Origin of the sequence: Paenibacillus humicola, from assembly GCF_028826105.1 — a bacterium.
Taxonomy (GTDB): domain Bacteria; phylum Bacillota; class Bacilli; order Paenibacillales; family Paenibacillaceae; genus Paenibacillus_Z; species Paenibacillus_Z humicola.
Genome location: NZ_JAQGPL010000001.1, coordinates 2,153,835 through 2,384,520, shown reverse-complemented (window position 1 = coordinate 2,384,520; position 230,686 = coordinate 2,153,835). Strand labels below are relative to the sequence as shown.

The 230,686-nt window shown below is 59.3% G+C and carries 214 protein-coding genes, 1 pseudogene and 1 other annotated feature (2 of these 216 only partly in view); of the genes and pseudogenes, 38 read left to right on the top strand and 177 right to left on the bottom strand.

Features of this window, described 5'->3' with window-relative positions; all coding sequences use genetic code 11:
* The 5 genes from PD282_RS11060 to PD282_RS11040 form a co-directional block, all read right to left on the bottom strand.
* On the bottom strand, nt 1-493 hold the start of the coding sequence (locus tag PD282_RS11060) for a lactonase family protein (RefSeq protein WP_274650738.1). Its footprint begins 590 nt before the window's first position; 493 of the gene's 1,083 nt are visible here — the first part of the coding sequence; the start codon lies at nt 491-493; its stop codon lies beyond the left edge, outside the window.
* Nucleotides 494-1,143: 650 nt separating this feature from the next.
* Nucleotides 1,144-3,249 carry a transglycosylase domain-containing protein gene (locus PD282_RS11055; RefSeq protein ID WP_274650737.1) on the bottom strand — a complete coding sequence of 702 codons (2,106 nt, stop codon included), beginning with the start codon at nt 3,247-3,249 and terminating at the stop codon, nt 1,144-1,146.
* 248 nt (nt 3,250-3,497) lie between these two features.
* Nucleotides 3,498-3,800 carry a hypothetical protein gene (locus PD282_RS11050; RefSeq protein ID WP_274650736.1) on the bottom strand — a complete coding sequence of 101 codons (303 nt, stop codon included), beginning with the start codon at nt 3,798-3,800 and terminating at the stop codon, nt 3,498-3,500.
* Nucleotides 3,801-3,861: 61 nt separating this feature from the next.
* Entirely contained in the window at nt 3,862-4,425 is a 564-nt protein-coding gene (locus tag PD282_RS11045; protein WP_274650735.1) for a hypothetical protein, read from the bottom strand.
* A complete protein-coding gene (locus PD282_RS11040; protein WP_274650734.1) occupies nt 4,422-4,988 on the bottom strand; it encodes an NUDIX hydrolase in 567 nt (188 codons plus the stop codon). The genes PD282_RS11045 and PD282_RS11040 overlap by 4 nt, the downstream gene beginning before the upstream one ends.
* 167 nt (nt 4,989-5,155) lie before the next feature.
* Here PD282_RS11040 and PD282_RS11035 point away from each other — a divergent pair, with 167 nt between their 5' ends.
* Nucleotides 5,156-5,746, top strand: coding sequence for a hypothetical protein (locus PD282_RS11035; RefSeq protein WP_274650733.1), 591 nt, complete (start codon nt 5,156-5,158; stop codon nt 5,744-5,746).
* A gap of 257 nt (nt 5,747-6,003) precedes the next feature.
* A complete protein-coding gene (locus PD282_RS11030) occupies nt 6,004-6,276 on the top strand; it encodes a hypothetical protein (protein ID WP_274650732.1) in 273 nt (90 codons plus the stop codon).
* On the opposite strand, the gene PD282_RS11025 is transcribed toward PD282_RS11030, so the two are convergent.
* From PD282_RS11025 to PD282_RS11000, 6 genes are all read right to left on the bottom strand, one after another.
* Nucleotides 6,264-6,812 carry a GNAT family N-acetyltransferase gene (locus tag PD282_RS11025; protein ID WP_274650731.1) on the bottom strand — a complete coding sequence of 183 codons (549 nt, stop codon included), beginning with the start codon at nt 6,810-6,812 and terminating at the stop codon, nt 6,264-6,266. The genes PD282_RS11030 and PD282_RS11025 overlap by 13 nt on opposite strands.
* Before the next feature lie 7 nt (nt 6,813-6,819).
* Nucleotides 6,820-8,694: an LTA synthase family protein gene (locus PD282_RS11020; protein ID WP_338045175.1), complete on the bottom strand. Its 1,875-nt coding sequence runs from the start codon at nt 8,692-8,694 to the stop codon at nt 6,820-6,822.
* Between the two features lie 106 nt (nt 8,695-8,800).
* Nucleotides 8,801-9,139: a L,D-transpeptidase gene (locus tag PD282_RS11015; RefSeq protein WP_274650729.1), complete on the bottom strand. Its 339-nt coding sequence runs from the start codon at nt 9,137-9,139 to the stop codon at nt 8,801-8,803.
* 189 nt (nt 9,140-9,328) lie between these two features.
* Nucleotides 9,329-9,703: a hypothetical protein gene (locus tag PD282_RS11010; RefSeq protein WP_274650728.1), complete on the bottom strand. Its 375-nt coding sequence runs from the start codon at nt 9,701-9,703 to the stop codon at nt 9,329-9,331.
* 82 nt (nt 9,704-9,785) lie between these two features.
* Nucleotides 9,786-11,222 (bottom strand): stalk domain-containing protein, encoded by a 1,437-nt coding sequence (locus PD282_RS11005; protein ID WP_274650727.1) that lies wholly within the window; start codon nt 11,220-11,222, stop codon nt 9,786-9,788.
* Between the two features lie 85 nt (nt 11,223-11,307).
* Nucleotides 11,308-11,877 (bottom strand): bifunctional transcriptional activator/DNA repair enzyme AdaA, encoded by a 570-nt coding sequence (locus PD282_RS11000; RefSeq protein WP_274650726.1) that lies wholly within the window; start codon nt 11,875-11,877, stop codon nt 11,308-11,310.
* Nucleotides 11,878-12,040: 163 nt separating this feature from the next.
* Here PD282_RS11000 and PD282_RS10995 point away from each other — a divergent pair, with 163 nt between their 5' ends.
* Nucleotides 12,041-12,952: a DNA-3-methyladenine glycosylase family protein gene (locus tag PD282_RS10995; RefSeq protein ID WP_274650725.1), complete on the top strand. Its 912-nt coding sequence runs from the start codon at nt 12,041-12,043 to the stop codon at nt 12,950-12,952.
* Between the two features lie 180 nt (nt 12,953-13,132).
* Here the strand turns inward: PD282_RS10995 and PD282_RS10990 are convergent, their stop codons facing one another.
* Nucleotides 13,133-13,963: a sugar phosphate isomerase/epimerase family protein gene (locus tag PD282_RS10990; RefSeq protein ID WP_274650724.1), complete on the bottom strand. Its 831-nt coding sequence runs from the start codon at nt 13,961-13,963 to the stop codon at nt 13,133-13,135.
* A gap of 170 nt (nt 13,964-14,133) precedes the next feature.
* Between PD282_RS10990 and PD282_RS10985 the strand changes: the two genes are divergently transcribed.
* A complete protein-coding gene (locus PD282_RS10985; RefSeq protein WP_274650723.1) occupies nt 14,134-14,778 on the top strand; it encodes a metal-dependent hydrolase in 645 nt (214 codons plus the stop codon).
* 160 nt (nt 14,779-14,938) lie between these two features.
* Here the strand turns inward: PD282_RS10985 and PD282_RS10980 are convergent, their stop codons facing one another.
* From PD282_RS10980 to PD282_RS10930, 11 genes are all read right to left on the bottom strand, one after another.
* Complete coding sequence (locus PD282_RS10980) at nt 14,939-15,481, bottom strand: hypothetical protein (protein ID WP_274650722.1); 543 nt, start codon at nt 15,479-15,481, stop codon at nt 14,939-14,941.
* Complete coding sequence (locus PD282_RS10975) at nt 15,478-15,819, bottom strand: DUF2512 family protein (protein ID WP_274650721.1); 342 nt, start codon at nt 15,817-15,819, stop codon at nt 15,478-15,480. Before PD282_RS10975 ends, PD282_RS10980 begins: the two co-directional genes overlap by 4 nt.
* Before the next feature lie 137 nt (nt 15,820-15,956).
* Nucleotides 15,957-16,463, bottom strand: coding sequence for a hypothetical protein (locus PD282_RS10970; RefSeq protein WP_274650720.1), 507 nt, complete (start codon nt 16,461-16,463; stop codon nt 15,957-15,959).
* Nucleotides 16,464-16,541: 78 nt separating this feature from the next.
* Nucleotides 16,542-17,834, bottom strand: coding sequence for a hypothetical protein (locus PD282_RS10965; protein ID WP_274650719.1), 1,293 nt, complete (start codon nt 17,832-17,834; stop codon nt 16,542-16,544).
* Complete coding sequence (locus tag PD282_RS10960; RefSeq protein WP_274650718.1) at nt 17,831-18,928, bottom strand: DUF58 domain-containing protein; 1,098 nt, start codon at nt 18,926-18,928, stop codon at nt 17,831-17,833. The genes PD282_RS10965 and PD282_RS10960 overlap by 4 nt, the downstream gene beginning before the upstream one ends.
* 30 nt (nt 18,929-18,958) lie before the next feature.
* Nucleotides 18,959-19,924 carry an AAA family ATPase gene (locus PD282_RS10955; RefSeq protein WP_274650717.1) on the bottom strand — a complete coding sequence of 322 codons (966 nt, stop codon included), beginning with the start codon at nt 19,922-19,924 and terminating at the stop codon, nt 18,959-18,961.
* Between the two features lie 235 nt (nt 19,925-20,159).
* On the bottom strand, nt 20,160-21,434 hold the full coding sequence (serS, locus tag PD282_RS10950) for a serine--tRNA ligase (protein WP_274650716.1): 1,275 nt from the start codon (nt 21,432-21,434) through the stop codon (nt 20,160-20,162).
* Between the two features lie 347 nt (nt 21,435-21,781).
* Complete coding sequence (locus tag PD282_RS10945; protein ID WP_274650715.1) at nt 21,782-22,645, bottom strand: putative RNA methyltransferase; 864 nt, start codon at nt 22,643-22,645, stop codon at nt 21,782-21,784.
* A gap of 310 nt (nt 22,646-22,955) precedes the next feature.
* Complete coding sequence (locus PD282_RS10940; protein ID WP_274650714.1) at nt 22,956-24,764, bottom strand: ABC transporter ATP-binding protein; 1,809 nt, start codon at nt 24,762-24,764, stop codon at nt 22,956-22,958.
* A gap of 55 nt (nt 24,765-24,819) precedes the next feature.
* Nucleotides 24,820-26,568, bottom strand: coding sequence for an ABC transporter ATP-binding protein (locus PD282_RS10935; protein WP_274650713.1), 1,749 nt, complete (start codon nt 26,566-26,568; stop codon nt 24,820-24,822).
* A gap of 319 nt (nt 26,569-26,887) precedes the next feature.
* Nucleotides 26,888-27,421: an ADP-heptose synthase gene (locus PD282_RS10930; protein WP_274650712.1), complete on the bottom strand. Its 534-nt coding sequence runs from the start codon at nt 27,419-27,421 to the stop codon at nt 26,888-26,890.
* Between the two features lie 322 nt (nt 27,422-27,743).
* On the opposite strand from PD282_RS10930, the gene PD282_RS10925 reads away from it, so the two are divergent.
* The gene (locus tag PD282_RS10925) at nt 27,744-28,736 is read left to right on the top strand and encodes a YpdA family putative bacillithiol disulfide reductase (RefSeq protein WP_274650711.1); all 993 of its coding nucleotides are present in this window, start codon (nt 27,744-27,746) and stop codon (nt 28,734-28,736) included.
* A gap of 51 nt (nt 28,737-28,787) precedes the next feature.
* Complete coding sequence (locus PD282_RS10920; protein WP_274650710.1) at nt 28,788-28,985, top strand: hypothetical protein; 198 nt, start codon at nt 28,788-28,790, stop codon at nt 28,983-28,985.
* Between the two features lie 232 nt (nt 28,986-29,217).
* Here the strand turns inward: PD282_RS10920 and PD282_RS10915 are convergent, their stop codons facing one another.
* The 11 genes from PD282_RS10915 to PD282_RS10865 all read right to left on the bottom strand — a co-directional run bounded on the left by PD282_RS10915 (nt 29,218) and on the right by PD282_RS10865 (nt 39,406).
* A complete protein-coding gene (locus PD282_RS10915) occupies nt 29,218-29,745 on the bottom strand; it encodes a hypothetical protein (RefSeq protein ID WP_274650709.1) in 528 nt (175 codons plus the stop codon).
* Between the two features lie 208 nt (nt 29,746-29,953).
* A complete protein-coding gene (locus PD282_RS10910; RefSeq protein ID WP_274650708.1) occupies nt 29,954-30,250 on the bottom strand; it encodes a hypothetical protein in 297 nt (98 codons plus the stop codon).
* A 120-nt stretch (nt 30,251-30,370) separates the two neighbouring features.
* Complete coding sequence (locus tag PD282_RS10905; protein WP_274650707.1) at nt 30,371-32,677, bottom strand: thiamine pyrophosphate-dependent enzyme; 2,307 nt, start codon at nt 32,675-32,677, stop codon at nt 30,371-30,373.
* 173 nt (nt 32,678-32,850) lie between these two features.
* Nucleotides 32,851-33,858: a 2-oxoacid:acceptor oxidoreductase family protein gene (locus tag PD282_RS10900; RefSeq protein WP_274650706.1), complete on the bottom strand. Its 1,008-nt coding sequence runs from the start codon at nt 33,856-33,858 to the stop codon at nt 32,851-32,853.
* Nucleotides 33,859-34,023: 165 nt separating this feature from the next.
* Nucleotides 34,024-34,947: a polysaccharide deacetylase family protein gene (locus PD282_RS10895; RefSeq protein WP_274650705.1), complete on the bottom strand. Its 924-nt coding sequence runs from the start codon at nt 34,945-34,947 to the stop codon at nt 34,024-34,026.
* A 118-nt stretch (nt 34,948-35,065) separates the two neighbouring features.
* Nucleotides 35,066-36,091, bottom strand: coding sequence for a phosphotransferase (locus PD282_RS10890; protein ID WP_274650704.1), 1,026 nt, complete (start codon nt 36,089-36,091; stop codon nt 35,066-35,068).
* A 5-nt stretch (nt 36,092-36,096) separates the two neighbouring features.
* Nucleotides 36,097-36,780: an MOSC domain-containing protein gene (locus PD282_RS10885; RefSeq protein WP_274650703.1), complete on the bottom strand. Its 684-nt coding sequence runs from the start codon at nt 36,778-36,780 to the stop codon at nt 36,097-36,099.
* A 196-nt stretch (nt 36,781-36,976) separates the two neighbouring features.
* A complete protein-coding gene (locus tag PD282_RS10880) occupies nt 36,977-37,267 on the bottom strand; it encodes a hypothetical protein (RefSeq protein WP_274650702.1) in 291 nt (96 codons plus the stop codon).
* Nucleotides 37,268-37,299: 32 nt separating this feature from the next.
* Complete coding sequence (locus PD282_RS10875; RefSeq protein ID WP_274650701.1) at nt 37,300-37,866, bottom strand: response regulator; 567 nt, start codon at nt 37,864-37,866, stop codon at nt 37,300-37,302.
* Between the two features lie 80 nt (nt 37,867-37,946).
* A complete protein-coding gene (locus PD282_RS10870; RefSeq protein WP_274650700.1) occupies nt 37,947-38,558 on the bottom strand; it encodes a DUF3298 and DUF4163 domain-containing protein in 612 nt (203 codons plus the stop codon).
* A gap of 122 nt (nt 38,559-38,680) precedes the next feature.
* Entirely contained in the window at nt 38,681-39,406 is a 726-nt protein-coding gene (locus PD282_RS10865) for a phosphonate ABC transporter ATP-binding protein (RefSeq protein WP_274650699.1), read from the bottom strand.
* A 152-nt stretch (nt 39,407-39,558) separates the two neighbouring features.
* Here PD282_RS10865 and PD282_RS10860 point away from each other — a divergent pair, with 152 nt between their 5' ends.
* Entirely contained in the window at nt 39,559-39,780 is a 222-nt protein-coding gene (locus PD282_RS10860) for a hypothetical protein (protein ID WP_274650698.1), read from the top strand.
* Between the two features lie 92 nt (nt 39,781-39,872).
* On the opposite strand, the gene PD282_RS10855 is transcribed toward PD282_RS10860, so the two are convergent.
* Nucleotides 39,873-40,010: a hypothetical protein gene (locus tag PD282_RS10855; RefSeq protein WP_274650697.1), complete on the bottom strand. Its 138-nt coding sequence runs from the start codon at nt 40,008-40,010 to the stop codon at nt 39,873-39,875.
* Between the two features lie 115 nt (nt 40,011-40,125).
* On the opposite strand from PD282_RS10855, the gene PD282_RS10850 reads away from it, so the two are divergent.
* On the top strand, nt 40,126-40,884 hold the full coding sequence (locus PD282_RS10850; RefSeq protein ID WP_274650696.1) for an HAD family hydrolase: 759 nt from the start codon (nt 40,126-40,128) through the stop codon (nt 40,882-40,884).
* 161 nt (nt 40,885-41,045) lie between these two features.
* Here PD282_RS10850 and PD282_RS10845 read toward each other — a convergent pair whose 3' ends face one another.
* From PD282_RS10845 to pdhA, 10 genes are all read right to left on the bottom strand, one after another.
* Nucleotides 41,046-43,370, bottom strand: coding sequence for a DNA topoisomerase 3 (locus PD282_RS10845; RefSeq protein ID WP_274650695.1), 2,325 nt, complete (start codon nt 43,368-43,370; stop codon nt 41,046-41,048).
* 106 nt (nt 43,371-43,476) lie between these two features.
* On the bottom strand, nt 43,477-43,848 hold the full coding sequence (locus tag PD282_RS10840; RefSeq protein ID WP_274650694.1) for a hypothetical protein: 372 nt from the start codon (nt 43,846-43,848) through the stop codon (nt 43,477-43,479).
* A gap of 171 nt (nt 43,849-44,019) precedes the next feature.
* Nucleotides 44,020-45,507 (bottom strand): glutamate synthase subunit beta, encoded by a 1,488-nt coding sequence (locus tag PD282_RS10835; protein WP_274650693.1) that lies wholly within the window; start codon nt 45,505-45,507, stop codon nt 44,020-44,022.
* Nucleotides 45,508-45,732: 225 nt separating this feature from the next.
* Nucleotides 45,733-46,224: a dihydrofolate reductase gene (locus tag PD282_RS10830; protein ID WP_274650692.1), complete on the bottom strand. Its 492-nt coding sequence runs from the start codon at nt 46,222-46,224 to the stop codon at nt 45,733-45,735.
* Nucleotides 46,225-46,244: 20 nt separating this feature from the next.
* Nucleotides 46,245-47,039 carry a thymidylate synthase gene (gene thyA, locus PD282_RS10825; protein WP_274650691.1) on the bottom strand — a complete coding sequence of 265 codons (795 nt, stop codon included), beginning with the start codon at nt 47,037-47,039 and terminating at the stop codon, nt 46,245-46,247.
* A 50-nt stretch (nt 47,040-47,089) separates the two neighbouring features.
* A complete protein-coding gene (locus PD282_RS10820) occupies nt 47,090-47,590 on the bottom strand; it encodes an acyl-CoA thioesterase (RefSeq protein ID WP_274650690.1) in 501 nt (166 codons plus the stop codon).
* A 119-nt stretch (nt 47,591-47,709) separates the two neighbouring features.
* A complete protein-coding gene (lpdA, locus tag PD282_RS10815) occupies nt 47,710-49,125 on the bottom strand; it encodes a dihydrolipoyl dehydrogenase (RefSeq protein WP_274650689.1) in 1,416 nt (471 codons plus the stop codon).
* 3 nt (nt 49,126-49,128) lie between these two features.
* Complete coding sequence (locus PD282_RS10810) at nt 49,129-50,433, bottom strand: dihydrolipoamide acetyltransferase family protein (protein ID WP_274650688.1); 1,305 nt, start codon at nt 50,431-50,433, stop codon at nt 49,129-49,131.
* Nucleotides 50,434-50,490: 57 nt separating this feature from the next.
* Complete coding sequence (locus PD282_RS10805; protein WP_274650687.1) at nt 50,491-51,468, bottom strand: alpha-ketoacid dehydrogenase subunit beta; 978 nt, start codon at nt 51,466-51,468, stop codon at nt 50,491-50,493.
* A gap of 24 nt (nt 51,469-51,492) precedes the next feature.
* Complete coding sequence (gene pdhA, locus PD282_RS10800) at nt 51,493-52,560, bottom strand: pyruvate dehydrogenase (acetyl-transferring) E1 component subunit alpha (protein WP_274655159.1); 1,068 nt, start codon at nt 52,558-52,560, stop codon at nt 51,493-51,495.
* Nucleotides 52,561-52,855: 295 nt separating this feature from the next.
* On the opposite strand from pdhA, the gene PD282_RS10795 reads away from it, so the two are divergent.
* Entirely contained in the window at nt 52,856-53,596 is a 741-nt protein-coding gene (locus PD282_RS10795) for an alpha/beta hydrolase (protein WP_274650686.1), read from the top strand.
* Nucleotides 53,597-53,689: 93 nt separating this feature from the next.
* Here the strand turns inward: PD282_RS10795 and PD282_RS10790 are convergent, their stop codons facing one another.
* Together PD282_RS10790 and PD282_RS10785 are read right to left on the bottom strand one after the other, a co-directional pair.
* A complete protein-coding gene (locus PD282_RS10790; protein ID WP_274650685.1) occupies nt 53,690-54,178 on the bottom strand; it encodes a low molecular weight protein-tyrosine-phosphatase in 489 nt (162 codons plus the stop codon).
* Nucleotides 54,175-54,861: a trimeric intracellular cation channel family protein gene (locus PD282_RS10785; protein WP_274655157.1), complete on the bottom strand. Its 687-nt coding sequence runs from the start codon at nt 54,859-54,861 to the stop codon at nt 54,175-54,177. The genes PD282_RS10790 and PD282_RS10785 overlap by 4 nt, the downstream gene beginning before the upstream one ends.
* 69 nt (nt 54,862-54,930) lie before the next feature.
* Here PD282_RS10785 and PD282_RS10780 point away from each other — a divergent pair, with 69 nt between their 5' ends.
* Complete coding sequence (locus PD282_RS10780; RefSeq protein ID WP_338045174.1) at nt 54,931-55,692, top strand: thiamine diphosphokinase; 762 nt, start codon at nt 54,931-54,933, stop codon at nt 55,690-55,692.
* A gap of 38 nt (nt 55,693-55,730) precedes the next feature.
* Here PD282_RS10780 and PD282_RS10775 read toward each other — a convergent pair whose 3' ends face one another.
* The 5 genes and pseudogenes from PD282_RS10775 to PD282_RS10755 all read right to left on the bottom strand — a co-directional run bounded on the left by PD282_RS10775 (nt 55,731) and on the right by PD282_RS10755 (nt 61,461).
* Entirely contained in the window at nt 55,731-57,722 is a 1,992-nt protein-coding gene (locus PD282_RS10775) for an endonuclease MutS2 (protein WP_274650684.1), read from the bottom strand.
* A gap of 636 nt (nt 57,723-58,358) precedes the next feature.
* Complete coding sequence (locus PD282_RS10770; RefSeq protein WP_274650683.1) at nt 58,359-59,141, bottom strand: MBL fold metallo-hydrolase; 783 nt, start codon at nt 59,139-59,141, stop codon at nt 58,359-58,361.
* 26 nt (nt 59,142-59,167) lie between these two features.
* The gene (locus PD282_RS10765) at nt 59,168-59,836 is read right to left on the bottom strand and encodes a GNAT family N-acetyltransferase (RefSeq protein ID WP_274650682.1); all 669 of its coding nucleotides are present in this window, start codon (nt 59,834-59,836) and stop codon (nt 59,168-59,170) included.
* A gap of 74 nt (nt 59,837-59,910) precedes the next feature.
* Nucleotides 59,911-60,577: pseudogene (locus tag PD282_RS10760) on the bottom strand (GNAT family N-acetyltransferase).
* A 23-nt stretch (nt 60,578-60,600) separates the two neighbouring features.
* Nucleotides 60,601-61,461 carry a carbon-nitrogen hydrolase family protein gene (locus tag PD282_RS10755; RefSeq protein WP_274650681.1) on the bottom strand — a complete coding sequence of 287 codons (861 nt, stop codon included), beginning with the start codon at nt 61,459-61,461 and terminating at the stop codon, nt 60,601-60,603.
* Between the two features lie 169 nt (nt 61,462-61,630).
* Between PD282_RS10755 and PD282_RS10750 the strand changes: the two genes are divergently transcribed.
* Nucleotides 61,631-62,116, top strand: coding sequence for a C40 family peptidase (locus PD282_RS10750; RefSeq protein WP_274650680.1), 486 nt, complete (start codon nt 61,631-61,633; stop codon nt 62,114-62,116).
* A 108-nt stretch (nt 62,117-62,224) separates the two neighbouring features.
* Here PD282_RS10750 and PD282_RS10745 read toward each other — a convergent pair whose 3' ends face one another.
* From PD282_RS10745 to PD282_RS10685, 13 genes are all read right to left on the bottom strand, one after another.
* Nucleotides 62,225-63,580 (bottom strand): HAMP domain-containing sensor histidine kinase, encoded by a 1,356-nt coding sequence (locus PD282_RS10745; protein ID WP_274650679.1) that lies wholly within the window; start codon nt 63,578-63,580, stop codon nt 62,225-62,227.
* The gene (locus PD282_RS10740) at nt 63,577-64,275 is read right to left on the bottom strand and encodes a response regulator transcription factor (RefSeq protein WP_274650678.1); all 699 of its coding nucleotides are present in this window, start codon (nt 64,273-64,275) and stop codon (nt 63,577-63,579) included. The genes PD282_RS10745 and PD282_RS10740 overlap by 4 nt, the downstream gene beginning before the upstream one ends.
* Before the next feature lie 103 nt (nt 64,276-64,378).
* Nucleotides 64,379-65,929 (bottom strand): ABC-F family ATP-binding cassette domain-containing protein, encoded by a 1,551-nt coding sequence (locus PD282_RS10735; RefSeq protein ID WP_274650677.1) that lies wholly within the window; start codon nt 65,927-65,929, stop codon nt 64,379-64,381.
* A 97-nt stretch (nt 65,930-66,026) separates the two neighbouring features.
* Nucleotides 66,027-67,715, bottom strand: coding sequence for a serine/threonine protein kinase (locus tag PD282_RS10730; RefSeq protein ID WP_274650676.1), 1,689 nt, complete (start codon nt 67,713-67,715; stop codon nt 66,027-66,029).
* A gap of 162 nt (nt 67,716-67,877) precedes the next feature.
* Nucleotides 67,878-68,900: an SAM-dependent methyltransferase gene (locus tag PD282_RS10725; RefSeq protein ID WP_274650675.1), complete on the bottom strand. Its 1,023-nt coding sequence runs from the start codon at nt 68,898-68,900 to the stop codon at nt 67,878-67,880.
* Nucleotides 68,897-69,679 (bottom strand): ABC transporter ATP-binding protein, encoded by a 783-nt coding sequence (locus PD282_RS10720; RefSeq protein WP_274650674.1) that lies wholly within the window; start codon nt 69,677-69,679, stop codon nt 68,897-68,899. The genes PD282_RS10725 and PD282_RS10720 overlap by 4 nt, the downstream gene beginning before the upstream one ends.
* Before the next feature lie 111 nt (nt 69,680-69,790).
* Entirely contained in the window at nt 69,791-70,114 is a 324-nt protein-coding gene (locus tag PD282_RS10715; RefSeq protein ID WP_274650673.1) for a cyclic-phosphate processing receiver domain-containing protein, read from the bottom strand.
* Nucleotides 70,111-70,947 (bottom strand): deoxyribonuclease IV, encoded by an 837-nt coding sequence (locus PD282_RS10710; RefSeq protein WP_274655153.1) that lies wholly within the window; start codon nt 70,945-70,947, stop codon nt 70,111-70,113. Before PD282_RS10710 ends, PD282_RS10715 begins: the two co-directional genes overlap by 4 nt.
* A 7-nt stretch (nt 70,948-70,954) precedes the next feature.
* Complete coding sequence (locus PD282_RS10705; RefSeq protein ID WP_274650672.1) at nt 70,955-71,770, bottom strand: Fpg/Nei family DNA glycosylase; 816 nt, start codon at nt 71,768-71,770, stop codon at nt 70,955-70,957.
* A 26-nt stretch (nt 71,771-71,796) separates the two neighbouring features.
* On the bottom strand, nt 71,797-72,633 hold the full coding sequence (locus PD282_RS10700; protein ID WP_274650671.1) for a TIGR01457 family HAD-type hydrolase: 837 nt from the start codon (nt 72,631-72,633) through the stop codon (nt 71,797-71,799).
* The gene (locus PD282_RS10695; RefSeq protein ID WP_338045172.1) at nt 72,633-73,730 is read right to left on the bottom strand and encodes a Gfo/Idh/MocA family protein; all 1,098 of its coding nucleotides are present in this window, start codon (nt 73,728-73,730) and stop codon (nt 72,633-72,635) included. Before PD282_RS10695 ends, PD282_RS10700 begins: the two co-directional genes overlap by 1 nt.
* Nucleotides 73,727-75,271, bottom strand: coding sequence for a ribonuclease H-like domain-containing protein (locus PD282_RS10690; protein ID WP_274650670.1), 1,545 nt, complete (start codon nt 75,269-75,271; stop codon nt 73,727-73,729). The genes PD282_RS10695 and PD282_RS10690 overlap by 4 nt, the downstream gene beginning before the upstream one ends.
* 97 nt (nt 75,272-75,368) lie before the next feature.
* Nucleotides 75,369-77,627, bottom strand: a complete 2,259-nt coding sequence (locus PD282_RS10685; protein ID WP_274650669.1) for a DEAD/DEAH box helicase — start codon at nt 77,625-77,627, stop codon at nt 75,369-75,371.
* A 237-nt stretch (nt 77,628-77,864) separates the two neighbouring features.
* On the opposite strand from PD282_RS10685, the gene tlp reads away from it, so the two are divergent.
* On the top strand, nt 77,865-78,098 hold the full coding sequence (gene tlp, locus PD282_RS10680; RefSeq protein ID WP_274650668.1) for a small acid-soluble spore protein Tlp: 234 nt from the start codon (nt 77,865-77,867) through the stop codon (nt 78,096-78,098).
* Nucleotides 78,099-78,221: 123 nt separating this feature from the next.
* Here tlp and rnz read toward each other — a convergent pair whose 3' ends face one another.
* Nucleotides 78,222-79,148 carry a ribonuclease Z gene (gene rnz, locus PD282_RS10675; RefSeq protein ID WP_274650667.1) on the bottom strand — a complete coding sequence of 309 codons (927 nt, stop codon included), beginning with the start codon at nt 79,146-79,148 and terminating at the stop codon, nt 78,222-78,224.
* 163 nt (nt 79,149-79,311) lie between these two features.
* Nucleotides 79,312-82,749: a methionine synthase gene (gene metH, locus PD282_RS10670; RefSeq protein WP_274650666.1), complete on the bottom strand. Its 3,438-nt coding sequence runs from the start codon at nt 82,747-82,749 to the stop codon at nt 79,312-79,314.
* A 204-nt stretch (nt 82,750-82,953) separates the two neighbouring features.
* On the opposite strand from metH, the gene PD282_RS10665 reads away from it, so the two are divergent.
* Nucleotides 82,954-83,502, top strand: coding sequence for a 1,2-dihydroxy-3-keto-5-methylthiopentene dioxygenase (locus PD282_RS10665; RefSeq protein WP_274650665.1), 549 nt, complete (start codon nt 82,954-82,956; stop codon nt 83,500-83,502).
* 93 nt (nt 83,503-83,595) lie between these two features.
* On the opposite strand, the gene PD282_RS10660 is transcribed toward PD282_RS10665, so the two are convergent.
* Nucleotides 83,596-84,258: a class I SAM-dependent methyltransferase gene (locus PD282_RS10660; protein WP_274650664.1), complete on the bottom strand. Its 663-nt coding sequence runs from the start codon at nt 84,256-84,258 to the stop codon at nt 83,596-83,598.
* A 12-nt stretch (nt 84,259-84,270) separates the two neighbouring features.
* Nucleotides 84,271-85,218, bottom strand: coding sequence for a CgeB family protein (locus PD282_RS10655; RefSeq protein WP_274650663.1), 948 nt, complete (start codon nt 85,216-85,218; stop codon nt 84,271-84,273).
* A gap of 222 nt (nt 85,219-85,440) precedes the next feature.
* Between PD282_RS10655 and PD282_RS10650 the strand changes: the two genes are divergently transcribed.
* The 3 genes from PD282_RS10650 (at nt 85,441) to PD282_RS10640 (ending at nt 87,395) form a co-directional block, all read left to right on the top strand.
* Nucleotides 85,441-86,478 carry a glycosyltransferase gene (locus PD282_RS10650; RefSeq protein WP_274650662.1) on the top strand — a complete coding sequence of 346 codons (1,038 nt, stop codon included), beginning with the start codon at nt 85,441-85,443 and terminating at the stop codon, nt 86,476-86,478.
* A gap of 174 nt (nt 86,479-86,652) precedes the next feature.
* Complete coding sequence (locus PD282_RS10645) at nt 86,653-87,165, top strand: DUF2642 domain-containing protein (protein ID WP_274650661.1); 513 nt, start codon at nt 86,653-86,655, stop codon at nt 87,163-87,165.
* Nucleotides 87,166-87,194: 29 nt separating this feature from the next.
* Nucleotides 87,195-87,395 carry a hypothetical protein gene (locus PD282_RS10640; RefSeq protein WP_274650660.1) on the top strand — a complete coding sequence of 67 codons (201 nt, stop codon included), beginning with the start codon at nt 87,195-87,197 and terminating at the stop codon, nt 87,393-87,395.
* 22 nt (nt 87,396-87,417) lie between these two features.
* Here PD282_RS10640 and PD282_RS10635 read toward each other — a convergent pair whose 3' ends face one another.
* Nucleotides 87,418-88,728: a glycosyltransferase family 2 protein gene (locus PD282_RS10635; RefSeq protein ID WP_274650659.1), complete on the bottom strand. Its 1,311-nt coding sequence runs from the start codon at nt 88,726-88,728 to the stop codon at nt 87,418-87,420.
* Nucleotides 88,729-88,833: 105 nt separating this feature from the next.
* Here PD282_RS10635 and PD282_RS10630 point away from each other — a divergent pair, with 105 nt between their 5' ends.
* Nucleotides 88,834-89,595 carry a sulfotransferase gene (locus tag PD282_RS10630; protein WP_274650658.1) on the top strand — a complete coding sequence of 254 codons (762 nt, stop codon included), beginning with the start codon at nt 88,834-88,836 and terminating at the stop codon, nt 89,593-89,595.
* 226 nt (nt 89,596-89,821) lie between these two features.
* Here PD282_RS10630 and PD282_RS10625 read toward each other — a convergent pair whose 3' ends face one another.
* The 5 genes from PD282_RS10625 to PD282_RS10605 form a co-directional block, all read right to left on the bottom strand.
* Nucleotides 89,822-90,613: an HAD family hydrolase gene (locus tag PD282_RS10625; RefSeq protein ID WP_274650657.1), complete on the bottom strand. Its 792-nt coding sequence runs from the start codon at nt 90,611-90,613 to the stop codon at nt 89,822-89,824.
* A 20-nt stretch (nt 90,614-90,633) separates the two neighbouring features.
* Nucleotides 90,634-91,140: a hypothetical protein gene (locus PD282_RS10620; RefSeq protein ID WP_274650656.1), complete on the bottom strand. Its 507-nt coding sequence runs from the start codon at nt 91,138-91,140 to the stop codon at nt 90,634-90,636.
* A 32-nt stretch (nt 91,141-91,172) separates the two neighbouring features.
* Nucleotides 91,173-92,171, bottom strand: coding sequence for an aldo/keto reductase (locus tag PD282_RS10615; RefSeq protein ID WP_274650655.1), 999 nt, complete (start codon nt 92,169-92,171; stop codon nt 91,173-91,175).
* A 108-nt stretch (nt 92,172-92,279) separates the two neighbouring features.
* Nucleotides 92,280-92,474: a DUF896 domain-containing protein gene (locus PD282_RS10610; RefSeq protein ID WP_274650654.1), complete on the bottom strand. Its 195-nt coding sequence runs from the start codon at nt 92,472-92,474 to the stop codon at nt 92,280-92,282.
* A gap of 222 nt (nt 92,475-92,696) precedes the next feature.
* Entirely contained in the window at nt 92,697-93,098 is a 402-nt protein-coding gene (locus PD282_RS10605) for a LysM peptidoglycan-binding domain-containing protein (protein ID WP_274650653.1), read from the bottom strand.
* Nucleotides 93,099-93,290: 192 nt separating this feature from the next.
* Here PD282_RS10605 and lexA point away from each other — a divergent pair, with 192 nt between their 5' ends.
* Complete coding sequence (lexA, locus tag PD282_RS10600) at nt 93,291-93,911, top strand: transcriptional repressor LexA (protein ID WP_274650652.1); 621 nt, start codon at nt 93,291-93,293, stop codon at nt 93,909-93,911.
* Nucleotides 93,912-94,051: 140 nt separating this feature from the next.
* Here the strand turns inward: lexA and PD282_RS10595 are convergent, their stop codons facing one another.
* The 20 genes from PD282_RS10595 to PD282_RS10500 all read right to left on the bottom strand — a co-directional run bounded on the left by PD282_RS10595 (nt 94,052) and on the right by PD282_RS10500 (nt 119,454).
* Nucleotides 94,052-94,627, bottom strand: a complete 576-nt coding sequence (locus PD282_RS10595; RefSeq protein ID WP_274650651.1) for a hypothetical protein — start codon at nt 94,625-94,627, stop codon at nt 94,052-94,054.
* A gap of 138 nt (nt 94,628-94,765) precedes the next feature.
* Nucleotides 94,766-96,094 carry a type I glutamate--ammonia ligase gene (gene glnA / locus PD282_RS10590; protein WP_274650650.1) on the bottom strand — a complete coding sequence of 443 codons (1,329 nt, stop codon included), beginning with the start codon at nt 96,092-96,094 and terminating at the stop codon, nt 94,766-94,768.
* Nucleotides 96,095-96,123: 29 nt separating this feature from the next.
* A complete protein-coding gene (locus PD282_RS10585; protein ID WP_274650649.1) occupies nt 96,124-96,534 on the bottom strand; it encodes a MerR family transcriptional regulator in 411 nt (136 codons plus the stop codon).
* Nucleotides 96,535-96,596: 62 nt separating this feature from the next.
* Nucleotides 96,597-97,877 carry a methionine gamma-lyase family protein gene (locus PD282_RS10580; protein ID WP_274650648.1) on the bottom strand — a complete coding sequence of 427 codons (1,281 nt, stop codon included), beginning with the start codon at nt 97,875-97,877 and terminating at the stop codon, nt 96,597-96,599.
* 37 nt (nt 97,878-97,914) lie between these two features.
* Entirely contained in the window at nt 97,915-99,207 is a 1,293-nt protein-coding gene (gene hflX, locus PD282_RS10575) for a GTPase HflX (protein ID WP_274650647.1), read from the bottom strand.
* 39 nt (nt 99,208-99,246) lie between these two features.
* Nucleotides 99,247-100,230, bottom strand: a complete 984-nt coding sequence (locus tag PD282_RS10570) for an AAA family ATPase (RefSeq protein WP_274650646.1) — start codon at nt 100,228-100,230, stop codon at nt 99,247-99,249.
* 147 nt (nt 100,231-100,377) lie between these two features.
* The gene (locus tag PD282_RS10565) at nt 100,378-101,160 is read right to left on the bottom strand and encodes a YdcF family protein (protein WP_274650645.1); all 783 of its coding nucleotides are present in this window, start codon (nt 101,158-101,160) and stop codon (nt 100,378-100,380) included.
* Complete coding sequence (locus PD282_RS10560; protein ID WP_274650644.1) at nt 101,157-101,714, bottom strand: ribonuclease FAU-1 family protein; 558 nt, start codon at nt 101,712-101,714, stop codon at nt 101,157-101,159. The genes PD282_RS10565 and PD282_RS10560 overlap by 4 nt, the downstream gene beginning before the upstream one ends.
* Before the next feature lie 355 nt (nt 101,715-102,069).
* Nucleotides 102,070-104,817, bottom strand: coding sequence for a penicillin-binding protein 1A (locus tag PD282_RS10555; RefSeq protein ID WP_274650643.1), 2,748 nt, complete (start codon nt 104,815-104,817; stop codon nt 102,070-102,072).
* A 240-nt stretch (nt 104,818-105,057) separates the two neighbouring features.
* Nucleotides 105,058-105,300, bottom strand: a complete 243-nt coding sequence (gene hfq, locus PD282_RS10550; protein ID WP_274650642.1) for an RNA chaperone Hfq — start codon at nt 105,298-105,300, stop codon at nt 105,058-105,060.
* An 18-nt stretch (nt 105,301-105,318) separates the two neighbouring features.
* Nucleotides 105,319-106,305, bottom strand: coding sequence for a tRNA (adenosine(37)-N6)-dimethylallyltransferase MiaA (gene miaA / locus PD282_RS10545; RefSeq protein WP_274650641.1), 987 nt, complete (start codon nt 106,303-106,305; stop codon nt 105,319-105,321).
* Nucleotides 106,302-107,072: a class I SAM-dependent methyltransferase gene (locus tag PD282_RS10540; RefSeq protein ID WP_274650640.1), complete on the bottom strand. Its 771-nt coding sequence runs from the start codon at nt 107,070-107,072 to the stop codon at nt 106,302-106,304. Before PD282_RS10540 ends, miaA begins: the two co-directional genes overlap by 4 nt.
* Nucleotides 107,069-109,159, bottom strand: coding sequence for a DNA mismatch repair endonuclease MutL (gene mutL / locus PD282_RS10535; protein ID WP_274650639.1), 2,091 nt, complete (start codon nt 109,157-109,159; stop codon nt 107,069-107,071). The genes PD282_RS10540 and mutL overlap by 4 nt, the downstream gene beginning before the upstream one ends.
* Before the next feature lie 43 nt (nt 109,160-109,202).
* On the bottom strand, nt 109,203-112,109 hold the full coding sequence (mutS, locus tag PD282_RS10530) for a DNA mismatch repair protein MutS (protein ID WP_274650638.1): 2,907 nt from the start codon (nt 112,107-112,109) through the stop codon (nt 109,203-109,205).
* An 87-nt stretch (nt 112,110-112,196) separates the two neighbouring features.
* Nucleotides 112,197-113,699, bottom strand: coding sequence for a putative amidoligase domain-containing protein (locus PD282_RS10525; RefSeq protein ID WP_274650637.1), 1,503 nt, complete (start codon nt 113,697-113,699; stop codon nt 112,197-112,199).
* Between the two features lie 246 nt (nt 113,700-113,945).
* Nucleotides 113,946-114,506 (bottom strand): outer spore coat protein CotE, encoded by a 561-nt coding sequence (locus tag PD282_RS10520; RefSeq protein ID WP_274650636.1) that lies wholly within the window; start codon nt 114,504-114,506, stop codon nt 113,946-113,948.
* Between the two features lie 427 nt (nt 114,507-114,933).
* Nucleotides 114,934-115,716 (bottom strand): ABC transporter permease, encoded by a 783-nt coding sequence (locus PD282_RS10515; RefSeq protein ID WP_274655151.1) that lies wholly within the window; start codon nt 115,714-115,716, stop codon nt 114,934-114,936.
* Nucleotides 115,717-115,838: 122 nt separating this feature from the next.
* Nucleotides 115,839-116,633 carry an ABC transporter ATP-binding protein gene (locus PD282_RS10510; protein WP_274650635.1) on the bottom strand — a complete coding sequence of 265 codons (795 nt, stop codon included), beginning with the start codon at nt 116,631-116,633 and terminating at the stop codon, nt 115,839-115,841.
* A 30-nt stretch (nt 116,634-116,663) separates the two neighbouring features.
* Nucleotides 116,664-117,668 (bottom strand): ABC transporter substrate-binding protein, encoded by a 1,005-nt coding sequence (locus tag PD282_RS10505; protein WP_274650634.1) that lies wholly within the window; start codon nt 117,666-117,668, stop codon nt 116,664-116,666.
* Between the two features lie 268 nt (nt 117,669-117,936).
* Nucleotides 117,937-119,454 (bottom strand): carboxypeptidase M32, encoded by a 1,518-nt coding sequence (locus tag PD282_RS10500; protein WP_274650633.1) that lies wholly within the window; start codon nt 119,452-119,454, stop codon nt 117,937-117,939.
* Between the two features lie 134 nt (nt 119,455-119,588).
* Between PD282_RS10500 and PD282_RS10495 the strand changes: the two genes are divergently transcribed.
* Together PD282_RS10495 and PD282_RS10490 are read left to right on the top strand one after the other, a co-directional pair.
* A complete protein-coding gene (locus PD282_RS10495; protein WP_274650632.1) occupies nt 119,589-119,906 on the top strand; it encodes an iron-sulfur cluster biosynthesis family protein in 318 nt (105 codons plus the stop codon).
* A 44-nt stretch (nt 119,907-119,950) separates the two neighbouring features.
* Complete coding sequence (locus PD282_RS10490) at nt 119,951-120,526, top strand: beta-class carbonic anhydrase (protein ID WP_274650631.1); 576 nt, start codon at nt 119,951-119,953, stop codon at nt 120,524-120,526.
* A 75-nt stretch (nt 120,527-120,601) separates the two neighbouring features.
* On the opposite strand, the gene PD282_RS10485 is transcribed toward PD282_RS10490, so the two are convergent.
* Entirely contained in the window at nt 120,602-121,144 is a 543-nt protein-coding gene (locus PD282_RS10485) for a DUF309 domain-containing protein (RefSeq protein WP_274650630.1), read from the bottom strand.
* 116 nt (nt 121,145-121,260) lie between these two features.
* Here PD282_RS10485 and PD282_RS10480 point away from each other — a divergent pair, with 116 nt between their 5' ends.
* Together PD282_RS10480 and PD282_RS10475 are read left to right on the top strand one after the other, a co-directional pair.
* Nucleotides 121,261-121,686, top strand: coding sequence for a hypothetical protein (locus PD282_RS10480; RefSeq protein ID WP_274650629.1), 426 nt, complete (start codon nt 121,261-121,263; stop codon nt 121,684-121,686).
* A 3-nt stretch (nt 121,687-121,689) separates the two neighbouring features.
* Nucleotides 121,690-121,968 carry a YxcD family protein gene (locus tag PD282_RS10475; RefSeq protein ID WP_274650628.1) on the top strand — a complete coding sequence of 93 codons (279 nt, stop codon included), beginning with the start codon at nt 121,690-121,692 and terminating at the stop codon, nt 121,966-121,968.
* Nucleotides 121,969-122,062: 94 nt separating this feature from the next.
* On the opposite strand, the gene PD282_RS10470 is transcribed toward PD282_RS10475, so the two are convergent.
* Genes PD282_RS10470 through ehuB form a run of 9 tightly spaced genes read right to left on the bottom strand, consistent with a single transcriptional unit; the run spans nt 122,063 to nt 128,935 of the window.
* Nucleotides 122,063-122,575 (bottom strand): DUF2179 domain-containing protein, encoded by a 513-nt coding sequence (locus tag PD282_RS10470; RefSeq protein ID WP_274650627.1) that lies wholly within the window; start codon nt 122,573-122,575, stop codon nt 122,063-122,065.
* A gap of 4 nt (nt 122,576-122,579) precedes the next feature.
* Nucleotides 122,580-123,494, bottom strand: a complete 915-nt coding sequence (gene thpD / locus PD282_RS10465; RefSeq protein ID WP_274650626.1) for an ectoine hydroxylase — start codon at nt 123,492-123,494, stop codon at nt 122,580-122,582.
* 25 nt (nt 123,495-123,519) lie between these two features.
* On the bottom strand, nt 123,520-123,903 hold the full coding sequence (locus tag PD282_RS10460) for an ectoine synthase (protein WP_274650625.1): 384 nt from the start codon (nt 123,901-123,903) through the stop codon (nt 123,520-123,522).
* 54 nt (nt 123,904-123,957) lie between these two features.
* Nucleotides 123,958-125,259 (bottom strand): diaminobutyrate--2-oxoglutarate transaminase, encoded by a 1,302-nt coding sequence (ectB, locus tag PD282_RS10455; RefSeq protein ID WP_274650624.1) that lies wholly within the window; start codon nt 125,257-125,259, stop codon nt 123,958-123,960.
* A 55-nt stretch (nt 125,260-125,314) separates the two neighbouring features.
* Nucleotides 125,315-125,839, bottom strand: a complete 525-nt coding sequence (ectA, locus tag PD282_RS10450; RefSeq protein ID WP_274650623.1) for a diaminobutyrate acetyltransferase — start codon at nt 125,837-125,839, stop codon at nt 125,315-125,317.
* 15 nt (nt 125,840-125,854) lie between these two features.
* A complete protein-coding gene (gene ehuA / locus PD282_RS10445; RefSeq protein ID WP_274650622.1) occupies nt 125,855-126,685 on the bottom strand; it encodes an ectoine/hydroxyectoine ABC transporter ATP-binding protein EhuA in 831 nt (276 codons plus the stop codon).
* 7 nt (nt 126,686-126,692) lie between these two features.
* A complete protein-coding gene (gene ehuD / locus PD282_RS10440; RefSeq protein WP_274650621.1) occupies nt 126,693-127,343 on the bottom strand; it encodes an ectoine/hydroxyectoine ABC transporter permease subunit EhuD in 651 nt (216 codons plus the stop codon).
* Between the two features lie 7 nt (nt 127,344-127,350).
* Nucleotides 127,351-128,001, bottom strand: a complete 651-nt coding sequence (gene ehuC / locus PD282_RS10435; RefSeq protein ID WP_274650620.1) for an ectoine/hydroxyectoine ABC transporter permease subunit EhuC — start codon at nt 127,999-128,001, stop codon at nt 127,351-127,353.
* A gap of 1 nt (nt 128,002) precedes the next feature.
* Nucleotides 128,003-128,935, bottom strand: a complete 933-nt coding sequence (gene ehuB / locus PD282_RS10430; protein WP_274650619.1) for an ectoine/hydroxyectoine ABC transporter substrate-binding protein EhuB — start codon at nt 128,933-128,935, stop codon at nt 128,003-128,005.
* A 569-nt stretch (nt 128,936-129,504) separates the two neighbouring features.
* On the opposite strand from ehuB, the gene PD282_RS10425 reads away from it, so the two are divergent.
* On the top strand, nt 129,505-131,286 hold the full coding sequence (locus PD282_RS10425; RefSeq protein WP_274650618.1) for a glycosyl hydrolase family 18 protein: 1,782 nt from the start codon (nt 129,505-129,507) through the stop codon (nt 131,284-131,286).
* A 168-nt stretch (nt 131,287-131,454) separates the two neighbouring features.
* On the opposite strand, the gene PD282_RS10420 is transcribed toward PD282_RS10425, so the two are convergent.
* The 21 genes from PD282_RS10420 to PD282_RS10320 form a co-directional block, all read right to left on the bottom strand.
* On the bottom strand, nt 131,455-132,426 hold the full coding sequence (locus PD282_RS10420; RefSeq protein WP_274650617.1) for an ABC transporter ATP-binding protein: 972 nt from the start codon (nt 132,424-132,426) through the stop codon (nt 131,455-131,457).
* Complete coding sequence (locus PD282_RS10415; protein ID WP_274650616.1) at nt 132,423-133,406, bottom strand: ABC transporter ATP-binding protein; 984 nt, start codon at nt 133,404-133,406, stop codon at nt 132,423-132,425. The genes PD282_RS10420 and PD282_RS10415 overlap by 4 nt, the downstream gene beginning before the upstream one ends.
* 18 nt (nt 133,407-133,424) lie before the next feature.
* A complete protein-coding gene (locus PD282_RS10410; protein WP_274650615.1) occupies nt 133,425-136,850 on the bottom strand; it encodes a M14 family metallopeptidase in 3,426 nt (1,141 codons plus the stop codon).
* A gap of 5 nt (nt 136,851-136,855) precedes the next feature.
* Nucleotides 136,856-137,767, bottom strand: coding sequence for an ABC transporter permease (locus PD282_RS10405; RefSeq protein ID WP_274650614.1), 912 nt, complete (start codon nt 137,765-137,767; stop codon nt 136,856-136,858).
* Nucleotides 137,764-138,699 (bottom strand): nickel ABC transporter permease, encoded by a 936-nt coding sequence (gene nikB, locus PD282_RS10400; RefSeq protein ID WP_274650613.1) that lies wholly within the window; start codon nt 138,697-138,699, stop codon nt 137,764-137,766. The genes PD282_RS10405 and nikB overlap by 4 nt, the downstream gene beginning before the upstream one ends.
* Nucleotides 138,700-138,754: 55 nt before the next feature.
* Nucleotides 138,755-140,338 carry an ABC transporter substrate-binding protein gene (locus PD282_RS10395; protein WP_274650612.1) on the bottom strand — a complete coding sequence of 528 codons (1,584 nt, stop codon included), beginning with the start codon at nt 140,336-140,338 and terminating at the stop codon, nt 138,755-138,757.
* Nucleotides 140,339-140,376: 38 nt separating this feature from the next.
* Nucleotides 140,377-141,024 (bottom strand): pyroglutamyl-peptidase I, encoded by a 648-nt coding sequence (gene pcp, locus PD282_RS10390; RefSeq protein WP_274650611.1) that lies wholly within the window; start codon nt 141,022-141,024, stop codon nt 140,377-140,379.
* Between the two features lie 34 nt (nt 141,025-141,058).
* Entirely contained in the window at nt 141,059-142,114 is a 1,056-nt protein-coding gene (locus tag PD282_RS10385; protein ID WP_274650610.1) for a M42 family metallopeptidase, read from the bottom strand.
* A gap of 349 nt (nt 142,115-142,463) precedes the next feature.
* Nucleotides 142,464-143,231: an SDR family NAD(P)-dependent oxidoreductase gene (locus PD282_RS10380; protein ID WP_274650609.1), complete on the bottom strand. Its 768-nt coding sequence runs from the start codon at nt 143,229-143,231 to the stop codon at nt 142,464-142,466.
* Between the two features lie 87 nt (nt 143,232-143,318).
* A complete protein-coding gene (locus PD282_RS10375) occupies nt 143,319-143,897 on the bottom strand; it encodes a TetR/AcrR family transcriptional regulator (RefSeq protein ID WP_274650608.1) in 579 nt (192 codons plus the stop codon).
* Between the two features lie 58 nt (nt 143,898-143,955).
* Entirely contained in the window at nt 143,956-145,071 is a 1,116-nt protein-coding gene (locus PD282_RS10370; protein WP_274650607.1) for a sensor histidine kinase, read from the bottom strand.
* A complete protein-coding gene (locus PD282_RS10365) occupies nt 145,064-145,762 on the bottom strand; it encodes a response regulator transcription factor (protein ID WP_274650606.1) in 699 nt (232 codons plus the stop codon). The genes PD282_RS10370 and PD282_RS10365 overlap by 8 nt, the downstream gene beginning before the upstream one ends.
* Nucleotides 145,759-146,271, bottom strand: a complete 513-nt coding sequence (locus PD282_RS10360) for a VanZ family protein (RefSeq protein ID WP_274650605.1) — start codon at nt 146,269-146,271, stop codon at nt 145,759-145,761. The genes PD282_RS10365 and PD282_RS10360 overlap by 4 nt, the downstream gene beginning before the upstream one ends.
* A 25-nt stretch (nt 146,272-146,296) precedes the next feature.
* Nucleotides 146,297-147,166: a M15 family metallopeptidase gene (locus tag PD282_RS10355; protein ID WP_274650604.1), complete on the bottom strand. Its 870-nt coding sequence runs from the start codon at nt 147,164-147,166 to the stop codon at nt 146,297-146,299.
* A gap of 103 nt (nt 147,167-147,269) precedes the next feature.
* Nucleotides 147,270-147,872, bottom strand: a complete 603-nt coding sequence (locus PD282_RS10350; RefSeq protein ID WP_274650603.1) for a TetR/AcrR family transcriptional regulator — start codon at nt 147,870-147,872, stop codon at nt 147,270-147,272.
* Nucleotides 147,873-147,988: 116 nt separating this feature from the next.
* The gene (locus PD282_RS10345) at nt 147,989-148,774 is read right to left on the bottom strand and encodes a DeoR/GlpR family DNA-binding transcription regulator (protein WP_274650602.1); all 786 of its coding nucleotides are present in this window, start codon (nt 148,772-148,774) and stop codon (nt 147,989-147,991) included.
* A gap of 19 nt (nt 148,775-148,793) precedes the next feature.
* The gene (locus tag PD282_RS10340; protein ID WP_274650601.1) at nt 148,794-149,834 is read right to left on the bottom strand and encodes a galactitol-1-phosphate 5-dehydrogenase; all 1,041 of its coding nucleotides are present in this window, start codon (nt 149,832-149,834) and stop codon (nt 148,794-148,796) included.
* An 8-nt stretch (nt 149,835-149,842) separates the two neighbouring features.
* Nucleotides 149,843-151,336, bottom strand: a complete 1,494-nt coding sequence (gene xylB / locus PD282_RS10335; protein ID WP_274650600.1) for a xylulokinase — start codon at nt 151,334-151,336, stop codon at nt 149,843-149,845.
* 35 nt (nt 151,337-151,371) lie between these two features.
* Nucleotides 151,372-152,226 (bottom strand): class II fructose-bisphosphate aldolase, encoded by an 855-nt coding sequence (locus tag PD282_RS10330; protein ID WP_274650599.1) that lies wholly within the window; start codon nt 152,224-152,226, stop codon nt 151,372-151,374.
* Nucleotides 152,227-152,253: 27 nt separating this feature from the next.
* Nucleotides 152,254-153,189, bottom strand: a complete 936-nt coding sequence (locus tag PD282_RS10325; protein ID WP_274650598.1) for a sugar kinase — start codon at nt 153,187-153,189, stop codon at nt 152,254-152,256.
* 13 nt (nt 153,190-153,202) lie between these two features.
* Nucleotides 153,203-154,207 carry a zinc-dependent alcohol dehydrogenase family protein gene (locus PD282_RS10320; protein WP_274650597.1) on the bottom strand — a complete coding sequence of 335 codons (1,005 nt, stop codon included), beginning with the start codon at nt 154,205-154,207 and terminating at the stop codon, nt 153,203-153,205.
* Between the two features lie 285 nt (nt 154,208-154,492).
* Between PD282_RS10320 and PD282_RS10315 the strand changes: the two genes are divergently transcribed.
* The 3 genes from PD282_RS10315 (at nt 154,493) to PD282_RS10305 (ending at nt 157,698) form a co-directional block, all read left to right on the top strand.
* The gene (locus PD282_RS10315; RefSeq protein WP_274650596.1) at nt 154,493-155,260 is read left to right on the top strand and encodes a sugar phosphate isomerase/epimerase family protein; all 768 of its coding nucleotides are present in this window, start codon (nt 154,493-154,495) and stop codon (nt 155,258-155,260) included.
* A gap of 14 nt (nt 155,261-155,274) precedes the next feature.
* A complete protein-coding gene (locus tag PD282_RS10310) occupies nt 155,275-156,663 on the top strand; it encodes a glycoside hydrolase family 32 protein (protein WP_274650595.1) in 1,389 nt (462 codons plus the stop codon).
* Between the two features lie 174 nt (nt 156,664-156,837).
* Nucleotides 156,838-157,698: an RCC1 domain-containing protein gene (locus PD282_RS10305; protein ID WP_274650594.1), complete on the top strand. Its 861-nt coding sequence runs from the start codon at nt 156,838-156,840 to the stop codon at nt 157,696-157,698.
* 77 nt (nt 157,699-157,775) lie between these two features.
* Here PD282_RS10305 and PD282_RS10300 read toward each other — a convergent pair whose 3' ends face one another.
* Together PD282_RS10300 and PD282_RS10295 are read right to left on the bottom strand one after the other, a co-directional pair.
* Nucleotides 157,776-159,314, bottom strand: coding sequence for a 2-isopropylmalate synthase (locus PD282_RS10300; protein WP_274650593.1), 1,539 nt, complete (start codon nt 159,312-159,314; stop codon nt 157,776-157,778).
* Between the two features lie 94 nt (nt 159,315-159,408).
* Nucleotides 159,409-159,640 (bottom strand) — a binding site (T-box leader).
* A 91-nt stretch (nt 159,641-159,731) separates the two neighbouring features.
* On the bottom strand, nt 159,732-160,934 hold the full coding sequence (locus PD282_RS10295; protein WP_274650592.1) for an MFS transporter: 1,203 nt from the start codon (nt 160,932-160,934) through the stop codon (nt 159,732-159,734).
* A gap of 259 nt (nt 160,935-161,193) precedes the next feature.
* On the opposite strand from PD282_RS10295, the gene PD282_RS10290 reads away from it, so the two are divergent.
* Nucleotides 161,194-161,622, top strand: a complete 429-nt coding sequence (locus PD282_RS10290) for a VOC family protein (protein WP_274650591.1) — start codon at nt 161,194-161,196, stop codon at nt 161,620-161,622.
* Between the two features lie 352 nt (nt 161,623-161,974).
* Nucleotides 161,975-163,696, top strand: coding sequence for an ABC transporter ATP-binding protein (locus PD282_RS10285; RefSeq protein ID WP_274650590.1), 1,722 nt, complete (start codon nt 161,975-161,977; stop codon nt 163,694-163,696).
* Between the two features lie 201 nt (nt 163,697-163,897).
* Here the strand turns inward: PD282_RS10285 and PD282_RS10280 are convergent, their stop codons facing one another.
* The 14 genes from PD282_RS10280 to PD282_RS10215 form a co-directional block, all read right to left on the bottom strand.
* On the bottom strand, nt 163,898-164,800 hold the full coding sequence (locus PD282_RS10280; protein WP_274650589.1) for an NAD(P)-dependent oxidoreductase: 903 nt from the start codon (nt 164,798-164,800) through the stop codon (nt 163,898-163,900).
* A 44-nt stretch (nt 164,801-164,844) separates the two neighbouring features.
* Nucleotides 164,845-165,678 carry a phytanoyl-CoA dioxygenase family protein gene (locus PD282_RS10275; RefSeq protein ID WP_274650588.1) on the bottom strand — a complete coding sequence of 278 codons (834 nt, stop codon included), beginning with the start codon at nt 165,676-165,678 and terminating at the stop codon, nt 164,845-164,847.
* 179 nt (nt 165,679-165,857) lie between these two features.
* Nucleotides 165,858-166,631, bottom strand: a complete 774-nt coding sequence (locus PD282_RS10270; protein ID WP_274650587.1) for an AraC family transcriptional regulator — start codon at nt 166,629-166,631, stop codon at nt 165,858-165,860.
* A gap of 156 nt (nt 166,632-166,787) precedes the next feature.
* Nucleotides 166,788-167,900: a WD40 repeat domain-containing protein gene (locus PD282_RS10265; RefSeq protein ID WP_274650586.1), complete on the bottom strand. Its 1,113-nt coding sequence runs from the start codon at nt 167,898-167,900 to the stop codon at nt 166,788-166,790.
* Nucleotides 167,897-169,360: a sensor histidine kinase gene (locus PD282_RS10260; protein WP_274650585.1), complete on the bottom strand. Its 1,464-nt coding sequence runs from the start codon at nt 169,358-169,360 to the stop codon at nt 167,897-167,899. The genes PD282_RS10265 and PD282_RS10260 overlap by 4 nt, the downstream gene beginning before the upstream one ends.
* 4 nt (nt 169,361-169,364) lie before the next feature.
* Nucleotides 169,365-170,060: a response regulator transcription factor gene (locus PD282_RS10255; RefSeq protein WP_274650584.1), complete on the bottom strand. Its 696-nt coding sequence runs from the start codon at nt 170,058-170,060 to the stop codon at nt 169,365-169,367.
* Nucleotides 170,061-170,138: 78 nt separating this feature from the next.
* A complete protein-coding gene (locus PD282_RS10250; protein ID WP_274650583.1) occupies nt 170,139-171,278 on the bottom strand; it encodes an efflux RND transporter periplasmic adaptor subunit in 1,140 nt (379 codons plus the stop codon).
* 25 nt (nt 171,279-171,303) lie between these two features.
* Nucleotides 171,304-172,182 carry a carbohydrate ABC transporter permease gene (locus tag PD282_RS10245; RefSeq protein WP_420832284.1) on the bottom strand — a complete coding sequence of 293 codons (879 nt, stop codon included), beginning with the start codon at nt 172,180-172,182 and terminating at the stop codon, nt 171,304-171,306.
* A gap of 16 nt (nt 172,183-172,198) precedes the next feature.
* Entirely contained in the window at nt 172,199-173,080 is an 882-nt protein-coding gene (locus PD282_RS10240) for a carbohydrate ABC transporter permease (protein ID WP_274650582.1), read from the bottom strand.
* Nucleotides 173,073-174,506, bottom strand: a complete 1,434-nt coding sequence (locus PD282_RS10235) for an ABC transporter substrate-binding protein (protein WP_274650581.1) — start codon at nt 174,504-174,506, stop codon at nt 173,073-173,075. The genes PD282_RS10240 and PD282_RS10235 overlap by 8 nt, the downstream gene beginning before the upstream one ends.
* Before the next feature lie 243 nt (nt 174,507-174,749).
* On the bottom strand, nt 174,750-175,451 hold the full coding sequence (locus PD282_RS10230) for a response regulator transcription factor (protein WP_274650580.1): 702 nt from the start codon (nt 175,449-175,451) through the stop codon (nt 174,750-174,752).
* An 8-nt stretch (nt 175,452-175,459) separates the two neighbouring features.
* Nucleotides 175,460-176,164, bottom strand: coding sequence for an NAD-dependent epimerase/dehydratase family protein (locus PD282_RS10225; RefSeq protein WP_274650579.1), 705 nt, complete (start codon nt 176,162-176,164; stop codon nt 175,460-175,462).
* A 61-nt stretch (nt 176,165-176,225) separates the two neighbouring features.
* Nucleotides 176,226-176,615, bottom strand: coding sequence for a DUF488 domain-containing protein (locus PD282_RS10220; RefSeq protein ID WP_274650578.1), 390 nt, complete (start codon nt 176,613-176,615; stop codon nt 176,226-176,228).
* A gap of 43 nt (nt 176,616-176,658) precedes the next feature.
* Nucleotides 176,659-176,784: a hypothetical protein gene (locus PD282_RS10215; RefSeq protein ID WP_274650577.1), complete on the bottom strand. Its 126-nt coding sequence runs from the start codon at nt 176,782-176,784 to the stop codon at nt 176,659-176,661.
* Nucleotides 176,785-177,165: 381 nt separating this feature from the next.
* Here PD282_RS10215 and PD282_RS10210 point away from each other — a divergent pair, with 381 nt between their 5' ends.
* The 3 genes from PD282_RS10210 to PD282_RS10200 all read left to right on the top strand — a co-directional run bounded on the left by PD282_RS10210 (nt 177,166) and on the right by PD282_RS10200 (nt 179,758).
* Nucleotides 177,166-177,360, top strand: coding sequence for a hypothetical protein (locus PD282_RS10210; protein ID WP_274650576.1), 195 nt, complete (start codon nt 177,166-177,168; stop codon nt 177,358-177,360).
* On the top strand, nt 177,341-179,302 hold the full coding sequence (locus PD282_RS10205; RefSeq protein ID WP_274650575.1) for a terpene cyclase/mutase family protein: 1,962 nt from the start codon (nt 177,341-177,343) through the stop codon (nt 179,300-179,302). Before PD282_RS10210 ends, PD282_RS10205 begins: the two co-directional genes overlap by 20 nt.
* Nucleotides 179,303-179,413: 111 nt before the next feature.
* A complete protein-coding gene (locus tag PD282_RS10200) occupies nt 179,414-179,758 on the top strand; it encodes a hypothetical protein (protein ID WP_274650574.1) in 345 nt (114 codons plus the stop codon).
* A 307-nt stretch (nt 179,759-180,065) separates the two neighbouring features.
* Here the strand turns inward: PD282_RS10200 and atzF are convergent, their stop codons facing one another.
* The 17 genes from atzF to PD282_RS10115 form a co-directional block, all read right to left on the bottom strand.
* Nucleotides 180,066-181,937, bottom strand: a complete 1,872-nt coding sequence (atzF, locus tag PD282_RS10195) for an allophanate hydrolase (protein ID WP_274650573.1) — start codon at nt 181,935-181,937, stop codon at nt 180,066-180,068.
* A gap of 31 nt (nt 181,938-181,968) precedes the next feature.
* Nucleotides 181,969-183,624: a PucR family transcriptional regulator gene (locus PD282_RS10190; protein WP_274650572.1), complete on the bottom strand. Its 1,656-nt coding sequence runs from the start codon at nt 183,622-183,624 to the stop codon at nt 181,969-181,971.
* A 13-nt stretch (nt 183,625-183,637) separates the two neighbouring features.
* Nucleotides 183,638-184,072 carry a cupin domain-containing protein gene (locus tag PD282_RS10185; RefSeq protein ID WP_274650571.1) on the bottom strand — a complete coding sequence of 145 codons (435 nt, stop codon included), beginning with the start codon at nt 184,070-184,072 and terminating at the stop codon, nt 183,638-183,640.
* Between the two features lie 44 nt (nt 184,073-184,116).
* Nucleotides 184,117-185,172 carry a cyanuric acid amidohydrolase gene (atzD, locus tag PD282_RS10180; protein ID WP_274650570.1) on the bottom strand — a complete coding sequence of 352 codons (1,056 nt, stop codon included), beginning with the start codon at nt 185,170-185,172 and terminating at the stop codon, nt 184,117-184,119.
* The gene (locus PD282_RS10175) at nt 185,169-185,921 is read right to left on the bottom strand and encodes an ABC transporter permease (protein ID WP_274650569.1); all 753 of its coding nucleotides are present in this window, start codon (nt 185,919-185,921) and stop codon (nt 185,169-185,171) included. The genes atzD and PD282_RS10175 overlap by 4 nt, the downstream gene beginning before the upstream one ends.
* On the bottom strand, nt 185,918-186,610 hold the full coding sequence (locus tag PD282_RS10170) for an ABC transporter ATP-binding protein (protein WP_274650568.1): 693 nt from the start codon (nt 186,608-186,610) through the stop codon (nt 185,918-185,920). The genes PD282_RS10175 and PD282_RS10170 overlap by 4 nt, the downstream gene beginning before the upstream one ends.
* A gap of 204 nt (nt 186,611-186,814) precedes the next feature.
* Nucleotides 186,815-187,498, bottom strand: coding sequence for a biuret amidohydrolase (gene biuH, locus PD282_RS10165; RefSeq protein ID WP_274650567.1), 684 nt, complete (start codon nt 187,496-187,498; stop codon nt 186,815-186,817).
* Between the two features lie 82 nt (nt 187,499-187,580).
* Complete coding sequence (locus PD282_RS10160; RefSeq protein WP_274650566.1) at nt 187,581-188,597, bottom strand: ABC transporter substrate-binding protein; 1,017 nt, start codon at nt 188,595-188,597, stop codon at nt 187,581-187,583.
* Between the two features lie 71 nt (nt 188,598-188,668).
* Nucleotides 188,669-189,649: an aromatic ring-hydroxylating oxygenase subunit alpha gene (locus PD282_RS10155; protein ID WP_274650565.1), complete on the bottom strand. Its 981-nt coding sequence runs from the start codon at nt 189,647-189,649 to the stop codon at nt 188,669-188,671.
* A gap of 446 nt (nt 189,650-190,095) precedes the next feature.
* Nucleotides 190,096-190,902, bottom strand: coding sequence for a DUF2935 domain-containing protein (locus PD282_RS10150; RefSeq protein WP_420832283.1), 807 nt, complete (start codon nt 190,900-190,902; stop codon nt 190,096-190,098).
* Nucleotides 190,903-191,201: 299 nt separating this feature from the next.
* Nucleotides 191,202-192,692 (bottom strand): L-arabinose isomerase, encoded by a 1,491-nt coding sequence (gene araA, locus PD282_RS10145; RefSeq protein ID WP_274650564.1) that lies wholly within the window; start codon nt 192,690-192,692, stop codon nt 191,202-191,204.
* A 493-nt stretch (nt 192,693-193,185) separates the two neighbouring features.
* On the bottom strand, nt 193,186-194,334 hold the full coding sequence (locus tag PD282_RS10140; protein ID WP_274650563.1) for an ABC transporter permease: 1,149 nt from the start codon (nt 194,332-194,334) through the stop codon (nt 193,186-193,188).
* Between the two features lie 3 nt (nt 194,335-194,337).
* A complete protein-coding gene (locus PD282_RS10135; RefSeq protein WP_274650562.1) occupies nt 194,338-195,456 on the bottom strand; it encodes an ABC transporter permease in 1,119 nt (372 codons plus the stop codon).
* 24 nt (nt 195,457-195,480) lie between these two features.
* Entirely contained in the window at nt 195,481-196,416 is a 936-nt protein-coding gene (locus tag PD282_RS10130) for an ABC transporter ATP-binding protein (RefSeq protein ID WP_274650561.1), read from the bottom strand.
* Between the two features lie 123 nt (nt 196,417-196,539).
* The gene (locus PD282_RS10125) at nt 196,540-197,733 is read right to left on the bottom strand and encodes a sensor histidine kinase (RefSeq protein WP_274650560.1); all 1,194 of its coding nucleotides are present in this window, start codon (nt 197,731-197,733) and stop codon (nt 196,540-196,542) included.
* Between the two features lie 10 nt (nt 197,734-197,743).
* Nucleotides 197,744-198,421, bottom strand: coding sequence for a response regulator transcription factor (locus PD282_RS10120; RefSeq protein WP_274650559.1), 678 nt, complete (start codon nt 198,419-198,421; stop codon nt 197,744-197,746).
* A 101-nt stretch (nt 198,422-198,522) separates the two neighbouring features.
* Nucleotides 198,523-198,714, bottom strand: a complete 192-nt coding sequence (locus PD282_RS10115) for a hypothetical protein (protein WP_274650558.1) — start codon at nt 198,712-198,714, stop codon at nt 198,523-198,525.
* Nucleotides 198,715-198,860: 146 nt separating this feature from the next.
* Here PD282_RS10115 and PD282_RS10110 point away from each other — a divergent pair, with 146 nt between their 5' ends.
* Entirely contained in the window at nt 198,861-199,190 is a 330-nt protein-coding gene (locus tag PD282_RS10110; protein ID WP_274650557.1) for a helix-turn-helix domain-containing protein, read from the top strand.
* Here PD282_RS10110 and PD282_RS10105 read toward each other — a convergent pair.
* Complete coding sequence (locus PD282_RS10105; RefSeq protein ID WP_274650556.1) at nt 199,187-201,277, bottom strand: sensor histidine kinase; 2,091 nt, start codon at nt 201,275-201,277, stop codon at nt 199,187-199,189. The genes PD282_RS10110 and PD282_RS10105 overlap by 4 nt on opposite strands.
* A 71-nt stretch (nt 201,278-201,348) precedes the next feature.
* Between PD282_RS10105 and PD282_RS10100 the strand changes: the two genes are divergently transcribed.
* From PD282_RS10100 to PD282_RS10085, 4 genes are read left to right on the top strand one after another with little or no spacing between them, the layout of a single operon-like run.
* Nucleotides 201,349-202,077, top strand: coding sequence for a response regulator transcription factor (locus tag PD282_RS10100; protein ID WP_274650555.1), 729 nt, complete (start codon nt 201,349-201,351; stop codon nt 202,075-202,077).
* Nucleotides 202,064-202,933, top strand: coding sequence for a class I SAM-dependent methyltransferase (locus PD282_RS10095; RefSeq protein WP_274650554.1), 870 nt, complete (start codon nt 202,064-202,066; stop codon nt 202,931-202,933). Before PD282_RS10100 ends, PD282_RS10095 begins: the two co-directional genes overlap by 14 nt.
* Nucleotides 202,934-203,686, top strand: a complete 753-nt coding sequence (locus tag PD282_RS10090) for an RluA family pseudouridine synthase (protein WP_274650553.1) — start codon at nt 202,934-202,936, stop codon at nt 203,684-203,686.
* A complete protein-coding gene (locus tag PD282_RS10085; protein WP_274650552.1) occupies nt 203,683-205,272 on the top strand; it encodes a CapA family protein in 1,590 nt (529 codons plus the stop codon). The genes PD282_RS10090 and PD282_RS10085 overlap by 4 nt, the downstream gene beginning before the upstream one ends.
* A 58-nt stretch (nt 205,273-205,330) precedes the next feature.
* Here PD282_RS10085 and PD282_RS10080 read toward each other — a convergent pair whose 3' ends face one another.
* Entirely contained in the window at nt 205,331-205,699 is a 369-nt protein-coding gene (locus tag PD282_RS10080; RefSeq protein WP_420832282.1) for a MarR family winged helix-turn-helix transcriptional regulator, read from the bottom strand.
* Nucleotides 205,700-205,932: 233 nt separating this feature from the next.
* On the opposite strand from PD282_RS10080, the gene PD282_RS10075 reads away from it, so the two are divergent.
* Nucleotides 205,933-206,100 (top strand): hypothetical protein, encoded by a 168-nt coding sequence (locus PD282_RS10075; RefSeq protein ID WP_274650550.1) that lies wholly within the window; start codon nt 205,933-205,935, stop codon nt 206,098-206,100.
* Between the two features lie 3 nt (nt 206,101-206,103).
* Here the strand turns inward: PD282_RS10075 and gyrA are convergent, their stop codons facing one another.
* From gyrA to nth, 11 genes are all read right to left on the bottom strand, one after another.
* Nucleotides 206,104-208,545, bottom strand: a complete 2,442-nt coding sequence (gene gyrA, locus PD282_RS10070; protein WP_274650549.1) for a DNA gyrase subunit A — start codon at nt 208,543-208,545, stop codon at nt 206,104-206,106.
* Nucleotides 208,546-208,628: 83 nt separating this feature from the next.
* Nucleotides 208,629-210,605 (bottom strand): DNA topoisomerase IV subunit B, encoded by a 1,977-nt coding sequence (gene parE, locus PD282_RS10065; protein ID WP_274650548.1) that lies wholly within the window; start codon nt 210,603-210,605, stop codon nt 208,629-208,631.
* Between the two features lie 110 nt (nt 210,606-210,715).
* Nucleotides 210,716-211,702, bottom strand: coding sequence for an ABC transporter permease (locus tag PD282_RS10060; protein ID WP_274650547.1), 987 nt, complete (start codon nt 211,700-211,702; stop codon nt 210,716-210,718).
* A complete protein-coding gene (locus PD282_RS10055; protein WP_274655145.1) occupies nt 211,695-212,696 on the bottom strand; it encodes an ABC transporter ATP-binding protein in 1,002 nt (333 codons plus the stop codon). The genes PD282_RS10060 and PD282_RS10055 overlap by 8 nt, the downstream gene beginning before the upstream one ends.
* Nucleotides 212,697-212,728: 32 nt before the next feature.
* Nucleotides 212,729-213,556 carry a GDSL-type esterase/lipase family protein gene (locus PD282_RS10050; protein WP_274650546.1) on the bottom strand — a complete coding sequence of 276 codons (828 nt, stop codon included), beginning with the start codon at nt 213,554-213,556 and terminating at the stop codon, nt 212,729-212,731.
* A 197-nt stretch (nt 213,557-213,753) separates the two neighbouring features.
* The gene (gene purT / locus PD282_RS10045; protein WP_274650545.1) at nt 213,754-214,929 is read right to left on the bottom strand and encodes a formate-dependent phosphoribosylglycinamide formyltransferase; all 1,176 of its coding nucleotides are present in this window, start codon (nt 214,927-214,929) and stop codon (nt 213,754-213,756) included.
* A 183-nt stretch (nt 214,930-215,112) separates the two neighbouring features.
* Complete coding sequence (locus PD282_RS10040; protein ID WP_274650544.1) at nt 215,113-216,942, bottom strand: ABC transporter ATP-binding protein; 1,830 nt, start codon at nt 216,940-216,942, stop codon at nt 215,113-215,115.
* The gene (locus PD282_RS10035; protein WP_274650543.1) at nt 216,939-218,726 is read right to left on the bottom strand and encodes an ABC transporter ATP-binding protein; all 1,788 of its coding nucleotides are present in this window, start codon (nt 218,724-218,726) and stop codon (nt 216,939-216,941) included. Before PD282_RS10035 ends, PD282_RS10040 begins: the two co-directional genes overlap by 4 nt.
* A gap of 509 nt (nt 218,727-219,235) precedes the next feature.
* On the bottom strand, nt 219,236-222,886 hold the full coding sequence (locus tag PD282_RS10030; RefSeq protein WP_274650542.1) for a dynamin family protein: 3,651 nt from the start codon (nt 222,884-222,886) through the stop codon (nt 219,236-219,238).
* Between the two features lie 60 nt (nt 222,887-222,946).
* Nucleotides 222,947-223,213, bottom strand: coding sequence for an NAD/NADP transhydrogenase alpha subunit (locus PD282_RS10025; protein WP_274650541.1), 267 nt, complete (start codon nt 223,211-223,213; stop codon nt 222,947-222,949).
* A 19-nt stretch (nt 223,214-223,232) separates the two neighbouring features.
* Nucleotides 223,233-223,892, bottom strand: a complete 660-nt coding sequence (gene nth, locus PD282_RS10020; RefSeq protein ID WP_420832353.1) for an endonuclease III — start codon at nt 223,890-223,892, stop codon at nt 223,233-223,235.
* A 587-nt stretch (nt 223,893-224,479) separates the two neighbouring features.
* Between nth and PD282_RS10015 the strand changes: the two genes are divergently transcribed.
* Nucleotides 224,480-224,767 (top strand): HesB/YadR/YfhF family protein, encoded by a 288-nt coding sequence (locus tag PD282_RS10015; RefSeq protein ID WP_274650539.1) that lies wholly within the window; start codon nt 224,480-224,482, stop codon nt 224,765-224,767.
* Nucleotides 224,768-224,935: 168 nt separating this feature from the next.
* Here the strand turns inward: PD282_RS10015 and PD282_RS10010 are convergent, their stop codons facing one another.
* From PD282_RS10010 to leuC, 5 genes are all read right to left on the bottom strand, one after another.
* Complete coding sequence (locus PD282_RS10010) at nt 224,936-227,635, bottom strand: S-layer homology domain-containing protein (RefSeq protein WP_274650538.1); 2,700 nt, start codon at nt 227,633-227,635, stop codon at nt 224,936-224,938.
* Nucleotides 227,636-227,650: 15 nt separating this feature from the next.
* Nucleotides 227,651-228,193: a GerMN domain-containing protein gene (locus PD282_RS10005; protein WP_274650537.1), complete on the bottom strand. Its 543-nt coding sequence runs from the start codon at nt 228,191-228,193 to the stop codon at nt 227,651-227,653.
* Between the two features lie 10 nt (nt 228,194-228,203).
* The gene (locus tag PD282_RS10000) at nt 228,204-229,757 is read right to left on the bottom strand and encodes an N-acetylmuramoyl-L-alanine amidase family protein (protein ID WP_274650536.1); all 1,554 of its coding nucleotides are present in this window, start codon (nt 229,755-229,757) and stop codon (nt 228,204-228,206) included.
* 168 nt (nt 229,758-229,925) lie between these two features.
* Nucleotides 229,926-230,519 carry a 3-isopropylmalate dehydratase small subunit gene (gene leuD / locus PD282_RS09995; RefSeq protein WP_274650535.1) on the bottom strand — a complete coding sequence of 198 codons (594 nt, stop codon included), beginning with the start codon at nt 230,517-230,519 and terminating at the stop codon, nt 229,926-229,928.
* Between the two features lie 54 nt (nt 230,520-230,573).
* Nucleotides 230,574-230,686, bottom strand: the end of a protein-coding gene (gene leuC, locus PD282_RS09990) for a 3-isopropylmalate dehydratase large subunit (protein ID WP_274650534.1). It continues 1,306 nt past the right edge of the window; only the last 113 of its 1,419 coding nucleotides appear in the window; its start codon lies off the right edge, out of view — the gene reads right to left on this strand; its stop codon occupies nt 230,574-230,576.

Here is a 230,686-nt window from a genome sequence, read left to right as displayed (position 1 = left end):
CCGGCGTGAAAAAGGCGGAATGCGGGTGCGGCCGGTCCTGGCGCTCCGGATGAACGCTCCGTCCCTCGTGCTGCTTCACGTCCAGCAGCTCTCCGGCTTGTCCGTCCTCCGCAATGGAGAGCAGGCCGACCATGCCGCCGTGATAGCTCACGACGATCAGCACGCGGCTGTCCGCGTCGCGCTGGATATGGCACGTCGGGGCGCCGACCGTTGCCGTCCGCCCGAGCGGACTGAGCCTGCCGCTAGCCGGATCGAACGCGAACGTGGCCGCTTCCCCGATCTTCGTCCCGTCGGCCGAAACGCCTTCGGTGATGGCATAAAGTTTGCGGCCCTGCGCATCGACATTCAAAAACGTCGGATTTTTGAGGCCCGCGGCCTCGTCCAGCAAGGTCAGATTCCCGGTCGTTTCATCAAACTCATAGACATAGACGCCCTTCGACTCCGCTTCCGCGTAAGAGCCGGCAAACACAAGCACACGCTGCTTCTCGGCCACGTCAAACCCCTCCCTGGCAAACTAGTGTCAACCCTGACAATAGCACAAAACGGGCGCATCGTACAAACGTCTTTGCACTCATTTTTCGGCCCGGGTTAATCTCCGTTCCCATACGAATTGGTTTTTATTATACTGTGTGGTTATGCTCGAATGGAAGAAATTTGTAAATGGAGGTGGATCGGCTGTGATTAGAATGTCACGTCGTTCCGGATTTTGGGCTCTAGTTTTCATTTCGCTCGCAGCGGTTTGTATGATTGCGGGAAGCTGAAAAAACGACCTTTTTTGTAGGAACGGAAAAACAATGGCGGGAGGCAAAAGAAAAGTAAGCTCCAGCCGGTGATATCACCAATCATCACGGGAGACGTCACGGGAGACGTCGCGGCAGCTTTTCGATCAGCATCTAAGCTATCCTGGAACCCTCTCCGCCGCATGCAGAGGACATGAGCCGAAGAGGCATGCAAACTTCTCCGTCAAATGAAGCGAAAAAACGCACAGCCCGCCGCGCGAACGGCTCTGTGCGTTTTATGGAAATAGCCCTATCTGGACGGAGTACCCGCCGAAATCGGCTGCTGCCGCACCTGAATGGGGAATGCGTTTAGCGCTCATGGACGATAGATAAGAAGCGATTGCCTTCGGTTATGAGAATACGGTTAATCCTTGTCTTTACCATGACCCCGGCCGTGCCCGTGGCCTTTGCCGGTATCGTCCCGCGGTCCGTCGTCATCCGGGTGCTTGTCGTCCTGCTTCTTCCCGCCGCGGCCGCGTTCGCCGCCGTCTTCGCGGTCCTTCGTCTTATCTTCCTTGGACGGTTTGCCGCCGCCCGGCAAAGAGGCCTTCGGAAACTCCATCACCGGCTGGCCCTGCAGGGCCGCCGTCATCAGCGCGTGGAAAACCTCGGCGGCCGCTTTGGACGTCGTCGTTAAATAATGGCTCGCATCCGATTGGTCGTAACCGAGCCAGACGGAGCAGACAAGCTGAGGCGTATACCCGACAAACCAATTATCCTTCGCTCCGTCGCCTCCCGTGCCGGGCATCTGCGTCGTTCCGGTTTTGCCCGCGACCGGGCGGCCGTCCAGCTCGGCCGCTTCGCCGGTCCCGTCGCTGACGACGCCCTCCATCATCGCCGTCATCGTCCGGGCGACGTCCGCGCTTGTCGCCTGTACGGCTCCGCCCCCCGCCGCTTCGGCGAGCACCGTGCCGTCCGCCGCTTCGATGCGGACGATCGTATGGGCGGGCAGGCGCCGTCCGTCGTTCGCGAACGCCCCGAACGCCTCGGCCATCTGCAGCGGCGAGACGCCTTCCTGCAATCCGCCGAGCGCCAGGCCGAGCGTCCGGTCGGCGTCCGTCAGCGGGATGCCGAACCGGGCGGCGGCCTCCATGCCCGCGTCGATGCCGATTTGGTCGAGCAGCTTGACCGCCGGAACGTTATACGAATTTACCAGCGCATCTTGAAGCGTCACTTCGCCGTGATAGGTACCGCCCGCATTTTTCGGCGCATAGCCGCCGAAATCGACGGGCTCGTCCAGCACCGTATCCGTCGGCTTGTAGCCCTGCTCCAGCGCCGGCGTATACACGGCGATCGGCTTCATCGCCGAGCCGGGCTGCCGCTTCAGCTGCACGGCACGGTTGAAGCCGCGGAACGGCTGCTTGCCCCGCCCGCCGACGAGCGCCCGGATCCCGCCGTCCCGCGGATCGACCAGCGCGGCGCCGCTCTGCACGAGCTCGCCGCCCATTCCTTTCGGGAACAGCGCATCGTCGGCGTACACCTTCTCAGCCGCCTGCTGCACGGCCGGGTCGAGCGCAGTGTAAATGCGCAGGCCTCCGTGCAGCACATCGTTTTCGCTCAGCCCGTACCGCTCGCCCGCCTCGCGAATGATCTCATCCACGTAATAGGGGTACTGGATGCCGGATTCCTGACCGCCGTCACCCGCGTCCCTCAGCTTGATCGGCTCCTTGCTGGCGATTGCGTACGCCTGCGCGCTGATATAGCCCTGCTCCTTCATCAGCTGCAGCACCAGATTGCGGCGTTCCTTCGCTTGATCCGGATGCTTGTAAGGCGTCAGCGCGGACGGCGCCTTGACGAGACCTGCGAGCAGCGCCGCTTCCGGCAGCGTCAGCTTGGCCGGCTCTTTGCCGAAATAAACGGCCGCGGCGCGTTTGATACCCCAGGCGCCTTCGCCGAAGTAAATCTGATTCAAATACATGGTCATGATTTGCGGCTTACTGTATTGCTGCTCGATTTTCCGCGCGAGGAGCGCTTCGTCCCACTTCCGCTTCCATGTCCGTTCCCTTGACAAAAAGACGTTTTTGGCCAGCTGCTGCGTGATCGTGCTCCCGCCCTGCACCTTCGCCCCCGCGAAAGCATCGGTGACGAGCGCCCGCGCCATGCCGCGCAGGTCCATGCCGTCATGCTCGAAAAACCGTTTATCCTCCACCGCGACGACCGCGTCGATCAGCATTTGCGGCAGCTCCTCGTATCGGACCGGTTCGATTTTGTTCAGCGAAATCCGGCTTGCTTCTTTCCCGCCAAAATCGTAAATGACCGTTGGCGCCGGCAGCGGGTCGTCAAGCCGGGAGACGTCCTGCGCCGCCACCAGCACGCGAAACGCTCCGAAGGACAGCGCCGTTCCGATCACCAGAAACGCCACAACGAGAAGCATCGTCTTCCCGAAAAATCGTTTGCCTGTTTTCCGTTTGGCTGCAGTTCGTTTTGCCGGCTTTTGCTGCGCCGGTTGTCGTTCGACTGTCGTTTTCATAACCGTCCTTTCGTATTCCGCAAGCATAAGGATGTTGAACTTACAATTTTCGCGGAGCGATACGAATTTGGGTCGCTTTGCCTGTTCAGAAACAACAGCCGAGACGTTTTTGGGCGGCGGGCACAAGCTTCTACCGCTTAAATACTGCAGCGAAAGGGCAGAGAAAAAAACCTTGCAAATAAAAAAATCCGCCTTCGTCAGGCGGATTCGAGCTGGAACCGGTGATCGCTGTTTATGCGGCAGGAAGTTCATTTCTTCACATTCGATTTCATGCTGCCTTTTGCGTCCCGGACGTATTCCTTTCCTTTCGCCGGCTTCCCGGTGTCCGGATTGACCGGCGTGCCGCGCAGGTCGTACGACAGCGAGTTCGACCTGCCATAGCCCGTCGAATTGTCCGGGACGAACGCCTTCTGCTTCGGCGCCGGAACGCTTCGTTTGACGCTTTTCGTCGTCACGCCGTTATCGTCGGCTTTCTGCGCGCAGCCGGAACCGGCCGCCAAAGACAAACTCAAGCCGGCGGCGCATGCTAGCCTGAACATTTTGCGGCTCATGCCACGACTCCTCCTCGGATCGATTGGCCCCGCAGGGTCTTTCCTTAGCATGAGTCAGCAATCACTCCGTTAGTAGTGGCAAATCCTTCAGGCTCGGCCGCATCAAACGGACCGTCAGCTCACCTTCCCCGGCAGTAACGCTCTCGATCCGAAGCGGCTTTGGCACCTTGTTCCCAAGCGGAATCACAATATCCCGAAAATGGTGCACCGGCAGCGAAATATTTCGCACGTTCGCTTTTTCCGCCTCGGCGATCAAATCAGGGTCGCGCCAATCCAGCTTGTACGTCACGGTGAGGCCTACGGGAATCCGGTTCTTGACCGTCACGTTTACGTCGGCTATAAGCCGGCCGCCGCTCAGGCGGAAACGGGCCCCATCAATGCGCACGCCCGGGCTGTAGTCGCGTTTGCCCGCCAGCGCTTCCTTACCGATATTATTGACGTCGGCCTCGGTCAAAATCAGGTCGAGCGAAAGCCGGCGAACCATCCCGAAGGCGAGGTCCCCGATAGGGACATGCTTGTAGTTCAGGTCGAGCGGCTGGCGGGGGGCAGCATAACGCATCGCCCCGTAACCGCCTAATCCGGCAAGGATCGCGAACACGAGCAGCGCAAAAAGCGCTTTCTTCATTCCGTGCGGTACAGCCCATAGCCGTCAAGAGACACGATCGGCTCTTTGTCGATCGTAAGTCCGTCCTGCTTCCGCTGCAGCGCGGCATGCACAAGCCAGCGCGTGAACCCGGCCACGTTCATTTCTTCCATCTCGCGCAGGCTGAAAAATCCCGCCCGGTCCACCTCAAACCCGTCCGGAACCGGATCGCCGCCGACATAATCCATCGCGAACGCGATATACACGTTATGGATCTGGCGAGGCTGATCGCGAACCGCTATGACGCTTCTGACCGCAGCCTCGACCCCCGCTTCCTCCATCACTTCCCGGCGGATCGTCTCGTGAATCAGCTCGGTTTGCTCCACATATCCGCCGGGGTTCGTCCAAAAGCCTTTGCCGGGGTCCTGTGCCCGTCTGACGAGCAATATTTTCTCGTCCTTGATGACGAGCGCCCCGACGCCGATACTGTAATTTCCCCAATGAACGAACTTGCAGTCCGGCGAGGAGCACGCTCTTCGCTCCGTTCCGTCAACCAGTCTCGTTTCGAGCGGCGAACCGCACGTCATACAAAAATAAACTTCCATATCCGGCATCCTCCTTCGCCCCGAAAAAGCTGCATGCATCACCGCCCATTATACTCGCGTCCATCCCCGGCTGTCGATATCGCGTTTTGGATGCACCGTTGGGCGGATGCCGCATAGGCTATTATCGGATCGATGCGAACCACACAACGAAAGGTGCGTAAACCGAGATGCCCTGCAATTGTCAGCAATTTCAATACGTGTTCGTTCCTTCACCGGAGCGCGCATTCCCTATTCAAGGTCAAAGCCCGCTGCCTTTGTCCGGCCAGCCGGGGCCGGGCGGCTTAATTCCGTTCCTGCCCGGCGGAGGAGGAATTCCCGGCGGAGGACTTCCCGGCGGCGGCGGCTTCCTGCCCGGACAACCAGGCGGGGTACCGCCGCAGCTGGCGCCGGCCAACCTTCCCGGCATTTTGGGCCAGTTCCAGCGCCCGTTCGGCCAGCCGCCGCAGCAGATGATATTCCTGTTCAACATGCTCCAGAACAATCCCGGTCTTCTGCAGTCGTTCATTCAGCAGCGACCGCAATCGCTGCAGCAGGCCGTGCAGTTCGCGCAGTTTGGCCCGGGGTTCGTTCAGCGCGAGCCGGAAGAACGCATTTTGCCCGGCTTCTGCTATAACCGGTGGTCGCTCGTTTTTACATTCTCGAACGTGTTCGTGATGTTCCCGGTTACGAATCTGTTCGGCTTCGTCATCGGTTACTGCTATCCGTTCCTCAATCCGTGCATCGTGCCCGATTTTCAAATTGTATTCGCCTTGTGTTAAATCCTCTCGCCGCGGCCGGCCGATTCGGCCGCCGTTTTTTTGCGGCTGCGCGGGTTGTCCGGTGGCAATTCGCAGCCGGACGCTGCATATAATGAGAGCAAAGCCGCGCAGATGACGGCTCGGGTGAGAGTCCCGAAGCCTGCGCGGCTTTGCTGCCTTTTCAAAAATTCGTTTTCCGTCGGCGCAATTTGCGACAAACATCGCAGATTGAATCTGTTACGATAGTGAAATCCTATCTAAGAATTGGAGTGAATGCGATGAATGTTGTCATGAACGAAGAATTCCTTAACGAAACGGTCGTATTTGAAGGCAACCATTATATCGGGTGCTCGTTTACCGATTGCACGATCCTGATCACTTCGCCCGATTTCGATTTCGACCGCTGTACGTTTATCGGCTCTTCCTTTCAGGTCGATCCGAATTTGGAAATCGGCCTGACGGCGCCGGCTGCGGCCATCGGCTTGGGGCCGGTTCTCCCGGAAGCGGAGGACGCCGGTGGGGCCGTTTCGCCGGACGGCTATTTGCGGTAAGCCCGTGCATGAAACGCCGCAATGTGCCGAAACAGCTCTTCGCCGTCCGCAGGCAGCGGGTTCCCGGGATCAAACGAAAGCGTCATCGCCCGGTAACGCTCGGGAACCCAAATGTAGCGGTGAACGTAACCGGTCAGCGCAAAGCCGCATTTTTGCCAGAAGCGGATCCGCCGCTCGTTCGTCTCGCCCGGCTCGCACTCGACTTCGATTAAGATGCCGCGGAGCCGCTGCGAACGTCTCGCCCAATCGGCGATCCGCCGAACGAATTCGGCGCCGATGCCGGTGCTCCGCCGCTTTTCCCGGACGGCAAGATAGTCGATCAGGAGCATCCGCCCCTCCTCCGTCTCGCCGGCAATCGCCATGGCGACGGTCTCCCCGCCGGACAGCCCGACGTAAAGCCGGCACATTCCTTTCGTAAACATGGCGCGGATAATCGCCTCGCTTTTCCGGCCTTCCTTCGGAAACGCCTCGTCGTACAGCTGCGCAGCCGCCGGCCAGTACGTTTCGTCCAACTGCTCCAAAATGACGATATCCATCTTCGCTTCAGCCCTTAATCGCCGATTTCCTTTCGGGTAATGAGGCGGCATAAGAATCGGACATGCCGATCAGCTCGTACGCCCGCTCGAACTCGTCCCGGGTGACGGCCCCGGCGGACGCGGCTCCGCCGTTCAACGGATAAACGGTTCCGTCTTCGTAGCCCGTGCCGGGCACGAAAGCCCCTTGACCGGTAATAAGCGACCCGGACGGCAAATAATAACGCTGCGGGAGGAAATTGACCGTCTGGTTGAACAAATCCTGCCCGAAATGCAGCTGATCGTTCAGCGATATCCCGAGCAAATTCGCCGCCGTCGGAAAAATATCCGATTGGCCGCCGATCTGCTCCATCTGCTGTCCGTCTTTGCCCGGAACGGATACGATCAGCGGGATATTCATCATATCGGTGACGCCGTATTCGCGTTTATAGAAGCCGTTCATCAGCTCCCGTTCCCTGCTGTTCAGCGAATAGATGGGCAAGCCCTGGTGATCGCCGTACAGGACGACCACGCTGTTCTCCCAAACGCCGCTTGCTTTCAGCTTCGCAATGAACTGTCCCAGAGCAAAATCCGCGTAATTTTGCGCCTCCAGATAATCCCCGACCATCGTGTCCCTGTATTGCTCCGGCAGCCCGATCCTTACCTTGCGCTCCGGAATGCCGAACGGGTGGTGTCCGGACATGGAGATCACCTGTGCGTAAAAAGGCTTCCCGCTTCGGTCCATCTCCGCCAGCTTGGCGGCCGTCTTGTCGTACAGCACCTCGTCCGACGCAGCGAACATGACCGGGTCCTCATCGCCGAAAAAGCCGTGGTCGTAATACGTGCCCCAACCGAGCGCCTGGTACAGCTGGTCACGGTTCCAGAAGCTGACGTCGTTCGTGTGAAACGTCGCCGTATCGTAGCCGGCGGCGGCAAGCCGCTTCGGCATGCTCGGCAGCGCCTTGTCGGCGTAGATTTCCGCGGCGGCGCCGTTCGGCGGAATATACAGAGAAGTATTGACGACAAACTCGGCGTCCGACGTATTTCCCGGACCGACCTGCTGGAAGAAATGAGGAAAATAATAACTTCTGTCCGCGAGCGCATTCATGTTCGGCGTTATTTCCTTGCCGTCGATTTTCAGACCGATCAGAAAATTTTGAAACGCTTCAAGCTGTATGATAATAAGATTTTTGCCCTGCGCGGCCTGCCATAATGCGGGCTTCGCCGGCTGCGCGACGCCTTTAGCCCGGTCGATCTTCTCCTGCGTCACGTCAACGGAGTTGAACGCAGGCATGGTCGGCTTCGCGAAGGCGACATACACCTCATAATTTAAAATGCCCATTCCCTGCGCCTGCATAAATTCATTCATGCTGTCCATATGCGGAACGATGCTGCCGATACAGGCGGCGAGCGAAACCGCCGTGCCGGCTCCGGCCCAGCTTCGCCGTCCGCGGACGGCAATCCGCCGCCCCCAGGCTCTCGCTTTCCGGCGGAACAGCAGCAGTCCGCCCAACACGACGATATCGGTGAAGATGAACAGATAGTACGGCGCAAGCAGCGAAATGACGCTGCTGTTCACATCCGACACTTGATTGACCTGCCGCAGCTCGTGGAAGGTAACGATGACGCCGAAATATTTGTAATACATGATGACGGCAAAATAAATGCCGGTCAAAATAAGATCGAATACCAGATAGGCGCCCAGCTTGCGGCGGTATAACGCCAGCTCCACAAGGCAGAATAGGAACCAGACGGACGGGATCCCCGTCGCCAGCATCAGCCACAGACTGCTTCCGCTGCCGTGAAAGACGACGCTCCACACGACAGCCAGTTTAACCGCCATAATGAGCGTAAAGAACAGGAACGGTTTCGAAAGCACCGCGCGCAAACGATGCAAGAAGGGCACATCCATCAACTCCCGATGCATAATCCTATCTATTATAGACGAATCAGCCGGGATAGAAAAGCGCGCGGCCGGGAGCCCGCGCTTGGAAAGTTCGTGCATTGGGAAGCTAGGGACGGATCGTCACGCGGGTATGAATCGGCACGAGCTGCGATAAAGCGACGACATCGGCGTTATACATACGGATGCAGCCGTGTGAAACCTCTCTTCCGATCGAGGCGGGATCGTTCGTCCCGTGAATCCCGTAATGCGGCTTCGAAAGTCCCATCCAGAATGCCCCGTAAGGGCCGCCCGGATTGGCCTGTTTATTGATGATCGTAAACTCGCCTTTCGGCGTCTTCGTGACCATTTTGCCGATACCGACGGGAAATCCGCGCACGACGATGTTTCCGTCCAGCAAATAAAGCTGTCTGTCCGACAAATCGACGATAATCCGATAGGATGGCATAAGCGGCCGGTCACCTCTCATCCGTTTATCCTATCGTATGTCTGCAGAACCGGTGACGCTCCCCGCAATGATAAGCCGGATGGATGGTTAATGGCTGATGCCGGATAAAAGAACGCCGATCAAGGACAGCGCCGTCGCCGGAACGCGGGAAAACAGCCGGCCCGTTTGCCGGACCGGCCGCTTTTCGGTTCAGACGAGCGCGCCGTTTCGTTCGACGATCCGCATCGCCTGCTCGTAGTCTTTTTCATTCACGACGGCCGTCAGAACTATGTTTTTGCCTCTGACTTCGTTGTCCTCGCCGCCCGAGCTCATGCCGCTCGCGCTCACGCTTGCCGCCGCCAAAATGCCCGCGTCGCGGCTGTCGAAATCGCCTCCGAGCGTCAAATAGCCGAGACCCGGAAAATCGCTCGTAATCGGGTTCATGATCCGGTCGCTGCCGTCGCCCGGGTAACCGTCCACCCGGTCGATCGAGCTGGCCGTCAGCGCAAGCTGCTTCAGCTCGGACAATGCCTTTTCCGCCTGCTCCGGACGGTCAAAAAAGGCCAGGATATTTCTGTCCGCCATATGTCCACCTACTTCGTCGCATGATATTGAAGCTCGGCTTTAATATGGCTTCTAGGGCCTGAAATTAACCCGTCGAACCAGATTACGGGTTCGTTATGGCGAGCGTGGCGGACGACTGGTCCCAGTTCACGCTAAAGCCGAGCTGCCTCAGGACGTCCGCCGAAACCAGGGTCGCTCCCGGCATCGCTTTGGCCGCGTTCGGAATTTGGACGGTCGTGCCGCCGATGAGGACGCTCCGGTCGCCCAGCTTGAACGCAGCCGTACGGTCGCCGTTCTTCAAGGTATACGTCATCGTCCCGTCCGGGCCGGTCCGGACGCCGAAGGTCATGCCCAAGGATTTGGCCGCCGCCCTCGCGGGAACCTGAACGGCACCGCCGGAAATCATCGCCGGGAAAGCGGTATCGAGCAGCGCGCCGTTGACAATTACCGTGACCGCCCGGCTGGCGCGTATCGGCCGGTACACCATTCCGTCGACGGGGGAAGTCGGATCGGCTCCGGCTTCGTACCACCGGTCGCCGCCCCAGCCCCATATCCGGCCCTGCCCGTCGATCGCCAAATTATGATGCCAGCCGGCGGCAATCGCCCGAATACCGGAGAGATTGCTTATTTTCCCGCTCTTCCCGTTCGCCGTTCGGCCGTACGCATAAACGTCCCCGGATACCGTCAGCAGCAGCACGCAGCCGTTTCCGGCGCTGATATCGGCTATTTTCAGCTCGGGATGAAATAATGAAGGCCGGCCCGCGACCGTTTCGTAACGGGCATTGATTCCCGGCTTGTACACGCTCGCCAGCTTCCAGCTCCATGCCCGGCCCAACCGGTCGACACCGTAAGCCTGCTCATCGAAAGCGGAAACCCGCTTCATCGCCGGCAGTCCCGCGACTTTGGACGGCCTCGAAATCATGACGGCGCCCGAATCGGCATTGATAGCCGTTTGCCACCACCATACTTCACCGCCGGAAGTGACCGCATAAGCGATTCCGCTTATGTTTGCTCCGGCAATTGCAGCCGCAGGTTTAATCGGTACGTGCTTCAGATTTCGTCCGCCAGAATCGCCGCCGATCGCCCAAGTAACAATCCCGCCGTCCTTCTGCAGCGCGTATCCGGCGCCGGCCGTCAGCATGACGGACCGGACATCCTTTAAACCCGGAATCTGCCTGGGCAGACCGGCGGAGCCCCCCCATTCCCATACCGTTCCGTCGGATTTGACCGCAAGCTGATCCGCGACGGACACGATATGCGACAGCCCCGTGAGCCGAACCGGCGCTTCTACGACGCCGACGGTCGGATGCTCTTGTGTGCCGAGCTCGCCGAACAGATTCCGTCCCCACGTCCAGACCGATCCGTCCTTGCGAACAGCCACGGAATGGAATTCACCGGCTTCAACGCCGATAAAAGCGTAAGGGGCGGATGAAAAAGCTTGCGGCGGCGAATGCCCTTCCGCCTGCGCAGGAAGGGCAAACAATACCGCCGCTGCCGCTGCTGCAGCGAAACGAGTAAATTTTTTTATCGAGCCATGCATGCTATCGACCTCCTATTGAATGGAAACCGATAGAATAGACGCTTTATCTTCCTGTAATGTTACGTTTTTCCATTAAAAAGCCGATTTACTGCGTGCGATCCGTCCGGCAGGCGCTGCGGAATGCGGTCGGAGTCATGCCCGTCTGCTTCTGAAACAAGGTCGCAAAGTGTGCGGCGTTCGGTATGCCTACCTCGGCGGCGACCGCCGAGACCGGTTTATCCGAGGCCGCAAGCGTTTCTTTGGCTCTCTCGATACGGACGCGCTGCATATAAACGGCCGGCGTCGTTCCTTTTATCCGTTTGAACGTCCGCTGCAGGTGAAAAGGGCTGCCGTGGAACAATTCGGCCAGCGCGCCGAGCGAGAGAGGTTCCCCGTACCGGCTGTCGATCCAGCCTGCGATGCGCTCCGTCCACGCTTCATCCGGGCTCAGCGGGTCCGACGGTCGGCACCGCTTGCAGGGGCGGAAACGCGCCAAAAGCGCCTGCTCCGCATCGGAAAAAATGATGACGTTCGCTCTTAGCGGCGGTTTCGATTTGCAAGAAGGTCTGCAGAACACGCCGGTTGTTTTGACCGCGTAATAAAAAGTCCCGTCGAACGCCGCATCGTTCCGGACAACGGCCTGCCACTGTTCGTCGGTCGGTTTCGTTCCGTTCATCTTCCCACCTCCAACGTCAGTATACCTCTCCGGCAGCCTAATCGTAAGGCAATCGAAGTCGATTGGCAGGATTATAAAATGGAATAGCAAGATTGCCAAAGCGCCGGCGGCCGTTTTATGGTACAACTAGAATAAACGATTGTGCTTGGTCAGGAGGCGCCCGATGCTCACCGAACGACAATTCGCTTGGACGATGCCGGTCCCCGATCCGTTCAGTTATGCGGAAACGGCGGCATATCTGTCCCGTTCCCCCGACGAATGCCTGTACCATATTGACGAAAGCGGCATTTACAAGCTGATCGAACGCTGCGAGGGAGCCGTGCTGGCCCATATCCGCCCTGCTCCGGAAGGCGGACTGGCGATCCGCATCCTGGCCGCCGACGGTCCGGTGGATACGCAGACGAAGCAGGCGGTGGAGCTGTATCTGACGGAATGGTTCGATATGGATACCGACCTCGGCCCGTTTTACGGCCTTGCTGCAGAGGACCCGCTGCTGAAGCCGCTCGCGGAGCGTTTTCGCGGCCTGCGCAACATCGGCATTCCCGATCTATTCGAAGCGCTGTGCTGGGGCATACTCGGGCAGCAAATCAATCTTGCTTTTGCTTATACGCTCAAGAAACGTTTCGTGGAGACGTTCGGTTCCGAGGCCGTCTGGGAGGAGCGATCGTACCGGCTCTTTCCGAAGCCGGAGCGGATAGCGGCGCTCGATCCGCGGGAGCTGACGCGGCTTCAGATCACGTCGAGGAAAGCCGAATATTTAATCGGAACCGCGCAGCTGATTGCTGACGGAAGCTTGACCAAAGCCGATCTGCTGGAAGCGGAAAGCCTGGATCTGGCCGAGAAACGGCTTGTCGGCATTCGCGGCATCGGCCCTTGGACGGCCAACTACGTGCTGATGCGCTGCCTGCGGCATCCGGCGGCTTTTCCGATTGACGACGTCGGTCTGCATAACGCAATCAAAGCGTCGCTCGGTACGGACGCCAAACCGACGGTTGCCGAAATCCGTGCCCTTGCCGCCGGCTGGAAAGGCTGGGAGGCGTATGCGACCTTTTATTTGTGGCGCAGCCTGTATTAAGCGGCGAAAAGGCCGGCGCTCCTTATCGGAACGCCGGCCTTGATTTTCGCACCGCATGCAGCTCCCGGCGCGCCGTATGCGCTGCACGATGCCGTTCGGCCGCATGTGATGAGTATTCGGCAGCGGCCGCGATTACTTTTGTCGGCGCGGCAGAGATCCATGTACCTGTTGGATCGCCGTTCAGGTCGTCTGAAGCATAACCTGCTTGATCCGCTCGATGCCCTCCCACATGTTTCCTTGCCGATCGAATATGATCGATACAGGTGCGTCGCATCCCATTTCGTCCAGGATGGACAGCATCCGGATAAACCGTTCTTCATTCATCACACCGTTTTCGTAATCGGGCTTCGCATGAATGGAATGCGCTTTCGGCGCGCCATACCGGACCCCATCCTCCTTTTCAGCCGCAGCCAGGTTGCCGAAATCGATGATCGTGCTGAAATCGCCGCCGACGCCATCGACAATTTGCGACCAGCTGCTTACCGCAGACGTCAGCTCGCGGAAATTTTCGGTGACGACCGCAACGCCGCTGCCTTCGGCATAACGCTCCAGCTCCTGCAGCGCCTGAACGCTGCGCATTATCGCTTCCTTGTCGTTTGCCGGCTGCTCGCCGGCCACAATCCGGACGGACGCCGCCCCGGCCGCTTTGGCGGTATCGATCCAGCCTTTCAAATATTGGATATCCGAGCTGCGCCGCACCGGATCGGGCGACGATATATCCCCGTAATCGACGAGCAGCGTATGAAATTTGACGTTCGCGTCATCGAATGCCCGGCGCAGTTCAGTCAAATACGTTTCGTCCCGCGAAGGGAAATGAAAATCGCATAATTCCAAAAACGACAGCCCGCGCTCGGCGGCGGCTTTCGGCAGCTCGGTCAGTTCCAGCTCGGACGGCTGATCCTCGATTTTGACCGACTGCGTCTTGGCGGCGTCGTCCCATACCGTCCAGCGCAGCGGCCCCAGGCAGCGGTGCAGGCTCCAGCTGCTGATGGAAAGCCGGTTTTTCAGCATTAAAATCACTCCATTTCGAATAGAATCGATTCTATGACAACGATAACAATTCGACGCCGATAAAACTAGGCGCGCTTATAGCGAGTTCGTATGCGATTTTGTTGCCACATTGTCCCTGAACGTGTATAATAAGCAAACATACATTCGTATTTTTACATAATGGAGGTTTTATGAAAGGTTCTACGCATCTTGCCATCGGCATCGCCATCGGAGCCGCCGCTGCCGCCTATTACCCGTTCGCGCCGGCCAACGCCACGATCTATATCGCCGTCGCGGCTTTTTCGGCGCTGAGCCCCGATCTGGACGGGACGAACATGCTGAGCAGCAAGCTCGGCAAGCTGTCTCACCTGCTGCGAGAGCTGGCCCTTTTCGGCGGCCTCGGCATGATTGCCGCAGCGGTATATTTGTATGTCTTCCGCCATTTGCTTTATCCGAATTTTGCAATTGCCGCTGTCGTTGCGTTTCTTCTCGGCCTGGTCACGAAGGAAGGGATGCTGCGCAACGCGCTTGTCTGTCTGGCGGGCTGCGGACTGATCTATTGGGGACTTCAGACGGGAATGAACTGGCTGACCGGACTCGGCGTTTATATCGCCTGGGTGCCGTGGCTCAATCACCGGGGGCTGTCTCATACGTGCTGGGCGCTGGCGGCATGGTCGGCGATCGGCTGGGGGCTTGAGAAGCAGCTTGCCCTGCAAGGGATCGCAGCCGTGGCGGCTGCGGGCTATTTCTCGCATCTTGCCGCGGACACGCTGACGCCGAGCGGCGTCAAATGGCTCTATCCGCTCTATAAACGGAGCATCAGGCTGCCGCATTAATTGAAAGAAGAAACAGCCGGCCGCCCCATTTGACTGTGAAACAGCTTTTCTTCTCCAGTAATAGAAACCCTAATAATACGACAAAGCCGCCGTTTCGACTTTCGTCGCTGCGGCGGCGCGATTTCTGCCTCGCATTCGATTCGGTTGTTTGACTCCGGGATTACGGCGACAGGGTCGGCCGGTCCTCGCTATCCGCGAAATGGACGGCGGCGGCCGATTCATCCCCGAACGGTACGCCTTTCCGCTTCAGTTCCCGCCTTTCCAGCTCTCCTTCCCAGTCGAGCAGACTTGCCTTAATCCGGTCCAGCTCATCGAGGCAGGAGGTCATCCTGTGAAAAGCGTTTTTCCATCCGAAGGCAGCGGGAGCCTGCTGCTGCTGAATCGTTTCCGGCAGCTTCTCGAAACGGTCTTTATCGCTTCCGATTTGCTGCCGGTATCGCTGCGCGGCTTCCGTGCGAAGCTCATCCAGCCTCTTCGACACCTTCGTCGCTTCCGCGCGGCAGCGCGACAAATCTGCAAGCGGCTTGTTCTGGTCGTGTCCGGCGATCCGCGCTTGCCCGCACGATTCGATCATGGCGGAAAGTCGATCCAGATCGCCCGCAATCGTTTCCGGCACCATTTGACCGCTTTCCAGGGCGGCTGCGGACAGCTCGGCCTTCAGATCCCGGATTTGAAACTGAATGGACGAATGGCGGTCGGTCATGATGCGGTCGTTCCTTCATCCTGAAGGAAATATCGGTGAAAACAAAATTCGGCGATTCCCACAAGGGCCGAAATAATCAGAATTTCGCCGAAGTTCAGACCCCAATCGAAAATATACTCGGCAATCAGCAAATACACGACCGCCAGCAGAAAATCCACAATCGTGGCAATCGTATTGTTCGTCGTTCTTAAAACCCATTGATCGCCGATGATATAAGCGATTACAGTTAAAATCGTCGCCGTCAGCGCGGCTTCCCAGAAATCGGCATCCGAAAACCACATCATCAATAGCGTGACGATGACGCCGTTTATGGCCCATTTGACGATAAAGTTTACCATTCGATCCACTCTCCTTGGATTTGAATTGGACGTATCTACAGGTTGCCCCGGTTTACGTCCGGCTATGTGTAAACGGCAAAGAGACCCTTGGACAAAAAGTCCAAGAGTCTCCGTACGTACGATTTACAGCAATAGGCTTACTGGAAGTAGCCGCTGCCCGGCGTCTGCTGAGATTGCGACGCGGCAGCAGATATCGGCTGATTCTGGGGCTGCGATGCGATCGCGGACATGGATTGCGATGCGGCCGCAGATATCGGCTGGTTCTGGGGTTGCGATGCGATCGCGGGCATGGATTGCGACGCGGCCGCAGATATCGGCTGGTTCTGGGGTTGCGATACGACCGCGGACATCGAGCTTCTTACCTGCTGCTCGGCCTGCTGCAAGCGCTGCTGAATATTTTGAATTTGCCGTTTCTGCGCATCCATTTGCTGCTGCAGCTGGTTCTCGGCAAGCTGAAGCTCGCGCTGGATGTTTTGCAGCTCGATTACAAGCTGGTTGATCTGCATCGAATTCCGGTCCAGACCGACGCTGCGAATCGCCTGCTGCGCCTGCATCCGTTCGAGCTCCTGCCGTTTCTGCATCTGCTCCTGAAATTGCTGGTACGTGAGCTGCTGGCTGTTAAGCGGCTGTCCTTGATTGTCCATGAACGTCTCCTCCTTGAATTTGATCCAAAATTAGGATGCGCCTTGGACTGGAACTTTATGTATATGCCGCTCCCAAAATCAGCGTTTTTTCGGCTCCAATTTAACGGATGAATAAGCATTCAGCTGCTCATCCGTCACTTTTTTCGCGCCGTAGCGGACGCTGTTATACTGCCTCACCAGCTCTTCCGGCAGCGGATCGCCTTTTCCGGCGGCGCGCGCGTCCTCCCTCAGCTCCTCCGGCGTCAAGTATGGCTTGAATGCATAGCCGCTCTTGACCGTGCGGCCGACGCCGAGACGATACAAATAACGAAGCCGCGATTCGTTATCGTGAAGATCCTTCCACCGCTCCCGTTTCTCCCAGCCGATGCTGCGCCGAAAGCGGTCGATAAGCGGCGGTTTTCGCAGGTTTTCCACCTCGTCGGTGTACCCTTGATCGGGCCGGTTTTTATCGCGTCCGAACATGGCGGCCAGCCTGGCGCGAAGCCGGTTGAGCCATTCCGGAAGGCTGCGCAGCTTGCGCAGCAGCAGCCAGAGAGCGGCCAGCACCACCAGAATGGTCAGGCCGTACGTGAGCCAATCCACCCAGTGCGGCAAATGCTTGCCGCTGCCCGGCGGTAAAGCCGGCTGCTGCGGCAGCGCCGGCTCCTGCGTCTGCTGCGGCGATTTTGGGGGCGAAAAGGTGAGCAGCCGGTTCAGCCAGCCTCGCACCTGCTCCCACAAGGCGCCGAATATCGCCTGCAGCTGATACGACAGAACGATCAGAACGGCAATTCCCGTGATGACCGCGACAAGCAGCCGGTTGTGCTTGCGAACGGTCGGTTCGATCCGCGGCTTGTCGTCCGCGGACAGCGCTTCGTCGTTTACGAAGCCGCGATTGAGCGCAAACAGCGACAGCAGCAGGGCCGCGATGCCGAAGCCGATCAGCGGCAGCTGCAGCGGACGCATCGGGGCCATCCGTCCAAAAATGCCCGATACGAGAAAATAAACCGCAAGCCCCACGATATAATGCCGGGTCATAAACCGCCTGCTCCACGGCGTGACCGCCGTCATGCCGCCCCGGTAGCAGGCGATCCAAACGGCCAAAGCAGAGGCCGCTCCTGCGCGGCTCAACCCGAAAAGCAGCCACCCGGTCAAAGCGCCGACGATCAAGGCGGCCAGCGCAACGGGAAAAGGATGCCGGAAACGCAGCAGTCCGTTCAGCGCCCGTCCAGCCGGATAGCCCGCCAGTGCCGGCGCGAGCCAGAGCCAATCGCCGGCATCGTGCAGAAAATAAGCGGAAATCATCATGGCCAGGGGCAAAAACATAAGCAGCTCCGCGAGCCCCTGGACGAAAGCAAGTCCGATGGTTCCGATCCGCAAGTCCCGGTTCATGCCGCTCCCCCTTCACGCCGCTCTTCGATCGGCAGCCATTCGGCGCTGTGTCCGGCCCGCCGGAGGCGTTCGACGGCAAGTGCGATTTTGTCGCTCATGAAAGCGGACAGGATGACCAAATCGCAGCGCTCCTCCCGCTCCTCGGCCAATTGAAGCAGCAATTCGTCGAACGGAACGGTGCGCGCGATAACCAGCTTCGCCATACATTCGAGAAGGTACGTCAAATGTTCGTTGCCGCTGCCCATCGGCGTCGCGACCGGCACGCCGGGAACGTCCAGATCGTGCCCGTTCGTAACAAAGCCCGTCTCCAGCCCTTGTTCGGTCGCATACTGGAGCAGCCCCGCCGCATAACGGATTCCCTGCTCGATCAGCGGGGTGTTGTTCACGACCTCCCACATATCCTCGTGATCTTCGACGTTCAGCAGCACGAGAAGCCGGTAATCGGCCGTATAATCCCGGCGGTGCACCTGCAGCTTTCCGGCGCGCGCCGTCGCGCTCCAGTTGACCGACTTCAGCGGATCGCCCGCTTGATAATCGCGCACGCCCGTCACGTAGAACGGGTCCTCGACGATCCAGCGTCGCACTGTAATATCGCCCTGCCAGCTGCGGGAAGGCAGTCTAAGCTCGGGATGCTCCGCAGGCAGCGGATAGACGAGCAGCTCCTCCTGCAGCGGGACCTGGGTCCATTTTTTGAACAGCCCGAACAGATCTCCGGTCGTCAGCGAAGCGCCGGTCAACCGGTAGCAGCCGCGCTGCACGCATTGAACGGCATGACGGCGCGTCAGCTGCTTGTAGCCCATGAGGCTGAACAGGCTTTTATGATTTTGGTAAAATTGACCGTTGCTGACGTCGAAATTGGCGCCGCTTTCGAATTTCAGCCCCGTATGCAGCAGCGATTCGACGCGCAGCCACGGCAGCGGCAGCGCCTTGCGGTTGACAAGCCGTTCGATCATTTCGATCCGGTCGCCCTCGAAGCAGCGGTTTACGCTGAACGTGCGCGTGTAGCTTACCCGTTTCATGGCGAAGCCGCGGAACAGCCACCTCTGGGCCAAAATGACGGCGACAGCGCTTAAAATAAACCAATGGATACCCACCGGCAATCACCTCCGTTCGCCAAGCGCCTGTCAGGACCGCGATGCGAGCGGAGCGTCCGACGGCACCTCGATCGTATTCAGGATGTTTGCGACCAGCTGCTCGGCCGCATCGGCCCGAAGCCGCTGCGCGCTGCGGAGCGCGATGCGGTGCGCCAGTACGGGGACGGCCATCGCCTTCACATCGTCCGGCTGAACGAAATCCCGGCCGCGCAGCGCCGCATGCACTTGGCTGGCGCGCAGCAGCGCCTGGCTGCCCCGCGGGCTGACGCCGAGCGATACGTCCGGATGGCTGCGCGTCGCCTCCACGATCGCGAGCATGTACATCAGCAGATCGTCGCTTACAAAGACACTCGGAAAAGCGTTCTGCGCTTCGGCGATTTCCTCCCGCCCGGCGACAGGCTCCAGGCGGTCGATCGGATTCTCGACGAGAAACCGTTTTAAAATGCCGAGTCCTTCCTCCCTCGTCGGGTAGCCCATTTTCAGCTTAAACAAGAAACGATCGAGCTGAGCTTCAGGCAGCGGGAACGTGCCCTGCTGCTCGACCGGATTTTGCGTCGCAATGACAAGGAAAGGCCGGTCCAAGCGGTGCGTCGTCCCGTCGATGCTGAGCTGCCGCTCCTCCATACATTCGAGCAAGCTCGACTGCGTCCGCGGCGTGGCCCGGTTGATTTCGTCGGCGAGCACGATATTCGCGAAGAGCGGCCCGGGCCGAAATTCGAATTCGGACAGCTTCTGGTTATAGAAATGAATGCCGCTAAGATCGGACGGCAGCAGGTCCGGCGTGAACTGGATCCGCTTGAACGTGCTGTCGATCGATTTTGCCAGCGCCTTCGCCAGCAGCGTTTTGCCGGTTCCCGGAACGTCCTCGAGCAGAACGTGCCCCGACGAAATGATGGCGATCAGCAGCTTGTCGATAATCTCTTCTTTGCCGACGATAACGCTTCCAACATTGGTTCGGATGCGTTCGGCCAACGTGTGGATCGATTGCAGGCTCATCTGGTAAGCGCTCCTCTCATTTTCCATTCAAATAGCGGTTTCAAGCCGATAGAACCAGTATACCGCTTGAGGAAGGGCGGAGCATAGCCCTTTGGGAAAATCTTGCACCGGCCGGGGTGCCGAAGCGTCTGTCAGCGCCCCGGCACCCCGTTATGCAGCCGGCCGAATCTTGCACGCGGCTTCCGGTATTCGCAAGGCCATCTGTCTCGGCGTTTAAACTCCGCTCCAAGCCGCCTTACTTCAGTTCCTCCAATCCGCGGATGTAAGGCCGGAGCGCTTTCGGGATGCGAACCGTGCCGTCCTCGCGCTGATGGCATTCGAGCAGCGGAATGAGGATGCGCGGGCTGGCTGCCATCGTGCCGTTCAGCGTATAGGCGAAGGCGAGCCGACCGTTTTCGTCCCAGTACCGGATATTCGAACGCCGCGCCTGATAATCGAGCAGCAGCGATGCCGAATGCGTTTCGCCATACGCGTTCCGGCTCGGCATCCACGTCTCGATGTCGAACTGCTTGTAATTTTTGGCCGACAAATCGCCGGCGCATACCGCCACGACCCGGTAGGGCAGCTCGAGCAGCTGCAGCAGCCGTTCCGCGTGAGCGGTGATCCGCACGAGCAGTTCCTCCGCAAGCGTCAAATCGGCGCGGCACAGGACGACTTGCTCCACCTTAGCAAATTGGTGTACCCGGTACAGCCCGCGTACGTCGCGGCCTGCCGAACCGACCTCGCTCCGGAAGCAGGGCCCCGCGGCGGCAAGCAGCAGCGGCTGGCTTAAATCGAGCGTCTCCCCGGCATAATACGAAACAAGCGGCACCTCCGCCGTGCCGGCCAAAAACAGGTTCTCGCCATCGACGGCAAAGCTCTGGTCGCGGCTTGCGGGAAAAAATCCGGTTCCGACAAACGCCTCCTCCTTCGTCATCGCCGGCAGTTCAAGCAGCGTAAAACCTTGCTCGAGCAGCAGATCGACCGCCAGCTGCTGGACCGCGCGATGAAGCAGCGCACCGTTTCCTTTCAGCACATATTGCCGCGAACCTCCGATCTTGACGCCGCGATCGACATCGATCAGGTCCAGCAGGCGGCCCAGCTCGACGTGATCCTTCGGGGCGAATTCAAATTGCGGCGGCTGACCGTCCGTTCGCAGCTCCACATTGTCCCGGTCGTTATCCCCTTCCGGCGTATCCGGCGATATCAAATTCGGCACAAGCCGCATCAGCCGGTCAAACTCCTCTCGGGCGTCCCTCAGCCCGGTCTCTGCCAGAGCCAGCCTGTCGTGCAGCGCTGCAGCCTCCTTCTTCTTCTCCTCCGCTTCCCGTATCCGTCCGCCTCGCAACAGCTCACTAATGGCGGCGGCAAACCGGTTACGCTCTTCCCGCAGCTTCTCCGCCGCCGCCATCTGCATGCGGCGCCAGTCGTCAGCGGCGATCAGCTCCTTCACGTCAAACGGAATTTTTCTCCGGATTGCGGCTTCCTGAACTTCCTTCGCCCGCAAGCGGATCATTTTCATGTCCAGCATGGGTGAAACACTCCTTTTCGCGAACAAAAATAAGCGCTCCTCATCCGTCCATGGGACGAGGAGCGCGCTCGCGGTGCCACCCAAATTGCCGGACGCACAGGTCCGGCCATCTCGATCCGCCGGTAACGGGGCGGTGCCGGAATACTTAGAGGACGCCTTTTCGAGGCCGCTTGAGCCTTGGGACATCCCGGTCGTAACGCCTCCGAGTTGGATGCTCTTCATCGGCATGATCGGACTGTTTGATTATTGCCGCTTATTATATCGCTTGATGACCTGTCATGCAAGGGGCAGGCACACCGGTTTCGGACGGCTGCCCGTGGCGAACAGGTTGGCGGAATTGCCGCCGATCACCTTTTTCTCCCAATCAGCATCGTCAAATCAACCGTAATTTCACCGCCGACCGAGTCCATTGCGCGCTGCACCTCCTCTTCCGGCGCCGCCCACGACAAAGGCGTCATGCGGAAAAGATGTTCCCGCAGCGAAGGGTCCAGCTTGACCTCGTACCGGACGCGCTCTTCCCGCAGGAGCTCGAAGCGAGTGCGGAAAAGACCGGCGGCCGAATCGCCCGGATGAGTTCTTCTGAACGACGAGCCGTATAGCTTTACGCGCAATTGACGGAGATAATCGTTCCCGGGGACGATTTTCAGCGCAATTCCGCCCGGTACGAGCAATCGCTGAAATTCCGCATAGCGGGACGGGGACAAAATGTTCAGAATCGCATCGAAACAGCCGTCTTGAAACGGGCACTCGGCAATATCCGCCGCGCACCAGACGAGATCCGGATGCTGCCTTGCGGCGATCCTCACACCTTCTTTCGCGATATCCAGCCCGGCCCCGATTACGCCGCGCTCCGTCTTTCTTATAAGCTCCTCCCGCAAAAAAGCCAGATGGGAGCCCTCACCGCAGCCGGCGTCGAGGATGGCTATCCGCTCCCCGCTTGCCTGCAGCAGAAGCGACAGCTCGCTTCCGGCCCGTTCCAGCAGCGGTCTGAAAAATCCGCTTCGGACGATTGCCGCACGCGATTCGAACATGCTTTTGCCGTATCCGGATTTGGGCGGCCGCCGAAGAAAATTGACGTAGCCCTGCCGGGCAATATCGAAGCCGTGGCGGCGGGAGCAGATCAGACTTTTGCCGCTGATCAGCCGCATGGCGTCATGACAAATCGGACAACGGAACAGGCCTTCATGGCCGAAAAAAAACGAATTACTCATTTATATGCACCCTTTCATTCGATTTCGGTGAATGAAAAAAGGCACAGTCAAACAAACCCGCGCATCACGAACAAAAAAACGCGGGGCTGCATACCGTGCCTTTTCTTACCTTAAACGAACGAAAGTTGTGCAGTTCATCGTCGTAACAACCTCACAAGAAACGATTTGGGATCGGAAGTCCCGAACCTTATTTTATCTTCGACGGAGGATCTGAAGCAAGGGGAATCCGGCAAGTGCACAGCCGATCTCTCGGCTTCCTGAAGAAAAGCCCCCTTACTCCAAAATTCGGGTAAGGAGGCTGGCAGGGCTTCTACGCGCCTGTCTGCAGCGCAAGCGCCTGCTGCATTTCGAATTGCGTCGTATACAGCTTGCGGTACAGCCCGTCCGTCTTCATCAGTTCGTCGTGGGTGCCCTGCTCGGAAATCCGGCCGTCCTGAACGACCAAAATCAGGTCGGCATCCCGGATCGTCGACAGCCGGTGCGCGATAATGAAGGCGGTCCGTCCGTGCAGCACATGCTGCAGCGCTTCTTGAATATGCTGCTCCGTTTCCGTGTCGACGCTCGACGTCGCCTCGTCCAAAATGAGAATACGCGGATCCGACAGCAGCACCCGGCCGAACGCGAGCAGCTGGCGCTGGCCGACGGACAGCTTTGAGCCGCGCTCCTCGACCTGTGTGTCGTAGCCGTCCGCAAACTGCGAAACGAACCGGTCGATCCGGACATGCCCGGCCGCGGCGCGCAGCGCTTCGTCCGACGCTTCCTCGTTGCCGTAGCGCAAATTTTCCTCGATGGTGCCGGAGAAAATAAACGAGTCCTGCAGCACGATGCCCATCTGCCGGCGCAGCGAAGACAGCGTCACGTCCCGCACGTCCTGCCCGTCGATCAAAATCCGCCCGCCGGTCGCGTCGTAAAACCGCATCAGCAGGTTGACGATGGTGCTTTTGCCTGCGCCGGTCGGCCCGACGATCGCAACGCGCTGGCCCGGCCGAATATGCAGGTTGACGCCGCGCAGCACCTCCGGCTTATCCGCTCCGTACCGGAACGACACGTTGTCGAATACGACCTCGCCGCCAATCGGCTTCATCTCCCGCGCGTTGGAGCGGTCCTTCACTTCCGGCTCGGTATCGAGAACCTCGAAAATCCGCTCGGCCGAAGCCATGGCGGACAGCACCTGGCTGTACACCTTCGACAAGGCGCTGAGCGGTCCCCAAAAGCGCCAAAGGTAATTGATGAACGCCATCATAAAACCAAGCGTAAAAGCCTCGTTCATGACCTGCCGGGCGCCGAACCAGATAACGATGCAGGTTCCGAGCATGCCGATCATTTCGACGAGCGGCCAAACGGTCGATTCCAGCGTCACGGCCCGCATGAAGGCTTGTTTGTTGTTCGCGTTCAGCTGCTCGAACCTCGCGTTATTCGTCTTTTGGCGGGAAAACGCCTGGATGACGCGGATCCCCTGAATCGTTTCGTTCAGATTGCCGTTGATGGCCGACATCGTTTTGCGCGAGCGCGTCCAAGCCCCTTCGATCTTCGGCTGCAGCTTGGCGACGATCAAATACAGCAGCGGCATCGTCACAAACGAAAGCAGTGCCAGCTTCCAATCCATCCACAGCAAAATCGCGACGATGCCGACCAAATGCGTCGTCTCCATCACAATGGTAATGAGGCCGCCGTTAATAAGCTCGCCGATCGCATTCGTGTCGTTCGTAATCCGGGACATAATTTTTCCCGCCGGCCTTCCGTCGAAGAAGCGGAACGACAGCATCTGCAAATGATCGAACAGCTGCTGGCGCAAATCGTACAAAATCCGCTGACCGGTAAAATTGATCATCTTCGTGTGAAAATAACCGAGCAGCCAGCTGATCAGCCGGATCGCAAGCAGCGACGCGCCGATCCAATGAATGACGGCAAAATGCTTCGGCGTGATGCCGTCGTCGATCATATACCCGAGCAGCAGCGGCTCGGCCAGACTAAGCACCATATTGACGAGGACGATCGCGATAATGAAGCCCAGCACGCTTCGGTAGGGCAGCGCGTAACGCATCAGCCTTTTCATGTACGTCCGGTTAAACGGCTTCTCTTCAATCTCGTCGTCGGAATCCCATTCGAATTGACTCATGTCCGCCTCCTTTATTTAATGTCATTAATGACTTATGCCATTAGTTATCAGTCTTTTACCGCGCGGCGGCCGCTTCCTGCTGCTTGAACAGATTCCGGAAAAACCCTTCCTGCGCGTGCAGCTCCTTATGCGTCCCCTGCTGGACGATCCGTCCGCGGTCCAGCACGACAATCCGGTCGGCCCGCTGCACGGACGAAAGCCGCTGTGCGATGATGAACGTCGTGCGCCCCTTCATCACTTCGAGCAGCGCCTCGTGAATCGCGGATTCCGTCGCCGTATCGACGCTGGCGGTCGCTTCGTCGAGGACGAGAATCGGCGGGTCCATCAGAATCGCCCGGGCAAGCGCGACCCGCTGCCGCTGGCCGCCGGACAGCCCTACGCCCCGCTCTCCGATCAGCGTATCGTAGCCGTACGGCATCTGCTCGATGAAGGTATGGATTTGCGCCTTGCGCGCCGCCCATTCGATCTGCTCCTGCGTCGCGTCCGGCACGCCGTAAGCGATGTTGTCGCGGATCGAAGCCGAGAACAGAAACGTCTCCTGCGGCACGATGCCGATTTTCCGGCGGAGTCCGTCCAGCTCGTATTCACGCACATCGACGCCGTCGATGCGCAGCTTGCCGCGCGACACGTCGTAGAAGCGGGACAGCAGTGCGATCAGGCTGCTTTTGCCCGAGCCTGTCGCGCCGAGCACGGCCACGACTTCGCCCTGCCGGACGTTCAGCGTAATGTCGCGGAGCACGCCGTTGTCTTTGTCCGGGTCCTGATCGGCAAAATGGAACGATACCTGCTCAAACGATACATTGCCGGCGATCCGGGACGGATCGGCCGCATTCGCCGACGGCGACGCAATGGCAACCGGGGTGTCGAGCACCTCGAACACGCGGGGCGCAGCCTTGACCGCCTGCTGAAAAATATTGATTTGCCAGCCCAGCATATTGAGCGGCCAAATGATTCCCCACGTATACCACTGGAACGCCATAAACGTGCCGAGCGTCATTTCGCCTTTCGCCACATACCAGCCACCGAGCCAGATCATGATCAGAAACGTCAGGCCGCCGTAAAAGCCCATCAGCGGAAACGCCTTCGCCTCGATTTTGGCGCGATCCATGTTCGTATCGAAATTTTGTTCGTTCCGGCCCTGAAATTTCGTTTTCTCCGACTGTTCCCTCGCGAACGCTTTGACGACGCGGATGCCGGATATGTTCTCCTGAAGCGTCGTGGTTAACCGGCCCATCTGCTCGCGAATCTGCCCCCAGGCCGGCCCGACCTTCCGGTTGAAGCTCCACAGCGCCAGCATGAGCGGCGGAATGGTCACCATGCTGATCAGGGTGACCTGCCACTGCATGGCCAGCATAAACCCGATCGTGCCGGCGAACGTCAGCACGCCCATGAACATCATCATCGCGCCGAAGCCGATGAAATTTTTGACCGCCTCGATATCGCCCGTCATCCGGGACATCAGCTGTCCGGTCTGCGCCTTGTCGTAGTAGCTGAATGACAGCCGCTGCAGATGGTCGTACAGCTGCTTGCGCAGGGTGAACACGACGTTCTGCCCGACAAGCTCCTGCGAGCGGCCCTGCCAGAACATCCCGATGCTTTTGACGACCTGAACGCCCGCGAGCAGAAACACGTACGTCAGGACAACGGCCATGCTTCCCTGCTGAATGCCTTTATCGAAAATTTCCCGCAGCAGCCAGGGAGCGATCAAATCGACGACGGTACCCAGCATGAGCAGCAGCGTCGACAGGACGACCCATTTGGCGCTCGGCCGCAAATATTTGACCAGCCGTAACAATACATTCATGTTTTCACTCCTTTTTTTTCATTTATTCTTCATTTTGTCCAATAAAAAAGGAGGCTCCGGGCCGCATGGGCTCGAAGTCTCCTTGTACGTACAGCCTAGGCAGAATGTGTGTTCGCCTATAGGGTGCGCAAGAAGCAAGGCCGATGGGCAACGATCCGCTTAAGCCGCCGGTCGCCGAACCGAAGCAAAATCATAGCCATCAGACCCCTTTCGGCAAATTTGACAAATTTAAGAACAAATAAATTTTAACACCCCTTCCCGCGGAAACGCAAGAAGGGGTGAAAATAAATTTTTTTTATAAATTGTTCTTTCCGCGGCGTTACAAATCCCGCGAGGATTCCCATTCCGAAGGCGCGATCCCTTCCTCGACCGCAAATTCGTAATCCTCGATATCGTAAATTTGAACCGGCACCTCCGCCTCGAGCAGACGGTCCTGAAACTCGAATTGGTCGGAAAGCAGCGGCACGTTCAGCTTCATCGACGTCAGGACAAGCTCCGTCTCGATCGGATCGAAATATTCGCCGTACTGGGCGTTGTCCACCGCGTGCACGACGGTGAACTGAATGGTGTCGTTGAGCAGGAGCGGCGGACTTTCGCGCCACGGCATCTGGAGCGCGCGCTCGATTTTCTTACGGTTGAACGGATCCTCGAAAAAGCCGATCAGCTCGGCAATTTTCTGCTTGACGTGTGTGTCGTCCTCGGGATCGTCCATGACCGGCTCCGCGCCGTCCTTCATATCGTAAAGCTCCAGAATCGTCGAATAGGGCAAGACAAAATCGACCGGCCTGCTGGGCACGAGCAATTGTCCATACGTGGCTACCATTACGGCTTCGATTACAAAACGCCGTCGCATTCTATCTCCTCCTGAGAAGTTTTGCGTAAGCAAAACTTGGCTTCGCAAGTATGAGCTGGCGTTTGCAAAACAAACGCTTCTTTGTGGCATCTGTTTATTTCATTATGTTAAACTCGCGTTTTCAGCTTATTATACAACATTCCGCCGCCTGTACACAGAGTCAATTGCCCTTTCTGCCGAACCGCTGTCAACCGGAAAACGATGGGGCGGCCGCCTATAGCCGGGAACGAGCGGTCGAAATGTGATAAAATAGAACTCATGGCACGCGGCGGTTCCCATTCATCCGCGCTTTAATCAGGACCAAGGAGGAGCTTTAGCGCAAATGCACGACGAACAAATCATCATCATCGGAGCAGGGCCGTGCGGTCTTGCCGCGGCAATCGATTTGCAGGCAGCCGGCCATAACCCGTTACTCATTGAAAAGCGGAACATCGTGTATTCAATTTCCCAGTACCCGACTTACATGCAGTTTTTCAGCTCTCCGCAAAATTTGGAAATCGGCGGCGTTCCGTTCACGACCGCAGGCGAGAAGCCGTCGCGCCTCGAGGCGCTCAATTATTACCGAACGGTTGCGCTCCGCAGCGGCGTGCGCATCCGAGCTTATGAAACGGTTACGGCCGTCCGGCCGGTTCCCGGAGGCGGATTCGAGGTGCAAAGCGTTACCGGGCACGGAGAGACGTTAACCCGCCGCGCATCGGCCGTCATCGTGGCAACCGGCTATTTCGATCATCCGAACGAGCTCGGCATTCCGGGGGAGCAGCTGGAAAAAGTGAGTCATTTTTTCCGCGAAGCGCATCCGTATACCGGTACGGAGGTTGCCATCATCGGCGGGAACAACTCGGCGATCGATGCCGCGATCGAACTGGAACGTGCGGGCGCCCGCGTAACGATCGTGTATCGCGGCGAAACCTACTCGCCCAGCATAAAGCCCTGGGTGCGTCCGGCGTTCGAAAGCCTCGTTAACAATGGCCGGGTAGCCATACGTTTTTCATCGCGCGTCGTAGAAATCACTTCCCGGGACGTCCTCATCGAAGGTCCGGACGGATCGGAACGGCTGCCGAACGATTTTGTGCTGGCGCTCACCGGATTCCATCCGGACCGCGAGTTTCTGACCTCGATCGGCGTTACGATCGAGCCGGAAGGCTATCCGACTTTCGACGATGAGACGATGGAGACGAACGTGCCCGGCATTTTTTTGGCCGGCGTCGTCGCGTCCAGGCACAAGGCGAACGAAATCTTCATCGAATCGGGCCGCTTCCACGGCCGAAAAATTGCCGATTATCTCAAAAAGGCGCTTCAGGCCGGCGTGGACTAACGGCAGCGCAATCGGAATATCTTTTCATTAATCGTTCCAGGAGGTGTTCGGATGACGATCCTGAAAAGCTTCGCCTTGACCGTCGCGAATCTGACCGGTGAAATGTGGCTCGGCATGGGGCGGAAACCGGATTTTTACGACCGCCAAACCGCCACGGTGCAGACAAAAATCGGCTATGCTGCATTTGTCGCCGCAGCTGCGGCTCTAGCACTCGGGGCTGCCTGCTGGTTAGTCTTGAACATCGGCTGATCGACCAGATGTAAAACGTTATGCCGGCAGCACGGCACATCTGAAGTTTTCTGATTCTTGTCGTCATTTATACGAGCGGCTATTCCCGTCCGGGCAAATGAACGGGCGCGTATCCGGGATCAGCCGGGCCGGAAGCCAATACTCCGCCCTTCATGACAAAAAGGCTTTGATGAACGCCGGCTTCGCCGGGCCGGATCATCAAAACCTTTTTTTGCATTAAAGAGGCACTTCATCACGAATCGAGACCGTCCCTATCAGCCCCCGTGAAGGTGACGACCGTATCAACCTTTTGCAGACGGATGTATTCGTTATTCGTCAAATCGGTCCGGAAGTAGGCGAACATGTACGCCGCCTCCAGGAATGTCAGCCCGGGGTATACCGCGATGTTCTGGTTGGAAAACGGATTATCCAGCAGCACCTGCCACTCCCCGACACGGCCCCGCTCGGGGATGCTGCCGAACAAATACCGTTTCGTGCGGATAATGCCGTCAAATTCCTGCCAGATATAGGTCCACGACGGACTGATGCGGCCGGGCTCCGGAAGGACAAGCCGCCCTAACCGCAGCAGCTCCGCCGCTTGCCCGCATTCCGTTTCGTCGAATTCGCGCAAATAGCCGCGAAAATCGTCCAAAAACCGCCGCACGGCCGCAAAGCCTTCGCTCCGCATCCCTTCGCCGAGCCGAAACGCCTCCGCATCCGCCCCCGTACCCGGCCGAAGCTCCTTCAGCAGTATAAAATGATCGCTCTGCGCGACGTTCATGTCTACCCTCCTAAGCGTTTTCGGAGAAAACGCAACTTCGTAAGCATAAGCTTTGCGTTTTCGGAGAAAACGCAACTTCGTAAGCACTCGCTTTAGCGTTTTCGAAGAAAACGCCGCTTCGTAAGCATAGGCTAAGCGTTTTCGAAGAAAACGCCGCTTCGTAAGCACTCACTTTAGTGTTTTCGAAGAAAACGCTGCTCGGCGGCGTTTAGCGCGGCCGGCTTCTTTCCATGGTGATCGTGCCGTCCCGCCCCAGCAGAAGACGGCGGCCGGAATCGTTGTTCAGCTTGACGTTCATCATCTTGAGCCGGTCTTCACCAATTTCCAGAAGGTCCCAATCAGATCCTTCGCCATAACCGGCGGCGGCCAGCGCATCGCCGGACAGCGCTTCCGCACTTTCCGTATTCTCCCACCAAAGCGCGCCGTAATACATAATATCGTACGCATTGCGCAGCATCCCGGCTGCAACTTCGCCGGTGACCCGGTGCCTCAACACAACCGGCATTCCGCCATTCCTCCCGCCTTCGGCGATCATGCAGCAATGATCGCCTCGATGTCCCTTAAGGGGGACGCTCCAATCAAAACGGGGCGCATATGCGCGCCCCGGATGAACCGTGTCCGCCCTTTACAAATACGGACTTTCGTGCTTGGCTTTCAGCCGCTGCCAGCGGCGCTCGACCTCGTCCTCGAACGATTTGAGCGCTTCCGCGTATTCCGGACGGGTCATATGGCGCGTCTTGCCCATATTTTTCAGCCAGTCGCCGAGCGGAATCCGTTTGCCTTTTTCCTCCGGGTTGAATGTGATCGTCGTTACGCCCTCTTCAACCTCATACAGCGGGAAAAAGCACGAATTGACCGCGTCGTCGATCAGCGTCTGTCCGATTTTCTCTTCCGAAAGCCAGTTCAGCGGGCAGGTGATCAATATTTTTCCGTACACAAGGCCGACGTTCTGCGCGTAGTACTGCGCTTTCGCCGCTTTGCGCAGCAGGTCCTGAGGCACCGATTCCGAACCGGTAAACACGTACGGAATATTCGTCGCGGCCATAATTTGCGCCGTATCCTTATGATGGAACAGCTTGCCGCCCTGATGCTTCCCGACGTTGGACGTCGAGGTGCGGTGGCCGAGCGGCGTTGAGTAGGACAGCTGAGCTCCGGTATTCATGTAGCCTTCGTTATCGTACTCGACAATGATCATTTTATGATTGCGAAGCGCGCTGCCGATCGCCGGACCCATGCCGATGTCCATGCCGCCGTCGCCGGTGATCATGACGAACGTAAAATCGTCCTTCAGGCCGAGATGGTCCAGCTCACCCCGGCGCTTGCGCTCCCAAAACATTTCGACGACGCCGGAAAGCGTGGCCGCCCCGTTCTGGAACAGGTTATGGATATACGTCGCTTTATGCGACGAATACGGGAAGCCGGTCGTGACGACCATGGCGCAGCCCGTTTGATACAGCGCCACGATATCGCCTTCGATGCCTTTGAAGAACAGCTCCAGCCCCGAGAAAATGCCGCAGCCCGGACATGCACCGTGGCCCGGCGCCAGCCTTTTCGGCTTTTTCGTCAGCTGGCGGACCGGCGGCACCTTCACCTTCAGCTTGCCTGTCGATTCGTCGCGGTTAACCGTAATCAGGCCCGTCTTCAGATCCTCGTATTTTAACGGCTCCAGCACGCGCTTCGGCGCTTTGTCCGGATCTCCCGGCGTATGGCCGTAATAATCGAACGCCTTCTCGATTTTGCCCGTATTGGCGGCCTCGATCGCCAGCTCGAAGAAATGATGGCCGTCCTCCGCGTAGAAATCTTTGCCGCCGAGTCCGTATATTCGGCTGATGACGAGCGTATCCTTGACGCCGTGCGTGAACAGCGCCGCCTTGATTTCGTTGGCCATGTTGCCGCCGTGGCCGCCGTACGAATCGGCGCGGTCGCCGATCGTTACCGCTTTGACTCCGCGCAGCGCCTCGGCGATTTCCTTGGCCGGGAACGGACGGATCATGTTCGGCGCGATCGATCCGGCTTTGATGCCTTTCGCCCGGAGCTGGTCGACCACGTCCTTGATGATCTCGGATGCGGAGTTCATCAGGAATACCGCCACTTCGGCATCCTCCATCCGGTACAGGTCGAGTATCGGATAGTCGCGGCCGGTCAGCGCCGCATATTCCTTGCGGATGCGGTCGAATACGACGCCGGCCCTGTACATGGCCATCGACTGCTGATAGCAGTTGTTGATATAATCCGGCTCGTTCATGTAAGGCCCGACCGTGATCGGATTGTTCCGGTCCAGCACGTGCGCGTATCCTTGCGGCGGAAGCTCGCCGATAAACGCATGCACGTCGGAGCGGTTCGCAAACGTTTGGACGCGGCGCTTCTGGTGAGACGTGAAATAGCCGTCGGACGCAACGAGCACCGGTAGACGAACGTCGGAGTCCTCCGCCAGCTTGATCGCCATGATGTTCATGTCGTAAACCGCCTGCGGATCGCGGCACATCAGAATCGGCCAGCCCGTATTGAGCGCAAAATATAAATCCGAGTGGTCGCCGTGAATGTCGAGCGGACCGGATACGGAGCGGCAGACGAGGTTCATCACCATCGGGAAGCGCGTTCCGGACTGCACCGGCATTTGCTCGAGCATATACAGGTAACCGTTCGAGCTTGTTGCGTTAAACACGCGTCCGCCTGCCGCGGAAGCGCCGTAGCAGATACCCGCCGAGCCGTGCTCGCCGTCCGCCGGAATCAGCTTGATATCGTGCTGCCCGTTCGCTTTCATCAAGTCGAGAAATTGCGCCACTTCGGTCGAAGGCGAAATCGGAAAATACCCCATCACATGGTAATTGATCTGATGTGCGGCATAAGCCGCCATTTCGTTGCCGGATTCGTAAACCATGCGCTGTTCGACGGTGCCCCGGCTCACTTCTTTATTGATTTCAATCGCCATAACTGCTGCTTCTCCCCTCTCTTATCGAGCTGACGCAATAAGATCCGTTCCCGCCGCTTATGGCAGCGCGGATAACCGATCAGCCCCCGAGAAAATCGCCTGTATATTCAGTCCATTGGGCCTTGAAACCTTCTATTACCAAATTATGCAGTCCGTATGCCTCCGGGTCCGACTCAGTTTGCAGCCCAGGCGAAGCGATGCGGAACGCGGTGCTCGTCTCCGTAACCGTCCGTTTCCCGCTCGGAGCTGAGCGCTTCGGTCGGGCACGCCACGACGCATTTCAGGCAGCCCTTGCAGTACTGATAATCGATGCCCTGCAGAAACATCTGCGGGCGGCCTTTCTTGTCCGGCTGCTCTTCCCAAACGAAGCAGAAATCCGGGCAGGCCGTGTCGCACGCGGCGCAGTGGATACATTTGTCATCGTCGAAATGCGGCATCATCCCGTTGCGGGAGATGCTCAAATCTTTCAGCACGCTGTTGCCGGGATTCGTGATCATGCCGCCGAGCGGCTGCGTTTCGTAGCCGAGCGCCGGAATGTCCCACCGTTTGAACGCCGGCATCGCCGTACCTTCCGCCAGCTTGAAGGACTGCGACTTCACCTCGTCGTAGCCGCGCTGGAACGTACGGAGGGCCGGTTCGACCGCCTGCGGGTACTTTTTCTCGAGCGATTTGCGGATGATGCCTTTCATATGTTCGAAATCGAGGAAATCGCAAAGCCGGAACAGGCCGCCAAGCATCGCCATATTCACCCGGTTGTTCTCTTCGAGCGCAATGCCGGTGGCATCGACGACGGCGATCGTTCCGCCGAGGAGCTTCATTTTTTCCTTCAGCTGGTCCGGCGTTTTCGAGGAGTTGACCAGTACGACGCTGTCTTCATAAATGCCGCTGATGACGTTGACCGTTTTGGACAAATTTTCGTGAAAAATGCCCACGACATGCGGCCGTTCAACCGGCGTCGTATCGCGGATATTCGTGTCCAGGTCGCAAAACCGGATATGCGCCTTAACCGGCGAGCCTTTCTTCTCCGATCCGTATGAGGAAAAGCTGACCCCATTGAAACCGCTTCCAACCACGCCTGCTTCAGCCAGCATTTTGCCGGCCAGGTTGGCGCCCAATCCGCCGATCGACTCCAGGCGAATTTCGAAGAAACCGAGTTCGTTCTGTTTTGGAAGAACCGCCAATTCCCCCACTCCCTTCCCGATTTATCAGAAAACTTATGAAATTCACAACTATCAGTATACCATTTTTGACAAAAAACGAATAGAGTTTCTTTTCGGCCCGGCTTGTCCGCCGGCTCGTATGGCAGGCCGCTGTTTGGCGCCCCGCTGTACATGCTCGGAGTGCTTTTATTTGCCGAAGCCGGACAGCCGTCTTTGAAGCGTGCGGAGATCGCGCCATCGGATCGGGACGATGCCTTCGGAGCGAATCGTCTGCCGGATATCCGGGTCCCGGAAAAGCTCCATTTCCATTCCCCTGCGCGCCGGCGCCCCGTGAAAGGCGAGCAGTTCGTTCGTCACGAGCGCCGGATGGATTATGATCTCGGATACGCCCGGATGAAGATTGCGGAGCAGCGCGATCATATCCGCCTTGAAGCTGTCATACGTATCGCCGGGGGCCTCATGGAACGGCAGTCCGAGCAAATAATCCAGAACGACGACGCCTTTCGCGTCCGCTTCGCCGGCAAGCTTCGCGGCCTGGCTCGCCAGCTCCGGCGGGGCGATCTGGCCATCCTCAAGCAGCAGGTGGCGCGGCAGCCGGAACGGAAGGCCGAAGCGCGCGCATACGTCGAACACTTCGCTCAAGAAATGCCGGCCTGTCTGCAGGCCATATAAACTGCCCATATGGTTGTCGGCATGCGTAACCTCGATGCCGAGCGCGAGCGCCATTTCCACCTGCGCGGTCAGCTCGTTCTTCACCTGCACCGGATCGGCCTGCCGCTCGAACGTTTTGGTGTCCTTCGGGAAATAGCCTTCACCGGTCACAAGCGAATTCGTTGCGCCGCCGCGGTTCACCGGCCCCCATTTCATCAAATCCCATTCACTCGTAAACGTAAAATGGACGCCGACGTCCAGATGAGGGTGACGGGCGCTCCAAAGCGCCGCCTCCCTCGCCCAAGGGCACGGCATCATCACAGTCGCCGAAGAAACGACGCCATCGGCCAGCAGCTGCTGGATGCCCTGGTTCGTCGAATGGCATAAACCGAAGTCGTCGGCGTTTACAATCAGAAGCCGGTCCTGAGGACCGTAGCCGAGCGCTTGCGCGAGATTCATCGCCGCTTTCCTCCCGGGTGTTTTCTTTTTCATTTTCGCTCATCTTATATGTATATGGCGGTTCCGAAGCCGATGATGCTTCGAAAAATATCCGCCTGTCTACCATCCTCCGCCGCCATTACGCGAAATACCGTTCGAACAGCGCCGCCAGCGCGCCGCGATGACCGTCCAGCCATTCCGTCACGAATGCGGCTCGCCTGATCTGCCCTTCCCAGACAGACCCCGGATCGAGTCCTTCGCGAAACCTCCCGGCAAAATGGAGAACAACATCCATCATCCGCAGCTTGATCAGTTCGGGCAGCAGCCGGATCTCGTCTCCGCTCAGCCGGACATGCCGTCCGAAACCTTCGCAGAACAGAGCGAACTTGTCCAGCGCCGCTTCAAGGTCCGCGTCCGGGAATTCGGCAAGCACGACCGCCGGCTCCATCGCACGGGCGTCCACCGCGCAAAATTCGAAATCGAGCAGGCCGGCGATTTGATCCTCCCTGGCAACCGCGTTCGTAAAGTTTAGATCGCCGTGAATCCATTGGCGCGGCAGCGCGGCGAACCGTTCCTTCAGCGCAGCGAGCCGTACCCGCTCCGCAAGCAGCAATTCAAGCTCCCGCCTGCAGCCGCCCGTCCCGGATTCGCGCTCCGCAAGCCGGTGAAGCACCTCGCCTTCAGCCCAGCCGTGCGTTTCCGCGAAATCATAATAAGGCGTGTATAGAGGCGCCGCCGCAATTGAAGCCGTTTTCAGCGCGACGGACAGCTCGCCGGCCGCAGCCCCGAGCCCCCGGATATGGTCCCTGTCATCCGCGGACGGACGAGTGCCCTGGATATAGCCGTACAGCGCAGCCAGCTTGCCGTCCTTCGCCGCCGTAATCGTTCCGCCGCCGCGATTCGACACCGGGCGGGGCACCTGAAACCTCAGCCGAGAGCGCGACAGCCCGAGCAGGACGGCGTGCTCGACAGTAACGATTGCCGGGTCGCAGTGGTTGTCGTATACGCGCAGCACGTATTTCCGGCCGTCCGCGTATACCATGCGCGTCGTGTTGTTCATGCCGCTTTCTTCCTTAACGGCCCGCCACGGTTCGTCAAATGCATACTGCTCCAAAAAGACGGCAAATCTGCTTCCATCCGCCGCCTTCGTTCCCGGACGCTCCATCATCTTCACGCCTGCAGTCCGGCGAGCCGGAACTCGAATGATTTCCGCCAGCTGTCCGACAGTTCCGCTATGCCAAGCAGACGTTTCATGCCGTTAATATCCGATTTGTCCCGGTATTGCAGCCGGTTCGCTTCGGCGATCGTCATCCCCTCCGGATGGCGCCGCTCCAGTATCAGCTCATCGCCCTCCGCGACCTTCCCCTCCCGGAGCACGCGGAAATAAAAGCCTGTATACCCAAGCAGCTGCACAAGGTCCGGAAGGTCCTGCCGGCCGTGTTTCAGGCCGAGCTTGAAGCAAGGCTGGCGGGGCTGGCTCACCTGCAGCAGCGTGGTCCCGACGTGCACGGTATCGCCGATACAAAGCGAACGCTCGTCCAGGTCCGATACCGTGAAATTTTCGCCGAAGGCACCGAAGGCCAGCGCCGCACCAAGCTCCTTTTCCCAAAAATCGTAATGCGCGAACGGGTAAACGCAGACCGCCTTGTCCGCGCCTCCGTGATTGACCAGATCGGCTTGAGCGTCGCCTTCGAGACCGGTCTTCGACAGCTCCAGCGGCCTGCCTGCCGGCTGCTTGAATATCCCGGTTTGCACTTCCTTCGAGCCGTGCCGGACGGAAATCGGACGCGCGATATTTAAGGACATTAATTTTCCGAGCGTTGGCATCGTTTCGCCTCCATCCGCATTGATCATGCTGCTGCTCTCCTCTGTTTGTCGAAAATAATCTCAATCTGTTGCATCCTGCGCTTCCCCGGGAAATGGCCGCAGACGGCCGGGAAATTTTATGGCGGGACATGTTACGGATTGAATTTTCGGTCCATTTCATCGAAGGCGTGGAAGCCGTCTGACAAGCGTCACCGTTTCAGCCGAAATACGCCCCCGGCACAAGCTAGCGGCGCAGCGCCGCAAACATGACGGCAGCCCCTGCGGCAAAAAGCGCGGCATGGATGACGGCCGAATTGATTTTGCTTTTGCGGGGCAAGTATTTGAGCACCATAACGTTGACCGCGGTAATCATCGCGACGTAGACAATGGCGATAAGGGCGCCTGCCAGCTTCTGCTTTGCCGTGGAAGGGGACATCAATCCATACGTCAGGACAACCGTTCCGCCCAGCACGTACGGAAAAACAAGACCGAGCAGCAGATGAACGGCGGCTCCAATCCATTGAACGGGCTTCATATGATCTCGGTGCCTCCTCTTGGATGTATCGTTCAACCGCCCAATTCGGAAATCACAAACGATTTTACGTATTCGATATCAAACGGCTTCGTAAAAAAAGCGCGTACGCCGAGCCGATTGGCGGCTTCCTGCTTGTCCGGATCGCTGCTGGCCGTAATCATGGCAACCTTCACGTCGGGACGGAACGCGCGGATCGCCTCCAACACCTCGATTCCGTCCATATCCGGCATTTTCAGATCGAGCAGAATAAAACCGATCCCCTTATTGCGGGCCTGCTCGATCGCCGAACGGCCGTTGGAAGCTTCATATACCGTCAGCCCGCCGAGCTCGAGCAGCTCCCGCAGCAGCATCCGGATCGCCCGCTGGTCGTCGGCGATCAGGACGCCGCAGGGCAGCGCGCCTTTTTGCGCCGGATCCGGCTTGGACGCCGGCTCAGGCGGCGGCGCGCCGGCATCGGCTGCGGGCCCGGGCTGCCGCTCCGGGATGAAAGCCTGCGGCTGCGGGCGTGTCGTTCCCGCTGTTCGACGGCTCAGCCTGCCGCGGAGGAACAACACGGCGGTGAAGGCAATTAAAACGAGTATTGCGATTCCAACGATCATCTTAGAGCGCTCCTTCATGTTGTCCGGACCGCCCTGCCGGCGTCCGCGGGCAGGCTCGCCTGCTCCCTGCGGCATGCCGATTAGTCGTTAACGGTCATAGGCGCGAGAGGACCGTTCGGATTGATGATATCCGTCAGGTCGTAAACCGAAATCGGAAAATAAGGAAAACCGAATGCATATGGCGCAAGCTCGTAGAGCGCGAAATAAACGACCAGCGACCGGTCGGCGATATAAAAAGGCTGATCCGGCCGTATGGACTCGAATGGCTCGATGGTTGCGATTTGGCGGGCTTGAATTTGCAGTTTGATCAGATCGGACAGCCGCCTGACGTAAGGGCTGCCCGGCTTGAACAGCTCCGGCAGCGTATACGATTTGCCGCTGCCCATATCGAAAGTCAGCGATTGCTGCAGTGTGAGGCCGTGGGCTCCGCCCGTATACGCATAATTAAACAGCGACAGGCTGAGAATCCCTTTTTGATTGTTTTTGATTTCGAACCAACCCTGCATTTCGGCACGGGGATCGTCCAGCGACCCTTGTCCGGCGACCAGCTCGCGGACGGCGGCTCGGATCGCTTCGTTGATGGCGTTGCGCGCGGCCGCATTGTGCAGACCGCTGATGACGGGAACCCAGAGCTCCGCTTTCGGAAACGTGATTCTGGAGGCGTGAACGACCGCCGGGAATTGAAAAGCCATGCCCTAGACACCTGCCTGTTATAGGTTGATGCTCCATTGTATGCCGGCGGCTTGCTCCCTTTTCCAGATATGTCGCTTTGTAAGCGCCCTCGTAACCGATTCGATTCAGGCATTAAGCCCGGTTACAGCAGCATTTTCTCCCGTTCGGTCATTCTGCGTCCCCGGATATCGAGCACCAGCCTTCCGGCGTTAAGCCCGACAATGCGGTCGGAGAAGCGCTCCGCCCAATCGCCCTGATGAAGCACGGCGACCACGGATATGTTCTGCGTCCGGCACATCTGCTTCAGGTCGGTCAGTACCCGCTCGGCCGTATGGGGATCGAGGCCCGATACCGGCTCGTCCGCCAGCAGCGTATTGGCGCCATGCACGATCGCCCTTGCCACCGCGACGCGCTGCCGTTCGCCGCCGCTCAGCTTTTCCGCTTTCATGTGCGCTTTGTCGAGCAGCCCCATTTTCTCGATGACGTCCATCGCGCCCATGTAATCGTCACTCCGCACCATACCGGTAATTCTGCGAAAAATCGGCGTCTGGTAGGCGGCACCGATCAAAACGTTTTTCAGGGCCGTTCGGTTCGGGTACAGAATCGGTTTTTCTTCGAGGTAAGCGATTTCCCGGCGGATTTTCATCAAGCCGGACAATCCTTTGTTCAATATATCGACGCCATCCACCATATAGGAGCCGCCGCTCCATTTCTCCCGCAAAGCCAAACATTTCAGCAGCATCGACTTGCCGCTTCCGCTCGCTCCCTTGACGGCAATGAATTCGCCAGGCTGTATATCCAGCGATATGGCCGACAGCACCTCCGGACCGCCCGGAATTCGCTTCGACAAATTGATGACTTTTATCATGACAGGCGCTCCTTTAACCATCGGAAAGTCAATTCTATTTATCTAGTTTACGGGAAACAAAAAATAGTTTCCATCCGAACAAATGTTTGGTATAATCAAAACAGAACAAACGTTCTGTTTTCTCTCGTCTTTTCAAAAAGGAGGTTGATCATATGCGCAACTGTGAAAACTACCGTTTTATCGAGAAGCACCGGCCGTTTCGGGACTTGACGTTCAAGTTTTATGCCGACGGCACGCTCACCATTATCGACAATACGGCGGGGGAGGTGATCACGCCTCGCGATTTGAAAGGCGAGAGCTATGATTTCTACGTGCGCAAACGGATCGCATTCATCAAGCGGGATTTGAACGCCAAAAAGCTAAAATATGCCTGAAGCCGCCCGGAGTCCGGCGTTGCCGCTTCGCCGCGCGCCTCGCATCCGCTCGGACGCGGAGCGGGGCGCGTTTATTTTGAAGCGTTATCCGATCATGGCTTTTCCTTATTTACACCGTCCAGGCTGGCCGGCCGTTCGGCTATTTTTCGGCTGTCCGGCGTTCTCGCTTCTTCCCTGACGCTCGATTCGTTCGATTTGTTCTCCTTCTCGTCCGCTTTATTCCATGGCATCGCTCTCACCTCCGGTTACAGTATTTGTTAAATCATCGGTCCGTATGCGATTTGACGTTTCTTCATAGAATGGAGTAGATTGGTTATACGGAATTACTGAGAAGGGGCCATACGGATGACACAAGAGAATAAACAAACGATATTGTTCGATTTGGACGATACATTAATTTACTGCAACCGTTATTTTTATCTGGTCATCAATCAATTTATCGATGCAATGGCTTCCTGGTTTGGCGGCTGCGGCATCTCCCCGGATACGATCAGGGACAAGCAGACGGAAATCGATATTGCCGGCGTCCAGGTCATCGGATTTGCAAGCGATCATTTTCCTCAATCTTTTGTGGAATCTTATCGGTATTTCTCCGATTTGACGGGCCGGGCCCGTTCGGCTGTCGAGGAGGATTTGCTCTGGAAGCTTGGGCGAAGCGTGTACGAGCATGAAGTGGAGCCGTATCCGAATATGGAGGAAACGCTCAACAAGCTGTCGGAGCAAGGGCACGACCTGCACTTATACACGGGCGGGGAGCTGCTCATTCAACAGCGAAAAATTAAGCTAATGCGGCTCGAGCGTTATTTCGGCACGCGAATTTATGTACGGCCGCATAAAAACCTTGAAGCGATGGAGAGGATCTTGACGGAGGGCGGCTTTCCCCGCAGTTCGACATGGATGATCGGCAACTCGATTCGCACCGACGTCCTGCCTGCGCTCACAGCGGGGATCAACGCCATTCATATGAAGAGCGAAGAAGAATGGGCTTATAACATAGTCAACATTAACGTGCCGCCGCAAGGCGCGTTCTTGACGCTTTCCGATTTAAAGGATGTTCCTCCGAATATCAGCGACTACGTCCGGCGCCGGTCCGGTCAAGGATAGAACGGCATTGCAGAGCTTACAGACAACGGTTTTTCTCGCGTTCCGGTCAGGGTGTTCCGCATCTTATTGCCGGAAGCCGAGGCAGGCTTGCTATTCATGGCCATGTTCGACCATGAATAGCAAGCCTGTTTGTTGTGACCCGTTTGACGGTCTTAAACCCGTTATGAGGACGTATGGACGAACCGCACGGTTCCTTTCGACGGATCGGTTAAAATCAGCTTGCCGGATGAGGCGGACCCGTCCGCCGACTTGACGGACATTTTGCGCGTCTCCCCTTTCACCGCGAGCGACTTGGCCATGGCGGACGTCACTTTTCGCCCCTGCTGCTCCTTCCAAATGACGAAGGTGCACCCTTCGCGAAATCGCAAGCAGCCGTAGCCGCGCTTGCCTTCGACCAGACTGCCGCCGCAGCCGGGCCGGGGACACGGCGCGATAACCCGCGGCGCCTCGGCATCGGCTGTCCGAACCGCCGCCTTCGGCCCGGTGCCCGCCGCCCGCTCCGATAGCTCCGTACGGCTGCTCGTCCGCTTCAAGCCTCCCCGACTTCCCGTTCCGGTCGAGGCTCGCGCTTTGCGTCCGGACCCTTTGGTCCGCTGCTTCGTACCGGGTTCCTTCGCCGACGCAAACAGACTCGAGTCGGCCGGGCGCTGCAGCCGCACCTTCTGCACGATCAGCTCGGCGAACTGCTTCACCTTTTCCATGAAGGACTCGTCCGAAGCCTCGCCTTTTGAAATTTGGTGCAGCCGCTGCTCCCAGCGTCCGGTCATCTCGGGAGAAGCCAACAGCTCGACGCCCGCTCCGCGGATCAGCTCGATGGCCGCACACCCTTTCGCCGTAATATCGAGCCGTTTGCCGGAAGGCTTGATATAGCCGACCTGCTTCAAACGTTCAATCGTAGCTGCGCGGGTGGCCGGCGTTCCGAGCCCCGTTTCCTTCATTGCGTCGCGAAGCTCCTCGACCTCAATCGATTTGCCTGCGCTCTCCATCGCCTTGAGCAGCGTGCCCTCGGTATACGGCTTCGGCGGTTGGGTCGCCTTCTCGAGCGCCTCAGCATCCTCGCACCGCACCGGCTGGCCGGCATCGACGGTAAACGGCTTGTCGGTCGTCAGCAGCTCGTCGGCGGCGTCATCGGCCGGATCGTCGTTTTTCTTTCTGGCGTTTTTCCGGGCGGAGCTTTCGCCTTCGTCCTTGCTCAGCACAACCCGCCAGCCCGGGTCGAGCTGCTCTTTCGCCCGCGTCCGAAACGTCTCTCCCTCCACCTCGGTCATCACCTCGTGATTGCGATATACCGCAGGGGGATAATAGTGGGACAAGAATCGCCGGACGATCATATCGTACAAATTGCGTTCCTCGGCGCTGAGCGCGCCGGGCTTTTTCGGCGTCGGCAAAATCGCGTGGTGGTCCTCCACTCTCGCCGGATTGCAGACGGCTCTGTTCCCTTTATGGACTCTGCCGCGGTCCGCGCCTTCAACCAGCTCGGCATATTCCGTTTGCTTCAGCATATTCAGCACGCTGCCCATCACCGGGATGTTTTCTTCCGTCACATAGTTGGAGCTGGTACGCGGATATGTAATGAGCTTATGCTTCTCGTAAAGCGCCTGCGCGATATCGAGCGTTTTTTTGGCCGGGTAGCCGAACCTGCCGTTTGCTTCACGCTGCAGCAGCGTCAGATCGTACAGACGGAACGGATATTCTTTCGTTTCGTTCGTTTCAAAGCTCACGATCCTGCCCGGCTTCCCTTTAACCTTTGCGGCCAGCGATTCGGCTTTTTCCCGCTCGGTGATCCGGTCTCCGACCCATATCCCTTTATAAGCGGCCTTCGGCTGAGCGAAAGCGGCTTGTACGACGAAAAACGTCTCGCTCGTAAACGCGGCGATTTCCCGATGCTTGTCATACAGCAGCGCCAGCACCGGGGTTTGCACGCGGCCGACCGACAGCAGCTCCCGGTGACGAATCGTAAATGCGCGCGAGGCGTTCATGCCGATCAGCCAATCCGCTTCGCTGCGGGCCCGGGCCGCGCGCGTCAGCGGCTCGTATTCCCGGTCGCTTCGCAGCAAGCCGAACCCTCGCCGGATCGTCTCCGGCGTCAAATCGGATATCCACAGCCGGTCGACCGGCTGCTTCAGATTCAAATATTGCCGGATAAAATGGAAGATCAGCTGGCCTTCGCGTCCGGCATCGCAGGCATTGACAAGCCGGGAGCACCGCTTGGCGAGCTCGCCGATCGTCTTCAGCTGATCCTTCGTGCGCGGGTTCGGCCACAGCTTGAACCTGTCCGGTATAATCGGCAAATCGGCGTCGTTCCAACGTTTGTACCGCGCGTCGTAATGATCCGGCTCGGCCAGTCCGATCAAATGGCCGATCGCCCACGTGATGATATACCGTTCGCCCTCCAAATAAGTGCGCTTATTTTGGGCTTTCGGCTCGATCGCGGCCGCAATCGTCCGGCCCATGTCCGGCTTCTCGGCAACAATTAACGTCTTCAATGTTTCCCCTCCGAATGTCGCATGACGCGAATACGACTGATCCGCAGCAGTTCTTGGGTCATGACCCGTTTCGTCTGCTCTTGCTATAAGTCTACCATACCGCTCCTCAGCTTGTGGAGGAGTGACCGGCAATGGCGGCCTGGACTTCCGGCCCTTCGATATAGGCGCGGATCTGCTCTTTCTCTCCCGCCGTAAATTGAAATTCACAGTCGCAGCCTTCGTCGAGCGGCACGATTTGCGCAATGACGCCTCCCGACGTGCAGATCACGAGCGCCGTCAGGTCGGTCAATCCCTCCGGTACGGGGGTTTGTTCGGCCAGCTCCATCCGCAGCTCGATATCGACCCATTGTTCGTCTCTCTGCTCGATGCGCGGGTGGAAGGCGGTAAATGACAGCTCCGTTGTATGATCGGCTCCATATTGAATCACGAGATTCTCCCCTTTCTTCGAACACAGCCGGAGCTGTAAAATCCTTATCATCGTTCGCCGCCTGTTGAGACGGCAAACCGCTTGGGTCCACAAGGTCATCCAATGAAAATGCCAAAAACGACAAAAAGCGCCCGCAGGCGCTGAAAGTCATTCGGCCGCGTTTGTTGGCGTCCGATAAAGAAACGGCTAATGCCGTGAAGCAGTTGAAAAAGTCGAATATGATTACGGAAGCATCGTGGAGCCCATCAGAAAGCGGTCCGCCTCGCGTGCCGCTTCGCGGCCTTCGTTAATGGCCCAAACGACAAGGCTTTGTCCGCGGCGCATATCGCCGGCGGCAAATACTTTGTCGACGCTCGTCCGGTAGTCGCCGTATTTCGCTTTTACGTTGGAGCGGCGGTCCTGCGCAATGCCAAGCTGATCGATAATCGTGTTTTCCGGTCCTTCAAAACCGACGGCGATCAGCACGAGATCCGCCGGCCACACTTGCTCGGTGCCCGGAATTTCTTTGTAGATTTTACGTCCTTCCGCATCGACGTAGCGCTCGATTTGGATCGTGTGCAGTTCCTTCACGTTGCCGTTCTCGTCGCCGACGAATTTCTTCGTCAGGACCGAAAACGCACGCGGATCGGAGCCGTACAACGCGCGGGCTTCCTCCTGCGCATAATCCAGCGTATACACGTTCGGGAACTGCGGCCACGGGTTGGTCTCCGGATCGCGTTCGAGCGGCGCTTTCGCATGCGTACCGAACTGCGTAATCGATTTGCAGCCGTGACGGAGCGCGGTCGCCACGCAGTCCGTTCCGGTGTCGCCTCCGCCGATGACGATGACGTTCTGGTCTTTGGCCGAAATATAGTTCCCGTCTTCCAGATTCGAATCGAGGTAGCTTTTGATCGTTCCGTTCAAGTAATCCATGGCCAAATGGATGCCTTTCAACTCACGGCCTTCGATTTGAACCTCGCGCGCTTTCGTCGCTCCGCCGCAAAGGACAACCGCATCGAAATCGTCGACGAGCTGCTGCGCCCCGATATCTTTGCCGATTTCCGTATTGGTGACGAATTGAACGCCCTCGGCTTCGAGCAGATCGACGCGGCGCTGGACAACTTTCTTATCCAGCTTCATCGTCGGGATGCCGTAGGTGAGCAAACCGCCGATCCGGTCGGCGCGCTCGTATACGGTTACCGTATGACCCGCCTTGTTCAGTTGGGCGGCGCAGGCGAGACCGGCCGGGCCGGAGCCGACGACGGCCACGCGCTTGCCGGTACGCATTTTGGGAGGCTCAGGCACGACCCAGCCTTCCTCGAAGCCTTTGTCGATGATGGCCTGCTCGATCGTCTTGATCGTCACCGGATCGCCGATCAGGCCTACCGTGCACGAGCCCTCGCATGGAGCCGGACAAACCCGTCCCGTAAATTCGGGAAAATTGTTCGTTTTATGCAAACGGTCGAGCGCTTCGCGCCACAATCCGCGATAGATCAAATTGTTCCACTCGGGAATCAGGTTGTTGACCGGGCAGCCCGAAACCGAGCCGTACATTTCGATCCCGGTATGACAGTACGGAGTTCCGCAATCCATGCAGCGGGCGCCCTGCGTGCGCAGCTGATCTTCGCTGAAATGTTTATGAAATTCGTCCCAATCCTTGATCCGCTCAAGCGGATCGCGGTCGGCGGGCAGCTCGCGTTTATAGTCCATAAATCCAGTAGGTGTAGACATGATCGCTTAATCCTCCATCCATTTCCCTGTTGCCAACTCTACCATCTGTTAAAACTATATCGGGAAAACGCTCATTATTCAATATCAAACTTTCCCCACCCGGAGCGGGAAGTCATTTTCACTATCGTAGCAAGTGCGCCGATTCCGTGAAATGGATTTTCCGTACAATCATTTGTACTATATAACATAACGTTCGTCAATCCTAAGATGCCGAGTGCGCCTCGTTCAAGGCTTTCGCTCGTAGGTCCGGATGCAAAAATCGTATGCGTTCTTCTCGTCCTTCGGATGCGCTTCGGTGCCGGTCAGAAGCCATTCGCCCGGGTCGAAAACGGGAAAGAAGGCGTCCCCTTCCGGCTCCGCATCGATCTCCGTCAGCAGCAGCTTATCCGCAGCAGGCAGGAAAAGCTTGTACACCTCCGCGCCGCCGATCACAACCAGTTCTTCGCCTGCGGCAAAGCGTTCGATCGCTTCCTCTGCGGAGCGGACCGTTTCGCAGCCCGCGAACACCGCGCCCGCCTGCCGCGTCAGGACGACATTGCGCCGGTCCTTCAGCGGTTTCCCGCCAAGCGATTCGAACGTCTTCCTCCCCATCAGCACCGTCCTGCCGAGCGTCGACCGGCGGAAATGCGCCATTTCGGCCGGCAGCCTCCAGGGCATGCCGTTATTTGCGCCGATGACCCGGTTTTTCGCCATCGCGGCGATCAGTGTTATGGACATTCCGCAAAGCCCGCTCCTTCCTAAACGGCGACTTCGGCTTTAATCGTCGGATGATGCTTGTAGCCGACAATTTCGAAGTCGTCGAACCTGTAATCGAAAATCGAGTCCGGCTTTCGTTTGATGACCAGCTTCGGCAGCGGATACGGCTCGCGAGTCAGCTGCAGCTTGACCTGCTCAAAATGATTGCTGTAAATATGAACGTCGCCGCCCGAATATACAAGTTCGCCGGCTTCAAGGCCGCACTGCTGGGCGATCATGTGCGTCAGCAGCGCATATTGCGCAATATTGAAAGGCAGTCCGAGAAACGTATCCGACGAACGCATCGTCATCATGCAGGACAGCTTCCCGTCCGCCACGTAAAATTGAAAAACGAAATGGCATGGCGGCAGCTTCATCCGGTCGATTTCCGCCACGTTCCACGCACTGACGATATGACGCCGCGAATCGGGGTTCCGCCTGATCGATTCGACCACCTGGGCGATCTGGTCGATCCTGCGACCGTCCGGCGTTTCCCAGGCGCGCCACTGCGAGCCGTATACCGGCCCGAGATCGCCGTTCGCGTCGGCCCATTCGTCCCATATCGTCACGCCGTTCTCCTGCAAATAGCGGACGTTCGTGTCCCCTTTTAAGAACCAAAGCAGCTCATGGATGATCGATTTGACATGCACCCGTTTCGTCGTCACAAGCGGAAAGCCTTCCGCCAGGTCGAAACGGAGCTGCCGCCCGAACACCGAACGCGTACCCGTGCCGGTCCGGTCGGCTTTATCGGTTCCGTTCTCCAACACGTCCCTCAGCAAGTCCAAGTAGTCTTTCAAACCTGCAGACTCTCCCCTCATCGGCAATCTTCATCTCTTTATCATACCATTTAGCCTTCGTTTTGTCTGTCCCGATTTCGGTCCTGCTTGCGTTCCATTCGCTGGCTATACCGTTCCGGGGCGGTTGCGTGCAGCGTCTTCTCTTCCTCCGTTTCCGGGACGACAGCCGCCACGAGCGTCGGTCTGCCGTTCTCGTCCAAGGCCACGAAGGTGAAAAAAGCGGTGACCGCCGTTCGCCGTTCCCCCGTATACACGTTTTCGGATTGAACCTTGACGAACACTTCCATCGAGCTGTTGTGCGTCCAGGTGACGGCAGCGGCCACTTCGATTACCTCTCCGACCCGGATCGGCGCGACAAAATCCAGGCTGTCAGTGGACGCGGTCACGACGGGCCCGCGCGCATGTCGCATGGCGGTAATGGCCGCGATTTTGTCCATGTACTCCATCAACTTGCCGCCGAACATCGTGCCGTGGTAATTCGTATCCGACGGAAAAATAAGCTGCGTCATCGTGGAACGGGATTCGCTTGCGGATTTGCTTTGCTTTGCCATGCGTGCGCGGCCCCCTTTAAATTCGGGCTTGTTTCAACCCGGGCGGAAAATGCACAAAAGAGGTCCAGCCGCTTCAAGCGGGCTTGACCTCTTGCTCTGAACCAAAATAACAAGGCAAATTATTTGCCGATCGCGTGAATCGGATGACCAAGCGCCACCTCGGAGGCATCGAGCACGATTTCGCCGAGCGTCGGATGCGCATGAATCGTCAGTGCGATATCCTCCAGCGTCGCGCCCATTTCGATCGCCAGCCCGAGCTCGGCGATCATGTTCGACGCTTCGATACCGGCAATTTGCGCGCCGAGCACAAGCCCCGTATCGGCGTCGGACACGATTTTGACGAAGCCTTCGTTCACGCCGAGCGACAGCGCGCGGCCGTTAATATTGAACGGGAAGCGGCCGACCTTGACATTGTGGCCTTTTTCCTTCGCTTCCTTCTCGTTGTAGCCGACGCTCGAGCATTCGGGGTCGGAGAAGACGACGAGCGGAATGCATTTGTAATCGATCACGCTCGGCATCCCCGCAATCGCTTCGGCTGCGACTTTGCCTTCGTACATCGCCTTATGCGCGAGCGCGGGACCGGCCGTAATATCGCCGATCGCGTAAATATGCGGAATGCTGGTGCGGCACTGCTCGTCGATTTCGATCAGCCCGCGGTCGGTCAATTTCATGTTGATCAGGTCGAGACCGAGCTCTCCGTCCGTGTTCGGACGGCGGCCGACCGTTACGAGCAGGTAATCCGCGGTCACCTGCTTGTCTTCGCCGCCGGCGGTATACGTCACCGTGACGCTGCTGTCCGTCTGCTCCGCGCTTTTCGCCTGCGCGCCGGTCACGATTTCGGCTCCCGCGCCCTTCAGCTTCCGCGCGACGAGCGAGGACATATCCGTATCGAAGCCGGGCAAAATCGTGTCCGCGCCTTCGATGATCGTCACCTTTGCGCCGAAACGGGCGTACATTTGGCCGAGCTCGATGCCGATGTATCCCCCGCCGATAACAACGAGGCTCTTCGGAATTTCCGGCAGCGACAGCGCCTCGGTCGACGAAACGATGCGTCCGCCAAAAGGGAACGCCTTCAGCTCGATCGGCCGGGAGCCGGTGGCGATGATGCAGTTTTTGAAGCGGTAGCGAGGTGCCTCATGCTCGTTGAAAACGCGGGCTTCGTTCTCGTTGATGAACATGACTTCGCCGCCGAAATATTGAATTTTGTTCGCTTTGAGCAGCGTTGCCACGCCGCCGGTCAGCTTTTTGACCACGCCGTCCTTGAACGCCTGCACCTTGCTCCAGTCGACGTTCACGTCTCCGGCCGTGATGCCGAACGAGGAAGCGTGCGTCATCGATTCGTATTGATGCGATGCCGAAATCAGCGCTTTGGAAGGAATGCAGCCCACATTCAAACATACGCCGCCGACGTATTGTTTATCCACGACAAGCACGTTTTGGCCGAGCTGAGCGGCGCGTATCGCCGCCACATAACCGCCGGGGCCTGCTCCGATGACCAGCGTATCGATATCGAGTGAAGCGTCGCCTACGACCATGGGTTACACCTCCATAACCAGCAATTGCGGATCGGCCAGCAGCTGCTTGATATAGTTCAGGAAATTTTGCGCCGTTGCGCCGTCGATGAGACGGTGATCGAAGCTGAGTGACAGCGCCATGACCGGAGCCGCAACGATCTCGCCGCCGCGTACGACCGGCTTCTCGCTGATCCGGCCCGTGCCGAGAATCGCGACCTCCGGGAAGTTGATGACCGGAGTGAAAAACATGCCGCCGGCGGAGCCGATATTCGTAATGCTGATCGTGCCGCCCTTCATTTCGTGCGGGGCGAGCTTGCCGTCGCGGCCGCGCGTAGCCAGATCCCGGATCTCGTCCGCGATCATCCAGACGCTCTTGCGGTCGGCATCGTGAATGACGGGAACGATCAGCCCGTTCTCGGTGTCGGTCGCAATGCCGATGTTGTAATATTTCTTATATACGATCTCCTGCTTCTCTTCGTCAAGCATCGAGCTCATGACCGGGAACTGGCGGCATGCCGCTACGAGCGCTTTGACGATGAACGGCAGGTAGGTCAGCTTGACGCCTTTCTTCTCGGCGAGCGGCTTCGCTTTCGTACGGAGCGTGACAAGCTCGGTCACGTCGACCTCGTCCATCAGCGTTACGTGCGGAGCGGTGTACACCGACTTGGTCATCGCGTTTGCGATCACTTTGCGAATGCCCTTGAACGGCACGCGCTCTTCGACGCGTTCGCCGGTCGGCACAGCTGCGGCCGCCGCCGGCTTCGCGTCGGCCGCCGCTTTCTCCGGAGCCGGAGCAGCCGCCGCAGGCGCTCCGCCCGCCGCAAAGCCGTCGATATCCTCGCGGGTGATGCGGCCGTTCTTGCCGGTACCGGTTACGGCACCGATATCGATGCCCTTCTCGCGCGCGTATTTGCGCACGCTTGGCGTCGCCAGGACGAGCCCGCCCTGCGCTTTCGCCGGAGCCGCCGGAGCTTCCGCGGCTGCCGGTGCCGCCGGCTCGGCCTTCGGCGCTTCCGCCGCCGGAGCCGGAGCGGATGCCGACTCATCGTGTCCGCCGCCGGCCGCTTCCGGCTGGGCCGGCAGCTCCCCTTCGGCGTCGATGACGGCGACAAGCTCGCCGACGCGGCATACTTGTCCGTCTTTTACGAGCACCTCAAGCACTTTGCCGTTTACGGGACACGGCACTTCCACAATCGCTTTATCGTTCTGTACTTCCATGATGATATCTTCGTCCGTTACCGTTTGGCCCGGCTGGATATTCATTTTTATAATTTCGCCTTCGTGCAGCCCTTCGCCCAGCTCAGGGAAACGATACTCAAATTTCGCCACTTTCCGCGACCTCCTTCTTCATCTTGGCGCCCTGCCGTTCATTTCGTAGAGATGGGGTTAAAAGTTCACGACTTTATCGGCGGCCGCCATGATGCGAGCGGGGCCGGGCAGCCATGCGTCCTCGATTTGGGCGAACGGGTATACCGTATCCGGGCCCGCCACGCGAAGAACCGGAGCTTCCAGATGAAGAATCGCTTTCTCGTTGATTTGGGCGATGATTTCCGCCGCCGCGCCCGATGTTTTCTGCGCTTCCTGGACCACGATCGCCCGGTTCGTTTTCTGAATCGAGGCGACGATCGTGTCGATATCGAGCGGCATCAGCGTCCGAAGGTCGATCACTTCCGCCTTGACGCCTTTCTTCTCCAGCTCGTCGGCCGCTTTGAGCGCCGTATGAACCATGAGGCCGTATGCGATAATCGTGACGTCGCTGCCTTCGCGGACGACGTTCGCTTTGCCGATCGGCACCGTATAGGCGTCCTCCGGCACTTCCTGGCGGAACGCGTGATACAAATTCAGATGCTCCATGAAAAAGACCGGGTCGTTGTCGCGGATCGCAGAGATAAGCAGGCCCTTCGCATCGTACGGATTGGAAGGCACGATGACCTTCATGCCCGGCGTTTGAATGGCGAGCCCCTCCAGCGAGTCGGTGTGCAGCTCGGCCGCTTTTACGCCGCCGCCGAACGGCGTGCGGAACACGATCGGCGCATGATAGCGGCCGCCGGAACGGAAACGCATGCGCGCCGCCTGGACGAACATCTGGTCGAGCGCTTCGTAAATAAAGCCGACAAACTGGATCTCGGCTATCGGGCGGAAGCCCTGCGTCCCCATACCGACCGCAAGGCCGGCGATGGCCGACTCGGCGAGCGGCGTGTCGAAAACGCGCTCCGCTCCGAATTCGCCCTGCAGCCCTTCGGTTGCGCGGAATACGCCGCCGACCTTCCCCACGTCCTCGCCAAACACGAGTACATTCGGATCGTTCTTAAGCTCCGCGCGCATCGCGTCGCGGATCGCTTCTTTCATATTCATTTGAGCCATTGTCGAAGGTTCCTCCCGCCACTATTATTGAAAATCGGCCTTTTGCTCTTCCAGGTGGGCCGGCGTATGCTCGAACATCGAATCGATCAGTCCCGCGACCGTCATTTTCTCCGCCGCTTCGGCTTTTTTGATCTGCTCGTTTACGGCCGCTTTCGCTTCTTCCTTCACGCGGGCCGTATCCTCGTCCGTCCAAAGCCCTTTTTTCTCCAGGTACTTGCCGAAGCGCGTCAGCGGATCCTTCAGCGCCCATTCGCTTTCTTCGTCCTTCGTCCGGTATTTCGAAGTATCGTCGGACATCGAATGCGGACGGAAACGGTAGGTCAGCATTTCGATCAGCGTCGCGCCTTCGCCGCTGCGCCCGCGCTCCGCCGCATCGGACACCGCTTTGATCACCGCAAGCACGTCCATGCCGTCGACCTGAACGCCGCGAATGCCGGCCGCCACCGCTTTATGTGCGATCGACAGCGCCGCCGTTTGCTTCTCAAAAGGCGTCGTAATCGCATAGCCGTTATTTTGCACGACATAAATAACCGGGAGCTTGAATGCGCCGGCAAAGTTCATGCCTTCGTAGAAATCGCCTTCGGAGGAGCCGCCGTCGCCCGTATAGGTAATGGCCACGCGCTTCTCGCCTTTTTTCTTGAACGCCATCGCGATGCCGGTCGCATGCAAAATTTGAGCGCCGATAATGATTTGCGGCATAAGAACGTTGACGCCTTCGGGAATTTGGCCGCCGTGCTGATGGCCGCGCGAATACAGAAACGCTTGGTACAGCGGAAGCCCGTGCCATACGATTTGCGGCATGTCGCGGTAGCCCGGGCAAACGAAATCGTCTTTATTCAGGGCATATTCGCTTCCGATCATCGACGCTTCCTGACCGGATACGGGGGCGTAGAAACCGAGTCGTCCCTGCCGGCCGAGATTGACGGCGCGCTCGTCCCAGGTGCGCGTGAACACCATACGGTACATAATTTCCTTCAGCTGTTCGTCCGACAGCTTCGGCATAAAGTCCGGATTGACAACGTCGCCTTCCAGCGACAAAACCGATAACGGCTGAACCGGCTCGGATTGAACCTCGTAAGGCAGCTTGCTCATCACCTTGCTCATTAACGTTCACCTCGGTGGAGTATTTGAAAAACCGCGTGTCTCTGTTATAGAATGATTATAAACCTGTTTAAGTGATACGGTCAAAGACAAATCGGAAAGAAACCGTTGATTTCGCTTGTTTTCCCCCTTGATTATTCATGCATTGTATATGTAACAGGACTTAGAATCTTATGTAACAGGGTGATACAACGTGGCGAAAAAGCACGAATAACGGCAGTGTTTCCTTTCTTTTGTTTACCCACAATGCACGCAATCCATGCAGTTTCCGAAAGGAGTTTTTGGTTTGACCGACGCCCGCTTTCTGAAACGAACGATTGTAAAAGAAACGGTTGACAGCGCATATCTTCCGGAGGGCCGCCGTAATCTGCGCGTCTATTTGCCTCCCGGTTACAACGAGCTGCTCAGCTATCCGGCCGTCTATTGCCAGGACGGAGAAGATTTTTTCAACTTCGGACGGGTGGCGACAATCGCAGGCCGGCTTATATTGGACGAAGGGCTGGAGCCGTGCATCATCGTCGGAGTAGATGTGGACAAAAAGGTGCGAACCGCGGAATATTCGCCGGACGGCGAGCGGCATCGGCCGTACGCGGCCTTTTTCGGCGAAGAGCTCGTCCCGTTTATCGAGGCCAAGTATCCCGTGCGCCGCGATCCTTCGGAGCGGGTGCTGGCCGGCGATTCGCTCGGCGGCACGGTCTCCCTTCACCTGGCGCTCGCTTTCCCGCACCTGTTCCGCCGCGTCATTTCGCTTTCCGGCGCCTATTATCCCGAATCGCAAAGGATCGCGAAGCAGGCCGGCCCGCTGGACTGGCTGTCGGTGTACATGATTGTCGGTCTGCAGGAAACGGCGTTCGAAACCGACCGCGGCGTATTCGATTTTGTCGCCATGAACCGGAGCATGAACGAAATCTTGACGTCAAACGGAGCCGGCGTCCGTTACGGCGAGCATGACGGGCGGCATGTATGGGGATTTTGGCAGCAGTATATTCCGGACGCCTTGAAAGCTTTTCTCCGCACCGAACCGTAACGGCAAAACAAAAGACCGCACCCGTCAAACCGGCTTCAATCCAGCCTGTGACCGTGCGGTCTTTATTTCATAACAGGATGCCTTTCCGGGCGGCTAGACGCGGCTTTCATTCAGCCGCTCGCTGCAAATCCGCTCCAGCAGCCGCCCGCAGCCTTCGTCCACGAGCTCGTACACTTCCTCGAAATTGCCGGTATAATAAGGGTCGGGCACGTCCGCCGTCTTTTTCTCCGGCAGCAGATCCATAAATTTCAAAACTTGCGCCCGCTCCGAGGACCTGCAGCCGAACAGCCGGCGCACATCCCGCTCGTTGGCGCTGTCCATGCAGACGATATAGTCGTACGACTCGAAATCGGCGGGCCGCACCAGCCGGGCGCGAATGCCTTCGTACGAAATGCCGAGCCGATCCAGCAGGGCGCGCGTCCCCTCGTGCGGCGGCTTGCCCAGGTGCCAGTCGCCGGTACCGGCGGAATCGGCGGCAATCCGGTCCTCCAGCCCCCGCTCCTTCACTTGATGCCGAAACACCGCCTCCGCCATCGGCGAGCGGCATATGTTGCCCAGACAAACGAACAATACGGATATCACGGGCGTCCCTCCTTAGGCTGATCGCTTTCCTGCATCGCCGCCCGCTGCTCTTCGGCGTGTACCGATTGCGCCAGCGTGAATTTCAGCGACCGGCGGGGCAATCTCCACTTATAATGAACCGAAAGCATGCGAAATACAATGACGATACAAAACAGGATAAACAGCTCGAGCGGGGTTTGAAACCAGCCGAGCCCGATTGCCGCGCCGGCGCCCATCGCCCACACCGCATAAATTTCGTCCCGCAGCACAAGCGGCTTGCGCCCCGCAAGAACGTCACGGATCATCCCGCCGCCGATGCCCGTCAGCATGGCCGCCACGATGACCGCGCTCAGCGGATGCTTGCCCGTTGCGTACAGCGCGCCCTGAATCGCAAACGCCGACAGTCCGATCGCATCGAAAAACGCTTCGCTTTTGCGCCAGCGCTGGATCCATTTGGCCGGCATCACAAACGCGATCGCCATTGCGATGACCGCCGTTTTGAGCAGCATGCCCTGGGTCCACAGCGTGGAGATCGGCACGGCGATCAGCAGATTGCGAACGACGCCTCCGCCGAATGCCGTCACGAGTCCGAGCACGAAGACGCCGAGAATGTCGTATTCTTCTTCCATGGCGACGATGGCGCCGCTCACCGCAAACGCGATCGTGCCGATAATGCTGAGCCAAGTAAAAATATCCATGTCCATATGCCAGTTCACACCATGATGCTCCCCGCTTCCCCGTCTTCGCTCATGCACAAAAAACGGGGCTGATTTTTGTCCTATCTCATTTTAGCCGCGGAGGGGACAATCGGCAAGAGCGTTCTGTTCAACCCCGCCCGATACGAGTATACTGGCAGAAGCGACTCCATCGGCAAAGGACTGATACCCGTGAGAATGGACAACCCGCGAATCGTTATTTTTTCCGGCGGCCGGCTCGGACCCTGGGCGCTGGAAGCCGTGCAGCCGGACGATGTGCTGATCGGAGCCGACGGCGGCGCCTTATTTTTGATCGACAACGGTCTGCGGCCCGATACGGCGCTCGGCGATTTCGATTCGGTCTCGCCCGGCCAGCTCCGGGAAATTCGCCTGCGCAGCGGCGAAACACTGGACTGCGACCCGGTCGACAAAGATTATACCGACACGGAGCTTGCGTTCCGCCTCGCGTTGACGAAACGCCCGGCAAGCGTGCTCCTGCTCGGCGTGCTCGGCACGCGGTTCGACCACTCGCTGGCGAACGTGCACCTGCTCCGGACCGCAGCCCGTAACGGCGTAGAGGCCATGATTGTCGACGAGCACAACCGGATCCGGCTCGCGGCAAAGGAGCTGACGCTGCCTGCCTCCGGTTTCCCGTACGTATCGCTGCTTCCGCTCACACCGTCCGTGACCGGCATTACGCTGGAGGGGTTCCGCTATCCGCTGCGCGAGGCGACGCTTGAAATCGGCCAGTCGCTTGGTATCAGCAACGTGCTGGAGGCGGAAACCGGCATCGTGCGCATCCGCGACGGCGAACTGCTCGTCATCGAAAGCCGGGACTGACGGCAGATGCGCGAACGGCGGCAAGGCGGTACCATACGTTACCGGTCCGGCTCATCCGGATTCGGCGTTTCGATCTGCAGACCGGTCACGTACTTGCGCCCCATCAGCTTGCGCGTCTTGCGGTTCGCCTTCGTGTCGAAGACGATATCCATATCGTAATCCTGGCTCGGATACAGCTTCGCCGCTTCGATGTAGAGCGACAGCCGCTTGCGGTTGAACCGACGCTTTTGGCCCTGGATCTGCACGACGACCTCTCCGCGCTCGTCGGCCGGCCGGTAGACGATGCCGGTCCGTTTCAGCGGATGAATCCATACGCAGTCTCCGACCTGAAAATGCTTCGTTCGCTCCGGCTGCGCGGCGGAGTGCGGATTTTCCGTCGCTTGTTCGCCGGCTCCGTCACGACGAGCGGAGGATTGAGTGTCCGGAGCGACAAATTCCGCTTCCCGGGGCCGGAGTTCCTTCCGGACGCCCGCTGCCGGTACGCTCGGCTCCTGACGGCTTTGCCCTACCCGGGCGATGCGCGCTTCCGCCTGGGCGACGACGCGCTCCGGCAAACCGAACCGGCGGGCGATCGCAAACGCATAGCTTTCCCCCGCTTCGCCGATTTCCAGCCTGTACAGCGGCATCAGCGTTTCAGCATCAAACGCCATTCGTGCGTTCGTGCAGCCCTCGGTTTGCGCGGCGTACCGCTTGATTTCGTTGAAATGGGTCGTCGCCGCGGCGACCGACCCGCGATTCAGCAGTTCTTCCAGAATGGCGATCGAGAGTGCGATCCCTTCACCGGGGTCCGTGCCTGCCGCCAGCTCGTCGAGCAGAACGAGCGTGCGGCTGTCCGCCGAATCCAGTATCTCGCGCATGCTTGCCATATGCGCTGAAAAGGTGCTGAGCGACTGCTCGATGCTCTGCCCGTCGCCGACGTCGGCCATAATATGGCGGAACAAGCCGAAAGCAGTTCCCGGCGCCGCCGGGACGAGCAGGCCGGATTGCGCCATCAGCGCCAGCAGGCCGATCGTTTTGAGCGCCACCGTTTTTCCGCCCGTATTCGGCCCCGTCACGATCAGCTGGAGGCGGCTGCCGCCGATTTCGACGTCAAGCGGCACGCAGCCTTCGCCGAGCAGCGGATGTCTGGCGCCGACCAGTCGGATATAGGGCCGGTCCAGCAGCTCCGGCGCGATGCCGTCATACGACCGGGACAGCTTCGCCCGCGCGAAAATAAAATCGAACGCCGCCATCGCTTCCAAATTCCATTTCAGCCGCTCGCCTTCCGCTTCGGCCATTTCCGACAGGCGGGACAAAACGATTGTCCGCTCCCGGTCCTCCTCCGCCTTCCACATCTGCCATTCCGCCTGCAGCCCGGCGACGTCGGCCGGTTCGACGAACAGCGTCTGCCCGCTCGCCGATTCGTCCCATACGGTGCCCGGCACCTGCCTGCGCAGATCGCGCTTGACCGGGAGGACGAAATGACCCGCCCGCTTGCTCACGATTTGCTCCTGCAGCGCCGATTTATATTTAGCCGTCAGCTGCTGCAGCCTTTTCTCGATCCGGTCTTCGGCGGCCGCGAGATGTCGGCGGATATCGCCAAGCTCCGGACTTGCCTGATCCGTCAGCTCCCCGTACCGGATGCAGCGGTCGAGTTCCTCGCGCAGACTGGGACAGTCGGACATCGAATCGGCGTATTCGCTGATCGTCGGCGCCGTATCCCGTTTGGCGTCCATGTAACGCTTCATGTGGGCAACCGCAGCCAGCCATGAAGCGAGGCGTCCGAGCTCCTCCTCGGTATACATTTTTCCCTTACCGAGCAGCGCGATGAACGGTTCGATCCCTTCCATCGCCGACAGCGGTACGCTCGCCCCGGTTGCCAACAGCTGCGCCGCTTCGCCGGTTTCGCGCAGCCAGGCTCGCACCGGCCGCTCGTCGCCGCTCGGCCGATGGCGTTCCGCCAACGTTCTTCCAGCATCGGAAACCGTATATTCGACCAGACGCTTCTTTATTTTGTCATACTCCAGCTTGATAAAGCTTGCTTCGTTCACCTGTATTTGCCTCCTTGACGTGCGGAATCGATTCGATAAAATCCATACAAAAAAGGCCGGAACGCATGCGCGTCCCGGCCCTGTCGATGTTAACGGATTGCCGGCGTTCACTTCGGAAATTGCCGGCCTCGCCCGTACGGAAGCGGTACCGGTGATTTTCCCGAAGCGCCGGTCCGCGGGCAAAAAGCTGACGCCTGCCATTCCGGCAAAACGCATCTTAGCCCGCGAATCCATAGCGAAAGTTTACAAAACTTTCCTATCGAACAAAAAAAGCGTGCTCAAAGAGCACGCGATTATACCCGTTTATGGATAAAGGGGGAATCGTCATGTTCTTAACTCTTGGCCGACACGTTGACTGCGATCCGTACAACAAACCAATCCCGGTTCCGAAGCCGCCGGAATGGAGTGAAGCAAATCGCGCAGACTTCTCCCGTTACAATAAAGCGGGAGCGTGCCGAATATCCAATTATGAGTTAAGAACACCTGTAATCATGAACATTTCCCCTTACCTATCGAATCACGTCCATCATATCCCGGGACAACCCCGGATGTCAAGCGGCTGGAAAGCATCGCGCCGCGAGTTGTCCGAGATCCGGAAGAGGCATTGAGCCGCAGCGCCTCATCAACGCGATCGGCTCAGACGGTTACCGTCAAGCCGGTTGACGCGAACGAGACGCGCTCGGGCAGACCGTAATCGCGTCGAAGATCGATATCGTGCGACAAATGGGTGAATATTGTCCGCCGCGGCTTGCATGACGCGATCACGTCCAGCGCCTCCGTTACGTCATAGACCGATCTCGTTTCCAGCGGAAACGGCTCACGGTAAAAGTTCGTCCCGAGCACGAGAAGATCCAGTCCGCGGAGCGGGGCGAGCTGCTCCTCCGGCAGCGCGATCGAATCCGAGCAGTACGCCCAGGCGCGCCCAGTCGTCTCATGATGGAATCGAAACGCATACGCATACCCGTTTTTCCCGTGGTTCACTTTCCAGCACAGCACCTGCCAGCCGCCGAAACGAATCCGGCCGTCCGAAGGGATCGGTATGAAGTCGATTTGCCGGTGAATCCACGGAAAGCGGCTGTTGATTTCGTCGATGACTTCCGGCATGGCGTACGCCTGGCCCTTCATTTCCCGCCACCGGCACAAATCCGCCCACTCCGCAAGCCCCCCGATGTGATCGAAATGCGCGTGGGTGATCAGTATCCGGTCGATCCGCCGCCGGTTCGCCATCTCCATTTGGCCGCGCCAATCCGGTCCGCAGTCGATCAGCATGTCTCCGAATTCGGGATCGTCGAGATGAACGAGCGAACGAAAGCGCCGGTTAACCCCGCCTTGGCGCGCTTCCATACATACCTCGCAATCGCAATAAACCCGGGGCACGCCCATCGAATCGCCGGTTCCCCAAAATGTAATGGTCGTCAATGCGTCCACGCCTCCTTAAGCAAGCGTCAAATCGGCTTTAACGCAATATCGTCCTGCTGCCGCAGCCGCTCCATCATGTCGTGCCATTCCTTCGGCTTGTCCGGCAATGCCGAATAATAGCGGTCGAGAAACGTCGTGACAAGCAAAGCCGGCAGCCGATCGAGCGCTTCATCCTGCGGCAGGAAGCAGAGATCGAGACCGCCGACGCCTTCGCCGTTTTCTTCCCACGACGGATGAAGGTAGGGGAAATCGAGCCGCTTGTATCCGATATGCGACAGCACCTCCCGCCTGACGTAAGGGTTCATCGGCGTTACGCCGCCGAAATCATGCTCCGTCTTGGCGGGATTGTAGATTTCCGCGAACATCCCGATCCGGTCCGTCCCGGCCGCCTCGGCCAGCCGCGCGAGATCCCGCTCCCGATTCCGCATCAGGAATCGCCCGATGCCGAGCGCCGGTTGGCCGATAATGGTGAAGTCGGTCATCGCGACCTTCAAATCCGGGTAAAAGCGGTATTCGGTCGCCCCGACGACCTCTCCTTCGTGAACCGCGGCGTAAACCTGGATGCCGCGGTCTTCCAGCGGCTCCTTCCATTTGTCGAAAGCCAGCACTTCTTCGGGCGGAAAGACGGTTTGCATCATGCGGTGCATGCTCGCGAATAAAGGATCGTCGATCGACTGAATGCGCTTATATTCCATACGGACAACTCTCCCTCTCTCCTATGTACTTTCGGCAAAACGAGCAAAAACTGCATCTACGGGCCGTTCCTTCACTACTCTCCGTAAAACGGATTTCGCCATTCCATCAGCGCGGCGAAGCCGCACGATTCCTCATCCTGCAAATAGTCCGCAGCTACGCCGACCGGCATCCGGCCGCAGCCGAGCAGAAACGAGACGACCGGGTCGCGCAGCTCTCCAGCCACGACCTTGTCCAAATACTGCGGTGCTGTGCATTTCGCCCGCATATCGGGAGTAGCCCGGCATCCGGCCGCCTCCGAGCAGCCGCTTCAGGCCGAGATGTACGACGACTTCGTACATCGTCTGCATCAGCCATTTGCCGATGCCGGCTTTGCGGTACTCCGGCACGACGCAAAGGTCCACCACATACAGTGTCGTGCCATTCGGGTCATGATTGCGGATGTAGCCGCCGTCCGTCACCGATTCCCAGCTGTGCGTTCCGGAGGCCGCCGCTTCACTAACCAGGAGAGCGGTCATCGAACCGACGAGCCGTCCTCCGATCTCCGCGCACAGCGCACCTTCGGGAAACCGCGTCACATGCTCGCGCAGCTGATCCTCATTCCACCACAGCCCGGACGGAAACGGCGGCGGAAAGCATTCCCGCTGCACGGCGATCATGCCCTCGACATCCGCAAGCGAATAATTCCGAATCGTCGCCGGGACAGGCTTTCCCGAAACATAGACAATCAGTTGTTTACGCATCGGACGCTCGCTCTCCCCCTCGATTAACTCCAATCCGGATACAGATCGGTTCTGCGGTCCCGCCACGTCGTCACGGAACCGGCGGCCCTTACTTTCTCAAGCAGCTGCAAGTCCAGATCGGCGACGACAAGCATGTCGTCGTTGATCACGCCTTCGGCGACAATGCCGGCCGGCGGGAACGGGATATCGTTCGGCGATAGAATCGCCGCCTGCCCGAAATTGGCGCGCATAAAATCGACCCTGCGCAGCGAACCGACGGTGCCCGTCGTCACGACGTACACCTGGTTCTCGACCGCTCTGGCATGGCAGCAGTACCGCACCCGGTAGAAGCCGTGCCGGTCGTCCGTGCAGGACGGGCAAAACACGATGTCCGCCCCTTTTGCCTTCGCCATCCGCACGATTTCCGGAAATTCGATGTCGTAGCAGGTCAGCATGGCGATGGTGCCGAACTCCGTTTCGAAGACGTCCAGCGATTCGCCCGGCGTCATGTCCCACGCTTCCACCTCGGTCGGAGTCAAATGCAGCTTCGGCTGCACGGCGATCCGCCCGTCGGGATAGAACAGGTGTGCCGCATTTTGGCGTTTGCCGCCTCCGGCGTCGACGACGTGCGTGCCCCCGACGATATGCATGCCGTACTGCCGGGCCAGCCCCTGGAACAGCGCCAAGTAACGCGGCGTGAACTCCGGCAGCCGCTCGATGCCGAGCGGATTGCCCTGCCCGTCAGGGACGGACAGCAGCTGAGTGGTGAAAAATTCCGGGAACAGGACGAACTGCGCGTCGTACTCCGAAGCATTGCGAACGTAATGGGAAGCCTGGGCGGCAAACTGTTCGAATTGACTGATGTCCTCCAGCTTGTACTGAACCGCACAAACCCTTATCGTCAATCTCCTCACTCCTCCTAAATTAGAAGATTCTAATGCAATTCTCATAATTCTATGCAAACCGTTGAGAGCGCTGGCATAGCGCCTCCTTTGCCAAAGGCTGGCACGGCAAATCTCTGTTATAGTGATCGGGTGTCCGAATCGACTACCGTATAGGAGGTTATGACATCTTATGGCACAAAACAAACTTTTTCGTAAACTTACGGCTATACTGCTGTCTGCAATGATCGGTTTTTCCGCCGCGGCTGCCTTCGGGCATGCCCCGAAAGCGGCGGCCTCTTCCGCAACCGGCGCGCGCGTACTCGCCATCGGCGACAACTATTTGGGCGTCCGGTATAAATTCGGTGCGCCGACCGGCGTCAGCTACGTCTTCGATTGCTCGTCGTTTACGCAATATGTGTTCCGCAAAGTCGGCGTTCATCTGCCGCGCCTGTCGAAGCAGCAGGCGGCCAAAGGCCGATACGTCTCCCGCAGCCATTTGCAAAAAGGCGACCTGGTGTTCTTCTCCACGCCGGATTCGCGCGGAAAAATCGGGCATGTCGGCATTTATGCCGGCAACAACCGCATGCTTCATACGTACGGTCAAGGCGGCGTAAAATTTTCGACGATCAATTCGTACTGGAGCAAGCGTTATATTACCGCCCGCCGCGTCCTCTGACCGGACAAGCTAGGCAGCATGAAGCGGTGAACAACAAGCCGATCGGCGCGAACGCGTCCGCCGGCAGTCCTCATGCAGGACTGCGCGCCGGGCGCCGCGGCCGGCCGGCTATTTTTTTTGTGGCAGCGTGACGGTGATCGTCGTGCCTTCGTCCGGTTTGCTGAATACGTCGATTTTTCCGTCGTGCAGGTCCACGATCCGTTTGGCGATCGACAGCCCGAGGCCGACACCGCCGGTCGACCGCCGGCGCGCGCCGTCCACCCGGAAGAACCGCTCGAACAAATGCGGCATTTCTTCGGGCGGAATCCCGATCCCTTTATCCGCCACCGCCATCCGGACAAGCCCTTTGTTTACGGACAGCGTCACGTCGATCGTTTCTTTGCTGTATTTAATGGCATTATCGAGCAAAATGACGAGCAGCTGCCGGATTTTTTCCTTATCGGCCGTTAGCCGGACATCCGTCTTCGGCGCCTGCACCCGGATGAGCCGGTGGAACGTCATATGGAGCATGTCGGCCGTTTCATCGGCGAGATGGACAAGATCGAACGTTTCGAGCTTGAGCCAGTCCTCCTGCTCGGCTTCGGCCAGCATCAGCATCGATTTCGTCAAATTTTGAAGCCGGGCCGATTCTTTCGAAATCGCCTCGATCGCTTCGTCGCGCACATTCTCGTCGTCCCGCCCCCAGCGGTTCAGCAGCCCAGCGTAGCTGCTGATGACGGTCAGCGGCGTCTTCAGCTCGTGCGAAGCGTCGGCGACGAACTGCTTCTGCCGCTCGAACGTCCGGTCGAGCCGGTCGATCATTTGATTGAAAGCCCGCGCCAGCGACAGCAGCTCGGCGGACTGGTCTTTGCCGCCGAGCTCGATTTTTCGCAGCTTGCCGCTCCGGTCGATCTCCCGCATCGTTTGCACCATGTGCTGAATCGGCGATGTCAGGCGCGACGTGAACCAGTAAGTCCCGAGAATGGCGAACATGATCGCCCCGACGCTGGTAACGGTCAGTGCGATGACCAGCACCCGCAAATAGCTGTCCAGCAGCGTCAGCATGCGGTACAGCTCCAGCGTTCCGATCACCTGCGTACCGTTATATAGAGGCACTTTCATATACAGCACGCGGCGGTTGTCGATATAGATCATCCCGGTATCGTGCTGAACGCTGAACACCGGCTTCAGCGCCAGCAGCTGCGGATCGGAGCCGGACGTATTGAGCACCCTGCCTTCCGGCGAGACGATCCGCATCAGTTCGCTGGCATTATAATAATCGGTCAGCAGGTCGGGATCCGACAGCCCCGCCGGCTTGTCGATCCGCTTGTCCTCGAGCAAAATATTCACCTTGTTCGTCATCAGCTGATCCTCGCTCCGAAGCGTGATATTGATGACGAACAAATAAACGAAGATGTTGAACAGGATCAAAATGAAAATGAGCCAAAATATCGTAAAAAACGTAAACCTTCTTCGCAGCGTCATGCATCCGGCTCCTTCAGCATGTAGCCGACGCCCCGCACCGTATGAATGAGTTTATGCCTGAAGCCTTTATCGATTTTCTGGCGCAAATAACGGATATAGACATCGACGAGGTTGGTCTCGCCGATAAAGTCGTAGCCCCATACCTCGGACAAAATTTCTTCGCGCGATTTTTCTTCGTTCCGATGCTCCGCCAAATAGACGAGCAGCTCGAATTCGCGCGGCGTCAGCTCGATCGGCAAATCCTTGCGGTACACTTTGCGGGTGCGCAGCTCGATCGCCAAATCCGCCGTTTTGATAACGTCGGCGCTTTCCGCCTCGCGCGGCTGCGCCTGAAAGATGCGCAGCAAATTGCGGACGCGCGCCAGCAGCTCCTCCATCGCAAACGGCTTGGTCACGTAATCGTTGGCGCCGTGCTCAAAGCCGCTTACTTTATCGGGAATCGTATCGCGGGCCGTCAGTAAAATGATCGGAATCGGGTTGCCCGCCTGGCGCAGACGCCGCAGCACCTCGATCCCGTTCAGCTCCGGCAGCATCACGTCGAGCAGCACGAGATCCCAATCGCCCGACGAAGCCTGCTCGATGCCGCTGCGGCCGTCAGAAGCCCGACCGACCACGTAGCCCTCGTGCTCCAGCTCAAGCTGCAAAATCCGCGCAATACTTTCTTCGTCTTCAATAACGAGTATGCGTTCTTTCATGGTCTTCACCTACCTCCGATGACTGAATTGGCAAGCGACCGCTGACCTTATCATAAAGAAGCGTCCCCCCGTTTGCAAGCGAAGGCGGGGCGTCTGTCTGCCGCTACCGACGCATCGACCAGGCTTCGACGTCCCACACTTTCGTGACCCAGTCCTCGTAAAATTCCGGTTCGTGGGAAACGAGTACGACCGTCCCTTTATACGCCTGCAGCGCCCTTTTCAGCTCAGCCTTGGCTATGACGTCCAGATGGTTCGTCGGTTCGTCGAAGGCGATCCAGTTGCTCTCCCGCATCATCAGCTTGCATAAGCGCACCTTGGCCTGCTCGCCGCCGCTCAGCTGGTTCAGCGCGCGCGTAATATGCTCGTTTTTGAGCCCGCACCGCGCGAGCGCGGCACGCACCTCGTGCTGGTTCATGCTCGAAAATTCGTTCCAGACATCGTCGAGCGGCGTCAAGGAAGGCGCCTTCGCTTCCTGCTCGAAATAAGCCGGGTGCAGGTAATCGCCGCGGTAAACCGTGCCGGCCAGCGGCTGCAGCAGGCCGAGGACCGTTTTGAGCAGCGTCGACTTGCCGACGCCGTTGCAGCCGACGACGGCGATTTTGTCGCCGCGCTCGATCAGCACGTCCATCGGCGGAAGCAGCGGCCGGTCGTATCCGATGGAGAGCCCCTGCGCTTCGAACACGGTTTTGCCGCTCGTGCGCGCTTCCTTGAACTGGAACGTCGGCTTCGGCGCCTCCTCGGGCCGGTCGATCCGTTCCAGCCGGTCGAGCTGCTTCTCGCGGCTTTTCGCCCGTCCGCTCGTCGATGCGCGCGCTTTGTTGCGCTGGATGAAATCCTCCTGCTTTTTAATATAGTCCTTCTGCTTCTCGTAAGCTTCGATATGCTGGGTTTTGTTCATATCCGCCATTTCCAGAAACTTCTCGTAATTCGCCGAATAGCGCGTGAGCCTGGCAAATTCGAGATGATAAATGACGTTCACCACTTCATTCATGAAGCCGGTATCGTGAGAAATCAGCATGAATGCATGCGGGTACGATTTCAAATATTGGGTCAGCCACGCGATATGCTCTTCATCCAAGTAGTTCGTCGGCTCGTCCAGCAGAAGGACCGTCGGCTTCTCCAGCAGCAGCTTGGCAAGCAGCACCTTCGTCCGCTGGCCGCCGCTTAACGATGCCACGTCCCGGTCAAGACCGATCGCGTTTAAGCCGAGGCCGTTCGCCATCTCCTCTACCTTCACGTCGATGAGATAGAAATCGCCGATTTCCAGCTCCTCCTGGATTTCGCCCATGCGAACGAGCAGCTCGTCGAGCCTGTCCGGATCGGCATCCGCCATTTGCCCGGCGATATCGTTCAGCTCATTCTCAAGCTCGAGCAGCGGCAGAAAAGCGTCCTTCAGCACGTCGCGAATCGTTTTGCCAGGCGCGAGCTTCGTATGCTGGTCCAAATAACCGTAGCGGATTTTCGGCGTCCACTCGACCCGGCCGCTGTCCTTGAGCAGGCTGCCCGTCAAAATGTTCATCAGCGTCGATTTCCCGGCGCCGTTCGCGCCGACAAGCCCGACGCGCTCGCCCGCCAAGAGGCGGAACGAGACGTTTTTAAACAACGTGCGGTCTCCAAAATTATGGGATAATTCTTCGACTGTCAATAAACTCATCGTTTCCTTGGCTCCGTTTCATTCGTAGATATCGTTTGGGCCTGCGACGTCAGTCGCCGCCCGCGTACCATTGTATCATACGAATTCCCCGATTGTGTCAAGACGGTGCAAAAACGCGGTCGGCGAGCGGTCCGAACGCGCTTTGCAGCGAATTCATCCAGCCGCGTTCGTCCGTCGCCCAAAGTCCCAACCAAATAAAATCCAGCCACCGCTCCTGCGGCAGCAGCGGCACGACCGCCGACGGCTTGGAAGGGAGCATAGCCAGCCATTCCGGGCGGCCGCGGAACCGGCAGTCTTTATTCGCGAGCCAGACGGTCGCGAGGCCGGCCTTGCTCCGCTCGAACGAGAGCGCCTGCGCCTTCCTTACCCGGACCGGCGTCCACTTGGAAGGAAAAGGGTCGGCGACAAACAGCAGCTCGTCCGCGCCGAGCAGCTGCTCCCGCGCCGCTTCTTCAACCCACCGCGAGGAAAAATCCGTAATGACGACGGATTGCCTCAAGGCTTCCGTCATGAGACGGAATTTGAGCGCATCGTCGGCGCCTGCCGCTTCCTGCGACGGTTGGAGCGCGTGCCACAGCACTCCGCCGGCTTGTACGCGGATATATCGCGGGTCGAGCGGCCCCGCGGCTCCGCCTGCATCCGGTTTTTTCCCGGCCAGATCGAGCAGCGCCAGCCATTCCGGCTCCACGGCCGGATGCTCGACGGCTGCGCAGGAGATGCCTCGGGCCGCGAGCAGGCGAGCCAGCGTAACGGCGGCGAACGTCGCGCCGGCGCCGGAGGACAAAGAAGCGACCGCGATGCGGCGCTGCTTCGGAAAAGCGTCCGCATCGGGCCGGTTGTAACCGGGCGGCGTTTCGCCCGAAGCCGGCGACGAGGAAAGCCGCGATCGGCCGCCGATGCCTGCGTGCAGGCCCCCGCTTCCGCGGGAAGCGCGGCCGCCGGCTGCTTCGGCCTTCTTCTCCGCTTCCAGGCATGCCATAAGCGCTTCCTCCGCCTTCGCCATCGAAGCGTAGCGGACTTCGGGTCTGGCGTCCGTCATGACCGCGATGACGGACGCCGTCTGCGGCAGCAGCCGCGACGCCGGGCTCCCGCTTCCGGGGCGCGCTTCCGCATCGAGCGGCCTTTTCACCCCGCTCAGCAAATAATCGAGCAGCGCCCCAAGCCCGTACACGTCGGTCCGCGCGTCGCTCTGCCGCCTTCCTTCCTGCTCCGGGGCGGCGAAGCCCGGCGTGCCGAGCTGGACGGTGTCGCCCGCCTGCCCCGCCTTGAAGCTCCGGGCGATGCCGAAATCGATCAGGCGCACATACCCGGCGCGGTCGATCATGACGTTCGTCGGCTTCAGGTCGCGGTGAATGACCGGCGGCTGCTGCCGGTGCAGGTAATGCAGCGCGTCGCACAGCTGGACGGCGGCATCCAGCGCCTCGGCCGGCCGCAGCGCGCCGCCGCGCGACGCCATAAAGGACTGCAGCGTAACCCCGTCGATGTAATCGGTCACCAGCATCTCGCTGCCGCCTGCTCCCGGCGGGAAATAATCGACGATTTGCGGCAGCCGGGGGTGGCTCAGCCGCATCAGCAGCGACGCCTCCTCCGCTCCGTACAAGCCGTCCGCGGTCGGCGGCTTGTTCACCTTAAGCGCCCTCAGCTTCCCCTGCAGGCGCAAATCTTCGGCGGCATATACCTCGCCCATGCCGCCGCGGCCGATCATGCCGGCAATCCGGTAGCGGCCGCCGATGACGCTGCCGATTTCAAACGACACGCCTTCAATAAAATCATTGCTGACGTTCATTTCGTGATGTCCTCCTTCTACAGCGCTCCCGAAGTTCGCAGGGGCTTCCCGGGCCGGGCGCCTGACCGGGAAAACGAACAAAAAAAGCATCCCGAAAGAAACGGACTTGCGTCCGCTTCCGCCGGGATGCTTTCCCAAGGGCAGCGCCGAATGGTTTTGTCGTTATCGCTTTACCAAGTATATCGTAATTTCATCGCGATTGTGAAACAGCTGCTTCGCTTTGCGGAGCTCAAAAACCGTCTCGAGCTTCGCGATGACGTCGCGAATCGTCTGCAGCGGCTTTTTGTGCATCAGCTTGACGGTAATAATCGCCGCCGCGCCGCCGGCCAGCGCCGCTTCCAGCTCGAGCACCAGCTTGACCATCAGCATCGGGCTCCAGCTCATATCGCAGACGAGCAGGTCGAAGGAAGCCGGCTTAAATTTGACCTCGGACGCATTTTTGTTCATGTAAGTCAGCCGGGGATGACCCGCCAGAGAAGCGTGAAGCTCTGCCGGATCGACCGCCGTGACCTTCAGTCCGCGCTCCAGCAGCAGCGAGGTCCAGCCGCCGGGGGCCGCACCGATATCGAGCGCGCTGCGAAAATCGGCAAGATGCAGCTTGAACGCCCGCTCCGCTTCAAGCAGCTTGAACTTCGCCCGCGAGATTTGCCCTTCCTCGCGCTGAAACCGGATCGCGCCTCCGGGCCAGTCGGAAAGCTGCTCCTCGGGCGTGCCCCAGCCGGCATACAGTTCTTCCTCCCCGGCGTACAGCGACAAAATGAGCTCCGGCGACTGGACGGCCGGCTCGCTTCCGGTCTCGGCCAATACCGCGTCGACAACGGCTTTCGTGTCGGCTGCGGAATACGGATACCGCGTGCCATCGGCGCGGCGCAGATGCACGGCAACCGTCTTTCCTTCGCCGCGGAGGCGGGCATTGCGCACCAGCTCCGACAACGCCTGCAAATCGTCGGCATTGCCCCGGATCGGCAGCGCCTTGTCAATCGGCTGCACATGCCGCAAAAATATCGGTTCCCGCCCCCGGATCGCCAGCAGCGCCTCTTCGCGTCCCGTGTCCGCCTCCATCATGAAGATCTCGCCGGCGGCAAGCTGCCGGAATTGCAGGCTGAAGCCGGCAAACAGCCGCTTCAGCTCCTCCATTGCATAGACCGAAAAGCCGCGATTTGCCGTACAAATGAGCCGCGTCAACTTCCCGCTCCTTCGGGCGCCACCCGGATCCAGGGCCGGCCGTGCGCCCATTCTACATCGATGCTGCAGCCGTAAGCGGCGCTCAGCGTTTCGCCGGTAAGGACGTTTTCCTTCGGGCCGGAAGCCGAGATCCGGCCGTCCTGAACGAGCGCGACGTGCGTGAAAACCGGCACGATTTCCTCGATATGGTGCGTGACGTAAACGAGCGTCAGCCCGTCTTCCGCCAACGGCCACAGGTCGGCGAGCAGCTTCTCGCGTTCGTACAGATCGAGACCGGCGCACGGCTCGTCCATAATGAGCAGCTTCGGATCCGCCATCAGCGCGCGGGCCAACAGCGCTTTCTTCCGTTCCCCCTGAGACAGCGTGCCAAGCGGCCGCTCGGCCGTATGCGCAAGCCCGACGCGTCCGAGCATGCGGACGGCCTTCGCCTTCACCTCCGGATCGATCTCCTGGTAAAAACGAAGAAAGCCGTATTCCCCGGTCGCAATAACTTCCCATACCGGATCGTAAAGCGTCAGCTTCTCGACGAGCGACTGGCTGATGTAACCGATCTGTTTGCGCACCTCGCGCACGTCGCATTCGCCGAAGCGGCTGCCCAGCACGTCAACCGTGCCCGAGGTGGGAAACATGTAGCCGGTCATCATTTCGAGCAGCGACGTCTTGCCCGAACCGTTGCGGCCGAGAATAACCCAATGCTCGCCTTTTCCGACCGATAAATCGACCCCTTGCAAAATTTGGCGTTCCTCGCGCCGCAGTGTCAATTGATGAAGATGTATCATTCCGGTTCCTCCTCTAACGTTCCGCCCAAACGGGAGCCTTGCTGCGGCTGCCCGGCCGCGGCCGGCATGAACGGGGCTTTGTAGGCGGCTGTATTCATTCAAATGATGCGCTTAATCGGCAGCTCCCGGCCGCTCCGGCATCGGACCGTTATGGAGCCGCACCTCGAGCGGAGCATGCTGCGACAGCAAGTGATACATTTGCATCCGTCCCGCGGGGCTGGACGAATGCAAATAGACCGCTTGCGGATACCTCCCCGAAGCGACCATATAGCGGACAACCTCAAGCCCCGTCGGCTGTCCCCAGCCCAAATCATAATCGAGCGACAAAATGCCGACGCGCTCATGCTCCAGCAGCAGAATGCACTCCTCCGCATTTTTGGCCAGCGCAAACCCGCGCGGACACGGCCGGTAATCGTCCAGATAGACGTTGATCATGCTTCTCCCCCCAAACGGCGGGCCAGCTCCAGCTGCCCGCGGTGCGTTCCGTCCGGACCCGCCGGCGTTTCCAGCACGAACGGCATCCCGCGCAGATGCGGATGGCCAAGCAGCCAGCTCAGTCCCTCTTCTCCGATAAAGCCTTGGCCCAGGACGGCATGCCGATCCTTTTTCGATCCCGACTTGTGCACCGAATCGTTTAGATGGAACGCCGCGGTATTGGGGAGCACGCCCAGCTCCGCCGCCTTATCCAGCCAAGCGGCGCCCGCCGAGCCTTCCCAAACGCCGCTTGCGAACAAGTGGCACGTATCGAGGCAAAAGCCGATCTTCTCCGGCTGCGCGCAGAGCGAGCGGATTTGCGCCAGCTCCTCCATCGTTGCTCCCATAAACGTATGCTCGCCCGACTGATTCTCGACCAGCAGCTTCGCCCGCCCGTTCCACCGCCCGGCTACGGCGCTCAGCGTCGTTACCGCGTTGCGGTAGCCCTCGAGCGGGTCGGGCCCTTTATATACGCCGAAATGAACGACAACCCCAAGCGATCCGCACGATTCCGCGATTTCGAGATCGTTCAGCAGCGACAGCGCCGTCTTGGCGCGGTGCTCGGCATCTTCAGCGGCGATATTCGTCGGATACGGCGCATGCGCAATCGACACGATGCCCCGCTCGCGGCAGAAATCCGCGCACCGCCGGGCGTCGGCCGCATCGAACGATTTGAGGGCGAGACTCCGCGGATTTTTCGGAAAATATTGAAACGCCTGCGCGCCGAGCGCGGCGGTTCTCCGCGCCGACTCCGCGTAACCGCCGCGGGTGCTGACGTGGCAGCCGAGTCTCATCATCGGCTTACCTGTCCCGCTGGCAGGAGCGGCAGCTGAAAAATTTGCGCCCGCCGATTTCCCCCTGCTCGATCGCGGCGCCGCAGCGGGGGCAGGGCTCGCCGCCCCTGTCGTAGACGCGGCAGCGTTCGTTGTAGCCGCCTGTCCGCGTATCCTCGGACGACAGCGGCATTTCCATATAACCGCCGTAAGATGCCGCTTCGCGGAGCACCTTCCGCATCGAGCCGTATAGGCGGTCCCACGTCTCCGGCTCCAGGTCCTGCAGCCGCGCGTCCGGCCGCACCTCGGCGTCGAACGCGATCTCGTCGGCGTAGCAGTTTCCGATGCCCGCCAGCACGTGCTGGTCGACGAGCGCGCTTTTCAAAGAGCCCCTTTTGCCGCGGAACCGCTCCCTGAATCTCACCGGCGTCAGCCGGACATCGAACGGATCGGGCCCGAGCTCCGAAAATTTCCCGGCAACCTCTTTTGCCGTCAGCAGATGGAGATAGCCGAGACGCAGCCCGATAAAGCTCAGTGTTCCGTTCGGAAACGAGATGGCCACCTGAACGGAGCGGCCGGGCAAATCCTCTTCGCCGCCGAACCGGATCATACCGCCGAGCATCAGGTGCAGCACCAGCCGCTTGCCGTTGTCCAGATGAAAGACGAGCATTTTGCCGCGCCGTTCGACGAACCATACGGTCCGCCCCGCCAGCTCGCGGATGAACGTCTCTTTGTCCATATTGATCGATTTTTCCCGTGAGACTTCCGCGCCGATAATCGGCTGTCCGGCGATTTTAGCGGCCAGCTGCTCACGATAGTTTTCCATTTCCGGCCATTCCGGCATCCGAAATCTTCCTTCCTGTCCTAAGGTTACGCGTGTAGTTCCATCTTGTCCTTTATGTACGCAAGCAATGTATGCAAATCGTCGAAGATTTCGTCGGCTTCGCAGTTCGCTTTCTCCAGCAGCTGCCGGAAGCTGTCCCGTCGCGCCAGCCCTGTCAGCACCAGCGCGGAAGGGCATCCTGCCGCAGCCGCGGCCGCTATGTCGGTCGCGGGATTGTCCCCGACAACCCACGTCTCGGAAGCGCCGAGTGCCAGCCGTTCCAGCGCATAGCTCATCAGGATCGCCGACGGCTTGCCGATTACCGTCGGCTTGACGCCGCTTGCCGTCTGCAGCAGGGCGCCGATCGAACCGGCCCCCGGCATCAGGCCGCCCTCCGAAGGCAGCAGCACGTCCGGATTCGTCAGCACGAATTCCGCGCCGGCGCGAATGAACCGGACGGCATGCGCCAGCTTCTCATAGGTCATGAACCGGTCGATGCCCTGGATGACGAAATCGGGCATTTCGCCGTCCGGTTCCGCGAGCCGGAGCCCCGCTTCTTCCAGCGCCCGGCAAAGTCCCGATTCGCCGACGACATAGGCGCCGCCGCCCGGTTTGCGCCGCGCCGCATAGCGGGCGGCCGCCTGGGCGGACGTGCACACCTCCTGCGGCACGGCCGGAATGCCCATTTCGTTCAGGCGTTCCGCCACCGTCTCCGGGGTCGCCGACGAATTGTTCGTGACGAACAAATAAGGCAGCCCCCGCCCGCGCAGGTAACGGATCAGCCGATCCGCCCCGTCGATCATCCGGCTTCCGTGGTATAGCGTCCCGTCCAAATCGATCAGAAGGCCGCGCAGCGGCGATTTTGCGTGAAGGCTTCGTGACATTACGCCCACTCCCTGTTTTCCTGCAGCACGCGGTCGACCCAATATTCCGCCTGCACGCCGTCCGCGATCGACGGCGCAAGTCCGCTGAAGCGGTCCTCGCCCGCGAAGCGGAGGAGAAAATGATGAAGCGCGCCGAAATGCGTATCGACCGCAAAGCCCATCGTCGTTTTCTCGTCCGGAAGCAGTTCCAGGCTTTCCGGCGAAGGCAGCGCGGGCGTTCCGCCCTTCAGCAGATGTACGGCCGGAAAAGCGCTCCGTTCCAGGTCGCACGTGATGGAGCCCTTCGTTCCGACAATCTGGATGTCGAACGCGTCCGACCCAAGCGCGATGCGCGAAACCTCCGCCGTCCCGACGACTCCGCTTGCGGTGACGAACTGCATCATCGCCCAGTCGTCGACGTCGACGTCGACAACCTCGCCGGAGTCCGCATGCGGGCGGCGCTTCACGTAAGTGTGCGTCCGCCCCCGCACGTCGGCAAGCTCGCCGAACCAATAGCGGAGCAGATCGAGCGCGTGGACGCCGAGGTCGCTGATCGCGCCGCCGCCCGACATGCCGCTCTGCAGCCGCCAGCTGACCGGACGCTCCGGGTTCAGGTAGCCCGAGCGCCGGTACGAAATTTTACACTGCAGCACGTCCCCGACAATGCCTTCCTGCACATACTTCCTGATGCGCATCGCCGCCGGATGGTAGCGGAACGTAAACGCAAGCTGCTGCAGCGTTTCCGGCCGGCTCTCCAGCTTATCGGCCAGCTCCTTCGACCGGGCGTACGATTCGGTCACCGGTTTTTCGCAATACACCGCTTTGCCTCCCTGCAGCGCTTGCGAAACGTCGGCGAAATGGTTCGCGTTCGGCGTGCAGACGTCGAAAGCGTCGACCCGCTCGTCCGCAGCCGCCTCGGCAGCCTCATGCACGACCCTCCGGAACCCGATCGCTTCCGCCTGTGCGGCATGCTTCTCCGGACTGCGCGTCACCAAAGTGTCCAGCACCGGAACGATCGGCGTTTTCTTGATGACCGGCAGCGCGCGAAGCGCCGTCATATGCGTTTTCGCTATATTTCCAAAGCCGATTACGGCCCATCTCAATTCTCGTATGGTCATCCGGATTTCCTCCCCGTTTTCGCCCTCAGCCGGTCGATACGCTTGCGGATGCCGTCGAGCTCACTGCGCCGCTTGGCGTCCGTGCGCATGCCGGAATAACGGCGCTGCGCGTGCTCCAGCGCTTCTTCGGCAAACGCCAGCGCCAGGTCGAACCGCCTGGTCCTATGCTCATGATATTTGGCAAGCTCGATATGCGCTTCCCATCCCGGCAGGGAGCTTCGCTCCGCGGCTCGCACAGCCTTCTGCCACAATACCACAGCCCGCGGCCAATTTCCACATTTCTTGTCCCGTTCCGCGAGCGCGCACAGGAGAGGCGCGGCGGCCTTCTCGTCGGCTTCGACTTTCGCGAACAGCGTTTCGGCGGCGCCCGCCGCGCCCATTTTCTCGAGCCATAGCCCGGTGCGCAGAAGCTCCTCCGCCTCCGGCTCGTGCGGCAGCGCCAGATCGAGCCGTTCGCTTAGCAAATGGCCGAATCGGATGGCGAGGGTGGCAAGCGACAGCATATCCGTCTCGTTGTGGCGAAATACGCCCAGAAGCGGCAGCGGATTCCCGTCGGCTAGAAACTGAAAATAGATCGCAGGCGCCAGCGAGCCGGGAACGTCGTCCTCGCGCTCGATGCCGAGCCGCTCTTCCTCGACGCGGCTCAGCTTGCACGAGGCGAGCGTGTTGCGCCAGATGCTCCGCGACGGATGCAGCAGGTCGATATGGACGAAATCCCAGGAAAAGCTGCGAAAGCCGTTCATGATCATTCGGCTTTGGACGACCGGCCAATCGAACGTGCGTCCGTTATACGTCACCAGATGCGTAAAGGCAGGCAGCTTATCCTGCAGGTAGGCGAGCATCGCCCGCTCCTCCGCCGGGTGGCGGATGAGCATTTGCTCAATGACGAACGATCCCGCTCCGTCGCTATAAGCGATGCCGACCATGAACGGAATGTTGCCCGCGCCGACGCCGAGCCCTGTCGTCTCCAGGTCGAGAAACAGCAGCTTCTCCGCCTCCACCGCCGCTTCGGTGCCGGATCGCCCCGTCGCCGCTCCGCCCTGCCGCCCTCGCCCTGCCCGGGCAGCCGGAGCCGGCCGGCCGTTAAACGCCGCAAGGCCGGCCGCCGCAAGCGTCAGCTCCGACAGGCGGTGGATGCCGTGCCGCTGCGTCAGCGGGCAGCGCACCACGCGCAGCAGAAAATCGCCTTCGGCGGAGCGCGCCGCGCGGACGCCGAGCGGCGCCCATTCCGGCGGCAGCGTCGCAGCTTCGCCGTCCGCGGCGCCTGCAGGCGTCTCTGCCGCGCGGCCGCCGGGCGACGCCGGCAGGCCCGCAGCCGCACGGCCCTCGGCGGCAGGCTCCGCCGCCCCGTGAGGGAGCCGGCTTGCGGCCGGCGCAGCGCTGCGGCCGCCCGGTCCGGCGCCGTCCGCAGAGCCGTACTCCGGCGCTTGCTGCCGGCCGTCCCGACCGTCGCCGTCCGAGCTGCCGGCTTCCGGCGTCCCGCCGGCCTGCCCAGCGGCGCCGCGCAGGCGCAGCAGCTTTTCGCGCAGCCCCCCGCTCATACGGTCGCTCCCGCTTCCGAGCAGCCGCCGGCACGCGGCTTCCGCAGCCATGGCATCAAGGCCGTTGCCGGGCCGATTAACACGTAACGATACCTATTCATAGTACCCCCAACAATTCGATGCTTTTTTGCTTGGCGTTCGAGCCTTCGATTTCCGTGCCGATGCAGGAAGGGCATCCGTCTTCGCAGGGACATCTTCGGATTAGATTCCGCGCGGCCGCTTTAATTTCGTCGAAACGCTTGTAGACGTCGTCGGCCAATCCGATTCCGCCGGGATAATGATCGTAAATGAAGATCGTCGGAAGCTGGGTATGCTCGGCGCGGATTTGCGACACGACGTGGATGTCGCTTCTGTCGCACATCACGTGTATGGGCACGATATGCCGGAAAACGTTGGCGATGCCGAGCAGCAGCTGCTCCAGCGTTTTCGTGCCGATGTCCGGCACCGCCTCCTTCAGCTCGACCCAAGCGGCGCTTGTGTGCAGCTCCTCTTCGGGCAGGCTGATCGGCCCGTATCCGATATTTTCAAACGTGGTCAGTTTGATTTTTTTGAATAACGTCGGCATCGCATTCACGACGACGTCACCGAAATGAATCGAGGTGCCGCGCCGGTTGTCCGTCCGGTCGATGTTCAGTACCTTAAGCTTCACCGCCAGGTTGGCGTCCGTGTAATATTCGACCCTGACTTCCCGCACGTAAGCCTTCTTATGGTCCCAGTCCAGCTTTTCGACCTGATACTGCACGCCCTCGTGCAAATAGATCGCTTCGTCGTGCAGCAGCGTCATCGCGCTGAACCGGTCCATTTCCCCGATGATCTTCACGTTCGCCACATCCGACTGGTCCACGATGACGACGTTCTCCTGCGCAGCCGAGCGGAGGCTGACTTCGCTGGCGGGAAACGACTGATTCGCCCAGTAATACGTATTTCCCGCGGCATGCAGCACTTTTTCCTCGACAAGGTACTCCAGAATATCGGTTATCTCCAGCGGTCCGAACGATTCGTCCTTTTTAAAAGGAAGCTCGTAAACGGCGCAGCGCAAATGATCAACAAGGATCATCAGGTTCTCCGGGTTGATTCGCGCCGATTCCGGGGACCGGTCGAAAAAATATTCGGGGTTCTGGACGATGTACTGATCGATCGGGGTATTGCCGGCTACCATCAGCACCAGCGATTCCCCATGCCGTCTTCCGGCCCGCCCCGCCTGCTGCCAAGCGCTTGCCACACTGCCGGGATAGCCCGTCATGATACATACCTGGAGCTGCCCGATGTCCACTCCCAGCTCCAGGGCGTTCGTACTGACGACGCCCAAAATATCGCCGTTACGTAATCCCTTCTCGATTTCCCGCCGCTGGTTCGGCAAATAACCGCCCCGGTATCCTCTTAGCGATTTCGCTCCGATTTCTTTTTTCACCAGTTCCTGCAAATGACTTAAAATGATTTCGACCCGGACCCGGCTTCGGGCGAACACGATCGTCTGGATTTTATTGGCCAAAAATTGCCGCGCCAGGTCGTTGACCTCCGCCGTTGCGCTTTTGCGGATGTTCAAGGGTTTATTCACGATGGGGGGATTATAGAAAACGAAATGCTTACGCCCCCTTGGCGCCCCGTTATCGTCGATGAGGCGCATCGGGCTGCCCGTCAGCTGCTCGGCCAGCTCCTTCGGATTCGCAATCGTAGCGGACGTGCAAATAAAGATCGGGCTGCTGCCGTAGAAGGCGCAGATTCGTTTCAGCCTGCGGATGACGTTCGCGACATGGCTCCCGAATACGCCCCGGTATGTATGCAGTTCGTCGACAACGACGTATTTCAGGTTGCTGAACAGGCTGACCCATTTCGTATGATGCGGAAGAATGGCCGCATGCAGCATGTCCGGGTTCGTGATCACGATATGCCCGACGGTCCGGACCAGCTGGCGGACGGCCGGCGACGTGTCGCCGTCGTATGTAAAGCTTTTAATATCGATGCCCATCTCGGCGATGATTTCGTTCAATTCGCTTTTTTGATCCTGCGCCAGCGCTTTCGTCGGGAACAGGTACAGCGCGCGGCTGCCGTCGTCTTCCGCGACCGCCTGAAGCACGGGAAGGTTATAGCAAAGCGTTTTTCCCGAAGCGGTCGGGGTGACGGCGACGATGTTTTCGTTCCTGCGCACCGTTTCGTAAGCGGTATACTGGTGCGTGTACAGCCGGTCGATCCCTCTATTGCCGAGCGCCGCTTTTATTCGGGGGTCTATGCTTTCCGGCATTTCCCTTGTTTTCGCGTCCTGCGGCTCCAATTCGTGCCAGTTGATAATATGTTCGTTGCCCCGCATTTCACGAATCAATTCGGGAAGCGTCCTCTTACCGAACACGTCAGACATCCCTCCATGGCTAGAACGGTTGTTCCCCCTATTATATACGTCAATGTCGAATTAAAAAAGCCCCGGTCCGGTTCCGTCCGTTCCGGCACGGCTTTCGGCCGCGGTGCGTGTTTTTGTAACGACGCTCGCGGGCGTTCGCGGCCCCGGCTGTCCGGTGAATAGGGTTTTTCGCACGGGCGCAACCTAAAGCGGGCCAGATCAGGGACCCGAAAAATCTTTCCAAGGAGGCGAGCAATCGTGGCAAAACCGGATGACCGCGCCGATAACGTCGAACACCTGCAGCAGGCGGTCCACAACACGGAAGAAAATTTGCATGAGGCGCAGCACTATTTGGACGAGCATGCCGAAGAAATTTCTCCGAAGGAAAAGCGGGACGTCGAAGCGAAGAACGAGCAACGCCAACAATCGATGGAGGACATGAAAGCGGAAATCAAGGACGAGGCGAAGTTTCAAAGCCGCCAGGAAGACTGACCTCCCGCAGGTCCCGGACAGCGAAAAAGCGCCGTCTGCATTGCGCAGCGCGGCGCTTATTTACGATTGGGCGGTGCGGCGAAGCTTTCGAAAACCGGCCGCCAGTCGTGCGGACAAAACCGGTTATTCGGGCCGTCCGACCTCGAGCTCCAAAAAGTCCTCCGCCGGAACGGTATTCGGGAACACGTCCTGCACGCTGCCGACCATTTCATCCACCGCCTCCGGGCTGAAGCGCGAGCTGAAATGCGTGACGGCGAGCCGGCAGGCTCCGGCTTTGGCGGCGGTTTCCGCCGCCTGGGCGATCGTCGAATGTCCGTAGGCCGCCGCCTTCTCCTCCATTCCCGCGGCAAACGTCGCCTCGTGAACGAGCAGATGGGCGCCCTTCGCCAGAACGACTGCATTGTCGCAAGGGCGTGTATCGCCCAAAATCGTGACGATCCTGCCCGGCATGGGCGGGCCGACCACCTCCGCGGCGCGTACCGGTTCCCCGCCCGGCAGGACGACATCTTCACCGCGCTTCAACCTTCCGTAGAGCGGACCGGGCGGGAGGCCGATCCGCGCCAGCCGCTCCGTATCGAGCCGGCCTGGCTTCGCCGCTTCCTCGATCCGGTAGCCGAAGCACGGCAGACGATGCTGAAGCTCGGCGGCATCCACGGCGAACGACTCGTCCTGCCAAAGCCGTCCGGGCGCCGTTTCCCGGATATCGAGCTCATATTCGAGCCGGGCGCCGGTCATTTTGAACGCATGCTCGATATAAGCTTTGAGCCCGGCAGGACCGAATACCTGGAGCGGCCCGGCGCCTTCGAAATACGACCGGCTGCTCAGCAGGCCGGGCAGCCCGTAAACATGATCGCCGTGCAGGTGCGTAATAAAAACGCGCTCCAGCTTGTTCAGCTTCAGCCGCGTTTCCAGCAGCCGGTGCTGCGTGCCCTCCCCGGCGTCGAACAGCCAGAAAGCGCCCGCGCGCTCCGGCAGAAGCAGCGCGATCGACGTCACGTTGCGGGCTTTCGTCGGCCTTCCCGCGCTCGTGCCCAGAAACATCACCCGCATGACCACTATCCCTCCCGATAACGCGCCGCCTCCGGCGATGCTTCGTGCTTGCGGCGCTCGTCTCTATAGCAATACCCTCCGAAGCGGAAACGTAATACAGCTTCCCGCCGCCGAGGGTATGCCCAATCAAAGGATGCCGTCCGGCGGCTCCTGCTCTGCCGGATCAGCTTTTCTCGACATTGAAATATTGCGCTTCCGGATGGGCGAACACCATCGCCGAAACGGACGCCTCCGGCTCCATCATAAAGCCTTCGGTCAGCTGCACGCCGATATCCTCCGGCTTCATCAGATCGAACAACGGCTCCTGATCCTCGAGGTTCGGGCAGGCCGGGTAGCCGAACGAAACGCGGATGCCCTGGTAACGGGCGCCATGACGCTGCTTCATCGTCATGTCGAGCGGATCCGGGAAGCCCCACTGGTCGCGCATCATATGATGCACGCGCTCCGCCAGTCCTTCGGCGACCTCGAGCGCGACGGCCTGCAGCGCATGGGAACGCAAATAATCGCCTTTGTCCTTCCATTCGGAAGCCAGCTCACGGACGCCCTGTCCCGCCGTCACGACGAGGAAGCCGACGTAGTCCATGACGCCGCCGTCCACCGGTTTCAGAAAATCGGCCAGGCACAAATACGGCTCCACCTGCTGGCGCGGGAACGTAAACCGTTTGATTTCCCTGCCGGGTTCCTTCGGGTCGTAAACGATGATATCGTTGCCCGACGATTGCGCAGGGAAAAACCGGTACATCCCGTGCGCGTGCAAAATGCCTTTCGATACCGCTTCCTCCAAAATGCCGTCAACCGTTTCCTTCAGCGAGACCGCCTTTTCGTTCCGGTCGGCCAGCTGCTGCTCGACGCTGCCCTTCAGCCCGAGATGATGGCCGAGCAGCATCTGCATGTTGACGTACGGCACGATTTGCGGGATCGGCACGTCGCGAAGCACGTGGCGCTCCAGATCCGGCGGCATGAAAACCGGCGCATCCGGCGAAATGTTCGACCGCACGGCCCGGCTCGGCTCCGGCAGCGGCTTCTTCTCTTCCTCGATTCCATAACCGGACGCTACCAGCGCATCATGCTCCTCTTCGTACGTGCGCCGGTGCTTGGGGTCCATCAGCTTATTGGCGATATCCAGCCCGTCCATCGCATCCTTCGCGTACAGGACGAGGCCGTCGTATTCCGGGCTGATCCGCGTTTTCGTAAATTTGCGCGTCAGCGCCGCGCCGCCTACCAGAATCGGCGCATCGATGCCGGCGTTGCGCAAATCCTGCGCCGTCACGACCATCTGCTGGGCCGATTTGACGAGCAGGCCGGAGAGGCCGATGGCGTCGGCTTTTTCGTTCCGGTACGCTTCGATCAGCTGCTCAGGCGGCACTTTAATGCCGAGGTTGACAATCCGGTAGCCGTTGTTGGACAAAATAATTTCGACGAGATTTTTCCCGATGTCGTGCACGTCGCCTTTAACGGTCGCCAAGATGATCTTACCCTTGACGGACGTCTCGTTCTTCTCCATAAATTGCTCGAGATAGGCGACCGACGCTTTCATCACCTCAGCGCTCTGCAGCACCTCGGCGACGATCAGCTCGTTGTTGTTAAACAGGCGGCCGACCTCTTCCATCCCGCGCATCAGCGGCCCGTTGATCGTCTCAAGCGGCGTATATTTCTTCAGCGCCTCCTCGAGATCCGGAATCAGCCCTTCCTTCGTGCCTTCGACCACGTAGGAGGCGAGCCGCTCCTCAAGCGTCAAATTCGACGTTTTCTCTTTCTTCGCCGTTTTCTTGTCGCGGAAAGCGGCCACGAATGCGGCGAGCGTCTCGTCGTTCGTGTTGTAGATCAGCTCTTCGGCGAGCCGGCGTTCCTCCTCCTGAATGGAGGCGTACCGCTCGAGCTTCTCGGTGTTGACGATCGCATAGTCAAGCCCGGCTTTCGTGCACTCGTACAGGAACACGGAGTTCAGCACCTCGCGGCCCGCTTCCGGCAGGCCGAACGATACGTTGCTGATCCCGAGAATCGTCTGGCACTTCGGCAGTGCTCCTTTGATCAGGCGGATCCCTTCGATCGTTTCCTTCGCCGAGCCGATATACTGCTCATCGCCGGTGCCGACGGGGAAGACGAGCGGGTCGAAAATAATATCCTCCGCGTTCATCCCGTATTTGTTCACGAGCAGGTCATGCGAGCGTTTCGCCACTTCGAGCTTGTCTTCCCGCGTGATGGCCTGGCCGCGCTCGTCGATCGTGCCGACGACGGAGGCCGCGCCGTATTTATGAATGAGAGGCACGACCTTCTCGAATTTCTCTTCCCCGTCCTCGAGGTTGATCGAGTTGATAATCGCCTTGCCCTGCGAATATTTCAGCGACAGATCGAGCACCTTCGGATCGGTCGTGTCGATAACGAGCGGCACCTTCACCTTCTTCACGACAAGCTCGAGGAACCGCATCATGTCCTCCGCTTCGTCGCGGTCCGGATCCTGCAGGCAGACGTCGATGACATGCGCCCCGTTCTTCACCTGGGCGCGGGCGATTTCGGCCGCTTCCTCGTATTTGCCCTCGGCGATGAGCCGTTTGAATTTGCGCGAGCCGAGCACGTTCGTCCGTTCGCCGACCATGTACGGCCGGTTCGCGCTTTCGATGTAGACCGTCTCGATGCCCGAGACGGCCGGCGGGTGGTCGCCCGACTGCGTCCGCGGCGCAAACGTCTTCAGCGTCTCCGCGATGGCGCGGATATGGTCGGGCGTCGTGCCGCAGCAGCCGCCGGCAATATTGAGCCAGCCTCTTTCGGCGAACGCCGCGATTTTGGCCGCGAGCGACGATGGCGATTCGTGGTAGTTGCCGTTCTCGTCCGGCAGGCCGGCGTTCGGGTAGCAGCTGATCGCCGCGCGGGAAATGCCGGCGAGCGAACGAATATGATCGCGCATGAATTCCGGTCCCGTTGCGCAGTTCAGGCCGACCGAGACCGGCTCCAAATGCTCGAGCGAAATATAGAACGATTCGATGCTTTGCCCTGCGAGCGTCGTCCCCATCGGCTCAATCGTGCCCGATATCATGACCGGCAGCTTCCGGCCGGTCAGCTCGAACGCCTTGCGGATGCCGATGCTCCCGGCTTTGACGTTCAGCGTATCCTGCGACGTCTCCAGCAGCAGCGCATCGACGCCGCCTTCGATCAGAGCGGCCGCCTGCTCGCAGTAGCTGTCTACCAGCCCGTCGAAGGTGACGCCGCCCGTGACGGAGAGCGTCTTCGTGGTCGGCCCCATCGCACCGGCGACATAGCGCGGGCGCTCCGGCGTCGAGTGCTTCTGCGCCGCTTCGCAGGCGAGGGCCGCCGCCGCCAGGTTGATCTCCCGCGCTTTCTCGGGGATGTCGTATTCGGCCAGCACGACGCTCGTCGCGCCGAACGTATTCGTTTCGACGATGTCCGCGCCGGCCGCGAAATAGGCCTCATGGATGCCGCGGATGATATCGGGACGCGTCAGGACGAGCATTTCGTTACAGCCCTCCAGCGCTTCGCCGCCAAAATCGTCCGGGCCGAGGTTTTCCCGCTGGATCATCGTACCCATGGCGCCGTCCAGTATGAGAATGCGTTCTTTCATCAATTCCTGTAATGTCGGTTTCATCGTAGCGCGTACTTCCTTCCCGTTGCAGCTGATACAAGACCCGGTCATCGGGCCCGTACCCGGCTCAAAAATCGTTAACCCTTAGTGTACCAGAATCGGGAGAACGTGAAAAGGTTCTAATATCGACAGCCTAACCGATTTATTATATAGTGGTTTTATCGGAATTTTAAGATGAACTTATCGGAAACGAGGGATCGTGCAAAAATGGCAGAGATTCGAATCCGCAAGACGGACGAACGCATAACGGGCGAACAAAACGTCCGCGATTTTTTGGAAAAGCAGGAAGTGCTGTACGAGCATTGGAATCCGGAGAAGCTGCCTGCGGCGCTACGCGAAAAATTCGTGCTGAACGACGAAGAGAAGCAGCAAATCTTGTCGACGTTTGACGGGGAAATCCGCGATCTCGCCGATCGCCGGGGCTACCGCACCTGGGACATCATCGCCCTGTCCGACGCCACGCCGAATCTGGAGGAGCTGCTGAAAAAATTCGAACAGGTGCATACGCATACCGAGGACGAAGTGCGCGCCATTACGGCCGGCAAAGGCATTTTTATCATTAAAGGAACGGACGACGTCGGCTATTTCGATGTCGAGCTCGAAGCCGGCGACGTCATCTCGGTTCCGGAAAACAAGCCCCATTTCTTCACGCTGATGGACAACCGGCAGATCGTGGCGGTGCGCCTGTTCATCGAGACGGAAGGCTGGATCGCGCATCCGTTCGAAGACCCGTCCTTCCAGAAATCGCAGACTTAAGCGCCGTTTGCGAACGCCGCTCGCGAAAAGAGAGCCCTTGACCCGCTTCGAAAAGGAGCGCGGCCAAGGGCTTTCATGTTGTTCGCTTCGCGGTCAGGCCGGCTCCCTCTTCCGAAGCACGCACCGGAAACAATGCAATCCGCCCCACATCTCCGTATAAATCGCGTTCGCCGGTTTCTCGAAATCGGCGTTCCCGGCGAGTTCCAGGCCGGCTGCGGCGACGTCGCGGCAGAGCTGCTTCAGGTCGATATTCGGATAGTCGAAGGTCAGGACAATCAAGCCGCCGTCCTTCAAGACACGGCCAAACTCGACGAAGGCCGCCTTCCGGTCCCGCTCCGGCATTTCCTCCAGCACGGAAATGCAGAACACTTTATCGAACGTCCGGTCTCCGTAAGGCAGGTTGGCCAAATTTCCCCACTTCAGATGAACGTTCCCAATATACTTCGCCTGTACGATGTCGGCGGCCTCCGGTCCGAACCAGCTTCTCCGGATCGCTTCCACAACCCGCTCCGGCGTCATGATGCGGGGATCGATATCGCAGGCGTGGACTTCGCGCGCGACGGTCGTCAAATAAAATTTGAACGGATGGTCGACACCGCTCGCGGCGTCGAGCACGACGTCGTCCGGCTCCGGAAACTGCTTTGCCCACTCGTATTCATAGTAGCGGCTCCACCATGTATTCGGCAGCTTGAACACGATTTCGTCCGTCTTCGGATCCGTGTCCACGAAAAAGCGGGAATCCAGTTTGTTTTCCAATGTCGTCCTCCTTTACAGAAGCGGCTTCAGGGCTTCCAAAATTTGCGCCGCCCGATGGTCGTACGTATGATGATCGTACACGAATTGCTGGCCCTGCTTTCGGATCCGCTCCATCGCATCCGGGCGGCTTCTGTAATAGTCGTACAGCTCGAGCGTTTCCTCCGGCGACCGCGACCAGACGAGATGGGTATGGTTCTCGAACATCGCTTCGATGGCCGTCGTATGCTGCGTGAAGAAAAAACCGGCGCAGCCGAGCACCTCGAACGTCCGCATGGACTGCATCGTTTTCGAGCCGTTGATGCTGTGGACGCCCAGAATGAACGGCACGGACGCGCATAGATCCGGCCAATGCTCGTAAGCCATGTAGCCTTTATACATGTCTTGCGGTATGCGGAACGCGAATTTCCCGCTGACCCAATGCGCGCCGCCGTAGAAGGCGATGTCGGCCCCCCGCCCGATCAGCGGCTCGAACAGGAGCCGGTTCCCGGCAAGCCGGTTCGGATGCACCTCGTAATTGTTGCCGACGAACGCAAGCTCGCGGGCGAGCTCAGGACGGTAAACGCCGCGCCGGTGGAAGCCGGGGTTGCAGGCGAACGGCACGGAAATCGCGCGAATGCCGTTCGGCCGGTACAGCTCGTCGATCCATTCCGTAAAGGTCGTCAGCGTCAGGACCGATTTTCGCCCGTACGCCAGCGACATGTTGCGGGCGACCGGATCCTCGATTCCCCAATAAATGTGCGGGATGCCGGTCCGGTCGATTATGCCGGTGATCGCTTCCACCCGCCCGACTCCGCCATCGGTGAACAGCAGGTCCGGTTTGAACGCATCGATTTTGGCCAGCATGACGTCCGGTTCCTGCTCACCGGGATGAATAAATTCCACCTCATGCCCGAGCCTGACAAAACCCCGCCCCATGCCCAACTTTACGATCGGAGCCGAGTTGAGGAACAGGATTTTCATCGGATGTCCTCCTTCGGATCTTATGCGTAAGCCTTTTTGTTGCCATGAAGCTAGTTTATGCCCGCAGCATGAACATGACTAGGTACATGACTTGGACAAGCAAAAAAAGGGCACCGCCTGTTGCCGGCGGGCAGTAGGTTGGCGCACAGCCCCGCGCATACGGTTTGTCATAAGATGAGAAAAGCTGCTGCCTTATCGAAATTATTGAAGGAGGTGGGAAATTTGGGGCTGGATCTTACGATCGTGTATCCCCCTGCGATCGATTATCAATTCATGCATCAGCGTCCGCAGCAGATGATGAAGGCGCTCGCCCAGGCGGGCGCGAATGTCGTCTTTATCAATCCGGCCGATTTGTTCCCCCAGGAAACGCCCGTCTATCATCCGTTCCCCGAGCTGCCGAATTTCACGGTCATCCACCGTTCCGTCGATTTCAAGCCGCTTGTAAAAGGCAAGCTGGTGTTTTGGTGCGCGGTGAACCAAGGCTGGTTCATCGACTGCTACGATCACGATCTGGCGATTTTCGACTCCTGCGACCTGGCTGCCGGCGAGTTTTCGGCCTGGAGCGGAATCATCCCGGTCATGGAAAAGAAAACGCAGCTGACGTTCGCTTCGTCCGGCGCCATTTTCAGGGAGCATACGAGTCGGGGCGTTCCAACCGTTCTATTGTCGAACGGCGCCGATTTCGATCACTTCAAGCCTGCCGCGGGCAGGCTTCCGCGTCCCGCCGATTTGCCGGATACCGGAGGCCGGCCGCTCGTCGGGTATTACGGCGCCATTTACACCTGGCTCGATGCGGAAATGGTATACCGGATCGCCGACTGTTTCCCGGTGGTGCTGATCGGATCAAACCAGCTGTACAACCGGAGTATCGAGCATCCGAACGTAACGCTTCTCGGGATGAAGCCTTACCGCGAGCTGCCGGCGTATTTGAGCTGGTTCGACGCGGCCCTGATTCCTTTTCTGCTTACCGAAATGATCGCCGGCTGCGATCCCGTCAAATTTTACGAATATATTTCGGCCGGCAAGCCGGTTGTCGCCTCGAACATGCAGGAGCTCGGAAAATTCCGCAATCTCGTCTATTTCGCTGACGCCGGCAATGCCGCGGAGACCGTGGCGAAAGCGATCGAGGAAAATCACGAGATGAAGGTCCGCATGCGGCAGCGGTATGCCTTCAAGAACTCCTGGACCAGCCGCGCGAAGGTGGCGCTCGCCCATATCCTGAACAGGCTTGAGAAAGGCGGCGTTTATCCGGCACGATAGGTTTACCGTTCATGTTTTACTGCAGGTAAAAGGCGGCCGGCAGGCGCTCCAAAAGGCGTCCGCCGGCTTTTTTTGCTTGTCTGGGTGAATTCATCATCTTCAAATAGACTAGCTTCCCCCCCTATCTGTCCAGCATAAGTTACAAGCAACCGGAACAAAAGGGAGATGAATTGCGTGACCGTATGTAAAGTGAAACCGAAAAAGCTTCGGCTTTGCCCATGCCCTCCGAAGCATAAGCCGAAGCCCGTCATTCGATGCCGGAAAATCGTCCGGAAACGAAAAAAGAAGCCCGGCATCTCCTTGCTCTCGCTGATCCGTCAGCTGCAACAGCGTGTCGACCAGGTCGCCCTCGATCTTCGTACCCGGATCGACCAGCAGTCTGCAGGCTATTCGCAGCTCACCGCGGGCTACTCGCAGCTGACATCCGGCTACTCGCAGCTCACCGCGATAACGAACCAGCTTCGCAGCGACGTCAATTCGATCCAGGCGATCATCAGCGCCCCGCCGATCACGCAAAGCCTTCGCGATGCGCTGAATTCCCGGATTAGCACGGCGATCATCATCGAAACCGACGCCGGTACGATTACAGGAACGCTCACGGAGGTCGGAAACGATTATGTGGCCATTACCGAGCCGTCGGGCGCCATCGTACTCATTCCGGTTGCCGAAATCAATTCGTTTGTGTAAACCGACTATCGAATAAGAGGTGTGAAAAGATGGATTTTTCCCAGGCGTTGGCGCGCTTTATCGGCCGCCGAGTCGAAGTGTTTCAAATGTCGCAGGTGGTGACCGGTGTTCTGTCCGGCGTCAGCCAAGGATTTTTTACCGTCCAGGTCAGTCCCTCCGCTTATACGCCGGGAACGCAGGTAAGCGTACTGGAAGTCAATACCGAATATGTCCGGTTTCTGCCGGCCTGACGCGCCCGTTTACGCAGACGTATCATTCGTTTCCGCTTCGGCATACCGTTTGCAGAAACCATTTTTTCCAGCTTGAATAGGACGTCCTGTTGACGCTTGTGACGCTGTCCGGACGAAGCCTGCGGTGGTACAGGGTCCCGTCCGAGCGCTTGACGGCGTAAAATTGCGCCATTCGCAGCAGCATTTGTATATCTTCATATAGCGAGCCGCCGAACGGATCCGAGACCAGCCAGCCGCCAAGCTCGCGAAGCGCCGATAGGCTGAAGCATCTCGGAGCCAGCGGTTCGGCGTATTCCAATAACGTTTCAGGCGTAAACCGGGCCGGCTGACGGATATTGCGGTAGACGGGCTGGTGTCCGCCGCTAAGCTGCTGCCATTCATAATGACCGGCAAAATAAGCGCCGGTTCGCAGCTCGCTTTCGCTCTCGCTCTCGCTTCGAATATGTGCTGCGAATACGGAAAGGCAGTCGGGCGCTAACCAGTCGTCGGCATCCAGTTCCACCAGCCATGCTCCTTTTGCATGGGCAAGCGCACGATTCAGGCTGAAGCCTTTTCCGCGGTTCGTTTCATTGCGAAGAACGGTTACGCGGGGATCCGCTGCTTCCGCCTCCAGGATGAGCGCTGTTTCATCGTGCGAGCCGTCGTCCACGATGATTAGCTCCCAATCCGGGCACTGCTGGACGAAGACGCTGCGAATCGCCCATTTCAAATAAGGCGCGTCGTTGTAGGTGCAGATGACGACGCTGAACAGCGGGCGGCAGCCGGCGGTTTGGGAGGATGGCTTGGCGGCCAATAGGGGCGCCAGCGCCTCCCATTCTTCCCGTGTCCGCATCCAGCCCGGGTTCGATCCGCGCCGGACGCTCCAGCAGTCTGCCGCGATTTCGCTCCACCGCCATGCCGGAGTCAGCCTGTACTGCAGCTCGAGCAGTACATATCGTTCGAACGGCAGCCGGTCGAGAGTCGCAAAGCCCGGACCGTTCCCGGACCGTACCGCTTCCGTCCGCCAGACGACAGGTCCCCGCGGCGGGTCCCGTTTCTCGTCTCCATTCCAGCCGGACTCCGGGTTGAGCAGCAAGCCGGCGACGGTGTCGTCCGCACGCCGCATCCACGCATCCGCTTGGCTAAGAAACGATTCATCCACGGACTCCCCCGCCAGCAGCGTAACGAAGAAAGGTTCCGTATACCCGCTTAAAATTTCCCGGTTCATCGCAGCCGCAAAATCGCGTTGGAGCGGGACGACCCGGCAGTTTATCGGCGCTGACCGGACCAGCCGTTCCGTCATTTGCAGGGAACGGGCGTTGGCTCCCGTATCCAGAACAAATACAAGCAGCATGCGGTCACTCCCTTGATACCACATTGTATGCCGCTTCCGTCAGACAGGTTAAAAGATTGTAAGCGAATTTCATTTCGCGAACGGACAAGGAGGCTGAACTCGCTTATGTCGGAACGAACCGAAAACGAACCGATTCACCTGATCGTTGCGGCGCCCGTTCAACGGTCCGGTTCGACCCTGCTCCAGCGGATATGCAACCGGCGCAGTGGAAGCTTGATTTGGGGCGAGCACGGCGGGGTGCTGAACGATTACGAGAACATCGGGCGGCTGATTCGTTATTTTTCCGATCACAGCAGCAGTGAACGCGAGGCTTTCTTCGGCAACGGGGAAGACGCCAACCAGTGGATCGCCAACATGACGCCGGAAAGCACCTATGTGGACGAAGCGGTAATCGCTTCCGTTCGCGCTTTGTTCGCCCGGCTTTACGCTCCTTTCCGGGATACCCATGACCGGATCGGTTTTAAGGAGGTCCGGTACGGCCGGCCGGCGCTGACGTTATTCCGGCAATGTTTTCCCGAAGCCGATATTTTGCTGATCGTCCGCCATCCCGTGGACACGTGGCGCAGCTCGGTCGGCTGGTACAACCGCATCGGCGATTTCACGACCAAATGGAATGAAAATGCCGGCTATTATTTGGAACTGGCCGAGCAGGATCCGAGAGCCCACCTGGTCGTCTACGAAAACCTCGTTAACCGCGACCAGGCAACGCTCGATCTGATTTCCAAAGTGGCGGACGTGACCGAGGAAGAGATCGAGCTCACGCTTGCTTACAAGGTGGGAAGCCATAAAAATCCGGTTTCCGATGCGGATATCCGCATCATTCAAACCGAATGCAGCGCCGTCATGAGCAAATACGGCTATACGTAGATTCGGGGGAGGATGCCGCAGCTCCGTCCTACCCTTTTCATGACGAAAGGGCAAGCCGACGTGCGCAAGATTCGAGGAAGGATGCCGCAGTTTCCGTCGTCCCCCTTCCCTGACGGAAAAGGCAAGTCGACGAGCGCTGGAGGCAATCTCGGCTGGCGGACAGCGTTCGCGGAAAAGGGAATGGAAAAACCCGCCTGACTGCGGCCGGGCGGGTTTTCGGTATGCGTTATTCGCCGAGCAGCGGGAGCAGATCCTCCAAATGCCGTATTTCGTGCGAAGGCACGATTTCGCCGGTGTGCTGCACGCCGTGACGGTTAATCCAGACGGAAGTCATGCCGATCGTATTGGCGCCTAAAATGTCCGTCGTCAGCTTGTCACCGACCATAATGCCCTCCTCCGGCTGAACACCGAGCCGATCCAGCGCATGACGGAAAATCGAGGCGGCCGGCTTTCCTTCGCCGAATTGGCCGGAAATGACAATATGATCGAAATACGGTGCCAAGTCCGGTACGCCCGCCAGCTTCTCCAGCTGCAAATCCGGCGAACCGTTCGTCAGCAGCAGGAGCTTGAAGCGGCCCTTCAGCTTGTCCAGCACGCGGAACGTCTCGTCATAGACGATCGGCCGTTTGCGCCGTTCCGCCGGGAACCGTTCGGCCAGCTCCGCGCCGAGCTCCTCGTCGTTCACGCCGAGTGCACGCAGCCCGCGCGTCCAGGACTCGCGGCGGTACCCGGGCGCCAACCGCTCCAGCTTGCGGAATTGTTCCTGTTCGCCCTGGGTGAAATTGGCCCAAAGCCCTTCGAACGGATTGATGCCGATCATTTTTGTGAACGGGAACGTTTCATACGATTCGTATAATGACCGGGCTTCGCGGCGCACCGCTTCCTCAAGGGCGTCCGGATCGACGCCCGTTTTCTCCGCCGCAGCCGCGCAGGTCGCCTGGAACGCTTCCTTCACACTTCGGTCGTCCCAAAGCAGCGTATCGTCCAGATCGAATAGTACCGCCTTTTTCTTCGCCATCGCTTATGCTCCACTCCATATCATTTCTCTTCGAAAGGGATGCGGTGAACTGCGGCGAACGTGCGCAGTCGTTCCGTCATCGCTTCCGTCGGGTACCGGTTGATCAGCTTGGAGAACACCCAGTTCCCGCCTTTGTTCTGGCCGACGATGACATACCCCTTCTGGGCTGTTATCGATTTGATGTTGTCCTGGTAAACCGTCCGGTCTCCGCCGAAGCGGCGCGTCCGAAGAAAATCCTTGCCGACCGTCAGGTAGGGGCGCCTAAGAAATAACAGGCCCGCCAGCACGAGGTAACAAGCGATCGTAAACCAGAACATCTGGTTCATCTGGCTGCCAATGTAAAGGATGACGTACAAAATCGCAAACAGGACCAGTAACGCAGGCAGCAACAGGCTGCGTCCTTTGTACGTATCGGAAGGATCGGACGCGCCTTGGCCGAATTGGATCGGCGACTGGCCCATCTTCTTGCGCCGCACGTTAATTTGTTTTTGGTTTTTCTGAACCTTGCGTTCCCAGGAACGAGACACGTATGCTCCCCCTCAAACTGCTTTAAGCTTCTTTACCACTGACGTTCGATCGGGCGCTCGAATTTCGCGATGAACCGTTTCGGATATTCCGAAGGAAGCGCGCTGACGGCGTCAAGCTTGTCCCACGTTTCCTGCGGCATTTTCCAGCCGGCCGCCCCGATGTTGTCCTCATACTGCTCCAGCGTGCTCGCGCCGAATATCGGCGACGTAATGCCTTTGCGGTGGATCAGCCAATTGAGCGCGACCTGGGCGGGCGTTTTCCCCAGCTCCTTCGCCGCGGCAAGCACCGCATCCAGCACCTCGAAATTATGCTCGTTCGCGCGCAGCGCCCACGAGCTTTCGCCCGTCTTCGCGGTCAGGCGCCCGGAGACCGGCTCCTCCCGGGTGTAGCGTCCGGTCAAAAATCCGCCGCCAATCGGCGCCCACGGAATAACGCCGACGTTCTCCTCGAGGCAAAGCGGCATCATTTCGCGGTCCATTTCGCGGCTGACCAGGCTGTACTGCGGCTGGAGCGAAACGAAGCGTACATAGCGGTTGGCATCGCTGACGGCAAGCGATTTCATCAGCTGCCAGGAATAAAAATTCGAGCAGCCGATATAGCGGACTTTGCCGGCCGTGACGAGATCGTCCAGCGCGCGCAGCGTTTCTTCGATCGGCGTTGCATGATCCCAGACGTGAACCTGATAAAGATCGATATAATCCGTATCGAGCCGTTTTAAACTGGCTTCGACACAATCCATAATATGCTTGCGCGATACGCCGACCCCGTTCGGATGATCCGCGGTGGCGAAGCGCACCTTCGTCGCGAGCACGACCTGCGAGCGGCGGTCCTTGATCGCCTTGCCGACGATTTCCTCCGACCGTCCCGCAACGTACACGTTTGCCGTATCGAGAAAATTGCCGCCCCGGTCGAGGAAACGGTGAACCATCTCGATCGAATCGCTCTCACTGGTCGTATTTCCGAACGACATCGTACCCAGGCAAAGCTCCGAAACGGCAAGTCCGCTTCGTCCAAGCAGCCGATATTCCATCTTCTCTTCTCCTCCTTCTCATGAAAAACCGCCGGCCGTCCGGAGGGACTTCGAAGTCCCTCTGCGGTTTGCCGGATGATAAAATGAGATGCTGCCGAAGCCGCGGCGTCAGTGCTTGATCGTGGAGTCTCCATCCTCGTCCTCGGCCCATTTGATCGCATCGAGCTGATTGCGGAAATTCCGTCTGAAATTGTCCAAATATTTACGGCGCAGCTCGCCTTGTTCGGCAGCTTCCTCGGCCGTCAAACCGACCGTTTTCTGCTTGCGCGACAGCTCGTTGATCCGATCGATCAGCTTTCCCATTTCCCATCGCTCCTTTCTGGCCAGCAAGCGAACATTCCGTCTTTTACTTTGACATTTTTATTCTACCATTGTCAAGAAGGCTTCACTACACGCGAAACGCCCGCATGCCGCGATTGAGAGACAAAAATCGCCCGTCACCGTGAAGCCGGACAGGCTCAGGCGAGGGCGATTCATAAACATGCAGCCAAACCGGAATGCGATGGCGTGTACCGGGACCGGAAATCAATCCGCGGGAACGATTAACGTCTGCCCTGCGCGAATGACGCTTGACCGCAAATTGTTCCGTTCCTTCAGCTCGTAAACGATTTGCCTGACGTCTTCGCCTTCATGCCGGAGCGTGCCGGCAATCGACCACAGCGTATCGCCCGCTCCGACGACAATGACCCTCTCCTGCGCCGTCGGCGCGGCAGGCCGTTCGCCGCTCGCATCCGTGCGCATGAGCGTCAAGCCTGAAAACAATAAAATAACGAGCAGCCCCGCGATGGCAAACTTCATCATAAGCCGCTCCACGCTTCTTACGTTTGCCTTCGGCGCTCCGTCCAGCCTCCGCTGCACTTCCCGTGTGCCGTTCGCAGCCGCACGCTTGCCCTGCGTATTCGAATACGTTGAAATAGTCGTCATCATTCCGCAACACCCCAAACGTTTGTTCTGTTATTTGTTAAACCAACAATAACACGAACGCATGTTTGGAGTCAATACCATTTTAGAACGTCTGTTCGCAGGCTGATGCGAACCTTTGTTTTCTCGAACTTATGTTTGTACGAACTCCGGTTCTGTGTTATAATTTGACACAAATGAACCATTGGAGTGATTCAGGTGTCGAAACTTTCCAACCGCCAGCAGGCGATACTCGAATTTATTAAAACCGAGGTCCGGGAGAAAGGTTACCCGCCTTCCGTCCGGGAAATCGGCGAAGCGGTCGGCCTTGCTTCCAGCTCCACCGTACACGGGCATCTGGATCGTCTGGAGAAGAAAGGGCTGATCCGCCGCGACCCGACGAAGCCGCGGGCGATTGAAATACTGGATTCGGACGAGTCGGAGCTCGCTTTCCCGCTGACCGTCGCCAAGGTGCCCGTCGTCGGGAAAGTAACGGCCGGCCTTCCGATTACGGCCACCGAGAACATCGAGGATTATTTTCCGCTTCCGGCGAGCAAGGTCGGAGACGACAACCTTTTTATTCTGAACGTCATTGGCGAAAGCATGATCGAAGCGGGCATATTGAACGGCGATTACGTTATCGTCCGCCAGCAGCAAACCGCCAACAACGGAGAAATCGTCGTCGCCATGACGGAGGACGACGAAGCAACGGTCAAAACCTTCTACAAAGAGAAGGATCATATCCGGCTGCAGCCGGAAAATCCGACGATGGAACCGATTCGTTTGCGGAACGTGACGATTTTGGGCAAAGTCGTCGGCCTGTTCCGCGATATTCACTAGCGCGAGGACAGCATGGCGAGGGGAAGAAAGAAACGCCTCGGCGCACGGATCGCTCGGAATCCACGTGAAAAAAAGGGAGCCTTGACACGATTCCAGTCGGAATCGCTTCAAGGCTCCCTTTTCTTGTTCTTCGGACGCCATCAGTCGGGAATATCGCGGTACAGCAGGTGGTCGTATTCATATTTGCCCGTTGTAAACCGAAACACAAGGCGGATGCCGGCGGCGTCGACATCCGCCGAACGGAGCGCCGCCGATCGGACATATAAGCGCACCAGCCGGGAAAGCGCCTCCCGCCGGCCTTCCCGAACCGATTTTGCGATTGCCGCTGCGTAACCCGGCGAACAAGACAGCGCTCTGTAAAACGGGAGCACGGCTGCGGCGATTTTCCGGTGGGCCGGAGCGGGAAACGCAAACCGGGCTTTACCGGGCGGAATCGACGTGCCGCATGAATACTGAAGCACCGGCGCCGGAAACGCAAAGTCGATAAAATAGCCGATTCCGTTTGTGGACAAACCGTCCAGCCGCGCCCGCGGAACGACGGATTTCAAAAGCCGCTGCATGCGGTCCGGGTCCAGACCCCGAACGGCAGCCGACCACCGGCAGGCAAACGTGCGGTCCGCAGCGATTTTCCGGTAAAACGGGACTAAATAAGCGGCCGTTCTCCGCAGAACCGCCGGGGGAAGCCGAAAGCCTGCCTGCTTGTTTGACTTGGCCATCTTACGAGCACCGCCTCCATCCTTTTGGTGCATCGTATGCCATGGAAAGACTCCCCGTGCGGAGCATAACACGCAGCCCGCCGTTACACAAAAAAACCCTTTGGCGCCAGGCGCCAAAGGGTTTTTCGTTGTTTCGCATTAATACAGCGTCAAATATTGATCGCGTTCCCACTGATGGACCTGCGTGCGGTACATATCCCACTCGATTTCCTTCAGCTCATAGAAATGCGCAAGCGCATGATCGCCAAGTGCATCGCACACCACTTCATCGCGCAGCAATTCGTCCAGCGCTTCCTTCAGGTCGACCGGAAGGCTTGGGATTCCTTCGTCGATCCGCTCTTCATCCGTCATGACGTAAATATTTCGGTCGATCGGCGTCGGCAGCTGCATTTTGTTGCGGATGCCGTCCAGACCGGCTTTCAGCATGACGGCCAGCGCAAGATACGGGTTTGCGGCCGGATCCGGGTTGCGCACCTCGATACGCGTGCTGAGCCCGCGCGAAGCCGGGATGCGGATCATCGGGCTGCGGTTGCTGGCCGACCAGGCGACGTAGCACGGCGCCTCATAGCCTGGCACCAGACGCTTGTACGAATTGATCGTCGGATTCGTAATGGCGGCGAAGCCGCGCGCGTGGCGCAGGACGCCGGCCATATATTGACGAGCCGTATGGCTGAGGCCGAGCTTGTCGTTTTCGTCGAAAAACGCGTTGTCGTTGCCGCGGAAAAGCGACTGGTGGCAGTGCATCCCCGACCCGTTCACGCCGAACAGCGGCTTCGGCATAAACGACGCATGCAGACCGTGCTGGCGGGCGACCGTCTTCACGACGAGCTTGAACGTCTGGATTTGATCCGCCGCTTTGACGGCATCCGCGTATTTAAAGTCGATCTCGTGCTGGCCGGGCGCAACTTCGTGGTGGGAGGCTTCGATTTCAAAGCCCATCTCCTCGAGCGTCAGCACGATCTCCCGGCGGCAATTCTCGCCGAGATCGGTCGGCGCGAGATCGAAATAACCGCCCTGATCGTTCAGCTCCGTCGTCGGCTCGCCTTTCTCGTCGGTTTTGAACAGGAAAAATTCCGGCTCGGGGCCGACGTTCATCGCGGTGAAGCCAAGCTCGTCCGCTTCCTTCAGCGCGCGCTTCAAAATACCCCGCGGATCGCCGGCAAACGGCGTGCCGTCCGGCATATAGATATCGCAAATCAGCCGGGCGACCCGGTCTTCCGTTACCCATGGGAATACAACCCATGTGCTCAGGTCCGGGTACAGGTACATGTCGGATTCTTCGATGCGGACGTAACCTTCAATGGAAGAACCGTCAAACATCATTTTGTTATCGAGCGCTTTCGGCAATTGGCTGACCGGGATTTCCACATTCTTGACCGTCCCGAGCAGATCGGTGAACTGCAGTCGGATAAACCGGACGTTCTGTTCCTGGGCGATGCGCATAATGTCATCTTTTGTATAGCTCACGGTATCATCTCCTTCGAAGGTGTAAGGTGTCATTTTCTGTTATAGAAACGGGACAGCTGGCCTTGAATAAGCGAGGCCTTGCCCGGTCTCTTCTCCAGAAGCTCCTGCTTCAGCAGACGGTGCAGCTGCGCGTCGGACAGCTCGCGCCGTTTCACTTCCGATTGCTCGCTCATAACGGTCGCTTCTTCCGATTCCTTCGAAACCGGATTCATGACCTGCTTAATTCCTGCGATATTTACGCCTTTCTCGATCAGCGACTTGATCTCGAGCAGCCTCTCCACATCGTTGAAGGAAAACAGCCGCTGATTGCCGGACGTTCGCGCCGGCACAATCAGCTCGTGCTGCTCGTAATAACGGATCTGCCGCGCGGTCAGGTCCGTCAGCTTCATGACGATGCCGATCGGGAAAAGCGCCATATTTCTGCGTATATCGTCACCCATGCAGCATCAACCTTCCAATATCGGATTGTATGCCCCTATTGTACCCCGCTGCCAAAAACATGTCAAGTTATGTAAGGTTTAATCACAATCAGCTCTCGCTCCGCAAGCGCTTGCAGTGCGTTCAGGACGCCGAATTTGGCATGGGCATATGTAAGCCCTCCCTGCATATAAGCGATATAGGGCTCGCGGACCGGCGCGTCCGCCGACAGCTCGAGGCTGCCGCCCTGCATGAACGTGCCCGCTGCCATAATAACGGGATGCTCGTAGCCCGGCATCGCCCAAGGCTCCGGCACGACGTGGGCGTCGACCGCCGCCGCCCGCTGCACACCCTGAACGAACGCGATCAGCTGCTCGCTGCACGTAAACCGGACCGCCTGGATCAAATCGGTGCGCACCTCGTCCCGGCTCGGTTTCGTCTCGAAGCCGAGACGCTCGAACATCGCCGCGGCAAAAACGCTTCCTTTCAGTGCTTGTCCGACCAGATGCGGGGCCAGAAACAGCCCCTGGTACATGGCGCGCAGCGTCCCCAGCGTCGCCCCGACCTCGCCGCCGATGCCCGGCGCGGTCAGCCGGAAAGCGGCCAGCTCCACCGCTTCCTTCGTTCCGGCGACATAGCCGCCGGTCGGCGCGAGACCGCCGCCGGGGTTTTTGATCAGCGAGCCGGCGATGAGGTCGGCTCCGGCCTCCGTCGGCTCGAGCCGTTCCGTAAATTCTCCGTAGCAGTTGTCGACGAACACGAGCACGTCAGGCCGGATCGCTTTCACCCGCCGCACCATTTCCCCGATTTCGTCCACCGTAAACGATGAGCGCCAGTCATAGCCGCGCGAACGCTGAATGCCGACGACTTTCGTCCGCCCGTTCATCCGGGCGGCGACGCCGTCCCAGTCGACGCCCCCGTCCTCGCGAAGCGGAACCTCGGCATAACCGATGCCGAAATCCTGCAGCGAGCCTGTTCCGTCCCCGGGCTTGCCGATCACCTTATGAAGCGTATCGTACGGACGTCCCGTGATGTACAGCAGCTCATCCCCCGGGCGCAGCAGGCCAAACAGAGCGCAGCAGATCGTATGCGTCCCCGAGACGAAATGCGGACGCACAAGCGCCGCCTCGGCGCCGAATACGTCGGCGAAGACGAGATCGAGCACCTCGCGTCCGGAATCGTTATAGCCGTAGCCCGTCGATCCGCTAAAATGAAAATCGCTTACCTTATGGCGCTGGAATGCGCGGATCACCTTCCACTGATTGTGTTCCGCCGTTTTATCGAGCTCCCGGAACGAACCGAGCACCTCTTCCTCTGCCGCCTCCGCCCACTGCAGAAGCGTATTCCAATGGCTTTGCTGTTCCACTCGCGTTGTCCCCTCTTACCTTCTCGTCAATCGCAAACTATCGCGGCTCGATATAGGCTTCCAGCCTGTAGCCGTGCACCTCGAAATCCTGCTTGTTCAGCTGCACCGTCATGCGCAGCGTATCCCCTTCGATCTCCTGTCCGACGACTTCGCCGGTCCTGTAAGCGAGCGCAATGAGATCGCCCCGCTCCGCCGGAAAAACGAACGTGCGCGTATCGCCCGTCAGCTTGTCCTGAATCGCCTGCCTCAGCCGCAGCAGATCGTCCGCGGAGAACGCGCTGAGCGCCATCGAATCCGGTCCGGCAGCCGGAAGCAGCCCGAGCGCCGGCCCGCCGCTCAAGTCGATTTTATTGAAAAGGGTCAGCTGCGGCTTCCCTGAAGCGCCGAGATCGCCTAAAATCTCCTCGACGACCGAAATTTGCTCATCGCGCATCGGAGACGAGCTGTCCACGACGTGAAGAATGAGGTCCGCCTCGTTCACCTCTTCCAGCGTCGCGCGGAAAGCTGCGATCAGATCGTGCGGCAGATTTTGAATGAAGCCGACCGTGTCGGTCAGAATCACTTCCTTGCCGCTCGGCAGCTCGAGCGTCCGCGAGGTCGGATCGAGCGTGGCGAACAGCTGGTTTTCGACGTACACGTCGGCTTTCGTCAGCTCGCGCAGCAGCGTCGACTTGCCGGCGTTCGTATAGCCGACGAGCGCGACCTGCTGCACGCCCGATTTTTTTCGCCGTTCGCGGTGCAGATTGCGGTGCCGGACGACCTCGTCCAGCAGCGCCTTCAAATCGGAAATCCGGCGTCTAATATGGCGCCGGTCCATCTCCAGCTTCGATTCGCCCGGACCGCGCGTCCCGATTCCGCCGCCGAGGCGCGACAAATTTTTGCCGTGTCCGGACAGCCGCGGAAGCAGATAGCTGAGCTGCGCCAGCTCGACCTGGATAATGCCTTCGCGCGTCTTGGCGCGCTGGGCGAATATATCGAGGATCAGCTGCGTGCGGTCGATGATTTTCAAGTCGAGCGTCTGTTCCAAATTGCGTACTTGGGCGCCGGACAGTTCTTGGTCGAATATTGCGGTCGTTGCGCCGAGCTCCTCCGCCAGCGCCCGGACCTCGCCCGCTTTGCCTTTGCCGATAAACCATTTCGAGTCGGGCGATTCCTTATGCTGCGTCAGGCTGGTCAGCACCTCGACGCCGGCCGTTTCGGCCAAACGGACCAGCTCCTGCAGCGAATGCTCGGGATCGGCGGACCCTCTTCGAATATCGGGCGTTACCAGGCTGACCAAAATGGCGCGGTCCCGCAGCCCGTCCTCCGTATCGTATGTTGTCGGTCGCATCCGGCTTGTGGTTGCCCCTTTCCATGTCCAAAATAGCCTTTATTTCGTCTCCCACCGCAAATCCTCCGGCCGGATCGACATCAGTTCCTGCTTGCCCGGCGAGCCCGAAGGGTATTGCTGCAGCAGCCGCACCGCCTGATGGCGGAACGCCTTCTCGATGATGTTGCGGACGTACCGCGCGTTGCTGAAGGCGTACAGCGAGGCCGTTTTCTCCTGCAGCAAATGCTGGCGGAGTTTGAATAGCGCCTGCGGCATCAGCGTATAATCGCGTTCTTTGGCCATCAGCTCGGAAATCTGGATCAGCTGATCGATCGAATAGTCCGGAAAATCGATTTGAATCGGAAACCGCGAAGGCAGGCCCGGATTGGTCATCAAAAAATGCTCGATTTCGAGCGGATAACCGGCCAAAATGAGGACGAACTGGTTGCGGTAATCCTCCATTGCTTTCACAAGCGTATCGATCGCTTCCTTGCCGAAATCCTTCTCGCCTCCGCGCGCGAGGCTGTACGCCTCGTCGACAAACAAAACGCCGCCCAGCGCCTTGCGCACCAGATCGCGCGTCTTCTGCGCGGTGTGGCCGATATACTCGCCGACCAGATCGGCACGCTCGACTTCGATCAGATGACCTTTGGACAGTACGCCCATCTTGTTGAACAGCTTCGCCACGATGCGGGCGATCGTCGTTTTGCCCGTACCGGGGTTACCCCGGAAAATCATATGATAGACGTGCGAGCCGCCGGATAATCCGGCTTCCGTTCGCATGCGTCCGATTTGCAGCAGTGCGTAAATTTCATAGACGAGCAGCTTGACGTTTTCCAAGCCGACCATCGGATCGAGCTCGCGCTGAATATCGAGATAAGGATCGTTTGCCGGCAGCTGCCTGACGGCGGCAGGCTCGCTCTCCAGCGTCTGCGCGGCGGCGCTCGCCGGGGCGGCCGATTCGCTGCTTCGAAGCACTACGTTGATCTGCCGCGAAGGTCTTGCGCCGCCGGATTGCCCGGAATTCACGACTCGTTCGTTCATCTGCTCCATCACCTGTCCTTCGCATCCGCATCATTTGGCGCGCACATGCAGCCGGCTGCCAGACGAGCCGGCCGCGGAGCGCATACCGCTTGCTCCATTGTATTCCTGCGGAGCCGGTCATATTAACAGATTTGCGGCAAAGGAGCGTCAAAAGAAGGCATCGGGCGTTTGAAGCCCGAACCGGAGCAGGACGGAGTCCAGCTTCCATTTCGTAAAAGCCAGCACCTCGCGCAGCTGCTGCTGCGCTAGCGGCAGCACCTTCGACTTGTAGCCGAGGACGGCGGTATCCGGCTTGTAATGCAGGTAACGGGCGATTTCGGCGGCGCGCGGCGCGTGATAATCGTGCGTCACGATGACCACGCTTGTCCAGCCGTGCTTCGCGATCAGCGGCTGGCTGAATTTCAGGTTCTCATAGGTACTCCGGGCATCGTTCTCCAGCACCAGCCTGCCCTTCGGGATTCCCTTCTTCAGCAAATAATCGCGCATGCCTTCCGCTTCGGTCAGGCGGGAGCCGTTATGATCGAGACCGCCGGTCAGCAGCAAATAGCCGACGTTTCCCTGCTTGTACAGCTCGGCGGCATGGTCAAGCCTCTCCTGCAGCCCCGGGCTCGGCACGTCGTTCCAGAGCGCCGCCCCCAGCACGATCGCCGCATCCGCCTTCGGAATCGGCTTCGGCAGCTCGTAGCCGGCGATCACCCACAGCAAATAGGCACACCAGAACGCGCCGAGCGAGACAAGGACGGCGGCGGTCCGCAGCAAAGCCGCGGCCGGCCGGAATCGGCGCTTCTTCCGCCGCTTGCCTCTCGCTTTCGGTTTGGCTCCGCCCGGCGCTTTCGGCTTCACACCGCCAGGCGCTTTCGGCCTGCCGCCGCCTGGCGCGTCCGACTTCCCGCCGCTGCGAGCTTTCGGCTTTGCGGGAGCGGCACTCACGACTCGCTGACCTCGCCGCTTTGGGCGGCAAGCGTCTTGCGATGCTTCAGGCTGAGCGTAAAATAACGGAACCGGCCGCTCTTGATCGAGGACATCAAACGGCCCGCCGTCTTCTTCGCCAGCGCCGCGTCCTTGCTGCTGAGCGTCCCCTGCCGCACAGCATCCTCGAGCTCGTCTTCGTCGAGCAGGAACACTTCGCCGCTCGGCAGCACGACCACGTCCAGGTACAAATCGTCAAACCACGGCACCTGCTGGTCGGTCAGCCCCTGCGTTTTGCAAATATCGATGTACCACTGGACGACACGGTTCTTGTCATCAAACATCGTGGTCACGACGAAATGCTCACCGCGCGGAAAATGCTGCATCCACAAATAGCCGCGGTCGGCCAGACACAGCCGGCGTCCGTTATATTCCTTCCAAAGCGGTTCCCGCAATTCATGGATCCGGTACAGCGTCACGAGCCCTTTGAACTCATCGCCGTCCATCGCCAGACAGGTGTAGCTTCTGCGCAAGATGCGCCGCCAATTGGCACGGTCAGAAAATTTTCGCTTCATACGGAACGACCTTTCCGTTAGGATCGAAACTAACTGATCAACAAGGGATTGTATCCAAAACTTTACCACAACTTAACGGTGATCTCCACTCGGGGGCAAAATTCGAAGCGATCGCAAGCCGGTATGCGTAAAATCCGGCGGCTCTCCCGCAGGGCGAAACGGCAAAAATGGCAGAAAGGAGAGCTTTGGCCGCTCTCCCCTCTTCTTTGTATAGCATATGAAAGACGCTTGCATTTCTTGCACGTCATGTTCGATTCTTTTTGCTCCGCCGGTCCAAGACGAGGCCGGCACGGCACTCGCCGGAAGCCGGCCGGGCTATACCGGCTGCGCGGCACATTTCGTGCGGCGAAGCCTGCTAGCCGCCCGTGCCGAACGTAATGCCCCCGGCTCCTCCAGTTCCGGGCCCGTTCGTCGTTCCGGATCCGCCGGTCCCGCTTGTGCCGGAGCTGAAGCCGTTTCCGGTGCCGGTGCTGCCGTTCGGCGCACCGCCTCCGTTCTGCGGTACGGAACCGTCATTCGGCGTCCCGCCGTTCTGACCGGGAGGCGGCGGGGAACCGCCGTCTCCGCTTCCGCCGGCGGAACCGCCGCCGCCGTCCCCGCCGGGCTGCCCGGTTCCGTCGCCGGGCTGGCCGCCCTGGCCGCCGTTATCGCCCGGCGGCTGGCCGTCCCCGCCCGGGAACAGACCGCCGCCATCCGGCTGCTGTCCGTCTCCGCCCGGCTGCTGCCCGTCTCCGTTCGGCAGTTGGCCGCCATCGCCGGGGACGCCGGATCCGTCGCCCGGCACGCCGGTTCCGTCACCGGGGACTCCGGTTCCATCGCCAGGCGGCGGCGGATTCAGCTGCTCCGCCGGAATCGTCAGACCGGCATGCTGCGAAGACGCGCTTTCGACATCGTCCTGGGCGTCGTAAGCCGTGACGTAGTATTCGTACGTCATCCCCGGCGCTACGCTCATATCGTCGACGCCGGTCGCAGAGAGCGCATCGAGCACTCTCGTGAACTCCGTCTCGCCGGCTTCCTTGCGGTACACGCGGTACGTCAGGTTGTTGAAATTGCCCTCCGGCGGCGTCCACGACAGCTTGACGGCTTTGCTGGCTTCGTCGTAGACGGCGGAGAAATCCGTTACGGCCGGAATCGGCTGTTTGTCCTGGACGCCGGCCGGTTTCTTGAAGCTTTCGACCGGCATCCCCTTCATCGCTTCTTCCATCACCTTGCCCCACATCGCGGCCGACTGGGAGCTGCTTTTCTTCAGCAAATGCTGCTTATCCGTCTTGTCGTAGCCCATCCAAACGACCGCCGTCCATTCCGGCGTAAATCCGGAAAACCAGGCATCGCGGTTATAGCTCGAGTGAAAGTTCGGGATGCCGTGCTGCGTCGTCCCCGTCTTGCCGGCGACCGGCCGGTCGATTCTCGCCTGCGTGCCGGTGCCGCCTTTTTCGACCACGCCCTGCATAATGTCGGTCATATACCAGGCCGTGGACGGCTTCATCAGCTGCTTAGGAGCCGGCGGATCGTATTGATAAACCGATCGGCCCTGACTGTCCGTAATTTTCACGATGCTGTGCGGGTCTACCGACTTGCCGCCGTTGGCAAATGCGCTGTAAGCCGTCACCATTTGGAGCGGGGTGACGCCTTGGGTCAGGCCGCCCAGCGCGATCGCGAGATTGCGGTCGTTCTTTTTATCCAGCTTGAAGCCGAGCCGGTCGGCGAAATCGAGCCCTTTTGTGATGCCGATCTGATTCAGCAGCCATACCGCCGAAGCGTTGCGCGATTCCTTGATCGACTGGCGGATCGTGATCGGGCCGAGATATTTGTTCGCATTGGAATCGCTCGGACAATAGCTGCCGTAACAGGTTTTCGTATCCTGCACGATCGACCACGGGTACCAGTCGCCCGTATCGATGGCCGGGCCGTAGACGGTTACCGGCTTGAAGCCGGAGCCCGGCTGGCGCGGCACCAGCACGCGGTCGAGCCCTTTCTTCTGGTAGTCCCGTCCGCCGACGAGCGCCTGGATATTGCCGTCGCGGTGATCGACGATAATCATAGCGCCCTGCACCTGCTGATTGTCCACGCTTTTCTCGAAATTTTTATCGTCGGCGAATTCCTTCTCCATCACCGACTGCGCCTTCGTATTCAGCGTCGTGTAGATTTTATAGCCGCCGGCGCGCAGCTGCTCCTCGCTGAGGCCGGTTCGCTCCTCGGCTTCGTTGACCGCAAAGTCGACGAACGAGGCGTACACCTGCGTATTCGGCTTCGAGAACATATCCGCGTCATAGACCTGCGCCTTCGCCTGCTCGTATTCCTGCTGCGTAATGTAGCCCTGATCGAGCATCAGCTTGAGCACGACCGCGCGCCGCTCCATCGATTTTTCCGGATTGTCGATCGGATTGTACGTGGACGGCGCCCTCGGAATGCCCGCGAGCGTGGCGATTTGCCACAGCTTCAACTGATCCAGCGACGTGTTGAAATATACCTTGGCGGCCGCTTTGACGCCGTATGCCCCCTTGCCGAAGTAAATCCGGTTCAGGTACATCGTCAAAATTTCGTCTTTCGAATAGCGGTTTTCCAGGGCGACGGCGATCGACGCCTCCGTCGCTTTGCGGAAGAGCGTTTTATCCTGCGACAAAAACAGGTTTTTGGCCAGCTGCTGCGTAATCGTACTGCCGCCTTCGGCGGCGCTTCGCGACACGACGTCCTTGACGAGCGCGCGCCCGATCGACCACAGGTCGATGCCGGAGTGCTCTTCGAAGCGCCGGTCCTCGGTAGCGATAAACGCCTCCTGCAGCTGCTTCGGAATGTCCTTGAACTCGACGTTCTCGCGGTTTTCCACAAACAGCTTCGTCACTTCTTTGCCGTTTGTGTCGTAAATGATGGACGTTTCGGGAAGCTCGAATTTGTTCGCGTTTTCGCTCAGAATGCGCTGCCCGTTCAAAATGACGAGCAAATAGCCGATAATGCCGCAAATGACGGCGACGGCGGCCGTGAAAAACAGCCAGACGGCCAGCTTTCGCACCGTAAAACGCTTTTTCCCCTTCTTGGTGTTCTTTTTTCGGTTCGTTTGCGCCCCTGGCGCGTTTTTGCTCTTGTTGCGCGGTCCATCAGCCATAGCCGATCCCCCTCCTAACCTGCCGCGGGAGCCAGGTCCCGTTTCTCTGTGCCCGAGATTCAACTAAACTCCGCCGGCCGTTTTGAAACAGCGCCCGATTAAGCGCCGGAACGAAAAAGCAACCCAGCTCGAAAGCGGGTTGCTGCTTCGCGCCGCTATTCAATTAACGAACCGCGCGCTGAAAAAGTTTCATCGCGCGGTCCGCTGCCAGTCCGTACTTGACGATGTCAGCGCTTTGGATCAGGCGTCGTGGGACGGTTCCTGCTGCATAAGCGAGACGTTTCGCTGCGGGGTAAACGTCGAAATGGCATGCTTGTACACCATTTGCTGACGACCTTCGCTGTCAATGACGATCGTAAAGTTGTCGAACGCTTTAATGACGCCGCGAATTTGGAACCCGTTCGTCAAATAGACCGTCACCGGAACGCTGTCTTTGCGCAATTGGTTCAGAAACGTATCCTGAATATTGATTGATTTGTTCATTGGTCGTTACCCCCATCGTTAAAAAGATTGGTTAGTAATATATTCAAGATCCACTCCAAACTTTCCTGCTATTATAGCATGAAACGAGCGCAAATTCTCGTGAATATTTTCGGAAGCCTCGACCCAGGCGATGTCTTCCATCCGCCGAAACCACGACAGCTGCCGCTTCGCGAACCGCCTCGTATTCCGCTTCAGCAGCTCGACCGCTTCCGCAAGCGGGATCCGGTCCCGGATGCAGAGCGCGATTTCTTTATAGCCGAGTCCCTGCATGGACACCGAGTCCGCCGGCACGCCAGCGTCCAACAGCCGCTTCACCTCGTCCACGAGCCCTTCGGCGATCATCGCGTCGACCCGCTCGTTAATGCGCTCGTACAGCTTGGCGCGTTCCATATTCAGGCCGACAATACATAATTCGTAAGGTGAAACGCGTTTCTGGCCGGCCAGCTGCTCCGACAAGGTGACGCCGGTTAAATGGCGGATTTCCAGCGCCCGGATAATGCGCCGCTGATCGTTCGGGTGCAGGCGCTCCGCCGTAGCGGGATCGACCTCGCGAAGCTTGGCGTGGAGCGCCTCCGTGCCGCATCGGAGCGCGTATTCGCGCAGCTCCGACCGGTACGCCTCGTCCGAGCCGCCTTCGGCGAAATCGTAGCCGTACGCGACCGATTCCACATACAGGCCCGTGCCCCCGACGATAAAAGGAAGTTTGCCGCGTGCGGTGATTTCGGCGATCAGTCCGGTGCACAGCCGCTGAAATTCCGCTGCCGAGAACGGATGGTCCGGCTCGCAAATATCGATCAAATGATGCGGAACGCCCTGCCGCTCCTCCGGACGGATTTTCGCCGTTCCGATGTCCATGCCGCGGTATACCTGCATCGAATCGCCGGAGATGATTTCCGCATTCCACGCTTTGGCGATGTCGAGGCTTATCCGCGTCTTCCCGGCGGCCGTCGGCCCGACGAGCACGAGCAGCCGGGGCTTGCCCGTTGTACCGAGTTCGGCGCTCATGGCGGTGTGATCACTCCATAGGCAATTTTGTTGGCGTGGCGGAGCCGGAAGCCGAGCCGTTCGAATTCGCCGCTCTCCCTATGCTCCTTCATGACGACCGAGCGCCGCGCGACCCGAACCGCGTGGCGGATCGTATCGGCGCTCAGCGCGCTGGGATTCGCAAGCGCCCGCAGCGGCTGCAGCGCGGCGGACTCGTGGATCGGCTGCCGGAACATCGGGTCGAAGTAGACGATATCGGCCGAGTTGTCCGGCAGGGCGGCCAAATATTCGCGGTGATCGGCAAGCCGGACATCGATACGGCGCAGCGCCTCGTTCACGTCATGATGGTCCGTGGCGTACGTCTTCAAACCTTCCCGTACGATCGTGTACAGCAGCTGCTCGCTTTCGAGCGCGGTGACGCGGCCTTCCGGTCCGGCGGCGTACGAAAAAACGATGGCGTCCGAGCCGAGGCCCGCCGTGCAGTCCAGCACCGTATCGCCTGGACGGCAGCCCGACAGCTCGACGAGCGGATCCCGCTCGCCTCTGCGCAGCCGTTTCACGCGGACGTATGCCATGCTCGGATGAAAATAAAACGGTTCGTCCGAGTCCTCATAATAACGCAGTCCGCGCTCGTCCGCAACAAGCAGCCTTGCATCGCCGTACAGCGTCTTGAGACCGCTCAGCGTCTCCCGCCGGCGCGGCACGTAACGGCCCCCCAGCTCGGCGGCCAACCCGTTGGCGTATTCAATGAGAGCCGGCGGGCATTGGCGCGGCGTGGTCACGATCATGACATCACCCGTTTAAACATTTTTTCCAATTGATAGGCGGTTATATGCACGACGATCGGCCGGCCGTGCGGACACGTATACGGCATGCGGCAGGCGGCGAGACGACGGAGCAGGCCCTCGCCCTCCTCGCGGGTCAGCCGGTCGTTCGCTTTGATCGACGCCTTGCAGGAGCACATAATCGCGGATTTCTCGCGAAGCTTGCCGACCTCGATCGCGCCGCGCTCCCCGAGCAGCCATTCGGCCATCTCTTCCACGATGGCCTGCTCCTCGCCTCGCGGAAACCATTCCGGACAGGCGCGGACGAGGAACGTATTCGTTCCGAACGGCTCGAGCTCGACGCCGACCGCCGCCAGCGCGCCGAGCTTCTCCGCGAGCGCCGCCGCTTCCGCCGGCGTAAATTCGAGCGTCAGCGGCACGAGCAGCGGCTGGCTGGCCGGCTCCGGCCGGCCAAATTTGTCCAAATAATATTCGTAATGGATCCGTTCGTGCGCCGCGTGCTGGTCGATCAAAAACAAGCCTTCCTCGTTCTGCGCCACGATGTAAGTTCCGTGAAGCTGGCCGATCCAGTACAGCTCGGGAAAAGCCGGGCGGTCTTCGCCCCCGGCGGACCGGGACGAAGAGACGTCCGGAGCCGGCGGCAGCTCTCCGGCGGCCGCGGGCGGTTCAGCCGCCGGAACGCGCTTATCCAGCTCCGGCATATCCCCAGGCGGCCGGTCATATACCGAAGCGGCGGGCCTAAAGCCGTAATCCAGGGCCGCCGCCGTTTCGTATACGGCGTCCGCGGTATCCGTGCCCTCCCGCTGAACAGGCGCATACAGCCGCTCCGCCGCGTCCCGCGGAATCGGGGTCCGGCCGCGTTCCTCGGGCGCATATCCGGCACCGCCGCCGCTTGCGGCCGGCCGGCCGGATACCGGCGTCCGCCGCGAACCGTCCGGCTGTCCGTCCCGCCAGCTTGCGGACGGGGACGGCGCTCCCAGCGGAGGGCGTCCGCCGCTGGCGTCTGCAGCCGGTCCGAACGAAGGCTCCGGCCGGTGGAACGAGATTTGCTCCTGCACGTAAACGGGCTTCGAGCGCTCCGGCGCCGGTCCCGGAATGTGGCGCTGCCTGCCCAATGCCTGGCCGAGCGCCGTTTCGATGAACTGCTTCAGCTCCCCTTCCTTGCTGAAGCGAACTTCCATTTTGGAGGGATGAACGTTGACGTCCACGAGTGACGGATGCATGCCAAGCTCCAGCACCGCCAGCGGATAACGGTTGATCGGCAGCAGCGTATGGTACGCCTGCAGCAGCGCCTGGTTGACGACAAAGCTGCGAATGTAGCGCCCGTTCACGACGACGGTAATGCCGCCCCGGCTGGCTCTCGTCAGCTCCGGCTTCGAGATGAAGCCCCGCAAATCGTAGTCCGGGTGCTCGCCCTCCACGGGCAGCATCGACTTCGCCGACGACGTGCCGTAGATCGCCGCGAACGCCTGCAGCCGGTCGCCGCCGCCGATAGTCCGCAGCAGCAGCCCCCCGTTATGCTTCAGCGTAAAAGCGATGCCCGGATGCGCCAGCGCAAGCCGGTTGACGTAATCGGCGATATGGCCGATTTCCGTTTGGATCGTCTTCATGTATTTCAGCCTTGCGGGCGTGTTATAAAACAAATCGCGCACGGAGATGTCGGTTCCCCTCGGCGCGCTCGTTTCCTCGTTTGACCGGACGGTTCCGCCCTCGATGACGAGCTTGCGCCCGAGGCCCGTCGTCTCCGCCGACGAGACGCATTCGACGCGCGAGACCGCCGCAATGCTGGGCAGCGCCTCGCCCCGGAAGCCGAGGCTCGCGATGCGGAACAAATCCTTGCCCGACGAAAGCTTGCTCGTCGCATGGCGGAAAAAAGCCGTTTCCATATCGCCCGCCTCGATCCCCGAGCCGTTGTCGGTAACCCGAACGAGCGCAAGACCGCCTTCCTCCACCGTGACGTCGACCGTCGTCGCGCCCGCGTCGATCGCGTTCTCGACCAGCTCCTTCACGACCGAAGCGGGCCGTTCGACAACCTCGCCCGCCGCGATCTGATTGGCCAGCTGCTCGTCCAGCACTTGAATTTTCCCCATTGGCGTCCGCCTCCTTTCCTTGCCGGCAGGCCGGCTTCCCGGCCTATTCGCCGAGCTTCAGCTTCATATCGTTCAGCCACTGCATGGCCTGCAGCGGCGTCAGATTGAACAGGTCGAGCTTCTTTAACTGCGCGGCCAGCTCTTCGGCCTTCGGATTATTTCTGCGCGTCCGGACCGGCTCCGGACCGGCGTCCGGGAAAATGGACAGCTGCACGACCTCGCCCGCTGCCGCCGCTTCATCGTGCAGAAGCGCAGCCGCATGCGCGTCGCTCCGGCCAGGAACGGCCGGCTGCGGGCCCGATGCCGTTTCCCTGTCCGGGCCGTCATCCCGCAGCGCGGCAATATATGCGGCGTCTCCGGCCGTCTCATTCACCGAAAGCGCGGCGCCTTCCGGCGTATTCCCGGACGCTGCCGCTCCGCCCGCGCCAGCGTCCGGCACGGCCGTTTCCGGCTCCGCACCCGGTTCGGTCCGCATCGATGCGGAGACGCGCTGCGGCGCAGGCCGGGCCGGCTCGTCCAAGGCCGCTCCGGCAGCCGCCTGCGACGCGCCCTCCGCCGTTGCAGCGGCCGCATGCGCTTCGAGCAGCGTATACGCCCGGCTAATAATCGACTCGGGCAGCCCCGCCAGCTGCGCGCAGTAAATGCCGTAGCTGCTGCCCGCCGCGCCCGGGACGAGCCTGCGCAGGAAGGTGACGCTGTTCGCCGTTTCCTGCACGGCCATGCAGGCGTTCGCGAGCGAAGGCAGCGATTGTTCCAGATGGGCAAGCTCGTGAAAATGCGTCGAAACGAGCGCCTTGCTGCCGATTTCATTATGAACGAACTCGATGACCGCCTGGGCGATCGCCATCCCTTCCCCGGTCGAGGTGCCGCGCCCCAGCTCGTCGATGATGACGAGGCTTTGCGCCGTCGCCTTCGCGGTCATCGTTTGGATATCCTTCATCTCCACCATAAACGTGCTCTGCCCGCCGATCAGGTCGTCGGCGGCGCCGATGCGGGTGAAAATCCGGTCGGTCAGCGGGATAACCGCGCTCTTCGCAGGCACGAAGCTGCCGATCTGCGCCATGATGCAGATGAGCGCGACCTGCCGCATGTACGTGCTTTTGCCGGCCATATTCGGCCCGGTAATGAGCATCATCGAAGGGCCGCCCTTGCGGAGCTCCGTCCCGTTGGCGATGAACGGAGTTCCCTCCATCACCGCCTCGACGACCGGATGACGCCCTTCCTCGATGATCAGATCGTAGCCTTCCGTCACTTCGGGCCGTACGTACCGCTGCTCGGCGGCGACCGCGGCGAGCGACTGGCGGACGTCCAGCTCCGCCACGATTCCGGCCAGCCGCTGCAGCCGGTTCAGCTGCGTGTTCAAATGGTCGCGGAGCTGAATGAACCGCTCGTATTCGAGGTCGACCGTTTTCTCCTCCGCTTCCAGGATAAGCCGCTCCTTCTCTTTCAGCTCAGGCGTCACGAACCGCTCCGCATTGGCAAGCGTCTGCTTGCGCTCGTAACGACCCTCCGGCAGCATCGCCAAATTCGCCTTGGACACCTCGAGGAAATAGCCGAACACTTTGTTGTAGCCGATTTTTAGCGATTTGATGCCCGTCGCCTCGCGCTCCCTGCGCTCGAGCTCGGCAAGCCACTTCTTTCCGCTCGCCCCGGCTTCCCGCAGCTCGTCCAAATAGGCGTCGTAGCCGGCGCGGATCAGCCCTCCTTCCCGGACCGAAACCGGAGGGTCGTCGACGATGACCGTGCCGATCATCGCCGCCAGATCGGAGCAGTCGTCGATGCCGTCCACCAGCGCGCGAAGCGTCTGCGAGCCGGAGCCGGCGCACAGGCCGGCAATGGCGGGCACGCGGTCCAGCGACGCTTTCAGCGCGTTCAGGTCGCGCCCGTTGGCGGTTCCATACGCGACGCGGCCGACGAGCCGCTCAAGGTCGTAAATGCCGCCCAGCTCGCGGCGCAGCTCGTCGCGCAGCATGAAATCGCGGTGCAGCTCGTCCACCGCTTCCAGCCGCGCGTCGATCGCCTCCTTCGAGAGCAGCGGTTTGTCGATCCAGCGCCGAAGCAGCCGGGCGCCCATCGAGGTGCGCGTACGGTCGAGCAGCCAAAGCAGCGACCCTTTCCTGCTCCGGTCGTGAACCGTTTCCGCGAGCTCCAGATTGCGGCGCGTAAACGGATCGAGCACCATGAACTGGTTCGGCTCGTAGCTGCGGATGCTGCGGACATGGGCGAGCGACCGCTTCTGCGTATCGTCCAAATAGCCGGTCAGCAGACTGACCGCCCGCAGCCGCGCAGGATCGAGCGCATCCAGCCTCGTCCCTTCGAACTGAAGCGCCAGCCGCGCTTCCTCCATCGGCTCGCGGTCCGTGAACAGCACGGGCCGGTTCCAGCCGGCCGCGGCCGGGCGCAGCCGCTCCAATAATGCCGCGTCGCCGACAATTTCCGCCGGCCTGTAGACGTTGATCTCGTCCGTCAGCAGGTCGAGCAGGGAGGAAAACGAGGTTGCGTACATCTCTCCCGTCGACAGATCGCACGCGGCGATGCCGTAAGCGCCGTCCGCTTCCGCCGCCGCGACGATAAAATTGTTCGCCGCCCCTTCGAGCGCTTTCGTCTCCATGACCGTGCCCGGCGTCACGACGCGCACGATTTCGCGGCGCACGACGCCTTTGGCCGCCGCCGGATCCTCGACCTGCTCGCAAATCGCTACTTTATAGCCTTTTTCGATCAACCTTGATATGTATCCTTCGGCCGAATGGTAGGGAACGCCGCACATCGGAATGCGCGCATCTCCGCCGCCCTCGCGGCCGGTCAGCGTAATTTCCAGCTCCCGCGACGCGTTGATTGCGTCGTCGAAAAACATTTCATAGAAGTCGCCGAGCCGAAAAAAAAGAAAAGCGTCCTTCGCTTCTTCCTTGACGGCCAGGTACTGCTGGATCATCGGGGTATATGAAGCCATGCCGCTCCTCCTGAATCGTTCGAAATAACAGCTGCCAGAGCTTCATTATAGCAGAAAAGCGCCCCCCGGTGGAGCGGACGCGCGGCTTCAGCCGTAAGGCGGAATACGCCATTTGATCCGCAGATCGGATGCGGCATCCCACGTTCGCCCGCGGCGGGCGGCTTCAAGCAGCGGCTCGATATGCCGGGCGAGCCCGCTGTAGGATGCGGTGCGCGCCATGCAGGCGGCGAGCGGCTCCAGGCATTCGCGCAGCGTCTCCCTGTCTCCGTCGTAATAGGCCGCGATATAACGCTCTTCCAGCGCCGGCACATAATCGAGCGCTTCGGTTTCCCGCGCGCACAGGAGCGCCAGCGCGAACGCCGCCTTGGCCGCGGCGGGCGACACGAGCCAGCTCGGCAGCGTCCGGTATTCGAAGCCGCCGTGCGGCTGCAGCCGGAAGTCGCCGAGCGAGCCGTAGCGCGGCCGCCGCCGGCGCTCCTCCGGCGACTCGACGAGCGCGAGCGGCATTGCGAGGAAGCTGTCGAGCTGCCGCAGCAGCCGCGATGTCATCGCGACGCCGCTGAGGTGAAGATGCCCGCCGAGCGCGAAGCCGCTGACGGGCATGCCGCCCGCCGCCCAGCGCAGACGCGGGTCCGGAATGCGCGAAGCCGCCTGGAGCAGCAGCACGCGCACGTTCGCGGCAAGCCCTTCCGGCGTCCGGGCGGGAGCCGGACGCAGCTCGGCCAGCGGATGCATCACCCGGCCGCCGATGAGCGCCGAATCGCTGCCGACGCCGCCGAGTCCGTCCAGAAACCGGGCGGCCGGCACGACTTTGCCCGCTTCGGTCAGGAGCAGAAATTCCGGGTCGGCGCCGATGCGGATCTCCCTGCTCGGCCCGCCGCCCTGCTCCCGCCCCGCGGTCAGCTCCCGGCCAAAGGCGCGCAGCGCCGTAAGCCAAGGGCCGTCCGTCAGCTCCCGGCCGTCCGGGACCCGCAGACCGAGCAGCTTCAGCCGTCCGCCGCGTTCCCGCGCAAGCTCGGCGGTGCCGTTTTCGAGCCCGGCCGCATACAGCGCCTTGGCCGCCAGCTTCGTCAGGCTGCGGCAGAGCGGCACAGCCGGATCGACCTCGCCGGCGGCATCCCCGCCGAGGCCGGACGACTGGCGCCACACGACCTCGATCGGCCGCAGGTGAAACAGCGAGACGGCATAGACCCGCTCCGAGCTCCAGCAGCCCGCCGCCTCCGGCGCCGGCAGCGGGCCTTCGCGCCGCTGCCCTCCCGAGCGCGAAGGACGCCGGCACGGCTTTCCGCCGGCGAACGCTCCCCGTCCTCCGTGCGCGAATGACGCCGACACGGCAACACCCGCCCGCGCCAGCCGCCGGCGCAGCTCGGCGCCGGGAAGCGCCGCGAAGGATGCCGCGCCCGCATTCAGAATCAGCGGCTGCCCGGCGCCGAAACCGGCCGGGGCTCCGCCCGGCGAAGCGGCCGGAAGCGGCCGCGTCCCCCACACGGCGACGGCGTCATCCTCGGCGGGCGCGCCGTCCTCCCACTCTGCGGCAAACTCCGGCCGCAAATCCGGCAGTCCGTCTCCCCACAACCATACGCTGCCCATGCCCAAGCCATCTCCGTTCCGCGAATAGTTTCCGGCTCAGCGAACGTGCCGCCGGCGTTATTTTTTCGCCCGTGATACAAGAAAGCGCGCCCCTGGCGGCGAAGCCGATTTTTCCTCCAGATCCGGTTTGAACAATCCATCGGAATTTCATGCAAATGAATAATAAAAAAAGAGGGCTCCCGCCCTCGAATCCTTCCCCTCCGCCGCATAGGATAAAGCATACGATTTCGCCGTAAACCTCCAGCTTTACAGCTCGTCGTCAAGCAGCTCCGGATCCAGATCTTCGTAATCGCCGCCTTCGTCTTCGCTGAACTCGAGCGCCTTGGACTCCCAATCGTCGCCGCCCGGCAGCACGGGAACGACGATTTTCGTCTCGGCGACCATTTCCACGGCAAACTCGCGCTCGACGCGAATGACGACGCCGGTGCCGCTTGACGATATGTTCGCTTCAATGCAGTTCGGCTCCTGCGTCGCCTCCGCCGTCACTTCTTCGGTCGTGGAGCGGTGCTTCGGGTCAACGTAGCCCAGCGGCACATGCTCGACGTAGGATAACGTTTCCTTTGCTACGTCGGTTTGCGAGTTTTTGTTGTAAGAATACCAAATGTTGATATCGTAAGTACCGATAACCTCGATGCCGTCGCCCGAACGCACCGCCTCGTATTGGTGGTTAATGATCCACGCACCGAGAATGCTCGTGGGTTGATGAGGCGGCGTAACGGTATGGGTTACTGTGGAAAACTTACGACCTTTGCCGCAGACAGCTTTCGTTATAATCTCTCTTCTCAGCTGTTTATCTGCATAAGCCATCGATCTAACCTCCTCCATACAATCATTCATTTAAAGTGTATGCAGGACATAGGCGTTTGTTGATAAAACTGAGAAGAACAAATAGATATTGCTCCGAAATGGCCGAAAACGCTCATTTTTTCGCTGATTCGTAAAGCTCGGCGAAGGTAGAATGGCATGAATCCGAGGGTTATGCGGCGGCGTTTGTTCCGTGGAAAATCATGCGCGCCTGCTGACGGCGGTCCGATCCCGGGCCGTCTTTTTTTTCGCTTCCGTCCGTTCATTACTATATATATGGTTCACCTTCCGGTTCAATGCCTCGTAAACCGCCAAAACGAAAAGCTTTACCGGAGAACCGCTTCCCGGGCCCGCGCTTGCCCCGGCTGCCGAAGCAAAAGGGACGGCCCGGCATGGTCCATGCCGGCTCCGTCCCCTTGGCGCGCGTGCGTCAGCTCCCGCCGCTCTTGCGCGATGCGCCCAGCAGCAGCTGCTCCAGATAGCCGACCAGCCGGTACATGACGGTAGCCACGACCGCGATCAGCACCAGGCTGGAGAGCACAAGCGTGAAATTGAACACTTGAAAGCCGTAAATCATCAGGTAGCCGAGCCCGCTTTTCGCCACCAGAAATTCGCCGACAATGACGCCGATCCAGGCCAGCCCGACGTTGACCTTGAGCGTCGAGACGATCGCCGGATAAGAGGCCGGAAGCACGACGAGCCGGAATACCTTCGCCTTCGAGCCGCCGAACAGGCGGACGACCTTGATGTAGTTCGGATCGACCTCGCGGAAGCTGCCGTATATGGTAAGCGTCGTAATAATGACCGTGATCGAAAGCGTCGTGGCGACGATCGACATGAAGCCGGGGCCGAGGCTGACGATGAACACCGGTCCGAGCGCAACCTTCGGCATGCTGTTCAGGACGACCAGATAAGGGTCGAGCACGCGGGACACGAAGGAAAAAAACCACAGCAGCGCCGCGAGCGCCGTGCCGAGCACCGTGCCCAGGATGAAGCCGACGATCGTTTCGCCGACCGTAACGCCCAAATGCGGAAACAGCGAACCGTCGGCAACCATCGAGGCGATCTGCGCCAGCAGCTTGCTCGGATAGCTGAACAGCAGCACGTCGATCCAGCCGTTGCGGCCCGCAGCCTCCCACAGCGCAAGAAACAGGACGAGCAGAAGCGTCTGGGTCAGCCTCACCGACCAGACCGTGCGCCTGGCCCGCCGCATGTAATCCGCGTGCAGCTCGGCAATCCAGCCGCGGCGGGCCGTGCCCCGGTCACCCGCGCCGCCGGGATATTCGCTCCCGCCGCCGGCTCCCGCTCCTCCGGCCTTGACACGATCGTCTATGTTCATCGTTCATCGCTCCTTGCCTTGGACGTCTCCGCTTCCTCCAGCGTTTCCCAGATCCGCTCGAACGTCGAATGAAATTCCGGCAGCTTACGCGCCTCGGTCGGCACCGCATTGCGAAGCGCGGGCGGCATGTCGAAGACGGCCCGGATATGGCCGGGATTGCGGCCGAGCACGACGACGCGGTCGCTCATCGCGGCCGCTTCGCCCAAATCGTGCGTGACCAGCACGGCGGTTTTGCCCCGGCCGCGGAGTGTCTCGTGCACCAGATCCTCCAGCTGCAGCTTGATCTGCAGGTCCAGCGCGGAGAACGGCTCGTCAAGCAGCAGCACCTCCGGATCGGTCGCCAGCGTGCGCGCAAGCGCCGCCCGCTGCCGCATGCCGCCGGACAGCTCGTGCGGCATACGGTTTCCGGCTCCGGCAAGGCCCAGCTCCGCGAGCAGCGACTCCGCGCGGGCGGACGAAGCGGCATTTCTCGTGCCGGCCAGCTCCGGCCCGAGCAGGACGTTATCCATAATCGTACGCCACGGGAACAAATAATCCTGCTGCAGCATATACCCGATGCGAGCCGTGGGACGCCCGACCGGCTCGCCGCCGGCCGTGACGGTGCCGCGCGCCGGATGAAGCAGGCCGGCCATCAGGCTGAGCACCGTCGTTTTGCCGCAGCCGCTAGGTCCGACGAGGCTGACGAATTCGCCGCGGGCGACGGTGAGATTCAGCCCTTCCACCGCTAGCGTCGCACCCCGGTCGTGGACGTAAACGTGCGATACGTCCCGCAGCTCCAAAGCCGTTTCCATGCTCATCCTTCCTTTCCGGCCCGCCGGCCGTTATTTCATCGCGTTTTCCGCAAATGTGTTATCGACGACTTTGTCGAGCGGCGTCCGATCCTTCAGCTCGCCGGCCTGCGTCATGATGTCCAGCAGGTTGTTCCACTCGTTCTGGTCGATGATCGGATCGGTTGCATAAGAGCCCTGCTCCTTATAGCGCTCGATGACCCGCACCGCGATATCGCGGTCGGTATCCTTGAAATACGGCATGACGACGTCGGCGATTTCGTCCGGGCTGTGCTCCTTCACCCATTGCTGCGCCTTATACACCGCGTCGGCAAACTTCTGCACCGTATCCTTGTTTTTATCCATGTAGCTTTGCTTCGTCATAAAGACGGTGTACGGCAGATGGCCGCTCTCCACGCCGAACGACGCGATGACGCTCCCTTTGCCTTCCTTCTCGAAAATCGACGCCTGCGGCTCGAACAGCTGCACGTAATCGCCCGTACCGGAGGCGAAAGCGGCCGGAATGTTGGCGAAATCGACGTTTTGCAGCAGATTCAGATCCTGATGCGGGTCGATGCCGTGCTTCCGCAGCGTGAATTCGCCGGCCATCTGCGGCATGCCGCCTTTCCGCTGGCCGAGAAACGTGCTCCCTTTCAGGCTGTTCCAGTCGAAATTCGAAACCGGCTTGCGGGATACGAGAAACGTTCCGTCGGTCTGCGTCAGCTGCGCGAAATTGATGACCGGGTCCGTCGCGCCCTGCTGGTAGACGTAAATCGACGTTTCCGAGCCGACGAGCGCCACGTCGATGACGCCCGACAGCAGCGCGGTCATCGTTTTATCGCCGCCGGCGGTCGTCTGGAGCTCGACGTCCAGCCCCTCGTCCTTGAAAAAGCCTTTGCCCAGCGCTACATATTCCGGCGCGTAGAACAGCGAGCGCGTCACCTCGCCGAGCCGGATCTTGACCGCTTCGCCGCCCGATTTTCCGGCGCAGCCCGCAAGCAGCCCGGCGAGCATCGCCGCCGCAAGCAGCAGCACCCCTGTTTTCCTTCTGATCGCCATCGAACCTTCCCCCAGTTTTGCCGCAGCAGTTTGAGTATTACAGCCTATGCGGCTTCTGCCCGTTTGGTGAAACGGCATCGCCGGGCATCCTGGTTCTGTTATTCGTTTAGACCCCCTTCAAACGGTTGAGCCGCGTATCGTCGGGTTTGACGGAATGGACGGACGCTGCCTGCCGCATAAAAAAACGCGTACCGTTCAGCCGGGAGGGCTGAACGGTACGCGTTCTGTCGCAGCTCATGCTCGCGGGGCGGGCACGCGCATGGATCGATTAAGTCAGTCGGTAAATGTCGCGGTACTTCTTATCGAGGTAAACGAACAGGTAATCCGGATCGAGCGGCTTGCCCGTAATGCCGCTAATGAGCTCCGACGGCGTGCGCAGCTTGCCGAATTTGTATACCTTGTCCGTCAGCCATTCCTTGATCGGCAGCAGATCGCCGCGGCCGACCAGCTCCCACATGGCGGGAATTTCGCGTTCCATCGTATCGGCGATTTGCGCCGCATACATGTTGCCGAGCGAATAGGACGGGAAATACCCGAACGCGCCGCCCGACCAGTGCACGTCCTGCAGCACGCCTTCCGCGTCGCTGCCCGGTTCCACGCCCAAATATTCCTTATATTTGCCGTTCCAGACCGCCGGCAGCTCGGACACTTTCACGCCTTCGTTAAAGATCAGCTTTTCAATTTCGTAACGGATGATGATATGCAGGTTATAGGTCAGCTCGTCCGCTTCGATCCGGATCAGCGAAGGCTTCACCGTATTGGTCGCCCGGTAAAAGTCTTCGACGTCCACGTCCAGCCGGTTCGGGAACGCCTGCTGCAAATCGCCGAAATACCGCTGCCAGAACGGCTTGCTGCGGCCGATCACATTTTCCCAGAAGCGGGACTGCGATTCGTGAATGCCCATCGAGGTGCCCGTGCAAAGCGTCGTGCCGAGCAGCTCCTTCATGATGTTCTGCTCGTACAGCGCATGCCCGCCTTCGTGAATGGTCCCGAACAGGGCGCTCGTCACGTCGTGCTCCAGGTAGCGCGTCGTGATGCGCACATCGCCGAGATTCAGTCCCGTCGCGAACGGATGCACGCTTTCGTCGAGCCGGCCGGCGCCGAAATCGAAGCCCATCTGCTCCAGAATAAACAGGCTGAATTTCTTCTGCGCTTCCTTGGGAAACGTCTGCTGCAAAAAGCTCCGGTCCGGCTGGTGCGGCGAATTCGCAATCGCGGCGGCCAGCGGCACCAGCTTCCCGCGCAGCCCGCCGAACACGCGGTCGAGCTCCGCCGTCGTCATCCCCGGCTCGTACGCATCGAGCAGCGTGTCGTAGCGCGTCTCCTTCGGCCCCCACAAATCAATGAACCGGTTCGTATAGGAGATGATTTTGTCCAGATACGGCTCGAACGAGGCATAATCACCTGAAGCCTTCGCCTCTTCCCAGACCGATTCCGACTGCGAGGTAAGCACGACATATTCCTGGTAGAGCCCGGGAGGTATTTTGACGCTGCGGTCGTAATCCTTCCGCGTTTCCGCGACCAGACGGCGGTCGATCTCGCTTAAAGCTTCAAGCGTCTGCGGCTGCTCCAGCTCGCTCAGCCATTCGCCGAGCTCCGGCGCCGTGGCGAGCTGGAAGCTTTGCGCGGAGAGCATGCCGATCGCCTCGGAACGCGCCTCCACCCCTTTGCGCGGCGCGCCCGTCCGCAAATCCCAATACAGCACGCCGAGCGCTTCCTCGTAGCTTTTAATCTGCTTGATCCGATCCGTAAATTTCTGCAACGCCGTTTCGGCATTCGTCGCCATGTGCTCATCCGCCTTTCCATCATTTAGATGCTGCGAACCCCTCCACTTGATCATACTTTTTGCAAAACGTATAATCAACAGTAATCCGAGCAAGGACGAATAGAGAGAGAAAGAACGGGAGAGGAGCTGAAGAAATGCAATTTACGTTTACGCCGGCGGCCGCCGAGAAGCTGGCCGGTTATGTGCGCGAAAGCGGGAAAAGCCTGAAGCTGCTGTACGACACCGAAGGTTGCGGCTGTGCTTTAAACGGCGTGCCGGCACTGAAGCTGATCGAAACACCGGAGGCGGACGACCGGAAAGGCGAGGGAAGCCCGTATCCGGTTTGGTACGATCCGAAGCAGGAGGTTTTTTTCGAGCCCCGGCTGCGCATCGATTTTAATGAAGCGCGTAACGCGTTCAGCCTGAAAAGCGACAATCAGATTTATACGGTTCATATGCGGCTTCTGCAATAGCCGAGGTCTGCCAATATACAACTGCCCGGGGAGGCAATTTGACGATGCATACACTCGAAAATATTTTATCCTTTAATCGCCAATTTGTGGAAGAAAAACAATATGAGCAATATTTGACGGACAGGTTCCCGGACAAAAAGCTCGCGATCGTCACCTGCATGGACACCCGCCTGACGGAGCTGCTGCCGAAGGCGCTCAACCTGCGCAACGGCGACGCCAAAATGATTAAGAGCGCCGGCGGTATCGTGACGCAGCCTTTCGGCAACATCATGCGCAGCGTGCTTGTGGCGGTATACGAGCTCGGCGCCCACGAGGTGCTGGTCATCGGTCACTATGAATGCGGCATGACGGGGCTGAACGCCGACACGGTCGTCGGCCATATGCTCGAGAAAGGCATTCCGCAGGAAACCCTCGAGACGCTAGAGCATGCCGGCATCAACTTGAACCGCTGGCTCCGAGGCTTCGACAGCGTGCAGGACAGCGTCGAGCGCAGCGTCGGCATCATCCGCAACCATCCGCTGCTGCCGCCGAACACGCCGGTTCACGGCCTCATCATCGATCCGACGACGGGCAGGCTCGATCTCGTGACCGATGGCAACGAATATTTGGCGAACAAATGAACGGACTCCGTTAAAAAAGCCGGACCGGCGAGCCTGCGTATGCAGGCTCGCCGGTCCGGCTTTTTTTGCCGTTTTTTAGCCGCCGCCCTCGTTCCCGTTTCGTCTGGCTGCGGACGCGGCCCGGCGCGCCTCGATGACGTCGCTCCGGTCGCGCAGCGTATGCCGGTGCACGAGCGCCTCAAGCTCCGGGCTCGGGGCACCCCATGCATGGCCCCGTGCCGCGCACTGCCCGCGGCAGGCATCCAGCAGCCCGCCGTCGCGGAAGATCAGATCGATATCCGCATACGGAAGACCGTCATCGAGCGCGCGAATCATCCCCTCGATCGCGGCGGCCGTTTGTGCGCCTTTCAAACCGAGCGCTTCCAGCCGCTCCGCCGTCAGCCGGGATGCCGCCGAGCGCAGCATTTTCGCCGCCCCCTGCCTGTTTCCCCTGCGATAATGGTAAGCGCCGACCGCCAGCTGAATCAGGCCGACCCAGCCGTCCGCCTGCGGATCCCCGGGATGCTCCTTCCAATATTCCTCCAGCAGCTCATGACATTCGAAAAAGTCGCGCGTACCGTGAAATTCGATCAAATAATCGATATATGCCTCCGGATAATGCGTCCCGCCGAAGCCCATGCGGCCACAACCTTTCTTTCAAACGGATGAAAATTGAAACCATCGTCTATATTAGACGTAATTGTATCACAAGAACGCCTACCATACCCGTTTAATAGAAAAGGAGCCTGACGATCATGAAGAAAAGTTTACTGTTTTCGCTCGTATTCGCCGTATTTTTCGCCTTTACGGCAAGTGCGGTCGACGCCAAACCGCGAGGGGGATTGAAATCGCCGCGTCAAAGCATAACCCATCAGCCATCCAAGCCTGCCGACAACGTCACCTCGTCGAGTCCGGGCGCCAAGACGGGAGCGTCCGCCGGCACGACAACGCCGAACCGCGGATTTTTCAGCGGCGGCGGCCTGATGAAAGGACTGATGATCGGCGGACTTGCCGGCCTGCTGTTCGGCAGCATGTTCGGAACCGGATTTTTCGGCAATTTCATGGGGCTGATCGTTAACCTGCTGGCGATTTACGTCCTGTTCGTCATCATTCGAAGCCTCGTGACGTACTTCCGGAACCGAAGGAAGCCGGGCCAACCCGATGTCAGGAGACGCTATTAAACGATGCGCATCTACACGGACGAAATCATCAACGCCGTCTGCCTCCATATGGCGGAGCGCAAAGGCATCTCGCCGAACGATGTGGAGGTACAGCTTGCGTGGGACGAGGAATACGGCTTTACGGCCGAGGTTTGGATCTCGGGGCGAAGCCAGTATATCGTGGAAGCGAATCTGCTCGAGGCGATCGAGCGGTACATGCTCAAGCATTACCAGCTTCGCGTCTACCGTTCGCAGATCAAGCTGGATGCCGACGAGGAGTTTTGGGCGGATATCGACGTCTAAAACGGGAAATCCAGGCAAACGAAAAGCGGCCGGTCAAGGCATTTGTCTTGACCGGCCGCTTTTCGTTTTATTTTTTTGCCCGTTATCGATCCGTCTACCGCTGGATCATTTTCGCCCAGAAGCCGCCTCTGAAATTCCGGGGCTCGTGCGAAATGACGAACGCCCGCGGCGCGACGGTCATGATGCTGTCGAGCAGCTTCTTTTCGTTGCTGCGCTTGACCAGCACCTGCATGACGAGCCGTTTGCCGTCCTTGCCGTCGGCCAGCCACGACGTGACGCCGTAGCCGTGCGCGCGCAGCTTGTCCGGGAGCGAGACGATCATCGAATCGGCAATCACCTGCACGACGGAATAACCGAGCGCCAAATATTCTTCAATGCGGCTGCCCAAATAGACGCCCGCTCCGAAGCCTACGCAGTATGCGATCATATGAAGCGGATCGGACAGGTTCCGAAGGACGAGGTCCAGCCCCGCCAAATAGATGAAGACCTCCACCATCGAAAGCAGGGACGCCGCGCCTCTCCGCCCTTTAATGACGAGAATGAGGCGCAGCGTAAATGCCGATACGTACGCGATGTTGATCGCAACGATCGAAAGAGCGGTCCACACGGTATTACCCGAACGTGCGCGTGGCGATGTATCCCGGCCTTGGAGCCTGCCCCGAATACGGCTCGATGAGCTCGTTCTCGATGCTGTTATAGACGAGGAATACGTTGCTGCGGGGAAGCGGCGTGATATTGCTGTTCGAGCCGTGCATGATGTTGCAGTCGAAGAGCACGACCGAGCCCGCGCGTCCGACCGGCGTATCGATGCCGCCTTCCTCCACAAGCTTCGTCAAGCTTTCATGGTCCGGAACCCCGTATTCCTGGCGGCGGAGCGACTGCTTGAAATGGTTTTCCGGCGTCCGGCCGACGCAGGTCACGAACTTCTTGTGCGAGCCCGGCACAACCATCAAAGGCCCGTTGAAATGAAAGTTGTCCTCCAGTGCGATCGAACAGCTGAGCGCCCGCATCCGCGGCATGCCGTCCTCCACATGCCACGTTTCGAAATCCGAATGCCAATAAAATTCTTTCCCCGTGAAGCCCGGCTTGAAATTGATACGAGACTGGTGGATGTACGTTACCGAGCCGAGCAGGTAATCCGTGATCGCCGCCAACCGGGGATGAGCGGCCAGCTGCATGAACAGCTTGTTATGGTCGTGAACGGCGAAGATCGACCGCACCTCCCGGCTTTCGGGCTCCCGGACGACATAGTCGGCCTCGCGATCCCGGTACAGCTGCTGCAGTCTGCGAAGCTCCTGCCTCCACTCGGCGATTTCCTCCGGCGAGAAGAAGCCCTCCAGAAACAAGTAGCCGTTCCGGTCGTAGAAATCGTGCTGCTCCCGGCTCAGCGGGCTGTCCTTCGTCCATTCCGAATAGACGACCGGGTCCTTCCGTTCCAGCAGCGAAGGCGTGTCGTCCACCCGGGACGGATAAGCGTCGTTTTCGTTCGTGACGGAGTATTGTTCGGTTCTGACAAACGGATACATCGAATCCTCTCCCTCGGTTCAGAAATTAGTCTTCCACAAGCGGATATACGCCGTCCTTGTCGTGCACTTCTCTGCCCGACAGCGGCGGGTTGAACACGCACACCATGCGCATTTGGCTGCTTGCCCGAAGCAGATGCTTCTCGTGGCCGTTCAAGGCGTACATCATGCCGGGGCGAATGGCGTACGTTTCCCCGCCGACCACTTCGATTTCCCCTTCGCCTTCGATGCAGTACACGGCCTCCACGTGGTTTTTGTACCAGATAAGCGTCTCGGTCCCCGCCTTGATAATCGTATCGTTCAGCGAAAAGCCCATGCCGTCCTTTCGCAGCAGCAGCCGCCTTGCATTCCAGTTCGGCGTATCGACATCGTCCTGTGTGCCTACCACTTCGTTTAAATGTTTGACAATCACGGCAAAATCCGCTCCTTCGAATAAAGTAAGGTATTGAACGCCCGGCTTCTTTGCTTATACCGTCGCCTTCACCGGTATCGTCTCCCGCTTCAGCAGCTCGCTCCAGGCGGCTTCGACGATCGCAAGGCCGGATGCGAGCTGGTCGGCGCCGATCGTGAGCGGCGGCATCAGCTTCGCCACTTCATCGCGGGGGCCTGACGTCTCCATAATGACGCCCTTTTCAAAGGCGATCGCGCACAGCTTGGCGGCAAGCTCCGGCCGTTCGAACGCGATGCCCTGAATCATGCCGCGGCCTTTGATGCGTGTCCGGAGCTCCGGATGCTTCTTCGTCAGCCGCTCAAGCGCCGACCGGATGACGGCCGACTTTTCCTTCAGCTCCATCCTGAAATCTTCGCTCCGCCAATAGGACAGCGCTTCGGCGGCGGCAACGAACGCCAGGTTGTTGCCCCGGAACGTGCCGTTATGCTCGCCGGGCGCCCACAGGTCGTGCTCGGGCTTGATTAACGTCAGCGCCAGCGGGAGCCCGTAGCCGCCGATCGATTTGGACAGACAGACGATGTCGGGCCGGATGCCTGCTTCCTCGAAGCTGAAGAACGTCCCCGTACGGCCGCAGCCCATCTGCACGTCGTCGACAATCAGCAGCATGCCGAATTTGCGGCACAGCGCCTCGATTCTGCGCAGCCAGCCGAAGCTCGCCGCGTTCAGGCCTCCTTCTCCCTGCACCGTCTCCAGCATGACGGCGGCCGGGAGCTCCACGCCGCTGCCGGGATCGCCAAGCAGCTTCTCCAGCATGGCGCTCGTGTCAATCGCCTCGCCGAAATAGCCGTCATAGGGAACGAAGGTCGTGTTCCCGAGCGGAATACCCGCCCCGCCCCGCTTGAATTTGTTGCCTGTCGCCGACAGGGAGCCGAGCGACATGCCGTGGAAGGCGTTGGTGAAACAGACGATATTCGTCCGTCCCGTCGCCTTGCGGGCGATTTTCATCGCGCTTTCGACGGCGTTCGTGCCCGTCGGGCCCGGAAACATGATTTTATATTCGAGTCCCCGGGGCTTCAGCACGATATTGTCGAACGCGGTGAGAAAGTCCTCCTTCGCTTTCGTCGCCATATCGAGGCTGTGCGTAACGCCGTCCGCCAGCAAATAATCGACCAGCCTGCGGCGGATGAGAGCATTGTTATGGCCGTAGTTCAGCGCCCCGGCACCGGCGAAAAAATCGATATATTCGCGGCCGTTCACATCCCAGATGGAAGCGCCGCTCGCTTTCGTAAAAACGGTCGGAAAGCTGCGGCAGTAGCTTCGCACCTCCGATTCGAGCTTTTCGAATACTTTCATGGACGATTGGGTCTGAACGTTCATCGAATCCCTCCTTTTTGTTTCCCGGGTTTGGTATGGATGTCAAATCGGCGGCGGCTCATCCCCTCGCCGGTTCGCCCGGACGGCGCAGCGGGCCGACGCGGAACGCCAGCTCCGGCTCGTGGGCGCCCTGCCCCTGCGGAAACAGGTTCGCCGGATACCGCTCGCTGACGGAGCATTGTCCGCCGCGGCGGGCGGCCAAGCTCATAAACAGCCTTCGGGAGCGGTCGTTCTCAGGGCCGATCGTCGCCTCGACGTACCGGATGTCCCCAAGCTCCTCCCGGTCCAGCAGCTCCTGCAGCATCGCGGTGCCGATTCCCTTCCCGCGCTGCCCGCCCGACACCGCGACCTGCCAGACAAACAGCGTATCCGGGCTTGCGGGCATGCGGCAGGCAGACAGAAAACCGACTGTTACGCCGTCCTGCTTCGCCACGACGCACGAATCGCGAAACAGATCGCACAGCATGATGTAGCAGTAGGCGGAATTCAGGTCAAGCGTCCCCGATTCCTTGACCAGCTGCCAGACGGAGGCGCCGTCCGACGCGTCCGGTCTGCCGAGTGTGATGCCGGCTGCAGCTTTCATCGCCGATCGCCTCCCTTAACGAAACCTCCGCAGAAACGATTGAAGCCGCTCGCTCTGCGGGTTGCCGAATATTTCCTCGGGCGTGCCCTGCTCCACGATGAGGCCGTCCGCACCGAAGATGACGCGGTCCGACACCTCGCGTGCAAACTCCATTTCGTGCGTGATGAGCATCATCGCCATGTCTCCCTCGGCGGCAATTTCCTTGATGACCTCGAGCACTTCGCCGACAAGCTCCGGGTCGAGCGCGGACGTCACTTCGTCGAACACCATCACCTTCGGCTGCATGACGAGCGCCCGGGCGATCGCGACGCGCTGCTTCTGCCCGCCGGAGAGCTGGGACGGATAGACGTCCAGCTTATCCGCAAGGCCGACCTTTCGCAGCATCGTTACCGCGCGGTCGTGTACTTCCTCCTTACCGAGCCCAAGCACGGCGCGCGGCGCCATCGTGACATTGCGCAGCACGCTGAGGTGCGGGAAGAGGTTGAAATGCTGAAACACCATGCCGACCTTGCTCCGCATCCGGTGCAGGTGCTTCTCGCTTGCGCGCACCCATTTCCCTTTCACTTCCATGTGCCACAGCGGCTCGCCGTCCAGCTCGATCGCGCCGCTCGACGGCTCCTCGAGCGTCATGAGCATGCGGCCGAGCGTCGTTTTGCCCGAACCGCTGGGCCCGATAATCGAAACCTTCTCGCCGGGAAGCAGCTCCAGGTCGACGCCCTTAATGACCTGCAAATCGCCGAATTTTTTCGTCACCTGGTCGTATTTCACGACCGGCGCGGAAGGAGCCGCCGACGACACGCCGTCCTCCAGCAGCCCGGCTTCCTTTTCCTTCAGTCCTGCATTCATCTTCGCATCACCTCCTGAGACGTTTCTCGAACCGCATGACGACAAGCGACATTGCATAGCTGATGACGAGGAAAATAACGCCGACCATCGTGTACGGCTCGAAGACGCGGTACGTAACCGAAGCGGTATTTTTGGCCGTCAGCAGCATCTCGACCAGCGTTATGGCGGAAAGTATCGGCGTTTCCTTGAAAATGACGATCAAATAATTGCCCATGACCGGAATGACCGGCGGTATCGCCTGCGGCAGAATGACCGACAGCCACGTCCGCGTTTTGGTCAAATTGAGCGCCGACGCCGCCTCCCATTGGCCCTTCGGCACGCCGTCGATGCCCGAACGGTACACCTCCGACATATACGTGCTGTAATGGATGCCGAGCCCGATGACGCCCGTAGCGAAGGCCGGCAGCGATAAACCGGTCAGCATCGGCACGCTGTAATAGAGAAAGAAAACCTGCACGAGCAGCGGCGTACTGCGAACGAATTCGACAAAGGCGCGGACCGCCAGCCGCAGCGGCTTCCAGCCCGACCGTCCCAGGACGGCGAGCAGCAGGCCGAAGACGGCGGCGACCGCAAAGCCGGCCAAGGTCGCCGCGATCGTGACGCGGAAGGCGCGCAGCAAATCGGGCAGGATGGAGATTACATAATCCCAGCTCCACATCAGACGATCACCTCCATGCCGCGAACCGGCGTTCGAGCAAACGGACGATTGTCGTTACGATCGCAGCCAGAATGAAATAAATGACCAGCAGCAGCAAAAAGATTTGCGGCGTCCAGGAATAGTAATTGTTGCGCAGAATCATCGCCTCGTACGTCAAATCCGACATCGTGATGAAGTAGATGAGCGATGTCGATTTGAGCAGCTCGATGAGCAAATTGCCGAGCGGCGGCAGCATGCGGAGAAACGCCTGCGGGAAGATCACCCTCCACATCGTCTGCGTCGGGTTTAAATTGAGCGCCACCGCCGCTTCGTATTGCCCTTTCGGCACGGCCAGAATCGAGCTGCGCACGATTTCGGCGCCGTACGCCCCGCAGTTGAGGCTGATTGCCAGCACCGCGGCCGCCAGCTTCGGCAGCTCGATGCCGGCAAACGGCAGCGCGAAATAAATCCAGAACAGCAGCACGAGCAGAGACGACGAGCGGAAGAAATCGACGTAAACTTTGGCTGCGGCGCGCACCGGCGCAAAGCCCGATACGCGGCACAAGCCGGCCGCCGCGGAGATGATCAGCGTCAGGACGGCCGATAAGCCGGCCACCTGCGCCGTAATTTTGGTGCCCTCGAGCAGCAGCGGATACAGCTTGAACCAGGTCGGTTCCATCTTATCCCGCCTGGCAGAGCTGTGCGGATGTCGCGTCGCCCGGAAGCTCCTGCTCCGTAAAGCCGAATTTTTTCAAAATGTCCAGCAGCTCGCCGCTTTGCTTCATTTTATCCAGCTCGGCGTTGAAAGCCTGCTGAAAGGCCGTATCGTCCTGCCGGAAAGCCGTCGCGCCGTAGCCGCGCACGCTTTTGCCGTCCACTGTCGGCTGTTCGAAATTTTGCACCCGCTCGAGGTTCGCGTCGCCTGCCGTGTCCAGCCGCGACTGCAGCGCCGGTCCGGTCATCGTCATCGCGTCAGCCCGCCCCGACTGCAGTGCGCTCAGCGCCGCATCCTGATCGGGCACGACGACCATTTGGCTGTCCGGAATACCGGACGCTTTCAAATACTGGATTTCCACCGCGCCCGCCATGACGGCGACCTTCGCTTTGCTGTTATCCGCGATCGACTTGTAGCTCGTCAGCTTCAGCGGATTTCCTTTCTTGACCGCAATCCCTTCGCCGATGCTGTATTCCGGATTGGCGAAAAGGACGGCCTGGCAGCGCTCGGGATTGATGAACATCCCGGCCGTAATCAAGTCGAACCGCTTCGCCTGCAGCCCCGCGATCAGCGAGGAAAACTCCGTCAGCTCGCCGCGCATCTCGTTGATGCCGAGCCGCTTTAAAATCGTGCGGGCGATTTCGACCGCTTCTCCGGTCAGCTCGCCGTTCGCATCCTTATACGCATAAGGCTTCTCATTGGCGAAGCCGACCGTAATATAGCCTTTTTCCTTCGCTTCCGCCAGCACGCCGCTCGCGGCATCGCCGCCGGAATTTCCGCCGCTGCCGGAATTGCCCCCTCCATTCGTTGTTGCCGCACCCGGGTCGGCTGCGTTGCCGCAAGCCGTTGCAAACAGAAGCAGCAGCGCCAGTACGGCGGTCACCCAACCTTTCTTCACGCACTTCCACACCCTTTCCGTTTTTTGAACACTTTAAAGGCTATCATGAATCGGGTTGGTGGTCATTTCCAGAATTGTGCGATAATTTAGCTTATTTTTGGCTCACCTTGGCAGAGGGGGGGTGACCCGGCCGATCCTCCTTATTCCTCCCGATCCCTCCCATATCGTTCCCATATCGGCGGTTTACTTCTCGTCTTCGGTATGATATATAATAGAATCTTATAATTATTTATGGCCGTAAATGCGTCCATTAAACATAAGACAGATTTATATTAATTCCAAGGTTAAGGAATTTGTAAAATCGTGTCAGGCGATCGCGCTCTCAGCCCGCCGGTATGCGGCAGGTAAATGTCGGTAATTGTCGATTCGTTCGCAACCGGGCGCCTCCTCGCAGCGTCTAATGAAGTATCGTCCGAGAGGAGTGGATTTTCATACGTTTTGCGAAATGGACCGTTCTGGCAGCCGTCCTGCTGGCCGTTCAAACCGGGCCCGGCGCTTCGGCTGCGAAGGCCGCAGACGCGGAATCCGGAGGAGCGACGAAATTTCGCGTCTACCAGAACGACAACGTTTTGAAGGAGTTCGCATCCGAATCCGGCGCCGTCTCCTATGCCAAAACGTTCGCGTACAGCCATGTCGAAAAAATCGCAACCCGGCAGTGGATCTGGGACGATTTCCCGCGTTATAAGGTTTACGAGAACGGCTTCACGACGCCGCAGAGGGAATTCCGCACGCTCGCGGATGCGAAAGCGTTCGCGGCCAAGCTGCCCTTTGCGCAAATCCGCGATTTGCAGCAGCCCGGCTGGATTTCGGCTTCCTATCCGAAGTACCGGCTGTACCAGGGCGACAAAACGCTGCCGGAGTGGAGCTTCGCCGCGCTTGCCGATGCCAAAAAAACGGCGAAAGCGTACAGCAACGTACATATTATCGAGCTGTCGTCGAACCAGTGGATTTGGGACAACCTGTCGGATGAGCAGAAGCGGCTGAAGCGGGAGCGGACGCCCGTCTACGCAATCGACGCAAACGGCACCGCCGGCGCACCCGACTATGCCTTCCTGCTGGATGCCATGCGCGCTGCGGCGAAAGTGCCGGGGAGCACGGTGCGCAATTCGGCAACGGGCCTCGACGTCTATTCGAACGTCCCTGCTTTTCGCGTCCTCCAGTACGGGAGGCCGGTGCATTCGTTTTACGGCCTTGCCGGCGCGCTGGCGCTGGCCAAAACGCTGCCCGGCGCTTCGATCGAAAGCGGCGGCCGCGAGTGGTGGACGAACGTCCCGTATTTGACGGTACTGCAGAACGATAAGCCGATTCGTTCGTTCCATACGCGCAAGGCCGCGGTCGATTACGCCGCTCGCTACGCCGGTGCCGCGGTTGTGACGGCGGACGGCCGGAGGCTGTGGAGCAATGCAGACAAGCTGCTTTACTGGGGCTGGAACGGGACGGGCAGGACGCAGTCGATCCTGACGCAGGCCGGGGCGGCCCAGGGGCTGGACGCCGATGTGCCGACCTGGTTCGAGCTGGGCTCGGCGGACGGAGCGCTGAACGATTACTCGGATCCCGAGCTGGTCGAGCGGATGAAGGGCACCGGAACGAAGGTGATTCCGCTTGTGCACAACCAGTTCGATGCGAAGCTGACCAGCGCGTTTCTCCGCAATCCGGAAGGGCAGAGCCGGTTTATCGGCTCGCTTATGGAGCGGCTGTCGGAGCTGGGCGTGGACGGCGTCAATCTCGATTTCGAATTGATGGCCGGAGGAGACCGCGGGCGCTATACGGCGTTTGTCCGCAATTTTACCGAAGCGGCGCATAAGCGCGGATTGACGGTGTCGATCGATCTTCCGCGCGGAGACGTCAGCTGGGACAAATTCACCGCATACGATCAGCGGATTCTGGGCGGGATCGTCGACCGCGTCGTTGTGATGGCTTACGACCAGCACTGGAGCGGCAGCGACGAAGCCGGGTCGGTGAGCGAGCTGCCCTGGGCCGAGCAGGGCATCAAAAATTATATCGCTTACGGGGTACCGCGAAACAAGCTGATGCTCGGCATTCCTTTTTACGTCCGGGACTTCACGCTGGACGCAGCGGGTAAGCCGATTGCCAGCCGGGCGATCGCGATGTCGGACGTGCCGGAGGTAATCGCCCGGGAGCAGGCCGACGTCGTCTACGATCCGAAATCCAAGCAGAAGAAATACACCTACGCCGAGGATGGCCATACGCACGTCTTCTGGGCGGAAACGCCGGAAACGGTGAAGGCGCGCATCGACCTTATCAAGAAATACGATTGGGCAGGAGTTGCGGTATGGAAGCTCGGTTACGAGACGCCTGACCTGTGGACGATGCTGCTGCGGCTGAAATAGCATTTATTTCTTTCGTTTATATAAAAAGGCGGTTCGCCGGCAGACGCGCACAAGCTGCGCGCCGCCGCGAACCGCCTTTTTCCATAGCGGCGCGATGCCGCTCGCAAATAGGCTGATCCCCGAATTGAAGGGAACAGCCTTTTTCCTGAAGCCGGAGGCTCTTATTCGTTACGCATATAAATGACAGGCCGTAAAATGGTTCGGCTTCGCTTCCTTCCATTCCGGGACCTGCGTCCTGCAAATATCCATGCATTCCCTGCAGCGCGGATGAAAAGCGCAGCCAGAAGGAGGGCTCGCCGGGCTCGGCAGATCGCCCTGCAAAATGATCCGTTCCCGCACCTGGTCGGGGTGCTGCCTCGGCACGGCCGACAGCAGCGCCTGCGTGTAGGGATGCAGCGGCTCCTCGTACAAATCGTCCTTGTCGGCAAGCTCCATCATCCGTCCCAAATACATCACTCCGACCCGGTCGCTAATATGACGCACTACGCTCAGGTCGTGCGAGATGAACAGATAGGTCAGCCCGAACGACCGCTGCAGCTCCTGCATCAGGTTCAGCACCTGAGATTGGATGGATACGTCCAGCGCGGACACGGGCTCATCCGCCACGACAAGCTTCGGCTTCGTGGCGAGCGCGCGGGCGATGCCGATCCGCTGCCGCTGCCCGCCGCTGAATTCGTGCGGGTACCGTTTCAGGTGGCTTCGGTTCATCCCGACGATTTCGAGCAGCTCTTCGATCTGCTTCATGCGTTCCTTGGGCGTACCGACGTTGAAAATCTCAAGCGGCTCGGCCAGCGTTTCCCGGATCGTCATTCTCGGATTGAGCGAGGCGAACGGGTCTTGGAAGACGATCGCCATGTGCCGTCTCATCCTGCGCATGTCCTTGCTCGAAAGCTTCGTCAAATGGATGCCGTCGAATTCGATTTCTCCGGAGGTCGGTTCGATGAGCCGCAGGATCGCCCGGCCGGTCGTCGATTTGCCGCACCCGCTTTCCCCGACAATGCCGAGCGTGCTGCCGGATCGAACGGCGAAATCGACGCCGTCGACAGCTCTGACGTACCCGGTCGGCCGGCCGAACAGATCGCTTTCTCCGGGAAAATGCTTCGTTAAACCCGATACCTTCAGCAGATGCGTTCCGCTCATGCCGGCACGCCCCCCTCCTGAGCAACAAAGCAGCGGCACGAATGCTTCGTCCCGATCATCTCCAATTCCGGCTCCTTTATCCGGCAAATGTCGATCGCCTCCGCGCAGCGCGGCGCGAACCGGCAGCCCGCCGGCATTTCGTGAAAGCCGGGGACGCTGCCCGGAATCGAGTACAAGCGCTGCTTCCTGGCGTCCAATGCGGGCACGGATGCCAGAAGCCCCTTCGTATAAGGATGCGAAGGCTGATCGAAGATGGACCGGACCGGCCCTTCTTCCACCACCTTTCCCGCATACATGACCATGATCCGGTCGCAAGTTTCGGCAACGACCCCGAGATCATGGGTAATCATGAGGACGGACATGCGGGTTTCCGCCTGGAGCCGTTTCATTAAATCGAGAATTTGCGCCTGAATCGTGACATCCAGCGCAGTGGTCGGTTCGTCCGCAATGAGCAGCTTGGGCGAGCAGGACATAGCGATGGCAATCATGACGCGCTGTCTCATACCGCCGGACAAATGGTGCGGATAAGCATCGGCCACCTGCTCCGCCCGCGGAATCCCAACCTGGGTCAGCAAGTCGACCGCCCGCCTTCGCGCTTCCGCCCGACCCAGCCTCAGGTGGATCTTCAGCGCTTCCCCGATTTGCATGCCGATCGTATGAACCGGATTCAGGGAGGTCATCGGTTCCTGGAAAATCATCGCCATCTCATTACCGCGAATGCCGCGCATTTCACGCTCCGATAGCCGGTTCAAATCCGTGCCTTTAAACAAAATTTGGCTTTCCCGCCCGATTTGTCCGGGAGGGGCGACGAGCCTCATAATCGAAAGCGACGTGACGCTCTTGCCGCAGCCGGACTCGCCGACAATGCCCAAGGTTTCTCCCTCTTCGACATGCAGGTGAAGCCCGTCCACGACGGGGTAGCGTCCGTTATCCTTTTTAAAGCTGGTCGTCAGCTGAGTGACCTCCAAGATTCGGGCCATCCCGCTCACCTCCATGGGTCACATTTGTATTGGCCGCGGACGGCTCAAGCTTACGACCGTGCCGGATCCGGCCGCCGTCCGCTTCCGGTGTACCGGCTGGCGAAAAGCGGCAAGCCACCGAACGACCGCTAGATCCAGCTCGTAGTGCGCGCGGGCGCACTCTTCCAAGTATGCGCCGTCCGCCGTCTCGTCTGCCGCCTCCGTAATGAGGTCGAGACTGACGAGAGACGAGTACCGTTCGCCCGGATTGCAGCTGTCCGGGCCCGGGCTGCCCTTCAGCCTGTATGTGATCAGACCGTCCTCGATTTCGAGCGGAAATCGTTCCGGCAGCCACCGGTTTCCCCATTTCCGGTTGCGCTCGAGCCAATATTCGTTACCGCTCCGGATGCCGTCGATTGCCTTCATGCTTCCGGCAAGCATGCTCAGAACCGATTCCCGGATGCCGGCGTGAAGCGGATAATGCGTATCGTCCAGCGTCAGGACGATGGTATAGATCAAGGCATTCGGCAGCCAGTACGAGACGGGAAACCGGGGCGGGCTGTTGTAGCCGCTGAACGGCTGTACCCACTCGTGCGAAGGAACGCCGTGGTCGTCGATGATCACGTCGGGAGCCCAACGCTTCCACACTTTTCCGTAAATCCGGCTTTCGCCGTACGGCGTGTCATCGCGAAAACGGTGTCTCGCAAATTCGAATCCGGCGGCGTTATACCGGGCTGCATGCAGCTTCCACCGCGGGTTTGTCCGGAACATGGCGTAATGCGCGGCGACGCCGTCCGGGTTCGCCATCGGACTGAAGACGATGCTGCAACGCTTAAGCAGAGAGCTTTCGTCCCCGGCCAAATCGCCGATAAGCTTGAGCGCGGCGTTTGTGCTGGACACTTCGTTGGCATGATGCCGGGCGTTAATGAAAATCGTCGGCTTCCAAAGCGAAAGCTTCCGGCTGGATACGATGCCGGATTCGGCGGGGAGCGTCACTTCCACGACGGAAATCTCTCTTCCCTGATACGACGCCTCGAGAGGCTGAACCGACACGCCGGGCGATTGCGGTATGTTCGCATAAAAATACTGCAGCGCCCGGTCGTCAATGACACGGTCCATCGGGATTTCGGCCGCCCCCGGCAATTTTCCGGACGGCGATTCGCCCCGTTCCGAAAGATATAGGCTCCCCAGCCACTTCTCCAGCTCCGCGAGGTCCGGCCGATCCCCTTCGAGAAGAAAACGAACTTCATCGCCAGCCAAAAAAATGCCGGCGATCCGCAGATCCGCCGGGCACGGAGCCGGTTCAACCGCTTGGCCGTTCAAGCGGACCCGCCCGGACAGCTGCGGAAGATCGTACACCTCGACGCTTGCGGCCGGCGCCGCCCCGCAAACCGATTCCAGCCAGGGCAGAATTTGGCCCGGCGCCTCCCAGTCCCTTCCCGTTCGTTTTCCAAATGCGCTCATATAATCCAGCGTGTTAAAATAAATGTCCTCATGCAGCGCTTCCAGCACCGAGAACGTTTCCTCCCGGACCCCCAGGATCCGCTCTTCCGTATCCATTCGTATCCGGCAGTCCAGTTTTCCGAACAGCTGGGCGTCGATCCTGCCTTTTCCCTCCACCCATTCGGTCAACCGTCTGAGGACAGGACCCTGATACCAGTCCCAAAACCGTTCCGGGTCGGTATCCAAGGCACGATCGCATAGAACCTCCTCACCGGCCGTTATCCGCAGCCAACCGGCAGGCGGATATACCCGGCCCTCCTCCTCCATTCCCGGAAGGAATAACCGTTCTCCGGCCTTCGCTTCGAATTCGAAGGCTTGGATTTCTTCCCCTTCGCGATCCCGGACAATCACTCTATACGTACATGAGAGACGGTCATCCATAACGAACGCGACTTGTTCTGCGCCGATCCCGAGCTCGCTGCCGATTACCTCGTCGATCGGATACAGCTCTTGAAGCCAGCGGATCTTTAGTTCAAGGCTATTTCTTTCGTCAGGCGCTTCGAATGAACGGAATCGGATTTCAACGGAACGGACGGGATTTGCCTTCACCAGGGGAAGCACTTCCTGCTCGATCCACGAATAACCTTGTTTCCATGCGCTGCGAATGCACGGTTCCGCTGTAATGCCCTGTTCCGCCGCCAGTCTTCGAAGCTCCTCCGACAGCCTTTCACGAGAAGCCGGACTTAAGGTTACGCCGGCTTCCACGCGAAGCTTGCCGCCGGCCTTGACGGAAGGGAGTACTCCGGCGAATTGCTCCGTTACCCTCGCGAATTCCCCTGCATCATCCCACTGCATGATGAACGCCGGTTCCTCCGGCACGATCTGGATTTCGGCTTCCGCTCCGGTTCGGTCAACCATTTTCCGCCAAAGTCCGATCGGATGGGCGAAACGTTCCGCGAGCGCAATATCGGCCTTCGCGCCGCCGGATTCCCGAAGCTTTCGTTCCAGCGCGATTTCGTGAAGAAGCCGCTCGCGCATCGGATGCGTTGGATTGCGAAGCAAAGCCGCCGCCTGCCGCCACGTCCGCTCCAGCGGCCGGTCGTTGGATCCGAACAGCTGACTTACGATCCATTGGACCGTGTCCGTCATGTTCGTTCCTTCGACAACCAGCCGCAGTTTTCCGCCGGGCCGCTCCAAACGGACGCACGCCGGCGAATCCGACTCCTGCAGATCGATCGCAAGCCATTCGTTTCCTTGCCCGTCCGCCGATTCCTTTGTAAGCGGAAAATGAAGTCCCGTCGCTTCCAGCGCGATCCGGGCGGTCAAATCGGCGGCTGCCGCAGATTCGCCGTCTCCCCACTCCGCGGACCGAAAGCAGAGCCGAAGCACATTGGATAGGTCATCCTCACAGCGCTTGAACAATCCTTCCTCCGTGAAAAGCGACTCGAGTCCGATTGAGCCGCCCCACGCAGGCTTGCCGCCGATTGTATCCATCAAATAAGTCTCGCTTGTATCGGCCTCCCGTGCTGCGGGCGCATCAACGATCCATTCTCCTTCCGGATCATCACCGCCTCCAGCCGACTCCTCATCTGCAAAGGAAGCGAGATACAGGCATGCGTTGTATACGCCTTCCTGATCTTTGCCGGTTACGATCGTCGCGTTTTCGCCGTTTTGAAGCTTCACTACTGCGATCAGTCCTTGCCCTTCCCCCAGCGCGTCCCGCTTATCCTGCCAGGCATGCCAATCCGGAATGACCGCGCTGCAAAAGCCTTTATGCCGGGTGCCGATAAATACTTGGCACGGCTCCAGCAGTTCCGCTTCGTCGTCCCACCGGATGAGCGGCAGCGTCAAACCGGTCGTCTCCAAGCCGAGGCGGCCCGCCAGCTCCACCAAGCCGCGCCTGATCGGCGAAGCGCTGCCGCGGCCGAGCACGAACCGCACCTTTGCATCGTCGGGAACGTCGTCGCCGTTCCGGTCTTCGAGCCAGCCTTTTATGCTCCATATACTGCGAAGATTTTCCATCCCCGTCACACCTTCAAATTAGGATCCAGCTCGTCGCGGAGCCAGTCGCCGAGCAGGTTAAACCCCAGGACGGTCAGCATGATCGCGATTCCCGGAAACGTGGCGACCCACCACGCCGTCGTGACGTACATCCGGCCGTCCGAAAGCATGCCTCCCCACGAGGGAATGACGGGATCGACGCCAAGCCCCAAAAAGGTAAGTCCCGCTTCCAGCAAAATGTTGGTCGCGATATTAAGCGTAATCAGCACGATGACGGGCGACATGACATTCGGCAAAATATGCTTTCGCAGAATGCGCAGGTGCGTCCCTCCGACGGAACGGGCGGCCTGCACATATTCCAGCTCTTTAATGGTCAGCACCTGCCCGCGCACGACGCGGGCGAAGCCGACCCAGCCGGTAATGCCGAGGATGAATATCAATTTGCCGATTCCCGTGCCGAACACGGCCATGACCAGGATAGCCAGCAGAATAAAGGGAAAGGCCAGCTTGATATCGCCGATCCGCATGAGCAGGTCGTCGATCCATCCGCCGAAATAGCCGGACACAAGGCCGACTGCGACGCCGATTACCGTCGATATGGCAACGGACGCAATACCGACAAACAGCGAGATCCGCGCGCCGTAAATGATTCTGCTGAGCAGGTCGCGCCCGACCGCATCGGCGCCGAGCCAGTGCCCGCCGCCGCCGAAGGATGGAGGCGCCAGCCGTTCGGACAAACCGCCTTTGAGCGGATCGAACGGAGCCAGCAGCGGAGACGCCACGGCGCAGATCACGGTAAGCAGTACCAAAATGCCTCCGATGAGCGCTCCGGGATTGCGTACAAATCGCGATAAGATTCGCCGCCATTCTTTCGTTTCGGGCTTGACTCGTTCCTCCTTTTCCGATTGAACGAGCGATAGCCGAGCCTCCGTTTTCATGTGCGTCCCCTCCCGAGTTTAATGCGCGGATCGATGAACCCGTAGCTGATATCCACCAGCAGATTGACGAGCATCAAAAGGAACGAGAGGAACATGACGGAGCCCTGCACGACCGGATAATCGCGGTCGTTGATCGCATCGAGCACGAGACGGCCGACGCCGGGCCATGAAAAGACCTGCTCCAAAATGACGACTCCCCCCAGCAGTGCGCCCAGCTGCAGCCCCAGAAAGGTAATCGTCGGAATGAGCGCGTTCCGGAGCGCGTGGCGGATAATGATCGCCCATTCCGCAACGCCTTTGGCTTTAGCGGTCCGGATATAGTGCTGGTGAAGCACGTCGAGCATGCTGGAGCGAATCAGGCGGGCCAGCACGCCCGCCAATATAAGCCCCAGCGACAGCGAGGGCAAGATCAAATACTTCGGCCCGTTATATCCGGATGCGGGGAGCCAGTGCAGATGAACCGCAAAAACGAGAATGAACATAATGGCCAGCCAAAAGTTCGGAAACGAAATGCCCGCGAGCGAGAATATGCGTCCGAACATATCCATAAGCCCGCCCCGCTTCACCGCAGACAGAATCCCGACCGGAAATGCAATCAGAAGCGCCACGGCAACTCCGCCCGCGGCAAGTGAAACGGTAGCGCCCATGCGTTCCGCGATCAGGCTGAAAACCGGCTCGTTGTTGCGGAACGAATGCCCCATATTGCCGCTGAGCATATTTCCGATGAATGTCGCATACTGCTCCCACAGCGGCTTGTCCAAGCCCAGCGCATGGCGGATCTGGTCAAGCGCCTCCTTCGTGGGCTGTCCGGTGCCCTGAAACATCGCGGCTGCCGGGTCGCCGGTCAGACGAATGCAAAAGAACACGATGAGCGAAATGCCGAAAAGGACGATGAGCGTATGAACCAAACGTCGAACGAGAAATTTCATCATCGATCTGCACACCCCTAATCGATAAAGCCGATGGAGAGCCGCCGGCCTTTCGGTCTTACTGGAAGCTGACATCCTTCAAGCGAAGACGCTCGTCGGGAGGCGTGACAAAACCCGCAACCTTCTTGTTGACGCCCCATACGGTCATGGTCTGATAAAGCGGAACGTCAACCGCCTCGTCCTTCAGCAGCTGCGTCAATTGGAAAAAGATTTTTTTTCGGTCGTCCTGCACGACGGAGGACCGCTCGGCATCCAGCAGCTTGTCCACTTCCGGATTGCTGTAGCTGGGATTCCAAAATTGGCCCTTCTTGTACAGAAGGTACGCCGTATTGTCGAAATCGAGCGTCCATCCTCCCCAACCGAACTGGTACATGCTGCCGGCGGCCGCTTTCGGGATTAAATCGTTATACATGGTCTGTGTATCCTGGGGCTTGATTTCCACTGTCAGGCCCACGTCGGACAGGTAGGTTGCGACAGCCTGCGCCACTTCCTTGAATACCGCATCGGAGCCGTCGATCGAGAACGTCAGCTTCGTCCCGGGCTGTACGCCGGCTTCCTGCAGCAGCTGCTTGGCTTTGTCGACGTCGAATGGATACGGCTTCAGATCCGGATTGTTCCCGAAAGAGATATCGCCCTGCAGGGAAGAGATCGGTTTTGCGAACCCGTTCAAAATCGTATCGATAATTTCCTGCTTATTGATGGCATAGTTGATGGCTTGGCGAACTTTGACGTTATCGAGCGGCTTTTGGGATACATCGAAACGGATCAGACTTACGGTCGGGCTGCCGGCCTTCTGTATCGTCAGATTCGGATCGGACTCGATCGTTGACGCCTGGCTCGGCGGGATGGAGGAAGCGATATCGACCGCGCCGGTCTGGAGCTCGGCGATGCGCGTGGTCGCTTCCGGAATATAACGATATGTGATTTTTTTCAATTTCGGCGCCCCTCCCCAGTACTCCGGGTAGGCTTCAAGCGTGACGTGATCGTCCTTGACGTAATCGGTCACCTTGAACGGCCCCGTTCCGATCGGCTTGACGTTGAACTGCTCGTCCCCGACTTCCTTATAATATTTCGGGGGCACGATCATCGCGCCGTAACCGGCCAGCTTGGTGATCAACACGGGGTCGACCGCCTTCAGCTTAAATACGACCGTATGGTCGTCCACAACCTCCACCTTGTCGATCGAATCGTAGTTGGAGCGCTGCGGGCTTTTCTCCCCGTCGGGTCCAAGCAGCCGGTCGAACGTAAATTTGACGGCCTCGGCATTGAAGGGCTCTCCGTCCTGGAACGTTACCCCTTGGCGAAGCTTGAACTCGAGCGTCTTCGGGTCCTTGTAGGTCCACGACTCGGCAAGCCCCGGCTCCAGCTTCAGGTCCTCGCCCCGCTCGACGAGCCCGTCAAAAATGTTGGAGGCGACCGTTGCCCACGGTACGGTGAAGGTATCGATGGGGTCCCACGTACCGCCCGGATCCGACGGGATCGCAACGACAAGCTCATCCTTCTTGGCCCCGGAGCCGGAACCGGACGCCGCTCCGGATCCGGCTCCGGCGGCCGGCTCATTCCCTCCCGAGCATCCGGTTACCGCTGCCGCCAACAGAACGGCTAATGCCGCCGAAAAAAGCTTCGTTTTTTTCTTTTTCATCCTGATCCGCCCCTATTCAAACTGTAATGAACACGTTGTTAATGAATGTCTCCGCCTGCGGCGACGATGTCCCGCTTATGCACGGCCGTCGTTTGTACCGCGATTTCGAGCGAGCGCACGATGGCGTCCAGGCTCATGCTGGGGGAACCGCCGCGGCGGGCGGCCTGCTCAGGCAGGAACGGGATATGAATGAAGCCGCCGCGGACGCCCGGAAATTCGGTGGCGATCAGATGCGCGAGCCCGTAAAACAAGTGATTGCATACGTAGGTGCCGGCCGTTTGCGAGACGGATGCCGGAATTCCGGCCTCTCTCATGTTCTTGACGATGGCCTTGATCGGCAGCGACGACCAATATGCGGCCGGTCCGTCCGCGACGATGGGGACATCGACGGGTTCGTTGCCGTCATTGTCCGGAATCACGGCGTCGTCGACATTAATGGCGACCCGCTCGACCGTAATATCGGGACGTCCTCCCGCCTGTCCGACGCAGATGACGATATCCGGCCGGATTTCGTCCATCGCTTCCTTCAGCACCCGGACCGATTGGCCGAATACGGTCGGCAGCGTAACGACGAATACCTCCGTCTCGCCAAACGATTTGCCGGCCAGCCGCTTTACCGCTTCCGACGACGGATTGACCGGTTCGCCTCCGAAGGGCTCGAACCCGGTGACGAGCGCGATTGGCATCTCAATCACTCCTTTTTTCCGCAGGCTTCCTGCGCTATATTTTTTCCGTGAAATCTTCGATAAATTTGACGATGAGCTGAACGCAGTGCTCCAGGTCGTCCAGATGAACGCATCCGATTGCGGAATGAATATAGCGGGAGGGGATGGAAATGCAGCCGGTCAATACGCCGCTTCCGCTTAAGGCGATGGCGTGTCCGTCCGTCGTGCCCTTTGCCAGCACTTCCCTTTGGTAGGGAATTGCGTACTTTTCGGCCGTTTCCACGAGCCGGTTCGTCAGCTTTTTGGGAACGGCAAGGCCGCTGTCGTAGCATTTGATCGCCGCGCCCGCACCGAATTCGACCGGCAGCTCGCGGTCCTGAATGCCCGGCGTTCCTCCCGCAAGCGTGACGTCGATCGCCAGGGCGACGTCCGGTTGAACGCGGAATCCCGCAGGCTGCGCGCCGCGGAGACCCACTTCCTCCTGAACGGTGAATACGCCGTATACCGTCGGGGCGACCGCTTTCGTTTTCAGCCGCTTCATCACTTCGATCAGCACGGCGCAGCCGGCACGGTTGTCGACCGCTTTTCCGGTAAACACCTTGCCTCCGTTCAAATATTCCCCCTTGCGTTCAAACGTGATATAATCGCCGACCCTCACGCCAAGCTCCAGCGTCTCCGCCTTGTTCGAAGTGCCGGCGTCCAGATGAAGCTCCTGGATCGGAATCCCCTTTTTTTGTTCCTCCGCACTTACGATATGAGCGGGTCTGCTTCCCGTAACCCCTTTGACCAATCCTTTCGACGTATTGATTGCGAGTACCTGGTTAATGACAACCCGGCTGTCATGACCGCCGACCGGAATAAAATAAATGAACCCTTTGTCGTCGATATGATGCACGACGAAGCCGATTTCGTCCATATGGGCCGCAAGCATCAGCTTGACCCTGGGGTTCGTTCCGTTTTGAACAAAATATTGATTTCCGAGCGCATCGGCCTCGTATTCATCATACATGCCGGCCAGTTCTTCCTTCACGTACGCGCTGACCTTCTCTTCGTCGCCGACAACGCCGAAAATGGGGTCCAGTTCGATCATGGAGTCCCTTAATGTAGCCATTTGGGGCATCTTCCTTTCTCTAGGGAGGATAAAATCATTCCGAGAATCAAGAGCGTTCGGGCCTGCACATTGCCACAAATGTGTTATATTACTTTACGTCAATTTACTTATATCATCAAAATTCCAGAAATACAATATGGTTTTTTGTTTAATTTCGTCGTATTACATCATTTGAAGTCATTTATATGTAAGTTTTATTAACATAAGTTTTGATTCAAAGCCTTTTTTTGACTGAAATCGCCGTTTGGTACAGGCAGGTCTCGAGCCGTCCACCGGCGGAAACGCCGAAAAACCCCCGGAATCCGATTCCGGAGGGTCTTCCCTAACAGGCTCGAGGCAATAACCAGCCTTATCTTTGGCGGTAAATCGGAGCGCCGAGCGGTGAAGAAATCATGCCGCCGTCGATGTTGATTTCGGCGCCCGTGATGTACGACGAAGCGTCCGAAGCCAGAAATAAGGCGGTATTGGCCACATATTCCGGCTCGCCCAGACGGCCAAGCGGAATTCCGCTTGCGAGACCGGCTTCAATCTGCTCCAGCCTTTCAGGCTGGCCCCAGATCGGCGTCCGCGTCGCACCGGGTATGACCGTATTCACGCGAATGCCGCGCGGCGCAAGCTCGGATACGAACACCCGGGCCATGCTGCTGACCGCCCCCTTGCTCGCCGCATATGCGGCCCAGCCCGGGCCGCCCGCTTTCGCAAGCACCGAGCCATTCAGAATGATCGACGCCCCGTCGCTTAAGTAGAGTAAAGCTGCCTGAACGGTGAAAAAAACACCGGTTATGTTCACGTTCAGAATGTCCTGAAAGGCGGAAATCTCCGTGCTTCCCAGAAGCGTCTGACCGGGTATGCCCGCATTTGCGAATACGACATCCAGCTTGCCGAATTTGCCGGCTATCTCCGCTGCGGCTATTTCGAGGCTCGAAGGATCGGTCGTATCCGCCTGAATCGCAATCGCGTTTGCACCGATTTCCTCTACTGCCGCGTTCAGCTTATCCATATTGCGGCCGGTAACGGCGACATTCGCTCCTTCCGCCGCGAACAATTTGGCTGCCGCCAGTCCGATCCCGCTGCCGCCTCCGGTAATCCATGCCGTTTTTCCCGATAATTGACCCATTTTACATGCTCCTCTCGAATTCGTTTATCCTGTGCTCCTATTGATGCTTCCATTCGAGAACGAACGGTCTCATAATTCTAAAAAAAATTAGACTTTCAAAACGGACATCGTCGTCTCGATCACGCGGTGCAGCTTCTCTTTGTCATCCGTCGTTTTCGCCATGACGCGCAGTCCCGTAAGCGCATTATGAAAATAGGCGGCCAGCGCTCCGGCGTCAAGCGTCTTTGAAAATTCGCCCGTTTGCTGCCCCGCTTCGATCAGCTCGCGAATTGTACGCTCCAACCATTCCTGTTTCTCGTTCACCCAAGCTTTGCATTCCGGGTCAAGCAGCGACAGCTCGACGGCTGTATTGACGATCAGGCAGCCTTTCGGATCTTCGTCCTCCTCCCGGATCACGAATTCGAATAACAGCCGGATCGCCTCTTCGGACGAACGGGCATTGTCCAATTTATGCCGGAGCCGTTGTCCGATAAAGTCGTTGTACCGGTTCAACGCCTTCATATATAACGTGCGCTTGTCGCCGAAGGTGTCATACATGCTCCGCTTGTGCACGCCCATATGCGAAACGAGCTCCTGCATGGAAGTTTTCTCATAGCCGCGCTGCCAAAATAACCGCATGGCCTTTAGCAGCACCGTATCCTCGTCAAATTCCTTCGTTCTGGCCACGCCTCCGTCGCCTCCTTTCACCGATGATCATACCATATTGAGACCGTTCGGTAAATAATTAATTTTCGTTTCGCTCCGGTCTTTTTTCGCCGCGCGGCAGCCGAACCTCGAACACGGTGCGGATGACGCTGCTGTCCGCCGTGATCGTGCCCTCATGCTGCGTGACGATATTTTTGGCGATAAACAGGCCGAGCCCCGTACTGTCGTCGCGATGAGCGCGCGCCTTGTCGCCGGTGTAGAACATATCGAAAATATGCGGCAGCTCTTCCGGGGAAATGCTGTCGCCGTAATTGATCACCTGCACGACGACCGTCTCCTCTTCAAGGGTGCAGACGATATCGATAAATTTGCCGTCCTTTCCATAGCGGGCGGCGTTGGTCAGCAAATTTTCGAACACGCGGGCGAGCAGTTCTCCTTCGCCCTGCACCACTGCATGCGGAGCGAGATCGAGCCGGGTCTCGACATGCCGCTTTTCGAACAGCGGGACCAATTCCTCGTTCAATTGATGAAGCAGACCGCTCAAATCGATTTCCCGCCTCTCAATCGGCGCCTGTCCGTAGTTCATGCGCGTAATTTCGAACAGCTCGTCGATCAGCCGCTCCAGCCGCTGCGATTTCGCGTATGCGATTCCCGCATAATGATTGATCTGCCCGGCGGACAGCTTGTCGTTCTGAAGGATGAAATCCAAATAACCCAGGACGGAGGTGAGCGGCGTGCGCAAATCGTGGGCCAAATTAAGCACCAGACGCTCCTTGCTGTTTTCGGCGAAATCCCCCCGCTCCAGCGCCTGCCTCAATTTCGCTCCGGCCAGATTGATGTCTCTGGCGATATCCCCGAATTCGTCTCCGGACGGAATCGAAACCTGATGGTGAAAATCTCCCCCGGCCAGCCGGTTAATGCCTGCCGAAATGGCGCGAAAATAAGCGACGTACCGGCGGGTGAACAGGAAGAAAAACAGCACCGAGAGCGGAATGAAGACAATGAGGAAAAAGTTCAGGTCCCCGATATCCCGAATGAAATACCGCACCTTCGCCAGCGGGCTCTCTTGTTTAGTCGTATGGTAATAAAGCTGCAGCAGCCGGTAAAGCGCATAGGTAACCACAGCGGAACATAGCATGCTCAGCGCGAAATACAGGACCATCCGGAAACGGAAGCTGCGCAGCGTCTCAGCCATTGAAGCTGTACCCCACGCCCCAGACGGTTTTGATCAGCGCGTTTTTGTGCCGGTCGTCTTCGAGCTTTTTGCGCAGCGTGCGGATATGGACCATAACCGTGTTGGTGCCTTCGTAATAGGCTTCGCCCCACACCTGCTCGAAAATGTTTTCCGGACTGAACACCTTTTTGGGATAGCTCGCCAGCAGGTACAAAATATCGAACTCCTTCGGCGTCAGCGGAACCGGCTTGCCGTATCGAAATACGGACCGCTCGTCGGGATGAATGACCAGTCCTCCCGCCTCCAGAACGGGCTTCCCGGCCTGCGGAGGCTGGTTGAACTGCAGCGACCGCCGCAGCTGGGCGTTCACGCGGGCGACCAGCTCCATCGGATTAAACGGCTTGGTCATATAATCGTCCGCCCCTCGCAGCAGCCCTTCGATTTTGTCGAGATCGGACGTCTTGGCGCTTAAAAATATGATCGGCAGCAGATAATGCTGCTCCCGGATTTGCCGCGTGACCTCATAGCCATCCAGCTTGGGCATCATAATATCGAGAATGGCCAAATCGACGGACTGCGTCTGAATCGCGGTCCGCGCTTCCAAGCCGTCGCATGCTTTGAGGCAGTTGTAGCCTTCCCGTTCCAGATGCAGTGCAATCAGATCGGCGATTTCCGCTTCGTCGTCGGCAATCAGTATCGTAATCGGCTTCATTTTCTTCGCCCTGCTCCCTGAATCATTGCGTTCGTTCCATTTATTTTAACCGAAATCCGCCAGGCGATAAAACCGAGCAGCCCGCCGCCGGTATTCAGAATCAAATCGTCCACGTCGAAGCTGCCGATCGAAAGGAGCGCCTGCGCGCATTCCAGGCCGAGACTGACGCCAAGAGCGCTCAGCAGCGCGCCTGCAGCCGTCATTTTGCCTGCCGGCATCCGCCCCAGGAACAGCCCCAGCGGAATAAATATCGCGATGTTCCCATACAGGTTGACAAGCCCGTGCTCCGACATGGCGTGATACGACCTGGAGATTTCCCGGAAAGGAACGAAATTGCCCTGCTCGAGGCGGCCGGCGATCCAGCCGGGCGATTCCATATTCCGCCGGAGCCGCTCCCGCAGAAACGCCAAATCGACCGGCGCGAACTTGAATAAAATGATTTTGACGAGCACGTACAGGTACAGAGCGAACAGCGCCTGAACGGCCGCCTCGACGAGCTTCTTCTTCACGTTCCGGTTCACTCCTTTTCCGGTTTCAAGAACGGACCGTCACAATGACGCCGTCCATATTGTCGCCGGATATTTCGTACTGCCCGTCCGCAGGCACCTGAACGGTCGTGCCGGAGCCGACAGCAGCGTACGATACGGTGTAGGATTGACCTTCGACCGACACCGTCAGCGTATGGACCTCTTTCAGGTAGTCCAAATACTGCTCCAGGACAAAACCGTGCTGCTGCATGATCGCACTGTGCGGCAGGCCGACGTAGCGAAAATGCCACGGCTCGTACTGAATGCCCGTGATCGCCGATTTATCCTCCGGGTAACGCAGGATGAAGCCGTATTTCCAGGCGTTCTGCTTCAGCCACTGCCCTTCCGGGGCATGGCTCATTTCCCCGAGCGTGGACCCGATGTCCAGCGAAAGACCGAGATTATGCTCGCTGTAGCCCGCAGGCATCGCTTTTTCGGCGCCCATCTGCCGGTAAAGCTGATCCTGCTTGGACTTGTCCCGGTAGCCGCTGCTGATCATAAAATGATCGACCCCGTCCTTTGCCGCCGCCTCTGCCATGACCGAAAACCGCTCCGCCAGCCCCGGCGACAGCCGAACCGAATGATCCAGCAGCGTAAAGCCCTTCAGAAGCTCCGGATGCCGGTACAAGAGAACGGCCGCCCCGGCGTCTTCATCGTGCTCCGGTACGGGGTGGTCCTTGTTGACCAATAATAAAGCGCCTTTATAAACCTGGTCCCTTGAGACGTGCAGCGTCCGCACATCCGCGGCGGGAGCGTTCCGAGCGCCTTCCTTCACCACGGTGTCCGGCGTTGCCGCGCCGTCCGCCTGCAGCTTGACATGGGCGGCCCCGTAGCCGAGCAGCGCGAGAATCATCAGGCCGTAGCCCCATTTTTTCATTTCCGCTTCCTCCTAAACCGTTGTTCCCTTTAAGATTAAGGAAATCGGTTTAAAAAGAATGCGCGGTAAAAATAAAAGATTTCTTAAATCATGCTTCTTCCGCCTATCGGCCGGCGAAGCCGGCATTCGTTTCGGCACCTTCCGGCTGCATAACGCCCGTGCAGAAAATATCGACGAGCGCATCCAGCACGTCCGTCATCGGAAAGCCGTGGCGTGCAAGCGCATCCGGTTTGACCAGCGCCTGCGTTGCCTCGAGAAAAATAACCATCGCCAGCCGAGGCGAGATGTCCTTCGCCAGCCCCGCTTCCTGCGCGCGCTGCAGCAGCCGCTCGATAAACCCGATTTTCCCGGCGCGGAACTGCTCGATCCGCTGCCACAGCCCGGGCAGCAGCTTCTGCACATCCTCGAGAAACAATGGACTAAGGCCGGCAATCTGCTTTTTGACCTGCTCGAGCGCGTGCCGCAAAGCCTGCAGCGGCTGCTCGGATTCGTACTCCGACAGCCGAATGGCCGCATCGATTCGGGACAAGGTGTCCTCGATAACGGCGGCCGCGATTTCTTCTTTTCCCGAAAAATACTGGTAAATCGTCTTTTTGCTCATGCCCAGCTTGTCGGCCAGGCCGCTGATCGTGACGCTCTTGTACCCCCGGATATAAAACAGCTCCTGCGCCGCACGTACGATTCGCAAGCGATTCGTTTCTTCCATCCAATCCTCCCGCACCGTAAACCCCGTCTTAAACAACGAAGAAACTTTTACCGTATTTATAGTTTCCATCGTAGCCGATTATTCGCCGTCCGTCAACGCCAGACGGCCCTGCGCGTTTACACGACGATCACCCGGATGCCGCCCGCCTCCAGTCTGGCGACTTCCTCCGCCGGCGCTTCCCGGTCCGTTATGACCGTGTGAACCCGGTCCACGGCCGCTATCCGGTAAAAAGCCGTATGATTGAATTTGCTGTGGTCGACGAGCAGCACGACGTGCTTCGCGTGATCGATCAGCTTTCGCACGACCCGGGCCTCTTCCATGCTCGGCGTCGTCAACCCATGCTCAAAGCTGAGACCGTTGGTGCCGAAAAAAATATAGTCCGTATACACGCCTTCAAGCGCATTTTCGGCGGTTTCGCCGACCAGCGCGAACGTGTGCGGGCGGATATAGCCGCCCGTCAAATACACCTGCACGCCCGCCGCCCCGGTCAGCTCGCTCGCCACGTTCATGGCATTCGTTACAACGGTGAGCGACGTCCGGTCTTTAATCATGCGGGCGAGTCTGCCGACCGTCGTTCCCGAGGACAAGGCGACGGTCATGCCGTCCTCGATCAAGCCCGCCGCTTCAGCCGCGATCGCCGTTTTCTCCCCGGTCAGCCGGTCCTCCTTCTCCATGAAGGAGGGCTCGGCAAACAAGCGCTCGTTCAGCACCGCGCCGCCGTGGCTGCGCTGCAGCAGCCCGTCCAGCTCCAGCTGCCGCAGGTCCTTTCGGACGGTCACCTCCGAAACGTTCAGCTTTTCGCTCAGAAAGGAGACGTCGGCAGATTTGTTCGTTGTCAAATAATCGACGATAAACCGGTGCCTCTCCAACCGGCGCATTTTGCGCTCGCGCCTTTCTTCCATGGCGAAACGTTCCTCTCCGCTATACGATCAGCATGATTTTCCCTTTGACGGCACCTGGTGTCCGGTACCGCTCGAACGCTTCTTGAATGCGGTCCAGCGGGAGCTTCCTGTCAATCAGCGCCTTGAAGTTCAGCCGGCCCTGCCGCAGCCCGTCCATCGTCAGGTCCCACTCGCGGCCGGGAAACGGCGCGCTGTACGACATCCACGAACCCGTCAGCGTAAATTCCTTCCGGTTCAGCAGCTCGAACTGCCGATGGGAAAACGTCAGATCGCGGACCGGCGTCCCGATAAAGCAGACGCTCGCCTTGGCGGCGGCCAGCTCGAAGCTCTGCCGCATCGTCGCGTCCGATCCGGCCGTCTCCAGCACGACGTCGAACCCCCGGCCGCCCGTGACGCTTTTCCATTCGTCCTCCGCATGCGGATCCGTCGCCAGAATCGTAAAATCCGCGCCGAGCGCCTTGGCCGTTTCCAGCCGCGCGGGGTCGATATCGAAGACGGTCACGTCCCTGGCGCCCAGCAGTCTCGCCCATTGAAGCGCAAGCAGGCCGATGTTGCCCCCGCCGAGAATGGCGACATGCCCGCCGCCCTGGAAACGGATCAGCTGCAGCGCGTGCAGCGCTACCGCCGACGGCTCGACGAAAGCCGCCTCCTCGAAGCTGACGGCGTCGTCCACCGCGATCGCGTTCGTTTCGGGGAGGACCACATATTCCGCCCAGCTGCCGTTCTCCCTCGAGCCGATAAACGAGTAATGCTTGCACTGCGCGAAATTTCCGCCCAGGCAGTCCAGACACCGGAAGCAGGGCTTAAGCGGGACGCCGGCCACCCGATCGCCGATTTTCCATTTCGACACGCCTTCGCCGACCTGCGCGACCACTCCGGAAAATTCGTGGCCGAGCACGATCGGGTAATGGTGCGCGGCGGTTCCGAGCACCCGCGGCAAATCGGAGCCGCAAATGCCGGTCGCTTTGACGTTGACTACAATTTCATGCGCCTTCGGAACGGGCATCTCGACGGATTCCACCCGGATATCGTTTTGCGCGTAAAGCACTGCGGCTTTCATCACTGCCATCACCAGCCTGTTCGTGGAAAAAGTTCTTTTAATCGTGCATACGTTTCCAGATAAACGCCGTACACCTGCTCGTACACGCCGGCATGCGCCGATTCGGGATGGAACTCCCGCTGCAGGCGGACCGTTCTGTGCACCGCTTCGCGGAAATCGGCGTAAATGCCGGTGCCGACGCCCGCCAGCATGGCGGCGCCGAGCGCCGAGGCGGAATCGGAGGACGGAATGCGGAACGTTTTGCCCGTTATATCCGCTTTAATCTGGGTCCACAGCCCGCTGTTGGCCGCGCCGCCGACGCTGTACAGCTCATGAACCGGCACGCCGCTTTGCTCCGCCGTACGGAGATTGTGCTTCAGCGCGAGCGCGCACCCCTCCATGACGGCCCGGATCATATGCGCTCTGGTCGTTTCGTACGTCAGCCCGAGAAAAACGCCTTTGGCGGCCGGATCCCAAATCGGCGAGCGCTCGCCGGCCATATACGGCAGAAAAACGAGCCCGCCGCTGCCGGGCCGGATGCGTGACGCCTCCTCGTTCGCCAGCCGGAAAAAATCGCCGTCGTCCGCGCCGGCCAGCTCTCTCCGCATCCAATTCAGACTGCCCCCGCCTACGGTGCCGCCCTGTAAAATCCATTTGTCCTTGACGGCATGACAGCTCAGAATAAGCTGCTCGTGCTTGACGGGCCGGTCCATGACGATGCTCATGCCCCCGGCCTGTCCGCCCTGCTCCTGCACCTGTCCGGCGCCGATCGCCCCGGCGCCGAGCGTCGCGCAGGCGGCATCGAGTCCGCCGGCCACGACCGGCGTCCCGGGAACAAGCCCGGTTTCCGCGGCGGCCATCGTCGTGACCGCGCCTGCGATGTCGCTGCAGCCGAAGACGCGGGGAAGCCAATCGCCCGGAATGCCGAGCTGCTCCGCGAGCGGATAATCCCAGCCGGCTTTCCCGATATCGAACGCATGCAGGCCGTTCCCCTGCGAAACGTCCTGCGAGAATTCGCCGGTCAGCTTATAGACAATATAGCCGTTGCTCTGCAGCAGCTTCCGCGTCCGCTTATAAATGTCCGGCTCGTTTTCGCGGATCCAGCGGATTTTGCCCGTTATGTAGGACGGCGATACCGGATTGCCGCTCACGGAGAACAGCCGCTCCCTGCCGATCGCTGTTACCAGCTCCTCGCACTGCCTCGCCGTTCTCCGGTCAAGCCAAATGATTGCGTTCCGCAGCGGCCGGCCGTGTTCGCCGAGCAGGATGGCCGCGCCGCTTTGGCCGCTCACCCCGACCCCCCTGATTTTGCGCGGATCGGCGCCCGTTTGCCGGAGCATGTCGCGCAGGAGCTGACACGCGGCCCGCCACCACTCCTCCGGATTCTGCTCCGCGTAACCCGGGCTCGGATAAAGCGTTGGATACGCTTTCGTCCCCTGGTACAGAACCTCGCCGCCCGGCGTAAAAAGCGCGGCCTTGCAGCCCGAGGTGCCGATATCGATCCCGACCAAATAATGATTCATGCGCTTTACAGCCACCTTTCAGCGAGAGTCGCCCTTCACGCCTTGTTCGTGCAGCCGCACAGCCGCATTTTCTCCAGCGCCAGCCGCTTCACGACCTCCTTGGCCGGGACCATGTAGGAACGCGGATCGAGGTCGTCCGGACGCTCGGCGAAGCACTTCTGCAGCGCGCGGGTAAACGCGTTTTTCAGCTCGGTCGCCACGTTCATTTTCGCCATGCCGAGGGCGACGCAGCGCTTCACCTGCGCTTCGGGTATGCCCGAGCCGCCGTGCAGCACGAGCGGCACGTCAACCTGCGCGGCGATGTCTTCGATCCGTTTGAAATCGATGTTCGGCTCCCCTTTATAAATGCCGTGCGCGGTGCCGATCGCCGGCGCCAGCGTCGGCACGCCCGTCAATTCGACGAACCGCCGGCATTCCTCCGGGTCGGCGAGCGACGCCGCATCGTCCTCGACGCGGATGTCGTCCTCGACGCCGCCGACCTTGCCGAGCTCCGCCTCGACGTTCACATTCAGCGGCCGGGCGATTTCAACGACCTTGCGGGTCATCTCGACGTTCCGCTCGAACGGGTGCATGGACTGATCGATCATAACCGACGTGTAGCCGGCGCGAATGCATTTTAGAATGAGTTCGAAGTCCTGGCAGTGATCGAGATGCAGCGCAACCGGCACGCTCGCCTGCTTTGCCGCTGCCTTCGCCGCTCCGACGATATAGTCGATACCCAAATGCTTCACCGTGCCGACCGTCGTCTGCACGATAAGCGGCGAGCGGCTTTCCTCCGCCGCCTCGGCGACCGCCTGCAGCATCTCGATCGTGTGCACGTTGAAGGCGACGACCGCGTATCCCTTTTTTCTCGTTTCCGCCAATAAAGGCGTCGATGAAACCAATGTCAAACCCGCTCCATCCTTTCGCAATGCCGGTTAATGATCGTTCATGAAATCGAGAACCGTTTGCAGGTTCTGCGTCCCTTCCATCGGCCCCAGCTTCGTCGTCGATAACGCGCCGAGTGCGTTGGCGAGCCGCAGCGTCCGCTCCCACGGCCACGACGACAAATAGCCGTAGACAACGCCCGCGCTGAAGCAGTCCCCGGCTCCTGTCGGGTCGATACATTCGACGCTGAAGCCCGGGGCCGCAGCGGTCCGTTTCCCGTTCTCGTACAGCTCGCAGCCGCCGGCGCCCATTTTGCGCACGATGAGGCCGATGCCGCGCTGCGCGAGCCGGACCGCCGCTTCCTCCGGACCCGGGCAGCCGGTCAGCCATTCCAGCTCCTCGCCGCTCGGAAGCAGGATGTCGGTCTCCCGCAGCACCGGCTCGTACCATTCGGCCCATGACCGTTCCCCGGCGAGCTCCGGCCGCAAATTCGGATCGAACGTAATCACGCCCCCTTCGCGTTTGACCGCCCGCACCGCTTCATAAATCAGAGTGCGCAGCGATTCGCTCGAGGTCAGGCTCGTGCCGCTTACGTGAAGCGCGACGGCTCCCTGGAGGAAATCCGGCTCCGGCCGCTCCGGGACCTCCACCGCCGCCGAGTCCTTCATATGAAACAGAAATTCCCGCGAGCCGTCGTCGGAATAGGTGACAAAAGCAATTCCCGTCGTCTTCGCCTCGAGCCGGTAAATATGCGCGCAGTCGACGCCGTCCTGCCGCAGCCGCTCCGTCAGGCAGCGTCCGAAGGCGTCATCGCCGACCGCGCCGGCGATTCCCGTCGCGAAGCCGAGCTTGGCAAGCGCATCGATGAAGATGGCGGGCGCTCCGCTCGGATACGGGCCGGCGAACGGCGCCGGCTCCGAAAGCGGACGGTTCGTCTCCGTCCGCATGATTTCCACCAGCAGCTCGCCGATCGTAATGACCTTCATGGCGTCTCCTCCGTTACGGCAATCTCACGACGCCTTTAATGATGCGATCGTCCCGCTTGCCTTCGAGCACGTCCGCGACGTCATGAAGCGCCACCTCCGAGATGATCGGATCCAGCTCGAACATGCCGGCTTCGATCATGCGAACCGCCCGAAGCTGCGTATCCGGGTACGTAAACGTGCCGATGAGGCGCAGCTCTTTGCGGAAAATATCGAACGGCTCCACCGGGACGGCTTTTCCCTGCGGATACGCGGCAAACAGCAGCACGTCGCCGCCCCGCTTCGTCAGCCTGACGCACTGCATGAGCACGTCGCCGGCGCCGGCGCAATCGGCCGTTACGTCAAAATCGGTCAGCCGCTCCAGCTTGTCCTTCTCGCTTAAGGGATCGATGGCGGCGAAGCCCAGGCTTTCCGCTGCGCGGCGTTTGAGCGGCTGTGGCTCGACGAGCACGACCTCGGCGGCTCCCTGCATGCGCAAAGCCTGCAGCATCAGCTGGCCGATAAAGCCGCCGCCGAACACGGCCGCCCGGCTGCCCGCTTTCATCTGCAGCCGGTCGACCCCGTGGAGCACGCACGAGATCGGTTCGGCCAGGCACGCCTTGAGCGGATCGGTCCCCGGGGACATGCGGTACAGGAGATGCTCCGGCACTGCGCAGTATGCGGCCATGCCGCCGTTCAGATCGACGCCGAGCGCGGTCATGCCGGCGCACAGGTGGGGCATTCCCTCCAGACAGGCGGCGCACCGCCCGCACCAGATGTTCGGGTTGACCGAGACCAGGTCGCCGATGCTTGCGCTGCGAACGTCTTTTCCCGTCTCCACGATTACACCCGCGAACTCATGGCCGATCGTCACCGGGTACGATGCCGGGTAACTGCCATGGTAAATATGCCTGTCCGTTCCGCAAATGCCGCACGCCGCGACCTTTACCAGCACTTCGCGATCCCCGATCGCGGGCCGCTCTTTCGCTGTGATTTCGATTTCTCCGGGCCGGCGGAGAGTCAAGGTTAGACTCGTTTCCATTTCAACAACTGCCTCCTTCAATGTATAACCAGCTTGAACCGCCGATCCGGCGGCAATTAACGAACCGAAACGGAAAATAATAGTTTCGTTTGCTTTCATTATATTCGTTTTGTTTCGTTTCGAATAGCATTGTTTTCGCTGAACAGCGGAACATGTAAATCTGTCATATGGACAAAAGCGCCTTATCCTTGTAAGATGAAATATTGAGTGAAAACGGTTGCAAAGCGCCTTTTCAGCATCCTTGGCTCCTGCCGGACGCACTATTTTTTTGGAGGAGGCTGGCTCATGAAATTTTCCATCGGCTCCTGGTCTTTCCGCGAGCTGTTTGCGGCGGGAGAGCTTTCGATTTTCGGCTATCTTCAAAGCCTCAAATACCGTTATCATCTTGATTGCGCCGATATTTGGCCCGGCATGTTCACGTCGATGGACGACGGCTATTTTCGCCGAATCAAAGCGGCAGCGGATGCGGAAGGCATCGCGATTACGTCTCTGGCCTCGGACATGCTGGTCTGGCATGACGACCCGGCCGTACGGGAGCGGCAGCGCCGGGATACGCTCCGTTTTCTGGATATCGCCTCCATCCTGAACGCGGGCATTATGGGCATCGATATCGGCGTCGACCAGCCTCATATGACGGACGAGCAGTTCGAATACGCCGCCGAGCAATACCGGATATATTCGGGCATCGCCGCCGAACGCGGCTTTCGCATTGCGATTCAGAACCATAAAGCGTCGTCCATGGTCCCAGGAAACTTGAAACGGATTGCCGACATGGTGGACAGCCCTTCGTTCGGCCTCATTCTCGATTCGGACCGCTGGCTCGAAGACAAGGAAACGGGTGACCGGCTGGTTGCGCCGCATGTCATCCACGTGCATTTCGACCGCGCTCGGATCCCGTCGCGGGAGGAGCTCGAAAGCAAAATCCGCATGCTGCTGGATGCGGGTTACCGAGGCTGCTGGTCGCTGGAATATATGCACGGCAAGGAACCGTATTGGGATTTGGCGTGCGACCTCGCCGAGCTGCGCCGGGCGGTTCATTTCGCCGCAAAATGACCAGGAGGGATAACGTGACGGACCTGCTGCGTCCCCGGTACCATTTGATGCCCGAAAAAAATTGGATGAACGATCCGAACGGCGCGATTTATTATAACGGCGAATATCATTTGTTTTACCAGCATAACCCGCATGCGGCCGAGTGGGGCGATATTCATTGGGGACATGCCAAAAGCAAGGATCTCGTCCGCTGGGACCATTTGCCGCACGCGCTTTCCCCTTCCGCGGAATCGGGAGAGCTGCATTGTTATTCGGGCTGCGCCGTGCTGGATGGACATGTCCCGAAAATTTTTTACACGAGCGTCGGTTCCGGCGCGAGGAATGCCGCAGACGGAGCGGAGCAGTGGATGGCCTTCAGCACGGACGGCATGACGACGTGGGAGAAAGCGAAGACGAATCCGGTGCTGACCGCCGCCTCGCACAGCCCCCTCGACATCCGCGAATGGCGCGACCCGTTCGTATGGAAGGAGGACGGGCTCTGGTACATGGTTGTCGGCGGCAGCCATGAAGGCAAAGGCTGCGTGCTCGTTCACAGATCCCCGGATTTGGCCGGCTGGACGTATTGGACCATGCTGTTTCGGGGCGACGACCCGATTTTCGAATGCCCTAATTTTTTCAGGCTCGGGTCGAAATGGGTGCTTATCGCTTCTCCGGGCGACCGGGTCAAGCACTGGGCCGGGGAATGGAACGAGGACGGAACCTTTACGCCCGAACAAGAAGGAATCGTGGATTTCGGCGGCTGGGACGGCTATTACGCACCGCTCACCTTCTTATGTCCGGCGGGCCGAAGACTGATGTGGGGATGGCTCCCCGAAGCTTCCCGGGGCTCGTTCGCCGGAATAACGGATTGGGCGGGCGTGATGTCCCTGCCCCGGGAGCTGATACTGGCGGAGGACGGAACGCTGCGGTTCGCGCCGGCTGAGGAAACGAAATCGCTGCGCGCCTTACAGCTGACTCCTGCCGGGTGGACGCTCGAGTCGGGCTTATGGCGGACCGGCATTCGCGGCAGGGCGCTCGAAATCGCCGTTTCGTTCCGCCCTTCCGAAGCGTGCGGCCGTTTCGGCCTGAAGCTGCTCCATTCGCCCTCTTTCGAAGAAGAATCGGTTCTCGTCTTCGACTGCCAGAACAACCGGTTTTCGCTGGACCGCGCCAAATCGAGCCTTGCCGAAGAGCCCCGCCGAAGTGCGATTGAAGGCGACTTCGTTTATGCTCCAGGTGAAGACTTGCAGGTCCGCCTGTTCGTCGATCATTCCCTGGTCGAAGTTTTCGTAAACGAGTCGCATTGCTTAACCGGGCGCATCTATCCGCTTCGTGCGGACAGCGACGGGGTATCGGTTTTTGCCGAACAGCCCGGCCGGGTCGAGATCAGTGACTTCCAAGCATGGGAATTGAGTATGGAATAGGATGAGATTGCATCATCGAATAAGAAAACATGCCGGTATCCCTCATATCTGTTTTCTATGGAAGATACGAACGCCAAACTTCGACGATGACTTACTATTAGGCTAAACGGCGGGACGGGCGGAAATTTTTCATTTGTGTTGGAAGCTAAGGACTGCATTTCACGGAAGGAAGCGGTGTTTGCGACGAAACGATTGCGTAACGCTACGCTAGCGGCGGGGCGTCGTCATACCGTCGGTCTTCAAACGGACGGTACGGTAACGGCAGTGGGTGATCATAAATTCGGTTCATGTAACGTAAGCGATTGGTGCCATATCGTCGCGGTTGCTGCCGGTAATGTTCATATGGCGAGGAACACGGGTAATGCCCATACTGTCGGTCTTAAATCGGACGGAACGGTGACGGCTGTGGGCTGGAATCGGCATGGCCAATGCGATGTAAGCGACTGGCGCGATATTGTTGCCGTTGCGGCAGGCTGGTGCCGTACGATTGGGGTTAAATCGGATGGCACGGTGGTGGCTGCGGGTCGAAATAATGAGGGTGAATGCGACGTAGGCGGCTGGCATGATATTGCAGCGGTAGCGGCGGGTGACTGGCACACAGTCGGTCTGAAATGGGACGGCACAGTAACGGCGGCGGGCAACAATAAGTATCGCCAATGCAATGTAAGCGGCTGGCACGGCATGGTCGCTGTTTCGGCGGGGTACCTGCATACTGTCGGGCTTAAAATGGATGGCACGGTTGCGGCATCCGGCGGGAATAAGCATGGCCAATGCAATGTAAGCGACTGGCGCGATATTGCTGCCGTTGCAGCGGGAAGCTATCATACCGTGGGTCTTAAATCCGACGGAACGGTGATTGCTGTGGGTTTGAATAGGCATGGCCAATGCAATGTAAAGGATTGGCGCGACATTCGAGCGGTTGCGGCGGGGTGTGCCCATACGCTCGGACTTAAATCCGACGGTACGGTAGTGGCTGCGGGTAATAATGAGGATGGACAATGTGCGGTAAGCGGATGGAGCTGCATCCAACAATAAACCGCCCCTTAACAGGGCGGTTATATGGCTGGCTATTAATCAGCATATTGACTATATAGCTTACGGTGCGCGCGGGCTTACACAGGCCCGGTTGTGCTGTCCAGCAGGACGGCGTTAATGGCATTCACGAACGCATTGGCGCTCGCCTTCATGATGTCCGTATCCATCGCCCGCCCGGAGTACGTCCGGTCTTCATGTTCGATTCGGATATTGACGCGCCCGATCGCTTCCTTGCCGCGGGAAAGACTGTTGATTTTGTAATCCTTCAGCTGCACGTCCAGCCCTGCAAGCGATTTGATAGCGCTGTACAAGGCGTCGATCGGGCCGTCGCCGATGCTGCTGCCTTTCAAAACGTCTCCACCCCTTCTGAGCTCGACGGTTGCCGTCGGAGACAGATCGTTAGTCACGACCTGGAAGGACGTAAGCTCGAACAGCTGCTTGTCGGCCGCATCCATCGTGCGGTGTGCGGTCACCAGGTAGAAGATGTCATGATCGTACACTTCCTTCTTGGCGTCGGCAAGCGCCAGAAACTTGCCGAACAGCCGCTCGAAATCGTCCTCGTCGCTCGTATCGAAGCCCATTTTGCGCACGGCATTCTTGAAGGCGTGGCGCCCGGAACGCGCGGTCAGAATAAGCTCCATGCTTTCCGCCCCGACCTCTTCCGGCGCCATGATTTCATACACCTGCTTGTCCTTCAGCAGGCCGTCCTGATGGATCCCGGAGGAATGCGCGAACGCGTTCTCGCCGGTAATCGCCTTGTTCACCTGAACATCGAGGCCCGTCAAATGGCTGACCAGCCTTGACGTCCGGAGCAGCTCTTTCGTATTGATATCCGTATGGCAGTTATAGTAATGCGCTCTCACGTTAAGCGCCATAACCACTTCCTCGAGGGAAGCGTTGCCGGCCCGCTCGCCGAGGCCGTTGATCGTGCACTCGATTTTTTCGGCGCCGTTGTAGACCGCACTCAGCGTATTCGACGTCGCCAGCCCGAGATCGTTATGGCAGTGCACGCTCAGCACCACTCGGTCGTTCAAATTTTTCAGCCGCTCGTTGATTCTCCGGACCAGATCGCCGAACTCCTCCGGAACGGCGTATCCGACCGTATCCGGCACATTAATCATGGTCGCGCCGGCTTTGACGACGGCTTCGATCGTGCTCCACAAATATTCGAAGTCCGACCGCGAGGCATCCTCCGTCGAATATTGCACCTCGGGAAGCAGCGTTTTGGCGTATTTGACCGCATCCACGCCCATCTGCAGCACCGCCTCCTTGGACCGGTTGAATTTTTTCTCGACATGGATGTTCGACGTGCCGAGCACGATATGAATGAGCGGGTTTTGCGCCGCACGGACGCTTTCGTATACGGCGTCGATATCGCTTTTGACCGCCCGCGCAAGCGCCGTTACCGCTGCGCTGTCCCCGACCGTTCGCGCGATCTCCTGCACCGCTTTGAAATCGCCTTCGGACGAAGCGGGAAAACCCGCCTCGATGATATCCACGTTCAGCCGTTTCAGCTGCTGCGCGATTTCGATTTTTTGCTTTATGTTCAATTTGGCGCCCGGCACCTGCTCTCCGTCGCGCAAAGTCGTGTCGAACACGATTATTTTTCGGCTCATATATTTTCCTCCTATGCGAAATAAACCTCATCTATATGTCAAGCGGGGTTGATTAAACCCGGTCTTTAATCAACAAAAAAACCCCGTCTCTGCGTATAGAGACGAGGTTGAACCCGCGGTACCACTCTAATTCATTTCGCAATCGAAATGAGCTCTTTCGATGGCCATCACCATCTATCCCTGTAACGGTGGAATTCCGGCTTACCCTACATGTTCAGGCAGCTGTTCATAGACGAGTTCAAAATGAACGACGATACCGTTTCGCACCACCCAACGGCTCTCTGGAACGTCATCTCACTTCTACTAGTTCTAATCCTCACATTTCGGATATGAAGAAGTTAAACGATATATTAGAGCATGAAAAACGATTTGTCAATCCTTAGGTGCTTCATATTTGACAAGTATTTCGGAGTGCCGTCACATTTTTTCATCCATCATTCGAGAGCGTTCCAGTATGAGCGGAATGAGCAGCAGCGCGCCGATCGCCAGCAGACTGCCGCTCGCGGCGTAGACGGCAAACAACGAAAACGCATCCTTGAAATATCCGGACAACGACATGCCGCTCACCATCATTCCCATAAAAACCGGCGTGATCGCCCCGCCGACGGGCCCCATAAAAGCCGCTTTCGTATTATTCATGATCATCGTTTGAATGCCGACTTGAATGCAGGGATAAAATAGGCCGCTGACGGCCTGAAGGAGGATCGTCAGCGGGATCCGCGTCGACGCGCCGACGCCGACCGTACATAGCGCGCTGGCGATCAGGCCCGCCGCGAGCAGGACGTGCGGCCTTACTCTTTTCGCAATTCCCGTAATGAGCGCCCCGCCCAGCAGCATCGCGGCACCGTTCACCATCAGCATCCACTGCAGGAATGTCCGGCCCTGGCTCAGCTTTTCGATGACGATGAATATCGCAAGCGGCTGAATGAGTCCTGCTGCCAGCCCGGCGGCGGCGAAAGAGACGCTAAGGATTCTTAACGCCCGGTTCTGCCATAAATACCGGATGCCGGAAGTCAAATCCGCCATAAAGCTTTCCGCCTCCTGCCCCTTCCCCTCTTCGGCATCGCGGGGAAGCATGGTTAAGACGACGGCCGAAGCCGAGAAAAAAACGCACGTCAGCAGAAGAGAAGCTTCAATCCCCGCCTGAGCATAAATCAGCGTGCCGATTGCCGGCCCTGCGACCATGAAAATGGCCGTCAACGACTGGGACAGCGCCATGACGCCTTGCAGCTGTTTGACGGGTACGTGCTTCTTGTACAGCTTCATGGCGGATGGCTGAGAAAATTGCGACAAGCTGGAAGAAACGAACGTTCCCAGCAGCAGCGTATACCATCGGCCTTGCAGGAGGACCGCCCATACGGCCAAGACGGAGACGGCCGAGAGCGCGTCACTCCAAACCATCGTCCGTTTCGGCTTCCACCGGTCGGCAAACGTTCCCCCTATGAAGGCAAAAATAAAGATCGGCGCATATTCCGCTACCGAAATGAGCGAAACATAAAGCGGATCGTTATGCGTTTGTTCCGTTACCTCCAGAAGGACGGCAAAGTTCCGGATCCAAATGCCAAACTGCAGCGCAATCCGGGATAAAACGATCGTTCGAACATACCGGTTCTGAAACATCGGGGAAGTTCGTCTCCTTTCAACGGCGGGCAGCAAACGCAGGACTGTGCGAGTTTGCCGTTTTATTTTACTAAATTACTAATTTACTAAACAACCGATGCGAAGCTCATAATATCTTCCAGCAGCGTGCAAGTCAAGATAAAAATCGCGGCCAGCTCCCCTAAAACTAAAAATGGAAAAAGGATTTATTTGGACAAACCTCCTTAAAATGATACAATTTGAACTGCAAAGCCCTATCATACTCGGGGAGTGAAAACAAATGTCTATCAGCCCGTATTTGAATTTCAACGGAAATTGCAGGGAAGCGGTATTGTTTTACGCGGAGGTATTCGGCATCGACAATCCGCAAATCATGAGCTTCGGAGACGCCCCGCCGCATCCGGATTATCCGCTGCCGGAGGAAGCCAAAAATCTGGTCATGCATGCCCGGCTGGACATTGGCGGAAGCAGCCTCATGTTTTCCGATGTGTTCCCCGGGATGCCGTTCACGGTCGGAACCAACGTCAACATCGCCTATAACAGCAAAGATGCCGAAGATATTAAATCGGCCTTCCACAAGCTGAAGGAAGGCGGCACCGTTGTGACGGAGCTGCAGGAAACGTTTTGGAGCAAACACTACGGCCAGGTTACGGACAAATTCGGCATTTCATGGCTGATCAGCCACGAAGGCGAACAAATGGGCATGTAGGCAGAACCCCGAATGCAATAAGGACAGGCGATTTTCCCCCAGAGGAAAATTGCCTGTCCTTTTCTTATCGTGTCGTTTCAGCGGAATCCGCGGGAAGCCGCCCGAGCGTAAAAATAGGGCCATACGGCGTTCACCCTGCAGGAGTTAAAGCGACCGGCAGCGGCCCGCGGCCGATCACAAACAATTATAATCGTTTATTCAATTGCCGGTCCCGGCGGTCCGGTGATAACATGAAGACAAAACGGCTGGAGGGGATCCATGATGAAAAACTTTTCGAAATCGACGAAGGCGAGCAGCCATTCCACAGACAATTTATCCTTAACGGGAACGCTAACGGCCGGAGGTTTGATTCGTGAACACATTCAATCGATTTATTGCCTATTACAGGCCTTATAAAAAAGCGCTATTTGCGGATTTGTTTTTTGCTGCGCTCGCTTCGGCGGCCGTGCTGGCTTATCCGCTCATCATCAATCGAATTACCGGCCAGGCGATCGGCGGCGAAGGCATCGATGCCGCGTCGGTCGCGAAGTACGCCGGCATTTTTTTGTGTCTGATGGCCGTGGAGTACATCAGCAACTTCTATACCGATTATTGCGGACATATGGTCGGCGCCCGGATGGAGACCGACATGCGGAACGATTTGTTTCGGCATGCGCAGAAGCTCTCCTTTTCCTACCACGATAACACCCGCACCGGGCAGCTGATGTCGCGCATCACTGGCGATTTGTTCGATATCTCGGAGCTTGCGCACCACGGGCCCGAGGATACGGTCATCTCGTTCGTCCGCATCGCGGGCTCGATCCTCATTTTGTCGCAAATGAGCGGCGTCCTCACGCTGATGATTGCGATCATTCTGCTGATCATGTTTTTGTTCGCCTACCGCTACAGCGTGAAGGTGAAGGACGCGCTAAAAACGACGCGGGAACGGATCGCCGACATCAATGCGCAAACCGAGGACAGTTTGGCCGGGATCCGGGTGGTGCAGTCGTTTGCGAACGAAAACATCGAGATGGAGAAATTCGCCGGCCAAAGCCGCCGTTTTCTGGAAAGCCGGCGTAAAGGGTATTTGGCCGAGGCGCTGTTCTTCAACGGGCTGACCGCATTCATCACGTTCATCAATTTATCGGTCGTGGTCGCGGGCGCCGTGCTGATCGAATACGGCCGGCTGACGCTGACCGAGCTCATCACCTTCCTGCTCTATATCAATACGCTGGTCGATCCCGTCAAAAGGCTCGTCAATTTTACCCATAATTTGCAAAACGGCATTGCCGGATTTGAGCGTTTTACGGAATTGATGGCCGTTCGGCCGGATATCGCGGATACCGAAGACGCCGTGGAATTAGGCGAGGTGCGGGGCCGGGTGGAATTTGCAGATGTGGGCTTCCGCTACGCCGGGGACGCGGGCAACGTGCTCAGCCGGATCAACCTGACGGTAAATCCCGGCGAATATGTCGCGCTTGCAGGATCGTCCGGCGTAGGGAAAACGACGCTCTGCAGCCTGATTCCGCGTTTTTACGAAACGAGCGAAGGCTCGATCAAAATCGACGGCACGGATATTAAACAAGTGAAGCTGAAGTCTCTGCGCGACCGGATCGGGGTCGTGCAGCAGGATGTATATCTGTTTGCGGGCACGGTGAAGGAAAATATTTTGTACGGGAAGCCCGGAGCGACGGATGAGGAAGTCGTCACGGCGGCCAGGCGCGCGAATGCCCATGACTTTATCATGGGGCTGCCGGACGGATACGACTCCTATATCGGGCAGCGCGGCGTCAAGCTGTCCGGCGGTCAGAAGCAGCGTATCAGCATTGCGCGCGTGTTTCTGAAAAACCCGCCGATCGTCATTTTCGACGAAGCTACCTCGGCCCTGGACAACGAAAGCGAAAAGGCGGTGCAGGAAAGCTTCGAGCAGCTGGCGAAAAACCGCACGACCTTCGTCATCGCCCACCGGCTGTCCACCGTACGGCATGCCGATCGGATTATCGTGCTGTCCGAGCAGGGTATTGCGGAGGAAGGCTCTCATGCGGAGCTGATGGCCATGAACGGCATTTATGCGAGATATTACAACATGCAGTGAATAGGATGACAAAGACGCCAAGCCGGCCGGCTTGGCGTCTTCGTCTCTTCTCTTTCCGGGCCGGCGAAGTCACGCCCGCAGCGCCTGCCTGCAGACAGGATGCTCTCCGAGACCGAACGGCCAGACAAGGCGGCCGGCATTCGGCTGAGGCAAGCTCGTTCGATTCTCTTCCGAGCTTGCGGGCAGTCCGCTCGCCCTCGCTCAGTCGGCAGCCTGCTGCTCCTTCGCGATGAGCAGCTTATAGAGCGCCTGCGTGCCGCTGTCGCCATCGCCCCCCGCAGCCAGCTCGTCGTAGAGCGACTTCGCGAGCGCGAGGCCGGGCGTTGCGATGCCCATTTCCTTTGCCGCCTCGAGCGCGATGTTCATGTCCTTGATAAAGTGCTTCACATAGAAGCCGGGCGCGAAATCGCCTTTGATCATGCGAGGCGCCAGGTTGCTGAGCGACCAGCTTCCCGCTGCGCCGGCGCCGATGCTCTCCAGCACGCGCTCGGGATCGAGCCCGGCCCGCTTCGCGTAAACCATCGCTTCGCACACGCCCATCATATTCGAGGCGATGGCGATCTGGTTGCACATCTTCGTATGCTGGCCGGCGCCCGCTTCGCCCTGAAGCACGATATTGCGGCCCATCGCCTCGAAAACCGGCCTCGCCGCCTCAAACGTTTCCGCGTCGCCGCCGACCATAATCGTCAGCCGCGCTTCGCGGGCCCCGACATCGCCGCCCGAGACGGGAGCGTCGAGCGCGCGGATGTTGTTCGCTTTCGCCGCCTCGTAAATCCGGCGGGCAAGCGACGGCGTCGAAGTCGTCATATCGATGACGATGGAGCCCGGTTTGGCGTTTGCAACGATGCCCTGCTCGCCCAAGTACACTTCTTCCACGTCCGCGGGATACCCCACGATCGTGATCGTCACATCAACCGAGGCGGCAATTTCCGCCGGGGTATCCTTCCAAACGGCACCGAGCTCGAGCAGGTCGGCGGCGCGGCTTTTCGTCCGGTTATAAACCGCTACGTCATAACCGGCGCCGAGTAAATTTTTGGCCATGCTTTTTCCCATGACCCCTGTTCCGATAAAACCGATCGTCGTCCCGTTCTTGCTTGCTGCCATATTGAAGCTCCTCCCATAATCCTGAAAATGTTGCGGACTTTAGATTACTTCACCGCTTGCGGCTGATGCTCCTTCAGCCACACCCGCAGCGGCACATCCGCGTCCGTCGGGCTGTAATACCCGTTGCAGTTCACGCCCGCGCCGAGCAGCTGCCGGCGGATCGGATCGCTGCTCTCCCACAGCGACTGCACCGTCATGTCGTCCTTCGTGCGGATCCAGCGGTAGCCGTAGCCGTAGAACAGCACCTTGCGCGTCACGTCCGACCAGTTCGGCGAAGCCGTATGCCAAAGCCGGCGGTCGAAGAAGACGGCCGTGCCCGGCTTGACGCAGACCGGAATCGCCCCTTCGGGCTGGCCTTCGCGGTTTTCCGGCAGCGCCATCGTATCGTTTAAATGGCTGCCGGGCACAATCCAGAAATTGCCCCGGTCCGGCACGGAAAGGTCGGACAGAAAATATGCGACCTTCAGCGACAGCCGGGGGCGAGGATGCGATTCCATTTCCACATTCACGCGGCCGCTGTCCTGATGCCAGCCGAACGTTTTGTTCGTCTTCGCCTGTCCGGACGGCGGCGTGACGATCATATGGGCATGGTAGAGGTAAATATTCCAGCCGAGTATGCCCCAAACCTTCGGCAGCACCTTTTCGTAATCGACAAGCCCCAGGAAGCGCTCGTGGTCGGGAATGAAATTTGGATAAAACAATGCCGTCTTCGAATCGTGCCCTTCGTTCACCTTGCGTTCGTAGATGCGGTCGGTTTCCGCCGTCAGCGCTTGGACCTGTTCGGGCGACAATGCGTCCTCGACAATCAGATAACCGGTTTCGTTAAACGTGCGGCGTTCTTCTTCCGTCAAGCTGTACTGCAGACAAGATGGATTCACTTCCCAACATCCCCTTCCGTTTGCGGATAGCCTTAAGGTCATCCTTCCCTTATCATAGGGTCCGCGAAGGGAACTTTTCGAGACATAATCCTCATATCTTTTGTACGATTCTACGATGTAAGCGGATTCCTTCCACCATCAGGAAGAAACACAGGGGTACAGGCAGGACGCCGAATCGTTCAGTCCGTGCTTCCCTTCAGGAAAGCGGTCGGCGAACAGCCGGTCAGCTTCTTGAACACCCGCGTGAAATAGGCTTGGTCGCAGAAGCCCGTCCGTTCGGCGATTTCACCGATCGGGATCTTCTTGTCGAACATCAGCTCCTTTGCTTTGGCGATGCGCACATGATGCAAATAATCGATCGGCGAGAAACCGGATATCCGTTTGAACAGGTGGGAAATGTAATTCGGCGTCCGCCCCGTGTAGCTCGCCAGATCGTCAAGCGTCACCGGCTCCCGGTAGTGGTCGAGCAAATATTTGCGGATATCCGCCGCCAAATCCAGCTTTTTCGCCGGCACCTTCCAGTTGTCCCGGTCGTAGCTGATGATCCCGAGCATTTCCAGCAAAATGCCGTAGCGCGTCGCCTCCTGATACGGACCGCCCATCAGCCAGTGATGACGCAGCAGCATGAAGCGCTGCTTGAAGTAGTCCAGGCCGCTGAGCGGCGTTTTGCAGTGCCGGTTCTCGCCGAGCAGCGGCAGCAGCCTGCGGTCGCCGTCGTCCATGGAGAAATGCGTCACGAACCGCTGATGGTCGTTCACCGCGAAGCCGCCCCGCTGACAGCCGGCCGGAATGTACAGCACGTCGCCGGGATTCAAATAGACGGTATCCTCGTCCACCCAATACGTAATGTTGCCTTTCGTGATCAGCACGATGATGTGGTAGGAGGTCGGCTCTTTATTCATTTCCCATTTGCCCGGATAATCCTTGATGTAGCACGAACGCATTCGGATCATGGCCCATCATCCTAACGTGTTTTGGTACCGGCGGGCCTCATGCCCTCTTCGTTTATTTTAACAGGTAACGGGACCGTTGTGGTTGTAAAAATGGACGGACTACAGCGAATTTTAGCCGCCGGGTCAGCCGGAAGGTGCCGGCCACCGGGACGGCGCCTATTCGAACGTGACCACCAGAGGCTCGCTGCCATCCTGCGCGTCGCGGGTAGGGGCTGGCGCCGTCGCCGTGTACATTTTTCTTCCGTCCATAAGCAGCCTGCCGTCGTCCGGGCTCCAGAGAAGCCGAACGGCCAGCAGTCCTTTGAAAATCAGCTTGTCGTTTGCGATGCCGTTGCCGCGCACCTCCGCCGCATGGACGTCTCCCTGCGAAGTGGAATAGACGATTTTTTTCCGGTCGTGCGACAATTGGAAGGATTCTACATTTTGCGCCAGGGAAGCGATATTCCCGTTGCGGCTGTCGTATAACGTCAGGGAGCCGTCCGCCCCGATATATTCGATTTGATCGTTATTTAGAAAATCGAACGAATTGCCCGTCAGCGGACGTTCGAATCCGATTGCGATGTCATGGCCTTTGAACGTTCCGGCTGCAAGCCGCGGCTGCTTCCCCGACAGAATCAGCAGCGCGCGTTTCCCGTCATCCGATACTTTCAGGCTGGAGGGTGCGTCTTTGCCGCCCCAGGCGGGGGGCAGACGATACAGCTCCGTCCGGTTCAGCTTGCGGTCGAAGACGGCGACGGAAGGCTCCTTCCCGTCCGGCCCGTACTTGACGTACGAAACGTACTGCCCGTTATTCGACCATTCCGCCTGATAAGGATTTAAATTGTCTCCAATCACCGTTTCGGTCAGCGCGTTCAGATTGAATAACGACAGCTTCCATCCCCTCGTGCCCGGATCCGACCGGTACAAGGCGGCGAAGGAGCCGTCCGGCGATAAACCGGAGACGATATCGCCGGCGCCGAGCTTCGCCCGCAGTTGGCGCGTGTTGTACCTGTAATCGATCCGTTCGATCTCCCGGTCCGCCTCCGTTTGTCCCGTGACGGCGGCAACGCGTTCGTTGTCGTTCCATCCGAGCAGCTCCCGGTAGGGTCCGGCGAAATCCAGCTTGTAGATTTTGCTTACGTCGAAGTGACCGGTTCCGCCTGCGGCTTCGCCGCCGAATTCGGATTCCGGGATGACGACGGTTTTGGATTTCGGTCCGCCGCCGCAGCCGGCGAGCAGCATACAGGCCAGGAAGCACGAGAGCATGCCGATGAAGGTCCGTTTTCTCATCCCAATTCCTCCGGAGGACCTGCGGCAGGCAGTCCGATTTCGGCGCTTGTCCGTTTGTTTTCGCTGACGATGCGGATGCTGCCCGCATGCTCGTCGACGATCGTCTTGCAAATACTGAGGCCGAGCCCGCGGCTGCCGCGTTCTTCGAGTTCGCTCCGGTCCGCGCGGTAAAACGGCTCAAACAATTTCGGCAGCAATTCCGGGTCGATTTCGTCCCCGCTGTTTGCGATTTCGACCCGAGCCTCGCCTTCGGCGGATACGGCGTTGACGAAAATAACGGAAGACGGACTGCCGTATTTGATCGCATTGTCGATCAGATTGATAAACAGCTGCCGGAGGCGGTTTTCGCTGCCCCGCACCCAGAGCGCCGGTCCGATGCCGCTCCGGATCGTCTTCCCGTACCTTTCGGCTTTGAACGCCATGGCCTCGCAAACGTCCTGAAGGAGACGCCCCGCATCGACGGGCTCCATCGCGTCCGGCGTGGAGGTCTCCATCGACGCTTCCAGCAGCCTCAGCACCAAGGCATGGAGACGCTCGCTTTCGCTTACGATATGGTTCATCCCCTTGTCGAAAAACGCTTTGTCGCTGAAGCCGTTCTCCCGGATGATGCCCGCATACCCCAATATGGACGTGAGCGGCGTTTTTAATTCGTGCGTCACGTTATCGAAAAACCGTTTGCGGTGCGTGTTCAGTTCATCCAGCCGGTCCCGGTCGCGCTTGATCCGTTCGATCTGCGTGCCAAGCCGTTCGATCATCCGGTTGAAATTGTCCGCCAGGCTGCCGAGCTCGTCCTTCCGCTTCAGTTTGAGCCGGACGGACAGATCCCCGTTTCGGACCGCCGTGGACGCCTTCGTCAGCTTGACGATCGGCGCCGTGACGTTGCCGGACAACAAATACGAGAACAGAAACGCCGCCGCGAAAATGATGATCGTCACCGCATAAACGAATCGGACGATCTGCCGGCTCTGCTCGTGCAGCAGCATAAAATCTTTAGCGAACCGCAAAATGCCGACCTTCCTGCCGTCGACGACGACCGGATATGAATAATAGACTTTCGCGTCCGAGCCCGATTCGAACACCGTATACGCGGTTTTGCCTGCGACGGCGAGCTTCAGATCGCTGTCTTCGGCGCCGGCGAAGGCGCTTTTGTCGGACGCGTTCAAGAGCGCTCCGCCAACGGAGTAGGCGCCGACGCTGCTCGACGTGACGGCGTGCAGCTCCTGCACCATATCCCCGGCGATCTGCCGGAAATAGATGTCGTCGCTGTCGAAATGATTGATCATAAACGTCTGCCTGACGTATACGCTGCTGTTCAGCTTCAGCTCGACCAGGTCCTGCGTGATGATTTTCTCGTTGCTGGAATCGATGATCCGCACGATAAAATGGTTGAGCAGAAGCAGCGATACGGTGAAAATAACGAGCAGTCCCAGCAGAAACTTGGCTTTGATCGTCAGCCGCATGCCGTTAGTCCGCCTGCCTGTCCCATTTGTAGCCGACGCCGAAAACGGTTTGGATGACGTCGCCGAGCTCCAGCTTTTTGCGCAGCCGCTGGATATGAATATCGACGGTTCGCGTATCGCCGAAATAATCGATGCCCCATACCTCGTCCAGCAGCTCCATCCGCGTAAAAATTTTTCCTTTGCTGCGGCATAAAGCGATCAGGAGATCGAATTCCTTCGGCGTCAAATCGACGGTTTTGCCGTCCTTTCGGACGTCGCGCTCCGCTTCGGTAATTTCGATGTTTTTGACCCGCAGGCGGAGCCCTCCGGCATTGCCGGCCTGCCCGGCCGCCTGCAGCTTCCGGCGGAGAATGGTGCGGATTCTCGCCACGACCTCGCGCAGATCGAACGGCTTGGTAACGTAGTCGTCGGCGCCGTATTCAAGGCCGAGAATTTTATCCGTAATGTCCGATTTTGCGGTAATCATCAAAATCGGGACGTTAAACGCGGCCGTCACCCGCTTGCAGACCTCGATTCCGCTCATATCCGGCAGCATCCAGTCGAGCAGCAGCAGATCCGGCTTGAAGGTTTCGGCCGCCGACAGCCCGTCCGACCCGCTGCGGGCGGATAGGGTGCGGAAGCCTTCTTTATGCAGGCCGTAGGCAAGCAGATCCGCGATCGCTTCCTCGTCCTCGATTATTAAAATTTTTGCCTGGTTCACGGTACCGCCTCCGTTCTAACCATAGGACAGGAAGCCGAGTTTGTCCAGCATGCAATCGTTTCCTCCTCCTCCTCGGAATCACAATCTTACCCGGCTGCCGTCCATTATCGGCTCGCTGCTCTCCGTAATGATTTGCTGCTGATCGAACAAGCCGGTGACGGCGGCCTCCGCCTCATTCTCGTCGACGACCGTAACCGGCATACGGACGGCGTAATACGCGTTGCCAAGCGGTCCCTGCCGCTCCTCGACCGTCAGCACGTAGGCGTCTTCGCCGTCGTGCCGGATGGCGCCGATCGGCACGAGCTGCGCATCGGAGCTCTTCGATTTCGAGATCGATACCCGGGCCCGTTCGCCGCCTTTCAGCGTCTTGTCCGCCAAACGGACGAGCAGCCGGCCGGTCGCGGCAGCCGGCTGACCGCCCTCCGGTTCGCCCCCGGACGAGTCGTCCGATGCACCGTTATATTCGATGCCGGCGATTGGACCTTTAACCGTCCGGGCATCCGGATCGGAAATTTGAACATCCAGGCTTTCGCCGGCGTTCAGCATGTCCGCAAGCTCAGCCGGAATTTGAAGCGCGATTTGAAAACCGCCGGCCAGGTCGGCAAGGCGGATATCCGGTTCGCCGGCTGCGGCGAGCCCTTCCTGCGCATGGACCTCCGTCACGATTCCGTCGAAAGGGGCGGTCAGCCGGCTCCCTTCCTCAAGCTGCTTCTGCATTTCGCCGAGGTGCCGCTCCTGCGTATCGAGATCGATTTTTGCGCTTTCGAGCGTGTCGGCGGCGCTCTTGACCGCTGCGGGATCGTTGTCGTGAGAAGCCTGAATATACGCGTCCTGCAGGCCGCCGATCGACAGCTTCAGCTTCTTCAGCGCATCCTGCGCATCCACAAACCGCTGCTGCGCCTCGCCGCCGTCGTATTCGACCAGCGTCTGGCCTTTACGGACGCGGTCCCCCTTCTTCACCAGCACCTTCGTCACCTTCCAGCCGGCGGGATTCGTCAGCATCGCCTCATCTCCGGGCGCGACGGTCGCGCTGCCCTGGAACGTATGGAGAAGCGAACCGCTGCCTGCCGTTACGGCCGCTACCTTCGGCAGCGTCATCGTCAGCAGGGTGTTGCTGAGCAGGGTGAAGCCGCCGAGGAGAGCGAAAAACAAGACAGCCAGCAGGCGAACGGTTCGTTTCCTGCCTGCCCGGCGCTGCTCTGATGTCGGTACTTCCAATTCGGTATTCCCTCCTAACGCCAAGCTACCCTTTGATCCCGGACAGCTGGATCCCTTCGATAAAATACGATTCGGCATACAGGAACAGCAGCACCATCGGGGTCATATACAGCACGGAAGCGGCGAACCCCACGCCGCGCGCATCCTGGTTGATTTGCGCCAAATAGATCGACAGCGGCTGCTTCGCGGCATCCTGCAGGAAAATGAGCGGCTGCTCGACCATGTTCCAATAATCGGCGAACAGCAGCACCGTGAGGGCGGCGATACCGGGCTTCACGAGCGGAAGAATGACGCGGGTGAAAATCGTCAGATGGCCCGCTCCGTCGATTTTGGCCGCTTCCATGTACGTATAGGGGATGCCGGTCATAAACTGGCGCAGCATAAAGACGCCGAAGGCGCCGAATATGCCCGGCAGCACGATTGCCGCCTCCGAGTTCATGAGCCCCAGCCGTTCGATGACCATATAGTTCGGGACGAGCGTCACCTGGAACGGCATCAGCATCGTCATCAAATAAACCATAAACAGCTTATCCCGCCCGCGGAAGCGCAGCTTGGAGAGCGCATAAGCCGCCAGCGATGCAGCTGCCGTCTGGCCCGCGATGATCGGCGCGACCATCCCCGCCGAATTCCAGTACATATGCAGAAATTTCGGCGTCTGAACGAGCACCTCGTCATACTGCCCGAAGGAGAGCCAATCGGGAATCAGCTTCAAATTGACGAAATCGTCCTTGTGTCCCGCTGCGGCGTTCGTCATTTGGCCGAGCAGATCGTAGTTGTCGCCGATTTCCCGCTCCGTCATCAGCGAGTTGGTGAAGGTCAGCACGACCGGCACCGCCATGACGAGCGCTAGCAGTGCCAGCGCGGCGGTCAGCGCCAGCCGGGGGAGAAGCGGCAATTTGTTCAACGGCGCTCCCTCCCTTTCATGAGTCCGTAAAGTCCCGGAACCGGCGTTCGGCCGTCAGCAGCCCGGCTGCGAGCACGATCATGCAGCCGACCATGAGAACGGCCGCCGCCGTCAGCTTCTGGATATCAAGGTTGACAAACATGTTGTTCATGTAATGCTGCAGCATATAGATCCGGTCGTACGGATAATCGCCGGCGAGCAGATACGTCTCCCTGAACACCTTGAACGAATTGACGATCGAGATCAGCAGCACGAAAAACATCGTCGGCGTCAAATAGACGAGCGTAATGTGGAACAGGCGCCGCAGCCGGCCCGCCCCTTCGATGAGCGCCGTTTCGTAATAATCCTTCGGGATCGACTGAAGCCCGGCGAGAAACAAAATCATGTCGTAGCCGATATTTTTCCAGAGGTACATCAGGATCAGCACATCCATCGACCAGTCGGATTTCAGCCAGTCCGTGCGCCCCCCGTGGAGCGCGTGCATCCAGGCATTCAGCGTGCCGTTCCAGTCGAAAAAAATTTGCCAGATCATGACGACCGATGCGACGGGAACGACGAGCGGCAGAACAAAGGCGGTCTGCAGCACGTTCCGCAGCCAAATTTGCCGGTTCAGCAGCAGGGCGAGCAGCAGCGACACGGCGATCAGGAGCGGAACTCCGGCTCCGGTGAAAAGCAGCGAATTGGCCGCCGCCTTGCGGAAGGAGCCGCTTGCCAGCAGCGCCTCATAATTGCGGAGACCGGCGAAGGAGCCGTGAATCGTTTGGTCCGTAAACGAATACGCGAGGCCCATCGCAAACGGGATCGCATAGAAAACGGCGAAGCCGGCCGCGCTCGGCGCCAGAAACAGCAGGGCGGCCGGGCCGTCCCCGCGCAGCCGCCGGAAACGGAGCCTACTCATTGAGATACGTCTCCGCGCGGTTCTGGATCAGCTTCGCGACGTCCTCGGCCGATTTTTGCCCGCTGAAAAAGGCTGCGGATTCGTCCAAGATGATATCCTCGATTTGCGAGGACTGGTACGACACGGCATGCGTCGCCCCGGTCACATCGCTTTTCAGCTGCTCCAGCATGGTGTCGTCGACCGGAATCGCCTGGCCGTGAAGCGGGCCTTCCTTGTAAGCCTGCACAGTGCCCTCCTGCTGCAGCTGCTGCAGCTGATCCTCGAACAGCTTCTTATTGATCGGAAAACCGGCGGATTCCGGTTTTCGCGGCAGCTCGTCCGACATCAAATACTTGACAAACGCCCACGCCTCCGGCTTGACCTTGGACGCGGCGTTCATGCCGATCGTCCGGTACGTCCGGAAATAGCCGCCGGCGTCCGTTCCGGCCGCATGCGGCTTGACGTACAGCTTCGTATGCTCGCCGATTTCCCGCAGCGATACGAGATCGTCCCAAGCCGAATTGATCTGGATCGGCCTGAAGTACGCATCCGTGCGGCCGATGGCGTTGCCCGTCTTGATCACGCCTTCGTCCAGCATCGACTTGACCTGCTTCATCAAGCCGGTAAAAGCATCCGAATCGAACAGGGGCTTCCGGTTTTTCTCGTCTACAAAGAGCGAATAGTTGTCGGTGACCATCTGCGTCAGCAGCGACTCCGGATCGCTTGCAATCCCGAATTTCAGCGTCCCCTGCTTCACCATGGCGCTCGCGGCATCGATGAAATCGTTCCAGGTCCACGTTTTGTCGTCGACGGTCACGCCGGTGCTTGCGATTTTGTCTTCGTCGCCCGCGAGGCCGTACAGGAAAAACGATAACGGCATGCCGTACAGCCCGCCGCCGACCTGCGCGCCCTTCAAAATGTTGCCGAAATAATCGTCCTTCTCGAAGGACGGATCACTGTCCATCAATTCGTTATAATCGACCAGCAGGTTCCGGCTCCGATATTTGTCGGTCGGCAGCAGGTCCATTTCCAGCAGATCCGGTCCGCTGCCGGAGAGCATCGCCGTATTCATCGTCGTCGTAAATTTTTCGATGGCCGCTTCTAAATGCGAATCGTCGGTTTGAACGTCCGACAGCTTGATGTCGACGTTCGGGTGTGCCGCTTCGTATTTCTTAACCGCCTGTGCCAGCCACTCGTCGGGCCAGAACGTCTGGAACACGATCGTCGTTTTGCCGCCGGTTCCTTTCGCGCCGTCTCCGTCCGCCTTCGTTCCGTCTGCCGGCTGCCGAGCCGGGCCGCCGGACTGCGCAGCGTCCGTTCCGTTACGGTTGTTTTGTCCGGTGCCGCCCGCAATTCCGCCGTCCGGGCCGCTTCCTACGCAGGCCGTCAGAGCGAAAAGCATCAGGCAGCCGGCAGCCGCCAAACCCGCGGTTTTCTTTCGCTTCATTCTCCATCCTCCTCGTACCTTCGTCACGGTCGTCGTCAGGCTCTATGTACAAGCTGAACCCTTGCGTTTGACCGCTGCAAGACAAAAATAAACCGGAGATGTCATCGAATGTTCTCGAAGTTGTATCCAAGATGTTTCCGAGCTCGAATGCACGACAAATATCCCGAAGGAACGCTTGAAGTCTTCAAGCGCACTTTCGGGCTTATCATGCGGTTCATGCCATGCTCCGGACCGGTTCCGGCGCTAAGGCTGCCGTTTTTCGAATTTATAGCCGATGCCGAACGCGGTGGTGATCCAGTCATGGACGTCCAGCCGTTTGCGCAGCCGCTGAATATGCGTATCGACCGTCCGGGCATCGCCGCTAAAGCCGCTCCCCCACACGAACTCGAGCAGCTCCGCCCGGGTGAAAATTTTGCCCCGGTATTCGCAGAGCGTTCGCAGGAGATCGAATTCCTTGGGCGTCAGCTCGACAACCCTGCCGTTTTTGCGGACGATCCGCCGGCTTTTCACCAACTCGATATCCTTGAAGCGGATCGTATCGGTATCGTCCGCTGCGGGGCTGTCCGGCGTGCCGGCCTGCCGGATGCGGCGCAGCAGCGTCCGGATGCGGGCCGCGACCTCCCGGAGGTCGAACGGCTTGGTTAAGTAATCGTCGGCGCCGAACTCGAGGCCGAGCACCTTGTCGGCAATGTCGGACCTGGCCGTCAGCATCAGGATCGGGACGGCGGAGCCGCTCGTCACTTTCCGGCACAGATCCAATCCGCTCATGTCCGGCAGCATCCAGTCCAGCACCAGCGCGTCCGGCCGAGCCAGCTCCACCTGCCGCAAGCCTTCCGCCCCCGTCGAGGCGGCCGAAGTCCGAAATCCTTCCCTGTTCAGCCCGTACACGAGCAAATCCGCAATCGCCTTGTCGTCTTCGATAATGAGAATGCTGGCGTTATCCATCGTTTCCGTCACCCCGTCGCTTGCGTTCCCGCCAGCCTTGCGATGTCGGGAGGCTCCAGCACAGGCCGGCTGTATCCGTACTGAGCGGCATGGATCATCGCGATGCCGACCTCGCGCAGGGTCAAAATCCGGTTCGGCCACAGCCTCCGCAATACCGGATACATCCAGGTAATAAAAGCATAATAGCGGATCGTATTGTTCAGGCCCTTGGTCGGATGCATATAGCCGGGACGGAACATATACACCGCTTTGAACGGCAGCTTCAGCAGGTCGTTTTCCGTCCTGCCCTTCACCCTCGCCCACATGCTGCGGCCCCGCTCCGTGCTGTCCGTCCCTTGGCCGGTGACATAGACGAACGTCATGTCCGGATTAAACTCCGCGAGCAGCTCCGCCATATGCATCGTCAGGTCGTAGGTGACCCGTTTATACGCTTCCTCCTTCATGCCGACAGAGGATACGCCCAGGCAGAAAAAGCAGGCGTCGTACGGCGTCAGCCTTGAAGCGATCGAACGCAAATCGAAAAAATCGCCATGCACGATTTCCGTCAGCTTGGGGTGGGAGACGCCGCACGGTCTCCGGCCGACGGCCAGAATCTCCGCCACGTCCGGATGGTTCAGACATTCGTGCAGGACGCCTTCCCCCACCATGCCGGTAACGCCGGTGATGATCACCTTGATCGCTTTCGCTGCCGGACGGGAAACCGGATCCTTCATGCTTGTACCGCCTTTCGCGCTGCCGTTTTTTACGGTTCATTAGTCATTTCTCCATTATAAATCAATCGCGTCCATTGTCACGCTTCGATTCCTTCGCCGCTTCCAAAAACCGCTTCAGGACGACGGCTTGATTATGCTCTTCGTCCCTTGCGGCGTACAGCAGGGTGACCGGTCCTTCGCCGGCCCGCGCGAGCAGCCATTCCACGTTGTCCGCTGCGGTTCCTCCGGCCAATTCCGCTTCGTACCGGCGGGAAAATTCCTCAAACCTGTCCGGCTTGTGCCCGAACCACTTGCAAAGCTCGCCGCTTGGAGCAATCGCCTTCATCCAGTCGTCCAGCTGCGCCTTTTCCTTCGTCACGCCCCGCGGCCAAATCCGGTCCACCAGGACGCGTTTGCCGTCGCCGCTGTCCGGCGCTTCGTAGATTCGTTTGATTTTGAACCCGTATGCCATTGTCATCCGTTCTCCTTTCGCGCGGCCGGACGGCCGCTCTGCGTTATTCCTCCGTTCCGCCCGCTTCGGCGCAAGCCCTTCGCATATATTCGATGAATGTGCGGACCTGAACCGCCATCACATCCTCGATGCGCTGGAGCGGCACCTGGCACGGCAGCGGAATCGACATCGAGGTATAACCTATTATCCAGCAATCGGGCAGCGGCTGCGATTACATTGTCGAAGCGTCGTTCAAGACCGATTCGCGCACGGACGCGTCGAGCCTCAAGACTCAGCTTCAGACGGAGCTGACGCAGCAGGGCTGGTTTCTGCCGACGGACGAGCTGAAAACGCAGATGATCTTGGACCGTTATTAACCGTTGACCTAATTCCTCTCTAAAATGCGCGATCCCAGTATGCAGCCTCCACCTTTTGCCGATCATTCGGCGAAGGGGGCGGCTTTCGTTCTCCGCACCCGCCCGATTTTCGTAAGTTTTACATATCGGAGGACGTTTCCGGCATAGGGATATAGCAGAGGGGTTGTAATGATGAGAAATGGAGATGGTTGTCGATGACCGTCAGCAAAATGCTTTTGTCGTTCTCCTTCGGGCTCGTGATCGCCCTGCTGGCGATCGGCCTGCTGCCGTTCCTGCTCATTTATGCATGGATCGACATCAACGGCCTGTCGGATGCGTACCCGCTGCCGTTTTTTATTTTGCCGAAATTTTTGCGAAGCGACAAGTCCAATGACCGGCCGGCTAAATGACGGAATCGCCTTCCTGACCCGCAGGCTGTTGACGCTGCAAAGCGCCGACGGCAGCTGGCGTCTCGGCTTCTTCGAGGAGGGATCGACGACGGATGCCGCGGTTGTCCTGCTGTTTACCGCGGTTTTTCCGGAGCGGGCCGGCACCGTACGCCGGCTCTGCGAGCGGATCGCCGCGAATCAGCGGCCGGAAGGCTGGTGGACCGTCTATCCGGACGAACCGGGCGGCCACGCTTCCGCGACGGCCGAAAATTATTACGCCCTGCTTGCGGCCGGCTACGATTCGGGATCGGTCGTCCGCCGGGCAGGCGAGGCGTTCGCGGAACTCGGCGGCCGCAAACGAATCGACAGCCTGATGACGAAGTTTCTGCTCGCCGTGAACGGGCGGTATCCTTGGCCGAAATGGTTTCCGGTGCCGATTACGCTCCTGCTGCTGCCGGTTTCGTCGCCGGTGCATTTCCATCTGTTTTCCGGCTATGCCCGCGTCCATATGGCGCCGATGCTGCTGCTCGGCGACTGCAAGCCGGTTTTCGGGCCGGAACGGTTTCCGGCGGAAGCCGCCTTCTCCCGGCCGCCCGGCGGCGATCCCGCATTCCGCGCGGATGCCGAATGGGCGCGGCATTTCGACCGCCGGCTGATGGCGGGCGGCAGTCTTCCGCATCCGGGCGGCATCGGGCGCGGCGCGCAAGCTTTCCGCCCGGAAGATGATGCCGGCGGCCAGATGCAACATCCGCCCGGACGGCTGACCGGACGGCTCCGCCGGCAGGCGGCGGAACGCGCCGTCCGGTATATGCTGGACCGGCTGGAGCCGTCCGGCACGCTGTACAGCTACACGACGGCCACCGTCCTGATGGTTTACGCGCTGCTGTCCGCCGGATTTTCCCCGAAGCACCCTGTTATCGCAAACGCTGCCGCGGGTCTTGAATCTTTTCTCATAACCGACCGGAATAATGGTCAAACGACGCTGCAAAATGCAACCTCGACCGTATGGGACACGGCGCTGATCAGTCATGCGCTGCAGAAGGCCGGTCTTCCCGCCGCCCATCCCGCGATACAGGGTGCCGGCCGTTATTTACTCGCCAGGCAGCATACAAGAACAGGCGACTGGAAGCTGCAGGCTCCCGGCGCCGTTCCGGGCGGTTGGGGCTTCTCCGACTGCAATACGATCAATCCCGACGTGGACGACACGTCTGCGGCGCTTCGGGCGATCGCCGGCCTCCGCGGCTCGCCGGCCGGCGAAGAGGCGCACAACCGCGGGCTGCAGTGGCTGCTCGCCCTGCAGAACGACGACGGAGGATGGGGCGCGTTCGAACGGAACTGCGACAGCCCTTTGGTGAAATGGCTGCCGCTGGACGGAGCGGGAGATGCGGCGGCCGATCCGTCCTCCGCCGATTTGACCGGCAGAGCGCTGGAATATTTGGGCGGGACGGCCGGGCTTACGGTCCGCCTTCCTTTTATCCGCAGAGCGGCGGACTGGCTTTACCTGAATCAGGAGCCGAACGGATCGTGGTACGGGAGATGGGGCGTCTGCTACCTGTACGGCACGTGGGCCGCTTTGACCGGACTGATCGCCGTCGGCGAAAATCCGCGTCATCCGCAAATCCGGAAGGCGGCCGAATGGCTCCGCTATATCCAGCACGACGACGGCGGCTTCGGCGAATCGTGCGTCAGCGACCGCGTCAAACGGTTCGTGCAGCTGCCGCTGTCCACCGTGACGCAAACCGCCTGGGCGCTCGATGCGCTGGTCGCCGTTCAGGACCGCCCGGACGAGTCGGCCCGCAAGGCCGCCGATTACCTGCTGCGGAACGTCGGAACGGACGGACCCGCGGCGCGTTATCCGACAGGCGGCGCGCTGCCCGGCCAAATGTATACCCGCTACGAAAGCTACCCGCTCGTCTGGCCGCTGCTGGCACTGGCCCATTACCGCAGCAAGTACGGCGTCTGAAGGAGAAAAGGAAAAAATACGCATTTTTTTGGAAAATCCATGCATAATTTCGTTTCCGGCGTGTGACAATAGTTCGCGTAAGAACCAACAACTCGTTTTCAGGAGGAACGTATGTACAACCAAAACAGCTATTCGCAGCAGCTTGCGCAGTGCGAGCAAATTATCGGCCAACTGATGAACCAAACGCAGCAGGCAACCAACATGTACCAGCAAATGCTGCAGCAGGAGCAGCAAAACGCGCTTCAGCTCGAGGAAATTTCCAAACGCGAGCAGCAGGCGGTTCAAATCATCCAGCAGGCGCTGCACGGCCATCAAATCGCCATGCACCAAATGCAGCAGGTGGCGCAAATGTGCAGACAGCTGGAGCAGACGATCCAGCTCGAACAGGCGCATTTCAGCGCATTGAACGCCGCTCAGGCACAGGCACAAGCGCAAGCGCAGCGCACATTCCAATAATCCGCCGGAATAACAAACCGGGAGCAGGCCGCTTTTGAAGCGCCTGCTCCCTTCTTTATGCGTATAAATACCTGTCCCCCGACACCGCGATCAACCTGCATGAAGTAAGGCTTCTTGCATGAGATTCCGGGCATCACATGGCACAAAGCTGCACGAACCGCCGGCCATGCCGCACTCCATACCTACCTCAGAACCGAATTCGCATGAAAATGGACGATCAGACCGGACAAACGTCCATGCAGCATCCCATACTCACTTCATAATCGACTCCGCATGAAAATGGACGATCGGACGGATGAACATACATTCACTTCGGGCCGACTCGCTCGAATGAAGCCGTGTAGCCGCGCCATCCGCCGAATGTGGAAATGTCCTCGGACTCGGACTCCGCGTAGCCTTCGCACAGAAAGCCGGGGACCTCCGTTCCGTCCTCGAGCTCGATACGGCCGATGCCGAGCGGCGCGGGAATGGCACCCGCGAAGGCTCCGAACGCAGCGAGCGGCATCTCCCAAATTTCCACCTCGATGGAGCTTCCATCCCGGAGCTGCCTGATCAGCCCGGGCTTGGCGGGAGACGTATTCAGCCGGACCAGCTTATATTTGGCGGCCGTAGCCGACTGCCGGATGAAACGGGCGCTATGCTCGGCCATTTGCCGCTCCAGCGGGAATCCGCGCATGTGCAGGCCGCACACCGCGACCGGAGTATAGGCGTTCAGCGTAGTGGCGTCTGGCGTAGAGGCATCCGGCATATTGGCATCCGGCGTATTGGCGCCCTGCGTATTGGCGTCCGGCGCACTGGCGCCCGGCGTATTGGTTCCCTGCATATTGGCGTCCGGCGCACTGTCGTCCGGCGCCGGCTTCGCCGGCGGCGTGCCGCCCTGCAGCAGCATCGCCATGCCGCCGATCAGGCCGTCCTGCCCGGCGAGCGCGAAGCAGCTGATGCCGAACGGGGTATCCGCCGCCGCATATCCGGCCGGGACGGCAATTGCGCACAGCTCCAGCAGGTTGCAGTGATTCGTGTACAGGCCCATCGCGGAGTTCGCCGCGACCGGATCCCGGCGCACCTGTTCGCGGCTCCACGTGCCGCCGCAGGTGGGCAGGATCAGCACGGCGTCCTTCAGCGCAAGCCGAACCTTGCGGCGGAGCTCCTGCAAGGTGTGCATCGACTTGAAGGCCGAAGCGGCGGTCAGCGCGGAGGAAGCGCCCGTGCGCAGCACCCGCTCCGTGACCGGGAACAGTTCGCCCGGGTGGGATTCGGCAAATTCGCCGAGATCGGCCCAGCGCTCGGCTACCCACGGGCCGTCGTACAGCAGGGACGCGGCCTCGGCGAACGGCGCGTAGTCGATAGATTCGACGGGCAGCCCGAGCGATTCGATGCGTTCGACGGCACTATTCCACGCCGCCTCGTATTCCCGTCCGAACGGTCCGAAGAATGGCAGCCCCTCTTTCGGTAGGAATATTTTTCCAGGAAGCGCAACTTCCGTCTGCGGAAATGCCCGCGACCAAGGGTCTTCCGGGTCGAATCCGCGAACCGCCGCATCGATGGCCAGTGCATCCTCCGTCGTATGGGCAAATACGGTGATGCAGTCGATACTGGCGCAGGCGGGAACCGTGCCCCGCGAAGGCCATGCCCCGACGCTCGCCTTGAAGCCGACCAGCCCGTTCAGCGCGGCGGGGACGCGGCCGGAGCCGGCCGTGTCCGTGCCCAACGCAACCGCTGCGTGCCCCCGGGCTACCGCGACCGCCGAACCGGAGCTTGAGCCTCCGCTGATCAGCTCTTGGCGCAGCGCGTTCGCCGTTTCGCCGTACGGGCTTCGCGTTCCGACAAGCCCGGTGGCGAACTGGTCGAGGTTCGTCTTGCCCAGCGGAATGGCGCCCGCAGCGATCAACCGCTCCACGACCGCTGCATTTGCTGCGGGCTCATACGCAAAAGCGGGACAGGCGGCTGTCGTGGGAAAGCCGGCCGCGTCAATATTGTCCTTCACCGCGAAGGGAATGCCCCACAGCGGCAGGCTGGTCGGGTCAGTCCCGCGAAGCCGTTCCAAATAAGGACGCGCCGTCTCCATATCCGGCGGCGTAATCCATATATTCAGCTCCGCGTCCTCCTTCGCCCTGCGGACCAGCTCAAGCACCAGCTCCTCCGGCGTCAGCTTCCCTTTTGCAAGTTCATCTTCAGCCACTCGATCGTCAGCCTTTTTGGAATGTCCATTGTCATCGCGCCCCTTCCCTTCCCGATGCCTGCATGCCGTTTGCCGGTCCCGCGGGCCGCATGTCGTGCAGCTTCATCGCCAGCTGCAGCTGCAGCATATCGTCGCCGTTTTGCGAGTCGATCTCAAGCAGCTCGCAGGCGCGCTCCACCCGGTAGGACACTGTATTGTAATGGGTATACAGCTCCCGGGCCGTCTTCTTCACATTGCGGTTGTGCATAAAAAACGTTTTCAGCGTCGCCAGCATAAGCGTATTATGCTTGCTGTCGTACTCGAGCAGCGGCTCGATGTACCGGTCGCGGAACATCCGCACTTCGTCGTTATCCGGCAGCAAATAAAGCAGCCGGAACACGCCGAGATTTTTCTCGTCGATCAGCGGCTCCGTCAGGCCGCAGATGCCGGCGATATCATGGATCTTTTTGGCGTGTCCGTAGCTCTCGCCGACCTTCTCCCGCCGGATCGCCTCGCGCCCGATGCAGATCGAGTACGGCGCTTCCGTTCCGAGCGCGCTTCTCAGCTCCGCGAGCGGCACCTCGGCTCTCGGATCGGGCGCGGCCGCAGGCAGCGACGCCAGCAGCACGAGCTCGCCCTCGATCACCGTAAGCTGCAGCTGCCCGGGGCGCCATCTCGCCCGCAGCTGCTTCACCGTCTGCTGAAGCTTTTTCACGGGCGGCCTGCTGTCATGCCAGTAGACCAGGCCGACCACAAGCCTGCGCCCCTCCTCGATCGGGCAGCCGCAAGCTTCGGCCCGCAGGTTGAGGTCTTCCACCGTCACGATCCGGCCGGTTATCCAGTCCTGGAGAAACTGGTCGATATACCGGGCCTCCACTTCTTTGCGCGCGTTGATGTTCGCCATTTCCAGCTCGACGAGCACGCCGGCGCGGTCGATGGTCAAGTGGTCGACAACGGTATGCTCGCGGTTCCACTCCAGCAGGATGAGCAGCGAGTGATGGCGCTGCTTGCCCGATACCGAGGAAATATAGACCCGGATGCGCCGTTCTCCGAGGCTGAGGAAGCTGACGCCGAGGCTGATGTCGCTCCGCAGCTGCGTCCAGATCGCGGGTTCGTCCAGCAGGCCGTCGATCCGCTCCGCCTGCGGCGAGACGAACAGGTGGTCCGTCTCGTCCAGAATGAGCACCGGATTGTCGAGCATTCCGTCCAGCGTTTTCAGAAACGGTTCGATCCCTTCGCCAAGCAGCAGCTGCTGCGACAATTTCTGAAACCGGCTCTGCAGCAGGGACAGCTCGCGCGCCTCCTGCACCAGCACGCGCTCCATAATGTCGCGGACGACATCAGAAAAAACGATCGACATCGGCAGCTCGAAGAAAGGGAACCCGAGCTCGTTGGCAATCTCGATCGCCCGCTCGGGAATCCGGTCGATAAACCGCTTGGTCTTGATGCCGAGAGCCGCGACCCCCTTCTCGTTCAGCTGCGGAATGATGTCCGCCAGCAGCTCCGGGCGGTCCCGAAAAGGAAATCCGCTCGTGATGAGGAATTCCCCGGGCCGGACCCAGTCGATGACGTCGGGAACCTCCATGACGTTCACGCGCGTAATCGGCCGCCGCATGCCCTCGGTTCCCGCGAGCACGACCGCATCCTTGAGATCGGGAATCAGGAGAATGTCCTCGCAGGTGAACTTGCTCTGATCGTGATTCCTCATCGCATCGCCCGGCTTATCGGATTTGTTCCGAATAGACGTCTTCGACGAGGGTCGTGTTGAAGAAGGAGTTGGCCGGAATATCCGTGCCGACCGGCAAAAACACGCTGATCTGCTCGGAAGGCGAAGCGCCGTCGTTGGCGACCGAATGAACGACGCCCGCCGGAACGAGGAACGTATCGCCGGCCTTGTATCCCTTCCACTCCCCGTTGCACAGCAGCTTCACCTTGCCCGCCGTAATATGGATGATTTCCGCAACATCATGGTAGTGCGGCACGACCTGTCCGCCAACGCCGAGCTTTTCCCACAGGATGGAGCTGGCCCGAATTCCAAGCGCATCCGCCTGCCCGGCGGACAAAATTTCCCGGTGGTACAGCTCGATATGGTTCGGCATCAGCTCCCATTTCATCGTTTCCCCTGTCAATACTACGGTTTCCTTACCCGTCATCATGTTCGATTCCTCCATGGCAGCTTGATATAGTGGTTTGATTCGCGTCAGGTGACCGCTTTGAAAATAGCCGCGACCGGGCCTCCCCCGGGCGGGACCTGATGCTCGGCTCCGCCCGATACGTAAATCATCGGATCGCCGCACACCGACGCCAGTACGCCGCCGACGACGGCGCGGGCATGCCGGGTATGGTTGATGTCCGAATCGTTCAGCATCGTATGCCGGCGGCTGCGGACATAGCCGTCCGGATCGGCTTCCGCCTTGGCCAGCACCTGCACCAGCTCGGCTCCCTCGTGGCGGGCCAGAAGGCTCCGCAGCGCCTCCGCGTCGATCGCGTCCCGCATGACGCCATGATCGATAAAGTACGGTCCTTCGGCATAAAGAGAGTTGCCCAGCACGATGACCTCGCAATAGTCCAGCTCGATTCCGCCGGACGCGGAGGCGACGCTGCTGAACTTGTCCCCGCCGTCGCAGATGTCGGCATCCCGGAGCTCCTCGGCTTCCCCGAGCGCGAGCGCGACCCCAAGAGCGGACGCGCCCCTGGAATATCCCATGGATTCGTAGGTATCCTCCGTGACGAGTTCGGCCCCCCGGCTGCGCGCGCCGTGAATGTCGCCCGAGGAGAGCAGCGGGCACTTGATCTGGACGAAATGGACGTCCTCCGGGCTCTCGATTCCCGCTTCCTCCATCGCCCGATGGACCGCGTCGGCCACCTCCCGGACCTGCGCGATCCGGCCCAGCTCCTCCGCAAGAATGCTTCTCGTCCGGGCCACGCCGGCGGCGAGATATTTCCCCGCTCCCTTCGTGCCGCCCGGCCTGCCGCTGCGGCTGACGATGGTCAGATGAGGGCTCAGCACGCCTTCCGTTCCGCCCGACATCACATACGAGATGCGGGACGCCTCCTCCGCCAGCGGAGCGAAGAAGTCGCTCAGACAGCGGACGGCGTACCCGCGGGTGAAATCATTGACACAGCCGTTGCCTTCCGTCTTGCCGATTACGGCAATGACCTCGCCGGGGAGCAGCGTTCCGTCTTCCACGCATGCGCGCACTCCCTCGACGTCGCTCGGCGAGCCGGTCGCAATTTTGATTACGGAGCATTTCATACTTCATCCACCTTTTGCCAGAATATGAGCTTTTTCTCGATCAGGTTGATGATCCAGAACAGGACGAGCCCGCAGGCTGCGGAGGCGAGAATGGCCGAGAACATGACCGGCGTCTCCAAATGATAGGAAGCGAGCAGCACCACATACCCGAGTCCTTTGTTCGCGCCGACGAATTCGCCTACAATCGCGCCGACGATGGACAGCGAGCTGGAAATTTTCAACGCCGACATAACGTACGGCAGGCTGGTCGGCAGCCTGAGCCTCCAAAAAATTTCCCACCTGCTCGCCTTATAAGCCGTGAAAAGCTCCCAGGCTTCGTGTTCGATCGCCTTCAGCCCCTTCACGCTGTTGACCAGAATCGGGAAAAAGCAGATCAGCATCGAAGCGATGATTTTGGACGAATACCCGGTTCCCATCCAAACGATCAGCAGCGGCGCGAGCGCGACCAGCGGCGTCGTCTTGAGCGCGATCGCCAGCGGGAACGCTCCCAGCTCGATCGGCTTGGAATGCACGAAGACGACAGCCGTTATAAAGCCGAGAATATTGGCGAATACGAAGCCGGCCAGCGCCTCCATCATGGTGACCAGCGTATGGCGCATCAGCTCCCCGTCGATTGCGCCGGCGATTTCGCTCGGCGCGGGCAGCAGATAGGCCGGGATCGACAGCAGCTTGACCGCGAGCTGCCACAGGATAAGGAATCCGACGGCGAAGCCGACCGGATACAGAATCGTTTTGGCCTGTTCGTTCATGACTGTTTGACCCGCTTTCTCAGTTCCTTGACGGTATGGTAATAATCCGGCAGTTCCTCCATCGCCACCTCTCGCGGACGGGGGAGCGGCACCGGCACGACGGCTTCGACGCCGGCCGGCCTCGGCGACATGGTAACCACGCGGTCCGACATGATGACCGACTCCTGGATCGAGTGGGTGACGATCACGACCGTGCTGAGGCTGGTTGCCGGGCTCTCCCACAGTCTGAGCAGCTCGAAGTTCAGCTTCTCCCGGGTCAGCTCGTCGAGCGCGCCGAACGGTTCGTCCATGAGCAGCACGGTCGGATCGGCGGCAAGCGCCCGGGCGATCGCGACGCGCTGCTGCATGCCTCCGCTCAGCTGCTGCGGGTAATGCCCGGCGAAGTCCTTCAGGCCGACCAGCTCCAGGGCGCTTATCGCTTTCTCCTTCGCTTCCTTCTTGCCGAGCTTCCGGTTGGCCCCTATGCTCAGCGTCAGCTCGATGTTCTGCAGCGCGGTCATCCACGGCATCAGGATCGGCTTCTGGAACACCATGCCGATGGAGGTCGAATCGGGATGCATGATCTCCCCTTCGCTCGGCTTGAGCAAATCGAGCATCAGCCTGAGCAGCGTCGATTTTCCGCAGCCGCTCGGGCCCAGAATCGACACGACCTCATGTTTGTAAATATCGAGCGAAACGCCGCGAAGCACGTGCACATCGCCGAACGAGAGCGAGCAGTTCTAGAGCGAGATGGCGATTTCCCGGCTCGCCGGTTCGGCATAATGGCCGCGTTCCTTCATCTGTACGACAGAGCCGTTGACGATTGCCGTCATAGCGGTTCCCTCCTTGTCTCGATTGATTGCGCCGCCTTCTCCGTCCCCGGCTGTCGGCGGCTTGCCTCCAAAGCGCGAACTCTAGAAGCCCGCGAGCGCCGTGAGCACATCCTCCGACCGGCTGACGGCGCCGAAAACGCCGCCCTGCATCGTGACCATTTTCAGCGCCGCCCGGTGGTTGCCTTCGTCCGTCGCGCCGGTGCAATCCTCCAATATCAGGCATTCGTAGCCCCGGTCGTTGGCTTCGCGCATTGTCGTATGAACGCATACGTCGGTCGTGATACCCGTCAGAATCAAATGCGTGATCCCCCGGTTCCGCAGGAGCAGGTCCAGGTCGGTGGCGTAAAAGCTTCCCTTGCCGGGCTTGTCGATAACCGGCTCCCCTTCCAACGGTCTCAGCTCTTCGATGATGTCCCAGCCGGGCTCGCCGCGAACCAAAATTTTGCCCATCGGGCCGCTGGAGCCGATTTCCGCTCCGGCCATCCTGCTTCTCCACCGCTTGTTTGCCGGGAGATCCGACAGGTCCGGCCGATGCCCTTCCCGCGTATGAATGACGGTGAAACCGTCGATCTGCCGTACCCGGTCCAGCAGCCGGCGGATCGGAGCGATCGCCCGCGCCGTCAGGGACAAATCGTATCCCATCTGTTCGACATAGCCGCCTTTCCCGCAGAAATCGGTCTGCATATCGATGATGAGCAGCGCCGTCCGGCGAGGCTCGATCGCTCCGTCGTACGGCCAAATGTAAGGCTCCGCTTGAATTTGCATCGTGATGCCCGCTCCTCTCAGATCGGGGCGTGTTTGCTGGCGCGCCAGGTCAGCCGGACGCGCCAGAACCCGCACCGCTACGTTATTCGATAAAGCTATTGGAGAACATCCCGGAAACGCCCTGCTTCTTCTTCGTGAAACCCATGTCGAGCAGCATCTGCTGCAGGCTTTCCCAATCCGCCTCCGCCATCTTGCCAAGCGGCGGATGGGCGGCGTCTAGCAGGTCGATGCTGTTTTGCATCATTGCTTTTTCGTGATCGATGTTCAGCTGATCGCTGTATTTCATGCCGAACGCCGCCGCTTCGTCGGGATGGTTGATGGCATAATCCCAGCCCTTCATCGAGGCTTGAACGAACGCCTTGACGATCTCCGGCTTGTCCTTGATCATCTTCTCCGTCGTGAACAGCGTATCGCCGTACATGTTGACGCCGTAATCGTTCGGATTGATGATGTTCAGCTCCTTGCCCGCCTCCTCGGCCGACAGCACTTCATTAATGAGGTATCCGGGCCAAACGTCGACCTGCCCTTGCAGGAACGGGGCCATGTCGAACTTGACGACCGTCTCGTGAACCTGCGAGCGGTCGATGCCGGCGCTCTTCATCATCGCGCGGTACTCGAGCTCCTCGCTTCCGCTCAGCTTCACGCCGACATTTTTGCCGATCATATCCTTCATCGTCTTGATTCCGGACTCCTTCGTGCTGAACAGCACGAACGGGGACTTACGGTGAATGGCCGCTACCGCAACGACCGGCACACCTTTCTCCCGCGAGAGAACGATTTGGTCCGGACCGGTAACGCCGAACTGCTCGCCGCCCGAGGCGACCATCTGAACCGCCGGGAAATCGGGGCCGCCCGGCTGGATGTCCACTTCAAGGCCCGCGTCCTTATAAAAGCCTTTCTCGACTGCGGCGTAAAAGCCCGCAAACTGCGCCTGATGAAGCCATCTCAGCCTCAGCGTCACCTTCGTCAGCGGCTTCTCGCCGGATGCGTCCGGCTGGACGCCGGAGCCCGAAGAGCCGCCCGCCGACGAGGGTGAGGGCGATGATGCGGAGCCTCCCCCGCCGCATGCCGCAAGAATAAGTAATAATGCCATCACCATGCCGAATGCCGCCGTCTTCCTGCTCCTCTTCCTACTCCTCTTCCCGCTCATATGAACCCTCCAGCTCTTATTTATGCCGTGCCGATCGTGACGCCGAGCTCTTTCAGCCATTTCCGGTATGCGATGGACATCTGGTCCGACTTGAGGCTGAGCTCCGCCTGCAGGTCGAGCGGCAAATATTCCGGCTCCTGGCTTTCCACGACCGCCGTATCCTGTCCCATGACCAGATCCTGAAATTCCACATATTTGTCATCCGGAACGTCGTGCGCGAAATTGCGGCTGATGACGATATAACAGATCGTTTCGTTGGCCAAGACAGGCCGGGTATTCAGCATCATGGCAATCACGTCGCCGCTTCCTTCGGTTTCCTTGCGGAACTTCCCCGTCAGCGGCCTGAGCGCCTCCTTCACGTACAGATTGACCGTAGACTTCCCGCTCGCGTCGGCGTGAGGCCGATAGATCGGCACCGCCTCCGTCCGAATGCCGCCATTGTGGGGCATGACCTTGTAATCCGGCACGTCCGGATGGTCGGGCGAGCCGAGCAGCCCGGCGTGCAGCCACATCAGGTGCGAGAAGTCCAGGAAGTTTTCCAGCACTCTGGGCGCTGCCGCCTTCACCCGATAAGGACCGCTGACCACGGACCGGTAGGACGGATCTTCATGCTCCTCGAATACCGGAATATCGTCAGCCGGCTGCCCCATGTTGACCCAGACCAGACCGTATTTTTCCTTGCATGAATAGACGCTTGTCGCCGATTTGGACGGAATTTTGCGCTCCTGCTGCGCCGGTATGCAGACGCACCGGCCCTGTTCGTCGTACATCCAGCCGTGATAGGGGCACACCAGCAAATCATCCTGCACATGGCCGAGCGACAGCGCCGCTCCCCGGTGAACGCACAGATCCCGCATGGCGTGCGGCGTGCCGTCGGCGGTCCGGTACAATACGATTCGCTCACCCAAAATGATTGCCTGCGCCGGCTTGTCCTGCAGATCCTCCGACTTTATGACGGAGTGCCATTCGTTGATCAGCACCGGATCCTGTAGTCCTCGCACCTTTTCTTCACTCCCCTGTTTCTAGTGTTAGATTAATTTACATTATAATTAAAAACTACGACCGTTTCACTGTAATATTTTCAAATTTCGAACGTTTATTTTTGTTAAAATACCAAAAAGGCCGATATTGCGTTATATTATATGACATAAAGAATATAGAATCTGACATCGAAGATTTCCTTTTCTATGCCCGAAAAATAGAAAACAACCCGCTCCTAACGGCTTCTTGAGCAGCGGACATCAACGAACGGCCATAAAAAAAGGCCAACCGGGATCACTCCCGTTGACCTTAGGTCCCCTATTCTTCCCATCGTGCCCAAATAGCTGGTTTGAGCCGAAATGGCCGGTCTTGCGCCGAAATGGCCGGTTTATCGCGCTTTCTTCCCGGACCCGCTCGCAGCCGTCCGACGAACGAAAGGATGCCGGCCCGCCCGGCTGCTTCCCGCTTACTCCACCCGCGGCTTCGCCGGGTCGCAGCCCGGTGACGGCACCAGGCCGAGCCGTGCCAGCTTCGTTAAATAATAACACTCCTCGCGTCCCATATGATCCGGCATCAGCGGGCTGATCCGGTCGAGCACCTCCGCGCCGAGCTCCATCTCCAGCAGTTCGGCCAAAAATTTGCGGAACAGGTTCATCTCCAGATCGATGTCGGCATGGAAGCGCCGGAATGCCGGATAATCGGCGAGCTGCGTCCGCATGTACCCCGCCATTTCCACCGCCTTCAAATACAGCGCCTGAAAATGCTTCTCGAAATGGCGGCTTTTCTCCAGGAGCATCCGTTCGACGCGGTCCAGATCCATATGAATGGCGCCTGCATGGCCGAAAGCGTCCTGCAGCCACAGCAAATCGTAGTGAAGCGGCGAGAACTGCGGCACCGGCTGCCCGGCCAGAAGCGCATGCAAAATGCGGCAGTATTCCTCCAGCTCGTTCACCATATGGTTCACGAAAGTCGGCGTCAGACCGATGGTCACCTTGCCGAGCAGCATCCGTTCCAGCAGGTTCAGCTTAAAATTGCGCAGATCGGTCGCCGCCTGGTACGCGGCCAGATTGAGCTCCGCAAGCCGGCTTTCCGCTTCCGGCGAACGCGACTCCGCAAGCAGACTGTCGAACGTTTGGACAAGCTCGCTTGCTGTCCGGATGTCTCCCGTCTCCTTAGGTGCCAGCGCATCGCGGATGAACCGAGCATGATCGCCGAGAATTTGCAGCCAGAACCGGTGCTCGAAGAGCGCCGCCTGCGCATCTGTCATTGCCATTTTCCATTATCCTCCCTTGGAGCCGAATAACTTGCAACTCCTCTACGATATGTGCATTCGCCCAATGATGTGACAGAGCATGAATGCTCGCCCCAAGAAAGAAAACACGGCTGGCGCCGTCTGCCGTCGGCGGAACAGGCTTCTGCTCTTCGAACGAAAGAAAGGATGGCGGAAGGTTAACCTTCCCTGCAAAATAAAAAAACGCCCCTTTCAGAAAGGGACGCAAAAGGAATTCATTTAGCCGGTGCAGGTAAAAAAGCCGGCCGCTTGGCGCGGCTTGTCAAGCATTCGTGCGGCGCTTACTGCAGCCGCCAATACATTTCGCTCAGCCGCAGCCCGTTGCGGAAAGCGAGCAGGTCGGTACGGTTATCGATGAAGACGCATTCGATGCCGGCCATCTCCGCCCAGTCGACGAGCTGCTCCGGCGTCGCTTCGTAAGAAAAGACGGTGTGATGCGCGCCGCCCGCGTGAATCCACGCTTCCGCCGATTCGGAGAGCGACGGCTGCGGCTTCCACAGCACGCGCGCAACCGGCAGCTTCGGCATAAGCTCGGAAGGCTGCACCGCATCGACGATGTTTACGATCAGCCGGAAGCGGCGGCCCAAATCGATCAGCGTCGCATTGACGGCGCGGCCTCCGCGGCCGTTGAAAACCATGCGGGCGGGATCCGCTTTGCCGCCGATCCCGAGCGGATGAACCTCCAGGCGCGGGCGATCCGCCGCGATCGTCGGGCAAATTTCCAGCATGTGGGCGCCGAGAATCATTTCGTTGCCCGGCTCGAAATGATAGGTGTAATCCTCCATGAAGGACGTGCCTTTGTTGCCGGCGATCATTTTGACGAGACGCGTGAGCGCCGCCGTTTTCCAGTCGCCTTCGCCGCCGAATCCGTAGCCGGCTTCCATCAGCCGCTGGACGGCCAGGCCCGGAAGCTGCTTCATGCCGTGCAGATCCTCAAAGGTCGTCGTAAAGGCGGAGAAGCCGCCCTCCTCCAGAAACGCCTTCAATCCGAGCTCGATGCGGGCCTGTTCGCGGATCGACTCCCACAGCGCCGGCGTACTGCGCGTTTCGGGCGAAATCTCGTACAGCGTTTCGTATTCATCGGTGAGCGCATGAACCTGCGCTTCGTCGATGTCCGCCATCCGCTGAACCAGATCGCCGATGCCGTAGCCGTTGATCGACCAGCCGAATTGAATTTGCGCCTCGACCTTGTCCCCTTCGGTAACGGCCACCTGCCGCATATTATCGCCGAAGCGGGCGACCTTGAGCGAGCGGCTCTCCGTAAATGCGGCCGCCGTGCGCATCCAGCCGGCCATGCGGCCGCGCACCTGCGCATCTTCCCAATGGCCGACCACAACCTTGCGGGCGATGCCCATCCTAGCGCCGATGAACCCGTATTCGCGGTCGCCGTGCGCCGATTGGTTCGTGTTCATGAAGTCCATGTCGATGGTGGACCATGGAATATCGCGGTTAAACTGCGTATGCAGATGAAGCAGCGGCTTGCGCAGCTCGGACAAGCCGGCGATCCACATTTTAGCCGGGGAAAAGGTGTGCATCCACGTCATGATGCCCGCGCATCCGCTGTCCGCATTCGCTTCGATGCACAGCCGGTAAATTTCCTCCGGCGTCGTCAGCACCGGCTTGAATACGATCTCGAAGGGAACGGCGTCATCGCCGTTCAGCCCCCGAACGATCGTCTGCGAGTGCTCCGCCACCTCCAGCAGCGTCTCCGGTCCGTACAAATGCTGGCTGCCGGTCACGAACCAAAATCGATAAGGCTTTACACTTAACATGCTGGACCTCCTCAAACGGTTTTGCGAGGCTTCCGTAACGAACCGCCTTTGCGGGCGGCACCTCGCTTCGGAAGCATCGGCTTGTTTTGGCGTTCCATGTTCGGTTTTTCATAACGAGCTGAAACTACCTGTAAAAAGCAGCAAATCGTTTTTCACAACTTGTACGAACAATTCCACCGATTCAACTAAAAATGATGGCAAGAAAGGTATCTCGCTTCGGTGCGGGCCGACATCCAGCCATTCGTCCCTCCAACTTGTACGTACAACTTCGATCAAACTTATTGTACTTCGTCCATCGCCCCTTTTCAAGAGGCTGCTTTTGATTTCCGTCCGGCAGCAGGAAAGGGCCGCCTCTCGCGGCAGCCCTTCTGAAAATCGTCGAGACCAGGTCATCGGCGCAGCAGAACTCTTTACGGCTGCAGCCTTCCAAACGCACCAGGCGTCTGCAAAGCGTGCACGGCATTGACATTTTTACTTGCCGGTACCGCCGGGTCTAGGTAAAGACGCGCGTATCGTTGCTGCGGCTGAATTTGTAAACGGCGATCAGCGCAAATGCCGCCGCGAAGGCGGCCAGGATGGCGAGATTAAGGGACAGACCTCCAAGGCCGCTTCCCTCCTGCAGCTTTACGAACGAGTCGAGCAGCCAATGCTGGGGGAGAAATTCGGCAATTTTCTGCACCGAAGCCGGCATAATCGACATCGGGAAAAAGCAGCCGGACAGCAGGCAGGTCGGCGTTACGATCAAATTCATCAAGGCGCTGGCCGAGGTGCTGCTTTTCGAAAGCGCCACGATCATCAGCGACAAGCCGACCGCCGTCAGACCGAACATCAGCAGCATCGTTCCCGTCTTGACCAAAGGTATTCCCGAGGCAAGATGAAACACGTATTTCATGACAAACAGCGTAATCGCGATTTGAATCAGCATCACCGCAAGGCTGACGATTACATTGGCCAGCACGTACATTTTAGCCGAGACCGGCGAGGACAGCAGCCTGAAGTAAGTGCGGTTCTCCTTCTCCTTCAAAATCAAATCGGTCAGATTGAATGCGGAAAACAGCATAAACGTGATGAGAAATCCGATCGACTGGTAGCTGGTATTCTTTTCGGACGACGTGTCCGCGAGCCGCTCCGCGGCGACCTTGAACCCGCCGTCACGGTAGCCGTCGTACAGCTTCTTGAACGCCGCATCGTCGGTTCCGGCCGCCGAGCCGATCGCCGCGACATTCGCAATATATTCGTTTAGCATCGACTTGATGTAAGCGGTGACCTGCGCGCCTTTCACGGACATGATTTGGATGCCGGCCGGGCGCCCGGCCCGGACGCTTTCGCCGAATCCTTTGTCGAACACGAGCCCGGCGTCGAGGCTGCCGGCGGCAATGTCCTTTCGCAGCTCCGCTTCATTCAGGGCGGTAACCTTCACCGGCTGCAGGCCGGTTACGAAAGCGGCGGCATCCCGGGTAATGGCGTCGCTGCCGTCGCTGCTCGCGATGCCGAGCCGCAGCATGCTCTGCTGGTTGTGGCCGTACAGGATAAACGAGAGCACGACCCCCATTAGGGGCATGCCGATATAGGCGAACACGTTTTTTCGGATACGGAACGTATTGAGCAGCGTTTTTCGGATCAGCCAAATTAAATTGTTCACCGTTTAAAGTCCCTCCCGTCTCTTCATCGCGAATGCGGCAATCGCGATCAGCAGTGCGGCCAGGCCGGCATTCAGCCCGATTGCCGGAATGGCGCCCCGCACACTGTCGGCGTATATGATTTGCGTAAGCGCCGTGTTTTCCCAGTGCAGCGGGGACAAATAGGGCAGGTAGCTCCAAAGGCCGTTCCCGCTGCCGACCGGAAAATAAGCGCCGCCGATGAAGGAGAAAATCTGGGTCAGGATCATCAGCACGCCGCGTGACGCTTCGCCTTTCATGAAATAGCTGATCGCAAGTCCCAGGCTGACGGCGAACATGATTTCGGTTAACAGGACCAGAAGGACGGCGCCGTAATGACTCCCCCAGTTTGCTTTATAGACGAGCAGACTGAATACGACCACTGCAACGACGCACAGCAGGTTCAGCACGATGCTGCCGGCTATTTTTCCGATGAATACCTCGGCCCGGGAAACCGGTGAAGCCAGCAGCCGCATCGACGTACGCCGCGCAATTTCGCCGCGCATCAGGGAGTTGGCCGAAATCGCCCCGTACAGCACGATCATGGTGGTCATCGACATCGCGTAATAATCAAGCGCGCCGGGAGCACGATCGGCATTCAGCGACTGCTCCTGCACGATATCTCCGCGCGCCGAAGCCGCGAGCACCGCGCCGACCTTCGAAGGCGCCGACTCGGCCACGCCGGCCGCCAGATTGTATTTATCCGCAAACACGTTCAGCATGCCCTGGATCACGCTGCTTTCCAGCGTACTGCGGCTGCTGCCGTAGTAGCGGACACCTTTGTCGGTGACGTCCGCATAGCCGGTATAGGTATTGTCTTCCACCTTGCTTTTGCCGTCCGTTCCGGGCTCGGCCTTGACGAATTCGACGCCCGAACCGGCGGCGCCTTTCATAAACGTCTGCCACGCGGCGGCCGCCCCGCTGCCGGCGTCCACCCGATACAGCAGCGTCATGCCGCCCAGCTGAATGCTGGAGCTGAACGCGTTCGTCAGCGCCGTCCCCAGAATCAACATCAGCACGATCGGAAAGACCAGCATAAAGATGAGCGTTCGAATATCCCGAAAATCCCTTTTGATTTCTTTTCGCGCGATACTGAGAATGTTCATTTGTTCCTCCCCTTTCCCCTGCCGTTAATCCCGGAGCGAACGGCCCGTCAGCGTGAGGAAGACCGTCTCCAGATTCGGCTCCTTCTCCTGCAGCGAACGGACTTCAATGCCGGCCTTCAACAGCTCCTGCAAAATGCGGTTCAGGTTGTTGACTTCCGTCCGCGAATGAATCTTGATGACGTTCTCGTCCGCCTCTGCCGCCTGAATGCCCGGAAGGCTGCGGATCGCCTCCATCGGAAGGCCGTCCGCGGACTTCGTCTCGATCCGGATGTCCTTCGTATCGGTGATGATGGCTTTGAGCTGCTCTTTCGTGCCTTCCGCAATGATTTTGCCATGATCCATAATGGCGATGCGCGTGCAGATTTCCTCGACTTCTTCCATATAGTGGCTGGTATAAATGATCGTACAGCCCATTTCGTTCAGCTTCTGCACCGATGTCAGAATGTAGTTGCGCGACTGCGGATCGATGCCTACGGTCGGTTCGTCCATAATGATCAGCTTCGGCCGGTGCGCAATCGCGCAGGCGATGTTCAGCCGGCGCTTCATCCCGCCGGAAAAATTGACCGGCCGGCTGTTTGCTTTGTCGGCTAGGCCTACGAATTGCAGCGCCTCTTCCGTCCGCTCCTTCAGTTTACCGCCCCGCAGCCCGTACAGGCCCGCGAAAAAGCTGACATTCTCATAGGCCGACATATTCTCGTAAATGGCGATATCCTGCGGCACGATGCCAAGATTCATTTTGGCAAAGCGGCTGTTTTTTTCGATGCTTTTGCCCATCAGCAGAATCTCGCCCTTCGTGATGCGCAGCAGCGAGGCGATCATATGGATCGTTGTGCTTTTTCCCGCGCCGTTCGAACCGAGAAAGCCAAAAATTTCGCCTTCCCGGATGCGGAGCGACATATTGTCCACTGCGGTAAAATCCCCAAACTTTTTCGTCAAATTCCGGATTTCCAGCACATTCATTCCGCTTCACTCCCGCTCTCAAGCTCGTATTCTGATCTCAGTGTACAAAAAAAGGACGCCCTTACGTCAGTGCATAAATTCATCCTTTGGCTATGAGAAAATTCATGTTTTTTCATGCTCGCCTTACGTTTCATTCACGCCCTCCCCCAGGGCATGCTCACGCTTGGCAGGCTGATCGTTCGGCCGTTCGGGACTGGGCGTCGGCAGCCGGCGATACGGAATCAGCGTCGTCACGCTGAAGCCGCGCGTGCCGTCGACGATGACCGTACCGTTGACGGCGGCCGCGCGCTCTTCCATGCCGATGATGCCCAGGCCCTTGACCACCTTTGCCGCGCCTTTGCCGTTGTCGGCAACGACCGCCTTGATGAACGTATTCAGCACCGTCACGTCCGCCTCGATGCGGGTGGCGCCGGCGTATTTTACGGCATTGGTCATCGCCTCGGCCATATTCTCCTGGATGATTTTCCACTGCAGCGGCGTAATGGCGTCCAAATCTCCGCTATGCGTCAGCGATGCGGCCAAGCCGTGCGTGCCGGTGAATTCGTCGATCGCCAGCCGCAGCCGGTTGATGCCCAGCTGTTCGATCGGTGGCTTCGTGCTTTTGAGCGTCTGCCTGATGCTCTCGATGCCATCCTTGGAAATCGCGATCGCATTTTGAAGCAGCTGCGATGCCTGTTCGGCATTGCTCGCGAGCAGCCGTTTCGACGCTTCCATCTGGATGAGCGCGCCGGACATCGCATGCCCGACCTGATCATGGATTTGCTGGGACAGCCGGTTCCGTTCCTCCAGACGCGCGGTATAATCCGACTGCTTGAGATATTCCTCATTTTCGTTCAGCACCTGCGAAAGCCGCTGGATGTCGGCGCGCATCGTCTCCTGCGACTGCTCAAATTTGGCGAACCGGGCCGCAAACAGCCGCATCATGGCAAACAGCAGATAACCCGAGACGGCTGCGAACCCGTACTGCAGCAGCAGCGGGCGGGTAATAAACAGGGCCGGCAGCAGAGCCAGCGGGATCAGCAGCCTGCCTCGCTTGATATGAAAGGCCGCGAGTTCATAGATATTAAACGGAAGCAGCAGAGCGAACAGCGGATGCAAACTGGAGGCGCAAAGCGCAGCCAGCGCGATCGACAGCCCGATCATCGCCTGCTTCGGACGTTTTCCTCTCCAAATATAAACGGCGATATTCAAGCATACATACAGGAGAAAGGAAAGCAGCTCCAGCTCTTGCCCCGCAGTATGCCCGCCGTCAAAAAAAGCGGCGCCGAAGACATACAGAAGCAGCACCGCCTTGTAGCTGATGGCCCACCCTTCCATGACGCCTCCTTTATTCGCTTGGACGGTCGCCGCCCGTCGAGCCGGTAAGATAATAGATGGCGATCTGCGTCCGATGCTCCAGCCCGGTTTTATTCAGCACCGATGTGATATAATTGGCGGTCGTGCCTTCCGAAATAAACAGGCGTTTCGAAATTTCCTTGTTGGATAAGCCCTTTGCGATCAGCGCCATAATGTCCAGCTCCCGGTCGGTGAAGAGGCTCCGGTCGATCGGCGGCTCGCCGGCCTGCGAAGCGGCCGGTTTTCGGTCGGGGATAAGCGTCGACTTGATTTTGTCGAGCACTTCGTCCTGCAGCACGCTTTGACCGTTGTACACGCTTCTGATCGCGTCGCGGATCCGTTCCGGATCGGTGTTTTTAAGCAGGTATCCCTTGGCGCCGTACCTGACCGCGTCGACAATGAATTCGTCGTCGTCAAACGTCGTCAAAATAAGCGGCTTGACCGCCGTTTCCGCCGTAAGCGCCCGCACTGCTTCAACGCCGTTCATGTTCGGCATCCGCACATCGAGCAGCGCGACGTCGACCTCGTGGCTGCGGCAGTAATCAACCGCCTCTTTGCCGTCGCATACCGTCGCGAGCACCTCGAAATCGCCGAAACTGTTCAGGATGATTTTCATCCCTTCGCGAATAAAGGAATTGTCGTCCGCGATCAGAACTCTGATTTTTCCCAAGCCCGCGCCCCCTCCCGTTCCATGGTTTCATTTTACAACAGGTTGGAAAATGAATACACCCCAGGGCCGGTTTGCCAGCTGTGCAAAGCGCATCCAACCGTTTAGTCCGTCGTCTGCAGCCGGTAAACGGTACCGCAAAACGCGCACTTCAGCAGCGAGCCGCCCTCCCCGCTCAGCACCGCCAGCCGGTCGTCGTCCTCGACGTCGAGCCAATACCGGCCGTGCTCGTCCCGGTCGCCCATGAGATGAAAGCCGACTTCGTTTCCGCATTCGCACTCAAAACGTAAAATCACGCGTCCCGCCTCGCTTTTCTCGTTCTATTTTTCGTCTACACCCTTGACACTGATACGTTTTGTATCATAAATTAAGGGTAGTGCACGCCGGGTTCCTTGCCGCCGGCGCACGTACGATTCCGTATTTTCACTGAAGGAGAATTTAAATGACAATGGGAGACCGTCTGAGAGAGCTCAGACTGAAGATGAACCTGTCCCAGGAAGAAGTCGCCCGGCAGATCGGTATAACCCGTTCCGCTTACAGTCATTATGAAATCAATAACCGGCAGCCGGTTTATGAAACGCTGAAAAAGCTGGCCGCTTTATTCGGCGTTTCGCTCGACTATATCATCGGCGGCGATCAAACGAGAACCGAAACGCACGTGTCGCCGGAGGCGATCGAAATGATCCGGCTTCTGAACAGCATGGATCAGGATAAGCGTAAGCAGTCCATCGACAAAATGATGGCCGTCATCAAGCAGAGCGAAACGATTTAAAGCGTCAATTTGGCAGGCAGCACGATCCGGATGGACGTGCCCTCGCCGGGAATGCTATCCGCGCCGATTGTCCCTCCGTGCGCTTCCACGATTTCTTTTGCGATGGCCAGCCCCAGGCCGCTGCCGCCCTGCGCCGAGTTGCGCGATCTGTCCTTCATGTAGAACCGGTCGAAAATATAAGGAAGATGCTCCGCCTCGATCCCGCTGCCGGTATCGTCGATCCGCAGCGTAATTCGGCCGGTCTGCCGCTCGTACGCAAATGAAAGCGTTATTTTTCCTCCCGCCTTCGTATGCTTGACCGCATTATAGACCAGATTGGCGATAACCCGATCCATCCGGGCAAGATCGAGCCGCAGCACGACAGCCTGCGGCCCGATCGGCGCCGCCGGCCCGTTTCCGCTCCGGAAGGTGCAATCGAATGCGATTCCCGCGCTTCTCACGTCGATTTCGTATTGATCGCACAGCCGCTCCATCCATTTTTTCGCCGAGATGGGCATAAAATCGAACTGAAATTGTCCGGCTTCCAGCTTCGCAAGCTCGAACAAATCGCCGATCAGCCGGTTGAGGCCCCCGACCTTGCCGAGCATCATCCGGACATATTTCTGCTGCTGCTCCTCCGTGCGGACGACCCCGTCCCGCATCGCTTCCAGGTAGCCCTGCAGCAGGGTGATCGGGGTCCGCAAATCGTGCGATATATTGGTCATCAAATGCCTGCGCGACGTTTCCATTTTCGCAAGCTCCGCGTTGGTCAGCTCCAGCGTCTCGTTCGTGCGCCTCAGCGTCTCCGTCCGCTCCTCGATTCGTTCCTCCAGGTGCGCGTTCAGCTCCCTCAGCTCGCTGGACACCGTCTCCACCCGGTTCAAGGCGCTGGAAAACCGGCTCGATATAATAAACGACTGCATCAGGATGAAAAAAAACAAGCCGAGCGGCACCATCTGTTTCGTACCGTACCATTCGTTATACAGGAAAATATCGTGCAAAATCGCGACGACAAACACGGCCACGCCCGTAAGCACGAAGAAGGAGCCGTCCCTGCGGCGCATGCAGGCAAAAACGAGCACGGCAAGCGCATAGAGGCTGACGCCCAGCACGAACAGCTGAAACAGCGGCAGCATCCGGGTAAATGCGATGGACGGGGAGCTTAGGACGAACAGGCTGAGCGCCACGCCGATTCCGATGACGGCTCTGGCCGCCCACTTGGACACTTCCAAAGGAAACAGCCGGTACACGTACATGAAGCCCGCGACGGCGCTGAGTGCAAACGACAAATATTCCAGTTTGATCGCGGGCGCCCAGGGAAGGTCGAACAGCTGGATCAAATAAGCGTCTCCGGTCACGCCGTTGCGCGCCGCGACAAGCAGGCAGAGCATGCCGAAATGGATGGTGAAGCTCTCCCGCCGGCGGAACGCGTACAGCCCGACATGGTACAGCCCGACGATAAACAGGCTGCCGAGAATGATCATATTCTCCACCGTCGACCGCAGCTGCCCGCCGACGACAGGGTCGCTTTCGCCCAGAAGGAAACCGGTCCGCATTCCCCCGATGCGATGATAAAAATTGGACACCTGAATGGTCAGCTCCAGCTTGTCCGTTTTCCCGCCGAACGAAACGATGCGGGGATACTGCTCGGGCTTCGACGTCTCCCGGCTTTGCCCGACCTCTCCTTCCGAAGCGACCAGGTCGCCGTTGATCCACAGCTTATAGGCGCTTAAAATGCTCGGAATGCGCAGCGCGAGCACGTGCTCATCCGGACGGACCAGCACCGTCAGCCGGTAAGTGCCGAAGCCCTCACCCGCTTTGATGCCGTACGCTTCAGGCTCGCTGTTCCACGAGCCCGGCATCCGGACGGTGCGCCCGTCGCCGGCGGGAGCCGCCTGCTCCGGCAGCAGCAGCCGGCTTGTATAGAATGTCCATTCGCCTTCGAGCGGCACGCTGCCGTCATTTTGGAACGACCATTGGCGCAGATCGAGAACGCCCTGCTGCGCTTTCGGCAGAACCGGCTCGCTCGTCTGCGAGCAGCCGGCCAGCAGCCAGGCAAACAAGCCGATATAGGCAACGAATACGATTCTGCGGCGTATGGTCCGCACCTCCCCAAAAACGCGAATTGCCCATCGGTCCCCCAAAACGATATAATAGTCGGGGAAGCGAGGGGAAAAAAATGAACGGCAGCACAATATTGGTCGTTGATGATGAGCCCGATATTACCGAGCTGATTTCGTTATATTTGGAACGCGAAAGCTATGACGTCCACATGACCGGGGACGGCGAAGAAGCGATCGTGCTCGCGGAACGGCTGCAGCCCGATTTGATCATCCTGGATATTCTGCTGAAAAGCCTGGACGGCATCGAAGTGTGCAAGCGGATTCGCGCCTTTTCCGACGTGCCGGTCCTGTTTATCAGCTGCAAAGACGACGATACCGACATTATACACGGTCTGGCGGTCGGCGGCGACGATTATATCACCAAGCCGTTCAGCCCGAGCCAGCTGGTCGCCCGCGTCAAGGCTCATCTGCGCAGGCAGCAGGCCAACGAACAGCGGCAGGCGGGCCGGGAAGCCGGAGAGCGGCTGACGTTCGACGGCCTTACGATCGATCTGCCTTCCCGGACGGTGATTGCCGGAGGGAAGGAAGCAGCGCTGTCGGCGAAGGAGTTCGACCTGCTCGTCCAATTGGCGCAGTCGCCGAACCGCGCCTATGCGCTGGACGACCTGTACCATACCGTATGGGGCCACGACAGCATGGGCGATACGCGTACGCTCATGGTGCATATCAGCAATCTGCGCAAAAAAATCGAGCCCGATCCCGCCAATCCCGTCTATGTTGTAACGGTGCGCGGCGTAGGTTACAAATTCAACGCCAAGGAAGGAAACACGCATGTACATCGCTGATCAATGGAACGACTACGAGCTGCTCGATACGGGAGGAGGAGAAAAGCTCGAACGGTGGGGGCGGTTCGTACTGCGCCGCCCGGACCCGCAAATCATCTGGCCGATCGAAAGCGAGCGCGGAGTATGGACAAGCGCCGACGGTCATTACCACCGCAGCACTTCGGGCGGCGGCGAGTGGGAATTCCGCACGAAAATGCCCGAGCGCTGGACGGTGTCGTACGGCGGCGAGCTGAAATTCCATATCCGCCCCACCAACTTCAAGCATACCGGCCTCTTCCCTGAGCAGGCCGTCAACTGGAGCTGGATGATGGACAAGATCCGCAGCGCCGGGCGGCCGGTCCGCGTGCTTAACCTGTTCGCCTATACGGGCGGCGCGACCGTCGCTGCCGCGGCGGCCGGTGCGGAGGTCTGCCACGTGGATGCGGCAAAAGGCATGGTTCAATGGGCGAAGGAGAACGCCGAGCTCTCCGGCCTCGAAAATCGTACGATCCGTTATATTACCGATGACGTGTTCAAATTCGTCCAGCGCGAGCAGCGGCGCGGACGCCAGTACGACGCCATCATTATGGATCCGCCGTCTTACGGACGCGGGCCGAACGGGGAAATGTGGAAGCTTGAGCAGAACCTGTTCCCCTTCCTCGATTTCTGCACGACGATTTTGTCGCCGGATCCGCTTTTCATGCTCGTCAATTCGTATACGACCGGCCTTTCGCCTGCAGTGCTGCACAATCTGCTTCATTTGACGGTCGGACGCAGGCACGGCGGCAGGATCAGCAGCGGCGAAATCGGCCTGCCGATTACCGCTTCCGGCCTGACGCTCCCCTGCGGCATATTGGGCCGCTGGGAGGCGGAATAAGTGGCCGGCGGACAACGGCCGGTTTATGACGAACAGCCGGAGGTGCTGTACGAGGACAATCATCTCCTCGCCGTCGTCAAGCCGCCCGGCATGCTTTCGCAGGCGGATGACACCGGCGAGCCGGACATGGTCACCTGGCTCAAGGCAGATTTGAAACGCCGCTATTCGAAGCCCGGCAATGTATTCGTCGGGCTCGTCCATCGTCTCGACCGGCCGGTGGGCGGCGCGATGCTGTTCGCCAAAACGTCCAAAGCCGCTTCGCGGCTGTCGGAATCGGTGCGCAGCCGCGCTTTCGGCAAATGGTACCTTGCCGTCGCGCTCGGCGCCCCTGCGGCGCCCGAGGGCGCTTTGAAGCATTATCTGCGCAAAGACGCCGCACGCAATATCGTGACCGTCCACGAGCGTCCGGCCGCGGACGCCAAGGAGGCGCTGCTGGACTATACCGTCGTGAAGGTCCGCAAGCCCTGCTCGCTGATCGCAGTTCGTTTACATACCGGCCGGCCGCACCAGATCCGCGCACAATTGTCGCATATCGGCTGCCCGCTCGCGGGCGACCGCAAATACGGCGCTCCCGCCGCCGAAGGCGAACGCGATATTGCACTGTGGTCTGTCTGCGTCGGCGTCCCGCATCCGGTATCGAAGGAATGGCTGGCTTTCCGGTCGCTTCCGCCCCAAGCCGGAGAATGGGCCCGCTTCGAACCGGACGACTTTGAGCGGGCGCTGGCGCTTACAGGCGAGGAACGGCTGACATGAGACGTTTCCGTTTCCTCCTTCCGGCGGCGCTGCTGCTCGCGGCGGCCGTTCTATTCGGCGGGTGCGCGGACGGCGGCGGGCGCGCCGGACAAACCGGACCGGCGCCGAATACGTCTGACGGCGGGCCAAGCGGCCAGGCCGGCGCTCCCGAACGCGTCTCGCCGGGCGCACCGCCGGCGAACGAAGGCGGGAACGGCGGCGGGACGGATGCCGCCGGCAATGGCGGATCCGCCTCCGCAGCAGATCCGGGGAACACAGCCGCAAGCGGCAGTTCCGGAACAGGCGGCAGTCCCGCAACGGGCGGCGGTACCGCAGCAGGCAGCGGCCCTAATGCCGACGGCGGCTCCAAAGCCGACGGCGGCTCCGCAACAGGCAGAGGCTCCAATGCCAACGGTAGGCCCGCAGCAGGCAGCGGCTCCGAAGCCGGCGGCGGGCCCGCCTCCACGACCTCGGACGGCACGGGCCAAAACGCCGGCGCGGGGCGGAACCCCGCTCAGGCCGGCGGCGGAAGCGACGCGGTTTGGGTGGCGGTCGGCGACATTATGGCGCATTCGCCGGAGCTGCCCGGCGCTTACGACAAAAAGACGGATACGTATCATTTTGATCCCTATTTCGATCCGGTCCGTCCGATTTTGAAGCAGGGCGACTGGACGCTCGCCAATTTGGAGACGCCGATCGGCGGCAAGGCGCTGGGCTTGTCCGGGTATCCCCGTTTCAATGCGCCGACCGAGCTCGCCGCCGCGCTGAAAAATGCCGGGTTCACCATCGTCACCAACGCCAACAACCATGCGCTCGACCGCGGCGCGGCAGGCATCGCCCGAACGCTGGACGCGCTGCGCAAACAGAAGCTCATCACGAAAGGGACGGCTCGCTCCAAGGCGGAAGCGGATGAGCTGACGATCGTGACGCGCAACGGAATCAAGATGGGGCTGCTCGCCTATACGTACGGCACGAACGGCATCCCGCTGCCCAAAAATCAGCCTTATGCGGTCTCGCTGATCGACGAGAGCCGTATGGTACAGGATATTCGCCGGCTGCGCGCAGCCGGCGCGGATTTCATTACGGTGGCGCTCCACTTCGGCATCGAATACGATCCGATGCCGAGCGCCTCCCAGGAAACGCTCGCCCGCAGGCTGATTGCGGCAGGCGCCGACATTATTGCCGGCTCTCATCCGCATGTCGTCCAGCCGTACGAGACGATCAACGTGCTGGAGCCGGACGGAACCGTTCGCCGCGGGCTTATTCTTTATTCGATGGGCAATTTTTTATCCAATCAACGCGGCAGTACGAAGGACTATGGCGCCATTTTCAAAGTTCCCGTCCATAAAGACAATCGGACCGGGAAAACGGCCATCGGGCAGGTGGAACCGATTCCGACCTGGGTGCACCGGTACGAAAGCGGCGGCGTCTTTCGCTACGAGGTCGTTCCGGCCCAGTCGCTGCTCGCTATGCGGAAGTCGCCTGACCTGAAGCCGGCGGATTATGATTCGCTGGCTCGGAACGTCAAACTGCTGGAGCAGCGTTTGACCGCCATGCCCGCCGTCACAGTCACGGCTATAAGTCCGGGCGATACGCCGCCCAAATAAAACGAACGCTTCCCGCCGAGAGGAAGCGCTCGTTTTGTTCCGCTGCGCCAGGCCGCCTTCAGTTTGCGACTTTTCCGAGCAAATATAGCAGCAGATGCTGATTATGCGCTGAAATCCGGTCCAGCGCCTGACTGATATACGCGTCGCGTATTTCAAGTCCGCGCGTCATCTCCGCCTCGCCTTTCTCGGTGACGGTTACCCAAACGATGCGCCGGTCGCGTTCGTCTCTGCTTCTTGTGACAAGTCCGCCCTTCTCCATACGGTCCAGCAGCGTCGTAATCGCCGCCGGCGTCGTCGCCAGGTAGGCCAGCAGATCCGACGGCTTCATCGGCTGATGCTGGTAAAGCAGCTCGAGCACATTGAGCTGCCCCTCGGTCAGCCCCGGCGCCAACTCCTCCTCCAGATGAAGCTTCCATTCCTTCGTCATCTTCATCCACAACCGGGCAAATTCATCAGTTACCAAACTTGTTCACCCGCTTCCTGTCAACTATTCTGCTTATCTATCATTATATCAATGTCCCATGTCGAATAAAAGATTAACGAGGTTAATATTTTGTGCGACCGATCGATAGAAAAGAGAACCATTTGACAACGGTTGACATAGACTGCTCACGTGGGCTGTTGATCCGTATCGAAAAAGGGAACGGAGCGTGATCGAGAGTGGACGACCGTAAGCTGGAGCTTGTACAAAGACTGAAGGAAGCGGGAATTTGGGAAGGCTCGCAGTGGCAGCACGTGCTTGACGAGCCGGCGCCGCTGTGGGTTGTGCTCGAGATCGCCGTCCGGCTGCTGGAGAGGACGGATCCCCCCCATCAGCCGTTCGACTGACGGCTACACGTCCGCTTTCGGAAAGACTGCCGCAAGCACATCCTTCTTATCGACCGCGGCAATTGAGCGCCCGACGGACTTCCGGTCCTCGATGGGCGCTTTTTCGGTTGAGACGGTATGCTGTACGCCGGATGCGGTCAGCAGTACGAGCGTCTTCTCTTCCTTCGTGTGAAAAGCGCCGATCAGGTACTCGCCGTTGGAGCGGACACGCTTGCCTTCCTTGAATTCGAACGTGGCGACGCCTTTCCCGCCGCGACCCTGAATCGGGTAATCGATGAGCAGGGAGCGCTTCGCATAGCCGAGCTCGGAAAGCACCAGCACTTCTCCTTCGTCGCCCGATACCCACTCCGCCCCGACCACTTCGTCGTCGTCCTTCAGCTGAATGCCGCGGACGCCGGCGGCGACGCGCCCCATCGCGTTCACCTCATGCTCGGCGAAACGGATGCTCATGCCGCGTCTCGTCACGAGCAGCAGCTCCCGTCCGCCGTCGCTGACATCGACGCGCAGCACCTCGTCCCCGTCCGCCACCTTCACCGCCGCGATCGCCGTTGACCGCGTCGATTTGTATTCCTTCAGCTCCGTGCGCTTCACCTGCCCTTTTCGCGTAATGAACACGAGCGAGCGGCCGGGCCGGTCGAACTCCTTCACCGGAATGACGCTGACGACCGCATCGTCCTTCGGCAGCGGCACGACATTGACGACGGCCGTCCCGGTATCCTTCCATTTGAACTCCGGAATGACATGCACCGGTAGCTGGTAATACTGCCCCTTGCGCGTAAACAGCAGCAAATAATCGATGGTGTTCACGTCGAGAATCGTGCGGATGACGTCGCCTTCCTTTACGCCGGCACTGCCGATTTCGCCCCCCGAACGGGTAAACGACAGCTTGGACGTCCGCTTGATGTAGCCCTCCTGGCTCAGCGTAACGAAGACGTCCTCGGACGGCACGATCACCTCGAGGTTGACCTTCAGCTCCTCGACCTCGCCCTGAATTTCCGAGCGCCGGTCGATGCCGTATTTTTCGCGGATATCGCGAAGCTCCTCCCGGATGACGGAGAGCAGCTTCTTCTCGCTGCCGAGAATGGAGCGCAGATAGGCGATCCGCTTCATCGTTTCCTTGTGCTCTTTCTCCAGCTGCGTAATTTCCAGATTCGTCAGCCGGTACAGCTGGAGCGTCAGGATCGCGTCGGCCTGGCGTTCGGTAAAGCCGAACTTGGCGACCAAATTGTTTTGGGCGTCCTGGCGGTTCTTCGACGCTTTGATCGCGGCGATGACGTCGTCGAGAATGTTCAGCGCCTTGACGAGCCCTTCCAGCACGTGCGCGCGGTCTTCGGCCTTCTCCAGCTCATAGCGTGTCCGGTACGTGACGACTTCCTTCTGGTGATCGATATAGGCGGCGAGCATTTCCTTCAGGCCGAGCTGCTTCGGCGTCTTGTTGACGATCGCCACCATGTTGAAATTGTACGTGACCTGCAGGTCCGTCTTCTTGAACAGAAAAGCGAGAATGCCCTGCGCGTCGGCGTCCTTCTTCAGCTCGACGACGATGCGCAGCCCGCCCCGGCCGCTCTCGTCTCGCACCTCGGCAATGCCTTCGACCTTCTTCTCGATGCGGATGTTTTCCATCGCCGTCACAAGCCGCGATTTGACGACCTGGTACGGAATTTCCGTAATGACGATCTGCTGCCTCCCGCCCTTCAGATCCTCGATGGACGTTTTCGAGCGGATGTAGATGCGCCCTTTGCCGGTCTCGTATGCTTCGCGAATGCCTTCTTCTCCCATAATGGTCCCGCCGGTCGGGAAATCCGGCCCTTTAACAATCGTCATCAGCTTGTCGAGCGGCATATCCGGGTCATCCATCAGCGCCGAGCAGGCGTCGATGACCTCCCGCAAATTGTGCGTCGGAATTTCGGTGGCGAAACCCGACGAAATGCCGCTGACCCCGTTGACGAGCAGGTTCGGAAAGCGCGACGGCAGCACGACCGGCTCCTTCGTCGAATTGTCGAAGTTGTCCTTGAATTGAACCGTGCGCTTTTCGATATCGCGGAGCAGCTCCATCGCGATGGCGGACAGGCGCGCCTCGGTATAACGCATCGCCGCGGCCGGATCGTCGTCAAGCGAGCCCCAGTTGCCGTGGCCGTCGACCAGCACATGCCCCATTTTCCAGGGCTGAGCCATCCGGACCATCCCCTCGTAAATCGAGGCGTCGCCGTGCGGATGGTAGTTGCCCATCACATCGCCGACCGTCTTCGCCGACTTGCGGTACTGCTTATCCGGCGTATTCCCGGCATCGTACATCGAATACAGGATGCGCCGCTGCACGGGCTTCAGGCCGTCGCGGACATCGGGGATGGCGCGGTCCTGGATAATATATTTGGAATAGCGCCCGAAGCGGTCTCCGACGACCTCCTCCAGAAACGCCGGCAAAAATTGTTCCAGCATGCTCATGGCAGTGTACCTCTACAAGTTATTGTCAATCCTCGCGAGCCCTCCGCTGCGCTTGTTGAACGCCGCATCGAAGCATCCGCTTGTTATTCCTCGAACTCGGTGAAATCGACGTTCTCGACGATCCATCGCTTGCGCGGGTCGACCTTGTCGCCCATCAGCGTCGAGACCCTCCGCTCCGCCTTCGCCGCGTCCTCGATCTGCACCTGCAGCAGTGTGCGCGATTCCGGGTTCATCGTCGTCTCCCACAGCTGCTCGGGGTTCATCTCGCCGAGCCCTTTGTAGCGCTGCAGCTCGTACTGCTTCCCGAACTCCTTCAGGTAGTTCTGCAGCTGCTCGTCGGTCCAGGCATAGCGGACGGTTTCCAGCTTGCCCGATTTGCGCGTGATTTTGTACAGCGGCGGCTGGGCGATAAACACCTTGCCGAGATCGATGAGCGGCTTCATATACCGGTAAAAGAACGTCAGCAGCAGCACCTGGATGTGCGCGCCGTCCGTATCGGCGTCGGTCATGATGATGATTTTATTGTAATTGCACGACTCCGCGTCGAATTCGGGCCCGATGCCCGAGCCGATCGCCGCGATAATCGCCCGGTATTCGTCGTTTTTCAAAATATCGGCCAGCTTCGCCTTCTCGGGATTCATCGGTTTTCCTTTAAGCGGCAAAATCGCCTGATACTTCGAGTCCCGGCCCTGCTTGGCCGAGCCTCCGGCCGAGTCGCCTTCGACGATAAACAGCTCGTTGCGCGAAAAATCCTTCGACTGCGCCGGCGTCAGCTTCCCGCCGAGATTCGAGCTCTCGCTCTTCTTTTTGCCGCTGCGGATTTCGTCGCGCGCCTTGCGGGCGGCTTCCCTCGCCCTCGACGCCTGGATCGCTTTCTTCAGCAGCATCTGGGCGACCTGCGGATTTTCCTCCAGAAACACCTGCATTTTGTCCGAGACGACCGCATCGACCGCGCTCCGCGCCGCTGCGCTGCCGAGCTGGTCCTTCGTCTGGCCGACGAATTCGACCTCGGCCATCTTGATATTGATGACGGCCATCATGCCCTCGCGCAAATCGTTGCCCTCGAGATTTTTGTCCTTTTCCTTCAGCAGCGTGTTCTTCCGGGCGTAATCGTTCATGACGCGCGTATACGCCGTCTTGAAGCCCGTCTCATGCGTACCGCCGCCGCGCGTCGGGATCGAATTGACGAATGAGGCCATCGTTTCGGTATAACCGTCGTTGTACTGAAGCGCCACCTCGACCTCGATGTCGTCCTTCTCCGAGGCGAAATGGATGACGTCATGCAGCACCGTTTTGTCCTCGTTCAAATACTGGACGAACTGGCTGGCGCCGCCTTCGTAATAAAACACGTCCTGCTTGCCGCTGCGCTCGTCCTTCACGGTCACCTTCAGCCCGGAATTGAGGAACGCGATTTCCTGCAAACGCTCGGCCAGCGTGTCGTAATTAATCGCGATATTGCCGTGGAACACGCGCGCATCCGGCTTGAACGTCACCTTCGTGCCGGTCCGGTTCGTGTTGCCGATGATCTCGAGCCCGGTTACCGGCTCGCCGACGTGCTCCTTCCCGTCTTTGTCCACCCAATATTCGAACCGCTGCTTATGTATCTTGCCGTCGCGGTAAATTTCGACCTCGAGCCACTCGGACAGCGCGTTCGTCACCGATGCGCCGACGCCGTGCAGGCCGCCCGATTTCTTGTACCCGCCGCCGCCGAACTTGCCGCCGGCATGCAAAATCGTATACACGACCTGCGGCGTCGGAATGCCGGTCTTGTGCATGCCGGTCGGAATGCCCCGCCCGTTGTCGCGCACCGTGACCGAGCCGTCTCCATGAATCGAGACATCGATGGCGTTGCAAAATTTCGCTAAATGCTCGTCGACCGCGTTGTCAACGATTTCCCAGACGAGATGATGCAGTCCCGAGCTGCTTGTGCTCCCGATATACATCCCGGGCCGTTTGCGGACGGCGGTCAAACCCTCCAGCACTTGTATGTCGTCGGCTTCGTAGTTGCGTTGATCGGCCAAAGCGGCTTTGCCCGCAAACAGATTCAACTGCTCTGTCATACACGTCCTCCTTCGCTTTACTTCCCTGCTTCTATCTTCGCCGAAAATACCGGCTGACGCAAACTTTCCTGCCGCGGACCGGCGACCCCTTACCGCCGCTTCAAGCTATTTTAATTCAAGATGTCCTGTTTCGTAAAGACGGCGAAGGATACGATGAGCGCGGCGGCGGTCCAAACCGCAAGCGTCACAAGGGAAAAGACGAGCGTCATCCCGTCGATCGGCGGCGGAGATCCTTCCAGGTAGGTGGTCAGCTGCAAATTGACCGCAAACACGTATTTCGCCGAATGCCAGGACGAGGACATGCTCGCCAGAATCGTTCCGGCGATGACCGCCGCCATCATCGTCACGATGCTTGCCGACGTGCTCCGGACAAGCACCGAGACCATCAGCGCCAGCACCGCGACCGTCATGGAAGAAAACCAGATGAGACCGGATTGCATAAGCAAATATTTCCATTGCGGAATCGCGTGCACATAGGTGCTGTCGACATCGGAGCCGTTAATATGAAAGCCGGTGAACACCGGAATTCCCCAGCCCCCGTAACCGAAAAATAGACCGGATATCAGGTAGCAGAGCAGCCCGCTGACGACGATGATCAGCGATACGTACAGCGTCAGGGCGATCAGCTTGCTCAGCAATATTTTCCAGCGTCTGACGGGCCGCGTCAGCAGCATCTTGATCGTGCCGGTCGACCGTTCGCCGGATATCAAATCCGAGGCGATCGCAAGCACGAGCAGCGGATAGAACAGCGTGACGGAATTTTCCATAAAACCGCGCGTGAACGTGACTCCGTCCGGCGAATTCGGGTTGACGTCATGGTCCAGGTAATACTGGAGCTGCTGCACGGTTATGCGGCGGTACCGCTTCCAGTCCTCCGGGATCCGGTCGCTCGACAACGTATTCGTATAATCGCTGATCTGCTGCACAAGCTGGTTTCGCCAATCTTTAAAATTTTTCGCGTTATTTTGCGAAATTTTAAGCTGCGCGTACGTAAAAACCGGAATGAGGACGATGAGAACGGCGATGATAACGAAGAAACGCTTCTTTTTCCATATTTTGAGCGTCTCGTTCTGGATCAGCGGCAGCAATCTATCCAATGCTCTCTCCCTCCGTCATCTTCAAAAATAGCTCTTCGAGCGTCGGCGCAACCCGCTGTACGTACTGCACCCCGATGCCCGATTTGACGGCCTTCTCCACCAGCCTCGGAATCCGTTCCGCCGGCAGCTTCGTAATGACGGGACTCTTCATGGATGCAAGCAGGCTTTCGTCAATCCGGTGCTCGTCCTCCCCGACAAAATGGACGAGGGAATCGGCTGCAAGCAAGCGCCGCCCGTCCTCCGGCCGGTCGAACTGCCAGACGACATAGCTGCCGGCCTGGTTCACCAGCTCGTCGACGGTGCCGACCGCCAGCACGCGGCCTTTGTTGATGATGGCGACGCGGTCGCACATGAGCTGGATTTCGCTCAGCAAATGGCTGGATATAAAAAGCGACAGGCCCTGATCGGCGAGCATCCGCACAAATTCGCGCAGCTCCTTGATCCCTTTCGGATCGAGCCCGTTCGTCGGTTCGTCCAAAATCAGCAGCTGCGGCCGGCCAAGCAGCGCCTGGGCGATACCGAGCCGCTGGCGCATGCCGAGCGAATACGTTTTGACTTTATCGTGGATGCGCTGCTCGAGCCCGACCACCCGGACCACCTCGAGGATGCGCTCGCCGTCGATGCCGCGCTGCATCCGGGCGAACTGCTCGAGATTTTCCCAGCCGGTCAGGTAGGTATACACCTCGGGATTTTCCACGATGCAGCCGACGTGCCGCAGCGCCTCCTCCGGATCCCGCTGCACATCATGGCCGCAGATGCGGACGACGCCGGACGTCGGCTTGATGAGATCGACCAGCATGCGGATCGTCGTCGTTTTGCCGGAGCCGTTCGGGCCAAGAAAGCCGAAAATTTCACCCTTGCGGACGTCGAACGACACGTCGTGAATGATCAGTTTGCCGCGAATGCTCTTTTTGAGCCCTTCGACGGAAAGAACGGTCTCCCAGGCGGCTGCCTGTCGTTCCTCCGCCAGCGCTTCGTCCGATTTGGCGGGCATATTCGTTGCCATGGCGATAACCTCCTTCGATGCTAATTCAACGACTGGACAATACGCTCGGCGATTTGCTCGTAGCCGACGTGATTCGGATGAAAATGATCGGACGACAAATAGGTGCCGATCGTCTTCTCGAACAAATCGAAGGTCGGTACGATCGTCATGTTCGCATATTGATGCACCGCTTCGTACGCCTGCTCGTTCCACTTTTGCACCTCGATGCTGCCGGGGCGCAATTCCTTGACGTCGTAGAACGGGTTGTACAGTCCGACATACACGACCTGCGCGTTCGGATTGAGCTCATGCAGCGTCTTCAGCACCTGCTTCAGCCGGTCGATACCCTGCGGCAGCTCCTTCTTCAGCTTGTTCAGGTCGACCTCCCCGGTCGCTTCGCTGGCCGAGGTGCCCGTCGCGATTTGAAACAGGTCGTTGCCCCCGATCGTAAACAAAATCAGATTCGCCTGCGACACGGAGTAGCGGAAGCCTTTGTCGGACTGCAGCAATTTTGCCAATTGATCGGCCCGGAGACCGTTAATGCCAAGGTTATTGTTCAGCTTGACCGGGACTGAGGGCCATTTTTTCTGCAGCATCGCGATGACCTGCTTGACGTAGCCGTCGCCGGTTTCGTCCCCGGTCCCTTTCGTTAACGAGTCGCCGATTGCGGTCACGCGAATTTCGCTTGCATTTGCAAGGCCCGCCGCAGCCGGCGGCGCCGTCTGGGCGGGCTGCCCCTCGAACGCTTCGGCTTTCGGCCAAAGCATGTCCTTCACGGCATACCCGAACCCGAAAATCAGCAGCAGCGTCGACGCCAGCGCGGCAAGGCCAATCGTCTTCCATAATCCGTTCGATCGCTCCACGCGCATAGGTGTTGCTCCTCTCCTCCATCCGATATTTTCCGTTTCTTGGTAAGAATCGCTTGTAAAGCATCTCTCTTCAAAATAATGGTTTCCCGCACAATTTGCAAATTTCGCGGAAACGGCGCATGCGAAAAAGCCCGGCACCTTCGCCCCCCCGCATATACACGGGGGAGCGAGGGCCGGGCCGTTTCCTTCTTGCCGGCTTAATATTCGATTTTAAGCGAGGCGGCCGCCTGCGCCGCAAGCTCGCGCGCCTGCTCGACGTCGCCCGCCGTGCTCAGCGCGACGGCCATCCGGCGGCCGGGCTTCGTCACGGGCTTGCCGAATACGCGAACCTGCGTATTCGGCAGCGCCAGCGCCTGCTCGAGGCCGCCGATCCGAAACGATTCGGCATCCCGGTCCGCCTTGAGCGTATGCGACGCGCCGGGCGTCAGCAGCCGGATCGTCGGAATCGGGAAGCCGAGAATGGCGCGGACATGCAGCGCGAATTCCGACAAATCCTGCGTGACCATCGTCACCATTCCGGTATCGTGGGGCCGGGGGGACACTTCGCTGAACAGCACGCCGTCCGCGGTCAGAAACAGCTCCACGCCGTAAATGCCGCTGCCGCCGAGCTCGTCCGTGATCGCCTTGGCGATGGCCTGCGCGTCTTCGATCTGGCCGGCCGTCATGTCGTGCGGCTGCCACGATTCGATGTAATCGCCGTCCTTCTGGACGTGCCCGATCGGCGCGCAGAAGCTTGTCCCGGAGACGGAGCGGACGGTGAGCAGCGTAATTTCGGAATCGAAATGAACGAAGCCTTCGACGATGACGCGCTGCTTCTTCGCGCGGCCGCCATCCATCGCGTACTGCCAGCACGCTTCGATTTCCGCCTCCGAGCGGCAGACGCTCTGTCCTTTGCCCGATGAGCTCATGATCGGCTTGATAACACACGGCGTGCCAAGCTCGGCAACCGCGGCGCGAAGCTCGGCGAGCGAATCCGCAAACCGGTAAGGCGCCGTCGGCAGCCCCAGCGTTTCCGCGGCGAGGCGGCGGATGCCTTCGCGGTCCATCGTCAGCCTCGCCGCGCGGGCGGTCGGGACGACGCGATGACCTTCGCGTTCGAGCTCGACGAGCGTTTCCGTCGCGATCGCCTCGATCTCGGGCACGATCAAATCGGGCCGTTCGCTGAGAATCAAATCGCGCAGCGCAGCGCCGTCCAGCATATCGATCACATAGGAACGATGCGCGACCTGCATCGCCGGCGCGTCCGCGTAACGGTCGACGGCGATCGTTTCCACGCCGAGCCGCTGTGCCTCCATCACGACCTCTTTGCCGAGCTCTCCCGAGCCGAGCAGCATCATTTTGCGCGCTTGCGATGATAAGGGGGACCCATACATAAGAAAAAGAACCTCCTGGAAGTTGTTCGCGCCGCCTCCCGGGCCGGGATGTCTCCGCTATGGCGGATCCGTCCGCAGCGGCAGGCACGCTACGAATGCGCAGGCGAGGCGGACGTGTCAGCCTTCATGACAAGCGCAACGTTTTTCTTCCATTGTGGAGGTTCCTTCGCGAAAAAGCAAGATTCAAGCCGACAAAAAGCGATATTGCGCTTCGATCAAACCGCGGTACGTACCGCCGTGCCGCATCAGCTCGTCGTGGCTGCCCTGTTCGACGATCACGCCGTGGTCGAGCACTACGATCCGGTCGGCGTTGCGAATGGTGGAAAGCCGGTGTGCGACGATAAACGAGGTCCGGCCTTTAAGCAGCCTTTTGAGCGCTTCCTGGATTTTCAGCTCGGTCTCGGTATCGATGCTGGCCGTCGCTTCATCCAGAATAAGCACGCGCGGGTCGGCGAGCAGCGCCCGGGCGAACGACAGCAGCTGCCGCTGGCCCATCGACAAAATGTTGCCCCGTTCCTGAACCTGCGTCTCGTAGCCGTCCGGCAGGTCCATGATGAAATCGTGCGCGTCGACCGCCTTCGCCGCTTCTTCCACTTCCTCGTCGGTCGCGTTCAGGCGGCCGAACCGGATATTGTCGCGGATCGAGCCGGAGAAAATAAACGTATCCTGCAGCACGACGCCGACCTGCGAGCGAAGGCTCTCGAGCGTCACCTCGCGGATATTCGTCCCGTCGATGCGCACCGCGCCTTCCACCGGATCGTAGAACCGGCAGAGCAGGTTCATGATCGTGCTTTTGCCCGAACCGGTATGGCCGACAAGCGCGATCGTCTGTCCCGCCTTCACGTCAAGAGTAATGCCGCGTAAAGCGGGCCGGCCCTTCTCGTATTCGAAAATAAGGTTCTCGAACTTCACGTCGCCGCGAATAGGCGGCAGCATCCGCGCAACCGGGCCTTCCTGGACGGTCGGCTGCTCGTCGATAAACTCGAAAATCCGCTCCGACGACGCCATGGCGATCAGCAGCTGGTTGTACATTTGGCCGAGACGGTTGATCGGATCCCAGAAGTTGCCGATATAGTTCGCGAAGCCGACCAGAACCCCGACCGTAATCACCCGGTTCTGAATCAGGTGGGAACCGTACCAAAACAAAATGAGCATGCCGATAGCCGACGTCACCTCGATGATCGGACCGAACGCCTGGTTCATCGTGGACGCCTTATTCCACGCTTTGATGTTGATCGTATTGATATGGTTGAAGAAGCTGGCGTTCTCCTTCTCCTGCACGTAGGACTGCGTCACCCGCATGCCCTGGATCGCTTCGTTCAAATGCGCGTTGATGCGCGACTGCTTCATCCGCACGTCCTGCCAGGCGAAACGGATGCGCCTGCGCAGCGCCGTCGACACCAAAAACATGAGCGGGACGGTGATCATGATCGCAAGGCCCAGCTTGAAGTTCCATACGAGCAGAATGACCACGATCCCGACCAGCTGGATGCAGTCCATCAGCGAGTTAACGACTCCGTTCGTAAACAGGTCCTGCAGCGCGTTCACGTCGTTCGTGACCCTTACGAGCACCGAGCCCGCCGGCCGCTTGTCGAAGAAGCGGAACGACAGCTTCTGGATGTGGCTGAACAGATCGTGGCGCAGGTCGTAGATGACCCGCTGGCCGATGATGTTCGTGTATTTGATCCGGAACGTGTTGGCCGCCCATTGAATAAGATATAAAGCGAGCATAATGCCGCCGTACATATATAATTTCGAGAGGCTTGGCACGCCTCCCTGAGGATCGATCGCTTCGTCGATCGCCTTGATGACAAGCGCCGGTACGGCGAGCCTGGTCGCCGTTCCGAGCACCATCATCACCAGCACAAGCGGAATGACCTGCTTGCTGTACGGCTTCATGTACGTAAACAGACGCGCCATCTGCTTCCAGTTAAACGGTTTTTCGATCGCGTCGTCATCTTTATATATAAACCGCTCGCGGTTGTCGCTGCGAGCCGCCTGCTCCTTGCTCACTGTGCGACCCTTCTTTCCGCCTGCTCCGGTCTGGCGATGACGGGAAGGTCATCCGGCCGGTCGGCATACTGAATGTTGTACGTATCCTGATACGGACCCGGCGTGCGAATCAGCTCCTCGTGCTTGCCGCGCTGCACGACGCGGCCTTTATCCAGCACGATGATCTCGTCCGCATGGCGCAGGGAAGAGATCCGGTGGGCGATGATGAACGTCGTCCGTCCCGCCATAACTTCCTTGAAGCCCGCCTGGATTTCATGCTCGGTTTCCATATCGACGGCGCTCGTCGCGTCATCGAGAATGAGGATGTGCGGGTTGCGGATAAGAGCTCTCGCAATGGCGATCCGCTGCTTCTGGCCGCCGGAAAGCCCCATCCCCCGCTCGCCGACGATCGTATTGTAGCCTTCGGGCAGCTCCATAATGAAATCGTGCGCCTTCGCCAGCTTCGCCGCTTTGATAATATCCTCCATGGTCACGTCCTTGGCGCCGTATGCGATGTTGTCGCGGATGGAGCAGGAAAACAGGAACGTCTCCTGGAATACGGTCGCAATCTGCGTGCGCAGGCTGCGCAAATCGAGATTGCGGATATCGAGTCCGTCGAGCGTAATGCGGCCCTGTTTCACGATATATGCGCGCATCAGCAGCTGGATAATGGTCGATTTGCCCGAACCCGTTCCGCCCAGCAGTCCGATGACGGCCCCCGGCTTGGCGTCGATATTCAGCTCGGTCAGCGCCGGAGCTTTATCCGGATAGTGGAACGTCACGTTTTCGAACCTCACATGCCCCCGGACGTGCTTCTTGTCCACCACGACCGGAGCTTCGACGTTTTTGACATGGACGTATTCGTTAAACAGCTCGATCAGCCTCTCTCCGGCCGCTTTCGACTGCGTGTAGTTGTTGATTTGGAACCCGATATTCCACATCGGCCCGATAATGTACCAGACCATGCTGAAGAAAGCGACCAGCTCTCCGAGCGTCAATTTGCCCTTGATGACGAAGGTGCCGCCGACGACGAGCAGCACGACGACGCACAGGCTGGCGAGCAGCTCCATGATCGGGAAAAACTTGCCCCAAAGGCCGGACGCCCCGATCTGGTTCGATTTATATTCTTCGCTTCTTGCGGAAAATTTGTCGATTTCGTGCGATTCGCGGGCGAACGATTTCACGGTGCGGACGCCCGTAATATTTTCCTGGACGCTGGTCGTCAGGTTGCTCATCGCTTTGCGCATTTCTCGGAACGCGGGATGAATTCGTTTCTCGAACCGGACGGCGGTGAAGGCCAGAAACGGCATCGTGACAAACGTAATCAGCGTCAGCTGCCAGTTCATCCAGATCATCATAATCGCACCGAATATGATCATGAGGAACATATTCAAAATTTGCGCGAAGCCGAAGCCGATAAAGTTGCGGACCGCCTCCAGATCGGCCGTAAGACGGGACATGAGATCGCCGGTTTTGGCCGTGTCGTAATATTGAAACGACAACGTCTGCAGCTTGTCGTAACAGGCGTTGCGCAGCCGGAAGGCGACGCGGTTGCCGAGCCTGCCGCCGAAATAGCCGCTCAGGAAGGTCAGCGATCCTTTCAGCGAGACGACGCCGACGACGGACAGCGACAGAAGCGGCACCTTCTCAAAATTTCGGGGCGTAATGACATGGTCGATCAAGTACCTCAGCAGGTTCGGATACACCAGTCCGAGTGCCGTGGCGGTGATCAACGTCAAGATCGAGGCAATCATGCTTTTGCGTTCCGCCCAGTAAAACGGTTTGAGCTGCCTGAAGACGTCCAATGGGTTTCCCTCTCCTTGTTGCTATTTTGTGAACATGAATGAATAGTAACAGCATCAATAAGGTACGGCAAACGGAGCAGTTCCGCGTATAGTTGGCAGATTCCGCATCCTTTCCCATCCTGATGAAAAGTTAGGGGGTATTCTTCGATATCGTCTTGAATCATCGCCGATTTGCGCGTATTTCTCCGTTTTTGCACATTTGCCTCGCGTTTTTGCAAATTTATTTTCAAGCCCGACAATTGGACGGCTGTCGACGTCGATTTGGCGCTGAAGCAAGCTGCTTTCCTTCGATTGATAACGATACGAAAGCGAACGATTGATTTTCCTTACGAGCATGCAGAAACGGATGGCTCCGTCCTTCTTTTTGACGGTGAAACAAGGTGTTTTTCGCAAAAATAAAAGCCCGAAGGATACCCGGACTTTAACCCTCCACGGCCGCAGCAATAAAAAAAGCTTTAACGACCGGGCACATGTCGGTTAGCCCGAAGCCGTTAAAGCTTGATTTGACGTTACAGCGCGGACAGCTCGGCATGAAGCCGTTTGAGCTGCGCCAGCTCCTCATCGCCGGCATCCAGCGACGCCAGCTTGCCCCGCGCGAAAGCTTCGATATCCTGCCGCAGGACAGCGGCGCACGCCCGCATCGCGCCGTTCCACAATTCGGCGTACCGTACGCTCCACGCCGCTTCCGCCTCCGCAATCCAGCGCTGCAGCGGCTCCGCCAGCTTCCCTTCGAGCTCGCGCCTCAGCGCCGCTTTGCCTTCGCCTTCGAAAAAGTATCGAGGCGATTTAAAATGGCTCCACAGCCATTTGGCTTCGACGTTGTCCGCCGTCCAGGCGGGCAGCTCATCCGGCGTCGGCAGCTCGGCCGGCTTGAAGACGGAAGGCTCGAAGCCGGCGATCCGCCCGGCCGTTTCCTCCGCGGCGAGGCCGAAGCGTTTTGCGGCCAGCCGGTTCAGCGCATTGTCGAGGCGCAGCGAAGTCGCCTGCAGCTCCTGCGCCAGCTCGATCTGCAGCAGCCGCTGCAGCTCCAGCCAAGACGTCCATGTTGCTTTTCGCAAATCGCGCCCGTCGTCCTGCAGGGATGAAGGGTTAAAGGCGAAATTGTACAGGTCGCCGAAACGAAGCTGAACCCGCTGCAGCACGTAGAACAGCAGCTCCTTCAGCTCCTGCGCGAGCTGCGCGTTCGGCTCCGGCGCTTCCAGCCCGCCAGCCAGCCGGGCCGTCTCCTCTGCATCCTCCGCCAGCTTCCGCTTTGCCGCCTCGCGCGATGCCGCGTCTCCGGACGCCGCACGGATCCATTCCTCGATCGTCCGGCGGGCCCGCGTCAGCTCCTGCTCGGCGGAAGCGACGGCCAAGCTGCCCAAATCGCCGCGCGTAAAGTCAAGGAACGCGTCCTCGAAGGCCGTAATGCCGGAGCTGTCGACCGCTTCTCTGTCGCCGCCCAGCTTCCCGTCCAGCGCCTGCAGGCTGGAAACCGGGAACATGCGGGGAAACCGGATACCGTGCTGCTGCAAATTACGTTCCACATGCTCCAGCACTCCCTCCAGCTCTTCGGCACTTGCAGCGAGATCGGCTGCATTGACGATAAAAAACATTTTGTCGAGCTCGAATTGGTCCTTCACCCGCCCGAGCTGCATCAGAAACTGCCGGTCGGCTTGGGAGAACGCGTGATTATAATAGGTGACGAACAAAATCGCGTCCGCGTTTTTAATGTAATTGAAAGCGACGCCCGTATGCCGGGCGTTCACCGAATCCGCTCCCGGCGTATCGACCAGCACGATGCCTTCCGCGGTCAACGGATTGGCGTGATACAGCTCGATCTCGCTCACGAAGCAGGAACGCGATTCCTCCGCCACATAACGGCGGTATGCATCCGCGTCGACGAGAAGCCGCTGCCCGAGCATCGGTTCGTGCTCGCGCCAGCCGAGCGCCGCGGCCTTCAGGAAGCTGTAGTGCGGCCGGCCTCCGGCTTGGACGCCTTCCGGCGACAGCTTGCCGATCGCTTGCAGCAGCGCATCGGCATCGAGATTCGCCGCGTCTTCGCCCAGCAGCCCGAGCGAATAGCGCAGATCGTCCAGCATCGCCGCGCGCGGCTTCATGACGACCGCTGCCGTCCCGTGTGCCCCGTCGTCCGACGGCGGCACGATACGGTTCACCGCGGCGGTCGTCGGATTCGGCGATACCGGCAGCACCGGCTCGCCGAGCAGCGCGTTCGCGAGCGACGATTTGCCCGCGCTGAACGCCCCGAACAGCGCGATCGTAAAGCGGCTCTCGCCGAGCCGCTGCGCCTTGTCGCGCATGGCCTGCACCGCAGGGGCAAGCGCCGCGTGCGGCGCCAGCAGCGCCGCCGCGCGGCTGAGCCGGGCCGCGGCTTCGCGCTGCGGCCCGAGCGCGCCCGCGGCCGGCGCGGGCTGTGCCGCCGGCGCGGGCTGTGCCGCCGGCACCGCGGGCTCTGCCGCGGGCACAGCGGGCTGTACCGCCGGCGCCGCGGGCTGCGCAGCCGCAGGCGCCCCGCCGCCGGGCGCCTGCGGCTGCGGCAGCGCCGGGCGCGGCGGCGCGGGCGGCAGCAGCGCCGCCAGCCGCGCCAAATGCGCGGCCGCGCGCTCCGCCAGCGCGGCCAGCTGCGCCAGCGCCTCGGCTTGGGAGCCCAGCTCCCCAAGCCGCCGGCGCACGGGCGCCGCGGCGGCTTCGCCCGCCTCGGCGGCAAGTCCCGCCAAGCGGTCGATCCAAACCATCGCCCGCTTGCGGTACAGCGCCTTAACGTCCGCGGCAAGCTCGCGGCAGTAGGTCATCGTATACTCGCTGCCGAACACGGCTCCCGCATTGACATGTCCGAGCAGCCAGTCCGGCTCGATCTCGAAATGAATCGTTTCGGCCAGCTCGCGCTCCACCGCTTCGCCGCGCCAGCCGGCGGCGTCGGCCGCCTTGCGCAGCAAATCGTTCAAATGCCATTCGATCGCCGCGTTCGTCTGCGCCGCAAAATCGCTCCGGAACGCGGCCAGCCGCCGTTCGCGCTCCGCCGCCGTCTTCGCGCCGGCGAACAGCAGGCCCGCCTTGAAGCCGGGCCTGCGGCTTTCCAGAAACGACTGCGCCAGATCGCGCGTCGCCGCCGGCGTCACGATCGCGTTGTCAAGCAGGCTCTGCACGTCGTGCAGCAGGCGCGAGCGGACGGCTTCCGGCTCCGCTTCGACCGCCGCGAGCCGCCCGTGCAGCTCTTCCATCTCGGCACGTACGGCTTCCGCCGCCGTTTCCCCGCCGGCCGCCGCCAGCAGGCGCTGCCGCTCGGGTTCGTTTTTTTCTTCCATCCATTTGCCGTGCACCCGGATCAGGTGTCGGGCAGAGGCGTCGACGCTGCACGCCGCGAGCGGCTTCCGCAGCCCGGCCAGCTCCTGCAGCAGCCGTTCCAGCTCGCCCCATTCCGAATGCGGGTGGTCCGGCACCCGCAGCGACAGGTACAGGGTCCCGCTAGGCTCCAGATGCCAGTTTGCAAACGCCTCTTCCACGCTCCTGCGGTATTCGCCGAAGTCAAGCTCGCGGTCGCGGTGCTTGTCGATTTGATTCACGATCAAATAAAGCGGCTTTCCCCATTCCTTCAGCTGCTTGGCAAACGCGAAATTGATCTCGGACTGCACATGATTGTAATCCATCACGTAAAAGACGACATCGGCCATATGCAGCGCAGATTCGGTCGCCATCCGATGGGCCCCGTCCGTCGAATCGATGCCCGGCGTGTCGAGCAGCACCGTATGATCCCCGAGCCGGGGAATCGGATAGGAGAGCGAGATGGACTGAATCGTATCGCCGTCCTTGCCGTAATCGTTCACGCGTTCAACCGGAACCGCTTCCGTTACCGCCTTTCCGTCCGCCAGCTTGCAAATAACGGCTTGCGGCTTTCCGTTTGCGATCGTCACGACGTTCGCGCTCGTCGGAATCGGACTGGACGGCAGCAAGTCCGTGCCGCACAGCCGGTTCACCAGCGTCGATTTTCCCGCGGAGAAGTGACCGCAAAAAGCGACCGTCAGCTTGCCAGCCGCCAGTTTCCCTTGAAGCTCAAGAAGCCGCTCCGCATTGCGCCCGTCGCCGGAGGACGCCATAATCGGCGCCATTTGCTCCAGTGCGGACCCAAGCGGATGAGCGGCTGTTTCCAGTCGATGGCTCATCTCATTCTCTCCCTGTATCCCGGCCGTATTCTGCACCCGGCCTCTGTCCGAAAAAGCGGCTTATACCGCCTCGACGACCGGCAGGCAAATTTCAAATACGTCGCCGTGCTGCAAAATCGTCACGTTGCGCTCTTTTTCTTTCATCACGACAACCTCGGGCTTGATGCGCATGCGCTCGATATATTGCTCGGGCACATCGCCCGCGCCGCTGACCGTCACGCCTTCGATAACAAGCTCTTCATTCTCGCCGGGCGAAGCCTCGATTATCTGCTCGTAAATATCGGAAAACAACGCAAAATCCCTCGTGTAAACCGAAATGCATTTCATGCTGCGATCATCCTTTACTTTAATTTATTTTTTTCTTAGCTTTCCGGTTCCCGGCGGGTTTCATCCGTTTTTGCCCTTCTTTGCATAAATCAAGCAGCGGACAAACGGAACATTGCGGATTTTGCGCCTTGCAGTGATACCTTCCAAAAAAAATGAGCCTGTGGTGCGTATCCGTCCATTGATCGCGAGGCACGAGCTTCATCAGCTTCTTCTCCACTTCGAGCACGCTGTCGTCGGGCTTGGCGACGCCAAGCCTTTTGGATACCCGTTCCACGTGCGTATCGACGGCGATCGCCGGCACGCCGAAGGCGTTGGATACGACGACGTTGGCCGTCTTGCGACCGACGCCGGGAAGCTTGGTCAGCTCCTCGTGATCCCGCGGTACCTCGCCTCCGTACGACTCAATCAGCATCCGACACAGCTTCTGAATGTTGGCCGCCTTATTGCGGAACAGGCCGATACGCCGGATATCCTGCTCCAGCTCTTCAATCGGGACGCTCAAATAATCGGCGGGCGTCTTGTACTTGCGGAACAGATCGGCCGTCACTTTATTGACCGTTTCGTCGGTGCACTGCGCCGAGAGCAAAACGGCGATCGTCAGCTCGAACGGATTTTCGTGATTGAGCTCGCAATGCGCGTCCGGAAACATCTCGCCGATCACGCGCAAAATGTGCGTCATTCTCTCCTTCGCGTTCAACCGTCTCTCTCCCCCGTATGGGCTATCGAATCAAAGTGTAGCGAAAATTGTCACAAGAAGCAACTGAAAAACAGCCGAAATCAACGATTTTGGGGCGTTTTTTCATGAAAATTAACCGAAACGGCAAACAATTTTTCCGCATACAAAACGCCGGCGGCGTTGTATAATGAATAAAGCACATTGTTAGCGCTTTCATATTGCTTTCAGATTCTCACACCCTGGTCCGTGCTTCCGAAGCCCGTTTTGCTGCGAAGTCGTTCTTTGAAGCGTTCGCTTCACAAAACTTAAGCCTATGCTTCCGAAGCCAGTTTTGCTGCGAAGTCGTTTCTTGGAAGAGGCCGCTTCACAAAACTTAAGCCTATGCTTCCGAAGCCAGTTTTGCTGCGAAGTCGTTCTTTGAAGCGTTCGCTTCACAAAACTTTAGCCTACGCTTCCGAAGCCAGTTTTGCTGCGAAGTCGTTCTTTGAAGCGTTCGCTTCACAAAACTTTAGCCTATGCTTCCGAAGCCAGTTTTGCTGCGAAGTCGTTCTTTGAAGCGTTCGCTTCACAAAACTTTGAGGAGGGCGTGTATGAAAATTGTGGTTGCGCAGCCGGCTGCGCGCTGGTACAAGCAGGAAATGGAGCTGTGCGAGGGCGACAGCCTGCGCTTTTTTGTCCGCTTGGGCGGTCACGGCAGCGTTCAGCCGGGCTTTTCGCTCGGGGTGATGAAGGATACGCCCCGGTCGCCGGCGCTGAAGCAGGTCGTGGAAGGAATTTTGTTTTATATCGAAGAAGACAATGTCTGGTATTTGGAAGAAAAAGAGCTGCACGTCCATTATGACGAAAGCTTCGAAGATATCCGGTATGAACTGGTCTAAGTCAAGACCCGCAAGCCATCCTCGCTTATGCCGTCCTTGGCGCCGGCGGTTTCACACTTGCGCGAATTGGATCGAAGTAAGTTCCAAATAATATCGTGCCAAAATCAAAAAGGGACTGCACGAGCCGCACTTGGCTGCTCATGCCAGTCCCTTTTTTCTGCCTGCCGGTTAAGACGACTTTACGACTTCCAGCACAACGCCGTTATAGACATAAAGCGTCACACTGTCGCCGCTCATCAGCTGGCTGACCGAAATGGCGGCATTGCCCTGCGTATATTTCGTCGCCGCCGTCGTCTTGTACTGGTAATCCGAGTCGTTCAGGTTCGCGCGCTGGACCGATAACACGCCGCTAGCCGTATCGTATTTCCAAAACTTTTTGGACAAACCGGCAATGGCCGTTACGACCGTCTGGCCTCCGGCATCTTGATGAACCTCAACCCAGTCTCCGCTTTGAAGCGCGGAAGCCGAATTGCCGGTAACGCCGTTTTTATTAACCGTATAGGCCGTTCCAAGCGGCAGAACGGACGTGTTTCCGCTGCCGTCCGCGAGCGTCAGCGCATTCGTCGACACCGCGTTGATTTTGCCGATCGTAACCGCAACCGTTTGGAACGACGTCGGCGTCGAACCCGTATACGTCAGGCTGCCGGTTTGTCCGGCGACGAGGTTCGACAGTGCGATCGGATTGCCCTGCGCATCCGTGATCGCCAGCGATCCCGCCGCCCAATCGGAGGTTTGACCGCCGATATTCAGCGTCAGCTTGTTGTTAGCCGCATCGACGGCCGCGATCTGGGCTTGAACGGTGGTCTGCACCTGAATGGCGGATACTTTATCCTGCGTCGCATTAAGCAGCGCCGTCACCGTATCGCCCGGATTCACATCGGCCAGCGTGGCCGACGGATTGCCCATAATCTGAACGGCCGGATAGCTGTCCAGAGGAATCGTAAAGTTCGAGCCGTTCGACAGCAGAAGCGTCAGCTGGTTGTTCGTCCGGTCGAGCGTAACGACCTTGCCGGTATAGTTGAAGACGAACTGGACGGAGACCGCCTTGCCGTTCGTGAAGCCGATCGTAACTTTACGGTTTTTAGTAAATAGGCTTTCCGCCGCTGACAGTGTAAGCATGTTGCCGTTATAATCGATTTTTGTCGCGTCTGAAAGTGTTACGGCCAGCGCATTTCCATTATCATCATTTACTAACAAGGCATTTGTATCGGGATCGAAGTAGACGATCGAAGCCCCGTTCATCTGCTGGACCTGGCGGTTCAGTACTTTGATCGACGAAACCTTGCCCTGATCGTCAAGCGACAGCTGGACCTGATCGCCCGCAGACAGATCGGCGATGCTCGTACCCGTCAGCCCGTTGATCTGAACCGTAACCGCATCCGCCAAAAATTTTGCTTCCAGCGCACTGCTCCCGTCCCTCGTATAGTTGACCGTCTTCGTGTCGGTGCTGATGGAGACGAGCTTGCCGGTAATCGTTTTGGCCGACGTCATCTGAATCGTAATCCGGGTCACGACGCTGTTGTCGACGTCGAACGCAATCGTATCGCCGGTTTGAATTTGCGAAAGTCCGCCCGTCAGCAGCGTCCCCTGCCAAACGATATCCGCCCGCGGCGAGACGTTCAGCGTCTCTGCCGTTCCGCTGGCGCTATCGGTAATCGTGACGGTGCCGCCCGTTTGGTCCACGCCCGTCACGACGCCTTGACCCGATTTGTTAACCGGCGCGGACTGCACGGTAACAGCAACGGCCTGCGGCTGCGGACGGTAAGTGTCCTGCTGCACCTCGATATTGCTGTCCTTCACGAGGGAAGAGAGCGGAATGGAGGCGCCGGATGCGTCCGTTGCCGTCAGCTTGCTGTCGTAAATAACGGAAACCGGCTCATCGCCGACCCACATCCACAGCTTGTTCTCGCTCGGTACGATGCGGTCGAAGGTGCCGTCTATTTTTTTGACCTGCTGTTCTCCGTCAAGCTGCTCGATATACAGCGCCTGGTTCCCGTTTGCGATAACGTCAACCTTCGTATTTGGATCAAGCTTGTCGAGAGTCGTCGGTTTATCCGAATCGTAGCGGTATACATACGTGTCGTCCGCAACGTCAAAAGACGTTTCCGCGCTATTCGCGTACACGGAAACGGAGTTTTCGTCTTCGCCGGAAAGGACGCCAGTCGTCTCGCCCGGATATTGAACCGGGTACTGGCTTTCCGCCCGGCTGAGCAGCGTCGCCATGGCCGCCCTCGTGATCGGGCTTTGCGGCTCGAACGTATCCGGCGTTACGCCGTTAACGAGCTTCAGCGAAACGGCGGCGTTGATATAGCCTGCATAACCGTCGTCGATTTTGCCTTTGTCGGAGAAAGCTGCCGGCGACGCCGCCAGGCTGTCCGCCAGCGACGTCTGGCCGATTGCCCGTACGATCAGCTTCGTGATCCACTCCCGGGACGCCTTGCGCTCGCCCCATGGAGAAGACGGATTTTGTTCGGCGAGCTTGAATTCCGTGTTCTGGTCGATCAGGTTAAGCTGCAGCGCGAGCACGACGTACGGTTTGAAAAAATTGTCGACCTTGAACGAGTCCGGAAAAACGATGGCATTATCCTGCTGGACGTCGGCTTCCTTGTCCATGAAGCGGAGCACCATCGTGATCGCTTCCTGCTGGGTAATGTTGTCGTTCGGCATAAATTTTCCGTTGTTCCCCTGCACGATACCTTGCAGCGAAAGCTTAAGAATCGGCTTCGCGGCCCAGTGGCTGGCTGGCACGTCGGTAAACCCTCCTGCGGCGGCTGCCGAAGCGGACGGAACGCCGGCGATAACGCCGCCCGAAAGAAGTGAGAAAACGACGGCTGCCGCCGCCGTTTTGAACCATTTGCTGTGCTGCATGCGTTAAGCTCCCCTTTACGGTTTCATAATCGGATGGTCCAATTCGTCGTGTCCCATCAGGCTGTCGACTTTCGCTCCGTCGACGAGGAGATCGATCGATTTGACATCGTCGAACTGAAACATCGTTTTCTCGATCGCTTGAAGCGCCAAATCTTCTCCCGGCGCGCCGAGACGGGCTTCGTTCGGCAAATGGAGATCGAACACAGCCGCGCCGTCTTCGATTTTGACGCTCAGCAGCTGAACGTGCTTCCAAAGGGAAATGAGGTCGGTCGGGCTCGCCTGAAGGGCGGCGAAGGCTGCTTCAAGCTTCGTCTTGTCATCCGCAAAGCGGATTTCCGCCTTCTGCTCTTTCAGATCGGTCAAATCGTCATCGGTGAAATAGACGCTGATCTGCTCGGATTTGTCGGCCGTCCCCTCCCCGGCTCCGCTCCTCTGCTGCGTCGATTCTGCGCCCGCCAGCGGCTTCGCACCTTCTTTCGTCCCGCAGCCGGCAAGCGCCGCCGCGATCACCAGAGCTGCCGCGGCCAGAAGGAAGCGGGGAGTCGCTTGGTGTTTCATGGGCATCCTCCTAGGTCAGGTTTAAATATTCTTTAATGCCCGCGACGATTTGTTCGGCGATTTTCTCCTGCTTCGCATCGTCGAACATAACCGACGCGTCGCCGGGATTGGTCAGGTAGCCCGATTCGAGCAGGACGGCCGGCATCGTCGTTTTTTTGATGACGACAAAATTGGCCTGGCGCACGCTGCGGTCCGGGAATCCGGTCCCCATGACAAGATGCTTTTGCATGATATTCGCCAAATTAACGCTGTCGGGACGGCAGTAATACGTTTCCGATCCGGATACGCTTGATTTGTCGATCGAATTGCCATGAAGCGAAATAAATACGTCCGCTTTCAAATCGTTCGCGAATTTCGCCCGGTCGTCCAGCTCGACGAACGTGTCGTCCGTTCTTGTCAGGTAGCCCTGGAGCATCGGTTCCTTGTCGAGCAGCGCCTTCACCTTGAGCGCGAGCGCCAAATTATATTCCTTCTCGTTGCGGCCGTTCACAGCCAGCGCGCCGGGATCCTTGCCTCCGTGTCCGGGGTCGATCACGATTTTATAAGCCCCGGGGGGCTTGTCCGAAGCCGGCACGACCGGAGGCGTCGCCGGTCCCGTTGCGCCGAGCAGATCGACGCGCAGCGCGCCGTTATCGTTCACGACGTTATATTGGGTCGGCGCCGACAAGTCGAACACGACGCGGATGGTCGAAGGGTTGTCCGAATAAAGCGAATACCGAATCCCCTTCAAAGTCGGATGGGAATCGATCAGGATTTGCCCCATCAGCGTGCCGGTCATCGTGAAGCTTGGCGAAAAATCCGCGGCAAACGCCGTATCCGGCAGATCGATGACGAGCCGGTCCGGATTCGTCAGCACCTGCGTTTTGACTTGGGGCGCATCGCCGGCATAAGGCAAATAGACGCTGCTCAGCCCGTCATATTGAATCCCTTTGAGCTGTACGGTATCCCCGTTTGCATCCGGGACGTCAGCATTTCCGCCGCCGCTGCCGTCTGCGGGAACTGAGGTGCCGCCGTTCGTTCCGGAGCCCGAATCGGACCCGCCGCCCGGTACCGAAGAATTCCCGTTCGAGGACGAGTCGTTTGGAGCCCCCGGCGATGTATTGCTCCCGCCTGCTCCCGCTGCGGGTGGCGATGCCGCTTTCTGATACAAAAACACCGATTTGGTTTGTTGATCCCAGTAAACGCTGAGACCGAATTGTTCACCGACAAAACGAAGCGGAACAAGCGTGAGCGACTGCTTGATGACCGGCGGCGCGCTCAGCGCTGCCTTCTGGCCGTCGACAAGTGCGGTTTTGCTGCTGATTGTCAGCTGCATGCTCGTCTCGCCGTTAAAAATGGTGACGTTCGGCGATTTCCACCCGACGCTGAAGCCGAGTCCTTCGGAGATGGTGCGGATCGGCACAAAGGTTGTTTGTCCGATCAGCATAGGCTCGGCGGACGATTGCAGCGGCTTGCCGTTCAAATAGAGCGCCGGCGTAGGGGGGGCCGCTGCGCCGGCGACAAGGGACGGAAAGATGGAAAAGAGCAGGAATAGCAGCATTACAGCGGTTACAAACTTCTTCATCATTCACCTCGATGACTGGTTTTTCGCGGGCATTCGCGCAGGGTGCCAACACATATTTATATAGACGCGCCATGTCAGAAAAAGTTGCGATTTGAGGAAAATTGTTACTCCCCGCCCAGGCACAAAAAAAAGCCCCGGCGAATGCCGGGGCCTGCGGCTTGAATCGGATCAGAACGCAACGCGGCTGGCTTCGTACGCGGAGATTTTGTCCTCGTGCTGAAGCGTCAGGCCGATGTCGTCCAGACCGAGCAGCAAAAACTGGCGGCGGTGCTCGTCAAGGTCGAACGAGATCTCGAGTCCCGCGCCGTCGTTGATTTTGTTGTTTTCCAGGTCGACCGTCAGCTCGTAGCCTTCGTTCGCTGCCGTGCGCTGGAACAGCTCTTCCACCTGTTCTTCGCTCAAACGAATCGGCAGGATTCCGTTCTTGAAGCAGTTGTTATAGAAAATATCGGCGAAAGACGGTGCGATCACAACCTTGAAGCCGTAGTCGAGAATCGCCCACGGCGCGTGCTCGCGGGAGGAGCCGCAGCCGAAATTCGCGCGGGAAATCAGCACCGAAGCGCCTTTATAGCGCGGCTGGTTGAGGCTGAAATCGGCAATTTCGTTCCCCTTTTCGTCCCACCGCCACTCGAAAAACAGAAATTGGCCGAAGCCGCTGCGCTCGATGCGCTTCAGAAATTGTTTCGGAATAATCGCGTCCGTATCGACGTTTACACGGTCAACCGGGGCGACAAGCCCCGTCAGCTTTTTGAATGCTTCCATTTGATTCGAACTCCTCTCGGGTTGCCTGTCGTTATCTGCTTCAGCGCGCAGGGATCAGCTCATCACTTCGGTTTTGAAGGTCCAGCCGCGCACGTCCGTAAATTTGCCTTTGATCGCCGCTGCGGCAGCCATGGCCGGCGATACGAGATGCGTACGTCCTCCGCGGC

Excerpts from the sequence above, each read along its gene's own strand:
- PD282_RS11055 (WP_274650737.1), bottom strand. The coding sequence starts at position 3,249 with ATGAAAACGACAGTCGAACGACAACCGGCGCAGCAAAAGCCGGCAAAA.
- PD282_RS11050 (WP_274650736.1), bottom strand. The coding sequence starts at position 3,800 with ATGAGCCGCAAAATGTTCAGGCTAGCATGCGCCGCCGGCTTGAGTTTG.
- PD282_RS11045 (WP_274650735.1), bottom strand. The coding sequence starts at position 4,425 with ATGAAGAAAGCGCTTTTTGCGCTGCTCGTGTTCGCGATCCTTGCCGGA.
- PD282_RS11040 (WP_274650734.1), bottom strand. The coding sequence starts at position 4,988 with ATGGAAGTTTATTTTTGTATGACGTGCGGTTCGCCGCTCGAAACGAGA.
- PD282_RS11035 (WP_274650733.1), top strand. The coding sequence starts at position 5,156 with ATGCCCTGCAATTGTCAGCAATTTCAATACGTGTTCGTTCCTTCACCG.
- PD282_RS11030 (WP_274650732.1), top strand. The coding sequence starts at position 6,004 with ATGAATGTTGTCATGAACGAAGAATTCCTTAACGAAACGGTCGTATTT.
- PD282_RS11025 (WP_274650731.1), bottom strand. The coding sequence starts at position 6,812 with ATGGATATCGTCATTTTGGAGCAGTTGGACGAAACGTACTGGCCGGCG.
- PD282_RS11015 (WP_274650729.1), bottom strand. The coding sequence starts at position 9,139 with ATGCCATCCTATCGGATTATCGTCGATTTGTCGGACAGACAGCTTTAT.
- PD282_RS11010 (WP_274650728.1), bottom strand. The coding sequence starts at position 9,703 with ATGGCGGACAGAAATATCCTGGCCTTTTTTGACCGTCCGGAGCAGGCG.
- PD282_RS11005 (WP_274650727.1), bottom strand. The coding sequence starts at position 11,222 with ATGCATGGCTCGATAAAAAAATTTACTCGTTTCGCTGCAGCAGCGGCA.
- PD282_RS11000 (WP_274650726.1), bottom strand. The coding sequence starts at position 11,877 with ATGAACGGAACGAAACCGACCGACGAACAGTGGCAGGCCGTTGTCCGG.
- PD282_RS10995 (WP_274650725.1), top strand. The coding sequence starts at position 12,041 with ATGCTCACCGAACGACAATTCGCTTGGACGATGCCGGTCCCCGATCCG.
- PD282_RS10990 (WP_274650724.1), bottom strand. The coding sequence starts at position 13,963 with ATGCTGAAAAACCGGCTTTCCATCAGCAGCTGGAGCCTGCACCGCTGC.
- PD282_RS10985 (WP_274650723.1), top strand. The coding sequence starts at position 14,134 with ATGAAAGGTTCTACGCATCTTGCCATCGGCATCGCCATCGGAGCCGCC.
- PD282_RS10980 (WP_274650722.1), bottom strand. The coding sequence starts at position 15,481 with ATGACCGACCGCCATTCGTCCATTCAGTTTCAAATCCGGGATCTGAAG.
- PD282_RS10975 (WP_274650721.1), bottom strand. The coding sequence starts at position 15,819 with ATGGTAAACTTTATCGTCAAATGGGCCATAAACGGCGTCATCGTCACG.
- PD282_RS10970 (WP_274650720.1), bottom strand. The coding sequence starts at position 16,463 with ATGGACAATCAAGGACAGCCGCTTAACAGCCAGCAGCTCACGTACCAG.
- PD282_RS10965 (WP_274650719.1), bottom strand. The coding sequence starts at position 17,834 with ATGAACCGGGACTTGCGGATCGGAACCATCGGACTTGCTTTCGTCCAG.
- PD282_RS10955 (WP_274650717.1), bottom strand. The coding sequence starts at position 19,924 with ATGAGCCTGCAATCGATCCACACGTTGGCCGAACGCATCCGAACCAAT.
- serS (WP_274650716.1), bottom strand. The coding sequence starts at position 21,434 with ATGCTGGACATGAAAATGATCCGCTTGCGGGCGAAGGAAGTTCAGGAA.
- PD282_RS10945 (WP_274650715.1), bottom strand. The coding sequence starts at position 22,645 with ATGAGTAATTCGTTTTTTTTCGGCCATGAAGGCCTGTTCCGTTGTCCG.
- PD282_RS10940 (WP_274650714.1), bottom strand. The coding sequence starts at position 24,764 with ATGAGTCAATTCGAATGGGATTCCGACGACGAGATTGAAGAGAAGCCG.
- PD282_RS10935 (WP_274650713.1), bottom strand. The coding sequence starts at position 26,568 with ATGAATGTATTGTTACGGCTGGTCAAATATTTGCGGCCGAGCGCCAAA.
- PD282_RS10930 (WP_274650712.1), bottom strand. The coding sequence starts at position 27,421 with ATGCGACGGCGTTTTGTAATCGAAGCCGTAATGGTAGCCACGTATGGA.
- PD282_RS10925 (WP_274650711.1), top strand. The coding sequence starts at position 27,744 with ATGCACGACGAACAAATCATCATCATCGGAGCAGGGCCGTGCGGTCTT.
- PD282_RS10920 (WP_274650710.1), top strand. The coding sequence starts at position 28,788 with ATGACGATCCTGAAAAGCTTCGCCTTGACCGTCGCGAATCTGACCGGT.
- PD282_RS10915 (WP_274650709.1), bottom strand. The coding sequence starts at position 29,745 with ATGAACGTCGCGCAGAGCGATCATTTTATACTGCTGAAGGAGCTTCGG.
- PD282_RS10910 (WP_274650708.1), bottom strand. The coding sequence starts at position 30,250 with ATGCCGGTTGTGTTGAGGCACCGGGTCACCGGCGAAGTTGCAGCCGGG.
- PD282_RS10905 (WP_274650707.1), bottom strand. The coding sequence starts at position 32,677 with ATGGCGATTGAAATCAATAAAGAAGTGAGCCGGGGCACCGTCGAACAG.
- PD282_RS10895 (WP_274650705.1), bottom strand. The coding sequence starts at position 34,947 with ATGAATCTCGCGCAAGCGCTCGGCTACGGTCCTCAGGACCGGCTTCTG.
- PD282_RS10890 (WP_274650704.1), bottom strand. The coding sequence starts at position 36,091 with ATGGAGCGTCCGGGAACGAAGGCGGCGGATGGAAGCAGATTTGCCGTC.
- PD282_RS10885 (WP_274650703.1), bottom strand. The coding sequence starts at position 36,780 with ATGATCAATGCGGATGGAGGCGAAACGATGCCAACGCTCGGAAAATTA.
- PD282_RS10880 (WP_274650702.1), bottom strand. The coding sequence starts at position 37,267 with ATGAAGCCCGTTCAATGGATTGGAGCCGCCGTTCATCTGCTGCTCGGT.
- PD282_RS10875 (WP_274650701.1), bottom strand. The coding sequence starts at position 37,866 with ATGATCGTTGGAATCGCAATACTCGTTTTAATTGCCTTCACCGCCGTG.
- PD282_RS10870 (WP_274650700.1), bottom strand. The coding sequence starts at position 38,558 with ATGGCTTTTCAATTCCCGGCGGTCGTTCACGCCTCCAGAATCACGTTT.
- PD282_RS10865 (WP_274650699.1), bottom strand. The coding sequence starts at position 39,406 with ATGATAAAAGTCATCAATTTGTCGAAGCGAATTCCGGGCGGTCCGGAG.
- PD282_RS10860 (WP_274650698.1), top strand. The coding sequence starts at position 39,559 with ATGCGCAACTGTGAAAACTACCGTTTTATCGAGAAGCACCGGCCGTTT.
- PD282_RS10855 (WP_274650697.1), bottom strand. The coding sequence starts at position 40,010 with ATGCCATGGAATAAAGCGGACGAGAAGGAGAACAAATCGAACGAATCG.
- PD282_RS10850 (WP_274650696.1), top strand. The coding sequence starts at position 40,126 with ATGACACAAGAGAATAAACAAACGATATTGTTCGATTTGGACGATACA.
- PD282_RS10840 (WP_274650694.1), bottom strand. The coding sequence starts at position 43,848 with ATGATAAGGATTTTACAGCTCCGGCTGTGTTCGAAGAAAGGGGAGAAT.
- PD282_RS10835 (WP_274650693.1), bottom strand. The coding sequence starts at position 45,507 with ATGTCTACACCTACTGGATTTATGGACTATAAACGCGAGCTGCCCGCC.
- PD282_RS10830 (WP_274650692.1), bottom strand. The coding sequence starts at position 46,224 with ATGTCCATAACACTGATCGCCGCGATGGCGAAAAACCGGGTCATCGGC.
- PD282_RS10820 (WP_274650690.1), bottom strand. The coding sequence starts at position 47,590 with ATGGCAAAGCAAAGCAAATCCGCAAGCGAATCCCGTTCCACGATGACG.
- lpdA (WP_274650689.1), bottom strand. The coding sequence starts at position 49,125 with ATGGTCGTAGGCGACGCTTCACTCGATATCGATACGCTGGTCATCGGA.
- PD282_RS10805 (WP_274650687.1), bottom strand. The coding sequence starts at position 51,468 with ATGGCTCAAATGAATATGAAAGAAGCGATCCGCGACGCGATGCGCGCG.
- pdhA (WP_274655159.1), bottom strand. The coding sequence starts at position 52,560 with ATGAGCAAGCTGCCTTACGAGGTTCAATCCGAGCCGGTTCAGCCGTTA.
- PD282_RS10785 (WP_274655157.1), bottom strand. The coding sequence starts at position 54,861 with ATGGACATGGATATTTTTACTTGGCTCAGCATTATCGGCACGATCGCG.
- PD282_RS10765 (WP_274650682.1), bottom strand. The coding sequence starts at position 59,836 with ATGGAATATAAGCGCATTCAGTCGATCGACGATCCTTTATTCGCGAGC.
- PD282_RS10750 (WP_274650680.1), top strand. The coding sequence starts at position 61,631 with ATGGCACAAAACAAACTTTTTCGTAAACTTACGGCTATACTGCTGTCT.
- PD282_RS10745 (WP_274650679.1), bottom strand. The coding sequence starts at position 63,580 with ATGACGCTGCGAAGAAGGTTTACGTTTTTTACGATATTTTGGCTCATT.
- PD282_RS10740 (WP_274650678.1), bottom strand. The coding sequence starts at position 64,275 with ATGAAAGAACGCATACTCGTTATTGAAGACGAAGAAAGTATTGCGCGG.
- PD282_RS10735 (WP_274650677.1), bottom strand. The coding sequence starts at position 65,929 with ATGAGTTTATTGACAGTCGAAGAATTATCCCATAATTTTGGAGACCGC.
- PD282_RS10730 (WP_274650676.1), bottom strand. The coding sequence starts at position 67,715 with ATGAACGTCAGCAATGATTTTATTGAAGGCGTGTCGTTTGAAATCGGC.
- PD282_RS10720 (WP_274650674.1), bottom strand. The coding sequence starts at position 69,679 with ATGATACATCTTCATCAATTGACACTGCGGCGCGAGGAACGCCAAATT.
- PD282_RS10715 (WP_274650673.1), bottom strand. The coding sequence starts at position 70,114 with ATGATCAACGTCTATCTGGACGATTACCGGCCGTGTCCGCGCGGGTTT.
- PD282_RS10710 (WP_274655153.1), bottom strand. The coding sequence starts at position 70,947 with ATGAGACTCGGCTGCCACGTCAGCACCCGCGGCGGTTACGCGGAGTCG.
- PD282_RS10705 (WP_274650672.1), bottom strand. The coding sequence starts at position 71,770 with ATGCCGGAATGGCCGGAAATGGAAAACTATCGTGAGCAGCTGGCCGCT.
- PD282_RS10700 (WP_274650671.1), bottom strand. The coding sequence starts at position 72,633 with ATGTCACGAAGCCTTCACGCAAAATCGCCGCTGCGCGGCCTTCTGATC.
- PD282_RS10695 (WP_338045172.1), bottom strand. The coding sequence starts at position 73,730 with ATGACCATACGAGAATTGAGATGGGCCGTAATCGGCTTTGGAAATATA.
- PD282_RS10690 (WP_274650670.1), bottom strand. The coding sequence starts at position 75,271 with ATGAGCGGGGGGCTGCGCGAAAAGCTGCTGCGCCTGCGCGGCGCCGCT.
- PD282_RS10685 (WP_274650669.1), bottom strand. The coding sequence starts at position 77,627 with ATGTCTGACGTGTTCGGTAAGAGGACGCTTCCCGAATTGATTCGTGAA.
- rnz (WP_274650667.1), bottom strand. The coding sequence starts at position 79,148 with ATGCGGGTGATGTTTCTGGGCACGAGCGCGGGAAGGCCGACGAAAGCC.
- metH (WP_274650666.1), bottom strand. The coding sequence starts at position 82,749 with ATGAAACCGACATTACAGGAATTGATGAAAGAACGCATTCTCATACTG.
- PD282_RS10665 (WP_274650665.1), top strand. The coding sequence starts at position 82,954 with ATGGCAGAGATTCGAATCCGCAAGACGGACGAACGCATAACGGGCGAA.
- PD282_RS10655 (WP_274650663.1), bottom strand. The coding sequence starts at position 85,218 with ATGAAAATCCTGTTCCTCAACTCGGCTCCGATCGTAAAGTTGGGCATG.
- PD282_RS10640 (WP_274650660.1), top strand. The coding sequence starts at position 87,195 with ATGGATTTTTCCCAGGCGTTGGCGCGCTTTATCGGCCGCCGAGTCGAA.
- PD282_RS10635 (WP_274650659.1), bottom strand. The coding sequence starts at position 88,728 with ATGCTGCTTGTATTTGTTCTGGATACGGGAGCCAACGCCCGTTCCCTG.
- PD282_RS10630 (WP_274650658.1), top strand. The coding sequence starts at position 88,834 with ATGTCGGAACGAACCGAAAACGAACCGATTCACCTGATCGTTGCGGCG.
- PD282_RS10625 (WP_274650657.1), bottom strand. The coding sequence starts at position 90,613 with ATGGCGAAGAAAAAGGCGGTACTATTCGATCTGGACGATACGCTGCTT.
- PD282_RS10615 (WP_274650655.1), bottom strand. The coding sequence starts at position 92,171 with ATGGAATATCGGCTGCTTGGACGAAGCGGACTTGCCGTTTCGGAGCTT.
- PD282_RS10610 (WP_274650654.1), bottom strand. The coding sequence starts at position 92,474 with ATGGGAAAGCTGATCGATCGGATCAACGAGCTGTCGCGCAAGCAGAAA.
- PD282_RS10605 (WP_274650653.1), bottom strand. The coding sequence starts at position 93,098 with ATGATGACGACTATTTCAACGTATTCGAATACGCAGGGCAAGCGTGCG.
- PD282_RS10595 (WP_274650651.1), bottom strand. The coding sequence starts at position 94,627 with ATGGCCAAGTCAAACAAGCAGGCAGGCTTTCGGCTTCCCCCGGCGGTT.
- PD282_RS10585 (WP_274650649.1), bottom strand. The coding sequence starts at position 96,534 with ATGGGTGACGATATACGCAGAAATATGGCGCTTTTCCCGATCGGCATC.
- hflX (WP_274650647.1), bottom strand. The coding sequence starts at position 99,207 with ATGCGACCGACAACATACGATACGGAGGACGGGCTGCGGGACCGCGCC.
- PD282_RS10570 (WP_274650646.1), bottom strand. The coding sequence starts at position 100,230 with ATGAACGAACGAGTCGTGAATTCCGGGCAATCCGGCGGCGCAAGACCT.
- PD282_RS10560 (WP_274650644.1), bottom strand. The coding sequence starts at position 101,714 with ATGAAGCGAAAATTTTCTGACCGTGCCAATTGGCGGCGCATCTTGCGC.
- PD282_RS10555 (WP_274650643.1), bottom strand. The coding sequence starts at position 104,817 with ATGGCTGATGGACCGCGCAACAAGAGCAAAAACGCGCCAGGGGCGCAA.
- hfq (WP_274650642.1), bottom strand. The coding sequence starts at position 105,300 with ATGAACAAATCAATCAATATTCAGGATACGTTTCTGAACCAATTGCGC.
- miaA (WP_274650641.1), bottom strand. The coding sequence starts at position 106,305 with ATGAGCGCCGAACTCGGTACAACGGGCAAGCCCCGGCTGCTCGTGCTC.
- PD282_RS10540 (WP_274650640.1), bottom strand. The coding sequence starts at position 107,072 with ATGATCGTGACCACGCCGCGCCAATGCCCGCCGGCTCTCATTGAATAC.
- mutL (WP_274650639.1), bottom strand. The coding sequence starts at position 109,159 with ATGGGGAAAATTCAAGTGCTGGACGAGCAGCTGGCCAATCAGATCGCG.
- mutS (WP_274650638.1), bottom strand. The coding sequence starts at position 112,109 with ATGGCTTCATATACCCCGATGATCCAGCAGTACCTGGCCGTCAAGGAA.
- PD282_RS10525 (WP_274650637.1), bottom strand. The coding sequence starts at position 113,699 with ATGGGCAGCGTATGGTTGTGGGGAGACGGACTGCCGGATTTGCGGCCG.
- PD282_RS10520 (WP_274650636.1), bottom strand. The coding sequence starts at position 114,506 with ATGGCTTATGCAGATAAACAGCTGAGAAGAGAGATTATAACGAAAGCT.
- PD282_RS10515 (WP_274655151.1), bottom strand. The coding sequence starts at position 115,716 with ATGCGGCGGGCCAGGCGCACGGTCTGGTCGGTGAGGCTGACCCAGACG.
- PD282_RS10510 (WP_274650635.1), bottom strand. The coding sequence starts at position 116,633 with ATGGAAACGGCTTTGGAGCTGCGGGACGTATCGCACGTTTACGTCCAC.
- PD282_RS10505 (WP_274650634.1), bottom strand. The coding sequence starts at position 117,668 with ATGGCGATCAGAAGGAAAACAGGGGTGCTGCTGCTTGCGGCGGCGATG.
- PD282_RS10500 (WP_274650633.1), bottom strand. The coding sequence starts at position 119,454 with ATGGCGACGAATGCCGAAACGGCGTTGCAGAAATTTACGGATCGGATC.
- PD282_RS10495 (WP_274650632.1), top strand. The coding sequence starts at position 119,589 with ATGCAATTTACGTTTACGCCGGCGGCCGCCGAGAAGCTGGCCGGTTAT.
- PD282_RS10490 (WP_274650631.1), top strand. The coding sequence starts at position 119,951 with ATGCATACACTCGAAAATATTTTATCCTTTAATCGCCAATTTGTGGAA.
- PD282_RS10485 (WP_274650630.1), bottom strand. The coding sequence starts at position 121,144 with ATGGGCTTCGGCGGGACGCATTATCCGGAGGCATATATCGATTATTTG.
- PD282_RS10480 (WP_274650629.1), top strand. The coding sequence starts at position 121,261 with ATGAAGAAAAGTTTACTGTTTTCGCTCGTATTCGCCGTATTTTTCGCC.
- PD282_RS10475 (WP_274650628.1), top strand. The coding sequence starts at position 121,690 with ATGCGCATCTACACGGACGAAATCATCAACGCCGTCTGCCTCCATATG.
- thpD (WP_274650626.1), bottom strand. The coding sequence starts at position 123,494 with ATGTATCCGTTTGTCAGAACCGAACAATACTCCGTCACGAACGAAAAC.
- ectB (WP_274650624.1), bottom strand. The coding sequence starts at position 125,259 with ATGAACGTTCAGACCCAATCGTCCATGAAAGTATTCGAAAAGCTCGAA.
- ectA (WP_274650623.1), bottom strand. The coding sequence starts at position 125,839 with ATGAAAGCTGCAGCCGGCATCACACTCGGCAGACCGGACGCGTCGGAC.
- ehuA (WP_274650622.1), bottom strand. The coding sequence starts at position 126,685 with ATGAATGCAGGACTGAAGGAAAAGGAAGCCGGGCTGCTGGAGGACGGC.
- ehuD (WP_274650621.1), bottom strand. The coding sequence starts at position 127,343 with ATGTGGAGCTGGGATTATGTAATCTCCATCCTGCCCGATTTGCTGCGC.
- ehuC (WP_274650620.1), bottom strand. The coding sequence starts at position 128,001 with ATGGAACCGACCTGGTTCAAGCTGTATCCGCTGCTGCTCGAGGGCACC.
- PD282_RS10420 (WP_274650617.1), bottom strand. The coding sequence starts at position 132,426 with ATGAGCGGAACGCATCTGCTGAAGGTATCGGGTTTAACGAAGCATTTT.
- PD282_RS10415 (WP_274650616.1), bottom strand. The coding sequence starts at position 133,406 with ATGGCCCGAATCTTGGAGGTCACTCAGCTGACGACCAGCTTTAAAAAG.
- PD282_RS10410 (WP_274650615.1), bottom strand. The coding sequence starts at position 136,850 with ATGGAAAATCTTCGCAGTATATGGAGCATAAAAGGCTGGCTCGAAGAC.
- PD282_RS10405 (WP_274650614.1), bottom strand. The coding sequence starts at position 137,767 with ATGAAAACGGAGGCTCGGCTATCGCTCGTTCAATCGGAAAAGGAGGAA.
- nikB (WP_274650613.1), bottom strand. The coding sequence starts at position 138,699 with ATGATGAAATTTCTCGTTCGACGTTTGGTTCATACGCTCATCGTCCTT.
- PD282_RS10395 (WP_274650612.1), bottom strand. The coding sequence starts at position 140,338 with ATGAAAAAGAAAAAAACGAAGCTTTTTTCGGCGGCATTAGCCGTTCTG.
- pcp (WP_274650611.1), bottom strand. The coding sequence starts at position 141,024 with ATGCCAATCGCGCTCGTCACCGGGTTCGAGCCCTTCGGAGGCGAACCG.
- PD282_RS10385 (WP_274650610.1), bottom strand. The coding sequence starts at position 142,114 with ATGGCTACATTAAGGGACTCCATGATCGAACTGGACCCCATTTTCGGC.
- PD282_RS10380 (WP_274650609.1), bottom strand. The coding sequence starts at position 143,231 with ATGGGTCAATTATCGGGAAAAACGGCATGGATTACCGGAGGCGGCAGC.
- PD282_RS10370 (WP_274650607.1), bottom strand. The coding sequence starts at position 145,071 with ATGGCTGAGACGCTGCGCAGCTTCCGTTTCCGGATGGTCCTGTATTTC.
- PD282_RS10365 (WP_274650606.1), bottom strand. The coding sequence starts at position 145,762 with ATGAAGCCGATTACGATACTGATTGCCGACGACGAAGCGGAAATCGCC.
- PD282_RS10355 (WP_274650604.1), bottom strand. The coding sequence starts at position 147,166 with ATGAAAAAATGGGGCTACGGCCTGATGATTCTCGCGCTGCTCGGCTAC.
- PD282_RS10350 (WP_274650603.1), bottom strand. The coding sequence starts at position 147,872 with ATGGAAGAAACGAATCGCTTGCGAATCGTACGTGCGGCGCAGGAGCTG.
- PD282_RS10345 (WP_274650602.1), bottom strand. The coding sequence starts at position 148,774 with ATGGAAGAAAGGCGCGAGCGCAAAATGCGCCGGTTGGAGAGGCACCGG.
- PD282_RS10340 (WP_274650601.1), bottom strand. The coding sequence starts at position 149,834 with ATGAAAGCCGCAGTGCTTTACGCGCAAAACGATATCCGGGTGGAATCC.
- xylB (WP_274650600.1), bottom strand. The coding sequence starts at position 151,336 with ATGAATCATTATTTGGTCGGGATCGATATCGGCACCTCGGGCTGCAAG.
- PD282_RS10325 (WP_274650598.1), bottom strand. The coding sequence starts at position 153,189 with ATGAAGGTCATTACGATCGGCGAGCTGCTGGTGGAAATCATGCGGACG.
- PD282_RS10320 (WP_274650597.1), bottom strand. The coding sequence starts at position 154,207 with ATGGAAACGAGTCTAACCTTGACTCTCCGCCGGCCCGGAGAAATCGAA.
- PD282_RS10315 (WP_274650596.1), top strand. The coding sequence starts at position 154,493 with ATGAAATTTTCCATCGGCTCCTGGTCTTTCCGCGAGCTGTTTGCGGCG.
- PD282_RS10300 (WP_274650593.1), bottom strand. The coding sequence starts at position 159,314 with ATGAGCCGAAAAATAATCGTGTTCGACACGACTTTGCGCGACGGAGAG.
- PD282_RS10295 (WP_274650592.1), bottom strand. The coding sequence starts at position 160,934 with ATGTTTCAGAACCGGTATGTTCGAACGATCGTTTTATCCCGGATTGCG.
- PD282_RS10290 (WP_274650591.1), top strand. The coding sequence starts at position 161,194 with ATGTCTATCAGCCCGTATTTGAATTTCAACGGAAATTGCAGGGAAGCG.
- PD282_RS10280 (WP_274650589.1), bottom strand. The coding sequence starts at position 164,800 with ATGGCAGCAAGCAAGAACGGGACGACGATCGGTTTTATCGGAACAGGG.
- PD282_RS10270 (WP_274650587.1), bottom strand. The coding sequence starts at position 166,631 with ATGATCCGAATGCGTTCGTGCTACATCAAGGATTATCCGGGCAAATGG.
- PD282_RS10265 (WP_274650586.1), bottom strand. The coding sequence starts at position 167,900 with ATGAGAAAACGGACCTTCATCGGCATGCTCTCGTGCTTCCTGGCCTGT.
- PD282_RS10260 (WP_274650585.1), bottom strand. The coding sequence starts at position 169,360 with ATGCGGCTGACGATCAAAGCCAAGTTTCTGCTGGGACTGCTCGTTATT.
- PD282_RS10240 (WP_274650582.1), bottom strand. The coding sequence starts at position 173,080 with ATGAGTAGGCTCCGTTTCCGGCGGCTGCGCGGGGACGGCCCGGCCGCC.
- PD282_RS10235 (WP_274650581.1), bottom strand. The coding sequence starts at position 174,506 with ATGAAGCGAAAGAAAACCGCGGGTTTGGCGGCTGCCGGCTGCCTGATG.
- PD282_RS10230 (WP_274650580.1), bottom strand. The coding sequence starts at position 175,451 with ATGGATAACGCCAGCATTCTCATTATCGAAGACGACAAGGCGATTGCG.
- PD282_RS10225 (WP_274650579.1), bottom strand. The coding sequence starts at position 176,164 with ATGAAGGATCCGGTTTCCCGTCCGGCAGCGAAAGCGATCAAGGTGATC.
- PD282_RS10220 (WP_274650578.1), bottom strand. The coding sequence starts at position 176,615 with ATGGCATACGGGTTCAAAATCAAACGAATCTACGAAGCGCCGGACAGC.
- PD282_RS10215 (WP_274650577.1), bottom strand. The coding sequence starts at position 176,784 with ATGTCGATTCCGCTGCCGTGCCAGGTGCCGCTCCAGCGCATCGAGGAT.
- PD282_RS10210 (WP_274650576.1), top strand. The coding sequence starts at position 177,166 with ATGACCGTCAGCAAAATGCTTTTGTCGTTCTCCTTCGGGCTCGTGATC.
- PD282_RS10205 (WP_274650575.1), top strand. The coding sequence starts at position 177,341 with ATGACCGGCCGGCTAAATGACGGAATCGCCTTCCTGACCCGCAGGCTG.
- PD282_RS10200 (WP_274650574.1), top strand. The coding sequence starts at position 179,414 with ATGTACAACCAAAACAGCTATTCGCAGCAGCTTGCGCAGTGCGAGCAA.
- PD282_RS10190 (WP_274650572.1), bottom strand. The coding sequence starts at position 183,624 with ATGAGGAATCACGATCAGAGCAAGTTCACCTGCGAGGACATTCTCCTG.
- PD282_RS10185 (WP_274650571.1), bottom strand. The coding sequence starts at position 184,072 with ATGATGACGGGTAAGGAAACCGTAGTATTGACAGGGGAAACGATGAAA.
- atzD (WP_274650570.1), bottom strand. The coding sequence starts at position 185,172 with ATGAAATGCTCCGTAATCAAAATTGCGACCGGCTCGCCGAGCGACGTC.
- PD282_RS10175 (WP_274650569.1), bottom strand. The coding sequence starts at position 185,921 with ATGAACGAACAGGCCAAAACGATTCTGTATCCGGTCGGCTTCGCCGTC.
- biuH (WP_274650567.1), bottom strand. The coding sequence starts at position 187,498 with ATGCAAATTCAAGCGGAGCCTTACATTTGGCCGTACGACGGAGCGATC.
- PD282_RS10160 (WP_274650566.1), bottom strand. The coding sequence starts at position 188,597 with ATGGTGATGGCATTATTACTTATTCTTGCGGCATGCGGCGGGGGAGGC.
- PD282_RS10150 (WP_420832283.1), bottom strand. The coding sequence starts at position 190,902 with ATGGCAATGACAGATGCGCAGGCGGCGCTCTTCGAGCACCGGTTCTGG.
- araA (WP_274650564.1), bottom strand. The coding sequence starts at position 192,692 with ATGTTAAGTGTAAAGCCTTATCGATTTTGGTTCGTGACCGGCAGCCAG.
- PD282_RS10135 (WP_274650562.1), bottom strand. The coding sequence starts at position 195,456 with ATGAACATTCTCAGTATCGCGCGAAAAGAAATCAAAAGGGATTTTCGG.
- PD282_RS10130 (WP_274650561.1), bottom strand. The coding sequence starts at position 196,416 with ATGAATGTGCTGGAAATCCGGAATTTGACGAAAAAGTTTGGGGATTTT.
- PD282_RS10125 (WP_274650560.1), bottom strand. The coding sequence starts at position 197,733 with ATGGAAGGGTGGGCCATCAGCTACAAGGCGGTGCTGCTTCTGTATGTC.
- PD282_RS10110 (WP_274650557.1), top strand. The coding sequence starts at position 198,861 with ATGACAATGGGAGACCGTCTGAGAGAGCTCAGACTGAAGATGAACCTG.
- PD282_RS10100 (WP_274650555.1), top strand. The coding sequence starts at position 201,349 with ATGAACGGCAGCACAATATTGGTCGTTGATGATGAGCCCGATATTACC.
- PD282_RS10095 (WP_274650554.1), top strand. The coding sequence starts at position 202,064 with ATGTACATCGCTGATCAATGGAACGACTACGAGCTGCTCGATACGGGA.
- PD282_RS10085 (WP_274650552.1), top strand. The coding sequence starts at position 203,683 with ATGAGACGTTTCCGTTTCCTCCTTCCGGCGGCGCTGCTGCTCGCGGCG.
- PD282_RS10080 (WP_420832282.1), bottom strand. The coding sequence starts at position 205,699 with ATGACGAAGGAATGGAAGCTTCATCTGGAGGAGGAGTTGGCGCCGGGG.
- gyrA (WP_274650549.1), bottom strand. The coding sequence starts at position 208,545 with ATGAGCATGCTGGAACAATTTTTGCCGGCGTTTCTGGAGGAGGTCGTC.
- parE (WP_274650548.1), bottom strand. The coding sequence starts at position 210,605 with ATGACAGAGCAGTTGAATCTGTTTGCGGGCAAAGCCGCTTTGGCCGAT.
- PD282_RS10055 (WP_274655145.1), bottom strand. The coding sequence starts at position 212,696 with ATGCCCGCCAAATCGGACGAAGCGCTGGCGGAGGAACGACAGGCAGCC.
- PD282_RS10050 (WP_274650546.1), bottom strand. The coding sequence starts at position 213,556 with ATGCGCGTGGAGCGATCGAACGGATTATGGAAGACGATTGGCCTTGCC.
- purT (WP_274650545.1), bottom strand. The coding sequence starts at position 214,929 with ATGTATGGGTCCCCCTTATCATCGCAAGCGCGCAAAATGATGCTGCTC.
- PD282_RS10030 (WP_274650542.1), bottom strand. The coding sequence starts at position 222,886 with ATGAGCCATCGACTGGAAACAGCCGCTCATCCGCTTGGGTCCGCACTG.
- PD282_RS10025 (WP_274650541.1), bottom strand. The coding sequence starts at position 223,213 with ATGAAATGCATTTCGGTTTACACGAGGGATTTTGCGTTGTTTTCCGAT.
- nth (WP_420832353.1), bottom strand. The coding sequence starts at position 223,892 with ATGACGCACATTTTGCGCGTGATCGGCGAGATGTTTCCGGACGCGCAT.
- PD282_RS10015 (WP_274650539.1), top strand. The coding sequence starts at position 224,480 with ATGAAAATTGTGGTTGCGCAGCCGGCTGCGCGCTGGTACAAGCAGGAA.
- PD282_RS10010 (WP_274650538.1), bottom strand. The coding sequence starts at position 227,635 with ATGCAGCACAGCAAATGGTTCAAAACGGCGGCGGCAGCCGTCGTTTTC.
- PD282_RS10005 (WP_274650537.1), bottom strand. The coding sequence starts at position 228,193 with ATGAAACACCAAGCGACTCCCCGCTTCCTTCTGGCCGCGGCAGCTCTG.
- PD282_RS10000 (WP_274650536.1), bottom strand. The coding sequence starts at position 229,757 with ATGAAGAAGTTTGTAACCGCTGTAATGCTGCTATTCCTGCTCTTTTCC.
- leuD (WP_274650535.1), bottom strand. The coding sequence starts at position 230,519 with ATGGAAGCATTCAAAAAGCTGACGGGGCTTGTCGCCCCGGTTGACCGT.